This is a genomic window from Pantoea sp. SM3 (genome assembly GCF_000963995.1).
Lineage (GTDB): Bacteria > Pseudomonadota > Gammaproteobacteria > Enterobacterales > Enterobacteriaceae > Pantoea > Pantoea rwandensis_B.
Genome location: NZ_JZRD01000033.1, coordinates 1 through 181,219, shown reverse-complemented (window position 1 = coordinate 181,219; position 181,219 = coordinate 1). Strand labels below are relative to the sequence as shown.

Annotated in this window: 166 protein-coding genes, 5 tRNA genes and 2 pseudogenes; 105 read left to right on the top strand and 68 right to left on the bottom strand. The window is 53.5% G+C overall.

The window, feature by feature from the left end:
• Nucleotides 1-39 precede the first annotated feature (39 nt).
• On the bottom strand, nt 40-303 hold the full coding sequence (locus VI01_RS19165) for a GrxA family glutaredoxin (RefSeq protein ID WP_034820748.1): 264 nt from the start codon (nt 301-303) through the stop codon (nt 40-42).
• A 261-nt stretch (nt 304-564) separates the two neighbouring features.
• On the opposite strand from VI01_RS19165, the gene VI01_RS19160 reads away from it, so the two are divergent.
• The 10 genes from VI01_RS19160 (at nt 565) to rlmC (ending at nt 9,429) form a co-directional block, all read left to right on the top strand.
• Nucleotides 565-816: a DUF1418 family protein gene (locus VI01_RS19160; protein WP_038647888.1), complete on the top strand. Its 252-nt coding sequence runs from the start codon at nt 565-567 to the stop codon at nt 814-816.
• 12 nt (nt 817-828) lie between these two features.
• Nucleotides 829-1,551 (top strand): oxygen-insensitive NADPH nitroreductase, encoded by a 723-nt coding sequence (gene nfsA / locus VI01_RS19155; protein WP_045816295.1) that lies wholly within the window; start codon nt 829-831, stop codon nt 1,549-1,551.
• 17 nt (nt 1,552-1,568) lie between these two features.
• On the top strand, nt 1,569-2,471 hold the full coding sequence (rimK, locus tag VI01_RS19150; RefSeq protein WP_038647884.1) for a 30S ribosomal protein S6--L-glutamate ligase: 903 nt from the start codon (nt 1,569-1,571) through the stop codon (nt 2,469-2,471).
• A gap of 86 nt (nt 2,472-2,557) precedes the next feature.
• Nucleotides 2,558-3,037, top strand: coding sequence for a YbjN domain-containing protein (locus VI01_RS19145; RefSeq protein WP_038647881.1), 480 nt, complete (start codon nt 2,558-2,560; stop codon nt 3,035-3,037).
• 373 nt (nt 3,038-3,410) lie between these two features.
• Nucleotides 3,411-4,520 (top strand): spermidine/putrescine ABC transporter substrate-binding protein PotF, encoded by a 1,110-nt coding sequence (gene potF / locus VI01_RS19140; RefSeq protein ID WP_038647879.1) that lies wholly within the window; start codon nt 3,411-3,413, stop codon nt 4,518-4,520.
• 119 nt (nt 4,521-4,639) lie between these two features.
• Entirely contained in the window at nt 4,640-5,773 is a 1,134-nt protein-coding gene (gene potG, locus VI01_RS19135) for a putrescine ABC transporter ATP-binding subunit PotG (protein ID WP_156149387.1), read from the top strand.
• 9 nt (nt 5,774-5,782) lie between these two features.
• Nucleotides 5,783-6,739: a putrescine ABC transporter permease PotH gene (gene potH / locus VI01_RS19130; protein WP_034820712.1), complete on the top strand. Its 957-nt coding sequence runs from the start codon at nt 5,783-5,785 to the stop codon at nt 6,737-6,739.
• A complete protein-coding gene (gene potI / locus VI01_RS19125) occupies nt 6,736-7,581 on the top strand; it encodes a putrescine ABC transporter permease PotI (RefSeq protein ID WP_045816293.1) in 846 nt (281 codons plus the stop codon). The genes potH and potI overlap by 4 nt, the downstream gene beginning before the upstream one ends.
• A 198-nt stretch (nt 7,582-7,779) precedes the next feature.
• The gene (locus VI01_RS19120) at nt 7,780-8,244 is read left to right on the top strand and encodes a YbjO family protein (protein WP_045816292.1); all 465 of its coding nucleotides are present in this window, start codon (nt 7,780-7,782) and stop codon (nt 8,242-8,244) included.
• 48 nt (nt 8,245-8,292) lie between these two features.
• Nucleotides 8,293-9,429: a 23S rRNA (uracil(747)-C(5))-methyltransferase RlmC gene (rlmC, locus tag VI01_RS19115; RefSeq protein WP_045816291.1), complete on the top strand. Its 1,137-nt coding sequence runs from the start codon at nt 8,293-8,295 to the stop codon at nt 9,427-9,429.
• 63 nt (nt 9,430-9,492) lie between these two features.
• On the opposite strand, the gene artJ (VI01_RS19110) is transcribed toward rlmC, so the two are convergent.
• The 6 genes from artJ (VI01_RS19110) to VI01_RS19085 all read right to left on the bottom strand — a co-directional run bounded on the left by artJ (VI01_RS19110) (nt 9,493) and on the right by VI01_RS19085 (nt 14,058).
• On the bottom strand, nt 9,493-10,224 hold the full coding sequence (gene artJ, locus VI01_RS19110; RefSeq protein ID WP_045816290.1) for an arginine ABC transporter substrate-binding protein: 732 nt from the start codon (nt 10,222-10,224) through the stop codon (nt 9,493-9,495).
• Nucleotides 10,225-10,411: 187 nt separating this feature from the next.
• Entirely contained in the window at nt 10,412-11,080 is a 669-nt protein-coding gene (gene artM / locus VI01_RS19105) for an arginine ABC transporter permease ArtM (protein WP_045816289.1), read from the bottom strand.
• A gap of 3 nt (nt 11,081-11,083) precedes the next feature.
• Nucleotides 11,084-11,797, bottom strand: a complete 714-nt coding sequence (gene artQ, locus VI01_RS19100) for an arginine ABC transporter permease ArtQ (protein WP_038647865.1) — start codon at nt 11,795-11,797, stop codon at nt 11,084-11,086.
• Between the two features lie 6 nt (nt 11,798-11,803).
• Complete coding sequence (gene artJ / locus VI01_RS19095) at nt 11,804-12,535, bottom strand: arginine ABC transporter substrate-binding protein (protein ID WP_038647863.1); 732 nt, start codon at nt 12,533-12,535, stop codon at nt 11,804-11,806.
• A 15-nt stretch (nt 12,536-12,550) separates the two neighbouring features.
• Nucleotides 12,551-13,279 (bottom strand): arginine ABC transporter ATP-binding protein ArtP, encoded by a 729-nt coding sequence (artP, locus tag VI01_RS19090; protein WP_045816288.1) that lies wholly within the window; start codon nt 13,277-13,279, stop codon nt 12,551-12,553.
• A 239-nt stretch (nt 13,280-13,518) separates the two neighbouring features.
• Nucleotides 13,519-14,058, bottom strand: a complete 540-nt coding sequence (locus VI01_RS19085) for a lipoprotein (protein WP_045816287.1) — start codon at nt 14,056-14,058, stop codon at nt 13,519-13,521.
• A 97-nt stretch (nt 14,059-14,155) separates the two neighbouring features.
• On the opposite strand from VI01_RS19085, the gene VI01_RS19080 reads away from it, so the two are divergent.
• Nucleotides 14,156-14,476 carry a heavy metal-binding domain-containing protein gene (locus tag VI01_RS19080; protein ID WP_038647859.1) on the top strand — a complete coding sequence of 107 codons (321 nt, stop codon included), beginning with the start codon at nt 14,156-14,158 and terminating at the stop codon, nt 14,474-14,476.
• Complete coding sequence (locus VI01_RS19075; protein ID WP_045816286.1) at nt 14,476-15,300, top strand: N-acetylmuramoyl-L-alanine amidase; 825 nt, start codon at nt 14,476-14,478, stop codon at nt 15,298-15,300. Before VI01_RS19080 ends, VI01_RS19075 begins: the two co-directional genes overlap by 1 nt.
• A gap of 163 nt (nt 15,301-15,463) precedes the next feature.
• On the opposite strand, the gene ltaE is transcribed toward VI01_RS19075, so the two are convergent.
• From ltaE to VI01_RS19060, 3 genes are all read right to left on the bottom strand, one after another.
• On the bottom strand, nt 15,464-16,462 hold the full coding sequence (gene ltaE, locus VI01_RS19070; protein WP_038647855.1) for a low-specificity L-threonine aldolase: 999 nt from the start codon (nt 16,460-16,462) through the stop codon (nt 15,464-15,466).
• Nucleotides 16,463-16,531: 69 nt separating this feature from the next.
• Nucleotides 16,532-18,253 (bottom strand): ubiquinone-dependent pyruvate dehydrogenase, encoded by a 1,722-nt coding sequence (gene poxB / locus VI01_RS19065; RefSeq protein ID WP_045816285.1) that lies wholly within the window; start codon nt 18,251-18,253, stop codon nt 16,532-16,534.
• Between the two features lie 110 nt (nt 18,254-18,363).
• Entirely contained in the window at nt 18,364-19,260 is an 897-nt protein-coding gene (locus VI01_RS19060; RefSeq protein ID WP_045816284.1) for a lysine exporter LysO family protein, read from the bottom strand.
• 135 nt (nt 19,261-19,395) lie between these two features.
• Between VI01_RS19060 and VI01_RS19055 the strand changes: the two genes are divergently transcribed.
• On the top strand, nt 19,396-21,036 hold the full coding sequence (locus VI01_RS19055) for an ATP-dependent endonuclease (RefSeq protein ID WP_045816283.1): 1,641 nt from the start codon (nt 19,396-19,398) through the stop codon (nt 21,034-21,036).
• A gap of 89 nt (nt 21,037-21,125) precedes the next feature.
• Here the strand turns inward: VI01_RS19055 and cspD are convergent, their stop codons facing one another.
• A complete protein-coding gene (gene cspD, locus VI01_RS19050) occupies nt 21,126-21,347 on the bottom strand; it encodes a cold shock-like protein CspD (protein WP_038647847.1) in 222 nt (73 codons plus the stop codon).
• A gap of 322 nt (nt 21,348-21,669) precedes the next feature.
• Between cspD and clpS the strand changes: the two genes are divergently transcribed.
• Together clpS and clpA are read left to right on the top strand one after the other, a co-directional pair.
• Nucleotides 21,670-21,990 carry an ATP-dependent Clp protease adapter ClpS gene (gene clpS, locus VI01_RS19045; RefSeq protein ID WP_021508363.1) on the top strand — a complete coding sequence of 107 codons (321 nt, stop codon included), beginning with the start codon at nt 21,670-21,672 and terminating at the stop codon, nt 21,988-21,990.
• 55 nt (nt 21,991-22,045) lie between these two features.
• The gene (gene clpA, locus VI01_RS19040) at nt 22,046-24,325 is read left to right on the top strand and encodes an ATP-dependent Clp protease ATP-binding subunit ClpA (RefSeq protein WP_034820660.1); all 2,280 of its coding nucleotides are present in this window, start codon (nt 22,046-22,048) and stop codon (nt 24,323-24,325) included.
• 95 nt (nt 24,326-24,420) lie between these two features.
• Here the strand turns inward: clpA and infA are convergent, their stop codons facing one another.
• The 5 genes from infA to trxB all read right to left on the bottom strand — a co-directional run bounded on the left by infA (nt 24,421) and on the right by trxB (nt 30,326).
• A complete protein-coding gene (gene infA, locus VI01_RS19035; RefSeq protein WP_002211347.1) occupies nt 24,421-24,639 on the bottom strand; it encodes a translation initiation factor IF-1 in 219 nt (72 codons plus the stop codon).
• A 349-nt stretch (nt 24,640-24,988) separates the two neighbouring features.
• Nucleotides 24,989-25,681 carry a leucyl/phenylalanyl-tRNA--protein transferase gene (aat, locus tag VI01_RS19030; protein WP_034820657.1) on the bottom strand — a complete coding sequence of 231 codons (693 nt, stop codon included), beginning with the start codon at nt 25,679-25,681 and terminating at the stop codon, nt 24,989-24,991.
• Nucleotides 25,682-25,714: 33 nt separating this feature from the next.
• Entirely contained in the window at nt 25,715-27,445 is a 1,731-nt protein-coding gene (gene cydC / locus VI01_RS19025) for a cysteine/glutathione ABC transporter ATP-binding protein/permease CydC (protein ID WP_045816282.1), read from the bottom strand.
• Entirely contained in the window at nt 27,445-29,214 is a 1,770-nt protein-coding gene (gene cydD, locus VI01_RS19020) for a cysteine/glutathione ABC transporter permease/ATP-binding protein CydD (protein ID WP_045816281.1), read from the bottom strand. Before cydD ends, cydC begins: the two co-directional genes overlap by 1 nt.
• 146 nt (nt 29,215-29,360) lie before the next feature.
• Nucleotides 29,361-30,326, bottom strand: a complete 966-nt coding sequence (gene trxB / locus VI01_RS19015; protein WP_045816280.1) for a thioredoxin-disulfide reductase — start codon at nt 30,324-30,326, stop codon at nt 29,361-29,363.
• A gap of 521 nt (nt 30,327-30,847) precedes the next feature.
• Here trxB and lrp point away from each other — a divergent pair.
• The 5 genes from lrp (at nt 30,848) to serS (ending at nt 38,501) form a co-directional block, all read left to right on the top strand.
• The gene (gene lrp, locus VI01_RS19010; RefSeq protein ID WP_006118610.1) at nt 30,848-31,342 is read left to right on the top strand and encodes a leucine-responsive transcriptional regulator Lrp; all 495 of its coding nucleotides are present in this window, start codon (nt 30,848-30,850) and stop codon (nt 31,340-31,342) included.
• Between the two features lie 119 nt (nt 31,343-31,461).
• Nucleotides 31,462-34,971: a DNA translocase FtsK gene (locus VI01_RS19005; protein WP_045816279.1), complete on the top strand. Its 3,510-nt coding sequence runs from the start codon at nt 31,462-31,464 to the stop codon at nt 34,969-34,971.
• Between the two features lie 175 nt (nt 34,972-35,146).
• Nucleotides 35,147-35,758, top strand: a complete 612-nt coding sequence (gene lolA, locus VI01_RS19000) for an outer membrane lipoprotein chaperone LolA (protein ID WP_034820613.1) — start codon at nt 35,147-35,149, stop codon at nt 35,756-35,758.
• Nucleotides 35,759-35,765: 7 nt separating this feature from the next.
• The gene (locus VI01_RS18995) at nt 35,766-37,112 is read left to right on the top strand and encodes a replication-associated recombination protein A (protein ID WP_045816278.1); all 1,347 of its coding nucleotides are present in this window, start codon (nt 35,766-35,768) and stop codon (nt 37,110-37,112) included.
• A gap of 96 nt (nt 37,113-37,208) precedes the next feature.
• Complete coding sequence (gene serS / locus VI01_RS18990) at nt 37,209-38,501, top strand: serine--tRNA ligase (RefSeq protein ID WP_045816277.1); 1,293 nt, start codon at nt 37,209-37,211, stop codon at nt 38,499-38,501.
• A 137-nt stretch (nt 38,502-38,638) separates the two neighbouring features.
• Here the strand turns inward: serS and VI01_RS25640 are convergent, their stop codons facing one another.
• A complete protein-coding gene (locus tag VI01_RS25640) occupies nt 38,639-38,866 on the bottom strand; it encodes a hypothetical protein (RefSeq protein ID WP_197079609.1) in 228 nt (75 codons plus the stop codon).
• Here VI01_RS25640 and VI01_RS18985 point away from each other — a divergent pair.
• The gene (locus VI01_RS18985; protein ID WP_045816276.1) at nt 38,814-39,965 is read left to right on the top strand and encodes an MFS transporter; all 1,152 of its coding nucleotides are present in this window, start codon (nt 38,814-38,816) and stop codon (nt 39,963-39,965) included. The two genes, VI01_RS25640 and VI01_RS18985, sit on opposite strands and share 53 nt — an antisense overlap.
• Nucleotides 39,966-40,013: 48 nt before the next feature.
• On the opposite strand, the gene pflA is transcribed toward VI01_RS18985, so the two are convergent.
• The 4 genes from pflA to ycaO form a co-directional block, all read right to left on the bottom strand.
• The gene (pflA, locus tag VI01_RS18980) at nt 40,014-40,754 is read right to left on the bottom strand and encodes a pyruvate formate lyase 1-activating protein (protein ID WP_038647833.1); all 741 of its coding nucleotides are present in this window, start codon (nt 40,752-40,754) and stop codon (nt 40,014-40,016) included.
• A 159-nt stretch (nt 40,755-40,913) separates the two neighbouring features.
• Complete coding sequence (gene pflB / locus VI01_RS18975; protein ID WP_045816275.1) at nt 40,914-43,196, bottom strand: formate C-acetyltransferase; 2,283 nt, start codon at nt 43,194-43,196, stop codon at nt 40,914-40,916.
• 67 nt (nt 43,197-43,263) lie between these two features.
• Nucleotides 43,264-44,124, bottom strand: coding sequence for a formate transporter FocA (gene focA / locus VI01_RS18970; protein ID WP_038647829.1), 861 nt, complete (start codon nt 44,122-44,124; stop codon nt 43,264-43,266).
• Nucleotides 44,125-44,479: 355 nt separating this feature from the next.
• Complete coding sequence (gene ycaO, locus VI01_RS18965; RefSeq protein WP_045816274.1) at nt 44,480-46,240, bottom strand: 30S ribosomal protein S12 methylthiotransferase accessory factor YcaO; 1,761 nt, start codon at nt 46,238-46,240, stop codon at nt 44,480-44,482.
• Nucleotides 46,241-46,553: 313 nt separating this feature from the next.
• Here ycaO and serC point away from each other — a divergent pair, with 313 nt between their 5' ends.
• The 12 genes from serC to VI01_RS18905 all read left to right on the top strand — a co-directional run bounded on the left by serC (nt 46,554) and on the right by VI01_RS18905 (nt 60,561).
• Nucleotides 46,554-47,639, top strand: a complete 1,086-nt coding sequence (gene serC / locus VI01_RS18960) for a 3-phosphoserine/phosphohydroxythreonine transaminase (protein WP_045816273.1) — start codon at nt 46,554-46,556, stop codon at nt 47,637-47,639.
• An 81-nt stretch (nt 47,640-47,720) separates the two neighbouring features.
• The gene (aroA, locus tag VI01_RS18955) at nt 47,721-49,007 is read left to right on the top strand and encodes a 3-phosphoshikimate 1-carboxyvinyltransferase (RefSeq protein ID WP_045816272.1); all 1,287 of its coding nucleotides are present in this window, start codon (nt 47,721-47,723) and stop codon (nt 49,005-49,007) included.
• A gap of 197 nt (nt 49,008-49,204) precedes the next feature.
• Nucleotides 49,205-49,885: a (d)CMP kinase gene (gene cmk, locus VI01_RS18950; RefSeq protein WP_045816271.1), complete on the top strand. Its 681-nt coding sequence runs from the start codon at nt 49,205-49,207 to the stop codon at nt 49,883-49,885.
• Nucleotides 49,886-50,007: 122 nt separating this feature from the next.
• The gene (gene rpsA, locus VI01_RS18945) at nt 50,008-51,681 is read left to right on the top strand and encodes a 30S ribosomal protein S1 (RefSeq protein WP_034820570.1); all 1,674 of its coding nucleotides are present in this window, start codon (nt 50,008-50,010) and stop codon (nt 51,679-51,681) included.
• Between the two features lie 86 nt (nt 51,682-51,767).
• Nucleotides 51,768-52,052 (top strand): integration host factor subunit beta, encoded by a 285-nt coding sequence (gene ihfB / locus VI01_RS18940; RefSeq protein ID WP_003849360.1) that lies wholly within the window; start codon nt 51,768-51,770, stop codon nt 52,050-52,052.
• Nucleotides 52,053-52,253: 201 nt separating this feature from the next.
• Nucleotides 52,254-54,512, top strand: a complete 2,259-nt coding sequence (locus VI01_RS18935; RefSeq protein ID WP_045816270.1) for a DNA internalization-related competence protein ComEC/Rec2 — start codon at nt 52,254-52,256, stop codon at nt 54,510-54,512.
• Between the two features lie 34 nt (nt 54,513-54,546).
• Nucleotides 54,547-56,295 carry a lipid A ABC transporter ATP-binding protein/permease MsbA gene (gene msbA, locus VI01_RS18930; RefSeq protein WP_045816269.1) on the top strand — a complete coding sequence of 583 codons (1,749 nt, stop codon included), beginning with the start codon at nt 54,547-54,549 and terminating at the stop codon, nt 56,293-56,295.
• The gene (lpxK, locus tag VI01_RS18925) at nt 56,292-57,293 is read left to right on the top strand and encodes a tetraacyldisaccharide 4'-kinase (RefSeq protein ID WP_045816268.1); all 1,002 of its coding nucleotides are present in this window, start codon (nt 56,292-56,294) and stop codon (nt 57,291-57,293) included. The genes msbA and lpxK overlap by 4 nt, the downstream gene beginning before the upstream one ends.
• A gap of 23 nt (nt 57,294-57,316) precedes the next feature.
• Entirely contained in the window at nt 57,317-58,534 is a 1,218-nt protein-coding gene (locus VI01_RS18920; RefSeq protein ID WP_045816267.1) for a winged helix-turn-helix domain-containing protein, read from the top strand.
• A 94-nt stretch (nt 58,535-58,628) separates the two neighbouring features.
• Nucleotides 58,629-58,811, top strand: a complete 183-nt coding sequence (locus VI01_RS18915; protein ID WP_007887424.1) for a Trm112 family protein — start codon at nt 58,629-58,631, stop codon at nt 58,809-58,811.
• Complete coding sequence (gene kdsB, locus VI01_RS18910) at nt 58,808-59,557, top strand: 3-deoxy-manno-octulosonate cytidylyltransferase (RefSeq protein ID WP_045816266.1); 750 nt, start codon at nt 58,808-58,810, stop codon at nt 59,555-59,557. The genes VI01_RS18915 and kdsB overlap by 4 nt, the downstream gene beginning before the upstream one ends.
• A gap of 110 nt (nt 59,558-59,667) precedes the next feature.
• On the top strand, nt 59,668-60,561 hold the full coding sequence (locus VI01_RS18905) for a YcbJ family phosphotransferase (protein WP_038647805.1): 894 nt from the start codon (nt 59,668-59,670) through the stop codon (nt 60,559-60,561).
• Here the strand turns inward: VI01_RS18905 and elyC are convergent.
• On the bottom strand, nt 60,541-61,326 hold the full coding sequence (gene elyC / locus VI01_RS18900; RefSeq protein ID WP_045816265.1) for an envelope biogenesis factor ElyC: 786 nt from the start codon (nt 61,324-61,326) through the stop codon (nt 60,541-60,543). The two genes, VI01_RS18905 and elyC, sit on opposite strands and share 21 nt — an antisense overlap.
• 124 nt (nt 61,327-61,450) lie before the next feature.
• On the opposite strand from elyC, the gene cmoM reads away from it, so the two are divergent.
• The 7 genes from cmoM to VI01_RS18865 all read left to right on the top strand — a co-directional run bounded on the left by cmoM (nt 61,451) and on the right by VI01_RS18865 (nt 72,113).
• On the top strand, nt 61,451-62,224 hold the full coding sequence (gene cmoM, locus VI01_RS18895; protein WP_038647801.1) for a tRNA uridine 5-oxyacetic acid(34) methyltransferase CmoM: 774 nt from the start codon (nt 61,451-61,453) through the stop codon (nt 62,222-62,224).
• Between the two features lie 11 nt (nt 62,225-62,235).
• On the top strand, nt 62,236-63,558 hold the full coding sequence (mukF, locus tag VI01_RS18890; protein WP_034820534.1) for a chromosome partition protein MukF: 1,323 nt from the start codon (nt 62,236-62,238) through the stop codon (nt 63,556-63,558).
• A complete protein-coding gene (mukE, locus tag VI01_RS18885; protein WP_045816264.1) occupies nt 63,539-64,273 on the top strand; it encodes a chromosome partition protein MukE in 735 nt (244 codons plus the stop codon). The genes mukF and mukE overlap by 20 nt, the downstream gene beginning before the upstream one ends.
• On the top strand, nt 64,270-68,736 hold the full coding sequence (gene mukB / locus VI01_RS18880; RefSeq protein ID WP_045816263.1) for a chromosome partition protein MukB: 4,467 nt from the start codon (nt 64,270-64,272) through the stop codon (nt 68,734-68,736). The genes mukE and mukB overlap by 4 nt, the downstream gene beginning before the upstream one ends.
• A 180-nt stretch (nt 68,737-68,916) precedes the next feature.
• Nucleotides 68,917-70,707, top strand: coding sequence for a L,D-transpeptidase (ldtD, locus tag VI01_RS18875; RefSeq protein ID WP_369801885.1), 1,791 nt, complete (start codon nt 68,917-68,919; stop codon nt 70,705-70,707).
• A gap of 188 nt (nt 70,708-70,895) precedes the next feature.
• Nucleotides 70,896-71,447, top strand: a complete 552-nt coding sequence (locus VI01_RS18870) for a YcbK family protein (protein ID WP_034820522.1) — start codon at nt 70,896-70,898, stop codon at nt 71,445-71,447.
• 36 nt (nt 71,448-71,483) lie between these two features.
• Complete coding sequence (locus tag VI01_RS18865) at nt 71,484-72,113, top strand: MBL fold metallo-hydrolase (RefSeq protein WP_038647793.1); 630 nt, start codon at nt 71,484-71,486, stop codon at nt 72,111-72,113.
• A 43-nt stretch (nt 72,114-72,156) separates the two neighbouring features.
• On the opposite strand, the gene VI01_RS18860 is transcribed toward VI01_RS18865, so the two are convergent.
• The 4 genes from VI01_RS18860 to pncB all read right to left on the bottom strand — a co-directional run bounded on the left by VI01_RS18860 (nt 72,157) and on the right by pncB (nt 77,712).
• Entirely contained in the window at nt 72,157-73,347 is a 1,191-nt protein-coding gene (locus tag VI01_RS18860; RefSeq protein WP_034820516.1) for an amino acid aminotransferase, read from the bottom strand.
• A 199-nt stretch (nt 73,348-73,546) separates the two neighbouring features.
• The gene (gene ompF, locus VI01_RS18855) at nt 73,547-74,656 is read right to left on the bottom strand and encodes a porin OmpF (RefSeq protein ID WP_045816261.1); all 1,110 of its coding nucleotides are present in this window, start codon (nt 74,654-74,656) and stop codon (nt 73,547-73,549) included.
• A 300-nt stretch (nt 74,657-74,956) separates the two neighbouring features.
• On the bottom strand, nt 74,957-76,357 hold the full coding sequence (asnS, locus tag VI01_RS18850) for an asparagine--tRNA ligase (protein WP_038647788.1): 1,401 nt from the start codon (nt 76,355-76,357) through the stop codon (nt 74,957-74,959).
• Between the two features lie 149 nt (nt 76,358-76,506).
• On the bottom strand, nt 76,507-77,712 hold the full coding sequence (pncB, locus tag VI01_RS18845; protein ID WP_045816299.1) for a nicotinate phosphoribosyltransferase: 1,206 nt from the start codon (nt 77,710-77,712) through the stop codon (nt 76,507-76,509).
• A 244-nt stretch (nt 77,713-77,956) separates the two neighbouring features.
• Here pncB and pepN point away from each other — a divergent pair, with 244 nt between their 5' ends.
• Together pepN and VI01_RS25440 are read left to right on the top strand one after the other, a co-directional pair.
• Nucleotides 77,957-80,572 carry an aminopeptidase N gene (pepN, locus tag VI01_RS18840; protein WP_045816260.1) on the top strand — a complete coding sequence of 872 codons (2,616 nt, stop codon included), beginning with the start codon at nt 77,957-77,959 and terminating at the stop codon, nt 80,570-80,572.
• A 33-nt stretch (nt 80,573-80,605) separates the two neighbouring features.
• Complete coding sequence (locus VI01_RS25440; protein WP_197079607.1) at nt 80,606-80,755, top strand: hypothetical protein; 150 nt, start codon at nt 80,606-80,608, stop codon at nt 80,753-80,755.
• On the opposite strand, the gene ssuB is transcribed toward VI01_RS25440, so the two are convergent.
• The 5 genes from ssuB to ssuE are packed head-to-tail and all read right to left on the bottom strand — an operon-like array spanning nt 80,752 to nt 85,017.
• A complete protein-coding gene (gene ssuB, locus VI01_RS18835) occupies nt 80,752-81,543 on the bottom strand; it encodes an aliphatic sulfonates ABC transporter ATP-binding protein (protein WP_045816259.1) in 792 nt (263 codons plus the stop codon). The two genes, VI01_RS25440 and ssuB, sit on opposite strands and share 4 nt — an antisense overlap.
• The gene (gene ssuC / locus VI01_RS18830; protein WP_034820490.1) at nt 81,540-82,328 is read right to left on the bottom strand and encodes an aliphatic sulfonate ABC transporter permease SsuC; all 789 of its coding nucleotides are present in this window, start codon (nt 82,326-82,328) and stop codon (nt 81,540-81,542) included. The genes ssuB and ssuC overlap by 4 nt, the downstream gene beginning before the upstream one ends.
• Before the next feature lie 10 nt (nt 82,329-82,338).
• Nucleotides 82,339-83,484, bottom strand: coding sequence for an FMNH2-dependent alkanesulfonate monooxygenase (gene ssuD / locus VI01_RS18825; protein ID WP_045816258.1), 1,146 nt, complete (start codon nt 83,482-83,484; stop codon nt 82,339-82,341).
• A gap of 11 nt (nt 83,485-83,495) precedes the next feature.
• Complete coding sequence (locus VI01_RS18820; protein WP_156149384.1) at nt 83,496-84,455, bottom strand: sulfonate ABC transporter substrate-binding protein; 960 nt, start codon at nt 84,453-84,455, stop codon at nt 83,496-83,498.
• Between the two features lie 10 nt (nt 84,456-84,465).
• The gene (gene ssuE / locus VI01_RS18815; RefSeq protein WP_045816257.1) at nt 84,466-85,017 is read right to left on the bottom strand and encodes an NADPH-dependent FMN reductase; all 552 of its coding nucleotides are present in this window, start codon (nt 85,015-85,017) and stop codon (nt 84,466-84,468) included.
• A 778-nt stretch (nt 85,018-85,795) separates the two neighbouring features.
• Between ssuE and VI01_RS18810 the strand changes: the two genes are divergently transcribed.
• The 5 genes from VI01_RS18810 (at nt 85,796) to VI01_RS18790 (ending at nt 91,558) form a co-directional block, all read left to right on the top strand.
• The gene (locus VI01_RS18810) at nt 85,796-86,776 is read left to right on the top strand and encodes a glycosyltransferase family 2 protein (RefSeq protein ID WP_045816256.1); all 981 of its coding nucleotides are present in this window, start codon (nt 85,796-85,798) and stop codon (nt 86,774-86,776) included.
• A gap of 315 nt (nt 86,777-87,091) precedes the next feature.
• The gene (locus tag VI01_RS18805) at nt 87,092-88,618 is read left to right on the top strand and encodes a lipopolysaccharide biosynthesis protein (protein ID WP_045816255.1); all 1,527 of its coding nucleotides are present in this window, start codon (nt 87,092-87,094) and stop codon (nt 88,616-88,618) included.
• The gene (locus VI01_RS18800) at nt 88,615-89,616 is read left to right on the top strand and encodes a glycosyltransferase family 2 protein (protein ID WP_045816254.1); all 1,002 of its coding nucleotides are present in this window, start codon (nt 88,615-88,617) and stop codon (nt 89,614-89,616) included. Before VI01_RS18805 ends, VI01_RS18800 begins: the two co-directional genes overlap by 4 nt.
• A 117-nt stretch (nt 89,617-89,733) precedes the next feature.
• Nucleotides 89,734-90,744: a quinone-dependent dihydroorotate dehydrogenase gene (gene pyrD / locus VI01_RS18795; RefSeq protein WP_045816253.1), complete on the top strand. Its 1,011-nt coding sequence runs from the start codon at nt 89,734-89,736 to the stop codon at nt 90,742-90,744.
• A gap of 271 nt (nt 90,745-91,015) precedes the next feature.
• The gene (locus VI01_RS18790) at nt 91,016-91,558 is read left to right on the top strand and encodes a cell division protein ZapC (RefSeq protein WP_038647771.1); all 543 of its coding nucleotides are present in this window, start codon (nt 91,016-91,018) and stop codon (nt 91,556-91,558) included.
• Nucleotides 91,559-91,562: 4 nt separating this feature from the next.
• Here the strand turns inward: VI01_RS18790 and VI01_RS18785 are convergent, their stop codons facing one another.
• Nucleotides 91,563-92,672, bottom strand: a complete 1,110-nt coding sequence (locus tag VI01_RS18785; protein WP_045816252.1) for a YcbX family protein — start codon at nt 92,670-92,672, stop codon at nt 91,563-91,565.
• Nucleotides 92,673-92,769: 97 nt separating this feature from the next.
• Between VI01_RS18785 and rlmKL the strand changes: the two genes are divergently transcribed.
• The 6 genes from rlmKL to rmf all read left to right on the top strand — a co-directional run bounded on the left by rlmKL (nt 92,770) and on the right by rmf (nt 100,718).
• The gene (gene rlmKL, locus VI01_RS18780; protein WP_045816251.1) at nt 92,770-94,887 is read left to right on the top strand and encodes a bifunctional 23S rRNA (guanine(2069)-N(7))-methyltransferase RlmK/23S rRNA (guanine(2445)-N(2))-methyltransferase RlmL; all 2,118 of its coding nucleotides are present in this window, start codon (nt 92,770-92,772) and stop codon (nt 94,885-94,887) included.
• A 5-nt stretch (nt 94,888-94,892) separates the two neighbouring features.
• Nucleotides 94,893-96,803 carry an ABC transporter ATP-binding protein gene (locus tag VI01_RS18775; RefSeq protein ID WP_038647766.1) on the top strand — a complete coding sequence of 637 codons (1,911 nt, stop codon included), beginning with the start codon at nt 94,893-94,895 and terminating at the stop codon, nt 96,801-96,803.
• A 16-nt stretch (nt 96,804-96,819) separates the two neighbouring features.
• Nucleotides 96,820-98,103: a membrane integrity-associated transporter subunit PqiA gene (gene pqiA / locus VI01_RS18770; protein WP_045816250.1), complete on the top strand. Its 1,284-nt coding sequence runs from the start codon at nt 96,820-96,822 to the stop codon at nt 98,101-98,103.
• The gene (pqiB, locus tag VI01_RS18765) at nt 98,075-99,718 is read left to right on the top strand and encodes an intermembrane transport protein PqiB (protein ID WP_045816249.1); all 1,644 of its coding nucleotides are present in this window, start codon (nt 98,075-98,077) and stop codon (nt 99,716-99,718) included. Before pqiA ends, pqiB begins: the two co-directional genes overlap by 29 nt.
• Entirely contained in the window at nt 99,715-100,281 is a 567-nt protein-coding gene (gene pqiC / locus VI01_RS18760; RefSeq protein ID WP_045816248.1) for a membrane integrity-associated transporter subunit PqiC, read from the top strand. Before pqiB ends, pqiC begins: the two co-directional genes overlap by 4 nt.
• A 269-nt stretch (nt 100,282-100,550) precedes the next feature.
• A complete protein-coding gene (rmf, locus tag VI01_RS25025; RefSeq protein WP_007887362.1) occupies nt 100,551-100,718 on the top strand; it encodes a ribosome modulation factor in 168 nt (55 codons plus the stop codon).
• Between the two features lie 66 nt (nt 100,719-100,784).
• Here the strand turns inward: rmf and fabA are convergent, their stop codons facing one another.
• Both fabA and VI01_RS18750 read right to left on the bottom strand, forming a co-directional pair.
• A complete protein-coding gene (gene fabA, locus VI01_RS18755; RefSeq protein ID WP_045816247.1) occupies nt 100,785-101,303 on the bottom strand; it encodes a bifunctional 3-hydroxydecanoyl-ACP dehydratase/trans-2-decenoyl-ACP isomerase in 519 nt (172 codons plus the stop codon).
• A gap of 67 nt (nt 101,304-101,370) precedes the next feature.
• The gene (locus VI01_RS18750) at nt 101,371-103,233 is read right to left on the bottom strand and encodes a Lon protease family protein (RefSeq protein WP_045816246.1); all 1,863 of its coding nucleotides are present in this window, start codon (nt 103,231-103,233) and stop codon (nt 101,371-101,373) included.
• 53 nt (nt 103,234-103,286) lie between these two features.
• Here VI01_RS18750 and matP point away from each other — a divergent pair, with 53 nt between their 5' ends.
• Entirely contained in the window at nt 103,287-103,754 is a 468-nt protein-coding gene (gene matP / locus VI01_RS18745) for a macrodomain Ter protein MatP (RefSeq protein WP_141399037.1), read from the top strand.
• A 91-nt stretch (nt 103,755-103,845) separates the two neighbouring features.
• On the opposite strand, the gene ompA is transcribed toward matP, so the two are convergent.
• Together ompA and sulA are read right to left on the bottom strand one after the other, a co-directional pair.
• Nucleotides 103,846-104,919, bottom strand: a complete 1,074-nt coding sequence (gene ompA, locus VI01_RS18740; RefSeq protein WP_045816245.1) for a porin OmpA — start codon at nt 104,917-104,919, stop codon at nt 103,846-103,848.
• 349 nt (nt 104,920-105,268) lie between these two features.
• Nucleotides 105,269-105,760 (bottom strand): SOS-induced cell division inhibitor SulA, encoded by a 492-nt coding sequence (sulA, locus tag VI01_RS18735; RefSeq protein WP_034820439.1) that lies wholly within the window; start codon nt 105,758-105,760, stop codon nt 105,269-105,271.
• A 221-nt stretch (nt 105,761-105,981) separates the two neighbouring features.
• On the opposite strand from sulA, the gene VI01_RS18730 reads away from it, so the two are divergent.
• Nucleotides 105,982-106,605: a TfoX/Sxy family DNA transformation protein gene (locus VI01_RS18730; protein ID WP_045816244.1), complete on the top strand. Its 624-nt coding sequence runs from the start codon at nt 105,982-105,984 to the stop codon at nt 106,603-106,605.
• Between the two features lies 1 nt (nt 106,606).
• Here VI01_RS18730 and yccS read toward each other — a convergent pair whose 3' ends face one another.
• Complete coding sequence (yccS, locus tag VI01_RS18725) at nt 106,607-108,745, bottom strand: YccS family putative transporter (protein WP_045816243.1); 2,139 nt, start codon at nt 108,743-108,745, stop codon at nt 106,607-106,609.
• Between the two features lie 12 nt (nt 108,746-108,757).
• Entirely contained in the window at nt 108,758-109,201 is a 444-nt protein-coding gene (locus VI01_RS18720) for a YccF domain-containing protein (protein WP_034820431.1), read from the bottom strand.
• A 123-nt stretch (nt 109,202-109,324) separates the two neighbouring features.
• Here VI01_RS18720 and helD point away from each other — a divergent pair, with 123 nt between their 5' ends.
• Nucleotides 109,325-111,379, top strand: a complete 2,055-nt coding sequence (gene helD, locus VI01_RS18715) for a DNA helicase IV (RefSeq protein WP_045816242.1) — start codon at nt 109,325-109,327, stop codon at nt 111,377-111,379.
• 3 nt (nt 111,380-111,382) lie between these two features.
• Here helD and VI01_RS18710 read toward each other — a convergent pair whose 3' ends face one another.
• Together VI01_RS18710 and VI01_RS18705 are read right to left on the bottom strand one after the other, a co-directional pair.
• A complete protein-coding gene (locus VI01_RS18710) occupies nt 111,383-111,844 on the bottom strand; it encodes a methylglyoxal synthase (protein ID WP_034820416.1) in 462 nt (153 codons plus the stop codon).
• A gap of 67 nt (nt 111,845-111,911) precedes the next feature.
• A complete protein-coding gene (locus VI01_RS18705) occupies nt 111,912-112,538 on the bottom strand; it encodes a DUF2057 family protein (protein ID WP_045816241.1) in 627 nt (208 codons plus the stop codon).
• Nucleotides 112,539-112,713: 175 nt separating this feature from the next.
• Here VI01_RS18705 and VI01_RS18700 point away from each other — a divergent pair, with 175 nt between their 5' ends.
• Nucleotides 112,714-113,136 (top strand): CoA-binding protein, encoded by a 423-nt coding sequence (locus tag VI01_RS18700; protein WP_045816240.1) that lies wholly within the window; start codon nt 112,714-112,716, stop codon nt 113,134-113,136.
• 32 nt (nt 113,137-113,168) lie between these two features.
• Here the strand turns inward: VI01_RS18700 and hspQ are convergent, their stop codons facing one another.
• Together hspQ and rlmI are read right to left on the bottom strand one after the other, a co-directional pair.
• Nucleotides 113,169-113,486 (bottom strand): heat shock protein HspQ, encoded by a 318-nt coding sequence (hspQ, locus tag VI01_RS18695; RefSeq protein WP_034820407.1) that lies wholly within the window; start codon nt 113,484-113,486, stop codon nt 113,169-113,171.
• A gap of 58 nt (nt 113,487-113,544) precedes the next feature.
• The gene (gene rlmI / locus VI01_RS18690) at nt 113,545-114,735 is read right to left on the bottom strand and encodes a 23S rRNA (cytosine(1962)-C(5))-methyltransferase RlmI (RefSeq protein WP_038647742.1); all 1,191 of its coding nucleotides are present in this window, start codon (nt 114,733-114,735) and stop codon (nt 113,545-113,547) included.
• A gap of 82 nt (nt 114,736-114,817) precedes the next feature.
• On the opposite strand from rlmI, the gene yccX reads away from it, so the two are divergent.
• Nucleotides 114,818-115,096 (top strand): acylphosphatase, encoded by a 279-nt coding sequence (yccX, locus tag VI01_RS18685; RefSeq protein WP_038647740.1) that lies wholly within the window; start codon nt 114,818-114,820, stop codon nt 115,094-115,096.
• Here the strand turns inward: yccX and tusE are convergent, their stop codons facing one another.
• The gene (tusE, locus tag VI01_RS18680) at nt 115,097-115,423 is read right to left on the bottom strand and encodes a sulfurtransferase TusE (protein ID WP_045816239.1); all 327 of its coding nucleotides are present in this window, start codon (nt 115,421-115,423) and stop codon (nt 115,097-115,099) included. It lies immediately after the preceding gene.
• A 100-nt stretch (nt 115,424-115,523) separates the two neighbouring features.
• Nucleotides 115,524-116,180: an FtsH protease modulator YccA gene (yccA, locus tag VI01_RS18675; RefSeq protein WP_034820380.1), complete on the bottom strand. Its 657-nt coding sequence runs from the start codon at nt 116,178-116,180 to the stop codon at nt 115,524-115,526.
• A gap of 224 nt (nt 116,181-116,404) precedes the next feature.
• Here yccA and VI01_RS18670 point away from each other — a divergent pair.
• The 3 genes from VI01_RS18670 to agp all read left to right on the top strand — a co-directional run bounded on the left by VI01_RS18670 (nt 116,405) and on the right by agp (nt 118,491).
• A tRNA-Ser gene (locus VI01_RS18670) sits at nt 116,405-116,492 on the top strand.
• Nucleotides 116,493-116,527: 35 nt separating this feature from the next.
• Nucleotides 116,528-116,615 (top strand) — tRNA-Ser (locus VI01_RS18665).
• A gap of 256 nt (nt 116,616-116,871) precedes the next feature.
• The gene (gene agp, locus VI01_RS18660; protein ID WP_156149383.1) at nt 116,872-118,491 is read left to right on the top strand and encodes a bifunctional glucose-1-phosphatase/inositol phosphatase; all 1,620 of its coding nucleotides are present in this window, start codon (nt 116,872-116,874) and stop codon (nt 118,489-118,491) included.
• 48 nt (nt 118,492-118,539) lie between these two features.
• Here the strand turns inward: agp and VI01_RS18655 are convergent, their stop codons facing one another.
• From VI01_RS18655 to wrbA, 3 genes are read right to left on the bottom strand one after another with little or no spacing between them, the layout of a single operon-like run.
• Complete coding sequence (locus VI01_RS18655) at nt 118,540-119,913, bottom strand: NAD-dependent succinate-semialdehyde dehydrogenase (RefSeq protein WP_045816237.1); 1,374 nt, start codon at nt 119,911-119,913, stop codon at nt 118,540-118,542.
• A gap of 53 nt (nt 119,914-119,966) precedes the next feature.
• Nucleotides 119,967-120,197, bottom strand: a complete 231-nt coding sequence (locus VI01_RS18650) for a YccJ family protein (RefSeq protein WP_038647733.1) — start codon at nt 120,195-120,197, stop codon at nt 119,967-119,969.
• Between the two features lie 20 nt (nt 120,198-120,217).
• Nucleotides 120,218-120,817, bottom strand: a complete 600-nt coding sequence (wrbA, locus tag VI01_RS18645; protein WP_038647730.1) for an NAD(P)H:quinone oxidoreductase — start codon at nt 120,815-120,817, stop codon at nt 120,218-120,220.
• Between the two features lie 311 nt (nt 120,818-121,128).
• Here wrbA and VI01_RS18640 point away from each other — a divergent pair, with 311 nt between their 5' ends.
• On the top strand, nt 121,129-121,293 hold the full coding sequence (locus VI01_RS18640; protein ID WP_071845623.1) for a general stress protein: 165 nt from the start codon (nt 121,129-121,131) through the stop codon (nt 121,291-121,293).
• 110 nt (nt 121,294-121,403) lie between these two features.
• Nucleotides 121,404-122,318 carry a DMT family transporter gene (locus VI01_RS18635; RefSeq protein ID WP_045816235.1) on the top strand — a complete coding sequence of 305 codons (915 nt, stop codon included), beginning with the start codon at nt 121,404-121,406 and terminating at the stop codon, nt 122,316-122,318.
• Here the strand turns inward: VI01_RS18635 and rutG are convergent.
• Genes rutG through rutA form a run of 6 tightly spaced genes read right to left on the bottom strand, consistent with a single transcriptional unit; the run spans nt 122,315 to nt 127,268 of the window.
• Nucleotides 122,315-123,640 (bottom strand): pyrimidine utilization transport protein G, encoded by a 1,326-nt coding sequence (gene rutG / locus VI01_RS18630; protein WP_045816234.1) that lies wholly within the window; start codon nt 123,638-123,640, stop codon nt 122,315-122,317. The genes VI01_RS18635 and rutG overlap by 4 nt on opposite strands.
• Before the next feature lie 45 nt (nt 123,641-123,685).
• Nucleotides 123,686-124,207 carry an NADH-dependent FMN reductase RutF gene (gene rutF / locus VI01_RS18625; RefSeq protein ID WP_038647722.1) on the bottom strand — a complete coding sequence of 174 codons (522 nt, stop codon included), beginning with the start codon at nt 124,205-124,207 and terminating at the stop codon, nt 123,686-123,688.
• A gap of 16 nt (nt 124,208-124,223) precedes the next feature.
• Nucleotides 124,224-125,027 (bottom strand): pyrimidine utilization protein D, encoded by an 804-nt coding sequence (rutD, locus tag VI01_RS18620; RefSeq protein ID WP_045816233.1) that lies wholly within the window; start codon nt 125,025-125,027, stop codon nt 124,224-124,226.
• Complete coding sequence (rutC, locus tag VI01_RS18615) at nt 125,027-125,422, bottom strand: pyrimidine utilization protein C (protein WP_045816232.1); 396 nt, start codon at nt 125,420-125,422, stop codon at nt 125,027-125,029. The genes rutD and rutC overlap by 1 nt, the downstream gene beginning before the upstream one ends.
• A 44-nt stretch (nt 125,423-125,466) precedes the next feature.
• Nucleotides 125,467-126,177, bottom strand: a complete 711-nt coding sequence (gene rutB, locus VI01_RS18610) for a pyrimidine utilization protein B (protein ID WP_045816231.1) — start codon at nt 126,175-126,177, stop codon at nt 125,467-125,469.
• Complete coding sequence (gene rutA, locus VI01_RS18605) at nt 126,177-127,268, bottom strand: pyrimidine utilization protein A (protein WP_045816230.1); 1,092 nt, start codon at nt 127,266-127,268, stop codon at nt 126,177-126,179. The genes rutB and rutA overlap by 1 nt, the downstream gene beginning before the upstream one ends.
• 308 nt (nt 127,269-127,576) lie before the next feature.
• Between rutA and rutR the strand changes: the two genes are divergently transcribed.
• Together rutR and VI01_RS18595 are read left to right on the top strand one after the other, a co-directional pair.
• Nucleotides 127,577-128,212 (top strand): HTH-type transcriptional regulator RutR, encoded by a 636-nt coding sequence (gene rutR, locus VI01_RS18600; protein WP_045816229.1) that lies wholly within the window; start codon nt 127,577-127,579, stop codon nt 128,210-128,212.
• Between the two features lie 23 nt (nt 128,213-128,235).
• A complete protein-coding gene (locus VI01_RS18595; RefSeq protein WP_045816228.1) occupies nt 128,236-129,210 on the top strand; it encodes a metal-dependent hydrolase in 975 nt (324 codons plus the stop codon).
• 40 nt (nt 129,211-129,250) lie between these two features.
• Here the strand turns inward: VI01_RS18595 and cycA are convergent, their stop codons facing one another.
• Complete coding sequence (cycA, locus tag VI01_RS18590) at nt 129,251-130,642, bottom strand: D-serine/D-alanine/glycine transporter (RefSeq protein WP_038647711.1); 1,392 nt, start codon at nt 130,640-130,642, stop codon at nt 129,251-129,253.
• Between the two features lie 284 nt (nt 130,643-130,926).
• Here cycA and VI01_RS18585 point away from each other — a divergent pair, with 284 nt between their 5' ends.
• The gene (locus VI01_RS18585; protein WP_045816227.1) at nt 130,927-131,625 is read left to right on the top strand and encodes an extensin family protein; all 699 of its coding nucleotides are present in this window, start codon (nt 130,927-130,929) and stop codon (nt 131,623-131,625) included.
• Here the strand turns inward: VI01_RS18585 and VI01_RS18580 are convergent, their stop codons facing one another.
• Nucleotides 131,626-132,300, bottom strand: coding sequence for a DUF4396 domain-containing protein (locus tag VI01_RS18580; RefSeq protein ID WP_034820313.1), 675 nt, complete (start codon nt 132,298-132,300; stop codon nt 131,626-131,628).
• 551 nt (nt 132,301-132,851) lie between these two features.
• Between VI01_RS18580 and sdiA the strand changes: the two genes are divergently transcribed.
• Both sdiA and VI01_RS18570 read left to right on the top strand, forming a co-directional pair.
• The gene (gene sdiA, locus VI01_RS18575) at nt 132,852-133,574 is read left to right on the top strand and encodes a transcriptional regulator SdiA (RefSeq protein ID WP_034820310.1); all 723 of its coding nucleotides are present in this window, start codon (nt 132,852-132,854) and stop codon (nt 133,572-133,574) included.
• Between the two features lie 122 nt (nt 133,575-133,696).
• Nucleotides 133,697-134,308 carry an acyl-homoserine-lactone synthase gene (locus VI01_RS18570; protein ID WP_034820307.1) on the top strand — a complete coding sequence of 204 codons (612 nt, stop codon included), beginning with the start codon at nt 133,697-133,699 and terminating at the stop codon, nt 134,306-134,308.
• Nucleotides 134,309-134,339: 31 nt separating this feature from the next.
• Here the strand turns inward: VI01_RS18570 and VI01_RS18565 are convergent, their stop codons facing one another.
• A complete protein-coding gene (locus VI01_RS18565; RefSeq protein WP_034820303.1) occupies nt 134,340-134,567 on the bottom strand; it encodes a DUF2594 family protein in 228 nt (75 codons plus the stop codon).
• 430 nt (nt 134,568-134,997) lie between these two features.
• On the opposite strand from VI01_RS18565, the gene uvrY reads away from it, so the two are divergent.
• The 6 genes from uvrY (at nt 134,998) to VI01_RS18535 (ending at nt 138,655) form a co-directional block, all read left to right on the top strand.
• A complete protein-coding gene (gene uvrY / locus VI01_RS18560; RefSeq protein WP_034820300.1) occupies nt 134,998-135,657 on the top strand; it encodes a UvrY/SirA/GacA family response regulator transcription factor in 660 nt (219 codons plus the stop codon).
• Nucleotides 135,650-137,482 carry an excinuclease ABC subunit UvrC gene (gene uvrC, locus VI01_RS18555; RefSeq protein WP_045816226.1) on the top strand — a complete coding sequence of 611 codons (1,833 nt, stop codon included), beginning with the start codon at nt 135,650-135,652 and terminating at the stop codon, nt 137,480-137,482. Before uvrY ends, uvrC begins: the two co-directional genes overlap by 8 nt.
• 68 nt (nt 137,483-137,550) lie before the next feature.
• The gene (gene pgsA / locus VI01_RS18550; protein WP_034820295.1) at nt 137,551-138,099 is read left to right on the top strand and encodes a CDP-diacylglycerol--glycerol-3-phosphate 3-phosphatidyltransferase; all 549 of its coding nucleotides are present in this window, start codon (nt 137,551-137,553) and stop codon (nt 138,097-138,099) included.
• 267 nt (nt 138,100-138,366) lie between these two features.
• A tRNA-Gly gene (locus VI01_RS18545) sits at nt 138,367-138,442 on the top strand.
• A gap of 42 nt (nt 138,443-138,484) precedes the next feature.
• Nucleotides 138,485-138,558, top strand: a tRNA-Cys gene (locus tag VI01_RS18540).
• 11 nt (nt 138,559-138,569) lie between these two features.
• Nucleotides 138,570-138,655: transfer RNA gene (locus tag VI01_RS18535), tRNA-Leu, on the top strand.
• Between the two features lie 115 nt (nt 138,656-138,770).
• Here VI01_RS18535 and VI01_RS18530 read toward each other — a convergent pair.
• Nucleotides 138,771-139,418, bottom strand: a pseudogene (locus VI01_RS18530) (tyrosine-type recombinase/integrase); the annotation flags it as partial.
• On the opposite strand from VI01_RS18530, the pseudogene VI01_RS25235 reads away from it, so the two are divergent.
• From VI01_RS25235 to VI01_RS18515, 3 genes and pseudogenes are all read left to right on the top strand, one after another.
• Nucleotides 139,408-139,898, top strand: a pseudogene (locus VI01_RS25235) (DUF4113 domain-containing protein); the annotation flags it as partial. The pseudogenes VI01_RS18530 and VI01_RS25235 sit on opposite strands and share 11 nt — an antisense overlap.
• A gap of 8 nt (nt 139,899-139,906) precedes the next feature.
• On the top strand, nt 139,907-140,197 hold the full coding sequence (locus tag VI01_RS18520) for a hypothetical protein (RefSeq protein ID WP_045816225.1): 291 nt from the start codon (nt 139,907-139,909) through the stop codon (nt 140,195-140,197).
• A 736-nt stretch (nt 140,198-140,933) separates the two neighbouring features.
• Entirely contained in the window at nt 140,934-141,149 is a 216-nt protein-coding gene (locus VI01_RS18515; protein ID WP_045816224.1) for a hypothetical protein, read from the top strand.
• A 551-nt stretch (nt 141,150-141,700) separates the two neighbouring features.
• On the opposite strand, the gene VI01_RS25635 is transcribed toward VI01_RS18515, so the two are convergent.
• From VI01_RS25635 to VI01_RS18505, 3 genes are all read right to left on the bottom strand, one after another.
• On the bottom strand, nt 141,701-141,871 hold the full coding sequence (locus VI01_RS25635; RefSeq protein WP_167347096.1) for a hypothetical protein: 171 nt from the start codon (nt 141,869-141,871) through the stop codon (nt 141,701-141,703).
• 159 nt (nt 141,872-142,030) lie between these two features.
• Entirely contained in the window at nt 142,031-143,527 is a 1,497-nt protein-coding gene (locus tag VI01_RS18510) for a SulP family inorganic anion transporter (protein ID WP_045816223.1), read from the bottom strand.
• A gap of 151 nt (nt 143,528-143,678) precedes the next feature.
• Nucleotides 143,679-143,936, bottom strand: a complete 258-nt coding sequence (locus VI01_RS18505; protein ID WP_034820289.1) for a biofilm/acid-resistance regulator YmgB/AriR — start codon at nt 143,934-143,936, stop codon at nt 143,679-143,681.
• Between the two features lie 486 nt (nt 143,937-144,422).
• Here VI01_RS18505 and VI01_RS18500 point away from each other — a divergent pair, with 486 nt between their 5' ends.
• The 23 genes from VI01_RS18500 to VI01_RS25630 all read left to right on the top strand — a co-directional run bounded on the left by VI01_RS18500 (nt 144,423) and on the right by VI01_RS25630 (nt 166,187).
• A complete protein-coding gene (locus tag VI01_RS18500) occupies nt 144,423-144,854 on the top strand; it encodes a MarR family winged helix-turn-helix transcriptional regulator (RefSeq protein ID WP_038647699.1) in 432 nt (143 codons plus the stop codon).
• 2 nt (nt 144,855-144,856) lie between these two features.
• Nucleotides 144,857-146,536: an MFS transporter gene (locus VI01_RS18495; RefSeq protein ID WP_045816222.1), complete on the top strand. Its 1,680-nt coding sequence runs from the start codon at nt 144,857-144,859 to the stop codon at nt 146,534-146,536.
• Nucleotides 146,533-147,621, top strand: a complete 1,089-nt coding sequence (locus tag VI01_RS18490; RefSeq protein WP_045816221.1) for an HlyD family secretion protein — start codon at nt 146,533-146,535, stop codon at nt 147,619-147,621. The genes VI01_RS18495 and VI01_RS18490 overlap by 4 nt, the downstream gene beginning before the upstream one ends.
• On the top strand, nt 147,618-148,988 hold the full coding sequence (locus VI01_RS18485; RefSeq protein ID WP_045816220.1) for an efflux transporter outer membrane subunit: 1,371 nt from the start codon (nt 147,618-147,620) through the stop codon (nt 148,986-148,988). Before VI01_RS18490 ends, VI01_RS18485 begins: the two co-directional genes overlap by 4 nt.
• Before the next feature lie 231 nt (nt 148,989-149,219).
• Nucleotides 149,220-149,612 carry a hypothetical protein gene (locus tag VI01_RS18480; RefSeq protein WP_097119582.1) on the top strand — a complete coding sequence of 131 codons (393 nt, stop codon included), beginning with the start codon at nt 149,220-149,222 and terminating at the stop codon, nt 149,610-149,612.
• Between the two features lie 197 nt (nt 149,613-149,809).
• Nucleotides 149,810-150,541 carry a beta-ketoacyl synthase chain length factor gene (locus VI01_RS18475; RefSeq protein WP_045816219.1) on the top strand — a complete coding sequence of 244 codons (732 nt, stop codon included), beginning with the start codon at nt 149,810-149,812 and terminating at the stop codon, nt 150,539-150,541.
• On the top strand, nt 150,531-151,331 hold the full coding sequence (locus VI01_RS18470) for a 1-acyl-sn-glycerol-3-phosphate acyltransferase (RefSeq protein WP_045816218.1): 801 nt from the start codon (nt 150,531-150,533) through the stop codon (nt 151,329-151,331). Before VI01_RS18475 ends, VI01_RS18470 begins: the two co-directional genes overlap by 11 nt.
• A gap of 3 nt (nt 151,332-151,334) precedes the next feature.
• Nucleotides 151,335-151,592 carry a phosphopantetheine-binding protein gene (locus tag VI01_RS18465; protein WP_045816217.1) on the top strand — a complete coding sequence of 86 codons (258 nt, stop codon included), beginning with the start codon at nt 151,335-151,337 and terminating at the stop codon, nt 151,590-151,592.
• 11 nt (nt 151,593-151,603) lie between these two features.
• The gene (locus VI01_RS18460; protein ID WP_034820249.1) at nt 151,604-151,858 is read left to right on the top strand and encodes an acyl carrier protein; all 255 of its coding nucleotides are present in this window, start codon (nt 151,604-151,606) and stop codon (nt 151,856-151,858) included.
• A gap of 8 nt (nt 151,859-151,866) precedes the next feature.
• Nucleotides 151,867-152,427, top strand: a complete 561-nt coding sequence (locus VI01_RS18455; protein ID WP_045816216.1) for a hypothetical protein — start codon at nt 151,867-151,869, stop codon at nt 152,425-152,427.
• Nucleotides 152,424-153,752 (top strand): AMP-binding protein, encoded by a 1,329-nt coding sequence (locus VI01_RS18450; protein ID WP_045816215.1) that lies wholly within the window; start codon nt 152,424-152,426, stop codon nt 153,750-153,752. The genes VI01_RS18455 and VI01_RS18450 overlap by 4 nt, the downstream gene beginning before the upstream one ends.
• Complete coding sequence (locus VI01_RS18445) at nt 153,739-154,086, top strand: hydroxymyristoyl-ACP dehydratase (protein WP_045816214.1); 348 nt, start codon at nt 153,739-153,741, stop codon at nt 154,084-154,086. The genes VI01_RS18450 and VI01_RS18445 overlap by 14 nt, the downstream gene beginning before the upstream one ends.
• Nucleotides 154,080-155,774, top strand: a complete 1,695-nt coding sequence (locus VI01_RS18440) for a glycosyltransferase (RefSeq protein WP_045816213.1) — start codon at nt 154,080-154,082, stop codon at nt 155,772-155,774. Before VI01_RS18445 ends, VI01_RS18440 begins: the two co-directional genes overlap by 7 nt.
• Nucleotides 155,767-156,183 carry a thioesterase family protein gene (locus VI01_RS18435; RefSeq protein WP_045816212.1) on the top strand — a complete coding sequence of 139 codons (417 nt, stop codon included), beginning with the start codon at nt 155,767-155,769 and terminating at the stop codon, nt 156,181-156,183. Before VI01_RS18440 ends, VI01_RS18435 begins: the two co-directional genes overlap by 8 nt.
• Nucleotides 156,184-156,200: 17 nt before the next feature.
• Entirely contained in the window at nt 156,201-156,791 is a 591-nt protein-coding gene (locus VI01_RS18430; RefSeq protein WP_197079608.1) for an outer membrane lipoprotein carrier protein LolA, read from the top strand.
• Nucleotides 156,757-159,078, top strand: a complete 2,322-nt coding sequence (locus VI01_RS18425) for an MMPL family transporter (protein ID WP_045816210.1) — start codon at nt 156,757-156,759, stop codon at nt 159,076-159,078. The genes VI01_RS18430 and VI01_RS18425 overlap by 35 nt, the downstream gene beginning before the upstream one ends.
• The gene (locus VI01_RS18420) at nt 159,075-159,650 is read left to right on the top strand and encodes a DUF3261 domain-containing protein (protein WP_038647671.1); all 576 of its coding nucleotides are present in this window, start codon (nt 159,075-159,077) and stop codon (nt 159,648-159,650) included. The genes VI01_RS18425 and VI01_RS18420 overlap by 4 nt, the downstream gene beginning before the upstream one ends.
• Nucleotides 159,647-160,804 carry a beta-ketoacyl-[acyl-carrier-protein] synthase family protein gene (locus tag VI01_RS18415; RefSeq protein ID WP_045816209.1) on the top strand — a complete coding sequence of 386 codons (1,158 nt, stop codon included), beginning with the start codon at nt 159,647-159,649 and terminating at the stop codon, nt 160,802-160,804. Before VI01_RS18420 ends, VI01_RS18415 begins: the two co-directional genes overlap by 4 nt.
• Nucleotides 160,797-161,270, top strand: a complete 474-nt coding sequence (locus tag VI01_RS18410; protein ID WP_045816208.1) for a hotdog family protein — start codon at nt 160,797-160,799, stop codon at nt 161,268-161,270. Before VI01_RS18415 ends, VI01_RS18410 begins: the two co-directional genes overlap by 8 nt.
• On the top strand, nt 161,267-161,998 hold the full coding sequence (locus tag VI01_RS18405) for a 3-ketoacyl-ACP reductase FabG2 (RefSeq protein ID WP_045816207.1): 732 nt from the start codon (nt 161,267-161,269) through the stop codon (nt 161,996-161,998). Before VI01_RS18410 ends, VI01_RS18405 begins: the two co-directional genes overlap by 4 nt.
• On the top strand, nt 161,998-163,230 hold the full coding sequence (locus VI01_RS18400) for a beta-ketoacyl-ACP synthase (protein WP_045816206.1): 1,233 nt from the start codon (nt 161,998-162,000) through the stop codon (nt 163,228-163,230). Before VI01_RS18405 ends, VI01_RS18400 begins: the two co-directional genes overlap by 1 nt.
• A gap of 263 nt (nt 163,231-163,493) precedes the next feature.
• Nucleotides 163,494-165,698, top strand: a complete 2,205-nt coding sequence (locus VI01_RS18395) for a TonB-dependent siderophore receptor (protein ID WP_045816205.1) — start codon at nt 163,494-163,496, stop codon at nt 165,696-165,698.
• Nucleotides 165,699-166,013: 315 nt separating this feature from the next.
• Nucleotides 166,014-166,187, top strand: a complete 174-nt coding sequence (locus tag VI01_RS25630; protein WP_197079606.1) for a hypothetical protein — start codon at nt 166,014-166,016, stop codon at nt 166,185-166,187.
• On the opposite strand, the gene VI01_RS18390 is transcribed toward VI01_RS25630, so the two are convergent.
• Nucleotides 166,184-167,332, bottom strand: a complete 1,149-nt coding sequence (locus VI01_RS18390; protein ID WP_045816204.1) for a beta-glucosidase — start codon at nt 167,330-167,332, stop codon at nt 166,184-166,186. The genes VI01_RS25630 and VI01_RS18390 overlap by 4 nt on opposite strands.
• 156 nt (nt 167,333-167,488) lie before the next feature.
• Between VI01_RS18390 and VI01_RS18385 the strand changes: the two genes are divergently transcribed.
• Complete coding sequence (locus tag VI01_RS18385; RefSeq protein WP_045816203.1) at nt 167,489-168,946, top strand: phosphatidylserine/phosphatidylglycerophosphate/cardiolipin synthase family protein; 1,458 nt, start codon at nt 167,489-167,491, stop codon at nt 168,944-168,946.
• Between the two features lie 63 nt (nt 168,947-169,009).
• Here VI01_RS18385 and mdoC read toward each other — a convergent pair whose 3' ends face one another.
• The gene (mdoC, locus tag VI01_RS18380) at nt 169,010-170,161 is read right to left on the bottom strand and encodes a glucans biosynthesis protein MdoC (protein ID WP_045816202.1); all 1,152 of its coding nucleotides are present in this window, start codon (nt 170,159-170,161) and stop codon (nt 169,010-169,012) included.
• A gap of 279 nt (nt 170,162-170,440) precedes the next feature.
• Between mdoC and VI01_RS18375 the strand changes: the two genes are divergently transcribed.
• The 3 genes from VI01_RS18375 (at nt 170,441) to VI01_RS18365 (ending at nt 174,897) form a co-directional block, all read left to right on the top strand.
• Nucleotides 170,441-171,976, top strand: coding sequence for a glucan biosynthesis protein G (locus tag VI01_RS18375; RefSeq protein WP_176505813.1), 1,536 nt, complete (start codon nt 170,441-170,443; stop codon nt 171,974-171,976).
• Nucleotides 171,969-174,518 carry a glucans biosynthesis glucosyltransferase MdoH gene (gene mdoH / locus VI01_RS18370; protein WP_045816201.1) on the top strand — a complete coding sequence of 850 codons (2,550 nt, stop codon included), beginning with the start codon at nt 171,969-171,971 and terminating at the stop codon, nt 174,516-174,518. Before VI01_RS18375 ends, mdoH begins: the two co-directional genes overlap by 8 nt.
• 139 nt (nt 174,519-174,657) lie before the next feature.
• Entirely contained in the window at nt 174,658-174,897 is a 240-nt protein-coding gene (locus VI01_RS18365) for a YceK/YidQ family lipoprotein (protein ID WP_038647648.1), read from the top strand.
• Between the two features lie 3 nt (nt 174,898-174,900).
• Here the strand turns inward: VI01_RS18365 and VI01_RS18360 are convergent, their stop codons facing one another.
• From VI01_RS18360 to VI01_RS18350, 3 genes are all read right to left on the bottom strand, one after another.
• Nucleotides 174,901-175,299, bottom strand: coding sequence for a MysB family protein (locus tag VI01_RS18360; protein WP_038647646.1), 399 nt, complete (start codon nt 175,297-175,299; stop codon nt 174,901-174,903).
• 118 nt (nt 175,300-175,417) lie between these two features.
• Nucleotides 175,418-175,684, bottom strand: coding sequence for a hypothetical protein (locus VI01_RS18355; RefSeq protein WP_034820172.1), 267 nt, complete (start codon nt 175,682-175,684; stop codon nt 175,418-175,420).
• A 558-nt stretch (nt 175,685-176,242) separates the two neighbouring features.
• Nucleotides 176,243-177,166 (bottom strand): Kdo(2)-lipid IV(A) acyltransferase, encoded by a 924-nt coding sequence (locus VI01_RS18350; RefSeq protein ID WP_045816200.1) that lies wholly within the window; start codon nt 177,164-177,166, stop codon nt 176,243-176,245.
• A gap of 268 nt (nt 177,167-177,434) precedes the next feature.
• Here VI01_RS18350 and VI01_RS18345 point away from each other — a divergent pair, with 268 nt between their 5' ends.
• On the top strand, nt 177,435-178,490 hold the full coding sequence (locus VI01_RS18345) for a rhodanese-related sulfurtransferase (RefSeq protein ID WP_038647642.1): 1,056 nt from the start codon (nt 177,435-177,437) through the stop codon (nt 178,488-178,490).
• A 67-nt stretch (nt 178,491-178,557) separates the two neighbouring features.
• Here the strand turns inward: VI01_RS18345 and VI01_RS18340 are convergent, their stop codons facing one another.
• The 3 genes from VI01_RS18340 to solA form a co-directional block, all read right to left on the bottom strand.
• Nucleotides 178,558-179,133 (bottom strand): YceI family protein, encoded by a 576-nt coding sequence (locus tag VI01_RS18340; RefSeq protein WP_045816199.1) that lies wholly within the window; start codon nt 179,131-179,133, stop codon nt 178,558-178,560.
• Nucleotide 179,134: 1 nt separating this feature from the next.
• Nucleotides 179,135-179,707, bottom strand: a complete 573-nt coding sequence (locus VI01_RS18335) for a cytochrome b (RefSeq protein WP_045816198.1) — start codon at nt 179,705-179,707, stop codon at nt 179,135-179,137.
• Nucleotides 179,708-179,999: 292 nt separating this feature from the next.
• Nucleotides 180,000-181,115 carry an N-methyl-L-tryptophan oxidase gene (solA, locus tag VI01_RS18330; protein ID WP_034820146.1) on the bottom strand — a complete coding sequence of 372 codons (1,116 nt, stop codon included), beginning with the start codon at nt 181,113-181,115 and terminating at the stop codon, nt 180,000-180,002.
• Nucleotides 181,116-181,219 lie beyond the last annotated feature (104 nt).

The following is a 181,219-nucleotide window of genomic DNA, read 5'->3' as shown; positions in this document are numbered from 1 at the left end:
GGCTTAACTGACTGGCATTAGGCCCGCAGGCCCGCTTGATTAGGCTTCAACACCCAGATTTTCTTTGGTCCAGGCCGCAAATTCGGTGTAACCACCTATGTGCTGGTCATCAAGGAAAATCTGCGGCACGGTGGTCACCGGTTTGCCGGCACGTGCTTCCAGGTCGGCCTTGGTGATGCCGGTCGCCTGAATATCGACGTACTGATAGTTGAAATCATCGCGCTCGCTGGTCAGCTTGGTGGCTAACTCTTTCGCACGTACGCAGTATGGGCAGCTTGAACGGCCAAAAATCACTGCAATCATTGCTTCTCTCCTTCCGCTGCTGTTTTGTGACCAGTTTCACATTACAGCGTGAATAATGGCTAACATCATGCCCGCCCATCCTGCTTAAGCAAAGAAGAAAATGCCTGTTACTCTAATGACCGCAATCTATGTCCATCATACTTCACTCTGCAGATGCGTTTGGCTCCAGTTAAGCGGCTGGTGATAGCCACGCCTTGCTGCAGAGCGAATTATTCGGGTCTAAAATGCGACTGACCTATTGAGCAACTGAGGAAATCACCCATGCGTAATCTGGCCACGTTGCCTAAACCGGTTTTGTTGCTGGAAGTGCTTGGCGTACTTGCGGTGACGGGGGCGCTGTTGCTGGTCAACGACTGGATTAGCGCGCCGGATTTTATGGCGAAAAAGTCGCTGGCCACGCTGCTGTTTTTCCTTGGCATTGCGCTGATGTTGCCAGCCGCCTGGCTGATGATGTGGCGTACCGCGCAAGCGATGGCACCGCAGTTGTTCAATCACAACCACAAGAAGAAGTAACCGGAGAGGATTATGACGCCGACCATCGATTTACTGTGCAGCCACCGTTCCATTCGCGCCTTTACCGAGCAGGGCATTGATGATGCCCAGCGCAGCGCGATCATTGCTGCAGCACAAGCGGCCTCGACCTCCAGCTTTTTACAGTGCTCCTCAATTATTCGCATTACCGACCAGGAAAAGCGTCAACAGCTGGTGCAACTCACCGGCGGGCAACCGTGGGTGAGTGCCGCCGCTGAATTTTGGGTGTTTTGTGCCGACTTTAATCGTCATCAGCAGATCTGCCCGGATGCCCATCTTGGGCGCGCCGAACAGTTGCTGTTGGGCTGTGTGGATACGGCATTGATGGCACAAAACGCCATGGTCGCAGCGGAATCGCTGGGATTGGGTGGGGTGTTTATTGGTGGCATCCGTAATAGCATCGCGCAAGTCACAGATTTGCTGGAACTGCCGAAATTTGTGCTGCCACTGTTTGGTTTCTGCATCGGTCATCCCGCTTCTGCCCCAGACGTGAAACCCCGCATGCCAGCGGCGATGCTGGTGCATGAAAATCGCTATCAACCTGTCGATAAAAGCGTGCTGGCCCAGTACGATAACCAAATCACGGCTTATTACCAGCAGCGTGACAGCAACCAGCGTTCGGAAACCTGGAGCGAACTGATTCAACGCCTGATCATTAAAGAAATGCGTCCGTTTATGCTGGATTATCTGCATCAACAGGGCTGGGCAACGCGCTAAGCACAAGGAACTCTGCAATGAAGATGGCCATTCTCACGCGTGATGGAACGCTGTATTCGTGTAAGCGCCTGCGCGACGCCGCGGAAGAGCGTGGCCATCAGGTGCAGATGATCGATCCACTCTCCTGCTACATGAACATCAATTCCGATTCTCCCGCGGTGCATTATCGTGGCGAACCGCTGGGCCATTTTGATGCCGTTATCCCGCGCATTGGCACGGCGACCACCTTTTACGGCACGGCGGTGCTGCGCCAGTTCGAGATGTTGGGCAGCTATCCGCTGAATGAATCGGTGGCCATCACCCGGGCGCGTGACAAATTGCGATCGCTGCAGCTGCTGGCGCGTGAAGGCATTGATATGCCGATCACCGGGTTCGCTTCTTCGCCTGACGATACTCAGGATGTGATCGCCATGGTGGGGGGTGCGCCGCTGGTGGTGAAATTAGTGGAGGGCACGCAGGGGATTGGCGTGGTGCTGGCTGAAACGCGGCAGGCGGCGGAGAGCGTGATTGATGCATTTCGTGGCCTTAACGCCCACATTCTGGTGCAAGAGTTTATCAAAGAGGCACAGGGGCGAGATATTCGCTGCCTGGTGATTGGCAATGAAGTGGTGGCGTCGATTGAGCGTGAAGCGAAAGAGGGGGATTTCCGCTCGAATCTTCATCGTGGCGGTAAAGCGCACGCGGTGACCATCACCGAAAAAGAGCGCGAAATCGCCGTGAAAGCCGCGTCCACGCTCGGGCTGGAAATCGCAGGGGTGGATATTTTACGCGCCAATCGCGGCCCGCTGGTGATGGAGGTGAATGCTTCGCCAGGGCTTGAGGGCATTGAAGGTACCACCGGCCTCGACATCGCTTCAATGATGATTCACTGGGTAGAAGCGCATGCCTGCCCCGGCTATCGTCTTAAAACCGGGGGCTAGGCGCGCTTTTACGTGGTTTTCGTGGCATCAGAGGGACTTTTTCCGTAAGCTAAGGCGCTTATTTCTTCACCCCACAGGACATAACGATGGATTCACTGGTCGTTCCTGACATCGACATCCTGCGTCGCTGGCTGGATCAACAAAATATCACCTGGTTCGAATGCGATGCCTGCCAGGCACTGCACCTGCCGCACATGCAGAATTTTGACGGGGTGTTTGATGCAAAAATCGACCTGGTGGACAACGTCATCCTTTTCTCGGCCCTCGCGGAAGTGAAACCCACAGCACTTATTCCTTTGGTCGGCGATTTATCGCAGATCAATGCCAGTTCGCTTACGGTGAAGGCCTTTATCGATATTCAGGATGACAATCTGCCCAAGCTGATTGTCTGCCAGTCGATCAGTACCACTGCCGGATTAACCTTTGGTCAGTTCTCGCACTTTATGAAGCAAAGTGAAGAGGGCGTTTCCATGGTGATTATGGAAGCCTTTGCCAATAATTTGCTGATGATGGGCGAAGAAGAGGAGCGACAACCCAGCTCCAGCAGCCACGCGATGCTGCACTGAGTTCCCCGCCTCGCTAACTGCCGCTTTTTGCGGCAGTTTTCATTTTAGCCCTACCACTTTTTATTCTGCATTTTGCCCTTTATTGCCAGATATTAGTCGTGCTTTATGCCGCTAGTGCCAAACCCCATAGCAGAAACATGCATAAAATATCGCAAAAAGGCGTTTTTTACGCTGAGATCTGGCACGCGTGAAGCAGGGGGGCTATTCTTGCGGGGCTGCTTGAGACATGCAACCTCAGCACAACTATAGGTTTTTGCTATTAAACTCCCGCTGAATATTGATTCATTGTGTGTCTGTGATTAAACAGAAAAAACGCAACGTCAGGACCGCGTGTATGCAGCGTTGTGATGACCCCCTCAGGAGGAAGTAAAACATGATCAACCAACGTAAAAAATGGTTGCCAGGTGTGGTTGCAGGTGTGCTTATGGCGACGGCCGTTAGTGCTCAGGCAGAGGATAAAACGCTGCACGTCTATAACTGGTCCGATTATATTTCGGCCGACACCGTGCCGAATTTTGAAAAGCAGACCGGCATCAAAGTGGTCTACGACGTCTTCGATTCCAACGAAGTGCTGGAAGGTAAACTGATGGCCGGTTCAACCGGTTACGATGTCGTCGTGCCTTCTTCCAGCTTCCTCGCACGTCAGCTTCAATCGGGTGTGTTCCAGGAGCTGGATAAGAGCAAACTGCCAAACTACAAAAACCTCGATCCTGATTTGATGGCGAAAGTCGCGCAGCACGATCCGGGTAACAAATATGCGATTCCGTATCTGTGGGGCACCACTGGCATCGGTTACAACGTCGATAAAGTGAAAGCCGCATTGGGCACTGATGCGCCCGTCAACAGCTGGGATTTGGTGCTGAAGCCAGAAAACCTGGAAAAACTGAAAAGCTGTGGTGTTTCCTTCCTCGATGCACCGGAAGAGATTTTCGCCACCGTACTGAATTATCTCGGCAAAGATCCGAACAGCTCTGACGCGAAAGATTACACCGGCGCCGCCACGGATCTGTTGCTGAAGCTGCGTCCTAATATCCGTTACTTCCATTCGTCTCAGTACATTAACGACCTGGCCAATGGCAACATCTGCGTGGCGATCGGCTGGTCGGGCGATATCCTGCAGGCGAAAGATCGTGCAGTCAAAGCCAACAACGGCGTGCACCTGGGTTACAGCGTGCCGAAAGAGGGGGCTCTGGCCTTCTTCGACATGATGGCGATTCCGAAAGACGCGAAAAACCTCGATGCAGCCTATCAGTGGCTGAACTACATCATGGATCCAAAAGTGATCGCGGATGTTTCTAACAAGATGAACTACGCCAACGGCAACAAGGCTTCACTGCCATTGATCAATGCGGATGTGCGCAACAATCCGGGCATCTTCCCTACGCCGGATGCGATGGCCAAGCTGTTTGTGCTCAAAGTCCAGGATCCGAAACTGGATCGTGCGCGCACCCGTGCATGGACTAAAGTAAAAAGTGGTAAGTAATTCGTTCTAAACGGATTCATTACCTGTAGACGACAACAGAGGCGCGGTGATGGCCTCTGTTGTGCCATTTTAGCGGCTGGCTGTGCCGCGCTACACCGCTTAGCGCCGGAGAAATGTTAGTGAACGACGCGATTCCCCGCCCCCCAAATAAAACGGCTAAGGCGTTAACGCCGCTGCTGGAAATTCGCAACCTGACCAAATCTTTTGACGGCCAGCACGCCGTGGATGATGTCAGCCTGACCATTTATAAAGGTGAAATTTTTGCCCTGCTGGGTGCTTCCGGCTGCGGAAAATCGACCTTACTGCGCATGCTGGCAGGTTTTGAGCCACCGACCAGCGGGCAGATTGTGCTGGATGGGCAAGACCTGTCGCACGTTCCGCCTTATCAGCGCCCAATTAATATGATGTTCCAGTCCTACGCGCTGTTCCCGCACATGACGGTGGAACAGAACATCGCCTTTGGACTGAAGCAGGATAAATTGCCGAAAGGCGAAATCAGCAGCCGCGTAGCAGAAATGCTGACGCTGGTGCACATGCAAGAGTTTGCGAAACGTAAGCCGCACCAGCTCTCTGGCGGCCAGCGCCAGCGTGTGGCGCTGGCGCGTAGCCTGGCGAAACGCCCCAAACTGCTGCTGCTGGATGAACCGATGGGCGCGCTGGATAAGAAACTGCGCGACCGCATGCAGCACGAAGTGGTGGATATTCTTGAACGCGTTGGCGCGACCTGCGTAATGGTCACGCACGACCAGGAAGAAGCGATGACTATGGCCGGTCGTATCGCGATCATGAACCGTGGCAAATTTGTGCAGATTGGTGAGCCGGAAGAGATCTACGAGCATCCTACCAGCCGTTACAGCGCCGAATTTATCGGTTCAGTTAACGTGTTTGATGGCCTGCTGCTTGAGCGCACGGAAGAGGGCGTGGTGATCGATGCGCCGGGCCTGGTGCATCCGCTTAAAGTGCAGACCGATGTCTCCATCATCGATAACGTGCCCGTGCATGTCGCTTTACGTCCGGAAAAAGTGATGCTGTGCGAAGAGGTGCCGGCGGATGGCTGCAACTTTGCCGTGGGTGAAGTGGTGCATATCGCTTATCTCGGCGACCTGTCGATTTATCACGTTCGCCTGCGTAGCGGTCAGATGATCAGCGCGCAGCTGCAGAATGCACATCGCTACCGCAAAGGTGCGCCAACATGGGGTGATGAAGTTCGCCTGTGCTGGGACGCCGACAGCTGTGTGGTTCTGACGGTTTAAGGAGGCGTAATGAGCCAGATTTCTCAACGCAGCGAGCCGGAAGTGGTGGGTACACCGCTGCAGCGCTGGGGCACGCGTATTAAAATGCTGCATGGTCGCAAGCTGGTGATCGCCTTGCCTTATCTTTGGCTGATCCTGCTGTTTCTGCTGCCGTTCCTGATCGTGCTGAAGATCAGTTTCGCCGATATTGCGCGTGCCATTCCGCCTTACACCGATCTGGTGACCTGGGCCGATGACCAACTCAATCTGGTGCTGAATCTCGGTAACTACATCACACTGACGGACGATCCACTGTATGCCGAAGCCTATCTGACTTCACTCAAGGTGGCGGCGATTTCTACCGTGATCTGTCTGCTGATCGGATACCCGCTGGCCTGGGCGGTGGCGCACAGTAAGCCTTCAATGCGCACTATTCTGCTGTTGCTGGTCATCTTGCCCTCCTGGACCTCATTCCTGGTGCGCGTGTACGCGTGGATGGGCTTACTGAACAACAACGGTATTCTTAACCGCTTCCTGATGTGGCTGGGGGTTATCGATCATCCACTGGTGATTCTTTACACCAATACCGCGGTGTATATCGGTATCGTTTACTGCTATCTGCCGTTTATGGTGCTGCCCATCTATACCGCGTTAACCCGTATCGACTACTCGCTGGTCGAGGCCTCGCTGGATCTGGGGGCGCGTCCGCTGAAAACCTTCTTTAGCGTGATCGTGCCACTCACCAAAGGCGGCATTATCGCCGGTTCGATGCTGGTGTTTATCCCGGCGGTAGGGGAGTACGTGATCCCGGAACTGCTGGGAGGGCCGGACAGCATCATGATTGGCCGTATCCTGTGGCAGGAGTTCTTTAACAACCGTGACTGGCCGGTGGCTTCGGCGCTGGCGGTGATCATCCTGTTGATTTTGATTCTGCCGATCATCTGGTTCCACAAGCATCAAAATCGTGAGTTAGGAGAGAAGGAATGAATCAGTTACCGACCATTCGCTCTCCGTGGCGCACAGCGATTTTGGTTGCATGCTTTATGTTCCTGTATGCGCCAATGTTGCTGCTGGTGGTTTACTCCTTTAACAGCTCGCAGCTGGTGACTGTGTGGGAGAGCTTCTCGTTCCACTGGTACAAAGTGCTGTTCCAGGACGATGCGATGCTGGATGCCGTTGGCCTCAGCCTGACCATTGCGGCGCTCTCCGCTACCATGGCGGTGGTGTTGGGCACCATGGCCGCGGTAATCATCGTGCGTTTCGGCCGTTTCCGTGGGCATAGCGGTTTTGCGTTTATGCTCACCGCGCCGCTGGTGATGCCAGATGTGATCACCGGGCTGTCACTGCTGCTGCTGTTTGTGGCGATGGGCAATACCTTCGGCTGGCCGAGCGATCGTGGCATGCTCACCATCTGGCTGGCGCACGTCACCTTCTGTACTGCTTACGTGGCGGTGGTGATCAACTCCCGTCTGCGCGAGCTGGATCGTTCCATCGAAGAAGCGGCAATGGATCTCGGGGCGACGCCGCTGAAAGTGTTTTTCGTGATAACCGTGCCAATGATTGCTCCGGCAATTGTCACCGGTTGGCTGCTGGCCTTTACGCTATCACTGGATGATCTGGTGATTGCCAGCTTCGTCACCGGGCCGGGCGCCACGACGCTGCCGATGGCGATCTTTGCTACTGTGCGACGCGGCGTCAATCCAGAGATCAATGCGTTAGCCTCATTGATTCTGTTTGTCGTCGGCCTGGTCGGATTTATCGCCTGGCGCTTTATGGCGCACGAAGAAAAGCAACGTTTACGCGATATTCAGAAAGCCAGACGTGGCTGAAACCCGTAACATTTGCCAATATAATAACGGGCCGGTTTACCCTTCATACTTCACGTTGTAGATGCGTTGGCAACGTGTGTTCACCCCAGTCACTTACTTAGGTAAGCTCCTGAGGATTCGCACACTTGCCGCCTTCCTAAAACGTGAATTATTTTGGGGTAAGACTTGCCCGTTTTTTTATGGTTACGGAGTCAAACCATGTCGGAAACCCTCAAAAATGCGATGGCCAATTCAACGCCTGCACCAGTGATGGTCGCGGGGATCGCCATCATTGCCACACGCTGTCTCAGCGTGCTGATGCTGGCCAATGAGCTGGGTTACGACGAAATAGCCAACTTTGTCCACCGCAGTGCGCAGGCGTGGGATTCCACGCTGATTTTTATCGCCAGTCAGCTGATCTTTCTGTTTGAACTGCGCTGTGCTTTTACCCTGCTGCGTGGCAGCAATCGCGGACGCTGGGGTTATGTGGTGGCGCAAATTATTGTGCTCGGTTACATGCTCATGGCATCTGTCGGCTGGATCTACCCGGAAATTTTCAGTATTCCTGGTGAAACCAATGCGCAGATCATTCATCACACGTTGATGCAGAAAGTACCGGATGTGCTGGTGTTGCTGCTACTGTTTGTGCCGGCCAGCAGCCGCGCTTTTTTCCGCGCCCGGTGATACAATCTGCCCCCGTTTTTCTCCCGATTTTGATATACAGGCCTTTCCATGTATTGCGCGCTTTATGATGCCGGTCGCTGTCGTTCATGCCAGTGGCTGGAGAAACCCTATCCGCAGCAGCTTAGCGAGAAGCAGTCGCTGCTCGAGCAGTTGCTGTCGCAGACCGCGGTGGCAGAATATTTACTGCCGGTGACCTCGCCGCTGCAGGGTTTTCGTAATAAAGCTAAAATGGTGGTGAGCGGCAGCGTCGAACGGCCGATTTTCGGCATGATGGCGCGTGATGGCGAACCGGTGGATCTGTGTGATTGCCCACTCTATCCCGCCAGCTTTGCGCCGGTGTTTGATGTGCTAAAACCCTTTATTGCCCGCGCTGGATTGACACCCTACAACGTGGCGCGTCAACGCGGCGAACTGAAATTCCTGCTGCTTACCGAGAGTTCGCAAGGTGGGATGATGCTGCGGTTTGTGCTGCGATCCACCCGCAAGCTGGAGCAGTTGCGCGCGGCTTTACCCTGGTTGCAGCAGCAGTTGCCGCAGTTGAAAGTGATCTCCGCCAATATCCAGCCAGTACATATGGCGATTTTGGAAGGGGAAGAAGAGATTGCTTTGACGCCCGATCAGGCACTGGCAGAATGTTTCAATCAGGTCCCGCTGTATATTCGTCCGCAGAGTTTCTTTCAGACCAACCCGCAGGTCGCAGCAGATCTGTATGCCACGGCGCGTGATTGGGTCGCAGAGTTGCCGGTGACCAGTATGTGGGATCTGTTCTGCGGCGTGGGCGGTTTCGGTTTGCACTGTGCCACGCCCGAGATGCAGCTGACCGGTATTGAAATCAATGCGGAAGCCATTGCCTGTGCGCAGCAATCGGCTGAACAGTTGGGGCTCGATAAAGTGAGTTTCGCCGCGCTAGATTCCACCCGGTTCGCGACATCGCATGAACAGGTGCCACAGCTGGTGCTGGTTAATCCGCCGCGTCGCGGTATTGGGGCTGAGCTGTGTGCTTATCTCAGTGAAATGGCGCCAGACTACATTCTCTATTCAAGCTGCAATCCCAGCACGATGGCGCAGGATATTGCACGCCTGGCAGACTACGCGGTGAGCCGCGTCCAGCTGTTTGATATGTTTCCGCACACGGCACACTTTGAAGTGCTAACGCTGCTGATTAAGAAGGGTGGAGCCACGTAGCCACCGCCTGAACGGAGGACGTGCAGAACCTGTCAGGTGGCACGCCACGCGGCTCCATAATGCTTATTCCGGGAACCACTTCTGGTTGATTTGCTGCCAGGTGCCATCGGCTTTCAGCGCCACCAGTGCGTCATTCATCTCTTTCAATAACGCTGCATTGCCTTTACGCACCGCAATGCCTAAGCCGGTGCCGAAGTATTCGGTATCGGTAATATGCTCACCCACCGCGCTGAGATCGTCGTTAGCCTTCAGCCACTGATTGACCACCGCGCTATCACCAAACACGCCGTTCAGACGACCATTTTTCAGGTCGAGAATCGCGTTCTGATAACTGTCGTAAGACACGGCGATCACTTCTGGATGTTTCTCCAGCAGGTATTTCTGGTGCGTGGTGCCGTTTTCTACCCCTACACGCTTACCTTTCAACTGGCTAAAGTCGGTGAACTGTCCCTTTTGGGCAATCACAATCGCGGAGTTGGCGTAGTAAGGCTGAGTGAAATCGACCTGTTTGCTGCGCTCTGCCGTGATGTCCATGCCTGAGATGACCGCATCATAACGACGGAATTTCAGCGAAGGGATCAAACTGTCAAATGCGTTATTGGTAAAGGTGCAATCCGCTTTCATTTGCTGACATAAGGCTTTTGCCAGATCGATATCGAAGCCGACAATTTGGTTGTCGTGATCGAGGGATTCAAACGGGGGATAGGTCGCAGAAGAGGCGAAACGAATTTTCTCCGCCGCATAAGCATTCATTGCCAGTGTTGCCAGCGCCGCAGCAACAATCCATTTTTTCATTATGTGACTCCTGTAAACCATGCCAGAGATAGAACGGATTACACGATGCCAGCAAATGAATTTATATGCAAAGTATATGATTAAAAAATTACATATGTTGTTGGCGGTGTAGCAGCGCGAGATATGACGCGTTTGTCCGCAACACTTTCATCTCAGACAAACGCGATAAATCGCGCCACGACAGCAATCAATTGCGGTGTTCGAATGCCAGTGCGCGCTTTTCGATTAAACGCATCATCAACGTGAGCAAACCGTTGACCACCAGATAGATCAGCCCGGCAGCGGCATACACCGTGATGTCATAGGTGCGCCCATACAGCAACTGACCGTGTCCCATCACTTCCATCAACGTTATGGTGTACGCCAGTGAGGTACTTTTAAACACCAGCACCACTTCGTTTGAGTAAGAAGATAGCGCACGTTTAAACGCATACGGCAGCAGGATACGCAGCGTGTCTTTGCGATTCATACCCAGCGCAGCGCAGGATTGCCACTGCCCGGAGGGGATAGCGCGAACTGCACCGTAGAACAGTTGAGTGGTATAGGCTGCACTGTTGAGCGACAGCGCAATCAACGCGCAAAGCCAGGGCTGTGATAGCAGATGCCATAACCACGGCACGTTCTGAATGCTGGGAAACTGGCCGGGGCCATAATAAATGAGGAAGATTTGCACCAGCAGTGGGGTGCCGGTAAATACCGTGATGTAGCCTTTTACCAGCCAGTTCAGCACCGGGACTTTCATTGAAAGCACGATGGTGCACAGCAGCGACAGCAGCAGCGCGGCAATCAGTGAGGCCACCGTTAAGGTCAGACTGGTATGCAACCCTTTCAGGAGCTCGGGTAAGTAATCCAGCATGCGTCAGGCTCCCCGTTCAAAACGCGTGGTGCGCGATTCAATACGGCGCAGTATCGCCTGACTGAACAGCGTAATAATCAGGTAGACGGCCGCAGCCACCAGATACCAGGTAAAGGGTTCTTGTGTGCGCGTGGCAATGCTTTTGGTTTGCAGCATGATGTCATTCACGCTAATCAGCGACACCAACGCAGTATCTTTCAGTAACACCAACCACTGATTGCCAAGACCCGGCAGCGCATGACGCCACATTTGCGGCATGATCAGGCGGAAAAAAATCGCCGACTTCTTCATACCCAACGCCTGGCCGGATTCCCATTGGCCCACAGGCACGGCTTTCAGTGCGCCGCGCAACGTTTGGGAGGCATAGGCAGAATAAAGCATCGCGAGGGCAATCACACCGCACAGGAAGGGGCTGACGTCGAAGTTTTCAATCTGTACCTGCACGGGAATGCTAAACAAGCCCAGATTGATATGGAAGCCATCGGATAAGGTCAGTAGCAGCTGTGAAGCACCAAAGTAGACAAACAACACCACCAGAATTTCCGGCAGACCACGGATCAGCGTCACCAGCGCGGTACCGATCCACGCCAGCGGTTTCCAGCGGACGGTTTCCCAGCCAGCAAAAATCATCGCCAGCACAAGGCCGGCGATAAGTGCACAAACAGCAAGGCCGACAGTCATGCCGGCGGCGCTTGCGAGTGGAATCATTTCATTCATCAGGGATTACTGCTGGAACCATTTGTTGTAGATGGTTTTGTAGGTGCCGTCAGCTTTGATCTTTTCCAGGGCAGTGTTGAATTTGCCCTGCAGTTCGGTGTTGCCCTGACGGACGGCGATACCCAGACCGGTACCGAAGTAATCTTTATCGGTCACTTTCTCACCCAGTGGTGCGAGGTTGGCATTCTGTTTCAGCCATTCGTTCACCACGGCGGTGTCACCAAATACCGCATCAATACGACCATTTTTCAGGTCCAGAACCGCGTTCTGGTAGCTGTCGTAAGGCACAACGGTGATGTCGCTGTGTTTATCAGACAGATATTTCTGGTGCGTGGTGCCGTTCTGAACGCCAACGCGTTTACCTTTCAGCGCATCAACGTTCGCCAGCTTGCCTTTCTGGGCAATAAAGATCGCGGAATTATCGTAGTAAGGCTTGGAGAACAGCACCTGCTTTTCACGCTCTGGGGTGATATCCATACCCGCCATTACGGCGTCAAAACGACGGAATTTCAGGCTGGGGATCAGGCTGTCAAACGCCTGATTAGTGAAAGTACAGGTCGCATCAATCTCTTTACACAGCGCATTGGCCAGATCGACATCGAAGCCCTGAATCTTGTTGTCAGAGTCGACAAATTCAAACGGAGGATATGAAGCTTCGGTGGCAAAACGCAGGGTTTGCGCAGCAGAAGCGCTGAGGCTCAGACCGGCAAGCAGTGCAGCAAGTACGACTTTTTTCATTAGATGCATCCTGACTTAGTGCGAAAGATAATGTGCAAACGCTTCGGTTTGCGGCTGTGTAAAGTGGCTGGCATCGCCTTGCTCAACGATATGGCCGTTCTCCATGTACACCACGCGGCTGGCGGTTTTACGCGCCACTTCGACTTCGTGGGTCACAATCACCTGAGTGATCTGCGTCTGTGCCAGCTCACGAATGATGCTGACGATCTGCGCGGTGATTTCAGGGTCGAGGGCGGCGGTGGGTTCGTCAAACAACAGCACCTGCGGCTCCATCATCAACGCTCGGGCAATCGCCACACGCTGTTGCTGGCCACCGGAAAGATGCAAGGGAAAACGATCGGCAAAAGGGGTCAGACGCAGACGTTCCAGCAGTTTATCAGCGCGCGCGCGTGCGGCTTCTTTGCTGAGACCGAGCACGCGACACGGTGCTTCAATCAGATTTTGCACCACGGTTAGGTGAGGCCACAGATTGTATTGCTGGAACACCATGCCCACGTTTTGGCGCAGTTCACGGATTGCGCTGTCTGACGGTGCTTTGCTGAAATCGAAGTGATTCCCGGCAATCTGCAGGCTGCCGGAACGCGGCTGCTCCAGCAGATTGAGGACGCGCAGGAGCGAACTTTTACCCGCGCCACTCGGCCCGAGCAACACCAGCGTCTCTCCCTGCGGGCAAGCCAGGTTGATATCGAACAGTGCCTGATGGGCACCGTAAAAACAGTTTATGGCGTTTAGTTGAATACTCATGCGCAAAAAATGAATAGTAATTAGTGCCGCGGATCTTAACGTCACCAGAATAGTTATGCAATTGTGGTGGGTTAAAATTTATTAAACAGCAGTGAAGTCCCCATAGCGTAGCACAATATCGCGCAGGTCAACGCCGGGAAGGACTCGCTGGCTGCAATTTATTGATGAAAAATTAACAAAAAACGCCGCAAAGATGCGGCGCGCTTATGTTTAGAACTGAGTGCGGTAAAATTGAACAGCTATTTCTTCTCTTCCAGCAGTTGGCTGAGCGACCCGCCACCTGCGTGCGGCCAGTCACCGACGTAGCGAATATCATCCACAGCCCAGCAGGTGCCTTCATGAATCATCAATACCTCGTCATGCCAGCTTTTACCCTCGCGACTCAAATCGACGCGCAGTGGAATATTACGTGCATCGCGATTAGGAATGGTTGAGGCGCTGGCAACTTCCGCCGACGTTGGACCCTGCGCGAGGCTGGAGAACAGATCGCTCTGGCTCCACGAGGCAGGTTTGCTGCTCTGCGTGCTGGCACCCAGTAGTTTTTGATACAGGCGATCGCTCAGGTAAGGGCGATATTTTGCCAGCGTGGTGCTATCGGGCAGACCCTGGCCGGGCTGGCTGATGCGTAAATCGTAAAACTGCTGCGCGACGCTATCTGGACCACCGTCGACACAGCTGGCAGTGCGCGGTCCGTTATCTTTGATCACCGGTTCGACGGTGGTACAGGCACTGAGCAGTAACGCAGCGGGAACAAGCAGCGCAAAGGCATTGTTTCTCATCTCGATTTCCTTATTGTTCACTGGCAAAGCGTCATTTTTAGCATAGAGTATAGTCTCGCTTTTACGCCGTACGAGCTGTTCACCTCAGGAGAGAAAAATGAAATTTTCCACCACGCCCACGTTAGAAGGGCACAGCATCAGTGAATATTGCGGTGTGGTTACCGGTGAAGCGATTCTCGGGGCCAATATTTTTCGCGACTTCTTTGCCGGGATTCGCGATATCGTCGGTGGTCGTTCCGGAGCTTATGAAAAAGAGCTGCGCAAAGCGCGGCAGATTGCATTTGAAGAGCTGGAAGAGCAAGCAAAGGCGCTGGGTGCGAATGCGGTCGTGGGCATTGATATCGATTATGAAACTGTGGGTAAAGACAGTAGCATGCTGATGGTCAGCGTGACCGGAACGGCTGTGATCATTCGCTGATGCGGGTCGTTGTCGCTTTGATGATGGCGCTGCTGCTCAGCGCCTGCCACTCCTCGCTGGAATCAAGACAAGGCTATTGGGTCGATACCGCGCATCCGGCACAGGGCGCGCGGCCTCGTATCAAAGTGGTGGTGATCCACTATACCGCCGAAGATCTGCCTTCCTCACTGGCCACGCTGACCGATCGTGAAGTCAGCGCACACTATCTCATTCCACAGCAGCCCGCGCAGAAACGGGGTAAGGGTGTGATCTGGCAACTGGTGCCGGAGCCTGAACTGGCGTGGCATGCCGGGCCGAGTTTCTGGCGCGGTGCGACCCGCATCAATGACACGTCGATTGGTATTGAGATCGTCAATCGTGGTTATACGCGGACATTAACTGGCGTGGAGTGGCAGCCGTTTACGCCAGCGCAAATCAGCGTGCTGGTGGCGCTGGTGAAAGATATCACGCAGCGCTATGCCATTACGCCTGAGAATCTGGTGGGGCACAGCGATATCGCGCCGCAGCGGAAGCAGGATCCTGGCCCGCTGTTCCCCTGGCAGCAGTTGGCGGAGCAGGGGCTGGGCGCATGGCCCGATCGTGACACGGTACAGCGTTATTTGAACGGGCACGCGGCGGGTGCGCCCATCGATCAGGCCGAGCTGCTGGATGCGCTGCAGCGCTATGGTTATGACGTCAATTCTGCGAATACCCCGCAAATGCAGCGTAAGCTTATCGCGGCGTTTCAGATGCACTTCCGTGCGCGGGATTATCGAGGCATCGCCGATGCAGAAACGCTGGCGATAGCCCGGGCGTTACTGGCGAAATACGGCGCAGCGCAGTGATGAAACGGTGTATGACATCGCCGATGCAGAAACGCTGGCGATAGCACAGGCGTGACTGGCGAAGAACGGTACGGCACGGTGATGTAAAGATGAAGTAGGGGGCTCGCTAGGGTGAACTTGTGGACGGCCCGAAGACCGTCCCTGCAAGACAACCTGAGCTTTGTTACGCTAAAAACGCCTGCCAGTGTGCAACCAGACGTTGTAAATCCTGACGGCTGACATCAAGGTGGGTGGCAATACGTGTGACCGGGCCTACGCTCATCAACACATCGCCGGAGTGCATCCAGCTTTTCAGTGCGTCAACCTGATCCGCCGGTACTTTCACAAACAGCATGTTGGTGTGCTGATTCAGTACCTCTACGCCAATGGCGCTGAGTTGCTCCGCCAGCCAGGCGGCATTGTCATGATCTTCTTTCAGGCGCGCGACATTGTGCTTCAGTGCGTACAGACCTGCCGCGGCCAGGATGCCTGCCTGACGCATGCCGCCACCGGTCATTTTACGCCAGCGACGTGCTTGCTCAATGTAGGCTTCATCACCGCACAGCAGTGAACCGACCGGCGTACCCAGCCCTTTGGACAGGCAGATGGTCAGCGTATCGCAATAGCGCGCGATATCTTTCAGCTCAACATTTTGCGCCACCACGGCATTGAAAATACGGGCGCCATCAATGTGCAGCGCCAGTTTGTGCTCACGCGTTAGCTTCCACGCTTGCTCCAGATAGCTCTGCGACAGCACTTTACCGTGATGGGTGTTTTCCAGACTTAGCAGGCGCGTGCGCGCAAAATGGATGTCATCCGGTTTGATGGCGGCAACAATATCCGCCAGCGGCAGCGATCCATCTTCGGCATGAGAAATAGGCTGAGGCTGAATGCTGCCCAGCACCGCCGCGCCACCCGCTTCGTATTTATAGTTATGTGCCTGCTGGCCGACGATATATTCATCGCCGCGCTGGCAGTGACAGAGCAGTGCCACCAGGTTGGCCTGAGTACCGGTTGGGAAGAACAGCGCAGCGGCTTTGCCACTCAGGCGTGCGGCCTCGCGTTCCAGCGCATTGACGGTGGGATCATCGCGATAGACATCATCGCCAGTTTCGGCGGCCATCATCGCATCCAGCATGGCGGCACTTGGGCGGGTTACGGTATCACTGCGTAAATCGATCACATCGCTCTCCTGAAACAAAAAAGCGGGCTGAGCGCCCGCGTTGTGAGTTATCTGGCCTGGTTATCCGTTTTACCTCAGCCAGTTAGTTTTCGCCAGTTCAACGATCTCATCGCCACGTCCATTCAGAATCGCGCGCAGCATATACAGGCTGAACCCTTTGGCCTGCTCGGCTTTGATCTGCGGTGGCATCGAGAGCTCTTCCTTAGCGGTAATCGCATCGATTAGCACCGGACCATCATGTGCGAATGCCTGTTCCAGCGCGCTGTTAAGTTCAGAGGCTTTCTCGACGCGAAGGCCTTTAATGCCACAGGCGGTGGCAATCGCGGCAAAATCGGGGTTTTCCAGATCGGTGCCATCGGTGAGGTAGCCGCCCGCTTTCATTTCCATTGCCACAAAGCCCAGCACGCTGTTGTTGAAAATCACCAGCTTTACCGGCAGCTTTAACTGGGCGACGGAAATAAAATCGCCCATCAGCATACTGAAGCCACCATCCCCACACAGCGCCACGACCTGACGCTGCTTATCGATGGCCTGGGCGCCGAGCGCCTGTGGCATCGCGTTGGCCATCGAACCGTGGTTGAACGATCCCAGTAGGCGGCGCTTGCCGTTCATTTTCAGATAGCGCGCAGCCCACACCGTAGGTGTGCCCACATCACAAGTGAAAATCGCATCCTCGGCCGCGTAATGGCTAATTTGCTGTGCCAGATATTGCGGATGAATCGCTTGTTTATCATTGGCGGTGGCCAGGTCGTCCAGGCCTTTGCGCGCCTCTGCATAGTGTTCCAGCGCGCTGTCGAGATGGTGCCGATCGTTTTTGCTGGCGAGCTGAGGTTGCAGCGCCTGCAGTGTGGCTTTGATATCGCCAATCAGCGCCATGTTGACATGGCTATGCGCACCGAGGCTGGCGGGATTGATATCAATCTGGATGATATGGGCATCAGCCGGGTAAAACGGTCGATAAGGGAACTGTGTACCCAGTAGCACCAGCGTGTCGGCGTTCATCATGGCGTGATAACCGGATGAAAAGCCGATTAAGCCGGTCATGCCGACGTCGTAGGGATTATCGTACTCGATGTGCTCTTTGCCGCGCATGGCGTGCACCACGGGCGCTTTCAGTGTTTCTGCCAGTTGCACCACTTCAGCGTGCGCGCCAGCACAGCCGCTGCCGCACATCAGCGTAATATTTTTGGCATGGTTGAGCGTGTCGGCCAGCCGGGCAATTTCACTGGCGTTAGGCACAACATGGGGTAATTGCGGCGGATACCACTCGCTACGCGCCCCTTCCGGCGCCGGTTTCAGGGCAATGTCGCCCGGAAGCACGATGACCGATACACCACGATTGAGAATCGCTTTGCGCATGGCGATGCCGAGAACCTGCGGCAGTTGCTCAGGGTTGGACACCAGTTCGCAATAGTGACTGCATTCGCGGAAAAGCTCTTCCGGATGCGTTTCCTGGAAGTAACCGCTGCCGATTTCACTCGAGGGGATATGAGCCGCAATCGCCAGTACTGGCACATGGTTGCGGTGGCAGTCAAACAGCCCGTTAATCAGATGCAGGTTGCCTGGGCCGCAGGAACCGGCGCATACCGCCAGTTCTCCGCTGATTTGCGCTTCAGCGCCTGCCGCAAAGGCCGCCACCTCTTCATGGCGAGTGGGCATCCATTCAATGGTGCCCATGCGATTCAGGCTGTCATTGAGTCCATTAAGAGAATCGCCCGTGACACCCCAAATGCGTTTCACACCGGCGCTTTCCAGGGTTTTGGCCAGCAGTGCCGCCACAGTTTGCTTCATCGTTTGCTCCTTTCTGGTGTTTTGCCATCCGTCCCGATGGCGGAAACCTGTCAGTCAGAAAGCGTAGACGAAGGAAGGCGCGCGCAGCCGTGAAAAAATGCGCTCGGTGCTCAGGCGGAAAACAGCGCGATAAGAATCGGGGCCAGTAAACTCATGATAAAACCGTGCACGATCGCGGCCGGGACAATTTCCATGCCGCCGGTGCGTTGCAGAATCGGCAGGGTGAAATCCATTGAGGTGGCGCCACTCAAACCCAGCGTCATACTGCGCTGACGGCTGATCAACAGCGGGATCAGCATAATGGTGATCAGTTCACGCAGCAGATCGTTAAAGAAAGCAGCACTGCCAATCACCGGCCCAAACGATTCCGTCATGAGAATGCCTGAAAGCGAGTACCAGCCGAAGCCGCTGGCAAGCGCCAGGCCGGTTTTGATTGGCAAATCGAGCCATAATGCGGCCAGCATCCCACCAATTAAGGCGCTGCACAGCGACACCGCCGCCACCAGCATGCCGCGACGATTGAGCGTGATTTGACGCAAGGTCATGCCGCTGCTGCGCAGTTGAATGCCGACCAGGAACAACATCAGCATCAGGGCATATTCACTGATGGTTGATGCGTGGCGCAGAATTGACCATTGGCTTAATCCCAACAGGAATCCGCCCAGTACCGAGCCACACAGCTTGAGGGATTCCAGCGCCATGTGCAGACGGGAAGGCAGGGCTTGCTGCTTGTGCAGGTGATGCCACGGCACGCGCTTCTCCAATAGCCAGAAAGCCATCAGGGAACAAGCGAGAATGCACAGCATACTGATCAAGGCGGTGTGAAAAATGGTGAGCAGATTACTGCTGAGGTTATCGAGGAAAGCGAGGCTGGTGCCCATAAAAAACAGGATGATGTACACCAGAGCGCTCAACAGGCGAGCGACGCCACGCAGCAGATTGGCACGGGTCACATGCAGTAAATAGCCAGCAATCAGTGGCAACAGAATGATGATTAAGCCATACATAGAGCGTTTCCATCCGTGGGAGAGGGCCGCAAGCTAGCGGAAAATAGTTGAAGTGTAAACCTTTTACCCATGCATTAACTTGACCAACTTAACGAGGCGAACCATGCTCAGGCAAAGCACTCAAGGGATGGCATGATGTTTCTGGAACATATCGATATTCGCGGTTTTCGTGGCATCAATCGGCTGTCGTTGCCACTCACCGATACCAATCTGCTGATTGGTGAAAATGCCTGGGGTAAATCCAGCCTGCTGGATGCGCTGACACTATTACTGGCACCTGCGGCTGAACCTTATCAATTTACCGAGCATGATTTTCACTTCCCACCGGGCGATCTGGAAGCCCGTCTGCGTCAGCTGCAACTGGTGTTTCGCTTTCGTGCACAAGCGGGCGATGACGAAGCGGTGTTCCAGCCTTTCTGGCAGCGCGATGAAAACGGGCGTTTTATCCGCTTCAGCACCCGTGCGCGGCGCAATGAGCATGGCGTGAAAACCACCTGGCGCTTCATCGACCAAAATGGCGATGTGCTGGCGATGGAAGGTACTGAGGCAGCGCTGGCGCATCTGCGAGCCTTCTATCCAGTGCTCAGACTGCGCGATGCGCGCTTTGGCCGGCGTGGACGACACAGCAGCACCGATGCGGATCGCCGGGCCACGACGCTGAGTGAATTGTCACAGGAAGTCGAGAAATTAACCCGGGATTTGGTCGTGCAGCCACAGAATTTAAGTGACGATTTACTGCGTCAGGGCTTGCACACCATGCAGCAATTGCTGGAGCACTACTTCCTTGTGCAGCAACCGGGGGTCAGCGCGGCGCGTGTCGCACCTGAATTGCGCGACGGTTCGCAAGGCTGGCGCTCACTCGACAAGCTTAACCACCTGATTGCCGGAACGGAATCACGCAGTCGCCAGGTCATTTTATTGCGCATGTTCTCTTTACTGATTCAGGCGCACGGCAATGAAGCGTTGCCGCCGGGCGCTCACCCCTTGCTGCTGGTTGAGGATCCGGAAACGCGACTGCATCCGATTATGCTGTCAGTGGCGTGGAACCTGCTGGATTTAATGCCGCTGCAAAAAATCACCACCACCAATTCGGGGGAGCTGTTATCTCAGGTGCCGTTGGAGAATATTTGTCGCCTGGTGCGTGAACCTACACGCGTTGCGGCATGGCGGATTGGTCCTGAAGGATTGAGCGCAGAGGAGAGCCGCCGTATTGGATTTCATATCCGCGTGAATCGCCCCTCGGCACTCTTTGCCCGCTGCTGGTTACTGGTGGAGGGAGAAACGGAAGTGTGGATCATCAATGAACTGGCACGGCAGCGCGGCTACCATTTTGCGGCCGAAGGGGTCAAAGTCATCGAATTTGCGCAGTCTGGTCTTAAGCCGCTGTTGAAGTTTGCCAGACGCATGGGCATCGCCTGGCATGTGTTAACGGATGGCGATGAAGCGGGCAATAAGTATGCAGCCAGCGCCCGGAGCCAACTGCAGGAGCATGAACGGCAAGACGACCATCTGACGCAGTTCCCGGCCCCGGATATAGAACATTTTCTCTATAAGCAGGGGTTCAGCGATGTTTATCACGACATGGCGCACCTGCCGTTAAACGTGCCGATGAATGCGCGGCGTATTATTACCAAAGCGATTCATCACAGCTCGAAACCCGAGCTGGCGATTGCGGTAGCCATGGCGGCGGCAGAGCGTGGGCCGCAGGCGATTCCCGCCTTGCTGGATCAGTTGTTTGCTCGCGTGATGTGGTTAGCACGCGGACGGGCGGATTGAGGTGCGGGAAAATTCGCAAAAGAAAAATGCCAGCGTCTGCGGCTGGCATTTTTTTTCGGGAGTGGTCAGAATGAATGAAGAGGCGCGCGTCAGGCGACTTGCGTGACTTCACAGGGCACAATCAAGCTGGCGTGATTGCCTTTTGGCCCTTCATGGACATCGAACTGAACCTGCTGGCCGGCCTTCAGCGTTCTGTATCCCTCCATCTGAATCGTGGAGTAGTGTGCGAAGATATCGTCGCCGCCGCCAATCGGACAGATAAAGCCGAAGCCCTTGGCGTTGTTGAACCATTTAACAGTACCCGTCTCCATGCTTTTACTTCCCTCGCAAGACATTTTGAACAGTAGGTGAGGTCATTGAAGCTGTGAGTCGAGTTTGTTTAAAACTCAATCAGCTTGTGTAAGTAGAATGTAGAGAAACGGTACTTATCGTCAAGCAAACGGCCCTGGCGCACGGGGAGAAATTCATCAAAATTTGAGGCAGTTAACGCTATTGCAAATTTTGTGATACAGGTCGCGCATGGGCTTTTAGGACCGTTTTTTCTTAAGGGAAAGGTGGCTTGACAGACATGTTAAACTTAGGAATGAGCGCAGAAATGCGCGCAATCGTAACGCAGAATTTCGACGGAACATTATGGCAAACACAAACGACTGGCTTAATTTTGAACATTTAGCCGAAGATAAAGTACGCGAAGGGTTAAAGCCGCCTTCGATGTATAAAGTCATTCTGAATAATGACGATTATACACCTATGGAATTTGTTATTGACGTTCTGCAAAAGTTCTTTTCTTATGATGTTGAACGTGCAACGCAACTGATGTTGAAAGTTCACTACCACGGAAAGGCGATTTGTGGTGTATTCACTGCAGAAGTGGCGGAAACCAAAGTCGCCCAGGTGAACAATTACGCACGAGAGAATCAACATCCGTTGCTGTGTACGCTGGAAAAAGCCTGAGCCCGTCTCCATATAGGGGAAAGGTCGTCAGAGCGATAATTGGGGGAGGTGCCAAATGCTCAATCAAGAACTGGAACTCAGTTTAAACATGGCTTTCGCCAGAGCGCGCGAGCACCGTCATGAATTTATGACCGTCGAGCATCTGTTGCTGGCATTGCTCAGTAACCCGTCGGCCAGAGAGGCACTGGAAGCCTGTACGGTGGATATCGTGGCTCTGCGACAGGAACTCGAAGCCTTCATCGAACAAACCACACCGGTGCTGCCAGCCAGTGAAGAGGAGCGCGATACACAACCGACGCTCAGCTTCCAGCGCGTGTTGCAACGTGCGGTATTCCATGTCCAGTCATCCGGTCGCAGCGAAGTTGCAGGCGCGAACGTGCTGGTCGCCATTTTCAGCGAGCAGGAGTCACAAGCGGCTTACCTGCTGCGCAAGCACGAAGTCAGCCGCCTCGATGTGGTGAACTTCATCTCCCATGGTACGCGTAAAGATGAGCCGGGCCAGCCGCAAAATAATGCGGAGAATCCGGTTAACGAAGAGCAAGCAGGCGGGGAGGAACGTATGGAAAACTTCACCACCAATCTTAATCAGCTTGCTCGTGTCGGCGGAATCGATCCGCTGATCGGCCGCGATAAAGAGCTGGAGCGTGCCATTCAGGTATTGTGCCGTCGACGTAAGAATAACCCGCTGCTGGTGGGTGAATCTGGCGTGGGTAAAACCGCCATTGCGGAAGGGCTGGCCTGGCGCATTGTGCAGGGCGATGTTCCGGAAGTGATGAAAGATTGCACCATCTACTCACTGGATATCGGTTCGCTGCTTGCGGGTACCAAGTACCGTGGTGATTTTGAAAAACGTTTCAAAGCGCTGCTAAAACAGCTGGAACAAGACACCAGTAGCATCCTGTTTATTGATGAAATTCACACCATTATCGGTGCGGGTGCCGCTTCCGGTGGCCAGGTGGATGCCGCTAACCTGATCAAACCGTTGCTCTCCAGCGGGAAAATCCGCGTGATGGGTTCAACCACCTATCAGGAGTTCAGCAACATCTTTGAGAAGGACCGTGCGCTGGCGCGTCGTTTCCAGAAGATCGACATTACCGAACCTTCTGTCGAAGAAACCGTGCAGATTCTTAACGGCCTGAAACCCAAGTATGAAGCTCACCATGATGTGCGTTATACCGCGAAGGCGGTGCGTGCAGCCGTGGAACTGGCGGTTAAATACATCAACGATCGTCATCTGCCGGATAAGGCGATTGACGTGATCGATGAAGCCGGTGCGCGTGCGCGCCTGGTGCCGGTGAGTAAGCGTAAAAAAACGGTCAATGTGTCTGATATTGAATCTGTGGTGGCACGTATTGCGCGTATCCCAGAGCAAAGTGTGTCAGCCACCGATCGCGACACGCTGAAAAATCTCGGCGATCGTCTGAAAATGCTGGTGTTTGGCCAGGATAACGCGATTGAAGCACTGACTGAAGCCATCAAGATGAGCCGTGCCGGTCTCGGTCAGGATCGTAAACCGGTGGGGTCATTCCTGTTTGCTGGGCCAACCGGCGTCGGTAAAACCGAGGTGACGGTTCAGCTGGCGAAAGCCCTGGGGATTGAGCTGCTGCGTTTCGATATGTCCGAGTATATGGAGCGCCACACCGTTAGCCGTTTGATCGGTGCACCTCCGGGATATGTTGGTTTCGATCAGGGTGGTTTGCTCACCGATGCGGTGATTAAACATCCACATGCGGTGGTGCTGCTGGATGAAATCGAGAAAGCGCACCCGGATGTCTTTAACCTGCTGCTGCAGGTGATGGATAACGGCATGCTGACCGATAACAACGGCCGCAAAGCGGACTTCCGCAATGTGGTGCTGGTGATGACCACCAACGCCGGTGTTCGCGAAACTGAGCGTAAGTCGATTGGTTTGATTCAGCAGGACAACAGCACCGACGCGATGGAAGAGATCAAAAAGATCTTTACGCCAGAGTTCCGCAACCGTCTGGATAACATTATCTGGTTCCGTCATCTGGATACCGCGGTGATCCATCAGGTGGTGGATAAGTTCATCGTCGAGTTGCAAGCGCAACTGGATGCAAAAGGCGTCTCGCTGGAAGTCAGTGATGATGCTCGTGACTGGCTGGCGGATAAGGGTTATGACAAAGCGATGGGTGCCCGTCCAATGGCACGTGCGGTGCAGGAGAATCTGAAGAAACCACTGGCTAACGAACTGCTGTTTGGTTCATTAGTGGATGGCGGTTCAGTCTCGGTGGCGCTGGATAAAGAAAAAAACCAGCTGACCTACCATTTCCTGAGTGCGGAAAAACGGAAAACCGAAGGGACTGTGCACTGATGTGCTGAGTCGCAGATAAGAAAAGGCCGGATGAAAATCCGGCCTTTTTTTTCGCGCTCAGTTAATTGCCACAAACGCGAGATGTGGACAACAACTTAGCGACTACGGAAGACAATGCGGCCTTTGCTCAGGTCGTACGGGGTCAACTCGACAGTCACTTTGTCGCCCGTCAGGATGCGGATGTAGTTTTTGCGCATTTTACCGGAGATATGAGCGGTAACCACGTGCCCGTTTTCAAGTTCTACGCGGAACATGGTGTTAGGTAACGTATCCAGTACGGTACCTTGCATTTCAATATTGTCTTCTTTGGCCATCGAATCCTCTGGGGTGAACTACCAAACTGTTGAACCGGCAAGATAATGCCGAATTCCATGATTTATGTAAAGAACCGTTGGCGATTTTGCCAACGCTTCGCCGTGCGTCGCGCCATTGCGCGTGCATTACGGAAAAATTCGGGTGTTTTTATTGACGTCTGCGGGGGATTAGCGGGCTAAGAAGTTGTCGCAATCAGCATCAAGTGCACAACAGCAACAGCTTCGGGAAATGGATGAGATTCCCAACCTGGCAATTCCGGCTCGCCACAGCGAAGCGCGGACGACATACCAAACTCGCTTATTGTATCACTTTTGTCGGGAATTGTGTGCAAAACATCTGCGAGCTGGGTCAAAAAAGGGTTTGTGTTTGCCAGCAACCGCTTAAAACAGGCTGCCACGCCAGTGTTTGCACGTACTGTAAATAATCGACACGCGGGATTTCAACGGCGCCCAACGAAGCCGTATGTGGGTTAAGCACCTGGCAATCAATCAAGCGTCCCTGATGAGCGAGGAAGTGCTGAGAGAAAACCCATAGCGCGGTTTTTGAGGCATTTTCCTGGCGGCTGAACATCGACTCACCACAAAATATCTGCCCAAGTGCCAGGCCATACATGCCGCCCACCAGTCGATTATCACTCCAGACTTCAATCGAATGCGCGTGACCCAATTCATACAAGCGTAGCCACGCACGTTTCACTTCAAAGGTGATCCAGGTGCCTTCTTGTCTGCCGCTGGCACAGCCTTCCAGTACCTGCGGGAAGGCATGATTCATGGTGACGCGAAAAGGCGAACGGCGATGAAAACGCGCCATGCTGCGGCTGAGATGAAAAGATTCCGGAAGCATCACGGCACGCGGATCGGGCGACCACCATAGAATCGGATCGCCGGGTGAAAACCAGGGGAAAATGCCGCGCTGATAGGCGTTCATCAGTCGGGCAGGGGAGAGGTCGCCGCCCATCGCCAATAATCCATTCGGCTCGCGCAGCGCCATCTCCGGCGGAGGAAAATTTAATGAATCCCTTGAAAGTTGTACCAGTCTCATTGCGTCAATTACCCTTCGGGCTGCTCGCTAAGACTATAGCGCAAAGCGCTGGTGGAAACGCCAATAGCGTCCTGCTTTTGAGATTAATTCGTCATGCGTGCCCGACTCAATAATCTGCCCCTGGTCCATCACGCAGATACGATCCATTGTTGCCAGGCCACTGAGGCGATGGGTCACCATGATTACCGTCTTACCCTGACTGACCTGACGCAACAGCGTCAATATCTGCTGTTCGGTGGTGGCATCCAGGCCTTCGGTGGGCTCATCAAGCAACCACAGATCGCCGTTGTGCAACAGGGCGCGCGCAATGGCCAGGCGACGCAGTTCGCCTCCCGACAGCGGGCGGCCACCTTCGCCCATCCACGCGTTGAGCCCTTCATCATGTTCCGCCAAATGGGTGAGTCCAACCTGATGCAGGACTGCATTCAGTTGTTCATCACTGGCGGCAGGGTGTGCCAGCAGCAAATTATCGCGTAACGTCTGACTAAACAGATGCACGCGCTGCGTGACCACGCTGATACGTTGACGCAGACTTTTTTCGTCCCACTCGGCAAGGGGAATATTATTTAGTCGAATGTCGCCCTGCTGCGCCTGCCAGCCACGCGTGATCAATGCCAGCAAACTGGATTTGCCGCAGCCGGTGGGGCCGAGCAGTGCCAGATGCTCACCGGTTCGTAGCGAAAGCGAGAAGTGCCTGAGTACCGGCTCCGGTCGCTGCGGATAGCTGAAAGTGATCTTTTCCAGCGTCAGGCTGATACCCGAACCAGAGGACACGGTCGAGGAGGGAAAACGAATCAGAGGCGCTTGCTCAATGATTTCCTGTACGCGCTGTGCCGCGCCACTGACCTGCGAAAGCGGCAAAAATGCGCCTGCTACCGGTGCCAGCGCTTCAAATGCCGCCAGGCCGCAGAACACGAAAAGCGCGATGAATGCGCCAGGTGCGCTATCGCCGCCTACGCCCGCTGCGGAGATCCACAGCAGCAAGACGACGGTTGAGCCGGTGATTAACAATAACAGGCTTTGCGCCAGCGCTTGCAGACGATGCTGTTGCTGCTGTGCCTGCTGCCAGCGCATCTCTTCGGCATCCAGTTTTTTACGCCATAAGACCGCAGCACCATAAATTTGCAGTTCAGCCAGTCCGGTTACCCACTGCGTCAGTTGCAAACGCCAACTGGCTTGGTGCTGGGCGATGCGATGCCCGGCTGAGGTGCCTAATCGCCAGAACAGCGGCGGCATGAGCAAAAGCGTCAGCAGCATCATTCCGCCCAACAGCAGCGCCAGTGGCACATCCAATATCGCCAGACCGCAAGTGACCACCACTATCACTACCGCCGCACCGACCAGCGGTGAAATGACGCGCAGATAGAGATGGTCTAACGTATCGACATCACTGACAAAGCGGTTAAGCAGTTCGCCCTGTCTGAAACAGGCCAGTTGTTCGGGGGCCAGCGCGATCAGTTTGCTAAAGGTGAACACACGCAAATGCTGCAACACCCTGAAAGTGGCATCGTGACTGACTAAGCGCTCGAAGTAACGCGACGCAGTGCGAGTGATTGCCGCTCCACGCACCCCTGCTGCGGGCAACATATAGTTGAAACTGTACAGGCCAGCCACGCCAGCCAGCGATGAGGCGGCGAGGAACCAGCCAGATAGGGTGAGCAAGCCGATACTGGCGAGCAAAGTCGCAATAGCTAAGATGATACCCAGACTTAAACGCCACGGATGACGACGAAACAGGCGCAGAAACGGCAATAGTGGATTCATCAGACAATCTCCTGCTGGCGATGCTGCACCATGGCACGCAACGGCCCGTCCTGAGCAATCAGTTGTTGCCACTGCCCCTGCTGCACCAGTTGCCCGGATTGCATCACCCAAACTTCATCCCAACTGGCAAGATCGTGAAGTTGGTGGGTGATCATGAGGGTAGTTTGCTGTGTGGCTGCCTGGTTTAATGCGCGCAACACATGCTGTTCACTTTGGCTATCAAGGCCTGAACCCGGCTCGTCCAGCAGCAGGAGTTGTGCCGGTTTTAACAGTGCACGCGCAACGGCGATGCGTTGCGCCTGGCCAACAGAAAGGCCTATTCCGCCATCGCCAATGGGTGTGTCGAGGCCTTGCGGCAAACGGGCGAGAAACTCATCCACGCCCGCCTGTTGTAAAACGCTGCGCAGTGTTGCTTCATCCATGCTGCTGTTGAGAGACAGGTTTTCGCGCAGCGTGGTCGCGGGCAAATGTGGATTTTGACCCACCCACGCCAGATGCTGCTGCCAGCTATCACGGCCAATATCCCGCAGTTCATGCCCATTGACGCACAGCGATCCTTGATAGGGTAGAAAGCCGAGCAACACATTCATCAGTGCTGATTTTCCTGCGCCACTTTGACCCACCAGCGCCACGCGTTTATTAGCCTCAAGCGTAAAATTCAGCGGCTGTGATAACGCTTCACCTTTGGCTGTCATCACAACCAAATCCTGTGCTTCAAGGCTTAAAGGGGTATCGAAAGCGACTGACAGGCTGGAGGCTGATGCTGGGATTTCCGGACTTTCGTTAAGAAAACGATCCAGTGCATCGGCGCCGCCAACGGCTTGCGCTTTAGCGTGGTAAAAAGTACCCAGATCGCGCAGCGGCTGGAAAAACTCAGGCGCCAATATCAGTGCCAGGAATCCAGCAAACAGGGTCACACCCGTTCCATAATGACCAAAATTAAGTTCGCCAAGATAGGAGAAGCCGAAATAAACCGCGACCACGGCAATCGCCAGTGAGGCAAAGAATTCCAGCACCGCGGAAGAGAGAAAAGCAAGGCGCAGCACTTCCATGGTGCGCTGACGAAAATCCGTGGTGCTTTCAGCAATCGCCTGCTGCTCAGCGGCAGCCCTGTGGAACAGGCGCAATGTTTCACGCCCGCGCAGGCGGTCATAAAAATCGCCGCTCAGACGCGCCAGCGCGAGGAAATTTCGACGATTTGCATCGGCGGCTCCCATGCCGACCATCGCCATGAAAATCGGAATCAGCGGTGCGGTCGCGAGCAGGATCAATCCTGCCGCCCAGTTAATCGGGAAGATGGCTATCAGGATGGCGAAGGGAATAAAAACGGCTAAAGACATCTGTGGCAGATATCGCGCGTAATACTCTTGCATCTCTTCAATTTGCTCAAGCAGCAGTGTTGCCCAGCTTCCCGCCGGTTTGCCCTGAACCCAGGCAGGACCTAAATCATTTAGCTTATCCAGTACCTGCTTGCGCAGAGCGCGACGGATGGCAACGCCAGCACGGTAACCTGCCATTTCCCGTGCATAGTGCAGACCCGCGCGAAGAGCAAAGCAGAACAGCAGCAGGATGAAATCAGTCAGCAGGGCACCGCGCGGTTGTTGGGCGACGATAAGATTCTGCAGCAGCGAGGCCAGCAACCAGGCTTGAGCAATAATCACCAGTGCACCGGCAAAACCGAATAGCGATGCGGCACGTAAACTGCTTGCGCCGTGGAGACGTTGCTGACGGAGCCAGCGAAGAAGATGTTGCTGCCGTGATTTTTCCATGCGAAGCCGTTTGATCACTGATGGAGAGAGGCAAAACCGGATAAAGTATCCGGAAATATTAAGCGCATGAACTTTAGCATGCAGGCAATAAAAAAGGCGACCTAAACAGGTCGCCTCTTTGCAATTATGATCAGCTTATTAACAAGTTACAGATCGGTTTTAACAAGCCCGTCAAGGTAGCGTTCTGCATCCAGCGCCGCCATACAGCCGGTACCGGCAGAGGTGATCGCCTGGCGATAAATATGATCCATCACGTCACCCGCCGCAAATACGCCTGGAATGCTGGTATGGGTCGCATTGCCCTGCAAGCCGGACTGCACTTTGATATAGCCGTTTTCCAGCGCCAGCTGGCCGTCGAAAATGGCGGTATTCGGGCTATGACCAATCGCCACAAACAGCCCGGCAACATCCAGCATTTCCGGCTCTTCACCTTTGGTGGAAAGCAGTTTCACACCGGTGACACCCATCTGATCCCCGACCACTTCTTCCAGTGTGCGATCGGTGTGCAGTACGATGTTGCCGTTGCGCACTTTATCCATCAGACGATCGATCAGGATTTTTTCCGCACGGAAGCTATCACGACGGTGAATCAAATGGACTTTCGCCGCGATATTTGCCAGGTAAAGGGCCTCTTCCACCGCGGTATTACCGCCACCAATCACCGCGACTTCCTGATTACGATAGAAGAAACCGTCACAGGTCGCACAGGCGGAAACACCTTTGCCTTTGAACGCCTCCTCCGAAGGTAGACCCAAATAACGCGCGGATGCACCGGTCGCGATGATCAGCGCGTCAGCGGTGTACTCACCGCTGTCACCCGTTAAACGGAAAGGGCGGTTTTGCAAATCAACCGTGTGGATATGGTCGAAAATAATTTCGGTGTTGAATTTTTCGGCATGCTCTTGCATACGTTCCATCAACGCCGGGCCGGTCAGATCGTTCGGATCGCCTGGCCAGTTCTCAACTTCAGTGGTCGTGGTGAGCTGACCGCCTTTTTCCAGCCCGGTAATCAATACCGGATTCAGGTTAGCGCGCGCGGCATAGACTGCCGCGGTGTATCCGGCAGGGCCGGAGCCTAAAATGAGCAGCTTACTGTGTTTGGCCGTACTCATGCGTTCCTCAGTTTTTTTGCGACAACATAGTTTTTGATTGTAGGGAAATTAGCGCAGCAAAAAAAGGTTTCAGCAATTTTGATAACAATCGCTGCAAGCGGCGTAGTCGATGAGTGCAAATTCTGCACGTCGATTGCGCCAAAAGGGGGCAATGCTCGGCAAATTCTGGTGCAGCAGCATAAAAATTCTCATTTAAAAACAGCAACCCAGAACTCTATCTGGCATCTTGTACTGAATTTGGATGTTTTACTTTGACAATCGCCTGCTGTTTTGCGAAAACATTACCAGAAGCGGAGAATATTTAGCGGTTCAAAACAGAATTTCATTTCTGTTTTGCGCGTTTTTGCCGGATAAACTCAGTCTGACATTGGTAATGACGCATGATGTGGACAGACAACATACGTCATACGGATGGAAGCGTTACTGCACAGACTTATCGTCTTCACTTCAGTAAGGCCCTGAACAATGAGCGTTTTCAGGGTGTGGCAGGTAAAGGGAAGGAATTAAGAGAGACAATAATAATGGTAGACAATAAGAAACGCCCCGGAAAAGATCTGGACCGTATCGACAGAAACATTCTGAATGAATTGCAGAAAGACGGCCGTATTTCTAATGTTGAGCTTTCAAAACGTGTTGGCTTATCACCTACGCCGTGTCTTGAGCGTGTGCGTCGCCTGGAACGTCAGGGCTTCATTTTGGGTTACACCGCACAACTGAACCCACATTATCTGGATGCTTCACTGCTGGTATTTGTTGAGATTACTCTGAATCGTGGTGCGCCAGATGTGTTTGAACAATTTAACGCCGCTGTGCAAAAACTTGAGGAAACTCAAGAGTGTCACCTCGTTTCCGGTGACTTTGACTACCTGTTGAAAACCCGTGTACCGGACATGTCCGCCTACCGTAAGCTTTTGGGTGAAACCTTGCTGCGCCTGCCGGGCGTAAACGACACCCGTACTTACGTGGTGATGGAAGAGGTCAAACAGAGCAATCGTCTGGTGATCAAAACCCGGTAATGCAGGGCAGGTGCAAAACTTGCAGGAATTCGGTACACTCCTGTGAATTCATACAGGACCAGCGTCGGGCTTGCCCGGCGCTGTTGCCTTCTTAATTTACAGGCACCTGGAGAGTTCTCTTGAGCCAGGAATATACAGAAGATAAAGACGTTTCGTTACAACCGCTGAGCAGTGGACGCAGGCTGCTGGAAGCGTTGCTCATCCTTGTGGCCCTGTTCGCCATCTATTTGATGGTGTCGCTGGTTAGCTTCAATCCTTCCGATCCAAGCTGGTCGCAGACCGCCTGGCATGAACCGATCCATAATTTGGGCGGTAGTGTCGGCGCATGGCTGGCGGATACGCTCTTATTCATTTTCGGCGTGATGGCGTATGCCATTCCTCCGGTCATCATTGGTTTGTGCTGGATTACATTCCGTCAGCGCGATCGCCAGGATTACATCGATTACTTTGCGGTGGGCTTACGCCTGATTGGCGTGCTGGCGCTGGTGGTGACCACTTGTGGTTTAGCCGCGCTGAACGTTGATGACATCTGGTACTTTGCTTCGGGCGGTGTAATTGGCAGCCTCGTCAGTAATGCGATGGCGCCCTGGTTTAGTTCTGCCGGCGGTACTTTGACGCTGATCTGCGTCTGGGCAGCAGGCATAACCTTGTACACGGGCTGGTCGTGGCTGACGATCGCCGAAAAAATCGGGAGCGTGGTGATGGGCGTACTGACCTTCGCCAGCAACCGCTCTCGTCATGACGAACCCTGGCAGGAAGAAGAGGAGTACGAAGAAGAGGAAGAGCATGCCGAACATGCTGCGCCTTCACTGCGTGCTGCGCAATCGCATGATGACGATGATGACGTTCTGCTGGCTAAACCGCGTAAGGTGGCTGAGCCTATCGCCGAACAGCTGCCGGATGATCCTCTGCTAGCCAAAGCCAGTGCCGCGACAGCCGCGGCCATTGCGGTGACCGCCGAAGCTGCACACCAGGCGCCCGTTGTGCCGTCACCCGTGGTCAATGCACCCGCCGAAGCGGCACCTGTTGCTCATACCCCTGAGGTGCCTGCGGCAGTAGCACCTGTTGCGGTACCGCCTGCGCCTGAACCGGTTATTCAACCCGCACCGCCGCTGTATCGCTTTGAAGTTCCGGGCGAACCGGCACCCTCAGCGTTTTCACCCGTTGATGACGATGAAGGGCCACGCATGGGGAACTGGCAGGATGCCGCTCAATCATCTGCTTCTCTGAACACTGCGGCAGCCGCAGCAGTGGGGGCAGCTGCTGCGAAAACGGCTTCTGCGTATACACCAGCCTTCGATGTGGTGCCGGAGCGTGATTACAATCCGCAGGTGAAGCAGGGTATTGGCCCTGAATTGCCGCGTCCGAACAAAGTTAAACTGCCAACACGTCGTGAACTGGCTTCTTACGGCATTAAGTTGCCGTCACAGCGTATGGCAGAAGACAAAGCGCGCGAAGAAGCCGAACAGCCGTTGCCTGAAATGACAGCGACCTATCATGAACCCTCACAGGATCATGAAGAGGATACCGCCTTGCAGGAAGTACACCTGCGCGAAGCGTTTGCATCTCAGCAACAGCAGCGTTATGCAGAAAGCGGACAGCATCAAGTCGAAGAAGATGAAGAGGCTTTACATCAGGCGCAGTTGGCCAATCAGTTTGCAGCTCAGCAGCAACAACGCTATCAGCAATCTGAAACCAATCAAGGCCCGGTATTTAACCTTGATACTTCATCAGCCTTTGATTTTTCGCCAATGAAAGATTTGGTCGATGACGGCCCAAGCGAGCCATTGTTTACCATCGCTGCAACGCCTGAGCCGGAAGCGCCTGCGCAGTGGCAACAACCTGCTGCACCACAATCCGAAGCGCCTGCGCAGTGGCAACAACCTGCCGCACCACAATCCGAAGCACCTGCGCAGTGGCAGCAACCTGCCGCACCGCAGCCGGAAGCACCTGTGCAGTGGCAACAACCTGCTGCACCGCAGCCAGAAGCCATGCCATCGCTGAATGAGCACAATAGCCCATGGTCGTCATCCGAGACCGAAAGCTATGCTGCGCCAGCAGAAGCGCCTCAACCGGCCGCCCCTGCGCAAGATAGCCTGTTCCATCCATTCCTGGTTCGTCATGAACGTCCGCTGGAAAAGCCTTCTACGCCGCTGCCGACGCTTGATTTGCTGACCTCTCCGCCTTCGGAAGAAGAGCCGGTGGATATGTTCGCGCTTGAGCAGACAGCACGATTGGTTGAAGCGCGTCTGGCCGATTATCGTGTGAAAGCCGAAGTCGTCGGTATTTCACCAGGTCCGGTGATCACCCGCTTTGAGCTGGATCTTGCTCCTGGCGTGAAAGCTGCGCGTATTTCTAACCTGTCGCGCGATTTGGCTCGTTCGCTTTCAGCTGTCGCGGTGCGTGTGGTTGAAGTGATTCCGGGCAAACCTTACGTCGGCCTGGAATTACCGAACAAACATCGCCAAACCGTCTATCTGCGCGAAGTGCTGGATTGCGATAAATTCCGCGATAACCCGTCACCGCTGTCGGTGGTGCTGGGTAAAGATATTTCGGGTCAACCGGTTGTGGCCGATCTGGCGAAGATGCCGCACCTGCTGGTTGCCGGCACGACCGGTTCCGGTAAGTCGGTTGGTGTGAACACCATGATCATCAGCATGCTGTATAAAGCCACACCAGAAGAAGTGCGCTTTATCATGATCGACCCGAAAATGCTGGAGCTCTCCGTCTACGAAGGCATTCCGCATTTGCTGACTGAGGTGGTCACCGACATGAAGGATGCGGCGAACGCGCTACGCTGGAGTGTGGGTGAGATGGAACGCCGCTACAAGCTAATGTCTGCGTTGGGCGTGCGTAACCTTGCCGGTTACAACGAGAAAATTGAGCAGGCTGCTACCATGGGACGCCCAATTCCAGATCCGTTCTGGAAGCCGGGTGACAGTATGGAGACCACGCCGCCTGTGCTGGAAAAACTGCCGTACATCGTAGTGTTGGTGGATGAATTCGCTGACCTGATGATGGCGGTGGGCAAGAAAGTTGAAGAGTTGATTGCTCGCCTGGCACAGAAAGCGCGTGCGGCGGGTATTCACCTGGTGCTGGCAACGCAGCGTCCGTCGGTAGATGTGATTACCGGCTTGATCAAAGCCAACATCCCAACGCGCATCGCCTTTACGGTGTCCAGTAAAATTGACTCACGTACCATTCTTGATCAAGGCGGCGCGGAATCACTGTTGGGGATGGGTGATATGCTTTACATGCCGCCTAACTCCTCAATGCCGGTGCGTGTCCATGGTGCCTTCGTGCGCGATCAGGAAGTGCATGCGGTAGTACAGGACTGGAAAGCGCGTGGACGTCCGCAATACATCGACAGCATTACCGCGGGTGAAGAGAGCGAGAGTGCAGCGGGCGGTCTTGATGGTGATGAAGAGCTTGATCCGCTGTTCGATCAGGCGGTCTCATTTGTGGTCGAGAAACGTCGCGCCTCTATCTCCGGTGTTCAGCGTCAGTTCCGTATTGGTTACAACCGTGCAGCGCGCATCATTGAACAGATGGAAGCGCAGGGTATTGTCTCTGAACCGGGCCATAATGGTAACCGCGAGGTGCTATCACCGCCGCCGCACGAGATGTAATCTAGCGCACGCCATGACTTACTTCTGGGCCAGTTAACACTGGCCCGTTGTTTATCTGCAGAACGATCCCCATATCGTTGGGAGCTTTCGGCTTTTTCTTCTGTCGAATAGACAGAGCGGCAACTACGTTTAATGCAGTAAGTGTCGGGAAACCATGAATAAGGAATCGAATCAGATGAAATTACGCGTTATTGCCTGCGGCCTGCTGGCCGGTTTTGTTTCTTCGTCGGTATTGGCGGATGCGTCGAGCGATTTGCAGCAGCGTTTGAACAAAGTGAACAGTTTCCATGCCAGCTTTAGCCAGAAAGTGACAGATGGCAGCGGTGCGAATGTGCAGGATGGTGAAGGTGAACTGTGGGTTAAACGCCCAAGTTTATTCAACTGGCATATGACCGCGCCAGACGAAAGCGTGATTATCTCCGATGGCAAAAACCTGTGGTTCTATAATCCGTTTGTTGAGCAAGCCAGCGTTAGCCTGCTGCAGAACGCCACCAGCAATACGCCGTTTATGCTGATTGCCCGTAATCAGCCAAGCGACTGGCAGCAGTACAACATCAAGCAGCAGGGTGATAATTTCGAGCTGACGCCAAAAAGCAGCGATGGCAACCTGAAGCAATTCACCATCAATGTTTCTGCCTCCGGAACCATCAACAAATTCAGTGCGATTGAGCAAGATGGTCAACACAGTGATTATCAGCTGAAGAGCCAGAAAAACGGTGCGATTAGCCCAGATAAGTTCACCTTTACACCGCCAAAAGGGGTAACGGTGGACGATCAACGTCAGTGAGGTCGCGGTGAGTAACCTGTCCCTTGATTTCGCCTCTTCAAATGAGTTCCAGCCGCTGGCCGCGCGTATGCGGCCAGCCACATTGCAGCAGTATATCGGGCAACAGCATCTGCTGGCGGCGGGTAAACCGCTGCCGCGCGCGATTGAAGCCGGGCATCTGCACTCAATGATTTTATGGGGGCCGCCAGGAACAGGGAAAACAACGCTGGCAGAGATTATTGCGCACTATGGCAAGGCGGATGTTGAGCGAATTTCTGCCGTGACATCCGGCGTGAAAGAGATCCGTGAAGCCATCGAGCGCGCCCGGCAGAATCGTCAACTGGGCCGCCGTACCATCCTGTTTGTGGATGAGGTTCATCGTTTCAATAAAAGCCAGCAGGATGCATTCCTGCCCCATATTGAAGATGGCACCATTACCTTTATCGGTGCGACTACCGAAAATCCATCTTTTGAACTCAACTCGGCACTGCTATCGCGTGCTCGTGTCTATCTGCTGAAATCGCTCACCTCTGAAGATATTGAACAGGTGCTCACCCAGGCGATGGAGGACAGTGCGCGAGGGTACGGTAATAGCGATATTCTGCTGCCAGACAACACCCGGCGTATGATTGCTGAGTTGGTTAACGGGGATGCGCGTCGTGCGCTGAATACGCTGGAAATGATGGCGGATATGGCAGAGAGCAATGCGCAAGGAAAGCGTGAGCTGACGCCACAGTTGCTGAATGAAGTCTCAGGAGAAAGGTCGGCGCGGTTTGATAACAAAGGCGATCGTTTCTACGACCTGATTTCGGCGCTGCATAAATCCGTGCGCGGTTCGGCGCCGGATGCCGCTCTCTACTGGTATGCCCGCATCATTACGGCCGGGGGTGATCCGTTGTACGTTGCACGCCGTTTATTGGCGATAGCTTCGGAAGATGTGGGCAACGCCGATCCACGCGGTATGCAGGTGGCTATTTCGGCATGGGACTGTTTCACCCGCGTCGGGCCTGCTGAAGGCGAGCGCGCCATAGCCCAGGCGATTGTTTATCTGGCCTGCGCACCCAAAAGTAATGCGGTTTATACCGCGTTCAAGGCGGCCATGCGCGATGCGCGAGAATTCCCGGATTACGATGTGCCTGAGCACCTGCGCAATGCTCCCACCAAATTAATGAAAGAGATGGGGCTGGGCAAAGAGTATCGTTATGCACATGACGAACCCAATGCTTATGCGGCCGGAGAGGTGTTCTTCCCGCCTGAAATGGCGCAAACGCGCTACTATCAACCCACCAATCGGGGGCTTGAAGGGAAAATCGGCGAAAAACTCGCCTGGTTGGCTGAACAGGATCAAAATAGCCCGATAAAACGCTACCGCTGATAAACGCCTTACGGTAAGGTGAGCAAGTATTTCAATGCATTCCAGTGGGATGCATCCCTTCATTCGTTCAACCAACCTTAATTACACAGGATAAGCATGCTCGATCCCAATCTGCTGCGTAATGAGCCAGACGCAGTCGCTGAAAAACTGGCACGCCGAGGATTCAAACTGGATGTGGAAACGCTGCGCTCGCTCGAAGAGCGTCGTAAAGTATTGCAGGTAGAAACTGAAAATCTGCAGGCAGAGCGTAATTCCCGATCCAAATCCATCGGTCAGGCCAAAGCGCGTGGGGAAGACATCGAGCCACTGCGTCAGGAAGTGAACGTGCTGGGCGAACGCCTGGATGCGGCGAAGGTTGAGCTGGATACACTGCAAAATACCATCCGCGATTTTGCCCTCTCGTTGCCTAACCTGCCGGCCGATGAAGTGCCGCTGGGTAAAGATGATACTGAGAACCAGGAAGTCAGCCGCTGGGGTCAGCCCCGCCAGTTCGATTTCCCGGTAAAAGACCACGTTGAGTTGGGTGAAGCGGTTAAAGGCCTGGATTTCGCTGCCGCAGTGAAACTGACCGGTTCACGCTTTATCGTGATGCAGGGGCACATCGCTCGCCTGCACCGTGCGCTTAGCCAGTTCATGATTGATCTGCATACTCAGCAGCACGGGTATCTGGAAACCTACGTGCCGTATCTGGTTAACCATGAGACGCTGTTTGGTACGGGTCAATTACCTAAGTTTGGTGAAGACCTGTTCCACACCAAGCCTTTGGGTGAAGAAGCGGGCAGCAGCAACTACGCACTGATCCCGACGGCGGAAGTGCCGCTGACCAACCTGGTGCGTGATGAGATCGTGGAAGAAGAAAATCTGCCGATTAAACTCACTGCGCACACGCCATGCTTCCGTTCTGAAGCGGGTTCTTATGGACGCGACACGCGTGGTCTGATCCGTATGCACCAGTTCGATAAAGTTGAGATGGTGCACATTGTTGCGCCAGAAACGTCAATGGACGCGCTGGAAGAGCTGGTTGGCCACGCCGAGAAAGTGCTTCAATTGCTGAATCTGCCATACCGTAAAGTACTGCTGTGCACTGGTGATATGGGCTTTGGTTCAGCCAAAACCTACGATCTGGAAGTATGGTTGCCGGCGCAGGATACTTATCGTGAGATCTCCTCTTGTTCCAACATGTGGGATTTCCAGGCGCGTCGCATGCAGGCTCGCTGCCGCAGTAAAACCGATAAGAAACCGCGTCTGGTACATACGCTTAACGGTTCGGGACTGGCAGTAGGTCGTACGCTGGTTGCGGTGCTGGAAAACTACCAGCAGGCTGACGGCCGTATCGAAGTACCAGAAGTGCTGCGTCCTTATATGGGCGGACTGGAAATCATTGGTTAACCCCAGCTTTCTGATAGTAAAACCCGGCAATGCCGGGTTTTTTGTTTTTAGCTTCAGCCGATTATTTTTTAGTAAGAATTAATCAGAAATAAACGTTATCGTCAGCAGACTTCCTCAAAACACTAAAATCCATAAATTCATGCAGATAGCATTGAGTTTTTATGATGATATATCTCCTCTAAGCTGCTGAAGATAAAAATAATAAATTGTTCAGCAGCAAATTGTGCGGCGGCGATTTTTTGCCCGTTGACTTTAAAATAGCGAATGGCAAACTGCGCGCAATTATCTTCATTTCTTTGGTTTTTAATCCCTATGTCTACCTGGTCGCGCCCCGTCGTGTTGCTGCTTTGCGGCTTAATGCTCATGACGGTGTCTATTGCTGTGCTGAATACGCTGGTACCGCTTTGGCTTACCCATGATCAACTGCCGACATGGCAGGTGGGTATGGCCAGTTCAGCCTATTACACCGGGAATCTGCTGGGGACGCTGCTCGCAGGCTGGTTGATCAACCGCTATGGTTTTAATCGCTGTTTTTATCTGGCCAGCGCGCTGTTTGCCGTGGCGACCATGGGAATGGCGCTGTTAGAGGGTTTCTACAGCTGGACTGCGCTGCGTTTTGTTGCGGGTGTCGGTTGTGCGCTGATCTGGGTGGTGGTGGAGAGTGCGTTGCTGTGCAGTGGTACAGTGCGTAATCGCGGTCAGTTGTTGGCTGCCTATATGATTGTCTATTATCTCGGCACAGTGGCGGGCCAGTTGCTGGTGAGCCGCGTTTCGACTGAACTTCTGCATGTCATTCCATGGGTCACCGCGCTGATCGTCTGCGCTGTGCTGCCAGTGGTCTTCCTGCGTGTTAATGCCAGCTCAGCGACTGAAGAGGCTTCTACCGGTCGCATCTGGACCATGTTGCGCCGTCGCAGCTCGCGTCTGGGCATCAACGGCTGCATTATTTCCGGTATCGTACTGGGCTCACTGTATGGTCTGATGCCGTTGTATCTGTCGCATCGGGGAATGAGTGATGCCAACGTCGGTTACTGGATGGCGCTGCTGGTGAGTTCGGGCATTGTAGGTCAGTGGCCGGTGGGACGTCTTGCCGACCGTTTTGGGCGCCTGATGGTGTTGCGCGTTCAGGTGTTTGTGGTGATTCTGGGTGCCATCGCCATGTTGGGCGATACTGCCATGGCGCCTGCACTGTTTGTTTTGGGGCTGGCTGGCTTCACGCTCTATCCAGTGGCGATGTCATGGGCATGTGAAACCGTTGCGCATCATGAGCTGGTTGCCATGAATCAGGCGCTGTTGTTTAGCTACACCATCGGCAGCCTGGTCGGGCCGGGTATGACATCGATGCTGATGCAAAATTACTCTGACCGTTTGCTGTTTGTGATGATTGCCGCTGTGGCACTGGTCTATCTGGTGATGCTGCTGCGTAAAGCTGACCAGCATGCCACGCCAATCGCACATGCTTAATATCTGAATGAACCAATGAAAAAAGGGAGCGGTAAGCTCCCTTTTTTGTCAGTACATCACTTCGTGACCATATCCTGCCAGAATATTTTTGACCCGTTCCATCGTCTCTTTACTGGGTGGTTTTACCCCATCCAGCTTGTACTCTTCGCCCATGGCGATCCATTTGTGCTTACCTAACTCATGGTAGGGTAGCAGCTCAATTTTCTCGACGTTCTCCATATCCTTAGTGAATGCACCCAGTCGATGGGCAGAGTCATCATCATCGGAATAGCCAGGCACGACCACAAAGCGAATCCAGGTACGTTTGCCTTTCTTCTGCAGATAGCGCGCGAAATCGAGGGTGCGATGATTAGAGACGCCAACCAGAATCTGGTGCACATCATCATTAATTTGTTTTAGGTCGAGCATCACCAGATCGGTGGCATCCAGCAGTTCGTCAATCACCGGATCGTAACGACGTACAAAGCCGTTAGTATCCAGGCAGGTGTGAATGCCTTCTGCCTTACAGGCACGGAACCAATCACGCACAAACTCGGCTTGTAAGATTGCTTCCCCACCTGATGCCGTTACTCCTCCGCCAGAGGCATTCATAAAGTGACGATACGACAGTGCATCTTTCATCAGGTCGTCCACCGTGACTTCTTTGCCACCGTGAGTGTCCCAGGTGTCGCGATTATGGCAGTAGAGGCAGCGCATCAGACAGCCCTGGAAGAAGGTGATAAAACGGATGCCGGGACCGTCAACGGTGCCGCAGGATTCAAATGAGTGGATACGACCGATGGTTGACATTGCGATGTATTCTCCGGGTTAGCCTCAACATCAGGCGGCACAATCTGTGTTGTGCTCTTGGATTAAAGTCGATTTTGCGAGGCTGCCAGCGAAAGCAAACTGGCAAAACAGACTTGTGGAGAAAAGGCTCCCGCAGGAGCCTTTACATTTCAGTGAGGATTACAGGGACTGAGTGAACGTACGGGTAATCACATCCTGCTGCTGCTCTTTGGTCAGCGAGTTAAAGCGCACAGCATAACCGGAAACACGAATGGTCAGCTGAGGATATTTCTCCGGATGTTCCATCGCATCCAGCAGCATCTCACGGTTCATAACGTTGACGTTAAGGTGCTGACCCCCCTCGATATTGGCTTCATGGTGGAAGTAGCCATCCATCAAGCCCGCAAGGTTGGTTTTACGCACATTATCATCTTTACCGAGTGCATTAGGCACGATGGAGAAGGTGTAAGAAATACCATCTTTCGCATAGGCAAACGGCAGTTTGGCTACCGAAGTCAGAGAAGCCACCGCACCTTTCTGATCGCGACCGTGCATTGGGTTAGCACCTGGACCGAATGGCGCACCTGCACGACGACCGTCAGGGGTGTTACCGGTTTTCTTACCGTATACCACGTTAGAGGTGATGGTCAGCACAGACTGCGTTGGCACCGCATTACGATAGGTTTGCAGTTTCTGAATTTTCTTCATGAAACGTTCAACCAGGTCACACGCCATATCATCGACACGTGAATCGTTGTTACCAAACTGCGGATACTCGCCTTCAATCTCGAAATCTACGGCCAGACCATCCGCATCACGCACGGTTTTTACTTTGGCATATTTAATGGCAGAGAGGGAATCCGCCGCCACTGACAAGCCTGCGATACCACACGCCATGGTGCGATAGACGTCACGGTCATGCAGCGCCATCAGTGAAGCTTCGTAGCTGTACTTATCATGCATGTAATGGATGATATTCAATGAGGTGACATACTGTTTAGCCAGCCAATCCATGAAGTGATCCAGACGTGCCATCACAATGTCGAAATCCAGAATTTCATCAGTAATTGGCGTCTCTTTCGGGCCAACCTGCATTTTCAGTTTTTCGTCCACGCCACCGTTGATTGCATACAGCAGTGTTTTAGCCAGGTTGGCGCGGGCGCCGAAGAACTGCATCTGTTTGCCGACAATCATTGGGCTCACACAGCAGGCGATCGCGTAGTCATCGTTATCAAAGTCAGGGCGCATCAGATCGTCATTCTCATACTGCAATGAAGACGTATCGATAGAGACTTTGGCTGCATATTTTTTGAAGTTAACCGGCAGTTTTTCTGACCACAGAATGGTCATGTTAGGTTCCGGTGACGGGCCCATGGTGTACAAGGTATTCAGGAAGCGGAAGGTACTTTTGGTGACTAAAGTACGGCCATCGACACCCATACCGGCCAGAGACTCGGTTGCCCAGATTGGGTCACCTGAGAACAATTCGTCATATTCTGGGGTACGCAGGAAACGCACCATACGCAGTTTCATCACCAGGTGGTCAATTAACTCCTGCGCGCCTTCTTCAGTCAGTTTGCCCGCTTTAATATCACGGTCGATATAAACATCAAGGAAGGTGGATACGCGACCGAATGACATCGCGGCGCCGTTCTGTGATTTCACAGCGGCCAGATAGCCGAAGTAGGTCCACTGTACAGCCTCTTGCGCTGTGGTCGCGGGCAGAGAAATATCAGAGCCGTATTTGGCTGCCATTTCTTTAATCTGACCAAGCGCACGGTGTTGCTCGGAGATTTCTTCACGCAGGCGGATAGTGGCTTCAAGATTGACACCATTTTCCATATCGCTTTGCAGTGAATTGAACTGCGCCACTTTATCTTTCATCAGATAATCGATGCCGTACAGCGCCACGCGGCGATAGTCACCGATGATACGACCACGACCATAAGCATCTGGCAGACCGGTCAATACACCGGATTTACGGCAGCGCAGAATGTCCGGAGTATAGACATCGAACACGCCCTGGTTATGGGTTTTACGATAGTCGGTGAAGACTTTTTTCAGGGCAGGGTCGAGTTCACGGCCATAAACTTTGCAAGAACCTTCGACCATTTTGATGCCGCCAAATGGGATAATGGCGCGTTTCAGCGGTGCTTCAGTCTGCAGACCTACAATGGTCTCCAGCGACTTATTGATATAACCCGCATCATGTGAAGTGATGGTTGAAGCCAGGTCGGTATCGAAATCAACCGGTGCATGAGTGCGGTTCTCAATCTTGATACCTTCCAGCACGCTGTCCCACAGTTTAGTGGTGGCTGGTGTGGCGCCCGCGAGGAAAGATTCGTCACCTTCATAGGGGGTGTAGTTTTTCTGGATAAAGTCACGGACGTTGACACCGTTCTGCCATTCGCCGGCGCTAAATCCTTCCCAGGCTGACGCCATTTTTTCGTTAAGTTCGGACATGATATACCTGCCTTATTTAGGGAGACTCTGACGATGACGTGCCCTCTGGCACGCCCGTTTTAATTTCTTAATGCACCGGATCATCACCGCGCAGATAGATGACCCAGTAGGTCAAACCGACTAACAATCCGCCACCGATAATGTTGCCGATTGTCACTGGAATGAGGTTATTAACAATAAAGTCGCCAACGCTGAGAGAGGGGAACTGTGCGGCGCTGGAACCGGCCATTTGCCAGAATTCCGGGCTGGCGAAGTCGCGAATGACGATTGCCATCGGAACCAAAAACATGTTGGCGATACTGTGCTCAAAGCCGCTGGCGACGAACATCCCGACGGGCAAAATCATGGCGAACATTTTGTCGAACAGACTGCGGCCGGAGTAACTCATCCACACCGCCAGGCAAACCATCAGGTTAGCGAGTGTGCCGAGGCTAACGGCTTCAATAAACGTGTGATGCATTTTGTGGTCGGCGGTTTGCAGGACATTCAATCCCCACGCGCCATTGGCAACCATATGTTCACCTGCTAACCAAATCAGTGCGACAAAGAACAGCGCACCAAACAGGTTACCGATATAGACATTCAGCCAATGACGACCGAGTTGCATCCAGGTGATGCGCCCGCTGGCTTTCGCCACCACAATCAAAACCGTCGAAGTGAACAGGTCCGCGCCACATACCACAACCAGCATCAAACCCAGAGAGAAGCAGATACCGCCAATCAGTTTCGCAATACCGTAGGGCATGGCGCCACTGCCCGTGGTGGCCGTAATGTAGAAAACAAACGCGATAGAAATAAATACGCCAGCAGTGATGGCTAAGAAGAAGGTGGTTAAAGGATGTTTAGTGGCTTTATAGACGCCGGCATCTTCAGCAACTTTCGCCATGGCCGCGGGTAATAATGCATTAAAAGGGTTGTCAGCTTTCACACTAACGCTCTCCTGAAATTGTCTGTAAAGATACTAACAAAGGAGTATAGGTCAGGAATTGATGTGGATCATAAATGGCAGGGAGGTACGGGGTAAGCGAGGCGTTAAGTTAAAGGATATACACTTAACTTATTGAATAATATAAACTAAAAATTTTTTAATTTATGCAAAATAAGTTTAATGATTGGTCTTTGAGAGTGACTCAATGTTAATTCAGTTTAACCAATGAAACTGAATTGTTAATAATCAATATTCAATGTTGAATATGACAATGTGAAGCAAAAAAAATGGCACCGGGGTTAATCAGTGCCATTCTCAACGTTAGCAAAAATATCGCGCTAAGCGTTCGTGAATATTACTTTGACCAGTAATTGCGCTTTGCTGCCTGCAGTTTTTCATAGGCGGCCAGCAGGGCCTGATGCGCCGGGAAGGCTTTCAGATCGAGGTCCACTGCCTGCAAGCCGTAGAATGGCGCTTCACCGCTGATCGCTGCAGAAGCGGCATCAACAGCGGCTTCGCCATACATCCGCACAAAGGCACGATGATATTGCAGCGGATCGCGTTCTTCTTCCATGGCGAGCAATAGCAGGGTTTGCAGGCAACGGTAATAGTTGGCGCGTTCGGCGCTGAAGATTGACTGGTTGAACTCCATGGTCCACTCCGTCCAGATCAGAGCCTGATCCAAATCTCCGCCCGCCAATGCTAGCATGGCTTTCAACTCGCCAATACGCAGGGTGTACCAGCCATTGTCTTTACCTGACGCCAGACCCAGCAGCTCACGGACGCGAGTGAAGTCGTCATGACCTTCTTCATCCAACTGCTCGATGAGGTTCAGATACGCTTCCGGTTCCCACTCACTGGCTGGCAGCGCCAGCAAGGTTTCACGCAGCGGCGCGCCCATGCTGTTGTTGGCCAATAACAGGTCTTCTGCCGGATAAATATCTGACATGCCCGGTACGATGATACGGCAGGCGTAAACGCCCAGATGCTCATAATCCGCGATGTAAACCTCTTGACCTTCCGCGCGGAAGATGGCCATCAGCGTATCAAACTCTTCATGCGTGCTGCCTGAGAAGCTCCAGTCGACGAAAGGATAATCCGCATCGTCTTTGAACATGTCCCAGGAGATTAAACCACTGGAATCGATAAAGTGGGTTTCCAGGTTGGCGTGTTCAGCCACTTCTTCATCATCGAAGGTTGGTGGGGTGAAGACATCCAGGTCTTTCAGTCCACGGCCCTGGAGCAGTTCAGTAACGGTACGTTCCAATGCCACACCAAAGTCTGGGTGCGCGCCGAATGAAGCAAAGCAAGTGCCGTTGGCCGGGTTGAACAACACTACGCAGATAACCGGGTACTTGCCGCCCAGCGAAGCATCGTAAGAGAAGATCGGGAAACCTTCGGCTTCCAGACGTTCAATCGCCTCAATCACGCCGGGGTAGCGCTGCATCACTTCAGCAGGGATTTCTGGCAGGCTAATTGACTCAGCGATAATGCGGTTTTTAATGTGGCGCTCAAAGACTTCAGACAGGCCCTGTACACGCGCTTCGTTCGCGGTGTTACCGGCAGACATGCCGTTAGAAACATACAGGTTGCCTATGATGTTCATCGGGATGTAGACCGTCTGCTGGTCGGATTGACGGGTAAATGGCAGGCCGCAGATACCACGGTCAACATTACCTGACTGCAGGTCAATCAGATCTGAGGCGCTCAGGCTATCTTCAGGATCGTAAAATTTCTGCAGACGCGCATCCAGAATGCCTGCTGGCAAGCTGTCATCGTCGGTCAATGGGAACCACTTCTCATTCGGGTAGTGAACGAAATCGCCGTTGGCGATGGACTGACCGAGCCAGAAATCGGCGAAGAAGTAGTTGGTTGAGAGACGCTCAAAATATTCGCCTAACGCCGAAGCCAGTGCCGCTTTCTTACTGGCACCTTTACCATTGGTAAAGCACAGCGGGCAGTCGCGATCGCGGATATGCACAGACCAGACGTGTGGAACCGGGTTCAGCCAGGAGGCTTCTTCAATGTTGAAGCCCAGGTCCTGCAGTTTGTGCTGGAAACGTGCGATGGAGTCTTCCAGTGCGGCGTCTTTTCCTGGAATAAACGTTTGCGTCATGTTGGCGCTCTCTCAAGTCGATGGGGTGGGCGTAAAGCGCGCAATGATACGGGTTTTGCGCCTGCTTCGCTATTCAGTGGTCTAAATTTATCGCGGTATTGTCACGGCTATTTCATCACCTGGCAGCATTCTGATTTTACTTCGGGAAACTCCCTCACAAAATTCCGTGGCTTATTGCATTTATGACATAAGCTGCGGTGGAGCCCGCCCCGGAATTGTGATCGCTATCGGATTAATGATTGCAGCCATTCGGAGGCAATGATAAAACCGATACGGTATTCATAACCGTTCGATATGACAGTGGTGAGGGGAAATGACGCAGGTTTATAATTTTAGCTCCGGCCCAGCGATGCTGCCGGTAGAAGTGCTCCGTCGTGCAGAACAAGAACTGACAAACTGGCACGGATTAGGCACCTCTGTAATGGAGATCAGCCATCGCAGTAAAGAGTTCATTGCTGTCGCTGAAGCCGCAGAACAGGATTTTCGCGATCTGCTGAAGATCCCATCGAACTACAAAGTTTTATTCTGCCATGGCGGCGCTCGCGCGCAGTTCGCAGCTATCCCTGGTAACCTGTTAGGTGATGCGAAATCCGCTGACTACATTGATGGTGGCTACTGGGCACATAGCGCGATCAAAGAAGCGGAAAAATATTGCTCTCCGAACACCATCGACGTCAAAACCACGCTTGACGGTAAACGTGCTTTGTTACCAATGCGTGAATGGCAGTTGAACGATGATGCCGCCTATGTGCATTTCTGCCCGAATGAAACCATTGATGGTATTGCTATCGATGAAGAGCCTGACTTTGGTGACAAAGTCGTGGTGGCTGATCTTTCTTCAACCATCATGTCTCGCCCAATCGATGTCAGCCGTTACGGTGTGATCTACGCGGGCGCACAGAAAAACATCGGTCCAGCGGGATTAACGCTGGTGGTGGTGCGAGAGGATCTGCTGGGCAAAGCGCAGCGTTATGTGCCGTCTATCCTTGATTACAAGGTGCTGGCTGAAAACGAATCCATGTTCAACACACCGCCGACTTTTGCCTGGTACCTCTCTGGTCTGGTATTCAAATGGCTGAAAGAGAAGGGCGGTGTTGCTGAGATGGATAAGGTCAATCAGGCGAAAGCAGACCTGCTCTATGGCGTCATTGATAACAGCAGCTTCTACCGTAACGATGTTGCCGCTGCGAACCGTTCACGTATGAACGTGCCGTTCCAGCTGGCTGATGCCGCGCTGGACAAAGTGTTTCTGGACGAGTCTCTGCAGGCAGGCCTGCATGCACTGAAAGGACACCGCGTGGTTGGCGGTATGCGTGCGTCGATCTACAATGCGATGCCGCTGGAAGGGGTGAAAGCCCTGACTGAGTTCATGATCGACTTCGAACGTCGTCACGGCTAATTACTCATCATCGGCCAGCCTGGCTGGCCACTGGCCCCGTTAAACAACGGGGTTTTGTCTTTTCTGGAGATTTGGTTTCACATGCAGGACTCCCTGACTCTACAACCGATTGCTCGCGTTGACGGCACGGTAAACTTACCGGGTTCAAAAAGCGTTTCTAACCGCGCATTGTTACTGGCTGCGTTGGCAAATGGCACAACTCGCCTGACCAATTTGCTGGATAGCGATGATGTCAAACACATGCTGAATGCGCTGAAGGCGCTGGGCGTTAACTACACGCTCTCTGCTGATCGTACCGTGTGCGAAGTGGTGGGAAATGCAGGTCCGCTGCACAGTGATCAGGCTCTGGAACTCTTTCTGGGCAACGCTGGTACTGCCATGCGTCCGCTGGCTGCCGCACTGTGCCTGGGTCAACAGTCGATTGTACTGACTGGCGAACCACGCATGAAAGAGCGCCCAATTGGTCATCTGGTGGATGCGCTGCGTCAGGGCGGAGCCAATATTGATTACCTGGAGCAGACGGATTATCCGCCGCTGCGTCTGAACGGCGGGTTTGTCGGTGGTGAAGTCAGTGTGGACGGTAGTGTTTCCAGCCAGTTTCTGACAGCGTTGCTGATGACCGCGCCGCTGGCACCGAAAGACACTGTGATTACCATCAAAGGTGATCTGGTCTCTAAGCCGTACATTGATATTACACTGCACCTGATGCGTTGTTTTGGTGTCGAAGTCGATAACCAGAACTACCAGCGCTTTGTGGTGAAAGGCCAGCAACAGTATCAATCTCCGGGCGATTATCTGGTGGAGGGCGATGCCTCATCTGCCTCTTATTTCCTCGCCGCCGCTGCCATTAAAGGTGGAACGGTTCGTGTAACCGGGATTGGCCGTAATAGCGTTCAGGGCGACATCCGTTTTGCCGATGTGCTGGAAAAAATGGGCGCGGTGATTGAATGGGGTGATGACTATATTGCCTGCACACGAGGTTCTCTCTCCGCGATTGATATGGACATGAACCATATTCCTGATGCGGCGATGACCATTGCTACCACGGCGTTGTTCGCGGAAGGCACGACCTTGATGCGTAACATTTACAACTGGCGCGTAAAAGAGACCGACCGTTTAGCGGCGATGGCGACCGAATTGCGCAAAGTGGGTGCGGAAGTTGAAGAGGGTCACGATTTCATTCGTGTCACTCCACCGGCTCAGCTTCAGCATGCGGATATTGGCACTTATAACGATCACCGTATGGCGATGTGCTTTGCTCTCGTGGCGTTATCGGACACGCCTGTCACCATTCTTGATCCAGGCTGCACAGCTAAAACCTTCCCGGATTACTTCCAGCAGTTGGCTAAAATCAGCCAGACTTCTTGATCCCGCTACCCGGTACGCTTGTGCCGGGTTTCCTCGCTCTATTGTGGCCTTATTGGGCGGAAATTCTTCTGAATCTGTCGAAAATTCTGGCGCTGTCTACGCTAAAGGGTAACTAACCTGACGCGGGCAGCGTATAATGCCGCGCATTCAAACAGCCAAGAAGGCTGATAATAAGCACGCAGCAACAGGAGAGAACAATGACGGCAATCGCCCCGGTAATTACCATTGATGGCCCAAGTGGCGCAGGTAAAGGGACTTTGTGTAAAGCGATGGCGGAGTCATTGCAGTGGCACTTGCTGGATTCTGGTGCCATTTATCGCGTACTTGCATTGGCTGCACTTCATCATCAGGTGGATATTGAATCCGAAGAAGCATTAGTGCCTATGGCCGCTCACCTTGACGTACGTTTCTTGTCCGTAGAAGGTGAGATGCAGGTCATTTTAGAAGGTGAGGATGTGACCGGTGAAATCCGCACGCAGGAAGTGAGTAATACGGCTTCGCGGGTTGCTGCCTTCCCACGCGTGCGTGAAGCATTGCTGCGTCGCCAGCGAGCATTCCGTGAAGATCCGGGCTTAATTGCAGATGGCCGTGATATGGGCACAGTCGTGTTCCCCGATGCACCGGTAAAAATCTTCCTTGATGCAAGTTCAGAAGAGCGTGCTCATCGACGTATGCTACAGTTGCAGGAGAAGGGCTTTAATGTTAACTTTGATCGCCTTTTATCCGAGATAAAGGAACGCGACGACCGCGATCGTAATCGTGCAATCGCGCCTTTAGTGCCTGCCGCTGATGCTCTGGTGCTGGATTCGACCAGCATGTCCATTGAGCAAGTGATTGAAAAGGCACTTGATTATGCCCGACACAAGCTGGGCATTTAATCTATTCGGTAACTGAATTGCTGTAACCCTGTACCAGGGATCCGGTGCTGGGCATGTGAAACAACCCCATCCGACAATGACGTCAGGTGGACGTTAAATTGAAGAATCCTAAGATTATCAATATGACTGAATCTTTTGCTCAACTATTTGAAGAATCACTGAAAGAAATCGAAACCCGTCCGGGTTCCATCGTTCGTGGCGTTGTTGTCTCTATCGACAAAGACGTAGTCCTGGTTGATGCGGGTCTGAAATCTGAGTCTGCAATTCCTGCAGAGCAGTTCAAGAACGCAGCCGGCGAACTGGAAATCCAGGTTGGCGACGAAGTTGACGTTGCGCTTGACGCAGTTGAAGACGGCTTCGGTGAAACCCTGCTGTCCCGTGAGAAAGCTAAGCGTCACGAAGCTTGGATCACGCTGGAAAAAGCTTACGAAGAAGCTGAAACTGTTACCGGTGTTATCAACGGCAAAGTTAAAGGTGGCTTCACAGTTGAGCTGAACGGTATTCGTGCGTTCCTGCCAGGTTCACTGGTTGACGTTCGTCCGGTTCGCGATACTCTGCACCTGGAAGGCAAAGAGCTTGAGTTCAAAGTTATCAAGCTTGATCAGAAACGTAACAACGTGGTGGTTTCTCGCCGCGCAGTTATCGAATCTGAAAACAGCGCTGAACGCGATCAGCTGCTGGAAAACCTGCAGGAAGGCATGGAAGTTAAAGGTATCGTTAAGAACCTCACTGACTACGGCGCATTCGTGGATCTGGGTGGCGTTGACGGCCTGCTGCACATCACTGACATGGCTTGGAAACGCGTTAAGCATCCGAGCGAAATCGTCAACGTGGGCGACGAAATCACTGTTAAAGTGCTGAAGTTCGACCGCGAACGTACTCGTGTATCCCTCGGCCTGAAACAGCTGGGCGAAGATCCATGGGTTGCTATCGCTAAACGTTACCCAGAAGGCACCAAGCTGACTGGACGTGTAACCAACCTGACCGATTACGGCTGCTTCGTTGAAATCGAAGAAGGCGTTGAAGGCCTGGTACACGTTTCTGAAATGGACTGGACCAACAAAAACATTCACCCATCTAAAGTTGTTAACGTGGGCGATGTTGTTGAAGTTATGGTTCTGGACATCGACGAAGAACGTCGTCGTATCTCCCTGGGTCTGAAGCAGTGCAAAAACAACCCATGGCAGCAGTTCGCTGAGACCCACAACAAAGGCGATCGCGTTGAAGGTAAAATCAAGTCAATCACTGACTTCGGTATCTTCATCGGCCTGGACGGTGGCATCGACGGTCTGGTTCACCTGTCAGACATCTCCTGGAACGCGACTGGCGAAGAAGCCGTTCGTGAGTACAAAAAAGGCGACGAAATCGCTGCTGTTGTACTGCAGGTTGATGCAGAGCGCGAGCGCATCTCTCTGGGCGTGAAGCAGTTGGCTGAAGATCCATTCAACAACTACATCACCCTGAACAAGAAAGGCGCTATCGTTAACGGTAAAGTCACTGCAGTAGACGCTAAAGGTGCTACAGTAGAATTGGCTGATGGCGTTGAAGGTTACCTGCGCGCTTCAGAAGCTTCACTGGACCGTATTGAAGACGCAACTCTGGTTCTGAGTGTTGGTGACGACGTTGAAGCTAAATTCACCGGCGTTGACCGTAAGAACCGCGTTGTAAGCCTGTCTGTTCGTGCTAAAGACCAGGCTGATGAGAAAGAAGCTATCAACACTGTTAACACCAAACAGGAAGAAAGCAACTTCTCTAGCGCTATGGCTGAAGCGTTCAAAGCGGCTAAAGGCGAGTAATCGACCCGAGGCACCGGACGATGTCAATCGTCCGGTTTCGGTAAAAGCTGTCATACCTTTCCCATTAAGGATTAACCGGAGGTTACATGACCAAGTCAGAACTTATTGAAAGACTTGCTGGACAGCATACTCATATTCCGGCGAAAGTCGTTGAGGATGCAGTTAAAGAGATGCTCGAGCACATGGCCACTACGTTGGCACAGGGCGAGCGCATTGAAATCCGGGGATTCGGCAGCTTTTCTTTGCACTACCGCGCACCGCGCACTGGTCGTAACCCGAAAACGGGTGACAAAGTGGATCTGGAAGGTAAATACGTTCCCCACTTCAAGCCGGGCAAAGAATTGCGTGACCGTGCAAATATCTACGGCTAAGCCGTTACCGAACGACAAAGCGACACCTCCGGGTGTCGTTTTTTTTTGCTCTAAATTCATTGTTGTGAACATGATTCCTAAACCCACATCAACAATGAAAACCACGCCGATTTTTTGGCATCCGTAATCCAGCTCTCCCCATTCCTGAAAGCTATTCCTGCCAATTGCACGCAAACTGGTGCCCATTGCGGGAGAAAAGTGATGCGTATAACAGGGATTGCAGTAGCCAGAATCATGATCCTGGCAGCGCTACCATTAGGTTTGCTACCTCAAATACCGACCATGGAAATGATTGCTGTGATGGTGCTATTAGCACTGATTGTGGCATCCCTGCCTTGGGCTGGGCTGCGTCTTATTGGCATGGGTATCCTGCTTCTGGCGTGGGCGCTACTGGAAGCGAGACAGATGCTGAATGTGATTGACCAGCTTTCAATGGCGCCAGTCGAAGTGACGCTGCGTATTGTTGAAGTGAAGCAAAATCAACAGCAATTTAAAGCCCAGATTATTCGTGTGGGTGAGCGATATCAGTTTCCGCCCTTGTTTGTCAGTATCAATGCGGAGCCAGGTGAATCGGGGTATTGTGCGGGGCAGCGCTGGAAAATGACCTTACGCTTGCGTGCAGTGCATGGTCGCTTGAATGAAGGCGGGTTTGATGCCCAACGTTTTGCGCTGGCAAACCATACGCCTTTGCAGGGGAGAATCATTAACCAGCAGGCGGAATCGGTAAATTGTCATTTGCGAACGCAGGTTATGCGCCATCATCAACCTCTTTTTGAACACCTGCAACAACCTGCCATTTTGCAGGCGCTGGCTTTTGGTGAACGTGAGAACATGACCAAAACTCAGCGACAACTATTGCGTGAGACCGGAACCGCACATTTAATGGCGATTTCCGGTATGCATATTGCGCTAGCGGCCAGTGTTGGCTGGATGATAGTACGTGGCTTACAGTTGCTGCAGCCTGCGCACACCATCGGTTATCTGCTGCCACTGATGGGGAGCATCATTACCGCGACAATCTACTGCTGGCTGTCGGGCAGCCATGCACCAGCACAGCGCGCGCTGGTCGCGCTACTACTGTGGACGACGATAAGAATCGCTGGCTGGCAGTTAACAGGCTGGCAGATTTGGACATTTTGCATGGGGGTACTACTTTGGCTTGATCCCCTCACCGTCTTATCTGAAAGCTTTTGGCTCTCTGCTCTTGCCGTCGCCATGTTAATCATATGGTTCCAGTGGTTTGCCTTGCCGGATCGATACCGTCAGGCCAGGCGCTGGCTTCCGCTGAGATTGCTGCACTTACAGCTTGGCATGATGATACTGATGGCTCCTCTGCAGATTTTTCTATTTCAGGGAATCAGCCTCAGTGCACTGGTCGCTAATCTCATCGCGGTGCCGGTGGTATCGCTTATCACCGTTCCATTGATACTGCTGGCGCTTTTGCTGCCCATACAACCCATCGCTTCAGTACTGTGGCGGCTGGCGGATTTTTCTGTCAATCAGGTTATGCAGGGCCTGGCATACTTGCCAGCAGGATGGTGGCCGTTAAATGATGCCTTGCCTGCAGTGGCTCTGCTATGGGGTGGTTTATTTCTGTGGCGTAGTGGTTTGCTGAATAACACGCTGATGCTTTGCTGCGGCAGCGCACTGGCATTTCTGTTATGGCGTCATCAGTCTGAGCAAGATGACTGGCAGATTGATGTGCTGGATGTGGGCCATGGCCTGGCCATCGCTATTACACAGGGTAACGAAGTGGTGTTGTACGATGCGGGTCCACGCTGGAATGAAGATGATGCGGGCGCGCGCGTGATACTGCCATGGTTACTGTATAAGGGACGACAGCTAAACACGGTGGTGGTAAGTCATAAGCATCTGGATCATCGGGGTGGGCTGAATTCACTGCATCAGGCCAATCCCAATATGATGATCCGCAGTGCATTGGGTGAAGCGGGGCATTTACCCTGTCAGCGAGGAGAGCAGTGGCAATGGGGCAAACTGACCTTCACGGCACTCTGGCCGCCTGCGGGAAATACGCAAGGGCAAAATAATGACTCCTGTGTCGTACGTGTAGACGATGGAGCTGTCAGCCTGCTGCTCACCGGGGATATTGAGTTAGAAGCAGAAAGAAAATTGGTGGCATTAGAGAAAGCTCAGCTCACCAGCACGTTAATGCAGGTCCCACATCATGGTAGCCGAACCTCTTCGGGGCCTTTACTGTTACGTAGTGTTGCAGGAAAGGGCGCGGTGGCATCGGTAGCGCGCTATAACGCCTGGCGCATGCCAGCCGCCGCAGTGGTGGAACGCTACCGCCAACAGGGCTATATCTGGTATGACACGGCACAATCCGGGCAGGTCCACATTGGTATTCGGCAGGGTGAATGGCAGATTAAGGGATTGAGGGAGCAAATAAAACCTCGCTGGTATCATCAGTGGTTTGGCGTCAAACGTGAATCCAGGTAGAATGAGCGGCTATTTCAAACAGCGTGAATAAATAATGCATCAAGACAAAGATCTCTCAACGTGGCAAACGTTCCGCCGGCTCTGGCCGATGATTGCGCCGCACAAAGCAGGACTGTTTGTGTCTGCGGTGGCGCTGATTCTTAATGCGGCCGGCGATACCTTAATGTTGTCGCTGTTGAAACCTTTACTGGATGATGGCTTCGGTAAGGCCGATCGTTCCGTCATGCTTTGGATGCCTCTGGTGGTGATTGGCCTGATGCTGGTGCGTGGCGTGACCAGCTACATTTCCAGTTATTGCATCTCTTGGGTATCGGGCAACGTGGTCATGAATATGCGTCGCCGCTTGTTTGGCCACATGATGGGCATGCCCGTGGCGTTCTTTGACCAGCAATCAACCGGCACATTGCTGTCACGCATCACTTATGATTCCGAGCAAGTTGCTTCGTCCTCTTCCAGTGCACTGGTGACGGTCGTACGCGAAGGTGCCTCGATCATTGGCCTGTTTATCATGATGTTCTACTACAGCTGGCAGCTGTCGTTGATTTTGATTGTCCTTGCGCCGATTGTTTCCTTTGCGATTCGCACGGTGTCCAAACGCTTCCGCAGCATCAGTAAAAATATGCAGAACACCATGGGACAAGTGACCACCAGCGCGGAACAGATGCTGAAAGGGCATAAAGAGGTGCTGATCTTCGGTGGCCAGGATGTTGAAGCACAGCGTTTTTCGCTGGTGAGCAACAAAATGCGCCAGCAGGGCATGAAACTGGTTTCGGCCTCTTCCATTTCCGATCCGGTCATTCAGCTGATTGCTTCTCTGGCCCTGGCGTTTGTGCTCTACGCCGCCAGTTTCCCTAGCGTGATGGAAACCCTCACCGCCGGTACCATAACCGTGGTGTTCTCATCAATGATTGCCTTGATGCGCCCATTGAAGTCACTGACTAACGTCAACGCCCAGTTCCAGCGCGGTATGGCTGCTTGTCAGACCTTGTTCTCTATCCTGGATAGCGAGCAGGAAATCGATAACGGCAAACGTGAAATCACGCGTGCCAAAGGCGATGTGGAATTCCGCAATGTGACTTTCACTTATCCAGGCCGTGAAGTGCCTGCGCTGCGTGATATCAATCTGTCGCTGCCAGAGGGCAAGACGGTGGCGCTGGTAGGGCGTTCTGGTTCGGGTAAATCGACCATGGCGAGCCTGCTGACCCGCTTCTACGATATTGATGCTGGCGAAATTCTGCTCGACGGTCACGATCTGCGCGAATATACCTTGCGCTCCCTGCGTAATCAGGTGGCGCTGGTTTCCCAGAATGTCCATCTGTTCAATGACACCATCGCCAATAACATTGCTTATGCACGTAATGGTGAATACACCCGCGAACAGATTGAACAGGCAGCGACTATGGCGCACGCCATGGACTTCATTAAGAAGATGGACAACGGCCTGGATACCGTGATTGGTGAGAACGGCGTGTTGCTGTCTGGTGGCCAGCGTCAACGTATCGCCATCGCGCGCGCATTGCTGCGTGATTGCCCGATTCTGATCCTCGATGAAGCGACCTCAGCACTGGATACCGAATCCGAGCGCGCGATTCAGGCCGCTCTGGATGAGCTGCAGAAAAATCGCACTTCGCTGGTTATCGCGCACCGCCTGTCGACCATCGAAAAAGCCGATGAAATCGTGGTTGTCGAAGATGGTCGTATCGTTGAGCGCGGTACGCACAGCGTGCTGCTGGCCGAAAAGGGTGCCTATGCTCAGCTTCACAAACTGCAGTTTGGTCAATGATTGAACGCATCTGGAGCGGGCGCTCGCCACTGTGGCTACTATTGTGGCCACTGAGTTTGCTGTATGGGGCAATCAGCAGTTTGATACGCCTCAGCTATCAGCGTGGCTGGCGTAAAAGCTGGCGTGCGCCTTGCCCGGTGGTTGTGGTGGGTAATCTGACGGCTGGCGGCAACGGTAAAACGCCGGTGGTGATTTGGCTGGTTCAGGCGCTGCAACAGCGTGGCCTGCGCGTTGGCGTTGTCTCACGCGGTTATGGTGGAAAGGCTGAGCGTTATCCCCTGCTGGTGACGGCCGATACCTCGACATCACAAGCCGGCGACGAGCCGGTGTTAATCGCGCAGCGTACTCAGGTGCCGGTAGCAGTCGCACCTCAACGCCGTATGGCGGTAGAAGGACTGCTGGCCGCACAGGATCTGGATGTAATCATTACCGACGACGGGCTGCAACATTACGCGTTGCAGCGCGATCGTGAAATCGTGGTGGTGGATGGTGTCCGTCGCTTCGGTAATGGCTGGTGGCTGCCCGCAGGCCCGATGCGTGAGCGCGCATCCCGGCTGCAGAGCGTCAATGCCATCATCGTCAATGGTGGAGAGGCGCAAGCCGGTGAGATCGCCATGACGTTGCGTCCCGGTAAGGCGATCAATCTGGTGAACGGTGAGACAGCGAACCTCGATCAATTGCCAGAAACGGTGGCGATGGCCGGTATTGGTCATCCGCCGCGGTTCTTCAATACGTTGCAGCAGCACGGTATCCAGCCGGTGGCAGAAATCGCGTTTGCCGATCACCATGCTTATAGCGAAGAGGAGTTGCAGCGTTTGACGCAAACTCATCAATGCCTGCTGATGACCGAAAAAGACGCAGTAAAATGCCGTAGTTTTGCACGTGACAACTGGTGGTATCTACCGGTTGATGCCGATTTGTCGGGGGCATCCCTTGATGCTTTACTCGCCGATGTGACCCAACTCTGCACGACTGCGCGCGACTCCCGTTCGCGCTAAACCTGCTCAAAGGGAATCGAGTCATGACCACATCATCGTCCCTTTCATTACAAACTGCTCGTCATTTACACCTGGCTGCTCAGGGGTTGTTACGCCCACCGAGCCGCCGCGCCCGCCTGGCCGATATCCATGCCTGCGTGCGGCAGATGTCACTGCTGCAAATCGACACCATCAATGTCGTCGCCCGCAGCCCTTATCTGGTGCTGTTCAGCCGCCTTGGCGCTTATCCCACACAGTGGCTGGAAGATACATTGGCCTCCGGTGCGCTGTTTGAGTATTGGGCGCACGAAGCCTGTTTCATCCCCTTCGAAGATTACCCGTTGCTGCGCCATCGCATGCTGGAGCCGCAGCGGCTGGGATGGAAATATAACGAGCAGTGGGTAAACGAACATCAGCAGGAAATCGCTGCTTTACTCAATCACATCGCCGAAAATGGCCCGGTACGTGCGGCTGATTTTGCCAGTGATAAGCACACCAAACCCGGCTGGTGGGCCTGGAAACCCCACAAGCGGCATCTGGAAAACTTGTTCAGCGCAGGTGAGTTAATGGTGGTCGAGCGCCGTAATTTCCAGCGTGTGTACGATCTGCGAACGCGAGTGATGCCTGATTGGGATGATGAACAACATGCACTCAGTGAAGCGGAAGCGGTACAGGCGATGCTGGGGCACAGTGCTCGCAGCCTGGGTATATTTCGCGCCAGTTGGTTGGCCGATTACTATCGACTGAAGCGTGCCCCCCTGCAATCCTGGATTAAGGATGCCGAAGCACAAGGCGAAATCGTGTGCGTTGAGGTGGAACAGCTCGGTGAGATGTGGCTGCATACGAGCTTGTTACCTCTGCTGGACAAAATGCCCAGCGCCACCCACACGGCCTTGTTGTCACCGTTCGATCCGGTGGTATGGGATCGCCGACGTGCACTGGAGTTGTTTAATTTCGATTACCGCATTGAGTGCTATACCCCTGCTGAGAAGCGCGTCTATGGTTACTTTGTTCTGCCGGTGTTACACCGAGGTGCACTTAAAGCGCGTATTGATGCAAAGATGGACCGCCAGGCGCAGCAGATGATTATTCGTGCATTCTGGCTTGAGCCGGGCGTGCGGGTCACCCAGGCCTTTCTGAGTGATGTGCAAAAAGCCATCAGTCGCTTTGCACAATGGCAAGGTGCCGATGAGGTCATCGTTGAAAATGCCCCTGCCGAACTGCTTGCTGTCTGGACGCACCGTTGGGTTATCAACGATTAAGTTCATCGTAATAATGCCGCGCCCGGCGCACTGTGCTTCGGGTGCGCTATGGTATGCTAGGCGCCAGACAAATCGGTGCTGAAAGGAGAAAATTATGGATCACCGTTTACTTGAGATTGTTGCCTGTCCGGTTTGCAACGGAAAACTGTATTTCAACAAAGAGCAGCAGGAGCTGATTTGTAAACCAGACGGCTTGGCTTACCCGGTGCGCGATGGCATTCCGGTATTGCTGGAAGTGGAAGCACGTACCCTGTCTGTTGAAGAGATCCATCCATGAGTTTTGTCGCCATTATTCCAGCGCGTTACGCATCAACGCGCCTGCCCGGCAAACCGCTGGTGGATATTCACGGTAAACCGATGGTCGTACACGTGATGGAGCGCGCACGCGAGTCGGGTGCCGATCGTGTGATTGTGGCGACCGATCATCCCGAAGTGGCTGCTGCGGTCAAGGCCGCCGGTGGAGAAGTGTGCATGACGCGCGCAGATCACCAGTCGGGCACCGAGCGTCTGGCGGAAGTGATTGAGAAATATCAGTTTGCCGATGACACCATTATCGTCAACGTGCAGGGCGACGAGCCGATGATTCCGGCAGAGATCGTGCGCCAGGTCGCCGATAATCTGGCGCAGGCCGATGCGGGGATGGCGACATTAGCCGTGCCGATTACCGATGCAGAAGAGGCCTTTAACCCCAACGCGGTTAAAGTGGTCATGGACGCGAAAGGCTATTCACTTTACTTCTCCCGCGCCACTATTCCATGGGATCGCGAGCGCTATGCGAAATCGCGCGAACAGATTGGCGACACTTTGCTGCGTCACATTGGCATTTACGCCTATCGCGCTGGCTTTATCCGACGTTACATTGCGTGGGAACCTTGCCCGTTAGAGCAGATTGAATTGCTGGAGCAGTTGCGCGTGCTGTGGTACGGCGAGAAGATTCACGTTGCCGTAGCGCAAACCGTACCAAGCGTTGGCGTGGACACACCAGAGGATCTGGTTCGTGTTCGTGCGGCTATGCAGGGGTAAAGCCCGACCGGCCAGCCGCTCGCGCTGGCCATAAAGTTTGATCTGGCGCTAAGTTTCGCGCCACCATGACCTCCAGGATAGTGAAGTCAATTGACTGCGGAGGATAACGCATGGAACAGCTCCGTTCAGAACTGGCGTTGATACTGGGTGAAGGTATCAGCCGCCTCGAAACCATCAGCGAACAGGCGCAATCGCGGCTGTATGCACTCTATGACAACGACGGCAAACCGATGCCGCTGGTGGCGAAGTATTTTCGTCATCAAGGCCGCGCAGCGCTTGAAGCCAAAAAACTCACTATGTTAGGTCATGATGGCCTGGTGACAGTCCCTGCGGTTTTTGGCCTGGTGCTGAGTCAGCAGCCGCCGGTACATGAAATGCTGCTGATGGCGCGTTTCAATGGCGTCTCCGCCGAGGCGCCAGCCCGCACTGCCGTGCGCTGGGAGCAATTGTGTGAGCAGATTGTCGAGGGTGTACTCGGCTGGCACCGCATTGACAGCCATGGATTGGTGGGAAGGGTTGATAGCGTGCAGGAAAACAACTGGCCAGCCTGGTATCGCCAGCGCGTCGAAGTGCTATGGGCCACGCTGGGCTATCTGTCACCGCCATTTTTCACTCTGGAGGATCGTCAAATCCTGTATCGCAGCCGTCAGCAATTAACCAGACTTTTTAACGACTTTGACGATCCCTGCGTGCTGATGCACGGTAACCTGCGCCTATCCAGCATGTTGAAAGATGCGCGCAGTGACCAGTTGGTGGCGATGATGCAACCGGGCAATATTCTTTGGGCTCCGCGTGAATATGAGTTAATTCGTCTGGCGGATAGTGGGGCCGAAGCCTCACTGCTGCAGCACTACCTGCAGCGCGCGCCCGTCTCTGAAGGCTTTATCTGGCGGCGCTGGCTGTATCAGCTATGGGATTGTGTTGATACGCTGGTGAGCAGCGGACAATTTGATCGTCCGCGCTTTGATCACGCCCGTGAGCAGTTACTTCCCTGGCTCGGATGACAGGAAATCATCGCCGCGCAGCCTTTGCCAGGCCTGGCCCAGGGTTTCGTAAATCGCACGTTCACTGTGCCCCAACCACATCGGAGAAGGCAACATGCGGTCCCAGGCACTGATTGGCGAGGTAATCGCGAGCTGATTGGCCGGTGCGGCGATGGGGTTTAGACCCGCGCTCAGGAAGAAATGCATCGCACGTGGCAAGTGGTTCGCCGATGAGACCAGCAGGAAAGGGTGATTGCCGATAGTTTGTTTGACGGCCAGCGCTTCTTCACCCGTATCATGCGGTTGGTCCAGCGTGATAATCGCCGAACCCGGCACTCCCAGACTCTCGGCGACTTCCGCCGCCACGCTGGCATTGCTGCGAGGGTTGTATCCTGCAGCAGCGCCAGTGAAAATCATTTTTGCTTGTGGATTCCGACGCCATTGGCGCACACCTTCTGTTACGCGCGGCAGGCTGTTGTTGAGCAAATTAGAACTCGGTGCCCAATTCGGATTGAAGGTGTAGCCACCGCCCAGCACGACGATATAATCCACCGGTTCGCTACCGTTCCAGGTGGGATAATGCTGTTCGATGGGGCGCAACAGACGATCGGCTACGGGTTGCAAGCTGAGCAATAAGAGCAGCAACCAGCTAAAAGAGATCAGAATTTTGCCGCCTTTTTGCCAACGGCTAAACCAGAGAAGTAAAAGTCCTACCGCCATGAGCAACAACAGCAGTGGTAAAGGTAATAACATCGCGCCAATCCATTTCTTTAAGGCAAAAAACATCGAAATTTGCTCCTTTTGTCCGAAAAAACAGCAGCCAGACAGTTACTGTGGCGTGAAAGGTTCATTCTTGTTGAGCCTGTGACAAAATAGCACAAGTTGAATGCAGCACAGTGGAGCCATCATCATGCAGGATCGTAACTTTGACGATCTGGCGGACAAATTTTCGCAGAACATTTATGGCACCCGCAAAGGGCAGGTACGGCAGGCGATCCTGTGGGACGAACTGGATGCGCTGTTACCGACATTGCCTGAAGGCGCACTGTCAGTGCTGGATGCCGGCGGTGGCGTAGGACAAATCTCCTGTGGATTAGCGGCACGCGGCCATCAGGTGCTGTTGTGCGATCTCTCCGCTGAGATGTTAAAGCTGGCTGAAGCGCATGCGCACACCGAGGGTGTGAGCCACAACATGCAATTCAAACAAATTAGCGCGCAGCAGGTGGGCGAACATTTGGATCGGCCGGTTGATCTGGTATTGTTTCACGCTGTGCTGGAGTGGGTGGCAGAACCGGAAGCGGTGCTGCGTGCCTTGTGGCACACGCTGAAGCCCGGTGGTGTGCTGTCGTTGATGTTTTACAATGCGCATGCCCTGACGTTCCGCACCCTGCAACTCGGCAATTTCGGCTATCTGCGTGCCAATATGACTAAACGCAAAAAGCGTACGCTGTCACCGGATTTCCCGCGCGATCCTCAGGACGTTAATCGCTGGTTGAGTGATGCGGGCTTTGAGATTGAACAGCGTGCAGGCATTCGCGTGTTTTGTGATTACATGAAACCGCCACCGCCCGGCGTCGTCAAAAGCGTTGAAGAGATTATTGAGATGGAACGGCGCTACTGTCGTCAGGAGCCCTTTTTAAGTTTAGGGCGCTATATCCACGTGACCGCGCGCAAACCCAGGTAGAAGGATCAACTATGAGCGAATTTTCCCAGACGGTCCCCGAATTGGTGGCATGGGCGCGCAAGAATGACTTTTCACTTGCGTTGCCGGTAGAACGTCTGGCCTTTTTGCTGGCTATCGCCACCTTAAACGGTGAGCGCATGGACGGTGAAATGAGTGAGGGTGAACTGATCGATGCGTTTCGTCACGTCAGTAAAGCCTTTGAGCAAACCCATGAAACCGTGCAGGTGCGCGCCAATAACGCCATCAATGACATGGTGCGTCAACGCCTGCTCAATCGCTTTACCAGCGAGCTAACTGAAGGCCACGCGATTTATCGTCTGACGCCGTTGGCCATCGGCATTACCGATTACTACATTCGCCAGCGCGAGTTTTCCACGCTGCGCCTGTCAATGCAGCTGTCGATTGTGGCGCAGGAACTAAAACGCGCCGCCGATGCTGCTGAAGAAGACGGTGACGAATTCCACTGGCATCGCAATGTCTTTGCCCCGCTGAAATATTCCGTGGCCGAGATCTTCGACAGCATCGACATGACACAACGTCTGATGGATGAGCAGCAACAAGCGGTGAAAACCGATATCGCTGACCTGCTCAACAAAGACTGGCGTGCCGCGATTTCAAGCTGTGAACTGCTGCTGTCCGAAACCTCCGGCACATTGCGTGAACTGCAGGATACGCTGGAAGCAGCGGGTGACAAATTGCAGGCCAATCTGTTGCGTATTCAGGACGCTACGCTGAGCAGCCCGGATTTGGGCTTTGTCGATAAGCTGGTGTTTGACCTGCAAAATAAGCTGGACCGCATCATCAGTTGGGGTCAGCAGGCCATCGATTTGTGGATTGGCTACGACCGCCACGTGCATAAATTTATTCGTACCGCCATCGATATGGATAAGAACCGCGTCTTCGCGCAGCGTTTACGTCTTTCGGTGCAGAACTACTTCGATCAGCCCTGGGCGCTGACCTACGCGAATGCCGACCGTCTTTACGATATGCGCGATGAAGAGATGACGCTGCGTAATGATGAGGTGATGGGCGAACTGCCGCCAGAGATGGAGTACGAAGAATTTAATGAGATTCGCGAGCAGCTTGCCGCGATGATCGAAGAAGCATTGCAGATTTACAAGCTGGAGCAAAAGCCGCTCCATCTCGCGACGGTGATGCGCGATTATCTGGCGCAATACCCGCGTGCGCGTCACTTTGATTTGGCGCGTATCGTCATCGATCAGGCAGTACGCCTCGGTGTCGCCGAAGCTGATTTAGCCGGTCTGCCGGCAGAATGGCAGACTATTAATGATTACGGAGCCAAGGTGCAGGCACATGTCATCGACAAATATTGAACAAGTGATGCCAGTTAAACTGGCGTTGGCACTGGCAAACCCGATTTTCCCGGCGCTCGATAGCCATTTACGCGCGGGACGCCACATTGGTATTGAAGAGCTGGATAATCACGCTTTTCTGATGGATTACCAGGAGTACCTGGAAGAGTTTTATGCGCGCTACAACGTTGAGCTGATGCGCGCGCCGGAAGGTTTCTTCTATTTGCGTCCACGTTCAACCACACTGATTCCGCGCTCGGTGCTGTCCGAGCTGGATATGATGGTCGGCAAGATCCTGTGTTACCTCTACCTCAGCCCGGAGCGTCTGGCTAATGAGGGGATTTTCACCCAGCAGGAATTGTATGACGAACTGCTGTCACTGGCGGATGAGAGCAAACTGCTCAAGCTGGTGAACCAGCGTTCGACCGGCTCTGACCTGGATCGTGCCAAGCTGCAGGAAAAAATGCGTGCTTCAATCAGCCGCCTGCGCCGCTTAGGTATGGTGTGGTACATGGGCAACGACAGCAGCAAGTTCCGCATCATGGAGTCGGTGTTCCGCTTCGGTGCGGATGTGCGCAGCGGTGATGATGCACGTGAAGCACAGCTGCGTCTGATCCGCGATGGCGAAGCCATGACGCTGGAGAACAAAGCCGCGGCCAATGAGAGTGATGATGCAGATAACGACAATGACGTTGAAAGTGATGCGAATGATAACGCGGAGGATGAACAGGAATGATTGAACGCGGTAAGTTTCGTTCGCTAACGCTGATCAACTGGAACGGCTTCTTTGCGCGTACCTTTGATCTCGATGAGCTGGTGACCACACTCTCCGGCGGTAACGGTGCCGGTAAATCAACCACCATGGCGGCTTTTGTCACGGCACTGATCCCCGATCTCACCTTGCTGCACTTCCGTAACACCACCGAAGCGGGGGCGACCTCTGGCTCACGCGATAAAGGTCTGCACGGTAAACTGCGCGCAGGTGTCTGTTATGCGGTGCTGGATGTGGTCAACTCGCGCCATCAGCGCGTGGTGGTCGGCGTGCGTCTGCAACAGGTTGCCGGACGCGACAAGAAAGTCGATATCAAACCGTTCAGTATTCATGGTCTGCCGACCGATTCGCTGCCGACGGATATGCTGACTGAAATCCTTAACAGCCGCCAGGCGCGCGTATTACCGCTGGCGGAAGTGAAAGAACGCGTTGAAGCGCAGGAAGGCGTGCAGTTCCGTCAGTACAACTCGGTCACAGATTACCACGCCGTCCTGTTCGAGCTGGGCGTGGTGCCGCGTCGTCTGCGCACCGCCAGCGATCGCAGTAAATTCTATCGCCTGATTGAAGCCTCGCTATACGGTGGTATTTCCAGCGCCATCACCCGTTCCCTGCGTGATTATCTGTTGCCGGAAAATGGTGGCGTGCGTAAAGCCTTCCAGGATATGGAAGCCGCGCTGCGTGAAAACCGCATGACGCTGGAAGCGATTCGCGTCACGCAGTCCGATCGCGACCTGTTCAAGCATTTGATCTCTGAAGCCACCAGCTATGTGTCGGCGGATTATATGCGTCACGCCAACGAGCGCCGCATTCACCTCGACGGCGCACTGCAGTTACGTAATGAACTGTTCACCAGCCGTAATCAGCTGGCTTCCGAGCAGTATCGTCACATCGAAATGGCGCGTGAACTTTCTGAGCACAACGGTGCAGAAAGCGATCTGGAAACCGACTATCAAGGCGCCAGCGATCACCTGAATCTGGTCCAGACCGCCATGCGTCAGCAGGAGAAGATCGAGCGCTATGATGCCGATCTCGAAGAGCTGACCTATCGTCTGGAAGAGCAGAACGAAGTGGTGGCGGAAGCCCGCGAAGTGCAGGAAGAGAACGAAGCGCGTGCCGAAGCGGCTGAAATTGAAGTTGATGAGCTGAAAAGCCAGTTAGCCGATTTCCAGCAGGCACTCGATGTACAGCAAACCCGTGCCATCCAGTATCAACAGGCATTGCAGGCGCTGGAAAAAGCACGCGCGCATTGTCAGTTGCCCGATCTGACCATCGATAATGCGACGGAATGGCAGGAAACCTTCCAGGCACGCGAAGAAGAAGCCACCGAGCAACTTTTACGTCTGGAGCAGAAACTGAGTGTGGCCGAAGCGGCGCACAGCCAGTTTGAGCAGGCATTAGCGCTGGTGACCAGTATCGCCGGCGAAGTGAGCCGTCAGGATGCATGGCAAGTGGGGCGCGACTTATTGCGCGATGCCGCGAACCAGCGTCACCATGCCGATCAGCTCTCTTCGCTGCGCCTGCGTCTCAATGAGCTGGAAACGCGCCTGCGCGAGCAGCATGATGCCGAGCGCCTGTTAGCCGATTTCTGCAAGCGTCAAGGGCAACAGTACGATGCCGACGCGCTGGAAGGGCTGCAGCGCGAGCTGGAAGCACAGATTGAACAGTTGAACGAAAGCGTGTCCGATGCCGGTGAACGCCGCATGCTGATGCGCCAGGAACTGGAACAGCTGCGTGAACGCATCACTGCACTGACGGCACGTGCGCCGCATTGGCTGGCCGCGCAGGAAATCCTGACGCAGCTCAGCGAGCAGACCGGGCAAGAGCTGACCAACAGCCAGCAGATTACTGAGTTCATGCAGCAGTTGCTGGAACGTGAGCGCGAAACCACCGTTGAACGTGACAATGTGTCAGCACGCAAACGTGAAGTCGAGCAGCAGATCGAGCGTTTAAGTCAACCTGGTGGTGCGGAAGATGCTCGCCTGACGCAACTGGCAGAACGATTTGGCGGCGTACTGCTGTCGGAAATTTACGATGACGTTACGCTGGATGACGCACCGTACTTCTCGGCGCTGTATGGCCCATCGCGTCATGCGATTGTGGTACCCGATTTATCTCTGGTGCGTGAACTGTTGGATGGCCTGGAGGATTGCCCGGAAGATCTCTATCTGATTGAAGGGGATCCGCAGGCGTTTGATGACAGCGTCTTCAGTGTTGATGAGTTGGAAAACGCCGTGGTTGTGAAGGTGGCTGAGCGTCAGTGGCGCTACTCCCGCTTCCCGAAAGTGCCGCTGTTTGGCCGTGCTGCGCGTGAAAATCAGCTGGAACTGCTGAACAATGAACGCGACCAGCTGGCAGAACGGTTTGCCACTTTGTCCTTTGACGTACAGAAAACGCAGCGTTTGCATCAATCCTTCAGCCGCTTTATCGGTAGCCATTTAGCGGTGGCGTTTGATGAAGATCCTGAAGCGCTGATCCGCCAGTTGAACAGCCGTCGTGGCGAGCTGGAACGGGGGCTGGCACAACATGAAAATGATAACCAGCAGCAGCGTGCCCAGTTTGAGCAGGCTAAAGAGGGCGTCAGCCAGCTTAACCGCCTGCTGCCACGCGTGAATCTGCTGTTGGATGATTCACTTGGCGATCGCTGTGAAGAGATCCGTGAACGCGTCGAAGAAGCTCAGGAAGCGGCGCGCTTCCTGCATCAGCATGGCGCTAAAATCAGCAAGCTGGAGCCGCTGGTGTCGGTGTTGCAAAGCGATCCGCAGCAGCACGATCAGCTGGAGCGCGATTACCAGCAAGCACAGCAGCAGCAGCGTGATGCGCGTCAGCAGGCCTTTGCCCTGATGGAGGTGGTGCAGCGTCGCGCCCACTTTAGCTATGAAGATTCTGCCAGCATGCTGACCGGCAACAGCGATCTCAATGAAAAACTGCGCCAGCGTCTGGAGCAGGCGGAGGGTGAGCGCAGCCGTGCGCGTGAACGTCTGCGCGAACATCAGGCGCAGCTGACACAATATTCACAAGTGCTGGCATCACTGAAAAGTTCCTATGACGCCAAGCGCGACATGCTGAAAGAGTTGCAGCAGGAGATGCAGGATATCGGCGTGCATGCCGATGCCAGCGCCGAAGAGCGCGCCCGCGCCCGACGCGACGAACTGTATACCGCATTAAGCCATAACCGTGCTCGTCGTAATCAGTTGGAGAAACAGCTCACGTTCTGCGAAGCCGAAATGGACGGCCTGCAGAAGAAACTGCGCAAGCTGGAGCGCGATTATCATCAGATTCGTGAGCAAGTCGTCAGCGCTAAAGCAGGCTGGTGTACGGTGCTGCGTCTGGTGAAAGAGAACGGCATGGAGCGTCGCCTGCATCGTCGTGAGATGGCCTATCTGGGCGGAGATGAACTGCGTTCAATGTCGGATAAGGCATTGGGTGCACTGCGTCTGGCGGTAGCGGATAACGAACATCTGCGTGATGTACTGCGCATGTCGGAAGATCCAAAACGTCCAGAACGTAAAGTGCAGTTCTTTATTGCGGTGTATCAACATCTGCGCGAACGTATTCGTCAGGATATCATTCGCACTGACGATCCGGTTGAAGCCATCGAGCAGATGGAAATTGAGCTAAATCGTCTGACGGAAGAGCTGACAGCACGCGAGCAGACGCTGGCCATCAGTTCACGCAGCGCGGCGAATATCATTCGTAAAACCATTCAGCGTGAGCAGAACCGTATTCGCCAGCTGAACCAGGGCTTGCAGGCTGTGAGTTTTGGTCAGGTGCGCAGTGTGCGTCTGAATGTCAACGTCCGTGAAGCGCACTCCACGCTGCTCGATACCTTGTCTGAAGAGCATGAAGCGCATCAGGATCTGTTTACCAGCAATCGTCTGACCTTCTCCGAAGCGTTGGCAAAACTTTATCAACGTCTGAATCCACAGATTGATATGGGGCAGCGCACACCACAAACCATCGGTGAAGAGCTGCTCGACTACCGCAACTATCTTGAGATGGAAGTGGAAGTCAACCGTGGCTCCGATGGCTGGCTGCGCGCGGAGAGTGGTGCGTTGTCAACTGGTGAAGCGATCGGTACCGGTATGTCAATTCTGGTGATGGTGGTGCAGAGCTGGGAAGAGGAATCAAGTCGTCTGCGCGGCAAAGATATTTCGCCATGCCGACTGCTGTTCCTTGATGAAGCGGCACGTCTTGATGCCCGCTCCATCGCCACCCTGTTCGAACTGTGTGAGCGTCTGGAGATGCAGCTGGTGATTGCTGCGCCAGAGAACATCAGCCCGGAGAAAGGCACGACCTACAAGCTGGTGCGTAAAGTGTTTAACAACACTGAACACGTGCATGTGGTGGGGCTGCGTGGATTCTCGGCAGATCCTGTGCCAGCAAAACGCGACACGAGTGATATCGATTTAGAAACAGAAAATACCTGACGCTGAATCTGGTTAAAAAACAGCGCACCGTTTAATCTGTAAGCGGCATCTGCACACTGAGGCAGATGCCGTTTTTTATTTGTATACTCAACAATAAGAGTAAGGCTGTACATAGCGATAACAGGGCGCTGTGTCTTAGGTGAGAAGGGGGCAGGGATGTGGCTGAATAGAAGAAGCAGAATGAATCGTGCGGTACTCGCACTCAGTGTTTCACTGGTATTGTCGCCGCTGGCCACCAGCCATGCCGCGATCATTGCCGCTTTACCCGGAACGTCACATAGCGCCATGTCAGTGGCGGCGAGTCAGCATCAAATTCAGCAGGCTTTTAGCCCCAGTCAGCAACCTTTCTATCTGCCGGGATTAGCCGGTATCTACGCCGCGCGTAATATGGCGCCACTCTGGCAGGATCAGCAAGCGGTGCAGGCATTCCAGCAACAGCTGGCGGAAGTGGCGCTTTCTGGTGTCCAGCCACAGTTTACCCGTTGGGTTGAATTACTGACGAATCCCACGATTACCGGCATGGCGCGCGACATCGTGCTGAGCGATGCCATGTTGGGCTATTTGCAGTTTGTCGCCAATGTGCCGACGCAGGGTGAAACCTGGTTGTACAGCAATGTCCCCTACAAACTGACGATGCCGGGCGTTGCTGCCATTAACCAGTGGCAGAATGCGGTGAACGGTGGTGGCAGTCGCGCGTTTGTCATCTCGCTGGCACCGCAGCATCCGCAATATGCGCCGATGCACAGTGCACTCAAAGCGCTGCTGACCGATAACCGCCCATGGCCGCAACTGCGCGACAGCGGCACGCTCCGCCCCGGCCAAATCAGCAACGATGTGCCTGCGCTGAGAGAGATTTTGCAGCGGACCGGCATGCTGACTGCCGCAACGCACAGCAGCACACCGACCCCAGCTGATGATGCCGTGCCGACAGCACCTGTGCCGGTCAGCCAGAGCAATCAGCCGATCGCGGTGAGCCCTTCGGCGGCCAGCGTCAATGATTTGTCTGCGCAGGCACCTGCGGCAACCGGTAACGTCGTGGCGAGTTCGACTCCTGCTGGCGACAATGTGTATGACGCCGCGCTGGTGGAAGGGGTAAAACGCTTCCAGCACTGGCAAGGTCTGGCGGATGATGGGGCGATAGGCCCTCGCACGCGTGAGTGGCTGAATGTGTCACCGCAGATGCGCGCATCGTTGCTGGCACTGAATATCCAGCGCCTGCGTCTGCTGCCGGATGATATGCATAACGGCATTATGGTGAACATCCCCAACTATTCGCTCACCTATTACAACAACGGTGCCACGATTTTGTCATCGCGGGTGATTGTCGGTCGTCCCGATCGTAAAACGCCACTGATGCGCAGTGCGCTGAACAATGTGGTGCTCAATCCACCGTGGAATGTGCCTACTACGTTAGTGCGTCAGGATATCGTGCCGAAGGTCAAACAAGATCCCGGATACCTCTACAAGCACGGCTATACCTTACTGTCGGGCTGGAGTGCGGATGCGGAGGTGATCGATCCGTCGATGATTGACTGGCATATGGTTTCTGCAGCCAGTTTCCCGTATCGCATTCGTCAGGCGCCTGGGGCGATGAACTCGCTGGGTCGTTATAAGTTTAATATGCCGAGTTCCGATGCCATCTATTTGCACGACACGCCTAACCACGGGTTGTTCCAGCGCGATATTCGCGCACTGAGCTCCGGTTGTGTGCGCGTGAATAAGGCCTCTGAACTGGCCGACCTGCTGCTGCAGGATGTGGGCTGGAATGACAGCCGCATCACCGACACGCTGAAACAGGGCGACACGCGCTACGTGCCGATTCGCCACCGCATCCCGGTCAATCTCTACTACTTAACCGCATGGGTCGCGGCGGATGGACAGCCGCAGTATCGTACAGATATTTACAATTATGATAACCCTGCGCGTTCTGGTAGCCAGGTTTTGTTAAAAGCAGGAAAACTTCTCCTCTAGTCATTGATTTGCCAGTTTTCACCTCTCTTCGATAAGACCAGTACCCGTCGCAAAATTTCGGTTTTGCGCGGGTTTTGGTCATTCTGTGACACATTGCGGGTTGACTGACCTCCAGGCTGCGGTTACTGTTCGGCCTTGTGTACTTTTTACACATTTTTTTGTCGCTTTAGATTAGGTAAACCCGCTACATGGCTAATTTTGATTCCCAACGTCGTCGATTACTCCTGATTGGAGGCGCAGCGGCAGGTTTGTCTCTGCTTCCTGGTTCAGCGCTGGCTTCGCTTTCCACCTCGCGCCCCCGAGTATTGACGCTTAATAACCTTCACACCGGTGAAACCCTTAAAACGGAGTTTTTTAACGGCAAGAGTTATGACAAGGATGAGTTAGCCCGCTTAAATCACTTCTTCCGTGATTACCGCGCCAATCAGGTGAAACACATCGATCCGCATCTGTTTGATCAGCTTTATCGTTTACAGATGGTGCTCAACACCCGCAAACCGGTGCAGCTGATCTCAGGCTACCGTACACTGGCCACTAACAACATGCTGCGCGAATCGGGTCCTGGCGTGGCCAAACACAGCTATCACACCAAAGGGCAGGCGATGGATTTCCACATTGAGGGGATTTCATTGAGCAATGTTCGCAAAGCGGCGTTATCTATGCGCGCCGGTGGTGTAGGATATTACCCGCGCAGCAACTTCGTACACATAGATACCGGGCCTGCAAGGCACTGGTCCTGATACCGGCAGCGCTGCGTGTGTCGGTCATGGAGCGCTATGAATTACCACATTATTCCGGTTACGGCCTTTTCTCAGAACTGCTCGGTTATCTGGGATGACGAAACCCAGCAGGCGGCGCTGGTTGATCCCGGCGGTGATGCAGAGACCCTTATTGCCGTATTGGCTGAACGGGGATTAACGCCTGCACAAATTCTGCTGACACATGGTCATCTTGATCATGTGGGGGCTGCTGCTGAACTCGCCGCACATTATCAAATTCCTATTGTTGGCCCTCACAAGCTGGATGCGTTCTGGCTGGATAATCTGCCAACGCAAAGCCGCATGTTTGGCCTGCCGGAATGTGCGCCACTGGCGCCGGATCGCTGGCTGGAAGAGGGCGAAACGGTGCAGGTTGGGAATGTCACGCTGGAAGTGCTGCTTTGCCCGGGCCATACGCCGGGACACATTGTTTTCTTTGACCGGGCTGGGCGCTTATTGATATCAGGCGATGTGATTTTCAATGGCGGTGTCGGACGTACCGATTTCCCGCAGGGCAGCCACAGCGATTTAATCAATGCGATTAACACTAAGCTGTTACCGCTGGGTGATGATGTGACCTTTGTGCCGGGCCACGGCCCGATTTCCACCTTGGGTCGGGAGCGCATCAGTAATCCGTTCCTGCAATGAAAAAATGGGCCATTAAGGCCCATTTCTCATGCTACTGACTTGTTCAGAGTACAGCGACAATCGCTTCACAGAGCGCAGACATATTGTCTGGCGTCATCCCAGCCACGTTCACACGACCAGAATTAACGGCATAAACGCCGAACTCGTCACGCAGGCGCACAACCTGATCTTTGGTCAGGCCGCTAAACGAGAACATGCCGTTCTGCTTAATGATAAAGCTGAAGTCCTGTTTCGCGCCTTTCTCTGCCAGGGTATTCACAAACAGCTGACGCATGCGCTGGATGCGCTGACGCATGTCTGTCAGCTCCTGCACCCAGATGGTACGCAGCGCGTCGTTACCGAGGATAGTGGCGACCACAGCGGCACCGTGTGACGGTGGGTTAGAGTAGTTAGCACGGATGCTGTATTTCACCTGGCTAAAGGCGGTTTTCGCCACATCGCTGTTGGCGGCAACCAGCGTCAGTGCACCGACACGCTCGTTGTACAGGCCAAAGTTCTTGGAGTAAGAGCTGGCAACGATCAGCTCCTGATGAGACGCGGCGAAAATACGCAGGCCTTCGGCATCTTCATCCAGGCCACGTGCAAAGCCCTGGTAAGCGAAGTCGAACAGTGGCAGCCAACCCTTTTCCTGCGACAGCTTCGCCAGCTGTTGCCATTGGTCCGCGGAAGGGTCGACGCCAGTCGGGTTGTGGCAGCAGCCGTGGAACAGCACGACATCACCGGCTTTGGCTTCCTGCAACGACGCGACCATGCCTGCGAAATCGAGGCTATGGTTGGCTGCATCGTAGTACTGGTAATCACAGACTTCCAGACCCGCCGCGTTGAATACGTTTTTGTGGTTCGGCCAGCTAGGGTTGCTCACCCACACGCGCTTCACATTGGTCTGCGTCGCAAGGAAATCCGCAGCGACGCGCAACGCACCGGTGCCGCCTGGCGTTTGTGCTGTGCACGCGCGGCCCGCTGAAATCAGCGCGCTCTCTTTGCCGAACAGCAACTCCTGAGTGCAGCGAGCAAAATCGGCCAGGCCATCGATGCTCAGGTAATTTTTGGTGGTTTCATTTTCCAGCAGATACTGCTCAGCTTTTTTAACACTGGTGAGTACCGGTGTTTTACCGGTTTCATCTTTATAGACACCAATGCCAAGGTTGATTTTATTCGGGCGGTCGTCGGCGCGAAACAGGTCAGCCAGTCCCAGAATAGGATCGGCGGGTGCGGCAGAGATCGATTCAAACATGAGTCAGTTCCGTTTGGGTGAACTTTAGCGAAATGAGCTATCAGGTTAGCGTCAGATGATACGCTTGCCAACCGCTGACATAAAAAAGAAATAAGCCGCGTGTATAAAGTAGTGGCGCTAATTGAGAAGCTGATCACTGAAAAGCAAAACGGAGCCCGAAGGCTCCGTTTTTAGGCGTTACGCAATGCTAATCGGGTGATTAGAACTGGTAAACCAGACCAACAGCTACAACGTCGTCGGTAGCGATACCCAGCGGGTTGTCATCATTCAGCTGGTTGATTTTGTAATCAACGTAGGTCGCCATGTTTTTGTTGAAGTAGTAAGTTGCGCCAACATCGATGTATTTAACCAGGTCAGCATCGCCGATACCTTCGATGTCTTTGCCTTTAGACTGGACATAAGCGATGGATGGACGCAGACCGAAGTCGAACTGGTACTGAGCTACAACTTCGAAGTTCTGTGCTTTGTTAGCGAAAGCAGAGAAATCACCTGAGCTGATTGGAGTTGAGTTACGGGTTTCACCGTACATCGCTGCCAGGTAGATGTTGTTAGCGTCATATTTCAGAGCAGTTGCCCAGTTTTCAGCGCGTTTACCTGCACCAACACCTGTGAGTACATTGGTGTTTGTGTCAGTATTACGTACTGTTCCTGCAGCCTGGTCGTTAGTACGGTCGCTGCTGCTATAAGCTGCTGCGAAACCTACACCAATTGGAGAGGTGTAAGAGGTAGACAGGCCATAGCCGTCACCATTTGCACGACGGATGTCAGAACGGTCATTTTTGCCTTGGTACTGTACTGCGAAGTTCCAACCGTCGACCAGACCGAAGAAGTTGGTGTTACGGTAGGTCAGCAGACCGGTGCTACGACCGTTCATGAAGTTATCTGAGTAACCAGAGTCACCACCGAATTCAGGCAGAACGTCAGTCCAGCCAATTGCGTCGTATACAACGCCGTAGTTACGACCGTAGTCGATTGAACCTGCATCGCCGAATTTCAGACCCGCGAAGCCCAGACGGGTTTTGTTGCCGTCTTGTGCATCAGAACCTTCAGAGTTATTAGCCTGAACGTTGTATTCCCACTGGCCGTAACCGGTCAGCTGGTCGTTAATCTGGGTTTCACCCTTGAAGCCGAAGCGAACATAAGTCTGGTCGCCATCGCTACCAGAATCATCAGAGAAGTAGTGCAGACCAACAGCTTTACCGTACAGGTCCAGTTTGTTGCCATCTTTGTTATAAATTTCTGCTGCGTTTGCTGCGCCGGCAGCTAACAGAGCAGGGATAACCACTGCAAGAATGTTGCGCTTCATCATTTTTTATTACCCTCATTGGAGTTATTTGGACATCTGCCACTGCCGTCAAGAAACCTTTACGGGAACCTTGAAAGAAGTTTGATGTCTCCTGTGTCTGCACGCATCTTTCCATCACAGGGTTGCTATTTCTAGCCCGAAAATGATTCAAATCTCGCAATTACGTATCAAAAAGAAATTATGTATTACAATTTGTAAAATATCGGGAACTTTGTGAGAGAACTCTAAATTTACAAAAATAAAAAAAGGCCGGCTATGCCGACCTCGTTATATATATGAATTACTTATATTTAATCGCGAATTTTAGAAATTAGCGTTGCGCGGAGTACGAGGGAAGGGGATAACATCCCTTACATTTTGTACGCCGGTGACATAGGCGATTAATCGTTCGAAACCTAATCCGAAACCAGCATGTGGCACGGTGCCGTAACGGCGCAGGTCACGATACCACCAGTAATCTTCTTTGTTCAGACCCATTTCAGCCAGACGTGCATCCAATACATCCAGACGCTCTTCACGCTGTGAACCACCGATGATTTCACCAATGCCCGGCGCCAGAACATCCATTGCCGCCACGGTCTTACCATCTTCGTTCATACGCATATAGAACGCTTTGATATCTTTTGGATAATTCTTCACCACCACTGGGGCTTTGAAGTGCTTCTCGGCCAGGTAACGTTCATGTTCGGAAGAAAGATCCACGCCCCAGGACACTGGGTTTTCGAATGTCTGGCCGCTTTTCAGCAGAATGTCGACCGCATCGGTGTAGTCCACCTGCGCGAAATCGGTAGTGACAAAACGTTCTAAGCGCGCAATCGCATCTTTGTCTACGCGTTCTGCGAAGAACGCCATATCGTCAGCACGCTCTTCGAGTACGGCCTTGAACACATACTTCAGCATGGCCTCAGCCAGTGCAGCAGCATCGTCAAGGTTGGCGAAAGCGACTTCCGGTTCCAGCATCCAGAATTCCGCTAAGTGGCGGCTGGTGTTGGAGTTTTCGGCACGGAAGGTTGGGCCAAAGGTATAGACTTTTGACAGCGCACAGGCATAGGTTTCGGCGTTCAGCTGACCAGACACGGTCAGGAAGGCTTCTTTACCAAAGAAGTCTTTATCGTAATCGACTTTGCCTTGCGGATCGCGCGGCAGGTTTTCCATGTCCAGCGTAGAAACACGGAACATCTCGCCCGCACCTTCCGTATCGGATGCAGTGATCAATGGGGTGGACACCCAGAAGTAGCCATTTTCATGGAAGAAGCGATGCAGCGCCTGTGCCAGGGTATGACGTGTGCGTGCCACAGCACCGACCAGGTTGGTGCGCGGACGCAGGTGTGCGACTTCACGCAGATATTCAATACTGTGGCGCTTCGCGGCCATCGGATAAGTGTCCGGATCATCCACCCAGCCAGTGACTTCCACTTTGGTCGCTTGCAATTCGAATGCCTGGCCTTCGCCCGGAGATTCCACCACTTTACCGGTGACAATCACTGAACAGCCTGTGGTCAGACGCAGCACTTCATCCTGATAATTATTCAGAGAATTATTGACGACGGCCTGAACGGGATTAAAGCAGGAACCGTCATAAACGGCGATAAAGGAAAGACCGGCTTTGGAATCTCTTCGGGTACGCACCCAACCACGTACGGTGACTTCACTGTCAACCGCGACACGGCCGTGCAGTACATCCGCTACAGGCACTACGCTCATAAATATCTCTCTATATATAGAAGTGGATAAAAGCCCCATTTCGGGGTTTTGCTATGTTACTTGCGAGCCATCAGGAAACAAGCAATTTTGCAGGGGGGAAGGGGAGATTTGTTGTGAAAGCGCAGGGTGCGAACACCCTGCATCAATGATTAGCTGGCTCTTTTCACCAGAGGAAGGTCGAACGCCTTGCGCAGGGCGCGCACGAAGGCTTTGTCCTGGCAGATGGTTTTACCTGGGCTGTCAGACAGTTTCGCCACCGGTTTGCCGTTACAGCTCACCAATTTGATCACGATGTTAAGCGGCGTCACGCCGGGGATATCGCAGGTGAGGCGGGTGCCGATGCCGAATACCACGTTGGCGCGTTGGCCAAAGTGGCGATAGAGCGCCAGCGCTTTGTCCAGATTGAGGTTGTCGGAGAACACCAGCGTTTTGCTTTTGGGATCAATATCCAGACGCTGATAGTGGGCAATCGCCTTTTCGCCCCATTCCACCGGATCGCCGGAATCATGGCGTAAGCCCTGATAACGATGTGCAAAACCAGGACCGAAATCACGCAGGAAAGCATCCATGGTGATGCAGTCTGTCAACGCGATACCGAGTTGGTCATCATATTCATCCAGCCAGGATTGCAGCGCCGCACGTTGGCTGTTGGCCAGCACCGGGCTAATTTGTTGATGCGCCTGGAACCATTCATGTGCCTGAGTGCCCACAGGGTTGAGCTGTAAGCGGCGCGCCAGATCATAGTTACTGGTGCCCACCAACCACGGGAACTCGGCTTTCAGGGTCGCGACGATCGTTTCCTGTACGTTTTTTGAGTAACGACGGCGTGTGCCGAAATCCATCAGCTGGAAGCGCGACATATCGAGATCGCCAACCTGTTCACGGAACGTCACCAGTTTTTGCTGCAGATGAGCCACCGCGTGCTCTACGCCAATGTCCGGTGTGCGATGGCGATGCACCACTTCACTGATCAGCGCCAGCAGCGGGACTTCCCATAAAATCACTTCGCGCCATGGCCCGCTGATTTGAAGGGCCAAACGGCCATTCTCATTGCGTACGTTGACCTGAGAAGGATCAAAGCGGAATTGGCGCAGCCAGTTGAGGTAATCGGATTCAAAGAAAGGTAAGCCACTGAGGTAGTTATATTCGTCGTCGCTCAGGGCGAGGGAGGGCAGTGTATCGAGTTGCGCGCGAATCTCATCGGCATACTGGCCGAGCAATTCATCGCCGCGACAACGAAATTCTGCCGTTACCGGGACATCGTAGTAACGATGATAAACGGCCTGCTGCATATGAAGCTTATACGCATCGGTATCAAGCAGCGTGGTCAAAATCGGGGAAGCATGTCCAGTCATGGTGCGTTTCAGCATCCTCTTCCGCGGAGCAGAGCCCGGTGTCAACAAAGTCATAAAGACGCAGGAGTATAAAACAGTAACGACCGCGATCACACCATAATTGCGGGTGGCAGGTCGAGGGTCATTTGTGCCATTGTTAATGAATTGTAGACTTTTCAGCAAAGGCACGCATTGTGCGTGGCAACGAAGACGCAACCCGCTTAGACTTTGACGGGTAGACATTTCAACGATGCGAGAAGGACTTATGACGCAACAGCCGCAAATTAAATATCGCCACGACTATCGTGCGCCCGATTACACCATCACTGATATTGACCTGACTTTTGACCTCGATGCGGCTTCCACGCGCGTGACCGCCGTCAGTCAGGTGAAGCGTCTCGGTGCTGCGGATGCCGAACTGCGTCTTGATGGCGAAGATCTTACGCTGATCTCGCTGGCAGTGGATGGCACCCCGTGGTCACACTATCGTGAGGAAGAAGGTGCGTTGGTGTTAAGCCAGCTGCCGGAGAACTTTACGCTGACCCTCATTAATGACATCCATCCAGACAAAAACACCGCGCTGGAAGGGCTCTACAAGTCGGGTGATGCGCTCTGCACCCAGTGTGAAGCGGAAGGTTTCCGCCATATTACCTGGTATCTGGACCGCCCGGATGTGCTGGCGCGCTTTACCACCACGATTATTGCAGATGCTGCGAAATATCCGTTCTTGCTGTCAAATGGCAACAAACTGGAGAGCGGTCGTCACGGGGATGGTCGTCACTGGGTGAAGTGGCAGGATCCGTTCCCGAAACCTTGCTACCTGTTTGCCTTGGTGGCCGGTGACTTTGATGTGCTGCGTGATAGCTTTACCACGCGCTCAGGGCGTGATGTGGCGCTGGAGATCTTTGTCGATCGTGGCAATCTCGATCGTGCCGACTGGGCGATGACGTCACTCAAAGCCAGCATGAAATGGGATGAAGAGCGCTTCAATCTCGAATATGACCTCGATATCTTCATGATCGTCGCGGTGGATTTCTTCAATATGGGCGCGATGGAGAATAAGGGCCTCAACGTCTTTAACTCCAAATATGTGCTGGCGAAAGCCGAGACCGCGACCGACAAAGATTACCTCGGCATTGAAGCGGTGATTGGTCACGAGTACTTCCATAACTGGACTGGAAACCGCGTCACCTGTCGAGACTGGTTCCAGCTAAGCCTGAAAGAGGGCTTAACCGTGTTCCGTGACCAGGAGTTCAGTTCTGATCTTGGCTCGCGTGCGGTGAACCGCATTGACAACGTACGTGTGATGCGCGGCGCGCAGTTTGCTGAAGACGCCAGCCCAATGGCGCACCCGATCCGCCCGGATCAGGTGATCGAGATGAACAACTTCTATACCTTGACCGTTTACGAGAAAGGCTCTGAAGTGATTCGTATGATGCATACCTTACTCGGTGAAGAGAATTTCCAGAAAGGCATGCAACTTTACTTTGAGCGTCATGATGGCAGTGCCGCGACCTGCGACGATTTTGTGCAGGCGATGGAAGATGCCTCCAATGTTGATCTGTCACAGTTCCGTCGCTGGTATAGCCAGGCCGGTACGCCGGTGCTGACGGTGCGTGACGACTACAATCCTGAGCTGGAGCAGTACACGCTGCATGTGACACAACACACGCCACCAACGGCCGAGCAGAAAGAGAAGTTGCCGCTGCATATCCCGTTGGATATCGAACTGTACGACAACGAAGGCAAGGTGATTCCGCTGCAGCATAACGGCCATCCGGTGCATCATGTGCTGAATGTCACCGAGGAGTTCCAGACCTTTATTTTCGATAACGTGCACTTCCAGCCAGTACCGTCACTGCTGCGCGAATTTTCTGCGCCGGTGAAGCTCGACTATAAATGGAGCGATGCGCAGCTGACGTTCCTGATGCGTCACGCCCGCAATGATTTCTCGCGCTGGGATGCTGCGCAAAGCCTGCTGGCCACCTACATTCGCCTGAATGTGGCACGCCATCAGCAGGGACAGCCGCTGTCGTTACCGTTGCACGTGGCGGATGCCTTCCGCGCAGTATTACTGGAAGAACAGAGCGATCCGGCGTTAACAGCACTGATTTTATCGCTGCCCTCCGAGAATGAAATCGCGGAGCTGTTTGAGGTGATCGATCCTCAGGCGATTTCTGCAGTGCGTGCCGCGCTGGTACACGCGCTGGCAAACGAACTGAGCGATGAATTGTTTGCTGTGTATCTGGCAAACCAGAGCCAGGAATACAAGGTGGAGCATACAGAGATTGGCAAGCGCGCACTGAAAAATGTCTGCCTGAGCTATTTGGCGTTCGCCGATGCAGAGCAGGCGGATAAGTTAGTGCAGGCGCAGTATCAGCAGGCCACCAATATGACGGATGCACTGGCCGCGCTCTCAGCAGCAGTGGCAGCGCAGTTGCCGTGTCGTGAAGCCTTGCTGGCCGCGTATGACGAGCGCTGGCATCAGGATGGCCTGGTGATGGACAAATGGTTTGTGCTGCAAGCCACCAGCCCGGCGGACAACGCATTGAGCAAGGTGCGTGAACTGCTCAATCACCGTTCTTTCACCATGGGTAACCCGAACCGCATTCGTTCACTGATTGGGGCTTTTGCGGCCGGCAACCCAGCAGCGTTCCACGCCAAAGACGGCAGTGGTTATCAGTTCCTGGTGGAGATGTTGACCGATCTCAACACGCGTAATCCGCAAGTGGCGGCGCGTATGATCGAGCCATTGATTCGTCTGAAACGTTATGATGCCGGTCGTCAGGCATTGATGCGTCAGGCGCTGGAAACGTTAAAAGGGCTGGATAAGCTGTCGGGCGATCTGTACGAGAAGATCACCAAAGCGTTGAACGCCTGATAAGATAAAAGCCGCATCACAATGATGCGGCTTTTGCTGAACTCACTGCCACTTTCTCTGGTTGCGTGGAGTGGCAGTGGCACTATCCCGATCGACTTCGACTTCGACTTCGACTTCGACTTCGACTTCGACTTCGACTTCGACTTCGACTTCGACTTCGACTTCGACTTCGACTTCGACTAACGCTGCTGGGCGAATTTTAGCGGCTGCTCTGCCGAACTGCGCTTCATCACACGATCCAGCACTTCTGCTTCCAGTTCCGCCAGTCGCGCCGATCCACGTCGACGTGGTCGCGCGAGGTCCACGGTTAAATCCAGCCCAATGTGCCCCTCTTCAATCAGCAATACGCGATCGGCCATCGCCACTGCTTCACTGACATCATGGGTGACCAGCAACACCGTGAAGTTATGTTGTTGCCATAGCGATTCAATCAATCCCTGCATCTCAATACGCGTCAGTGCATCCAGCGCACCCAGGGGTTCATCCAGCAGCAACAAACCCGGTCGATGAATCAACGCGCGAGCCAGCGCCACACGCTGCTTTTGCCCACCCGATAGCGCCGCTGGCCACTCGTTAGCGCGATCGGCTAAACCTACCGCCTCCAGTGCTTCCAGCGCGGCAGCCCGCCATTCACGCCCTTTCAAACCCAGACCCACATTATCGATAACTTTTTTCCACGGCAGCAGACGCGCATCCTGGAACATGAGGCGCGTGTCTTCGCGTGCTTGCGCTAACGGTGCAGTGCCTGCCAGCAGCTCACCGCGCGAAGTGGATTCCAGTCCCGCCAGCAGGCGCAGCAGGGTGCTTTTACCGCATCCGCTGCGACCCACTACTGCAACAAACTGACCTGCCGGGATATGCAGATTGATGTTGTTGAGGATGGTGCGATCACCATATTGCTTGCTGACGCCGTTAACGCCAACCGGGGTGCCGCTGTTCAGACGCGACGGGCTTAACGTTGCGTTGCTCATGCGTTCTCCTTCAATTGATAAGCCGGATGCCAGCGCAACCATACGCGCTCCAGCAGTTGAGCGGCGACATCGGCCAGTTTGCCGAGCAGCGCATAGAGAATGATGGCGACCACCACCACATCGGTTTGCAGAAACTCACGTGCATTCATCGCCAGATAGCCAATGCCAGAGTTGGCCGAAATAGTTTCAGCCACGATCAGCGTCAGCCACATCAGGCCCAGCGCAAAGCGCACGCCGACCATGATCGAGGGCAGCGCACCCGGCAGAATCACCTGAATAAACAGACTCCAGCCAGAAAGACCATAACTGCGCGCCATCTCCACTAGACCGCGATCGATATTACGGATACCGTGATAAGTGTTGAGGTAAATCGGGAATAAGGTGCCAAGCGCTACCAGGAAAATCTTGGCTGACTCATCGATGCCAAACCACAGGATCACCAGCGGGATCAATGCCAGATGCGGCACGTTGCGCAGCATCTGCACTGAGGTATCCAGCAAACGTTCACCCACGCGTGAGGTGCCGGTGATCAAGCCAAGCACCAAGCCGATCGAGCCGCCAATGGCAAAGCCAATCGCCGCACGCCAGCCACTGATGGCGAGGTTTTGCCACAATTCACCACTCACCGTCAGCTTCCAGAACGTAATAATGATGTTTTCCGGTGAGGGCAGAATACGTGTTGAAAGCCAGCCCACCTGAGAGGCGAGCTGCCACACCGCCACCAGCAGCACCGGTAAGGCCCAGGGCAGCAGGGCATTACTCAGCTGTTTTTGAAACTTTGCCATCCTGAACTCCTTAGCTCTGAGACACTTTCTGTGGGGTGAAATCGTTGGCAACCGCTTCACCGTGCGCTTGCACCACTCGAGGTTTCGGCACTTCAGGGATAGCCAAATCAAGGTGTGGGAACAGCAGCTCACCGACACGATAGGCCTCTTCAAGATGCGGGTAGCCTGAGAGAATAAAGGTCTCGATGCCGAGGTCGCTGTACTCCTGCATACGTGCAGCCACGGTTGGGCCATCGCCCACCAGCGCAGTACCGGCACCGCCACGCACCAAACCCACGCCTGCCCACAGGTTCGGGCTGATCTCCAGTTTGTCACGACGGCCACCGTGCAGCGCGGCCATGCGCTGCTGACCGACAGAATCGGTACGGGCAAAGGCCGCTTGCGCTTTGGCAATGGTGGCATCGTCGAGATGAGCAATCAGGCGATCCGCTGCCTGCCAGGCCTCTTCATTGGTTTCGCGCACGATGATGTGCAGACGAATGCCGAAGCGCACTTTACGGCCCTGCGCAGCCGCTTTGGCACGCACTTGATCAATTTTCTCTTTGACTAATGCCGGGGGCTCGCCCCAGGTGAGATAAACATCGACCTGCTCAGCGGCGAGATCCTGCGCGGCATCGGATGAACCGCCAAACCACAGCGGTGGACGTGGCTGTTGCACCGGTTTGAACATCAGGCGTGCACCGCGCACTTTGACGTGTTTACCCTCGTAATCCACGGTTTCGCCTTCTGAAACGCGACGCCATACGCGGGTGAACTCCGCGGATTCTTCATAACGCTCGCGATGATCGAGGAACACGCCGTCACCCGCCAGCTCTTCAGGATCGCCGCCAGTGACCAGGTTAAACAGCGCGCGCCCGTTGGACAGACGGTCAAGCGTCGCGGCCTGGCGCGCTGCCTGCGTTGGTGAAATCACGCCCGGACGCAGCGCCACGAGGAAGCGCAAACGTTGCGTCACCGGAATCAGTGACGCGGCCACCAGCCAGGCATCTTCGCAGGAGCGACCGGTGGGAATCAGCACGCCACCAAAGCCAAGGCGATCGGCGGCCTGAGCAATCTGCTGCAGATAACCGTGATCGACAGGACGCGAACCTTCGGCGGTGCCAAGATAGTGCCCATCACCGTGGGTCGGGAGAAACCAGAATACGGATATGCTCATGATTCAATTCCTTATGGCTGGGCGGACTGTGGATGCCAGATGCGGTCAGTGATGTTCACTTTTACCGGCATCAGATGATTGGCATAAAACAGGTCGGCCGTTTGCTGTTGGGCCTGCGCAGTATGTGCGCTGACCGGCGTAATCGTGGTGGGTGGACGATGGTCGAGATAGCTGGCAATCACCGGCTTGGGTAAGCCCATCGCCTGTGCCAGCAGGTCGATGCTTTGGCCGCGTTGGCTGCGGGTCAGCGCGTCGGCATCACTAAAGGTTTGCAGCACTTGCTGGACAAATGGACCGTTGGCTTCGGCATATTTGCGTGTGGCTAAATAGAAGGAACCGGTCTGGTTGAGCTTGCTGCCATCAGCCAGCACGCGCACGTTGCCTTGCAGTAAGGCGGCAGAGTAGTAGGGATCCCAGATTGCCCAGGCATCAACGTCGCCCTGCTGGAAAGCGGCTCGCGCATCGGCAGGGGTCAGATAGGTGGGCTGGATATCTTTAAAACTCAGGCCGGCCTGCTCCAGCGCACGCAACAATAAGTTGTGTGAACTGGAGCCCTTCTGAAAGGCCACTTTATGGCCTTTCAAATCGGCAACACTCTGAATCGGGCTGTCTTTGGGCACCAGAATCACTTCAGCCTGAGGTTTCGGTGGCTCGGAACCGACATAAAGCAGATCCGCGCCTGCTGCCTGTGCAAACAGCGGCGGAATATCACCGGTGCTACCTAAATCAATGCTGTCGACGTTCAGCGCCTCCAGCATTTGCGGTCCTGCTGGAAATTCAATCCATTTGATCTGTGTGTGGGGGAAACGCTGTTCCAGCATCTGGTGAGATTTTGCTAACACCATGCTCACCGATCCCTTTTGATATCCCACGCGCAGCTGCGCCGGGGCATCAGCGGCATTAGCGTTGGCACTCAGCGCAATCAGCGCGGCAAAGGCCGGTAGCAGTAAAGCTGTAAACATCCTTTTCATGACTCTTCCTTTATACCGCTTGTGCGTAAGGTTGATGGCGGCGATGCAGTGCATGCCAGAATGTATCCAGCGCGTCGTCGATGCGATCGGCCAGCTGTGGATCCAGCTCTGGCTGGCGGTCGTAATTCACTATTTGCGTGTCGGTGGCAAACACGCCATGCAGCACTTCCTGGGCTTTTAGGGCATTCAATACCGGCTTGAGCGCGTAATCCACGGCCAGCAAATGGGATGCACTGCCGCCGCTGGCCAATGGCAACACCACCTTGTGTTCCAGGGCGCGTTCTGGCAGCAAATCAAGCAGGGTTTTCAACGCACCCGAAAATGACGCTTTATAAATGGGGGTGGCAACAATCAGTCCGTCTGCCAGCGCCAGGTCGGCTTTCAACGCGTTGAGGGCTGGGGAGTCAAAGCGTGCATAGAGCAGATCGTCTGCCTGGAAGTTGTGAATATTCCAGGGAATGACTTCAACACCGCGTGCTTCCAACGCGTGCTGGCACAGGCTGAGCAGTGCAGTAGAGCGCGATGGGAAGCGAGGGCTGCCCGCCAGCGTAATAACCCGCATGGTCACTCCTTATAACTTAAAGTTATTGATTATCTGATATTGAGAACTGATGTGTTCAATACTGGCAGAGCGCGTGCGCGGGTATAAATGATTTATCTGGCAATCAAAAGGCGGAAAATGCAAAAGGGTTCATCAGAGTAAAATAGAGGTGGCAGAGTTAGCGCTGACGAATTGCGAATAGTCCTAAAAGGTCACTTTACTACCATTGGGAATGATTACTAACAATGAATGAAACGACAACTCATCGTTGCATGAGAAAGATTATTTTCTGTGCGGATATCTGTAACGACAGTTACGTTTCGAAAAACCTGGACTGATGGACAAGTGAAAATAATGAAGTGAAGTCGCACAGTTGAAAAAGTGAAAAAAAATGAGATAAATCAATTGAGCGCTAAGGTCTGTTTACTTTTCATTTAACTTATCCCGCGTTGCGGGAGAGGGTTATCTATCTGTTTATATTTTATAGATAAGTATTCCCTGACATCTATTCGCACATAAAATGTGTAACTTTCCCTCATCAGATGCGACAAAAGTTAAAGGCATTAATGTGAGGTATGCATTATTTCATAAAGGAGTTAGCAGGATTGATGTATTGCTAATGGTTTAAATCTCTTAATTAATTTTTGGCCCTGTGAAACTAAAATCCTATCTGCTTAACTGATCCCGAAATAACAATCTGGCCGTTTACATTGCGTTTAACCTTTTAGCGCAATGCTTTTACACAGGCACTTCTTGCCAGTGGCATTTCATTTCTTTCAACCGTTTTCGGGAAAGGTTTATGTCTAAAATCCTGTTATCTATTATTATTCCTACCTATAACGTAGAGAATTATATTATCGAATGTGTTGACGCATTGCTTAAGCAAATTGATTCGCCCAATGAGATTATTATTGTTAATGATGGATCTACCGATGGCACGCTGGCGTTGGTCGAGCGGCATTACGCGCATTTGCCGCAAGTGAAAATCATCACCACGACAAATGGCGGCGCTGGACAGGCGCGTGATACAGGAATGGCGGCAGCCCAAGGGGAGTTCCTGTTTTTCTGCGATCCGGATGATATTGTTGCAGATGGCTTGGTGGCTGAACTGCAGCAGGTGTATCAGGCGCATCCCGAGACCGAACTGTTCTGCTTCAATTCGCAGATGTTTGAGGATCACCAACGCCAGGTTACACGTCCTAAAGTGCGGCATGAGATGTTCGGGAAACAGCCGTCCTCACAGGTGTTCTCGCGCCTGCTGCGCAACGGCAGTTACACGTCTGCTGCATGGAATTATGCAGTGAAAAAAAGTCTGGTGCAGCAGCATGGTTTGCGCTTTCGTGACCGGATTCATGAGGATCACCAATTCACCCTTTCGGCTTTCGTTCTCTCAAATCATGCGTGGGTAAGTCAGAAAGTGTATTACCACCAACGCGTGCGCAACGGGTCACTGACTAACAGCCGTAAGAGTCAGGAGTACTTCCAGCAACGGTACAATGCCTTTATGCAGGCCTACAGCACCCTGAAAATGGCTTTAAAGGACTCGCCATTAAAAAAGGAAATTGAGAAAGCCTATTTAATGCACTCTTTCCGCTTGATGATTTATCTCTCGTTGTACAATGGTACAGCCGTGCCGGAATATGTGATTAATGCCATTCGATTTTTAGGTGGGCAATTTGAGCCAGCCAATATCAAAGAGTGGTTGCTTATTCAGCGTCCGCATATGTTTATCCTGTTGCAGAATTTTAAAGTCGGAAGAGAGTTAAAACGAGCAGCATGATTCCTGTTTATTCCACTGAGTTTAAATAATTCTGTGGCAACAGTAGTAAGTGAAATGTAATAATTCGCTTCGGCAGCGATAAAAATGTTACCGATGATGAGCCATTCATGAAATTGTCATCCTTTCTTTTGTCGCATGCGAGAAGGGCAGGATACATATTTATTCCTGTGTGGAATTCATTAATCGGTCTTACCTAATGTGGGAAAAAACGCATTTTAGCACCAGTGCTGAAATTAAGAATAAGTCCGGTAGGCAGTTATGCTGTTCTGTGTCAGGCTCTATTTTTAGCGAATTTTCCCAGACGCCTCGATACTTATGTCAATTAAACGAAACGCCATCGCCAACTATGTTGGTCAGATTTACCTGACACTGTCGGGTATTCTGGTAGTACCGCTTTATATTCATCATTTGGGGATGGAAGCGTATGGTTTAGTCGGATTCTTTTCGATTCTGTTAACCTGGTTGCAATTGCTGGATGCCGGGGTATCCACCACTTTGATGCGTGAAGCGGCCCGCTATCGCGCTAATCAAACTGAGTTTATCTGGTTCCCCTCGTTATTTGCTGCGCTGTCGAAATTCTTCCTGATTTCAACTGTGGTGCTGGTGGTCATCGGTTGGGTGGCAACGCCGTGGATTGCCCATCACTGGCTGGACGCCCAGCATTTGCCGTCCTCGGATGTGGTTATCGCAGTAGCAATTATGGTGATTACCGCGGCCATTCGCTGGCGGACCAGCCCTTATCGCAGCGTTATTGTCGGCTTTGAACATCAGGTTTGGCTGAATGGCGTCAATCTGGTGATCGTCACACTGCGCACCTTTGGCGCCGTACTGGTTATCCAGCTGTTCTCTAATCCAGTATTGAGTTTCTTTATCTGGCAACTGTTGGTCTCGATTGCCGAAGCGGTGTGCCTGATTTACAAATGCTTCCAACTGGTGCCGGCCTCGGCGCGCAGGCAGAAGCATGAAAATCTTAAAGAAGTATTGAAGCCTTTTATTCGCTTTGCCCTTAGCGCGGCTTACGCCAGTGCAGTCTGGACATTTATTTCCCAGATCGACCGTCTGGTGCTGTCAAAAACATTGCCGCTGAGTGAATACGGCTCCTTTACCGTGGTGGCCACGGCCGCAACTGGCATTATTTTGCTGAGCAGCCCGATTATGCAGGCCATCGTGCCGCGCATGACCGGGATGAAAACCAAAAAAGAGGGTGATGACCAGTCGCTCGTGCTGTATCGCTATACCACCCAAGCGGTCGCGATCTTCATGGCCCCGCTCAGTATTACGATTGCCTGTTTCTCCGCGCCGCTGCTGTGGGCATGGACACAGAACCAGCAAGTGGTGAATGAGATGTCATTCGTGCTCAGTTTGTATGCGCTGGGCAGCGGAGTGCAGGCCATCTGCGGTTTGCTTTATCACCTGCAATACATCAACGGCAACCTCAAGCTTCACGTTAAAGGTTTCTCCTGTTTCGCCATTGTGCTGGTGCCACTCAACATCTTTGCCGCTCTTCATTTCGGTGCCCGTGGCACGGGCTGGCTGTGGTTAGGGCAAAATGTCTTCTATCTCTTCGGTTGGGCGTGGTTGGTGCATCGCCGTTTCACGCCAGGCATCCATTTTACGTGGTTGACGCGTGACGTAATGTTGGTGTGGGTGGTGGCTGGCGTGATGGCATGGCTCTGCTCGCTGTTGCCGATCAGTTGGGATCAAAATCGCTGGCTTAATCTGCTGTGGCTTGGATTGTTTGGCATGGTGAATTTGGGCGTGTGTTGTCTGCTACACAGTCTGGTGATTAAACGTCTGCATCTGCCGTTCAATAAGGGCTTTAATGTTGAGGAGAGAGAATGAGCGATCAGCGTACGAAAACGACCATCACGGTGATCATTCCTAACTGGAACTGTGCCCCCTGGCTGGAAGAAGCCATTGATTCGCTAGTGGGGCAATCTTCGCCGCCCGACCAGATTATTGTCATTGATGACGGATCCACCGATAACAGCGTGGAGCTACTCCAGCAGCTGGCTAAACGCTATCCGCAAATGACATTATTACAATCTCAGCGCGGCGGCGTGAGTGCTGCTCGTACGCGCGGACTGGAGATCGCCACGGGTGACTTCATCTACTTTATGGATGCAGATGATTTCGTCGGTAAAACGCTGTTTGCTGATTTTCAACGGGCCAAAGCGCAGCATCCAGAAATGGAATTATTCTGCTTTGGCGCCAAAATGTTTACTGATTTACCGCTCGGCCAGCGTCAGTATCAGCCGTTTCATCAGCGGAAGATGCAGGGGGCTTTCCCGGGGGGCAGCACAACGCTGCGCCACATGATGACTCATCAGTCAGCGCACCGCGTGTTATGGAGCAGCATCGTTTCTCGCCATCTTATCGAACGCGTAGGTGTGACGTTTTTGCCAATTCAAAACCATGAAGACGCTCCTTTTATGTTCGCGCTGTACATGCAGGCACAAGAAGTGGTGTTCTCTCACGAAAGCTATTACTACAAGCGATTTATGGTGACCTCGCTCTCACAACGAAAAGCGACGTTTTCATGGGTGGAAAACTACTTTATTGCGCGAGGTAACAGCGAGCGCTTCATGCAGGCGTGGGGATTGGCAGCGGATGAGTGGTTACTTGATCGTTATTACGAACCCGTGATGTACGGGTGCTTGATCGAGATGCGTAAAAATGACATTAATGTCCCGCAGGAGTGGCATGTTACCATTGACCAACTGATACGCAAAGTGACGGGCGAAAGTAAACGCATGAAACTGCAGTGGTACTATCCCACGCTCTACAACGGCCTGAAAGCGAGTCGCAGCCTGCTGGCGCGTTATACCGGTAAGCGCTGATTTCGATCAACTCCGCATCACCTGATTAAATTTACTTTTGCGCCAGAGGCCTTTACCATTCTGGCGCACAAATTTCCGTGCACCCGACTTCTTCGCTTCCGCCATTCAGGAGAGTGCATGTTATATCCTATCGTCCGGCCGGCGCTGTTTAAGCTCGATCCAGAGCGTGCGCACGAACTCACCTTTCAACAATTACGTTTTATCAGCGGAACGCCGCTGGAAGGACTGATTCGCCAGTCGCTGCCGTCACGCCCGGTGACCTGCATGGGATTGACTTTCCCTAACGCGCTGGGGCTTGCTGCAGGCCTCGATAAAAACGCAGAGTGCATTGATGCCTTTGGTGCGATGGGTTTCGGCTTCGTGGAAGTCGGGACGGTGACGCCACGTCCACAGCCTGGCAATGATAAGCCGCGCATGTTCCGTCTGGTGGAAGCGGAAGGGATTATTAATCGCATGGGCTTTAATAATCACGGCGTCGATCACTTAGTCGAGAACGTTAAAAAAGCACGCTTCAAAGGCATCCTCGGTATCAATATTGGCAAAAATAAAGATACGCCAGTGGAGCAAGGCAAAGACGATTATCTGATATGTATGGAAAAGGTGTATGCCCATGCCGGTTATATTGCCATCAATATTTCATCGCCAAACACACCTGGATTACGCACGCTGCAATATGGCGAAGCGCTGGACGATCTGCTTTCGGCGATCAAATTAAAACAAAAAGAGCTGCAGGAACGGCACCTTAAATATGTGCCGGTCGCGGTGAAGATCGCGCCGGATCTTTCTGAAGAAGAATTGATCCAGGTTGCCGACAGTTTGGTGCGCCATGAAATTGACGGTGTCATTGCCACGAATACCACGCTTGATCGTGCATTAGTTGCTGGACTTAAATATGCCGATGAGATGGGTGGATTAAGTGGCCGTCCGGTGCAGTCACGCAGTACTGAAGTGATTCGCCGCTTGTCGCAAGAGCTGCAGGGTCGCTTACCTATTATTGGCGTCGGTGGTATTGATTCACTGGTTTCCGCTCGTGAAAAAATGGCCGCAGGGGCCACATTGGTGCAGATATACTCTGGCTTTATTTATAAAGGCCCAAGTTTAATTAAAGATATCGTGACCCATCTCTAAGACATTTCCCACTTTCCCGCGCCGGGGGGTTTATTTATCCCTTCGGCTCGTTTATATTTTGTCCTGCTGATGTTTTTTTCAGCTTTTCCTTAGGCTGATATTTTTAAATCTAGCGTTCGGCCCCCTAAATAATTCGCTTTGTCGTAAGGCGGCAAGTGGGTGAATCTCCTGGAGCTTACTTAAGTAAGTGACGGGAGTGAGCACACGCAGCCAACGCAATTGCAGAGTGAAGTATGACGGGGATAGCGCAGCGATAACTACAGGGCATATCATGAAGTTTAAACCTGATGATAACTGGCGTTGGTATTTTGACGCAGAACACGATCGTATGATGCTGGATTTGGCTGATGGCATGCTATTTCGTTCGCGCTTCTCGCGTAAAATGCTGACACCGGATGCCTTTAATGTCAGTGGTTTTTGTGTCGATGACGCTGCACTGTATTTTACGTTTGAAGAGCGTTGCCGACAGAGTGGATTAAAAGGCGACCAGCGCGCTGAATTAGTGTTAAACGCATTAGTCGCGAGTCGTTTTTTAAAACCGCTCATGCCAAAAAGCTGGCATTTCACCAGCCATGCCCAGAGCTGGCAACCCGCATCAGGCGATATGGTGGCCGTGACGCTGGCCGATAGCGGCGAACAGGCGCAATTGCTGGTGGTCGAAAGTGGCGAAAATGCGGCGCTGTGTTTGCTGGCGCAAAATACATTATCGGTAGCCGGAAAAGGTATGCAGTTAGGCGATGCGATTAAGATCATGAACGATCGTTTGCGACCGCATCAGCAGGAACAAAACGCCCACTTTGCGCGGGCGGTTTAAGCGTTTAAGCCAGAACAATATCGCCTGCTGGAATACAGCTACAACTGAGAATCGTTCCGTCTGCGCGCACTGCGCTCTGTTTCAGCGCCTTCACTTCGCCCGATACCAGCGTCATCTTGCAGCTACCGCATATCCCGGCACGACACGAGTAGGGAATGCGAAAGCCCTGCATCTCCAGTTGTTCCAGTAGCACTTGCTGGTTGTCGCCGGTAAATTCACTGCCCTGATAGCCAATGATCACTTCTGCCTGTTGGCTGGTAACCGGTTTGAGGGTTTCCACCACCGCGCCCGCGCCGTAAGCTCGCGGTGTCTGACGAGCCAAAACCGTGAGCTCATCGCCAACGCGGATCACGCCGCTGTTGCGGGCGATCAGATTCAGACCGAAATCGATATCTCCGCTACCGTCCTGACCGCTGCGGAAACGTTGTAACGTGGCCAGGGGTTCACCTTCGGGATGTTTGCGTCCGCTTTCGGTGCCAACGGTGGTGAATACACAGCGGCTGCAAGGCTTGGGCATATCAAAAACAATCTCGCCGATTTTAACCTGCTTCCAGCTGTCTTCATCCCATGCCGCTGCGCCGCTGACCACCAGGTTAGGGCGGAATTGCTCAACGCGAACGCTGGCCGGGCAACGCTGCTGCAGATCCTGCAGTGACGACATATTCACCAGCAGGAAGGGAAAACCATCCGCGAAACTCAGCGATACCTCATCAAATTTTTTCACCCGCCGCGTGGGAGCAACACCGGTCCAGCGCAATTGCACGGGACGCGGGAAGAATTCGCTCAGCCAATCATTAATTTCAGCGGGCGCAATATGCGAGGTGAAATGATTCCCCCACACTTCAGTGGGTGACAACTGCGCCGTGAAATCGCTAAAGCGAATTAGCGCCTGGCTGCCATCTGGGGCATTTAAAAATAAGCCATCAGGCAACAGCGCGGGGGTAAAACGCACCATGTCCGGATACTGTCGCGCAGTGATAAAGGTGCCGTCCAGTTCGGTCACCATGAAGATGCGATCAAACGCCAGACCACTCTCCAGCACCTGTGCATGAGACAGTTGCAAACCGCGCATGGATTTGACCGGATGGATATAGAGGCGAGAAAGCGTAATCATCGAGACTCCAACAGGACAAAAAGAAGCTAACTTTATGACATAGGACGCTGATTCGCTATAATGCGCAACAATTTTAGCAAGAGTAAAAAGTGACGATATGAATTCTCTGTTTGCCAGTACGGCGCGTGGGCTCGAAGAGCTGTTAAAAACTGAGCTGGACGCGCTGGGTGCGCAGGATTTGCAGGTGGTGCAGGGCGGCGTCCACTTCCGTGCCGATGACCGTGTGATGTATCAAAGCCTGCTGTGGAGCCGACTGGCTTCGCGTATTTTGCTGCCGCTGGGAGAATTTGGCGTCTGGAGCGATCTCGACCTGTATGTGGGCGCGCAGAGCATTCCCTGGACCGAGATGTTCGACAGCAGCACCAGCTTTGCGATTCACTTTAGCGGCACCAATGAGGTGATCCGTAACAGCCAGTTCGGCGCGTTGCGTATTAAAGATGCGATCGTTGACAGCTTTACGCGTCAGAATCTGGAGCGTCCAAGTGTGGATCGTGAACAACCGGGCATTCGCATTAATGCGTGGCTGAATAAAGATCGCGTGAGCATCGCACTGGATCTAAGCGGCGATGCGCTGCATCAGCGTGGCTATCGTCAGCAAACCGGCCAGGCCCCGCTGAAAGAAACGCTGGCGGCCGCGATTGTGATGCGTTCTGGCTGGCAGAGCACCACGCCATTGATCGATCCGATGTGCGGTTCCGGTACTTTACTGCTGGAAGCGGCATTGATCGCCACCGATCGCGCACCGGGCCTGCTGCGTAGCCATTGGGGCTTTAACCGTTGGAAAAACCATAATCAGGCGGTCTGGCAAGACGTACTGGCTGAGGCGAAAGAGCGTGCCCGTGTGGGCACCGCAGCCACAACCGCGCGTTTCTTCGGTTACGACAATGACAGCCGCGTGCTGGAATCCGCGCGTGCTAATGCGCGTCGTGCTGGTGTGTTCGAGCTGTTCACCTTTGCTCAGCAGGATGTGATTAAGCTGAAAAACCCGCTGGCGGGCCAGGAGATCACGGGCACCGTGCTGAGCAACCCGCCTTACGGCGAACGTCTGGAAAGCGAACCCGCGTTGATTGCGTTACACAGCCTGCTGGGACGTATCATGAAGCAGCAGTTCGGCGGCTGGAATCTGTCGCTGTTCAGTGCGTCACCGGAACTGCTGAGCTGCCTGCAACTGCGCGCCGACCGCCAGTTCAAAGCCAAAAACGGCCCATTGGAATGTGTGCAAAAAAACTACCAGCTGGCCGCGACCAGCGGTGAAGGTAGCGCACAGATTGCCGAAGACTTTGCCAACCGTCTGCGTAAGAACATCAAGAAGCTGGAAAAGTGGGCGAAGCAGTCCAACATTGAATGCTATCGCTTGTATGATGCCGACTTGCCGGAATACAACGTCGCGGTAGACCGTTACGGCGACTGGGTGGTGATTCAGGAATATGCCCCGCCGAAAACCGTGGATGCCAATAAAGCACGCCAGCGTCTGTTCGATGTGATCAGCGCCACCCTGAGCGTGCTGGAGATCCCGGCCAATCGACTGGTGATGAAAACCCGTGAGCGTCAGAAGGGTAAAAATCAGTATCAGAAGCTGGGAGAAAAGGGCGACTTCTTCGAAGTCCAGGAGTTTGACGCACGTCTGCTGGTGAATCTGACCGATTATCTCGACACCGGTTTGTTCCTGGATCACCGTCTGGCGCGTCAGATGCTGGGCAAAATGAGTGCCGGTAAAGACTTCCTGAATCTGTTTGCCTACACCGGCACTGCCAGTGTGCATGCGGGTCTGGGCGGCGCGAAAACCACGACGACTGTGGATATGTCTCGCACTTATCTGGAATGGGCCGAGCGTAACCTGCGTCTTAACGGTTTGACCGGACGCCAGCATCGGCTGATGCACGCCGATTGCCTGAGCTGGTTGCGTGACAGTGACGAACAATTTGATGTGATCTTCATCGATCCACCGACGTTCTCGAATTCCAAACGAATGGAAGACGATTTTGACGTGCAGCGCGATCACATGATGCTGATGCAGAATCTGAAACGTCTGCTGCGTCGTGGTGGCACCATTATGTTCTCGAATAACAAGCGCGGCTTCAAAATGGACCTCGACGGCTTAGCCGCTCTGGGTCTGCAGGCGCAGGAAATTACCCAAAAAACGTTGTCGCAAGATTTCGCACGCAACCGTCAAATTCACAACTGCTGGCTGGTTAGCCACGCCGGTAAGGAATAAGTTTTATGTCACTGATCAGTATCCATGGCGCTTACCTCTCATTCAGCGATGCGCCGCTGTTGGATAACACCGAACTGCACATCGAAGAGGGCGAACGCGTCTGTCTGGTGGGCCGTAACGGTGCCGGTAAATCCACATTAATGAAAATCATCAACGGCGAGCAACCGCTGGATGATGGCCGCATTATTTACGAACAAGATTTGGTGGTGGCACGTCTGCAACAGGACCCACCTCGCAACATCACCGGTTCAGTCTACGATTTCGTCGCTGAAGGCGTTGCGGAACAGGCTGAGCATCTGAAAGCCTATCACGCGATTTCTCATCTGGTGATGGAAGATCCTAGCGAGAAAAACCTCAACGAAATGGGTCGTCTGCAAACCATTCTGGATCATCAGAATTTGTGGCAACTGGATAGTCGTATCAATGACGTATTGCAGCAGATTGGTCTGGAAGCCGACACCGAGCTTTCCTCACTCTCCGGCGGTTGGTTGCGTAAAGCCGCGCTGGGCCGTGCGCTGGTGAGCAATCCGCGCGTGCTGATGCTCGATGAACCGACTAACCACCTCGATATTGAAACTATCAACTGGCTGGAAACCTTCCTCAAAACCTTTACCGGCAGCATCGTGTTTATCTCGCACGACCGTTCGTTTATCCGCAATATGGCGACGCGTATTGTCGATCTCGACCGCGGTAAACTGGTTTCATGGCCGGGCGATTACGATCAATTCCTGGTGGGTAAAGAAGAAGCACTGCGCGTCGAAGAGATGCAGAACGCGGAGTTTGACCGCAAGCTGGCGCAGGAAGAAGTCTGGATTCGCCAGGGCATCAAAGCGCGCCGTACCCGTAATGAAGGCCGCGTGCGCGCATTAAAAGCGCTGCGTCGTGAACGTTCAGAACGCCGTGATGTGATGGGCAAAGCCAACATGCAGGTTGGGGAAGCCGCGCGTTCAGGCAAGATTGTGTTTGAGATGGAAAACGTCAACTACAGCGTGGATGGCAAAACGCTGGTGCGTGATTTCTCTACTCAGGTGCAGCGCGGCGATAAGATCGCCCTGATTGGTCCGAACGGCTGTGGTAAAACCACCTTACTGCGCCTGATGCTGGATGAGTTAAAAGCCGACAGTGGTCGCGTGCACTGCGGGACTAAGCTGGAGATCGCTTACTTCGATCAGCACCGTGCCGAACTGGATCCGGATCGTACCGTGATGGATAACCTCGCGGAAGGTAAGCAGGAAGTGATGGTGAACGGCAAGCCGCGCCATGTGCTGGGCTATCTGCAGGACTTCCTGTTCCATCCGAAGCGTGCGATGACGCCAGTGCGTGCGTTATCCGGTGGTGAACGTAACCGCCTGTTATTAGCGCGTTTGTTCCTGAAACCCAGCAACCTGTTGATTCTCGATGAACCGACCAACGACCTCGATGTGGAAACGCTGGAGCTGTTGGAAGAGCTGGTGGATGGTTATCAGGGCACCGTGATGCTGGTGAGCCACGATCGTCAATTCGTCGATAACACCGTGACCGAGTGCTGGATCTTTGAAGGCAACGGTGAGATTGGAGCCTTTGTCGGTGGCTATCACGATGCACAACTGCAGCGCAGCGCCTACAAGCAAACCAAATCCGCCACGGTGAAAACCCCCTCGGCTGCACCAAAAGCCGCGGATAAAAATGAGCCAAAACGCAGCGCAAACAAACTAAGCTATAACCTGACACGTGAACTGGAACAGCTGCCGCAAAAACTGGAGCAACTGGAAACGCGTATTGGTGAACTGCAGGCGAAGATGAGCCATCCAGACTTTTTCAGCCAGCCGCATGACAAAACTCAGCCCGTCTTGGATGCCTTAGCGCAGACCGAAAAAGAGCTGGAAGTGGCGTTTGAACGCTGGGAAGAGTTAGAAGCGCTGAAAAACGGCGCGTAACACAGAGGACGTCAGTATGTGTGCAACGGATCAGGCGCATCAGTGGATTCTCTGTCCACAGTGTGATTTAACCGTAAAACTGCCTGCCGTGCCGGTGGGCAGTCGCGCGCGCTGTCCACGTTGTCATACCACGCTGACGGCTAACTGGCATGAGCCGCGAAAACGTCCCACCGGGTACGCTTTCGCGGCGTTGTTTATGCTGGTGTTGGCGAATCTGTTTCCCTTCATCAATATGCATGTGGCCGGGCTGAGCAGCCAAATCTCGCTGCTCGATATTCCCTCGGTGATGGACCGTGAAGATTACCGCAGCCTGGCGACACTGTTCCTGCTGTTCGTGCAAGGAATTCCTGCGTTTTGCATGATCACCATTCTTCTGTTGGTGAATCGCGTGCGAATGCCGCACAGCTTGCGTCTTGGGCTGGCGCGTATTTTATTCCAGCTACGCAGTTGGGGCATGGCCGAAATCTTTATGGCGGGCGTGCTGGTGAGCTTTGTGAAACTGATGGCTTACGGCGAAATTGGCCTTGGCAGCAGTTTCTGGCCGTGGTGTCTATTCTGTGTATTACAGCTGCGCGCATTTCAGTGCGTAGATAGGCGCTGGGTGTGGCAGAGCATTGATCCACTCCCGGCATTGCCGATGGTGCCGCAAGCCGGAATCAGTGGGTTGAAGCAGGGACTGCGCAGTTGTCCTTGCTGTACCGCTGTCTTATCTGTCGGGCAGGCTGAGTGTCCCCGCTGTGGCGTGGTCGCTGCACCGCGACGTAAGCACAGCTTGCAATGGACGCTGGCGCTCTTGATCACCTCGGTGATGCTGTACATTCCCTCAAACATTATGCCGATTATGGTCACCGAGACGCTCGGCTCGCAGTATCCTTCGAACATTATGGCCGGGGTGATTCTGCTGTGGAGCGATGGATCCTGGCCAGTGGCGCTGGTGATCTTTATCGCCAGCATCATGGTGCCTTCACTCAAGATGCTGGCGATTGCCTGGCTATGCTGGCATGCCAGCGGTCGTGGTCAGCGTGATGATGAGAAAATGCACGTGGTGTATGAGGTGGTGGAATTTGTTGGCCGTTGGTCAATGATTGATGTCTTTGTCATCGCTGTGTTATCCGCGCTGGTGCGGATGGGGCAGCTGATGAGTGTTTACCCTGCGCCAGGCGCGCTACTGTTTGCCATGGTGGTGATTCTTACCATGTTTGCAGCGATGACGTTTGATCCGCGCCTGATTTGGGATCGATTACGGGAAACTGAACGAAAGGAGCCGCGTCTTGACGGACAACCATCACGGGACTGCTAAGGTCGACCAGATTAAACGCTGGTCACCGGTCTGGATTGTACCCATCGTCACGCTATTCATTGGTGGCTGGATTTTATTTTATCATTTCAGCCATCAGGGCCCGGAGGTGACATTGATCACCGAAAGCGCTGAAGGTATTGAGGCCGGAAAAACCACCATTAAGAGCCGCAGTGTCAATGTTGGTGTGGTGGAAAGTGCGGTATTAACTGACGATCTGCACCATGTGGAGATCAAAGCACGCCTCAATTCTGGTATGGAAAAACTGTTGCATGGCGACAGCGTATTCTGGGTGGTGAAACCGCAAATCGGGCGCGAAGGGATTACTGGTCTCGGCACATTACTTTCGGGTGCCTATATTGAATTGCAGCCAGGCACGAAGGGTGATCAACCTGAGCACTATCAACTGCTGGATGCGCCACCTCTGGCACCGCCGGATGCCAAAGGCATTCGCATCACACTCGACAGTAAAAAGGCCGGACAGCTAAATGCGGGCGATCCGGTGCTGTTCCGTGGCTATCGCGTGGGTACGGTTGAATCCAGCACCTTTGATACCGATAAACGCATGATGACCTATCAACTGTTCATCGCCGCCCCTTACGATCGTCTGATCACTACCAACGTCCGTTTCTGGAAAGACAGCGGCATCGCCGTCGACATGTCTGCCTCCGGCATGCGGGTGGAAATGGGTTCACTGACTACGCTGTTTAGCGGTGGCGTAAGTTTTGATGTGCCAGATGGCGCGGAGCTGGGGCAGATCGCCGAGAATAAAGCGGAATACCATCTGTTTGACGATCAGCGCAGCATTCAGGATTCGTTGTATACCACCCACACCGATTTCCTGCTGTTCTTTACCGATTCGATTCGTGGCTTGCAGGTAGGCGCACCGGTTGAGTTCCGCGGCATTCGTCTGGGGACTGTCTCGCAAGTGCCTTACACCATTCCAGGTGTCAATCAGGCGTTGAATAACGATTATCGTGTTCCGATATTGATTCGCATCGAACCGGATCGCTTTATCAGCCGTCTGGGCGGAGATTTCAACCTTGAGCAGCATCTGCAGGATGGCAAGAAGCGAGGTCTGCGCGCCACGCTGAAAACCGGTAACCTGTTGTCGGGTGCGCTGTACATCGATCTGGACTTCTATGACAACGCACCGGCGTATAAAGGTCCAAATGAGATTGCGGGCCTGGAGGTGATTCCAACGGTCAGTGGTGGATTGAGTCAGATCCAGCAGAAGCTGACGGCAGCGCTGGATAAGATCAACGGTCTGCCATTAAATCCGATGATTACCGAAGCGACAGGCACCCTGAAAGAGAGCCAGCGTACGATGCAGCAACTGCAGAAAACTCTGGATAACCTCAATCACATCACTGCCAGCCCGGCGATGAAAACGCTGCCAGAAGATATGCAGCATACGCTGCGCGAGTTGAATCGCAGCATGAAAGGCTTGCAGCCGGGTTCACCGGCTTATAACAAACTGGTGGGAGACATGCAGCGACTTGACCAGGTGCTGCGCGAATTGCAGCCGGTGCTGAAAACGCTCAATACCAAGAGCAATGCATTGGTGTTTGAAGCCAAACCGGGCCAGGATCCCCAGCCAAAGAGGGCGAAACAGTGAAAAAAGGGCTGATTATTGGTGCGATGCTGCTCCTGGCAGGTTGTAGCAGCACCATCGAAAACACCTATTATCAGCTGCCTGCGGGCAGCAACGTCGCGCGTGTAGACAGCGCATCCAGCGGCAACCAGCCAATGATTTGGGTCGAGCAAGTGTCGGTGCCGGATTATATGGCAGGGAACGGTTTGGTGTATCAAACCAGCGATGTAAAGTATGTGATTGCTGCCAATAACTTGTGGGCCAGTCCGCTGGATCAACAACTGCAACAGACATTGATCAGCAACCTCAGCAAAGCGCTACCGGGCCGAATTGTTGCCAGTGCTCCGCTGGGTGAAAGCCATGATACTTTAACGGTGAATGTGACCGGTTTCCAGGGTCGCTATGATGGCCAGGTTGTGGTGAGCGGAGAATGGCTCCTGCAACATCAAGGGCGCTTAATCAAACATGGCTTTAATCTGACTCTGCCGCAAAACGAAGATGGCTATGATGCGCTGGTGCGGGCTCTGGCTATCGGTTGGCAGCAAACGGCACAACAAATCGCAAAAAGTGTCATTTCGCTAAATTAAGATTTGTTCGATGCTTATGCTAAGTCCCTGATTTGCCGTTGTGTGACGGACATCAAATCAGGGGCTTTTTTTATCGTCTTATCAGCCAGATATACACGGAATTGACAATTATAGATGTCGTTTTAACGTCAAAATGATGACATTGGCGTGAATTTTGCGCATTGATCTTTCTTCTGCTTGGGGTTAGAACATTACTGTGGTTGAACATTATATCGCCACTCTTTCTTTCCACCCAGAATCCACCAGACCTGAAATGAGGGAATCGAGGCATGAAGAGACAGAAAAGAGACCGCCTGGAACGTGCACATTCACGAGGCTATCAAGCGGGTATTACTGGCCGCTCAAAAGAGATATGCCCCTATCAAATGATCGATGCGCGGTCTTACTGGTTGGGAGGTTGGCGTCAAGCCATGGAGGACAGGTCGGCGGTGGCCTAGCACTGTCGGATGTCCATAAATGAAGGAAGAAACCTCCGCTGAATGCGGAGGTTTTCGTTTGGGAAATTAGAAAGCAGAGGTGTCTTTAAACAGACCCACTTTCAAATCTGTCGCGGTGTAAATCAGGTTACCGTCAACGAAGACTTCACCATCAGCCACGCCCATCACCAGCTTGCGGTTGATCACGCGCTTGAAGTGAATTTTATAAGTGACTTTCTTCGCGGTTGGCAGTACCTGACCGGTGAATTTCACTTCGCCCACGCCCAGTGCGCGGCCTTTACCTTCAGCGCCTAACCAGCCGAGGTAGAAACCAACCAACTGCCACATGGCGTCAAGGCCGAGGCAGCCAGGCATGACCGGATCGCCTTTAAAGTGGCAATCGAAGAACCACAGGTTAGGGCGGATATCCAGTTCGGCTTCCACAAAACCTTTGTCAAATTTACCGCCGTCTTCGGTCATCATGACCACGCGGTCCATCATCAACATGTTATCAGAGGGAAGCGGCGGTCCATTTTCGCCAAACAGTTCACCGCGACCTGAGGCAACCAGGTCTTCTTTGCTATAGGATTCGCGTTTATCTACCATGTTCTCAATATGCCTTCTTTTAGTGAAGCCCGAATATTAGCGAACAGTTGTACGCTGGGCAAATCAATCAGCTGTGGTTGAACCAGTTGAGCCAGCGGAATGGCCACGGACGATGACGAATTTCCTGCTGGTTAAGCTGTGCAATACGTTCCTGAATGGTATTGAGCAGTGACTCGCCGCTCTCACTTTGCCATGCTATACCGGTTAATAAGGGTAACGCTTCATCCACGCTTTCGATTGCCCAGATGTGGAATTGCTCTTGCTTCACCGCATCGACCACAGCTTCGCTGAGGCTCAAATGGCGCACATTGCTGGCTGGCAGAATAACGCCTTGTTTACCTGTCAGCTCGCGTGACTGGCAAATGTTGAAGAAGCCTTCGATTTTTTCATTCAGGCCGCCAACAGGCTGCACGTTACCAAATTGGTCCACGGAACCGGTCACCGCAATATGCTGGCTCAGTGGCTGATTGGCCAGTGCGCTAATCAGCGCGCAGAGTTCGGCCAGTGAGGCGCTATCGCCATCCACTTCGGAATAGGATTGTTCAAACACTAACGAGGCTGAGAAGGGCAGCTGTTGCTCGAGTTCAAGTTCAGCGATCAGATAAGCTTGCATAATCATCATGCCTTTCGCATGAATATTACCGCCCAGCTCGGCTTTACGCTCAACGTCAGTGAATTCACCATCACCTGGATGAACAACACAGGTGATACGTGACGGCTCGCCCCACGGACGCGGATGACCTGGAAACTCCACCACCGACAGACCGTTAATCTGTCCCACCACTTCACCTTCAGTTTCAATCATAATCTGATTGAGCAGAATTTCGTCACGCATGCGGTCAGCCAGGTAGCTTTCACGCCATTCGCGTGCTTCCAGTGCTTCTTTTAATGCTTCAGCATTGATGACGTCACCGTGCAGCGCGGTTTCCTGCAGCTGACGGCGTAACCAGCGCGGGCAGAGCGGCAGGGTTTCTTGATCACCCGTGAAGCGAACCGCCTCATTGATCAAGAGCGGCCAGAAATCGGCTGCAGGCTGGTCCAGACCGGCTTGTTCAGCTTGCGTGAGCGTCCACTGGCACCAGAAGGTCATGTCCTCTTCATCGTTGATCTGCAGGTTCTCTTCGAACTCGCTGTACAGTGCCATTTCATGCACTTCTGCATCCAACTCCTGGAAGCTGGCTAACGCATCACGATCGCCACACAGTACCAGGCGTAGTTGCAGCGGCAGGGAAGGGATGGCCACTGGCAACGGTTGGCGTTCGTCCTGCGAATACCAGTCAAAGCGGCCTTGCTCGATGCACTTACGCAGACGCAGCCATAGCAGTGGTTGAGCCAGTAGCGTATTCACGGAGAGGATTAAAGTGCCGCCATTGGCTTGATGAATCAATCCTGGCTCGGGCTGGATACGATCTTTGTACTGACGCACACAACCAAACAGCTGTTCTGCTTCAATCCAGTCGGCAAAGTGAACACCGCCCTGACTGGTGAAGGGCCGGTTAGCATCGCTGGGCGGCATCAGGCTGACCGTGTCGCCCATGACATGATAGTCACCGCCATACAGCGCGATCTCTTCAGGCTGGAAGCGCTGTGCGGCTTCGGCGATGCATGCGAGATAATCGCTGTTTTCCTGACTGCGTAATAGCAACAGAGGAAAACCTAAGGTTTGATGATGCAAATGCGCCAGCGCATTCAGCAGACGCGGCTGAACCGCGGCAAGACTATCGCTATCTTCCAGTGAGACGTTTGAGAAAATGGATTGGTAGCGGATGCTATCCGGCTGCAGGGCTTGCCACGTAATTTGAGTGCTGGTCAAAATATTCGCATTAGTCAGATTTAGGAAAAGCGCGATTATACAGGAATCAACCTTGTTAAGCACTGCGGAGTTCCAGCCCGAAATGTGATGACCGCTACATGTTTTTCCTTGCTGCATCCGGGAAAAAAGCTGTTATTCTTAGTTTGTTACGTGATCACGATGAGATTCCGATGAAATACCAGCAACTCGAAAATCTTGAAAGTGGATGGAAGTGGAAATACCTGGTGAAAAAGCATCGGGAGGGTGAATTGATCACCCGTCATCTTGAGCTTAGCGCCGCGCAGGCTGCGGTGGATGCCTTACTGGCGATGGAAAATAGTCCAGTAGAGGTAGCGGAATGGATAGCTCAGCACATTCACCCCGATCTCGAGAACCGTCTGAAGCAGACTATTCGTGCGCGCCGTAAGCGGCACTTTAATGCGGAACATCAGCATACGCGTAAGAAGTCGATCGATCTGGAATATCTGGTGTGGCAGCGTCTGGCAGGATTGGCGCAGCGTCGCAGCAATACGCTATCAGAAACCATTGTGCAGTTGATTGAAGATGCCGAGCGCAAAGAGAAGTATGCCAGCCAGATGTCAACGCTTAAGCAGGATCTGCAGGCGATTCTGGGTAAAGGCGGATCAGAGAACGAATAGCGCTGATGTGTGCACTATGATGGTGTTGTGAGTCAGTTGAAAAGAGATAAAAAAAACCCCGCCAGAGCGGGGTTTTTTATTGCGTGATAACTTAAGCCTGTGGCTGAGTTACAACGTCTTTGATACCTTTCACGTCGATTTCAACGCGACGGTCTGGCGCCAGGCAGTCGATCAGGGCATTACGGCCTTTCACGCTGTCACAGGTGTTGCCAGTCACTGGGTTAGATTTGCCCATACCGCGTGCAGAGATCTTGTTAGAAGGGATACCTTTAGAAACCAGGTAATCAACTACAGACTGAGCGCGTTTCTCAGACAGTTTCTGGTTGTACTGCTCTGAACCGATACGGTCAGTGAAGCCCAGTACTACAACAGAACCGTCTTTAGGATCCATTGAGCTCAGCTGGCTGTACAGCTGATCCAGAGCCTGCTGGCCTTCTGGTTTCAGAGTCGCTTTGTTGAAGTTGAACAGTACGTCAGACTTCAGAGTGAAACGCTTGGTTTCAACAACTGGCGCTGGAGCAGGTGCTGGAGCAACAACTGGTGCTGCTGCTTCATCCTGACCGAAACGGTAAGAAACGCCGACGCTCAGCATGCTGTTGTCTGGACGCGCACCAACGGTACCTGCGTCACCGATGTTGTTAACCCACTGATAGTCCAGGCGAGTCGCCCAGTTTTTGGTCAGTGCGTATTCAACACCAACAGCAGCCAGCGGAGAAACGCCGGTGTCGTGGTTGCTGATACGGTCGCCAGTGTTCAGATTGGCCTGCTTAGAGTCTGCACGCCATACCATGCCGCCCAGACGGGTATACACGTCCAGATCGTCAGTGATTGGGTAGCTCAGTTTAGCTGCCAGCTGAACGCCTTGTGCTTTGAATGCGCCGTTAACTTGGTCGCCTTTGTTAGGCATACGGCCTAACCAGTCGTAGCCCAGCTCGAAGCCCAGGTATGGGTTAGCCTGGTAGCCCAGGAATGCACCAGCACCAAGCTGAGATTCGTGAGTTGGACCGTTGTTGTTCTCGTAACCGTTACCGTAGTAACCAGTATCGTGATACTGAGACCAGCCCAGTTTAGCACCGGTGTACCAGGTGTTATCTTTAGGAGCGGCCTGCGCTACGGTAGCGAAGCCAGCCAGTGCCACTGCAATTGCGATAGCTGTCTTTTTCATTTTTGCGCCTCGTTATCATCCAAATAGGCAATGAGCAAAAAGGTTGCTCTTTGTGTTAATCCTTCGCCGGGTCTAAACGCTCGCTTTTGACTCTACCGAAAAAACGGAGGTTATTGAGCACCCTGGCGAGATAAAGTCTACAACGAGATTGGAAAGTTACAAGTATGATGTGAGGCCAGCCAGCAAAAAAACAGGGATTTATACACACATTTTAACAAATCACATGGCAAAATCTTCGCCAGCGAATTGAGAAAATGCGGCTAAACCATTGTCAAAGCTGGCGGGAAAAGAATCAGTGGCTTAGCAGTATCCTTAAGAAAAAAAAGCGTGAGAAAATTCCTGGTTTTACTTAATGAAACAAATCCGACGGAATTTTTGGCGTATTTGGTTGTCTGGACAAGACGCGATCGTGACCTTGCGGACGCATAATCAAACCCAGTGCCTCACCTTCTGCCGCTGCCATTTCGAGTTCAAACCTTTCTTCATCATTCAATTCGTACGGAATCCAGGCCAAAACCACACTATAATTTCCCGTGCGCAGAGCCTTCACCATACTTTCCACTGTCGTGAGTCGTTCAGATTCGGTGATATGCATACTTTTCTCAAGCGGTAATCCTGACTGCTGCATCCAGTTGCGATTCAGCTTATGCGCTGGTGTTAACCACAGCTGCCAGCGGGACTGTTCGCTGAGTTGCTTTAACACCGGCAACAGCAGTAACTGCATCATGCCAGGTTGTTCGCTGTAACGTAGTTCAGTAATTCCACCCAGAGAAGGCTGCGTCAGGCTTGAAGAAGCAAAACGTTGAGAACGATCAGCAAGGCCAGAGAATTGAGTACGCATGTTTTAATCACTCAGTAATGAACTGTATGGATGTACAGTAATGTCTTCCTGGATAAAGATCAACCTCAATTTCTGAAAACACCTCGCAAATTGTGCACAACGCACACAGCAAATGCTTTTATTCATTGAACAGCTAATCGGTTTTTTCTATCTTCTAACCAGATGAAAAACCAGGATTTTAAGGAATTTTCTCGAATGAGAATTCACGGAAAGGAGCTGTAATGAAAACCAACAATCCACTCGTTAAACAATCCAAAACACAGCTGGCGCCGCTGGGAAAGATCGAATCCCGAACGCAATTTGGTGGCTATGCACTGACAGTAGAAAAGGTCATTTTTGCATATATCAACGAAGACGCGCTTTACCTGCGTGCCAGTGAGGCATTGCAGACTTACCACACCCAACGTGCTCTTGAACCGCTGGTCTATCGCAAACGCGGCATACCGGTGCAACTGAATTACTTCAAGGTGGATGCAAAGCTTTGGCAGGACCCTGAGCAACTATTGCGGTTGTCGGCCAGTGCGCTGCACGCAGCACAGCATGAGTTAGCAAACCGGATAGTGACCTTACGGCTGAAGGATCTGCCTAACCTTAGCCTGCGCATGGAGATGATGCTGCATAAAGTTGGCATCAGTTCAGTGAAAGTGCTGCATGAAATGGGATCGCGCCAAAGCTGGCTCAAACTGCGTGCCGTTAACAAACATATCGGGCTGAAAACGTTAATGGCATTGGAAGGGGCGATTTCCGGACATCACCAGGCAGCATTGCCAGCAGCGATCAGAGATGAGCTCTACGCGTGGTATGTCAAAACGCTCCACCCCAAAAACGCGGTGGAGCAACGTTAACTTAATGACTGGATAATGTGCGGCGCAGGCGGGCAATTTCTGGCAGCAGGGCAATCAGTAAACCCAACTGCTGCATCACCAGCGGCGCCTGCACGTCCGAACTGTTTTTGATATCACTTAATTGCTGCATCACCTGCTGCTGCATGGCTAATGCCTGCTTGTCGTCAACGCGTTCAATCTGCAGCACATCTTCAACAAAACATACTGCATCGTCTAAAACTTTGAGCAATGCGGGATCAGTAAGCCGTTCGCGATGCGCGCCCAGCGCTGAGATGTAGCTCAGGAAAGAGTGATTCAGGCACAGTAACCGGAACGCGTTTTCACGCAGCGGTTGCTGCAGCTTAAGCTCGCTACTCATGTTCGAGACCACCGATGCTAATTCCGCATCGGCATTATGAGCATCACGGCGCGCCACACGATAAGCCAGACGATTATCTTTGCCCTGATGATATTGTTCCAGGATAGCATCGAGATAACGACAATTGGCATTCAGTGTGCGATCCGCCACGGCGCTAATTTTGCGAAAACGCCAATCGGGCCAGACAAATGCCACTGCCAGCCAGGCCAGTCCGCAACCTAACAGTGTGTCAACAATGCGCGGCAACGCCACCTCAAAGCCTTCGCCCAGCAGGTTAAAGCAGAGCAGTACCAGCAAAGTGATGAACAGTGTGGCTTGCGCATACTGAATCTGACGAAAGGCAAAAAACAGCACGCCACTTAGCACGATGAGAATCAGTTGCCCTTCAATAGAGGGCACTAACCACAGTACCGGTAAGCCAATAGCGATACCCGCTAGTGTTCCACCAATACGTAAGGCGAGCCGGCGGCGAGTGGCATTGTAGTTAGGCTGGCAGACAAACAGACTGGTGAGCAAAATCCAGTAGCCGCGATGAAGACCGGTAATCTGAATAAAAGCGTAGCCCACGCAAAGCACGAGGGACATGCGTACAGCATGGCGGAATAGTGCTGAACCTGGACTCAGATGACGGCTTAGCCGTAACCGGATATCCGCCCATCCGCTCAGCCCTTCACGCGAAAGATGGTTATCTGCTGAGGCAGGTGGTTCGGCCAGCGCTTGTTCAGACTCAATCGAGGCCAGTTGCGCATCAATCGCACGCAAATTACGCAGCAGCCAAAATAACGCGCGGATGTGAGAATCCTGCGGATCATTCTGTTGCAATCGTTCCAAAGCTGTTTCCAGCCGGGAGAAGGTGCGCTCAAAACTGCTGTCATGATGCCATGGCTGGCGTAGCAGGATGCTCTCAGCCAGCTTGCGACAGGCTTGAGCTTGCATATTCAACAGGCGCTGAAAGCGGAACAGCACCTCGTTATAGCGCCAGTCATCACGCAGCAGGTGATATTGCAGATGGGATGAGCTGGCGCGTTCGTGAATATCCTGCGCGACGAAATAGTAGTGTAAACTGCGACGTGTGCTGCGCGATCCACGGTCGCCACGCAAGCGACTCTGAATAGTGGTTTTCGTCTGATTGAGTTGCGCCACCAACTGGCTGTTCACCATCGCCGTGGCAATGGTATTGGCATCATCCTGTTCACCAGCATCGGGATCGAACAAATTAGCCTTGGCCTCCAGATAACCCGCCAGCTGAGAAAAGCTGGCCGCCAGTTGCTCCTGCACCGGCCGTACCGGGAAAATCAAATGACCGATAAATGTCAGCAGGTTGTACCACAGCGCACCAATCAATAGCAGGGCGGGCTGCATCCACCACTGAGGGAATAAGCCAATACCCAACATGGTATAAACCGCAATGAGCAGCGCACCAAATGCGATAGTGGCATAGCGCTGCCCCAGAGCGCCAAGCAAAATGAAGCCCCAGCTCGAGAGCGCCAAACCGATGGCAAAGGCCCACGGATAGGGAAACAACAACTCAACCGATACCGAAGCGATGCAGAAACAGACCAGCGTAATCATCAGATTGCGCAGGCGGCCAGTCCATCGATCATCCAGATCGGCCAGCGCAGCCGCCACCACGCCGAGCGTCAAAGGAATGGTCCACTCTATTTGCTGCAGCCACCAGGGAACGGCGGCGCACCCTGCCAGCGCGAAGAAGATGCGCAATAAATAACGCAGGCTGCTATTGAACAGATAACGTCGCCATCCCGGCATCGCGTTCAGAAGCATCAATCGTCCACCTTAGTATCGACGACGCGCATTCGCTTCACGCGCGGCCTGAGCCTCTTCCACCGAGACCACACGGCGGCCTACGGGCCAGAGTGCGATAGCGGCAATTTTGAAGTTAGCGATACCGACGGGGATACCGATGATGGTCAGGCACTGGATGATGCCGGCTGAAATATGCATCAGACACAGCCACCAGCCGAAAAACACCAGCCAGAAAATGTTGAGGAAGGTTCCGCCCGCATTCAGCACGTGGCTTTTACTGTCAGGGCGCAGCACATCGACATGCACCGCTTCATTACCAAAGGGCAGAAGTGAAAGTTTAGTGATTTCCCAACAAGATCGCGTTAAAGGCAGGGTAAAGATAAGCACAATGCTGACAAGCGTGGCAAACAGCCAGCTTAGCGTGGTGAACACGCCACCCAAAACGAAGTTAAGAATATTCAATACGGTGCGCATAACACGATTTTCCTTTTGCAATCCGCAATATGTGTCGCCCAGTTTAACGTGTTTTAAGGCTGGAGCGCCAAGGGTCTGACAGGTAAACTGCGCGATAATTGAATTGCACAAGACGGTGCGGACATGGAACTGAAAGCAACATCAATGGGCAAACGTCTGGCTCAGCATCCTTATAATCGGGTGCGTCTGCTGGCCGCTGGCGTGGAAGTCAGTGGCGATCGTCACGAATATCTTATCCCGTTCAATCAGTTAATCAGCATTGCCTGTAAACGCGGCATGGTTTGGGGAGAGCTGGAATTTCACTTGCCAGAAGATAAGGTTGTACGCCTGCACGGCACGGAATGGCAGGAGACGCAGCGTTTCTTCCACTACTTGCAGCATGCCTGGCAGCAGTGGAGCCAGGAGATGAGCGAAGTCAGTGCACAAGTCTTGATGGCTCTGGAACAGGAGATCATCGCCTTCACGCAACAGGATCGCTGGTTAAAGCGCAGCGAACTGGCTACGGTAAAAGAGAGCATTCAACGCCAATTTTCCGCCTTACCGTTGCCACTCTCACGCATGAATGAGTTCGATAATTGCCGTGCGCGCTGGCAGTTTTGCCAGCAGTGGTTAGAGCAAGGTGAAACCGCCATTCGCCAGCGCAACCGTGAATGGACGACGAAGGTCATCAAGGACTACCACGAATTTTTCTCCACTGTCGAAACCACGCCGCTCAACGCTTCCCAGTGCGAAGCGGTGGTCAACGGTGAAGACGCCTTGCTGGTGCTGGCTGGCGCGGGAAGTGGTAAAACCTCGGTGCTGGTGGCACGCGCTGGCTGGTTGTTGAAACGCAAGCTGGCACAGCCGGAGCAGATTCTGTTGCTGGCGTTTGGTCGCCAGGCGGCCGAAGAGATGAACGAGCGTATTCAGCAGCGCTTAGGTGAGAGTGCGATTCAGGCGCGAACGTTTCACGCGCTGGCATTGCACATCATCCGCGAAGGCAGCAATAAGCAGCCGGTGATCAGCAAGCTTGAAAGTGACAGCAAGGCGCGGCGGCAACTGCTGATCGACACCTGGCGCGAACAGTGTAATAGCAAAAAAGCGCAGGCGAGCGGTTGGCGCCAATGGTTACAGGATGAACTGGCGTGGGAGGTCGCTGAAGGCCCATTCTGGCAGGATGACAAGTTGGCGCAACGGCTGGCCTCACGCATGGAGCGCTGGCTGGGGCTGATGCGTATGCACGGCGGTGCGCAGGCCGCCATGATTGCCGATGTGCCAGAAGAGTATCGCGATAATTTCAGTAAACGCGTGAAACTGATGGCCCCGCTATTAAAAGCCTGGAAGGGTGCGTTGAAAGAAGAGGGGGCAGTCGATTTCTCCGGGCTGATCCATCAGGCGATTGCCATTATCGAAAAAGGGCGCTTTATCAGTCCGTGGAAGCATATTCTCGTGGATGAGTTTCAGGATATCTCGCCACAGCGCGCCGCTTTATTGACTGCGTTACGTCAGCAGAATAAGCGCACCAGTTTGTTCGCGGTAGGCGATGACTGGCAAGCAATATATCGTTTCAGCGGTGCCGAGATGAGTCTGACCACGGCTTTCCACCACTACTTTGGAGATGGCGATCGCTGTGTTCTGGACACCACCTATCGTTTTAACGATCGCATCGGTGAGATTGCCAACCGCTTTGTGCAGCAGAATCCCCATCAGCTGCGCAAGCCGCTCAACAGTCTGAGCAAGGGGAATAAGAAGTCAGTCACGCTGCTGCCGCAGGAGCAACTGGAACCGTTGCTGGATAAATTAAGTGGCTATGCGAAACCGGAAGAGCGCGTGCTGATGCTGGCGCGCTATCACCATTTGCGTCCGGGCATCCTCGATAAAGCGAAAACACGCTGGCCGAAATTGCAGATCGATTTCATGACCATCCATGCCAGCAAAGGGCAGCAGGCTGATTTTGTCATTATGCTGGGGCTGCATGAGGGGCGCGATGGCTTCCCCGCTGAGGCACGTGAATCGATTATGGAAGCGGGATTATTACCCCAGCCGGAAGATTTCCCGGATGCTGAAGAGCGGCGGTTGGCCTATGTGGCCATTACCCGTGCACGTCAGCAGGTATGGATGTTGTTTGATAAAGATCGGCCTTCCGTTTTTGTCGAATACTTCCGCGAATTGGGCGTGCCGCAAAGTCGGAAGACCTGAACATTACGCTTTCAGGCGGTCGGCAAGATAGCGCTGATAATCGGGGATTTGGATCTCAAACTGCTGGGCAAACATCGGTGCCTGAATAATGAAATCTGCGGTGGCGCGATTGGTCGCCACCGGGATATTCCACACGGTGGCCAGACGTAACAGGGCTTTGACATCGGGATCGTGCGGCACCGCATTTAACGGATCCCAAAAGAAGAACAACACATCGATTTTCCCTTCAGAGATTAAAGCCCCCACTTGCTGATCGCCGCCCATCGGGCCGCTTAGCATGGCGTTGACGTCTAAACCGGTGTGGCGATTAATCAGATTACCGGTGGTGCCGGTGGCATAGAGCACATGCGGTTGCAGCGCGCTCTGGTTGGCTTTGACCCACTCCAGTAGTGTTGCTTTGCAGTGATCGTGGGCAACGAGGGCAATGTGTTTCTGAACGTTAAGGGTACGAACGGTCTGCTCCATAGGGCTTCCTGTTTCTTCTCATGCATTAATTTTAAGGCATGAGTTTACCCCTGACATTTCAACACTATCAACTTGCGCGTAAGGTTTTCATCCAACTGATAAATCTCAGGCGTGTAGCAGCATCAAAACGCTGAAACCACTGTTGCAGATAAGGTAACTCCCCCGCATCCTGCCAGGCAAAATCGAGACTCATCTGGGCATCCGAAGCACTCACCGATTGCAGCGCAAAGCGAGGAACCGATGCCGCCTGGGCAGTACGGTTATAATTCAACATGGCCTTTTCCAGATCGCTATCACTACCCTGTGGTAAGCGATCGCGCACGCTGGTGATTTCATTGCCTCGTTCATCAATTAGCTGGAAATTGAGCGCCTTATCGAACGTGCTGCGTTCCCGGCGGTTGGCCAGAGCGGGTAAACGAATCGCGACTGAGGTGGCACTCGCATTGAACGTGACGATCATCGGCACCGACTGAAAATGCGTGGCATCCGCACAAGGTTTTTCAACGCGAAACAGGAATTGATGCTGCCCACGCTCCAGCTCCAGGCTGTCCGCGCCTTTCAGCAACGAGCCTGAGATTTTGCGACCATCGAGCACCAGCAAATCGATTTCAGGATCGAGTTTCAGGGTGATGGCATGGCAGGATGCCGATACGAGTAACACGAGTAAACTCGTAACAGCCAAAGACAGCTTCATTTCAACTCCCGGAGGATGGGGATTAAGGGTGATGTGTAGCAAATTATTACATTATGGCAGTAAATTTACATTTTCACATATTTATTCGTGCTGAGGCGCAAAGTTTTTATCCGAGGGGCTTGCACTGTGTCACGCAATGGCAACTACACTCAGGCGAACGAACAAGGAGAAAAAAATGAATGATCAAACGATTCGTGATGTGTTGAGCCGAACCAAACGCATTGCATTGGTCGGGGCGAGCGATCGCGCCGATCGCCCAAGCTATGGTGTGATGAAGTTTTTGCTTGATCAAGGTTATGAGGTTATTCCGGTGAGTCCAAAACTGGCGGGACAGCAATTGCTGGGGCAGACCGCTTACGCCACGCTGGCAGAAATTCCGGGTAAAGTGGATATGGTAGATGTGTTTCGCAATGCTGAGGCCGCGTGGGGTGTGGCACAGGAAGCGATTGCCATTGGTGCCGATACGCTGTGGCTGCAATTGGGCGTGATCAATGAACAAGCGGCAGTGTTAGCAAGAGATGCCGGCATGACGGTGGTGATGGATCGTTGCCCTAAAATTGAAATTCCGCGCCTGGGCATAGCGCCCCTGGCGCAGTAAAACAGCAACGGCGACCAAGGTCGCCGTTAGCATTAATGGCGCAGGCTGGGTGCCTGCAACTGCTGCCGGATAGAAGCGGCGAGTTCATCCATCGAAGGTTGCTCAGGATGCTCATACGACGTTTCACCTGCTAACTGAATTTCGGCGACATAGGTGTGTACCTGTTCGCCTTCTTCATCTTCCATCACCACGTGATACCAGGGTGCGGCACGCAGGGTTTCACTGGCGGCCACATCATCCTGTTCGGGTTCATCGAGTGAAAACTCCGGATCGACATCCACGATAACGCCGAGCACCCCGGAGAGACGGTGACGGACCTGCTGTCCAATTCCAAATTTACTGGTAATCATTGTGCCTCCCAAAACTGTGCCCTGTCTCTAATATGGAGGCAGGGTGCAGATTTTCAAGTCACAGCACGCGGCAGGCAAATCCTTTCAGATAAAGCCCTTCAGGATAGCTCGCGATCACGGGATGATCGGCTGCCTGACGGAACTGCTCAACAAATTGTACATCACGACCCGCATCCACTGCGGCATCGGCGATAATTTTCTGGAACAGATCGGTGGCCATCAGTCCAGAACAAGAGAACGTCAGCAGAATGCCGTTAGGATTGAGCAACTGCATCGCCAGCATATTGATATCTTTATATCCGCGACAGGCGCCCATCAGCTGGTTCTTGTTCTCAACAAACTTCGGCGGGTCCATCACAATGACGTCAAACTTTTCGCCGCTGTCACGATAGCGACGCAGTAGTTTGAACACATCATCACGAACGAACTGTGCACGCGATAGATCGAGGCCATTCAGCTCCACGTTCTGTTTTGCCACATCCAGCGCATCCTGTGACGTATCCACGCTGATCACTTCACGGCAGCCGCCCATCAAAGCTGACACGGCAAATCCACCGGTGTAGGAGAAACAGTTCAGCACACGAGCGTTCTCAGCGTAGCGGCGCGTGGCAAAACGGCTGTCACGTTGATCAAGGTAGTAACCGGTTTTATGGCCACCCTGAATATCGACCAGCAATTTCATGCCATGTTCGGTAATCGGCAGTAGTGGCGGAGGCAGCTCGCCGGTCACCGGACCTTGTGTCAATTCCAGTCCCTCTTTTTTGCGCACGGCAACATCAGAACGATCGTAAATAGCGCAAGTTGGGAAGCATTGCTGCAAAGCAGAGAGAATCGCCGGACGTTGATATTCAGCTCCGGCAGAAAGCAGTTGCAGCACCATAAAGTTGCCGAAACGGTCAATGGTCACGCCAGGCATGCCGTCCGATTCACCGGCAATCAGGCGATAGCTATCAAGGCCATCGCGCTGCGCCAGCCATTCGCGCCACTGCTGCGCTTTTTCGAAAGCACGCACAAAAAAGGCGATGTCGATTGACTCATCCTGCTGCCAGCTCCAGACGCGTGCGCGAATTTGTGACTGTGGGGAATAAGCGGCACGGGCCAGCCATTTACCATTGCTGTCGCAGACATCAATGGTTTCACCAGACTGGGCTTTGCCTTCCATACGGGCAACGGCACCTGAGAACACCCACGGATGGCGGCGGAGCAGGGATTTTTCACGTCCCTTAGCGAGAATCAATCGAACAGTCATGTTTGCTATGCTTACCTGAAAAAATGAGGCGCCATTTTCCGGTGGATGGCGGCAAATTGCAACGCACAATGGGGAGATCGCCATGGCGAACACTTGCTACAAAATTTGGGTGCACGGTATTGTGCAAGGCGTGGGCTTTCGTTATTACACGCAGTCACAGGCCAATAAATTAGGCGTTACTGGCTATGCGCATAATCTGCGTGACGGCAGTGTTGAAGTGCTGGCCGCTGGCGATGAACAAAAAGTGGATGCGTTAATCGCCTGGCTAAAAGCAGGAGGGCCGACCAGCGCTCGGGTTGATAAAGTGCTGGTGGAACCTCATCAACCCACGCCGATGCCCACGCGATTTACGACTGGCTAATTACAAACACTTGGCAGGTTTTGGCAAACCGGCAATTTTAGTGGCTTGTTTTGCCGGACCTTCCGGGAACAGTCGGAACAGGTAACGGCTATTGCCTTTTTCCTCGCCATATTTCTGCGCCATGGCTTTCACCAGCATGCGCACCGCAGGGGAAGTATTGAACTCCTGATAGAAGGCGCGCACAAAGTGCACCACTTCCCAGTGAGCCTCACTCATCACAATGGATTCATTCTCCGCAATCACCGCAGCGAGTGCTTCGCTCCAGTCCGCACTATTTTTTAAGTAGCCTTCCGCATCGGTGGCGATCTCTTTACCGGCAAAAATCACAGTTATTCCTCACAGCATTAAGGCGCGTATTGTAAGTTCGCCTGCGGTAAAAAAGCAAAAACCCCGCCGAAGCGGGGTTAGTCGTGTTAACTGCAATGACTTAATCTTTGCTGGCGAAACCTAACAGGCTCAGCAGACTGACAAAGATATTGTACAGCGAGACATACAAGCTCACGGTGGCGCGGATGTAGTTGGTTTCGCCACCATGAATGATGTTACTGGTTTCCCACAGAATCGCACCCGCAGAGAACAGGATAAACAGCGCACTGATCGCCAGATGCAGCGCTGGCAGTTGCAAGAAGATATTCGCCACAACCGCAACCAGCAGCACCACGAAGCCAGCCATCATCATGCCGCCGAGGAAGGACATGTCACGACGTGTGGTCAGGACGTACGCCGAGCAGCAGAAGAACACCAGCGCCGTGCCGCCCAGCGCCATGGCAATCACATCGCCCATGCCCGCAGCGAGGAAAGAGCTCAGAATGGGACCGAGGCAGTAACCGAGGAAGCCAGTAAAGGCGAAGGCCGCCAGGATCCCTGCCGGGCTATTTGCCAGACGATAGGTCAGGAACATCAGACCGTAAAAACCGACCAGCATCAAAATTAAGCCCGGAGAGGGCAGAGCAAACACGGTGCTGAGCGTGGCGGTGACCGCGGAAAACGCCAGCGTCAGGCCCAGTAAGAAGTAGGTATTGCGCAGCACTTTGTGGGTGCTGATCAGCGATTGCTGCTGTGACGAGCTAATTATTCTATCCATCATGCGCTCCATTATAGAGAGAGAACACCAAATATGGCCTGAGGATACGCAACGGCTCCCAGACAGCAAAGTCGTTTTACCCATCTTTACGCGATAAATTGCTGTTTCGCTGAGCAGAATGGTGATTTTAACAGCGAAAAAATGGATTTTGGCTGTTTTTCAGGCGAACGATTCAATCCACGCTTTACATCGTTCGGGGGGATGTTTATAGTGCGCCTCATTGCGGAGGGGTGGCCGAGTGGCTTAAGGCAACGGTCTTGAAAACCGTCGATGGGAAACCATCCGAGAGTTCGAATCTCTCCTCCTCCGCCATCACTCTTGCAGAGTGAAGTGACAAAAAGATTTCCGGAGGGATGGCCGAGTGGCTTAAGGCAACGGTCTTGAAAACCGTCGATGGGAAACCATCCCAGAGTTCGAATCTCTGTTCCTCCGCCATACTAAAGAAGCCCGCAGAAATGCGGGCTTTTTGCTTTTCTGCTTTCCTGAATTCCGAAAAACATCCCGTTGCTTTTCAATCTGCTGCCGTAACCCGACGGCACGCGCGTTTACTGCTATATTCCATTCACGGTTTTTGTAAACACCTGGCGATTTTCCGAGGCAAGCTGGGTTACACTGTGCGGTAATTCGCTCAATGGCGAGCTAATCGTCTGAATGCCAGAGTGTTTCACTGATGAATTATGGAATAGGCACAATGATCAAGAAACTGAGTCTTTGCGCGTTGTCAGTTATCGCTGCGCTCCCGATCGGTATGTCTGCTTACGCGGCAGATGGAGATATGCAGTTACAGCAAGTGCTGATGCTGAGCCGTCACAATCTGCGCGCACCGTTAGCCAACAACGGCAGCGTGCTGGAACAATCCACTAAGAAGAATTGGCCGCAGTGGGATGTGCCCGGCGGCGAGTTAACCACCAAAGGCGGCGTGCTGGAAGTCTACATGGGTAACTATACCCGCCAGTGGCTGGCACAGCAGGGCCTGGTGGAAAGCGGCACCTGCCCGGACAGCAGCAACATCTTCGTCTATGCCAATAGCCTGCAACGTACGGTAGCGACCGCGCAGTACTTCATTACCGGTGCTTTCCCGGGCTGTGATGTTTCCGTGACGCATCAGGATGCGATGGGAACCATGGATCCTATCTTTAATCCGGTCATCACTGACGGTAGCGACGCATTCAATAAGAAAGCGCTGGCGGCGATGACGGCTGCGAATGAGAAGCTGGCGCTGAAACCGGCTTTCCAGCAGTTAGAAAAGATTGTTGATTATAAATCTGCACCGGCCTGTAACGGTAAAAAACAGTGTGATCTGAGCAGCGGCGATAACACCTTCAGCGCGGAAAATGGCAAAGAGCCTAACGTGAACGGGCCGCTGAAAATCGGTAACTCCCTGGTCGATGCCTTCACGCTGCAATATTACGAAGGTTTCCCCGCCGATCAGGTGGCCTGGGGACAGATCAAAACCCCTGAGCAGTGGAAATCTCTCGCAGCGATCAAAAATGGTTATCAGGATGCGCTGTTTACTTCTCCCGATGTTGCACGTGAAGTGGCCGCACCGCTGGTGGATTACATCCGCAGCCAGTTAGTGGATCAAGACAAAGCGAACGCACCGAAAGTCACGGTGATGGTGGGGCACGATTCGAATATTGCTTCACTGCTCAGCGCATTGCAGGTTAAGCCATACGAGCTGCCGGGCAACGATGAGAAAACGCCTATCGGTGGTCAGGTGGTGTTTGAGCGTTGGCACGATGCTAAAAACAATAAAGACCTGCTGAAAGTGGAATACGTTTATCAGACCGCAGAACAACTGCGTAATGCCGATGTGCTGAGCCTGAAAAACCCGCCGAAGCGTGTCACGCTGCAACTGGCAGGCTGCGATGCCGATGCCAATGGTTACTGCAGCTGGGATCAGTTTGCTACTGCGTTGAATACTGCTCTGCAGGGCACACCGCTGCAGCCAGCTGCTCCGGCTCCGGCAGCGCAGCCAGCGGCACAACCTGCGCCTGATGCCAATGACGACGCTAAGGCCAAAGCAGATCAAGCCGCGGCTGATAAAGCGGCCGCCGACAAAGCCGCAGCAGATAAAGCAGCAGCGCAGAAAGCGGCTGATGCTAAAACCGCTGAAGAGAAAGTGAAGGCGGATAAAGCGGCTGCGCAAAAAGCAGCAGAGGATAAAGCGAAAGCCGAGAAAGCCACCGCGCAGAAAGCGGCGGAGGACAAAGCGAAAGCCGATGCCGCTGCAGCGCAAAAAGCACAGTCAGATGCGACGCCAGCCAAGCCGGAAGGCGAGGCGGCAAAACCGGCACCTGCCAGCAACTAACGTTGCTACCATGGAAAAACCCCGTCGCGACGGGGTTTTTTATTTGCGTTAACCAGCCACGACCACCAGTTTTTGATTCGCAAACTCCTTCAGGCCAAGATCGGACAACTCGCGTCCATAGCCTGAGCGTTTCACGCCACCAAACGGCAATTCTGCGGCGGTATCGCTTTGGGAATTAATAAACACCATACCTGTCTCGATCTGCGATGCCATGTTGCGCCCACGCAGGATATCGCGCGTCCAGACTGAACCGCCTAAGCCATAGTGCGAATCATTGGCCAGCGCGACGGCGGTGCGATCGTCAGCCACCACATAAACCTGTGCGACGGGTCCAAAGAACTCCTGGTAATAGGCAGGATTTTGCGGCGTAAGGCCGGTGAGTATGGTCGGCTGATAATAACAACCCACGCCTTCAATCACTTTGCCGCCCAGTTCAACATGCGCACCCTGCTTAATCGCATCTTCAACCTGCTTCACTAAACGGTCGCGTGCCTCTTTCGATGAAAGCGGACCCAGCGTGGTGCTCTCATCCAGTGGATCCCCCGGTTTGGCCGATTGCAGGGCCGCACTAAACTTCGCCATAAACTCCGTCGCGATTTTTTCGTGCAGGATAAAGCGTTTAGCTGCTGTACACACCTGACCACAGTTGCTCAATCGTGCCTGCACGCCCTGGCGCACAGCTTCGTCGATATCGGCATCGTCCAGCACCACGAACACATCATTGCCGCCTAACTCCAGCGTGGATTTTTTCAGATGCTTGCCTGCTTGTTCCGCCACGGCGCTGCCGGCACGTTCAGAGCCCGTTAGCGCGACACCTTGCACGCGCGGATCGGCAATCAGATCGGCGACCTGTTGATTCGAGATAAAAAGATTAGTCCATGCACCCTTTGGCGCCCCCGCTTCTTCAACCAGTTTTTCGAAGACATCCGCACAGTGCGGCACAATGTTGGCATGTTTTGCCAGTACCGGATTTCCCAGTGCCAGATTCGGTGCCAGCACACGCATCAGCTGGTAATAAGGGAAGTTCCAGGGCTCGACGGCCACCACCACCCCTATCGGGTGATATTCAAGCCAGGCATCGCCCACCGTACTGGGATAGGGTTGTGCCTGTAACAAGTGAGCCGCATGTTCCGCATAATATCTGGCGATCTGTGCGCAAATTTTTACTTCACCTCGGCTCTGTCCGATTAACTTGCCCATCTCACGACTCGCAATCTCCGCTAATTCATCAACGCGTTGATCAATCAAATCGGCCAGTCGGTGCAGCACCTGCAGGCGTGGCTGCATATCGCCTTTGCACCACGTAGAGTGGTAGAGTTCGTCAGCCGCGCTGAGTGCCTGCTGCATAAAGGTGTCATCGTGATTAGGCCAGGATTTCAGCAACTGATTATTGGCCGGATTGATGCTTTGGTAGGCTGACATAAAGGGTTCCTTGGCAGAAAAAATGACAAAGGCGGGACATGCCCGCCTGCGTTTTAAACGTTTTTACGCTCGACGGTTTTGTCGTCCCACGTCAGAACGTCCTGATCGGTCTTATCAAAAGCGCGGAGCAGCACATCGTCGCTTCCTTGCTGACGCCAGATTTCTTCCGCGAGTCGTTCGTCATAATTCGCCACCTCAAAAATGGCTTCAGCAATTTCAGGTGAGGTGTGGCGCAGCGTGGCCCATTCGCCCACGTGGTGAGCTTTCGACTGTTCTGTGGCCATAAAGGTCTCCTGTTGTGGATTTATCCTTGCAGTTTTACCGCCAGTCCGGCGACGTATTGGCCCTGATAGCGGGCAATTCCCAGTTCCTCCGCAGACGGTTGGCGTGAGCCATCACCGCCAGCAATCGTGGTGGCGCCATAAGGCGTACCGCCCCGAACCTGAGAAATATCGAAAAGTTCTTTGGTGCCATAACCAATGGGCACGATGACCATGCCGTGATGGGCGAGAGTGGTCCATACCGAGGTAATCGTTTGTTCCTGACCGCCACCGGTGCCAGTCGAGGCGAATACACTGGCGAGTTTGCCGTACAGCGCACCAGAGGCCCACAATCCACCAGTGCGATCCCAGAAATTACGCATCTGACCGGCCATGTTGCCAAAGCGGGTTGGCGTACCCACGATAATGGCGTCGTATTGGGTTAAATCTTCAGGTTTTGCTTCAGCCGCTGACTGATTCACCTTACCGCCCACCTGCGCAAATCTCTCCGCATCCATGCTTTCCGGTACACGAAGAATAGTGACTTCTGCACCGCTCACACTCTTTGCGCCTTCAGCCACGGCTTGCGCCATGGTTTCGATATGTCCATACATTGAGTAATAAAGCACCAAAACTTTTGCCATGGTTTTCTATCCTGCTGAGGGTGATGAGTATTCAGAAGTATAGAAGAGACTGCGTAAGGTGCCGGAAGGGAGGACGAATGGGGCAGTTCAGTGCTGCGCTTTTTGCCGGGCTAACCGCTTGTAAGCTGGAGATTAATCTGGTTTATGATGGATAAATAAGTGAATTATGTGTTTCAAAGTGTGAATATTAGCTGAATGTCTAGTTGAGTTGACTATTCTTTCATCAGGCGGCGCGAATACTCCGTCGTCTCGCTTTTCACCCTATTGGATGAAAAGGTCTAACCACAGATGCTCAATCCCTGGAGGAAATGATGGCACAACATCGTGGAGGATCTGGTAATTTCGCGGAGGATCGCGAGAGAGCCGCGGAAGCCGGACGTAAAGGCGGCAAAAATAGCGGCGGTAATTTTAGGAACGACCCGCAACGCGCTTCCGAAGCAGGTGAAAAAGGGGGACGCAGTCGCAGCAAGAAGTAATGTGATTGTGTTTGATTCCCCCTCCGCCGGGTTCGCCCGGCGGTAACAAAGATTGCATTTCCCCTCATGGCCAGGCAAAAATGACCGCCAACCGATTATTTTGGTGCGTTATGTCCGCTTTAAGCTCACGTCTCAGCCTGCGTATTACGCGTCAGGAACTTGTCCTTATCTTCATCACCATGGTTTGGGGTGGCACCTTTTTGGTGGTTCACCGGGCGATGGCGCACTCTGGTCCGTTTTTCTTTGTGGGGCTGCGCTTTGCGACGGCATCGCTGTTGCTGGCCTTCTTCTTTCGTCGCTACCTGAAACACATGACATGGCTCGAAGTTAAGGCCGGTGCGTTGATAGGACTGGCGATTGCAGGTGGCTACGGCTTACAAACCTGGGGAATGCAAACCATTTCCAGCAGTCAGTCGGCGTTTTTAACGGCGCTGTATGTGCCGGTGGTGCCATTGTTGCAATGGATATTTCTGCGCCGCCCACCTGGATTAATGGCATGGATTGGCATCATGCTGGCGTTCACCGGTTTAGTGCTGGTGGCCGGGCCACAAGATGGCAGCCTGACATTAAACGCCGGTGAAATAGCCACATTGCTCAGTACGCTGGCCATCGCGGCTGAAATCATTCTGATTAGCCGCTTTGCCGGGCAGGTAGATGTGCGTCGTGTGACGCTGATTCAGCTGATGGTCGCATCGGCCTGTGCCTTTGTCTTTATGATCCCTAACGGTGAGTCGGTCCCAACAATCTCAACGCCATTGCTGTTGAGTGCACTGGGGCTAGGTGCGGCCAGTGCGTTGATTCAGGTGACAATGAACTGGGCGCAGCGCAGCGTGTCACCGACACGTGCCACAGTGATTTACGCCGGTGAACCGGTCTGGGCAGGGGTGGTAGGGCGTATTGCGGGTGAACGTTTACCGGCCGCCGCCCTGTTGGGTGGTGCGCTGATCGTCTGTGGGGTCATCGTCAGCGAGTTACGACTTCGCCGCAAGAAAGCGGTGCCTGAGCAGGCACCGCTGGAGCCTTAAGGTTGCTGTCGTGCCGCCTGGTTTGCCAGTGCGGCACCACGACGTTTGAGGATCGCGTTAAGAATGATGGCACCGAAGGTTGCTGTGCCAATTCCCCCAATGGTGAAACTGCCGATCTTCAAAGCGAAATCGCCAGCGCCCAGCACTAAGGTGGTGGCCACCATGATTAAATTGCCGTTCTGACTGAAATCAACGTTGTTTTGCACCCAGATTCGCGCACCTGCCACGGCAATCAAGCCAAATACCACAATAGAGGCACCGCCAATCACCGGGCCGGGAATGGTATGGATCAAGGCACCAAACTTCGGTGAAAAGCCGAGTATCAGCGCAATCACTGCTGCCGCGACAAACGCCAGTGTCGAATAGACTTTGGTGACCGCCATGACGCCGATATTCTCTGCGTAAGTTGTCACGCCGCTGCCTCCCATGGAACCTGACAGCATGGTGGCGAGGCCATCCCCGACAAACGCACGCCCCATCCAGGGATCAAGATTGCGCCCCGTCATACCGGCAACGGCTTTAATATGCCCAAGGTTTTCAGCCACCAGAATGATGGCGACAGGGGCAATCATCACTATCGCCTGCATATCAAACACCGGTGCGGTGGTGTGCGGTAAACCAAACCAGGGCGCATTGGCGACACCGCTAAAATCGACCGGCTTGCCGAGGCCAAACACATTGGTGAGCAAGGCGTAGATTGCCCAGGCGACAATCAGGCCAACCAGAATCAGTAAGCGCTGAACCAGACCGCGAGTGAAAACCGCGACCACGCCGATGCATAACACCGTCATCACCGCCATCCAGCTGTCAAACATCGATGCAGAAACACCGTGCACGGCGATTGGAGCCAGATTAAGGCCAATCGCCATCACCACTGCACCGGTGACGACGGGCGGCATCAAGCGTTCAATCCAACCCGTACCGACTTTCATCACAATCAGGCCAATCAGGGTATAGAGTGCGCCACACGCAATGACCCCGCCCAGCGCCAGGGCCAGATTAGGGTTCAATCCCTGGCCGTTAAATCCGGTCACCGCGATAATGACCCCAACAAAGGCGGCGCTGGATCCGAGATAACTGGGGACGCGGCCGCCGGTCACAACAAAAAACAGCAGCGTGCCGATGCCGGAAACCAGAATCGCCAGATTGGGGTCCAGTCCCATCAGCAACGGCATCAATACCGTCGCGCCAAACATTGCTACAGCATGCTGCAGGCCCAGCACAAATGTCTGCCCAAACGGCAGGGTTTCATCCGGTGCAATCAGCCCATCTTCGGTCATGGCTGACTTTTTCTGCCAGCGGGGGAACCAGGAATTCGCCATCGTTTTCTCCAGGGTAGCGGTGGAACCGGGCCGCGCAGAGCGGCGTTAGCGGGCGTCCTGCCGTAAAAGGTGATGATATCCACGGTCAAACCACGCCAGGCCATGGGAATCATCGTTACGTACCAGCGCCAGCGCTTCACACATCAAAACGTCGTGTGTGCCAACACTAACCACCTGGGTGATTTTGCAATCAAACGACACGGTGGCGCCCTCCAGCAGCGGTGAACCGCTGGCCAGCGTGTGCCAGTTAGCTGCAGCAAAACGCTGATCCATCGGCGTTTTACCACCAAACAGCGTAGAAAGATCCTCATGACCGGCTGCCAGGGTGTTGACGCACAGATAGCCATTATCCCGAAAGGTTGGCCAGACCGATGCCGAACGATTCAGACACACCAGCAAAGTAGGCGGCGTATCCGTCACGCTGCAGACAGCAGATGCGGTGAATCCGGCGCGACCCGCCGGACCGTCGGTGGTGATGATATTCACCGCAGCACCCAATCGTGCCATGGCATGGCGAAAAGCATCGCGGTCAACATTGGGCGGCAGCGGCAATTCATGCACACTCATGATTCAACTCCTCTGTTCAACTTGCGGCACGCTGTGCCGGTGCAGCGGTTTCGGCCAACCATTGCAGCAGCAGTGCGTTGAAGTTATCGGCATCGGTCACGCTCATTGCATGTCCACCCCACGGCATCTCAATCAGACTGCTGTCAGGCAACGCCTGGGCCAGCAGTGGCGAGCAGCTCCACGGCACCAGTAGATCGTCCTGGCTACAGATGGCTAACACTGGTTGCTGAATCCGCGCCGCATGGGCACGAAAATCACAGTTCATTAATGCATGTAATCGACGTAGCAGATTCTCCATACCCTGAAAATGAGCCACGTGATGAGCATCTTCAGCCGTGATACGCGCCTGATGGCGCGCCAGCCATTCAGCCGGATAGAGGAACAGCGGCTGCGCCCGTACAAAGGCTTCAACGCCCACGTTGAGCAGGAGATCCTGCCGCACCTGGAAGCAGCGTTGCGTATGAGGATCCAGCGACAGCCAGCCATTAATCACCACGATGCGGCCGACACGGTTGGGATAATCCAGGGCCAGCTGCAGGCCAATCAGGCCACCCAGCGCGTGGCCAATAATGTCGTAATAGTGAATGTCATGTTGCGCCAGTCGTTCAGCCAGTTCGGCGGCCATCATCGCCATGCTGTAGCCTTCAGGCAGCGTATCGGCACTGCGACCGGTACCGCGCTGATCGTAAGTCACCACCCGATAATGGGGAGTGAGCGCCGCCAGCTGGGGTTGCCAAAAGCCCGCCACGCCACCCAGGCCGGACGACAGCACCAGCGTTGGCGCGTCGGCAGCGGTTAAACCATGAATCTCAAGGTGCATTACGCCTCCTGGGGACCGGTGTGCGCGACGCTGGCAATTTCAATCAGCGCATCTGGTTTAACCAATCCGCACTGAATGCAAAAGCGTGCTGGCTTGTCGCCGGGGAAATACTCGGCATAAACCTGGTTAATCGCGGCGTAGTTGCTCCAGTCGGTGAGGAATATAGAGTTGAAAGTGACATCACTCATCTTGCCACCGGCGGTCTCGATCACCTTTTTAATGGTTTCCAGCACGTGGCGGGTTTGTGCCGCTGCATCGCCGACGTGGACCACATTGTTACTGGCATCGAACGGTAGCGTGCCTGACACGTAAACCACGCCATCGGCCAGCGTTCCCGGCACAAAGGGCGCAATCGGGGTGCCGCTACCGGCAGGGATAATCACACTTTTAGGCATCGTCGCAGTTCCTTATCGTTATGGTTTTGCAGGTGAGATTGGCCTTAAGCCCTCAGGGCTTCACAAAAGGTGTCTGTGTCACTGACCCAGCCAAAGAAGGTTTCGATGTTGAAAATGGCAGCCTGCTGAGCAAACGCCGGTCCGGCCTGATAAGTGGCGTCTTCCAGCACTACACCAAAATATTCGAGGAAGAAGCCGTCACGCAGCGTGGATTCGACACACACGTTGGTGGCAATGCCGGTGAACACCAGATGGCGGATGCCGCGGCTGCGCAGCATGCTATCGAGTGGAGTATTGAAGAAGCCGCTGTAGCGCGGTTTGGGCAGTACGATGTCTCCTGCCTGCGGCACCAGTTCATCCACCAGCGCATAATCCCAGCCGCCTTTCGACAGCAGCGTGCCCTGTAACTCCGGGCGCTTACGCATGGTTTTCAGTGCATTCGATTTATGGAAGTTAGGCGAGCCAGCATCACCCGCTTCGATGTACTGGTCGTCCCAGCCGTTCTGGAACCAGATAATTTGCATGCCAGCGGCGCGTGCCGCGGTGACCGCCTGATGAATTTTGGCGATCACGGGTTTGGTGGCGGAGACATCAAAACCGGCAAGATCCAGATAACCCCCTTCAGTGGCATAGGCGTTTTGCATATCAACGACAATCAAGGCACTTTGCGCCGGCGGCAGTGAGATAGCTTCTGGCCGGGCGGGCAGGGTGATATTGGGCAAACTCGACGTATGGGCGCAAGTCACGGTACTCATCAGGCAACCTCCTTCTGCGAAGTGATAACGTTTTGACGACACTGCATTAATGGCTGGATACGTTCGCCGAAATCTTCAATGCCTTGCAGGAAGTCATCAAAGGTCAGGAGTACGCCTTGAGCGCCATCGACCTCTGCCACTTCATCCAACATTCGTGCCACATTGGCGTATGAACCCACCAGGGTGCCCATATTGATGTTGACAGCTGAGGTGGGATCGGCCATCTGACGCACGTTGGTATCGCTACCCGATTTGGTGTCCTGCTGGCTTTGCGTGGTGAGCCAGGCAAGCGCTTCTTCATCGGCACCTGCTTTGTAATGCTCCCATTTGGCACGCGCGGCCTCATCGCTTTCGGCGGCGATGATCATAAACAGCACGTAAGAGCCGACATCGCGCCCGGCGTGATCCGCTGCGGCTTTCATGCGGCTGGCGGTCGGGGCGAAAGCGGTGGGCGTGTTGACCCCTTTGCCGAAGCAGAAGTTGTAATCGGCGTGCTGCGCGGAGAATGCCATACCGGCATCGCTCTGTCCGGCGCAGATCACCTTCATCGGTTTCTGCGGTTGCGGGCTGACGCGGCAGTCGTTCATGGTGAAAAATTCACCCTTGAAGTCACTCTGACCGCTGCCCCATAAATCGCGCAGCACGGTGACGTATTCGGTGAGGTATTGGTAACGGCTGGAGAAGTACTCATCACCCGGCCACAATCCCATCTGTTCGTATTCGGGTTTCTGCCAGCCGGTGACCAGATTGACGCCGAAACGGCCATTGGAAATCGAATCGATGGTGGCGGCCATACGCGCCACAATTGCTGGGGGCAGCGTCAGCGTGGCTGCCGTGGCATAGATCTCAATCCGTGAGGTCACCGCCGCGAGCCCCGCCATCAGCGTGAAGGATTCGAGGTTGTGATCCCAGAATTCGGTTTTACCTCCGAAGCCACGCAATTTGATCATCGAGAGCGCAAAGTCGAAGTGATAGTGCTCGGCCTTCAGCACAATCTCTTTATTCAGTTCAAAAGTCGGTTTGTACTGCGGCGCATGGGTGGAAATGAGCCAGCCATTGTTGCCAATCGGGATAAATACGCCAATTTTCATGTGAAACCTCTCTGCATTGAACGGGCATTGCTTTACGCGCTGCACTGCTTCCTGCACGCATCCTGCGAGCGGCGCTCAGTCACAAAATTGCAAAGCCTGTGCCACATTTTTAAATGCCTTATACAACAATGTGTTAAAAACTATTGAAGAATGAAAGTAGAGCGGTTGGTCTAAATCAGACCGTTTGGTCAAAACTTTTTGCACGTTTTTCATGCGCACAGTGGTCAAAAAAGGTGCAGGGCGAGCGATTAGGCAGGAAAGAGGGGCTTTGTTATGATGCGGACAGGCAGGATTGAAGAGGTAACAGTGTGAAAAGCGATGAAAAACAACCGGGCCGACGTTCACGTGCCGTTGCCGCGAAACGGGCTGCGATACTGGAAGCGGCGTTAAGCTTCTTCTCGCAGTTCGGTATTCACGGTACCAGCCTCGATAAAGTGGCAGAGCGTGCCGATGTCTCCAAGACCAATTTGCTTTACTACTATCCCTCAAAAGAGGTGCTGTATATCGCGGTTCTGAAAGAGATCCTTGATGTATGGCTGGCACCACTGCGCGCACTGCGCCACGATCAGGACCCACTGACCGCCATTCGGAAATATATCCGTCTTAAGCTGGAGGTGTCGCGTGATCACCCACAGGCCTCGCGCTTGTTCTGTCTCGAAATGCTACAAGGTGCCCCTTTACTCAAAGGTGAACTGGCCGGGGATTTAAAAGCGCTGGTAGATGAGAAGGCGGCGATCATCGAGCAGTGGATTGCGGAAGGGCGGTTAGCCGGTGTGCAACCTCAGCATCTGTTTTTCCTGCTGTGGGCCACCACGCAACACTACGCAGATTTTGCTTCACAGGTTGAAGCGATCACCGGCCAGACGCTGAACGATCCTGCGTTTTTTGAACAAACGCTGGAGAATGTACAGCGCATGATAATTGAAGGGATCCGCGTGCGTTGATCCCGCTTTAGCCAGGAGAGTGCATGGATTCGCTATCACAATTGACGTTGGGCGCGGCGGTCACCGTTGCGGTGATGGGCAAACGCGTGCCGTTATGGCAATCGGCGCTAGTGGGTGCGATTGCCGGCACCTTGCCCGATCTTGATGTGTTTATCGATCATGGCGATGCGATTCGCAATATGACGCTGCATCGTACTGAGAGCCATGCGCTGATATGGCTCACGTTAGTTGCGCCCCTGCTGGCCTGGCTGATCGCAGGTGCAACACGCAGTCGCTCCCACTGGCGCGGTTGGTGTCTGGCAATTTGGCTGGCCCTGATTACGCATCCATTGCTCGATCTGACAACGGTGTACGGCACGCAACTGGGGTTGCCGTTTACCGATTTCCCCTACGCGATTGGCAGCATGTACATCATCGATCCGTTGTATACCCTGCCATTGCTGATCGCGCTGGGAGTGGCGTTATGGCGGCGTGATGGGGTAGGACTGCGCTGGAATCAGTCGGGTTTGCTGATCAGTACGCTGTATCTTGGCTGGAGCATGGTGGTGCAGGGCGTGGCGACGCAGCATATCAATCGTGATTTGACTGATCAATCCATCAAGCCGCAGCAGGTGCTGGTGACGCCAACGGCGTTTAATACCCTGGTGTGGCGAACCGTGATTATGACCCCCGATCGTTACGGTGAAGCCTATTGGTCACTGCTGTCACCCGATCGTGCACTGGAAATTCATTGGCATCCGCGCAACCCGGAATTGTTCGATGCGTTTAAAGGCGACTGGTATGCCGAGCGAGTGGCGTGGTTCAGCCATGGTTTTTACGCCATGCGCCAGCAGGGTGAAGATACCTTGATTTCGGATTTAAGGATGGGGGAAGCGCCCAATTACACCTTCAGCTTCAATCTGGGATCGGCACATGTTCCCGAACCGGCACCGGAAAGGGAGCCTTCGGTACGGCCTTCACTGGCGCAGGCATGGCATAAATTACGCGAAAGGTTATAAAAAAAGCCCCGAGCATTCGGGGCTTTTTTCGGCAGGGCTATCAGGCTTTACGACGACGTAACAACCAGCCCATAGTGAGAATGACGAACCACAGCGGCGTGACCATCAACGCCTGGCGGGTATCATCTTGCAAGGTGAGCAGGACAATGACAAAGGCGAAGAACGCCATGCACACCCAGCACATCAGCTTGCCCAGCGGCATCTTGAACTTCGACTCAGCATGACGTTGTGGATGCTGTTTGCGGTAAGCCAGATAGCTGCACAGGATGATGGTCCAGACGAACATAAACAGAATTGCCGATACCGTTGTAACCATGGTGAATACCGTCATCACATCGGGAATCAGGTAAATCAGCGCCACGCCGCACAGCAGGCAGAAGCAGGAGAAAAACAGCCCGGTGGTGGGAACCGCGCGTGCCGACAGGCGGCCAAACGCTTTGTGTGCCACGCCTTGTTCTGACAGACCGTACAGCATACGGCTGGTGGAGAAAATGCCGCTGTTGGCGGATGATGCAGCAGAAGTCAGCACCACGAAGTTCACGATGCTGGCGGCGGCGGGTAATCCGATCAGCACAAACATCTCAACGAAGGGGCTGCGGTCTGGCATCACCTGATTCCACGGCGTCACCGCCATGATCACCAGCAACGCCAGAACGTAAAACATAATGATGCGCAACGGAATGGCGTTAATCGCGCGTGGCAACACCTTGTGCGGATCTTTGGTTTCTGCTGCGGCTGTTCCCACTAACTCAATGCCGACGAAGGCAAATACCGCAATCTGGAAGCCAGCAAAGAAGCCGCTCAATCCTTTCGGGAACATACCGCCATGATCCCAGATATTGCTCAGGGCCGCGGCGCTGCCGTTAGGCGAAGGATAATGCATGCTGACCAGCACAATGCCGGTCACGATCAGAGCAACAATCGCCACGATTTTAATAATCGCGAACCAGAATTCCATTTCGCCAAACAATTTCACCGTTGCGATATTGAGCGCCAGGAACACAAATATACACAGCAGCGCACTCATCCAGATGGAGAAGTCGGGGAACCAGAGTTGGAAATAGGCACTAATGGCCACGACATCAGCAATGCCCGTTACCACCCAACAGAACCAGTAAGTCCAGCCGGTAAAATATCCCGCCCATGGCCCGAGTAAGTCGGCAGCAAAATCGCTGAATGATTTATATTCAAGATTTGAGAGCAGCAGTTCGCCCATAGCGCGCATGACGAAAAACAGCATAAAACCGATGATCATATAAACGAAAATGATCGAGGGGCCGGCCAGGCTGATGGTTTTACCTGAGCCCATAAACAACCCGGTGCCGATCGCGCCACCGATAGCAATCAGTTGGATATGGCGGTTATGCAGATTACGCTGGAGCTTATCGGGCTGTTCGGCCTCGATAAGCGCCTCTTTGGATTGATCAACCATAAATATATCTTTCCTGTTTTGATGTTGTGTCAGCTCTACTGGCTGTTAGATAACGTGCCGTTTGATAGGGCAAGTGGCATAAGATAGTGGAAAGGTTGCAACTCTCGGTAATTGTTTTTTTACAATTGTGACCTTTTACGGGGTTTCCTCTGTCAGTAAATATTTACATGGCATAATCCACGGTACATTTGCGTAAATCTTCAGCAATTAAGCCTTTTCTGCGTTATCTCCCCATTTTGCCACCTACACTTACGTCTTCTTTTTATGAGTAAACGTGAGGTGTGATGCGCGCATTATTAGCGATTGTTCTGTTGGCATTATGTGGCTGGTGGAGTTTGCCGTGGCTGAAAACGCATTTGCCGCCGCAGTGGAATCCGTTTACGCCGCTGTCGGTCACTGACCCACAAGGATGGATGATGCGCTACAAATTGCAGCGCCTGAGTCACGATCCTGCGGCCTGTATGGCGGTGATGCAGCGAGCCAGTCAGCAGGGATGGGTAGAATTTCGCGCGGTGCCAGCACTGAAAGGTGATTGCCCTATTGAACAACCTTTGCGCGTGAGTGGTTTTGGTGAAGTGACATTGAGCAGCAGCTTTCTTGCCAGTTGCCCCATGGCAGTGAGCAGCACAATCTATGTCGTCAACAGCACTCACGCCTTGCAGCAGGCAGGTATCAACAGCCCGATTCGGCACATCAGCCACGTCGGCAGTTACGCCTGTCGAAATATCTATCATCGCCAGCAGGGGCGTTTAAGCGAGCATGCAACAGCAGATGCATGGGATGTGACAGGGTTTCAGCTTGCGGATGGACGCTGGCTGCAGGTGGCAAAAAACTGGCATCAACCTGAGGATGCGGCTGCAGGGCTCCGCGCTTTATGGCAAAACGGCTGTGCGACCTTTGGCAATGCGTTAGGACCGGATTACAACGCCGCGCATGCCGGACATTTTCACCTGGGCATGCGCGGCGCCGGATACTGTCGTTAGTTAGACGGCGGGGTTAAGCCCTCGTTTTATCAGGAAATGATTAGCGGGCCAGGAGAATAGAAAACCGATGATCATGGCCAGTTGTAACATAAACCAGAAAGCGACCAGCAACGGATTGATTTGCTGGTTGAGAACAAATTTTAGTGCCAGTGCCATAAAGATAAAAATACCTAATTGATAAATCAGCAGGGGGAATGTTTCGGTTTTAAATGCTAATAATAACGCCCGGCCAAATGAACGTTTTTCACGTTGGCGAATCGCCAGGAACTGGAAAAATAAACCCACCACCAGAGAAACTATCAAGCAAATAATTGCCTGCATCCAAAGCGTTGGCATAATGGCGAACTGATTTAGCAAGGTGATTATTGGTAGGGTCATTATGTCGCCAAATATACAGGCCGCAGCAGATAATGAGGTGGAAATAAATATTGTTTGCCAGCTGGCATTACTCTGAATTTTTTGTGGAACCAGCAGCGCAAGTTTTACCTGACGTGAAGGTTTACGGCCCAGATACCACCAGGCTAACCATCCGATGAACGGCATATAGAGGCCGGTCAGCGGCCAGATGATATTCATGATGGCCACCGGATGCGGGTGACGGAAAAGATCTTTTAAGATCATCAGCGCTGTACAACCGCCCAGTACAAGGAAAGGTAATGCCAGTTGGTTCATCATAGTCAGCCCCGTTATGATGCTCGAATACGCATGACAATGCGCCAGTATGCATGAGGGCGCAACGTCTTCCCCTGAAAAGTCCACAGCGTCATCACCCGTACATCCTCTAAGCGTAGCTGGAAAAGAGGGTGACGGAAATCACGTTATACCGCTCACCACAGAAATCACTGGGATTAAGAATGAGCCGAATAGGCGTCGTCCCACAAATACCGCTATTACCCTCAGTAATCGCTTTCAAAGTGAGTGATTTTGGTTAATGACGATGCTAAAAATTTATCAATCTAATGATGATTTTCGATGAATAGGGTGATTGAAACTCCTTCGGAAAAATCCTATTCTAATCAGGAAAGAGGATTAAAGTTGTGAAGCTGTTGGCAAAATGTATCTGCTTTCAGTTCCCCATAATGGTAACGCATTGACAACAGGATGGTTATGATTGTTACCCCGCGGGCTGCTCTCATTTCAATCAATATTTTTTCTCTAGTTAATTTATTTTTTGTGTTAATCAGAACGAATAACAAGTTAAAGCGTGAAACAACGCTGAGGCAATAATGACGACCGATAATTATTTCGTCTGGCGTGGCGAAACTGAAAATGAATTTCAGGCGCTGACGGAAGTGATTCAAGTAAAAACGCTATTACAAAAACACATTGAAGCGATGGGTTTTGATTCATTCGCTTTCCTGGTTCAACATCCCGTGCCTTTTACCCGGCCGCGCGTGTTTTTGTTCAGTACTTACCCGGAAAGCTGGGTTAAGCGCTATGAAAGCGAAAATTATTATGCTGTCGATCCAGTGCTGTTACTTTGTCAGCGGCCGGGACGAGGCGTGGAATGGACACGGGATTTATTTACCGGTGCCGGTAATTTATGGGCTGAAGCGAATGCGGCAGGGCTTAACAGCGGCTTTTCTTGTTCGGCAATGGCGCCAAATCGTGCCATTGGTATATTATCTATAGCATCATCGCTTCACAGTCAGACTCAACACTTACGCGTTCAGCTAGAGGTGAAACTGCACCTACTGGCGGAACTGAGTTTGCGCGTGCTGGAGCGGCTAAATGATAGTTCAATGGCGGTTTTATCTAATGATTTTAGCCAACGCGAACTGGAAATTTTGAAATGGACGGCAGAAGGAAAAACTTCTGCGGAAATTTCACTGATTTTAGCGATTTCAGAACATACGGTGAATTTTCACCAAAAGAATATGCAAAAGCGTTTTAATGTTTCCAATAAAACGCAGATTGCGTGTTATGCGGCGGCAATTGGCCTGATATAGCAAAAAGGCAACTACTAATTTTAGTAGTTCCCACTCTTTAGTCAGTTGTCTACCCTGCGCCGGAACTTTGCCAGGCTGGCGCAAAGAAATCATTGCAAACATGGGGATGTCAGGGGCGCATGATGAAAGTAATTCAAACACAGCTTAAGGATATGCCGTCCTCTCTGTTGGCAGAATTAGGAACGTATCGCTATAGCGTTTTTGCGCGGGGTGAAGGTTGGTCTATCCCGCCGCGCTTAAGTACGCCTGGACAGGAGTATGATCGCTTTGATCGCTCCGATGTCACCTGGATGATCGCCTGGAATGCGCGCCAGGGGATCTGCGGCTGTGCACGTTTGTTGCCCTGGCATGAACCAGAAGTGCCTGAAGGCATGGTGCTGCCGTTCGATCAGGAAAAAGTCTGGGAAATGTCACGCTTTTCGGCACGCCTTGAGGTGGATGCAGAACTGCCACTGACGATTTTGTGGCATGCGGTGCAGTTGGCGGAACTCAGCGGTATGGAGTACCTGATCAGCTCAGCAACGCCGATGCTGGAAAAAATGTTTGAGCAGCACCATGTCGTGTACGAACCTTTATCACCTGGTTTGATTCAATCTGAGGATAATCTGTTTGCCATTCGTATTCCGGTTCATCAGCCGGCACTGGCGGACAAGTATCGCGGCACACGTCGGTTTAGTCCGGAAGAGGTGCTGCCGTCACTGGGTGTTTCAGTGAACTGGCAGTCGCACAGTTGACCACCCCGCGCATCGCGCGGGGCTTCACCGCTTACTGACGGTAGGCGGTTTTAATCTGACGAATGGTGTTGCTGAACACCTCCGCCTGCGGCTTATCCGCTAACGCGCTTTGCACATAGCGCTCCATGTTAATAATAACCTTACCGGCATCCGCCTGGCCCATTCCTTTCAGAATCAGCGTCACCATCATTTTCAGGCAAGCCACTTCGTCGGCCAGTGCCTGGGTATCCCGCGATGTTGAAAAGTCTTCATCACTCATCTTTGACTCCTTGGTGGTGTTACTGAATGTAGACACAATATCTGTGTGTAAAAAACAGAGTATATCATATGGTTGAATGAGGAATTTATCCCAGGCGAAGCGGTGGAGATTAAACCAACATTAAATGGATGTTTGCGTTATTAACAGGCAGGGAAAATCAGGCGTTGAAGTTATTTTTATTTACTAAAGCCCAGCGGTCAATGAAAAGAGCATAAATTATAACATAATGATATTAGTCACAATTTCACATTTTAATTCTTGCATGCTAGTGCGTTTCACTCAAAAGATATCTGGGAATGAGCTCAATTTGATATGTATCATTTCATCTGGGATTTATCTGCGTAACCAGATGTTTTTTCCCCGGCAAACCCGGTAAGATGGCCCTCCTGAAATATATTTTTCCCCTCACTAACCTGCGGAGTACGTCCCGTTGATCAGTCTGCTTCTTGTTGATGACCATGAACTGGTACGCGCCGGTATTCGCCGCATACTGGAAGATATGAAGGGATTGGTAATTGCCGGGGAAGTGGCTTGTGGTGAAGACGCGGTGAAATGGTGCCGCAGCAATCCGGTTGACGTGGTGCTGATGGACATGAATATGCCGGGCATCGGCGGTCTGGAAGCCACGCGAAAAATTGTGCGCTTCAATCCTGACATCCGCATTATTATGCTGACCATCCATACCGAAAATCCGCTGCCGGCAAAAGTGATGCAAGCCGGTGCGGCGGGTTATCTGAGCAAAGGTGCGGCCCCGCAGGAAGTGGTGAGTGCGATTCGTTCGGTGCACTCAGGTCAGCGCTATATCGCATCAGATATTGCGCAGCAAATGGCGCTTAGCCAAATCGAGCCGCAAAAAGCCGAATCGCCCTTTAGCTGTTTGTCGGAAAGGGAATTGCAGATTATGCTGATGATCACCCGAGGGCAAAAGGTGACGGAAATTTCCGAGCAGCTTAATCTCAGCCCGAAAACCGTTAACAGTTACCGTTATCGCATGTTCAGTAAGTTGAACATCAGTGGCGACGTAGAGTTAACGCATCTGGCCATTCGACATGGTCTCTATAATGCGGAGCCGTTAATCAGTAGTGAGTGACGTTTTCAATTCCAAAGCCTTTCTCAGCACCGTGACCAGTCAGCCCGGCGTCTACCGCATGTATGACGCGACAGGCACGGTGATCTATGTCGGTAAAGCGAAAGACCTCAAAAAGCGCCTGACCAGTTATTTCCGCACTCAGGTGGGCAGTCGAAAAACCGAAGTACTGGTCAGTAACATCCAAAACATCGACGTGACGGTGACGCATACCGAAACCGAAGCTTTGCTGCTTGAACACAATTACATCAAGCTCTATCAGCCTCGCTATAACGTGCTGCTGCGTGATGATAAATCCTATCCCTATATCTTCCTGAGTGCAGACGCGCATCCGCGACTGGCGATGCATCGTGGTGCCAAACACGCGAAAGGGGAATACTTTGGGCCTTTCCCTAATGGCTATGCGGTGCGTGAAACCCTGGCGCTGTTGCAGAAAGTGTTCCCGATTCGACAGTGTGAAAACAGTGTTTATCGCAACCGCTCTCGCCCCTGTTTGCAATATCAGATTGGCCGTTGCCTTGGGCCGTGCGTAGCGGGTTTGGTCAGCGAAGATGAGTATGCGAAGCAAACGGACTACGTGCGGCTGTTTCTTGCCGGTAAAGATGATCAAGTGATCAACCAACTGGTCAAACGCATGGAAGAGGCCAGCTATGGATTGCGCTTCGAAGAAGCGGCGCGTCTGCGCGATCAGATTCAGGCGGTACGACGCGTCACCGAGAAGCAGTTTGTCTCCAATCAGGGGGATGACCTTGATGTGATGGGGGTGGCATTCGACGCCGGTATGGCTTGCCTGCACGTGCTGTTTATTCGGCAGGGCAAAGTGCTGGGCAGCCGCAGTTACTTCCCGAAAGTGCCAGCCGATACCGATCTCACCGAAGTGGTGCAAACCTTTGTCGGCCAGTTTTATCTGCAGGGCAGCGAAGCACGCACTTTGCCAGCGGATATTCTGCTGGACTTTAGTCTGCCTGAACGCGAGTTGCTGGCCGATTCTTTGAGTGAATTGGCCGGCCGCAAGGTCAATATTCAAAGCAAACCGCGCGGCGATCGGGCACGCTACCTCAAACTGGCGCGCACCAACGCTGCCACCGCGTTGACCACTAAACTGTCTCAGCACTCCACTATTCAGCAGCGACTGGCGGCGCTGGCAGTCTTTCTCGAACTCGACAGCATCAAGCGCATGGAGTGTTTCGACATCAGTCACACCATGGGTGAGCAGACAATAGCTTCGTGTGTGGTCTTTAACCGCGATGGACCGCTGCGTTCGGATTACCGCCGCTATAACATTGAAGGCATCACGCCTGGCGATGATTACGCCGCGATGAACCAGGTATTACGTCGTCGTTATGGTAAAGCGCTGGAAGAGGACAAAATCCCTGATGTCATCATCATCGATGGCGGTAAAGGCCAGCTGGCGCAGGCGAAACAGGTGTTCGCAGAGCTGGATGTGCCCTGGGATAAAGATCGTCCCATTTTGCTGGGCGTGGCAAAAGGCACTGACCGTAAAGCGGGTCTGGAAACGCTGTTCTTTGAAGCGGAAGGCGAGGGCGTTTCGTTGCCGCCAGACTCGCCTGCACTGCATGTGATTCAACATATTCGTGATGACTCTCACAATCATGCAATTTCGGGGCACCGGAAAAAACGTGCGAAAGTGAAGAACACCAGTGCACTTGAAAGCATTGAAGGGGTCGGGCCAAAACGGCGTCAACAGCTGCTTAAGTATATGGGGGGCCTGCAACCCCTGATGAATGCCAGCGTGGATGAGATTGCTAAAGTGCCGGGGATTTCCTTCGCGCTGGCGGAAAAAATCTACTACTCGCTGAAACACTAGCATTGAAACAGGGGGGGCAATGTAGGAACATACGTTAAATTCTACTCACACCAGACAGTTACTGGCATATGCAATTTAACATTCCGACGTGTCTTACCCTGTTTCGAGTTGTACTGATTCCATTCTTTGTGCTGGCATTTTATCTGCCTTTTCAATGGGCACCTTTTGCCACAGCATTGATCTTTGTGGTTGCCGCCGTGACTGACTGGTTTGATGGTTTTCTTGCCCGCCGCTGGAAGCAAACCACGCGTTTTGGCGCTTTCCTCGATCCTGTCGCTGACAAAGTGATGGTGGCCATTGCGTTGGTACTGGTTGCCGAGTATTTCCACGCCTGGTGGATTACCTTACCGGCAGCGACCATGATTGCGCGCGAAATTATCATCTCAGCCTTACGTGAGTGGATGGCGGAGATTGGTAAGCGCAGCAGCGTAGCGGTTTCCTGGATTGGCAAAGTGAAAACCACGGCGCAGATGTTCTCTCTGTTCGCCTTGCTGTGGCGTCCAGACGCTACGGTGGTGGGGGTGGGTGTCGTAGCACTGTATATCGCCGCGGTGCTGACCTTCTGGTCAATGTTCCAGTATTTGAGCGCCGCACGCGGTGATTTGCTCGATAGCTGATCGATGCGATTTAAAAAGCAGCAAACGGACGCACTGTGTGGATAATTCTATTGACTCATTGCGTCAGATAAGTAGAATGCATCGCATCGAACGGCAGCGAGTCTGCAAGAAGCTGAATAAAATCAGCGAGTTCGGTGAATTAAAGAATCAAGTATTTCAGTTTTCAGCAAGGCGGCGACTGAACGAACCACAGAGAGCTTACTTCAGTAAGTGACCTGTGTGAGTGAAGGAAGCTAACGCAGCAGTAAAGTGAAAGACGAAGATTATGCGGGAATAGCTCAGTTGGTAGAGCACGACCTTGCCAAGGTCGGGGTCGCGAGTTCGAGTCTCGTTTCCCGCTCCAAATTTAGTCGTCTGTTGCTGACAGATGGCACATCAGAATAAAGGCGCGTTGGCAGAGTGGCCATGCAACGGATTGCAAATCCGTCTACCTCGGTTCGACTCCGGGACGCGCCTCCAATTTACACCCTGCCCGGGTGGTGAAATCGGTAGACACAAGGGATTTAAAATCCCTCGGCTTATGGCTGTGCGGGTTCAAGTCCCGCCCCGGGTACCATATTTAGTAGTCGATAAAAACCAAATAAAATCAAAGCAATATGCAGTAATGTCGTAACCGCCCAAGGGCGGTTTTTTTGTGTCTTCAGTTCTCTTCATAATATGACTTCATAATATCAGACGCTCTTTTTCTGCCCACCGACAACCGGAACGACAACGATCTTGCGGTCGTATGCTGCGGTTTGTTCGACGTTCTTATGTCCCGTGATGGCTCTCTTCTCATAAAGATCACCCTCAAGGTCTGACACTCCTTTTGCTTTCAGATCGTGGAAGGTGAAATCAAAAAGCAGTTCTGGAAATTTAATGCGAGCCTCTTCACGGGCTGCGCTCCAACGACTGTTAAAACCATCGCGCGTATAGCCCGAACCGTTCGGCTGGTGGATGATGAATATACTGCTCATGCCTGGCTTTAGGTTTAGCTCTCCTGCCATGCTTATCACAGCAGTTAGGCGAGGGGACCAGCCCTTAATTTGCGCTACGCTTGTTTTGCTCTGTTTAATCAAAATACCTTCTTCCATGATTTGGCTCTTTTTCATGGAAAGGACATCTGCCTGTCTGGCACAGCATAAATACGCCAACTCCATTGCTACCTTCACAATGTCCGGCGCACAAGAATAAAGCGCCTGATATTCCGCATCTGTGACGTAGCGGTCGCGAGAATCTTCTTTGAACTTCTTCACGCCCTTTGTAGGATTACCCTTCACCATGCCGCGCTCATATACCCAGCGATACATACGGGAAATAAACGCTTTCTCACGTTTAGCCGATTACATGGAAATGTGTCAGGCCATCTGCGCTTACGCGGAGCGGGCTGCAGAGAAGTTACGCGAAGAACGCCAGTTCTGCTGTCAGGTAGCGGTTTTTGTTCGCACCAGTCTGCACGCTGTTAATGGAATTTATTATGGCAACCAGGCTATGGGCAATTTACAAACGCCATCAAACGACAACCGAGACATTATCCGGATGGCTATGGAGATGCTGGGTCGTATCTGGCTCGATAACCGACGTTATATGAAAGCAGGGGTAATGCTGGGTGATTTTTTCAGTCAGGGCGTCTCCTAACTCAATCTCTTTGACGAACACAAACCACAGGCCAATAGCGAGGCGCTGATGCGCGTTGTAGACGGCCTCAATCAAAGCGGGAAGGGAAAACTATCGTCGCAGGACAGGGCACTCAGAAAGCGTGGGCAATGAAGCGGGAAAGGTTGTCGCTGGCATATACCACTCGAATTTCGGACCTGTGAGTGGCGAGATGACACTGCCGGTGCAGAAGGTGCTTGCGACCAGCACGACCTGTTACCTTGTGGAATGGAAGGGGCGCAGCTGCATCGTTGATGAGAAACGGCGGCCAAAGAATGGTGATGCTGTCCTGCCGGATTTGTCAGGCATTTACGAATGGGGGCACACCTATATGCATCCGCGTCGAATCATCACTGATGAAGGCCAGACTCTGGAAGATGATTTGCCAGGGGATGTGGCAGTGATTGGTGTGGTGACACATGAAGTCACTGCGATACATGAGCAGGATGGCTCGCCGATTTGATGCTTTCAAAAAAGCCCGGAGCAATGGGTTCCGGGCGGCAAAAGTTTTGCCTGTAATTGATGGCGTCCCATTGGGAAACGGGAACCGATTGAGAATAGTATTACCCTTAGAAATAGCCAGCGCACGCTTAAAAAAAAGCACAGGATGCCCTTGAGTTCAGCCTGTGCGGAGAGTTCAGCGTAATCTTTTATAGTTTTTCTTGGCCTGCCGTGATGGGTCGAATCATCACAGCATGGGACTCCAGTGTGCTTGCATCAGAAACACAACTACTACTAGCAAAACCGTAGTGATACCTGGCAGCAAAAGATAACGCATTCTCGCCTCCACGTTTTCGACAGTACCACTTCAAATCTAGTCTATTTACGCAAAAAAGCCCGCGCTGCGAGTGAGATGAAGCGCGGGCAATCTTTTGGGGAAACTATCGTACCTTCTGGTTTCATGCATCATGCGCTTTGCCACAGATAAAGATGTGATCAGTCCCGCTTAGGCACAAAAAAACCCGCACAAAGGCGGGTAAAAATTCGTTCAATGGGAAATTCTCTTTCGTAAAACATCACGTTTGCTGTGTGTATCACGTCGCTATAATAGCAACAATTGAGGTGTTGATCACAAAACGATCGATGATAAGAATTTACTGAGGGGAGTAGCGAATTTCGTTCCGTTTCGATAGTGATGATTTCACAACATAAAAAAGCCCGGTAGTGTTGGCGTCCGGGCTGCACAATGGGTGCGAATCATGATCAATCAGAGTTTGTCGATAGTACAGGGAAGTAGAAGCGACATTCTGATCATAGGATGGCATCAAGTAAAAGCTAGCGAAGCGGCGGATATAATTTTCAGAATAAAATCGTTGGGAAATCGTGAGAATGAAGGATTTATTAAGGGGGGAATGCTGGAGATGGAAAAGGATGTAAGGCTGGCGGCTGAAAGGAAAAATAAAAAGCCCGGATGAGTCCAATCAGCCGGGCCAGGCACAATACTGTGCCTAACATTTCCAATGAGCTAGTGGTCAACATCACAGGGAATCGAAGTGACAATTTGATGATAGGCGGACTTTAAACAAACGCTAGCGAAGCGGCAGTTAGGGCCGGAAAAGCTTCATAATATCAGGACAACAATGCTCGCAAGCCGTTGATAGATGGAGTGTGCTTACTGAGCTTATTTATGAAAATATTGTTCAAGACGATGTTATCAATAACAAAAGCGACTGATTTAAAATCCCTCGGCTTATGGCTGTGCGGGTTCAAGTCCCGCCCCGGGTACCATGTTTAGTAGTCGCTAAAACCAAATAAAATCAAAGCAATATGCAGTAATGTCGTGACCGCCCAAGGGCGGTTTTTTTGTGCCTGCGATATTACTTCATAATATCAATTCCTAATATCTAACCTCGATATCAACTGCACGTTACAATTGCTCACCTGCTCACCTGCTCACCTGCTCACCTGCTCACCTGCTCACCTGCTCATCTGCTCATCTGCTCATCTGCTTTGGGCGCGATAAGCCTCAGGCTTGCGGTTGCCCTACGGGACCTTTACTCATCGGGCCGCCCGGAACAGGTTGCTCTGTGGGCACATTCGGACGACCATCGGGCCCAATTGGCCTGTCGGATTGCTGGCAACCCATCAGCGAGACCAGACAAGTAATAATCAGCATTCCACCGAATAAACTCTTCATAAATCACGTCCTTTATTTGGGCAACCGAGCGTTGCTTCCTAAGCGTAGTCGATATATCGCTGACGAAAGCCCATAAAAAAGCTGCCATCTCGTTGGAGATGACAGCTGAGAGAAAAATCAATCTGGACGAAGTGACTCAAGCTCACTTCACTGAAATCATCACCCCAAATTACCGCTCAGGCGATCGCGGAAATCGCTACTGCGGTTATCCAGCCCGATGACGGTGACTGTCGCACCGTGACGTTGATAGCGGTATTCAATGGCATCCAGGGCCGCGACGCTGGATGCATCCCAGATTTGTGCATGCGTCAGGTCAATGGTGACAACTTTTGGATCGTGTCCGTAATCGAAATGTTCGAACAAATCATTGCTGCTGCCAAAGAACAGCGGGCCGCGTACCGTGTAATAGACCTGTTCACCGTCATCGCTTAACTTGCGTTCAGCATGGATAACATGGGCAATACGGCGTGCAAACAGCATCATGGCGAGGATCACGCCAATCAACACGCCGAGCGCCAGGTTGCCTGTCCAAACGGTGACCACGACTGTCAGGGCCATCACCGAGGTTTCTGACCACGGCATACGTTTTAGCGTGGCGGGTTGCAGGCTGTGCCAGTTAACGGTTTTCACCGCGACCACCATCATGATTGCCGCGAGGACCACCATAGGAATCTGCGCCATGATCTGACTCAGTCCGGTGACCAGCAGCAGCAGCACAATACCTGCCGCAACGGTTGAGATGCGCGTGCGTGCTTTGCCCAGCTCAACGTTAACAATGGTTTGACCGATCATGGCACAGCCAGCAATGCCGCCATAGAAACCGGCCAAAATATTACCGACGCCCAGTGCCCAGGACTCGCGGCGCTTACCCGAAGGCGTGTCGGTGATATCGTCCACCAGCTTGGCGGTGAGCAGAGATTCCATCAAACCCACGAAGGCGATACTCAAAGCGGTAGGCCAGACAATCTGCAACGTCTGTAAATTAAACGGCACCAGCAGCGTGGTGAATCCCGGCAAGCCTGAACTCATTGGCCCTTCATCGCCGACGTTAGGCACGCGATAACCCAGCAACAACGCCACCCCGGTGACGATGACAATGGCGACCAGCGGTGACGGGACGCTTTTCAGGATTTTGGGTAACAGCAGCACAATCGCCAGAGTCACGGCAAACAGCACCCACACTAATCCCGATTGCCCCCAGACGTGGGGAACCTGCGCGAAGAAAATCAAAATGCCCAATGCATTCACAAAGCCCAGCATCACTGAACGCGGAATGTAGCGCATCATGCGGGACAGCCCGGCAAGACCAAAAATAATCTGAATAATACCGCCGAGAATGACCGCAGGAAGAATGTATTCAACCCCATGCGCGTGCACCATCGGTCCAATCACCAGTGCCACCGATCCCGCTGCAGCCGTGACCATGGCTGGGCGGCCACCTAAAATCGACAAGGTCAGACACAGCACCACCGAGGCGACCAGACTCACTTTGGGATCGACACCCGCTATAACAGAGAAGGAGATCACTTCTGGGATCAGTGCCAGAGCGGTAATCACCCCAGCCAGACACTCACGGGTAAGCAGCGCAGGCGAGCGTAAAACGCTGCCCACGGTAATATCGTTCGCCGCAGGGGCGTGTTCTGTAGATGGGCTCATAAATGTGCAGGCTCTTTTATTATTTTGCGCATACCGTCACGGCATGGCAGCAACCAGTTGGACACTAAACGCGGATGATGTTAGCGGGCATTGAGGGATGAAGCTAGCGGGAGAACGAAGAAGAGAGTGATTCCGTCCCTGGAATCCGGTATTACACCGAGAGATCGTCAGGCGTTTTGTTAACCACCAGTTCGAGAAGATGACGATAAATATCCAGTTGGATCACATCACTTTCCATCTCAAGGCGATTAATCAGCGAAGCGATGATGGCTTTATTGGTGACCGGCATGCCGGCTTGCAGGATTTCAGCGATGATCTGCCCGAAAACTTCCATCTCGGTGCTGTCGCTGTTACCGGCGAGTTTAAAATAGTCAGCGATAGCGTCACTGCTGGTGGCGGCGTTTTGCATGTATGAAGCCCTTCAGATCGGTCTGATGGCAACCTGGCCTTCAGTTCCATGATGAAAAAACTTACGCGCGGACAGGCGCGTAAGACCCAAACTCATCAACCAACGCAAAAAAGACACCTCTGAAGGTGGAAATCCAAAAACACCTTCAGAGGCGACGCAAAGTGCATCATTCGTTACGGAGCCAGTCGCTGGCTCACGGGAAGTAAACTTATACAATGAAGCCTAACTTGTACAATGATATTTTTAAGGAATTCGTGCTTATTGTTGTTTATCAATGACTTAATAAATTTGACTGACGGGAAACTTATACAAAATAGCTGTACAGGAATAGGCTTTAACGCAGACTGTATCAATTTGAGAACAAAGTGGAAGGGCTGAGGCGCGCGAACTACAGTGCTAATGTAAGCAAACTTTTCATCAGGCTGACACTTTGTTTATAATAACGCACTTGTTTAGTTAGGTATCTAATCATTAGGCTACTACGTTTTGACTGACTATCCGCAACCTTTTTCGCGTTTATTACATCTTACGGCACATGCATGGCGGCTGGCGGTCGATCGTCGCCTGAAAGAGAGTGGCTTAAGTATGAGCAGCTGGATGGCCATCGCGACAGTGGCCACGGCCACGGAGCCGCCGACCCAGAAAGCGCTGGCGCAACTGTTGGGATTAGAAGAAGCAAGCGTGGTGCCACTGGTCGATCGACTGGTAAAACAGCAGCTACTGGCGCGCGTTCAGCCGAAAGAGGATCGCCGTAAACGCCTGCTGGTGTTGACTGAGCAGGGCAGCGTGGCGTTTGCCGAAGTGAAAACCCAGGCAGACAGCTTGCGTGCACAGTTGCTGGCAGACATCGATCCTGACGCACTGGCGGTGACCGAGAAGGTGCTGCAACAGCTGCTGGCTCGATTGGGAAGTATTTAATCGTGGCAAAACGCAATCCTTATGCACAACGTGAATGGCTGCCTCATGAAAAACCGATGCTGCCGGGTTCACCTTCCACCCCAATCCACTCGCCCTCAAAGCGCGTGGCGTTTGGCATTATCGGACTGCTGATCTCCATCACCGGCGCGCTCAGTAATGCGCTGGTGACAGCCAACCTCACCAATCTTCAGGGCACCTTTGGCGCTTACAGCAATGAGATTGCCTGGCTGCCGGCTGTCTACGTGATGGGCAACATTTCCATCAACCTGCTGCTGGTTAAATTTCGTCAGCAGTTTGGCCTGCGGCTGTTCACCGAAGCTTTTCTCGTGCTTTACGTCATCGTGGCGTTCTTCCATATTCTGGCCAACGATCTCAGTTCCGCCATTATTGTGCGCACCGCTCACGGGATGGTGGGCGCGGCGCTTAGCTCGCTTGGCATCTATTACCAAATTCAGGCCTGGCCGGCGAAACACCGACTCAAAGCCCTTGTGATCGGTATTACCGCATCCCAGCTGGCGATCCCGCTCGCCCGTTTGTTCTCTACCGAATTGCTCCAGCTGGAGGAGTGGCGCGGTCTTTATCTGTTTGAGTTAGGGCTGGCGATGATAGCGCTCGGTTGTGTTCTTGTGGTGAAGTTGCCGCCGGGCGATCGTATCAAGGCCTTTGAGAAGATGGATTTTGTCACCTTTATCCTGCTGGCACCCGGCATGGCGCTGCTGTGCGGCGTGCTATCGCTGGGCCGCATCGAGTGGTGGTTTACCACGCCGTGGTTGGGTATTTCATTAGCCATTTCGTTGGTGCTGATTGTTGCGGCAGTGGTGGTGGAACATAACCGCGCGAATCCACTGATTAACACCCGATGGCTCAGCAACGGCATGATTGTGCGACTGGGCATTGTCATGATCATGATGCGTATTGTGTTGGCCGAGCAAAACACCGGCGCGGTGGGCTTCCTGCAACAGCTTGGGCTGCTGAATGACCAGATGCGTGGCTTGGCTTTAGCGATTATCGCTGGGGTGATTTTTGGCATGATCGCCAGTGCATTGACCATCAAACCGACGCATCTCAGTTGGCCGATCGTCACTTCGCTGGTGGTGATGATCATTGCCTCGTACATGGATGCACAATCCAGCCCAGTGACACGTGGCAACAACTTGTATGTCAGTCAGTTTTTACTCGGCTTTAGCAGCGCGTTCTTCCTCGCACCCGCGATGCTGTTAGGGATTGGCGGTGTGGTGACGCAGCCGAAAAATCTGGTGAGTTTTGTGGTGCTGTTTGGCATGAGCCAAAATCTGGGCGGGCTAATTGGCTCGGCGATTCTCGGCACCTTCCAGACGTGGCGGGAGAAGTACCACTCCAGCCTGCTGGGCGATCAGCTGTCACAGCTTGATCCCAATGTCACCGAGCGCCTCAGCCAATACAGTTCACTGTTTAGCAGCCAGTTGCCCGACAACGTCCTGCTCAGTGCGCAAAGCAGCAGCCAGCTTCAAGCCGTGGCCACACTACAGGCTAACGTGCTGGCCTACAACGACACCTATTTATTGACTGCCGCGATGGCGCTGATCACCCTGATGTGGGTGCTGTGGCGATTGACGCGGCTGCGTTATATCAACTGGCGTCAGGCACGCCATAATTTGACAGAACAGCGTCAGCAAGCTTCAAACCCGACGGAGAATTCATGAGCCAACAGGACGATATTCAGGCTGCGGAGCGCGAACGCGCCAACCGCCGACGCATTCTTTCCATCGCTTTCGGCAGCGGCATTGTGATTGTTGGCGTATTGGTGATTTTATACGCCTGGCAGCTGTGGCCGTTTACCAGCACGATTCAGTCAACGGAGAATGCCTATGTGCGCGGGCAGGTCACCTTTATCAGCCCGCAGGTCAGCGGCTATCTGACCGACGTTAATGTGGTGGATTTACAACCGGTGAGCAAAGGGCAGTTACTGATGACCATTGACGATCGGATCTATCGCCAGCGCGTGCATCAGGCGCAAGCGCAGCTGGATATGAAAATCGCTGCGCAAAACAATAACCAACAGCAGCGCCGCAGTGCGGAAGCCAATATTCTCAGCAATAAAGCTGCGCTGGAGAATGCCAAAGCCCAGGCGCTGAAAAGCAGCCTTGACCTGAAGCGTGTCGAAAATCTGGCGGCCGATGGGTCGCTCTCCGTACGTGAACGTGACGCGGCGCGTGCCGCTAACGCGCAGGCGCAAGCGCAACTTCGCCAGGCAGATGCGCAGGTTGCGGTATCGCAGCAGAGTTTACAAACGGTCATCGTGAATCGCGGTTCCCTGGAAGGTGATGTAGCCAGTGCCAAAGCCGCACTGGAACTGGCCAATATCGATCTGGCCAATACGCGGATTATTGCGCCCGACAGCGGACAGCTGGGGCAATTGTCGGTGCGTAAAGGGACCTATGTCACGGCGGGCACGCGCCTGACATCAGTGGTGCCGGATAACAAATGGGTGATCGCCAATCTGAAAGAGACACAGCTGGCACGTGTGCGCCCAGGATTACCCGTGACGATTCGGGTTGATGCGCTGGACGGCAAGCGTTTTGACGGCCGGGTTGAATTTATTTCCCCCGCCGCCGGTTCGGAATTCAGTGCCATTTCACCGGACAATGCCACCGGTAACTTTGTGAAGATCGCACAGCGTATTCCGGTACGTATTCAAATCCTCGGCGATACCGAAGGATTGCGTCCCGGGATGTCGGTTGAAGTCAATATTGATACCGCAGCAGAGCCGCACAAGGATGCGCCATGAAGCGGTTAATCCTTGCCTCGCTGATGGCGTTGATGGTCAGCGGCTGCGCGACAGAAGTGGAAAAGGCCCCGGCATCTTTACCGATCCCGGACAGCTGGCGCCAGCAGGTTGGCCCATCGGCAGCACCCGAAGCGCAGTGGTGGCAACGCTTTGGCGACGATAACCTTAACCGCTTAGTGAACCAGGCGTTGCAGCATAACAGCGATATCCTGATTGCCCGTTCACGGGTGGATCAGTACCGCGCGCAATTGCGTGCTGCGCAGGGGGATAATTTCCCCACGCTATCCGCCGGGGTTGCCGCCACGCATCAGCGCGCATTGTCGGCGGTGACCGGGCAGCCGTATGAGAATGCCGTCTTCCAGGGACTGATACAGGCTAACTATGACGTGGATCTCTGGGGCAGTCGCAGCAACAGCATTCTTGCCTCGCAAGCGTCTCTGGATGCCCAGCGTGCTGCAGCCTCAGCGGCTGAATTAACGGTTGCCAGTTCGGTGGCCTCCGGTTACCTCAGTTTGTGCGCGCTGGACGAACAATTGCGCGTCACAGAAGCCACGCTGGCCACGCGTGAAAACTCGCTAAATCTGGCACAGCGCCAGTTTGAAACCGGCTATACCTCGCGACTGGAGTGGATGCAGGCGGCATCGGAATATCAGACCGCCAAAGCGCAGGTGCCGCAGTTACAGCATCAAATCGAACAACAAGAGAATGCACTTAGCGTGCTGGTGGGCATGAATCCGCGCGAGATTGCCCGTACCCGCAACTTCGACCACATCAAACCGCAGACGCTGCCGACGTTGTTGCCGTCTCAGTTGCTCAACCGCCGCCCGGATATTGTGCAGGCGCAGCGCCAGTTGATTGCAGCGGATGCCTCGCTGGCCTCGGCGCAGGCCGATTTATTGCCGTCGCTTAATCTGACGGCGACCGGCACGCTGCAAAGTTATCAATTGCATCAGTTACTCGACAATCCCTTCCGCCTGTGGAGCATCGGCGGCAGCATTCTCGCACCGCTATTAAACCGCGAAGCACTGACGGCGCAGGTGGATGTGGCGATGGCCGCACGTAACCAGGCGCTTTATGGCTATGAGAAAGTGGTGCGCGGCGCCTTTTCGGATGTGGATAACGCGTTGGATGCCATTCGTCGCAGTCAGGAACAGCTGACGGAATTGCAGAAGCAAGAAGGCTATGTGACAGAAGCATACCGCATCGCACGTAATCGTTATCAGAACGGTTATGCCTCTTATCTGGATGAACTGGACGCGCAGCGCACCTTGTTTAACACTCAGCTCAATATTGTCTCAGTGAAAAACACTCTGTTGCTCGCACAAATCGATCTTTATCGATCGCTCGGCGGCGGCTGGCAGGGCTAAACATCATGCCACAAGCCGGTTTTGTGGCAGATTTTACGCTGTAAACCCGGCAATATCCGCTTTTTCCATGGAATGAGGCGCTGCTTAAGTCATTCGTGCTTTTTTTTACTTGTCTTTACATATAGTGGTATTATTCGCGCGCTTTACAAAGTCTGAACGGATCAGTGCAAGTTCAATTACGCACACGGTTGCCATTTGTGGTGATTGGCTACGACAGGGGAAACAAAGGAAATGATGAATAAAAAAGCGGCGCTTGCCTTAATCGTGACAGCAGCATTAATGACGGGTTGCGCACCGCGCACCGCACCCATTCAGAACGTGAGCCAGACCGTTGGGCAGAGCTACACGGATAGTCAAATGCAGCGCGCCATCGTTGAAGCCGGTGCGGCCAACCACTGGGTGATTTCCCCAGCAGGCCCGGGCGTGATGAACGGTAAGCTGTCCGAGCGCGGTCATACGGCCGACATTCGCATCACTTATGCTGCAAACAGCTACCGCATTGATTACGTGAGCAGTACCAATCTGAAAGCGGGCAGCGGCCAGATCCATCGTAACTACAACCGCTGGATTCAGAATCTGAACCAGGGTATTCAGACGCGTCTTGCGGTTCAGGCCGTAAAATAAGCGCCATGCGTGATCGCTGACATAATGTTTTAAAGAAAGCGCTAACGCTGCCGAAAGAGAAAACAGGCGGGCCATGTGCCCGCCTTGTTAATCGGCGACATTCGCATGAGACGGATGACGGACTCGAACGCAAGCAGGGAAGGGATGCCGCACAGCGAAAATCTGACCATCCCTGAGGCTGATGAAAGAATACAGGTATGAAACTCGCTTACACCCTGGTTGACTGGCACGCGATTGCACCAGGTCACAGCACTGCCGATGAGTGGCAGCACTGGGCCGGGCAGCAAACCGCGTTGGACGCCACCCTACCGATCGCCAAACCCCAATTTTTGCCGATGATGACTGCACGTCGCCTGAGCGCGGGCAGCCGTGCGGCTGTGGAGAGCGGGCTGGCGCTACTGGCACGTCAAACGGTGGATGCCATTGTGTTTACCAGCCGCCACGGTGAGCTGGAACGTAATCTGCGCATACTCACGGCGTTAAAAGATCAGCAGGCGCTGTCTCCGACCGATTTTGCCATGTCCGTACACAACTCTGCGGTGGGTAGCTTAACCATTGCGGCGCGACAGCCGCTGGTCTCTTCGTCGATTTCAGCGGGCATGGACAGTTTTCAACAGGGTTTGCTTGAGGTCGCGGCTTTGCATCAGGCGGGCTACGCGCAGGTGCTGCTGGTGGATTTCGATGGCGTTATACCTGCCTATTATCAGCCGTGGCTAACCGAAATTGATCGCTTCAACGCCCCTTACGCGGTGGCTCTGTTGTTGCAATCCGGCAATGAGTGGCGCTGCACAGCAGAGCCTGCGCGCCCCGACGCCGAGACTTTGCCGCAAAGTCTGCAATTCCTGCAGGCGATGTTGCAGGGTGACGAACGAATGACGATTGCCGGTGAACGTCACCTGTGGCACTGGGAGCGGCATCATGGCGGATAATTCGTTAGCCCTGCGCTGGCGTGCTGGCTGCAACTTTTACTGGCGATTGGTGATGACCGCCGTGAGTTTTACGCTGTTCAGCGTTGGCGGTCTGCTGCTGTCTGTGACCTGGTTTAACCTGCTGCTGTTGATTCAGCGCGATGGTCTGCGTCGGCGTCAGATTGCACGCAGCAGCATTGCCTGGAGCTTCCGCTGTTTCCTGCGCTTCTGTCGCTTTGTCGGCGTCTACGATTATCAGATCATCGGTGCGGAACGACTGCGCCAGGATCGCGGCTGCCTGATTGTAGCCAACCACCCCTCGCTGATCGATTATGTGATGATTGCTTCGGTTCTGCCGGAAATGGATTGTCTGGTTAAGGCCGAATTGCAGCACAACATTTTTTTTAATGGCGTAATCAAATCTGCCGATTACCTGATTAACAGCGAAGCCGATACCTTGTTGCCAGATAGCCAGCAACGTTTAGCGCGCGGCGATACCATCCTGATTTTTCCTGAAGGTACGCGTACCCGTTATGGTGAACCGTTGAAGCTGCAACGCGGTGCCGCCAATATCGCGGTGCGTGCCGGATGCGATCTGCGCGTGGTACATATTAGCTGCACCCAGCGTATGCTCGATAAGCAAAGTCGCTGGTATCAGATTCCGCTGGTTAAACCCGTTTTTACTGTACGCGTACAATCGCGTATTGATAGCCAGGCCTTCAGTGAAGCCGAAGAAGATGCGCAGCCGCTCGCCGCGCGTCGCCTGACGCGTCACCTGCAACAGGCACTGGTCCCTGAAGAGACAAAGTAAGTTATGCAAGCACTGATTGACGACATCAAACTGATGATTATCGACACGCTGAATCTGGAAGATATCAGCCCGGGCGATATAGAAACCGACGCACCCTTGTTTGGCGAAGGGTTGGGACTCGATTCAATCGATGCCCTTGAGCTGGGACTGGCGGTGAAAAATCGCTTCGGCGTACAGCTTTCCGCAGAAAGCGAAACCTTACGCGCGCACTTTTTTTCCGTGGCCACGCTGGCCGCGTTTGTTGAACAACAGCAAGCCTGAGAACAGTCAAAATGATGAATAAAGACGAAATTTACCAGGAAGTGGCCTCGCTACTCACCTCGCTGTTTGAAATTGATGCCGATGATATCCGCCCGGATGCCCGTCTCTATGAAGACCTCGAACTCGACAGCATTGATGCGGTGGATATGGTGGTGCACCTGCAAAAGCGTACCGGCCGTAAAATCAAACCTGAAGCCTTCCGTGCGGTTCGCACTGTGCAGGATGTGGTGGATGCCGTCGATCAACTGATGCGCGACGAAGCCTGATTTCCGGCATGCCAGCCTTTCTGCGCATGTTAAATGGTCTGGCCCTGCTGGCCTGGCCATTTCTGGTGTGGCTCGCTGTCACCCATCCGCAATGGCGTGGTGTGATTGCTCTGTTAGCCTTGCTGTTTGGCTGGCGCATCTGGCAGTTACGTCACGCGCAGGGCGCGATGGGGCGAGTGATGCTGTTGCTGGCGCTGGTGGGCACCTTACTGTGCCTTGCCAGCATGCTGTTGCGCAGCCAGCATTTGTTGCTGTGGTATCCGGTGGTGGTGAATACGCTGATGCTGCTGCTGTTTGGCACATCTTTATGGAGCCCCATGCCATTGGTCGAACGTTTAGCGCGGCTGCGTGAAGCGGATTTGCCCGCGCGGGCAGTGCGCTATACGCGGCGCGTGACACAGGTATGGTGTGGGTTTTTCATTTTTAACGGCAGCGTGGCGTTGGTCACTTGCCTGCTCAATGATCTCTCGCTGTGGACACTCTGGAATGGGTGCATCAGCTATCTGCTGATGGGCACGCTGATGGGCGGCGAATGGCTGCTGCGTCAGCGTATGAGGAACAAGGCATGAAGGTGGTGAGTATCCGCGACTGGCTCGAAGCGCCGGATCGTGTCGTGGCCTGGCAAGGGCAGCAACAGCATTGGTTATCGGAAATGCGCCAGCAGGTGATGGCGTTAGTGGAAACATTGCAACGGCTGCCGGGCCAGCACTGGGCGTTATGCTTCGATAACAGTTATCACTTCACGGCTGCGCTGCTAGCGTTATGGCACGCCGGTAAAACCCCGGTGCTCCCCGGACATTGTCGGGCCGCGCAGCTGGAAGAGATGGCAGAACAATTGGATGGCGTGATCAGCGATATGCCGCTGGCGGTGTCCCTGCCACAGTTGCGCTGGGACGGTGCACTGGCGCTGGGTGAGCTGCCTGCCATCGGCGGGGATGCCGCGCTGGTGTTGTTCACCTCCGGTTCCACTGGCACCCCACGTCGCGTAGTGAAATCACTGCGTGCACTCGATCTCGAAGCGCAGTGGCTGGCGGCGTTATGGGCCGAACGTCTGCAGCAATGCCACGTCATTGCCTCAGTGAGCCATCAGCATCTGTATGGCCTGACGTTTCGCATTGTGTTACCGATGGCGTTAAGTTTGCCACTCGCCGCCCAGCAAATTTTTTACGGTGAGCAGTTGGCCGATCAGCGTCGCGATCGACGCTACGCCTTTATTAGCAGTCCGGCCTTTTTGCGACGCCTTGATCCTGCCCTGGAAGCGCCGTCGTGTGCGTTGATTGTTTCGGCAGGCGGGGCTTTGCCCTGGGCTGATGCGCAACGTGCTCAGGATGCCTTCGCTTGTGCGGTGGATGAGATTTACGGCAGCACCGAAACCGGCGTGATGGGCTGGCGCTGTGCGCAGGAAGAAAACGCCCCGTGGCACTGTTTTCCACAGGTCAGGCTGGAGCAGCAGGCATCTGCTGAATGGCGGGTGTTTTCGGCGTTGCTGGAAACCACTGAGGGTTGGCCGCTCGACGATCGTATTGTGCAACAGCCCTCCGGCGTATTTCAGCTGGCGGGGCGTCAGGATCGGGTGGTGAAGATCGAAGATAAGCGCGTTTCTCTCAGTGAGATCGAGCGACGACTGCTGGCCTTACCCGGCGTGGAAGATGCTGCCGCTCTGGCGATTCAGCGTCACGGACGTCAGGCGATTGGCGTGGTGCTGGCTTTGCCGGACACGCTGGATGCCGCAACGCTGACCCAACGCAAGAAACTATGGAAAATCGCGCTGCAACCCTGGCTTGAACCGGTCGCCATGCCGCGTTACTGGCGTGTCGTCAACGCGATTCCGGTGACGGCGCAGAGTAAACGCGCCTGGCCCCAAATTGAGGAACTGTTTGATGTTGCCGGTTGAACTTAACGCCCTGCAGCAGGGCGCAACACTGACGTTGCGCCTGCATGCTGCCGCGGATCTGTTTTGGTTCCGCGGCCACTTCCCGACCTTACCGATTTTACCCGGCGTGGCGCAGCTCGACTGGGCTTTACATTACGGCCTGTCACGCCTGGCCATCGGTAAACACTTCCGTTCTATTGAGAACATCAAGTTTCAGCAGCCGGTGCCGCCTAATGCGGAGCTGGAGCTGCAGCTGAGCTGGCAGGAAGACAAATCACTGCTGAGCTTCAGCTACAGCCTGATTCGCGTGGACAGCATTGAGATTGCCAGCAGCGGGAAGATTCGCCTGTGCTGAATGCGCCTTTCAACCCCTGTGTTCTGATTCCCTGTTACAACCACGGCGCCATGCTGGCCTCGGTGCTGGCGCGCCTGGCTCCTTTTAATCTGCCGGTGATTATCGTCGATGACGGCAGTGATACGCAGACGCAGCAGCAGATCGCCGCCCTTGAGGCCCCACAGCTGGATATCCTCACCTTGCCGATGAATCAGGGCAAAGGTGCGGCGGTGATCGCCGGGATGCGCCGAGCCGCCGCAGCAGGGTACAGCCACGCGCTACAACTCGACGCGGATGGTCAGCATCAGGTGGAAGACACGCCGCGCATGCTGGCGGAAGCGGAAAGCCATCCCGATTGCCTGATCTCCGGCCAGCCTGTTTACGATGATTCCATTCCGAAATCCCGCTTGTATGGCCGTTACATCACCCATTTTTGGGTGTGGATTGAAACGCTCTCCTTCTCGCTAAAAGACAGCATGTGCGGTTTTCGTGTTTACCCGCTGCAACCTTCATTAGCACTCTGCGATCGCCACCCGATTGGCCAGCGCATGGATTTCGACACCGAAATCATGGTGCGACTCTACTGGCAGGGCACGCCGAGCCGCTTTATCAGCACGCGCGTCACCTATCCGGAAAGCGGCCTGTCACATTTTGATGCCTTGCACGACAACCTGCGTATCTCATGGATGCACACGCGCCTGTTCTTTGGCATGGTGCCGCGTATCCCACAGTTACTGAGCCGGGGTAAAACGGCGCAGCACTGGGCCGCCACGCCAGAACGCCGGGGTCAGAGCGGGTTGCGTTTTATGCTGTGGTTGTACCGTCGCGCTGGGCGGCTGCCGTTTGTGCTGTTGCTTTGGCCGGTGGTGGCGGTTTACTGGTTGAGCGGACGTGAGGCGCGTAACGCTTCTCAGCAATGGCTGACGCGGGTGCAGGCAGAAGCCAGTAAACAGCAGATTGCCCTGCCGGCGCCGATCAACAGCTATCGACACTTTCTGCGCTTTGGTTACAGCATGCTGGATAAAGTCGCCAGCTGGCGCGGAGAGGTGCAGTGGGGGCGCGATATTGATTTTGCGCCGGGTGCCGAAGCGGTCATCCGTGCTGCGGATGGCAAAGGACATTTGATCCTCGCTTCGCATCTGGGCGATATCGAAGCCTGCCGCGCGATGGCAAAGCAGGTCAGCGGGCTGGTGATCAACGCGCTGGTGTTTACTGATAACGCCCAGCGCTTTCGCGAGGTGCTGGAGAGCATCGCGCCGCAGGCCGGGGTAAATCTGATGCCGGTCACCGATATCGGCCCGGATACGGCCATTCTGCTGCAGCAAAAACTGGATGCCGGTGAATGGGTGGCGATTCTCGGCGATCGTACCGCCGTGCATCGTCAGCGCGGGGGCGAACGCCGCGTGGTGTGGAGTGCATTTATGGGCCGTCCGGCACCGTTTCCGCAGGGGCCTTTTGTGCTGGCCGCCGCCTTACGCTGTCCGGTGCTGTTGATGTTTGCCTTGCGGGAACAGGGCAGACTGCGTGTGCATTGTGAGCCTTTTGCCGATCCGATCCTGCTGCCGCGAGCCCAACGACAGGCGGCGCTGCAGGCCACGGTGGATCGCTATGCCGAGCGACTGCAACAGCATGCGCTGATGGCGCCGCTGGACTGGTTTAACTTTTACGATTTCTGGACGTTACCAGAGGAGAAGAGCCGCGATGAGTGAACATATCTGGCGCGCTGAGGTTGAATTAACCGTGTCGTTTCACGACTGCGACCCGATGGGCGTGGTGTGGCACGGCAACTATTTCCGTTTTTTTGAAGTGGCGCGTGAAGCGCTGTTGCGCAGCATCAACTATAGCTACGCTGAGATGACCGCCAGCGGTTTTGTCTGGCCAGTGGTGGACACGCGTGTCAAATACCGCCAGCCGTTACGCTGTGAAGAGGTGATCCGCGTGGAAGCCCGCATTACGGAATACGAGAACCGCTTGCGTATCGATTATGTCATCCGCAATGTGGCGGGCCAGGTCACCACCAAAGCACACACGCTGCAAGTGGCGGTGGATGCGGTGAGTCAGGAGATGAAATTCGTTTCACCCGATATTTTATTTGAACGCCTGGGAGTCAAACCGTGATCAGAACTCTTTGTTTGATGCTGACGTTGCTGTGTGCCAGTGCACAGGCCATCACGTTGGATCAGCTGCAGCAGCGTTTTGCCAGCCAGACGGTGATCCGCGCCAACTTCGAGCAGGTGCGCACCATTTCTGGTATGTCGCAGCCGCTGGTGTCGCGTGGCCAGCTATTAATCGCCCAGCAACAAGGTTTGTGGTGGCATCAGGCCACGCCGTTTGTGATGACCTTGATTCTCGATGATAAGCGGATGGTTCAGAGCATGAGCGGGCAGCCGCCGCAGGTGATCACCGCCGACAGCAATCCACAGATGTTTCAGTTCAATCATCTGCTGCGGGCCTTATTTCAGGCCGACGAAAAGGTGCTGCGCGAGAATTTTGAACTCGATTTCCACGATAAAGGGAATGACCAGTGGCAGCTCAGCCTGACGCCGAAGGCGGCACCGCTGAACAAAATCTTCAACCGCATCGATCTGCAAGGCGCAGCCTTCCTTAACAGCATTACGCTGGATGATAAGCAGGGCGATAAAACCGCCATCACTTTAAGTGACACCCGCACCGAGCCGAAACAACTGACTGATGAAGAGCGAGCGCGTTTTGCCCCAGCGCAGTGAGAAAACCGCTGCGCTGCTGTGGCTGGCGGTATGTCTGGCATTGGCGGTGGCACTGGCCATCCTGTTGCCGCGCAGCCAGCTGAACAGCAGCGTGCTGGCTTTATTGCCGCAACAAAATCTGGGTCAAGCACCCGCTGAGATCCAGCAAGGCTTTATGCAGCGGCTGGATCGCCAACTGGTGTGGCTGGTGAGCGCCGATGATGCGCATGGCGATGAAGTGGCAGAGTGGTGGCAAGCGCAGCTTCAGGCGCTGCCGATGCTGAAACAGGTTAGCGGTGCGCTGGATGATGACCAGATGCAGCGTTGGGGCACCTACGCCTTCCAGCATCGTAACGGCCTGATCGATCCATTGACGCGCGCACGTCTGCAAAACGGCGGTACGGCACAAGCCGACTGGATTCTGGCGCAACTGTTCTCAGCGTTTGCCGGTGTGAGCAGTAAAGAAATTCAAAACGACCCGCTGATGCTGGTGCGTGGCGCGCAACTGGCACTGCAGCAGAATGCCAGCAAAATGGTGCTGCATAACGGCTGGTTAACCGTGAATGACGCCCAGCAGCGCCGCTGGTATTTCCTGCACGGTGAACTGGCGAGCAACGCCTTTAGCATTCAGCAAAGTCATCAGTTGGTGACCGCCCTCAATCAGCTTGAACAGCAGTTAAAAACACGCTGGCCAGATGCCCAGCTGTTAACGCGTGGCACCGTGCTGTTTAGCGATGATGCCAGCCAGCGCGCGCAGCATGATGTCGAAACGCTCGGCAGCGTCACACTGGCCGGCTTGCTGCTGCTGGTGTGGCTGGTGTTTCGCTCGCTGCGGCCCTTGGCGCTGTGTGCGCTCTCGGTGGCGATAGGCGCGATGGCGGGTACGGTGCTGACCTTGATCTGTTTTGGTGAGCTGCATCTCACGACGTTAGTGATGAGCCTCAGCATTGTCGGCATCTCTGCCGATTATACCTTGTACTATCTGACGGAACGCATGGTACACGGCGAACAATCCACGCCATGGCAAAGTCTGCACAAGGTGCGGGCCACTTTACTGCTGGCACTGGGCACCACGGCGATTGCCTGGCTGCTGATGTTGCTGGCACCGTTCCCCGGTTTGCGCCAGCTGGCGGTGTTTGCCGCCAGCGGGTTAAGTGCCTCTTGCCTGACGGTGATCTGTTTTTATCCATGGCTGGTGCGCGGCCTGCCGGTGCGCCCCATCCCCGGCATGGTGTGGCTGGCGCGCTGGTTAGCGGCATGGCGCCGCAACACGCTGTTAAAAGTTGGATTGCCACTGCTGGTGGCGCTCTATGCATTGAGCGGTATCCTGCAACTGCATGTCGATGACGATATTGCCCATCTGCAGAGCGCTCCCGCGAAACTGCTAGCGCAGGATCGCCAACTGGCACAGCTCACGGGACAGCAGGCCGATCAAACCTGGTTTGTGGTATGGGGCGATAACGAACAGCAGGCATTGCAGCGTCTCAGCGAATTAACACCAAAGCTGCAACTGGCGCAGCAGCAGGGTTGGATGGCGGGTTATCGCGTATTGCCGCTTAATTCGCTGGATCAGCAACAGCAGGATCTGCAGCTGTTGCAGCAGGCCGCGCCAACTATCCTGGCGCGGTTAACACAGGCAGGCATCACGTTAACCCATGCCGACTTAACGGCGATGCCAGTCAAAGCCGATAACTGGCTGGCGAGTCCGCTGAGTGAGGGCTGGCGTTTGCTATGGCTCTCGTTGCCGGATGGACGCAGCAGCGTGCTGGTGCCGGTCAATGGCGTGAAAAACAGTGCGGCGTTATTGGACTTGGCCACGCAGCAGGCGGGCGTGAGCTGGGTCGATCGCAAAGCCAGCTACGATGAGCTGTTCCGCTTCTGGCGTACGCTGCTGAGTGGCCTGTTGGCACTCGCGCTGCTGCTGATTACCGTCAGTTATATCGTACGGCTGGGTTTACCCGCGGGCTTACGGAGCGCGTTGCCTTCCTGGCTATCGCTGGCGGCAGCGCTGGCAACATTAGGCTGGATTGGCGCCAGCCTGAACTTATTTGCGCTGCTGGCGCTGATTCTGGTGCTGGGCATCGGCATCAATTACACGTTGTTCTTCAGTAATCCGCGCGGTACGCCACTGACCTCAATGCTGGCCGTCACGCTGGCGATGATGACCACACTGCTGACGTTGGGCATGCTGGTGTTCAGCAGCACGGCGGCGATCAGTGGTTTTGGCACGGTGCTGTGCAGCGGGATCTTTTGTGCATTCTTGCTGGCCCCACTGGCGCTGGCACCAGGGAAAAGGAAGCAACGATGAAAACAGGTGCTTTGTTGTTGATGCTGAGTCTGCTGTTGAGCAGTTGCGCACAGCATGACAGCGCATCCAATCGGCCCACCGCGTGGCTGAAACCGGGCGTGCGCGTCACGTTGCCTGCGCCGGGCATTTCACCTGCGTTTCAGCAGCAGCAACTGCTGACCGGCCACGCCAAAGGTAAAACCCAGTCACTGCTGGTGCTGTTGAGCGCCGATTCACAGCAAATCAGCCTGGCGGGATTGTCCTCACTGGGCATTCGCTTGTTCCGCGTGACCTATGATAAAAACGGGATTCATACGCAGCAGATGATGGCGCTGCCCGAAATGCCGCCCGCCAGCCAGGTGCTAGCGGATGTCATGCTGAGCCACTGGCCGCTGAGTGCATGGCAGCCACAGTTGCCGCCAGGCTGGCAGTTGATCGACGATGGCGATCGTCGTGAGTTGCGCGATCCTGCCGGTAACGTAGTGACGTTGATTCGCTATCTGCAACGGGGAACCGTGCGTGAACCGATCAGCATCGACCAGCGCGCATTCGGTTATCAAATTCAAATCCAGCATCTGGACGCATCCTCATGATCTACATTTCGGCGTTTGGCATGGTGAATGCGCTCGGCAACTCACTGGAGCAGATTGCCGCGCAGCTGACGTCAGGTCGCGCACCCGGCATGCAGCCGCGCGAAGGCTGGTTGCAGCAAAGTAAAACCTGTTGGCTGGGCGAGGTGCCGGGCGAATTGCCGTCAGTGCCCGACGCACTTGCCGTGCATAACACGCGCAATAATCAGCTGCTGCTGGCGGCACTGGCGCAGATCCGTCCGGCCGTGGATGCGGCGATTGCCCGGTTTGGTCGTGAGCGCGTGGCGGTGGTGCTGGGCACCAGCACGTCAGGGGTGGACGAGGGCGATCGTCAAGTCGACAGAGGCTTGCCGGGTTACGATTACCGCATGCAAGAGTTAGGTGATCCGTCGCGCTTCCTGGCGCACTATCTTGAACTGGATGGCCCGGCGTATACGATTTCTACTGCCTGTTCCTCCAGCGCCCGCGCGTTAATCAGCGGACAGCGCTTGATTGAGGCCGGTTTGGTGGATGTGGCGCTGGTGGGCGGTGCGGATTCATTGAGCCGCATGCCAATTAACGGCTTTGCCAGCCTGGACTCGTTATCCGAGCGCCAGTGTGCACCGTTCAGTGCAGAACGTGACGGTATTTCAATCGGTGAAGCGGGGGCGCTGCTACTGCTAACGCGTGAGCCGCAGCCTCTGGCGCTACTTGGTGCGGGTGAATCATCAGACGCCTGGCATATGTCGGCTCCGCATCCTGAAGGCATTGGCGCCGAGCAAGCGATGCAGATGGCGCTGAAGCAGGCCGAATTGCAGCCGCAGGATATCGGCTACATTAATTTGCACGGCACCGCGACGCCACTCAACGATCAGGTCGAGTCGGGCGTGGTTCATCGCTTGTTTGGCGATAGCGTGCCTTGTAGTTCCACTAAGCACCTAACGGGCCATACGCTCGGTGCGGCGGGTGCGACCGAGGCGGCGCTGGCGGCACTTATCGTGCAGCAGAATCTGGCGTTACCGGCGCAGGATTTTAGCGCCACTACCCTGGATAGCACGCTGCCGGTTTGCGGACTGCTGACTTTGCCACAGCCGCTGGCGCGTCCCATCATCGCCTCAAACTCTTTTGCTTTTGGCGGGAATAACACCTGCCTGATTGTAGGAAAGCCTCATGACTGATTTTCTGCCGGTGGGCGATTATCTGCCGCACCGTGCACCGATGCTGCTGCTGGATCGCGTGATTCAGGTCAGCGACGAGCGCGTAGTGTGTGAAGTGACGATCAACCACCATGGCGCACTCGCTCCGTTTCTTAATGCGCAGGGCGAACTGCCCGCGTGGTTTGGCGTCGAGATCATGGCGCAGACCGTTGGCGTCTGGTCAGGCTTTCATGCCCGACAGCGCGGCGATCGGGATATCCGCCCCGGCATGTTACTGGGTGGACGCGGCTATCGTGCCGCTGCTGACACCTTTGCCGCAGACAGCACGCTGCGGGTGGAGATGCATCTGCTGATGCGTGATGACAAGCTCGGTAGCTTCGAAGGCGAGATCCGCAGTCAGGATGCGGTCCTTGCCAGCGGTCGGCTGAATACCTATCAGCCGGATGAACAGGAACTTAATCAATTACAACAAGGGATGCAGCCGTGACGCGCAGCGTATTAGTGACCGGCGCCAGTAAAGGGATTGGCCGCGCCATTGCGCTTCGCCTGGCGCAGGATGGTTTCAACGTGGTGGTGCATTACCACCGTGATGCAGCGGGTGCACAACAGACGCTGGCGGACATCACGGATGCGGGCGGAGTGGGGCGCACTCTGCAGTTTGACGTGGCCGATCGCGAGGCCACGCGCACCGCAATTGAAAACGATATCGCCGAACACGGCGCCTATTACGGCGTAGTGAACAATGCCGGTATCACGCGTGACGGCGCTTTCCCGGCCCTGACCGAAGATGAGTGGGACAGCGTGATCCACACCAACCTCGACAGCTTCTACAACGTGATTCATCCCTGTGTGATGCCGATGATTGGTCTGCGTCAAGGCGGCCGAATCGTCACCTTATCCTCGGTGTCCGGTATCATGGGCAATCGCGGCCAGGTGAATTACAGCGCGGCCAAAGCGGGGATCATTGGTGCCACCAAAGCGCTGGCAATCGAGTTAGCAAAACGCAAAATCACCGTGAACTGTATCGCGCCAGGTTTGATCGACACCGGCATGACGGGTCTGGAGCCGATGGTGATCGACGAAGCGCTAAAGATCATTCCTATGAAGCGCATGGGGGCGGCTGAGGAAGTTGCCGGACTCGCCAGCTATTTGCTGTCGGATATTGCGGGCTACGTTACGCGTCAGGTGATTTCAATCAACGGAGGTATGCTGTGATGCAGCGAGTCGTGGTTACGGGCATGGGTGGCGTCACCGCCTTTGGCGAAAACTGGCCCGCGGTGGCCGCACGCATCAAGCAGGGGCAAAACGCGGTGCGGAAAATGCCGGAGTGGCAAATTTACGACGGATTGCACACCTTGCTTGGTGCCCCGGTAGATAATTTCGAACTGCCTGCGCACTACACGCGTAAACGCATTCGTTCCATGGGGCGTGTTTCGTTAATGGCAACGCGCGCCACCGAGCTGGCGCTGGAACAGGCCGGCTTGATCGATCACCCGGTGCTGACCAGCGGAGAAACCGGCATTGCCTATGGCTCATCGACTGGCAGCACCGGCCCGGTCAGTGAATTTGCCACCATGCTGACGGAAAAGCACACCAATAACATTACCGGCACCACCTATGTGCAGATGATGCCGCATACCACGGCGGTGAACGCCGGGCTGTTCTTTGGCCTGCGCGGCCGGGTGATCCCGACTTCCAGCGCCTGCACCTCAGGCAGCCAGGCGATCGGCTATGCATGGGAAGCGATCCGCCATGGATATCAAACCGTGATGGTGGCAGGCGGTGCGGAAGAACTGTGTCCTTCCGAAGCGGCGGTGTTTGACACGCTGTTTGCCACCAGTCAACGCAACGATGCACCGCATTCATCGCCGTCACCTTTTGATCAACAGCGCGATGGGCTGGTGATTGGCGAGGGTGCGGGAACATTGATCCTCGAATCACTGGAGCATGCCCAGGCACGCGGCGCCACCATTTACGCCGAACTGGTAGGGTTCCACACCAACTGTGATGCGGCACATATTACCCAGCCGCAGCGTGAAACCATGCAGATTTGCATCGAACGCGCGCTGAAAACGGCGGGCGTCACGCCGGAGCAGATTGGCTATATCAATGCCCATGGCACGGCGACGGACCGGGGCGATATCGCTGAAAGTCAGGCGACGGCGGCAATTTTTGGCAATGACACGCCGATTTCATCGCTGAAAAGTTACTTTGGTCACACGCTCGGTGCTTGCGGCGCGTTGGAAGCCTGGATGAGCATTGAGATGATGCGAGAAGGGTGGTTTGCGCCCACGCTGAATCTGACACAGCCCGCTGCAGAGTGCGGCGATCTTGACTATATCATGGGCGAATCACGCTCAATTGATACCGATTATATTCAATCCAACAACTTTGCCTTCGGTGGTATCAACACCTCGCTGGTGTTTAAACGCTGGCGCGACGCTTAACCCCCTCCTTGAGCCAGCGGCGATTGTCATAAAGCCGCTGGACTCTGATTTTTACCGGTCTCAAATCCCCACAAAATATGCGTGAAAATGCAGACTGATGCTTATAAAAGTCGCAATCTTTGCGATTTCTTAACGATCTGGCGTACCTGACCACGTGTGATGAAGAAAGTTCAGCGAATTTGCTTGCTTTCGCATTCGCTCTCCGCATAATCGCAAACCGTAATAAAAATGATTATCAATATATTTCGTATCAGGGGATATCCATGCGTACTTCGCCTTTCAATCCCGGACTGAAACCGACGCTGCTTGCTGTTATGGTCAGTGCCGGTTGTTTGCCAGTGATGGCTGCTACCACCAACACCACAACGTCTTCAACCGCGGCCAAAAACGAACAGCAGACGCTGACCGTGACCGCGACGCCACAAGCTGATTTCAAATCCGGCGGCAATGATTTAGTGCCCGCATATCTCGACGGGCAAATTGCCCACGGCGGCCGCCTCGGCATGCTGGGTGAGCAGAATGCCATGGACGTGCCGTTTAACGTCATCGGCTTCACCTCGAAAATGATTCAGGATCAGCAGGCGAAAACCATCGCTGACGTCGTGCGCAATGACGCCAGCGTGCAGAACGTTCAGGGTTACGGCAACTACGCTGAAACCTATCGCATTCGTGGTTTTGAGCTGGATGGCGATGACATGACCTATGGCGGACTGCCAGGCGTCGTGCCGCGTCAGGTCATCGATACCCAATTGATTGATCGCGTGGAAGTGTTTAAAGGCGCTAACTCACTGGTTAACGGTGCGGCAACCTCAGGCGTTGGCGGCATGATCAACCTTGAGCCAAAACACGCGGAAGATACGCCAATGGCGCGTGTCGGCCTGGATTACACGTCGTCTTCTCAGGTGGGCGGATCGGTTGATGCCGGACGTCGTTTTGGTGATAACAATCAATTTGGCGTTCGCGTCAATGTACTGGATCGTGAAGGTGATACCGCAGTGCATGGCGCTAAACGCCGCACCACTGCCGCTTCCCTTGGCCTGGATTTCCGTGGCGATCGCCTGCGTACCTCACTGGATGTCGGTTACCAGAAACAGACCTTCCACGGTGACCGTATCGGCGTCAACGTGAGTGGGCTGGACTTCATTCCTGCCCCCACAGCTGCCACGCATAACACCAGCCAGCCTTGGGTCTACAGCAATATCGAGAGTGAATTCGGTATGGCGAAGGCCGAGTATGATTTAACCGATAGCTGGACCTGGTACGGTGCGGTGGGTGCTCAGCACTCCCATGAAATTGGCCTGTATGCCAGCCCGGCGGTCTCCGATGCCAGCGGCGATGCGCAGTATGGCCGCTTAGATACCAACCGTATCAGCGATGCTTTCAGTGGCATGACGGGTATTCGCGGTAACTTCACCACCGGATTTGTCACCCACAAAGTTAACTTTGGTTATTCTGCTGTCACTCAGGCGAATAAAACGGCGTGGCGTTATGGCGCAGCGTCAGTAGACACCAATATTTATAACACCCCGACCACTGCTGTCCCGGAAACGACCTCAGGCAGTGGTGATTACCACGATCCGCTGACCACGGGCCGCACGCGTACTCAGGGTTATCTGCTGAGCGATACCTTAGGCTTCTTTGATGACACCGTATTGTTCACTGCCGGTGCTCGTCATCAGAAAGTCGTGGTACGCAGCTACGATAACAACACAGGTGCGGAAGATACCGATTCTCGCTTTGATGCCAGCCGCTGGATGCCAACTTACGGCGTGGTGTATAAGCCATGGAAAGAGGTTTCTTTCTATGCCAACCACACCGAAGCCCTGCAACCGGGTAGCGCGGCGCCAAATACCGCCGCCAACTACGGTAAAACCACCGGGATCGCGCACTCTAAGCAGAATGAAGTGGGCGTGAAGGTTGACTTTGACCGTGTTGGTGGAGCGCTGTCTCTGTTTGATATCCGCAAACCTAACGCGATCACTAACAGCGATAATGTTTATGCGCTGAACGGCGAGCAACGTAACCGCGGTGTTGAGCTGAATCTGTTTGGCGAACCGGTTTTAGGTTTCCGTCTGAACGGCAGTGCCACCTGGCTGGATGCACAGATCACCGAATCTGCTAACGGCACATTGAATGGCAAACAGGCGATTGGCGTTCCTCGTTACTACTTTGTTCTGGGTGCCGAATACGACATCAAACCGGTGGATGGCTTAACAGCCACGGCTTATGTTAACCATTCAGGCTCACAGTATGCCGATGCGCAGAACACCAAGTCGCTGGATGGTTACACCACGCTGGATCTCGGTGTGCGTTACCGCACCAAGCTGAACGAGCATGATATGGTCTGGCGCGTGGGCGTTGATAACGTCACCAATGAGAAGTACTGGTCAAGCGTAGAAAGCTACGGCACCTACATTTACCAGGGCGATCCTCGCACCTTGAAAGTCTCCATGAGCTACGATTTCTAATCCGCGCTTAACAGGGACGCCATCGCGTCCCTGTTGTCCTTTTATACTGAAATATTTCTGTACCTTGCCACGCATTCCATTACACTCAGTGCGGCAATCCTGCGCATAAAAGTCCTTTGTTATTGAGTCAACATGAGTTCACCCGCGCCACCTGACGATCACGACGAGCCTTTACGACAATCTCTGGATGATGCGCACTTCGCTATTGTGGTACTTGCAGTGACCTCTGTTACCCTTATAATCTTCGTCCTGATGGTGACATTATGGATGAGCTAAGGTCAGCAACAGTTCATGGAAGCCTGCAAGGAGATGTCGATGGAAGCCCGAGATGACAAACTGATCGCCATAATTGGCCTGCTCTCCGCCTGTTTAATTGGCGTGGTGTTTCTGTTCACTATGACGTGGCTAACTGATGTGCGCCATCCCGCCGATCCCACACTTGATGTACAAACCTGTCCGCCAAAAGTTCATCCGACGCAAAACTCTTAATCCTGCTGCTCCCGCTTGTGCCACTTAATTTGCTGACTGCGCAGCTCTAGCGCCAGCGCTTCGTGCAGCGTGCGATTGCCATTCGGATCGGCCAGTCCAAACAGCGCGCCAGGTGAACGTCGATCGTCGGCCCAGGCCGGATATTCGACTACCGGATAGAGCGAAATCCCTTCCAGCGCCACCCCTTCATCCAGTGCTAACAGCGCCTCTTCCGTGACATGCCGCAGCCAGGGAGCGCGTGCGTCACCTTCTGCACCGGTCTCTGCCAGTAATAGTGGACGTTGATAGCGCTGCCAGCACTGCAGCATCAGGCGATGCAGCGGTTGATAAGTCGCGTGTTCAGCTGGGATGGTATCGCCGGAAAAGAACCAGTGGTTATCGGGATAGTAATTCAGGCCGAGGATATCGAGGAAATCTTCACGTCCGCCCAGCTCCGGCGCATCGCGCCCGGCAATCCAGTCCCAGGCTTCAAATTGGGACTGATGCTGTGCATCTGCATAGGGCTTGCTGTCGGGGTTGTCGGGATCGGCGGCGATTTGTACCAGCGGATCGGTGAGCACAAAGCGCGCATCAGGATAAACTTCACGAATCGCCTGCATCGCTGCCAGCGAGGCGCGTACCAGCTGGCGTTTAAGTTCGCGGCCACGCTCGCTGGCATAGGGATCAAGCCAGGAAACATCGGCTCCTGCCCATGACCAGAACGAGATTTGGTTTATCGGGGTGAAAAAAGGGTGTTCAACGCCTTCATCAAGCATCAGTTGTGCCATGGCACGTGCGAAACGCTCAAAATGATCGACAAAGGCGCTGCGCCAGATATCGAGATGTTCCGGGTATCCAAAATGCGCCAGCTCCCAGATAATCTGCATATCATGGCGTGCGGCGGCATGAACCATGGGTAAAAAACTGCGCCAGTCGTATTTGTCAGGCGTGGCTTCGATCAAATGCCAGCGTGCACCGTCGCGGGCAGTGTGTAATCCTTCCTGCGCCAGTGCAGCGTAATCTTTCTCCAGTAACATGTCGTGACCACTACTGATCACCATATCCATACGCCGGCCACCACTGCGACAGGCGGTGGAGCAGGGGAAGCTACCCTGGAAGAAACTGCGGAAAAGCTGCGGGTGATGGCGCGGGGATTGCTGAGTCATCATCCTCTCCTCACGGTAAACGTCGGGGGCAGAACGCAAGCCTAAGTCTAGACTGTAAATTAAAGGCGCGTCAGCGAGCAGTAGCAGATGTCTCTGATTGCCATCCGCCGCGGGCAAGACCAACAATAATAGATCCAGTGAATTCAGGGATTCGGTATGAGTGAAGCAGCATCCGTTCAGCAGCCGCCATCGGGCGAAGGGTTACGAGAGATTGTTGATGCACGTTGTGCGCTGCATCCCGAGATGAGTGGCATCCATCCCCTCAACGATGGTTTGGACGCCTTTGCCGCGCGCTATCTATTGATGGGCATGGCGCAGCACACCATTGATGTGCAGTACTACATCTGGCACAACGATATGTCAGGGCGTTTGCTGTTTAGCGCGCTGCTGGATGCTGCCGAACGGGGCGTCAAAGTGCGCTTGCTATTAGATGACAACAATACGCCGGGCCTGGATGACACGCTGGCCGAACTGGATCGCCATCCGAATATTGCGGTGCGCTTGTTCAATCCGTTTTCCTTTCGCACCCTACGCGCGCTCGGCTACCTGACCGATTTCGCCCGACTTAATCGACGCATGCATAACAAGAGCCTGACGGTGGATGGGGCCGTGACACTGGTCGGTGGGCGCAATATCGGCGACGAATATTTCGGTACTGGCGATGAGCCGCTGTTTACCGATTTGGATGTGCTGGCGATTGGCCCGGTGGTACATCAGGTCGCGCACGATTTCGAGCGCTACTGGCAGAGCAAAGCGGTTTCACCCTTGCGCGCGGTGGTGGATGTCTCGGGCGATGCCCATCAGGCTGTGCGTTTACCGGCAGAGTGGCAGCAGAGTGAAGCCGTTCAGCGTTATCTGGCGCGGCTGGAGCACTCTTCTTTTGTCAGCCAAATGGAACAGGGATCAATGCAGATGACGTGGGCCGAATCGCGTCTGTTGAGTGATGATCCGCGCAAGGGACTGGGCAAAGCAAAACGTTCCAGTCTGTTACCGCAACGCATGCTGGAGGTGATTGGCACGCCGCAACAACAGTTCGACATCATCTCGGCGTATTTTGTGCCCACGCGTGCCGGCGTGGCTCATCTGGTCGCACTGAAGCGGCGGGGTGTCAAAATCGCCATACTCACCAATTCACTGGCGGCCAATGATGTGTCCGTGGTGCACGCAGGTTATGCGCGCTGGCGTAAAAAGCTGCTGCGTCATGGAATTGCGCTGTATGAAATGAAGCCACAAGCTAATGCCAGTGAAGCCCCGCATGACCGTGGGTTAACCGGTAATTCCGGCTCAAGCTTGCATGCGAAAACCTTCACTGTCGATAACCGAAAGGTGTTTATCGGCTCGTTTAATTTTGATCCCCGCTCTGCGGTGCTGAATACCGAAATGGGACTGGTGATTGAGAGTGAAGCCCTGGCGCAGCAAACTCATCAGCGCTTTATAGCCGGGATGCGCGATCGCGCCTGGACACTGCGTCTGGACAACTGGGGGCGGGTGAACTGGGTTGAGTATGCCGGTGAAGCCGGTGAGGTGGTGCACAAGCATGAGCCGCAGTGTACGTGGATACAACGACTGCTGGTGCGGTTGGTGTGGCGCTTACCGGTGGAGTGGTTGTTGTAAATGACAAAGACATCCTGGCGCACCGGACAACAATCGCCCCCGCATCGCAGGGGCTAATGCAGATTACCGTGTGGCAGAGGGCGCTTTAACCGTATTGCGCTGTGGTTTACCGGAGAACAGGAAACGCAGCAGCGGGATGCGCAGATGGATTTCATACAGCATAAAGGCCATCCCAAACACCATCAGCAGACCGACAAAGAAACCCAGGGTGTTGCTGCTAATGTGCGGGGTAACGTAAATGCCATACAGAATCGTCAGCGGATGGTGCACCAGATAGATAAACAGCGAGGCATTCACTAAATACATGATGCGCGGTGAATGGCTGTTCAGCAGCTTGTGGCCAAAGCTAAAGCAGACATTCAGCATACAAAGTCCCATCAGGGTTGAGATCACCTCATCGATTTCATACAGCCAGCCATCGCCGCTGCTGTATCGCTGATTCAGGCTGTAAGCGATAAATACCGCAATGGCGCCAAAACACATCACCGGATTGAAACGCACAAACAAGGCTTTCAGCGCCTGATGTTTCCATGCTAATGCGCCCAGCATAAAGAACGGCAGGAACGTCAGGGTTTGCATCACGGCCACGCTGAACAGACCATCGGCGAACACGGCCGGTACGGCATAGAACAGCGCGCGGCGGAACAGGCACCAGACCAATGCATAAGCCATCAATGCCAGCGTCAGTTTCCCCCAGCCTACCTGCTGATAATCAATCTTCCGCTGCTGAGTGCGCAGCCAGCGGAAGGTCAGCATGCCGAGTGCCGTCAGAATCACTAAAACCAGTAAAAACCACAGATGAGAAATCAGTTCCCACGCCAGCGTGTTGTATTTGTCATACAGAGAAAAGCTGTCCCAATTACCCACTTTGTCGGTCAGATTTTTTAGCATAAAAAACTGCGGCAGGGTAATGAGCGGAATGGCGGTTAACAGCGGGATCCCCACGCGCTCCATGCGGACCTTCAGCCAGCGTTGAGGCTGATAGCGCAGGTACAGCATGTAGGAAAAATAACCAGAAATAACAAAGAACACCTGCATGCGGAAGGCGTGGATGAAGTCATTCAATACGGTTAACCACATCGAGGCATCGTGGCTATTCACGGCCCAGCGCTGTGTGGAGTAAATCAACGAGACGTGAAAGGGCACGCCTAATAACATTAAGTACGCTCGAATGGAGTCGAGAAAATATTCGCGTTCGGGTTTTGCTGAACTCATAAGCTTCCAATTTGTCAGTTTACTTGCCGGTTTCACCCTGAAACCGGATTATGCTGGATGAAAATTCTACCGCCTGTAAACAGCGTATACTATCAGGTGATTCTGTATCTTAACCTGAAGGGTTTAATTATCTGAAAAGCACACTTTCAGCTTACATATCAGCGCAACAATCTTGTGCATAAGCTGTCGGAAAACCGAATAATCCTTTAAGATAAACGGGTTTGATCTGTGCACACGAAAGGGGGGGATGTGCTAAATAAAGTGAATAAAAAAGTGGGGCTGGTAAAAATGCGCTGGGTAGGCGCGGCAGTTCTGCTGGCGTTGTACGCCAACAATAGTTGGGCGTTCAACATTGATGATGTGGCAAAACAAGCCAAGGCGCTGGCAGGGAAAGGTTACGAAGCGCCGAAGAGCAATTTACCCTCTCAGTTTCGTGATATGAAATTTGCGGATTATCAGCAGATCCAGTTTAACCACGACAAAGCATACTGGGGCAAACTGCGCACGCCGTTTAAGCTCGAGTTTTACCATCAGGGCATGTATTTCGATACGCCGGTGAAAATTAATGAAGTCACCGCCTCATCAGTACGTGAAATCAAATATAACCCTGACTATTTCAACTTCGGCAACGTGAAACACGATGCTGATTCGGTCAAGAACCTCGGGTTTGCCGGATTCAAAGTGCTGTATCCTTTAAACAAAAAGGGTAAAGACGACGAAATCACCAGTTTCCTGGGCGCCAGCTATTTCCGCGTGATTGGCGAAGGTCAGGTGTATGGTCTGTCGGCACGTGGTTTAGCGATTGATACCGCACTGCCATCAGGTGAAGAGTTCCCGCGCTTTAAAGAGTTCTGGATTGAACGTCCAAAACCTCAGGACAAGCAGCTGGTGATCTACGCACTGCTGGATTCACCGCGTGCATCCGGTGCCTATCGCTTCATTATCAAACCGGGCAAAGAGTCGACGGTGGATGTGCAGTCTAAAGTTTACCTGCGTGATAACGTCGGCAAACTGGGCGTTGCACCACTGACCAGCATGTTCCTGTTTGGTGCTAACCAGCCTTCACCGGTGACTAATTTCCGCAATGAGCTGCACGATTCTAACGGATTGTCGATTCATGCTGGCAACGGTGAATGGATTTGGCGTCCGCTGAACAACCCGAAACATCTGGCGGTGAGCACGTTCACTGTGGAAAACCCTAAAGGGTTCGGTTTGCTGCAGCGTGGCCGCGATTTCAGCCATTATCAGGATCTCGACGATCGCTATGACCTGCGTCCAAGTGGCTGGGTTGAGCCACAGGGCGACTGGGGTAAAGGCCGTGTTGAACTGGTCGAAATCCCGACGGCCGATGAAACCAACGACAACATTGTGGCCTTCTGGACGCCAGAGTCATTGCCTGAGCCGGGCAAAGAGATGAATTTCCAGTATCGTCTGCACTTCACGCGTGATGAAAACCAACTGCATCAGGATGATGTGGCCTGGGTAAAAAACACGCTGCGTTCTGCGGGTGATGTGAAGCAATCTAACCTGGTGCGTCAACCGGATGGCTCCATTGCCTTTACCATCGACTTCGTCGGTAAAGCGATGAGCAAACTGCCGGACAATACCCAGGTTGCGCCTCAGGTCAGTGTGGGCAACAACGCCGATGTGGTTGAGCAGAGTGTGCGCTACAACCCCGTGACTAAAGGCTGGCGTCTGGTCTTGCGTCTGCGCGTGAAAGATAACAAGCAGCCGACCGAAATGCGTGCGGCGCTGGTGAGCGGCGACAAGACATTGACGGAAACCTGGAGCTATCAGCTACCTGCCAATGAATAAATCGACTTTTTTACCTCAATCTTACGTGGAGGCCCTGCCGCTTGATGCGGCGGGGCGCGCTCGTCTGAGTGATTCGTTACAGAATGCCCAGGCGTTCCACGCTATTCATACGGCGCTGGGGCAAGATGTTGCCGCCAGCGATCGCCCGGATGATGCGCCGCTAAAATCGGTGTCATCACGCGTACAGATGGCCTGGCCGGATTCACTGGCCGAAGGTCAACAACTCAGTAAGGATTATCTCGACCGCACCACGCTGAAGGCGATGCCTAAAGTGAAGCGCTCGCTGATGTTCCCTGAGATCTGGCGCACCAACCCTATCGCGCGTGCATGGGATTCTGTGCGTGGGAAAAAATCCACGCCGCGTTATGCCACAGCGGAAGAGCAAAAGACCGAGGATAAGTGGCGTCATGTCGGTTCTATGCGCCGTTATGTCCTGCTGATTCTGACGATTTTGCAGACGGTAGTGGCGACCTGGTACATGAAAACCATTCTGCCCTATCAGGGCTGGACGCTGCTCGATCCGATCGCGTTGTTTAACCAGAACTGGCTGCAATCGGTAGAGCTGATCCTGCCTTACATTTTGCAAACCGGGATATTATTCCTGTTTGCCATTCTGTTCTGCTGGGTGTCTGCGGGTTTCTGGACCGCGTTGATGGGCTTCCTGCAGTTGATGATGGGTCGCGACAAGTACAGCATCTCGTATTCGACCACCGGTGATGAGCCGCTCAATCCGGAGCATCGTACTGCACTGATCATGCCGATCTGTAACGAAGACGTTGAACGCGTATTCGCCGGTCTGCGTGCCACCTGGGAATCGGTGCAGCGCACCGGTAATGCCGAGCACTTCGATGTCTATATCCTGAGCGACAGCTACGATGCGGATATCGCCATCGCTGAGCAGAAAGCCTGGATGGAGCTGGTGCGTGATGTCGGAGGCGCAGGCAAGATTTTCTATCGCCGTCGCCGTCGTCGTGTGAAGCGTAAAAGCGGTAACATCGATGACTTCTGCCGTCGCTGGGGCAGCAATTACAGCTACATGGTGGTGCTGGATGCCGACAGCGTGATGAGCGGTGAGTGTCTCACCGGCCTGGTGCGCATGATGGAAGCCAATCCGAACGCCGGTATTATCCAGTCGTCGCCAAAAGCGTCAGGCATGGATACGCTGTATGCGCGTTGCCAGCAGTTCGCCACCCGTGTTTACGGTCCACTGTTTACCGCCGGTCTGCACTTCTGGCAGTTGGGTGAATCGCACTATTGGGGGCATAACGCCATCATCCGTGTTCAGCCTTTCATCGAGCACTGTGCGTTAGCGCCGCTGCCAGGTGAAGGCTCTTTCGCCGGTTCAATTCTGTCGCATGACTTCGTTGAAGCCGCGCTGATGCGCCGTGCGGGTTGGGGGGTGTGGATCGCCTATGACCTGCCGGGCTCCTATGAAGAACTGCCGCCGAACCTGCTGGATGAACTGAAGCGTGACCGTCGCTGGTGCCACGGTAACCTGATGAACTTCCGCCTGTTCCTGGTGAAGGGGATGCACCCGGTTCACCGTGCAGTGTTCCTGACCGGTGTGATGTCTTATCTGTCAGCGCCGTTGTGGTTTATGTTCCTCGCCTTGTCCACCGCGTTGCAGGTGGTACATACGCTGATGGAACCGACCTACTTCCTGCAACCGCGCCAGCTGTTCCCGGTGTGGCCGCAGTGGCGTCCTGATTTGGCGATCGCGCTGTTCTCTACCACGTTGGTCCTGCTGTTCCTGCCGAAGCTGCTCAGTGTGGTATTGATCTGGTTCAAAGGTGCCAAGCCGTACGGCGGTGCCATTCGCCTGTTCTGCTCGCTGATTCTGGAAATGCTGTTCTCGGTGCTGCTGGCACCGGTGCGTATGCTGTTCCATACGGTATTCGTGGTCAGCGCGTTCCTCGGTTGGGAAGTGGTGTGGAACTCACCGCAGCGTGATGACGATGCCACACCATGGGGCGAAGCTTTCCGTCGTCATGGTTCTCAGATGCTGTTAGGTATTGTTTGGGCGGCCGGTATGGGTGTGCTCGATCTGAACTTCCTGTGGTGGCTGGCGCCGATTGTATTCTCACTGATCCTGTCGCCGTTTGTGTCGGTGATGTCGAGCCGTGCAACGGTGGGGCAGAAGAGTAAGAATGCGAAGCTGTTCCTGATCCCGGAAGAGTATGAACCACCGAAAGAACTGGTTGATACCGATCACTACCTGCAACTGAATCGCGAGCGTGCGTTGAAGAATGGCTTTATGCACGCTTTGTTCAACCCGGCATTCAACGCCCTGGCAACCGCTATGGCCACGTCGCGCCATAAACAGAGTGCGTTGCTTGATCATGCGCGTGACCGTCGTGTCGACCAGGCTCTGAGCGATGCGCCTGAGAAACTCAACCGTGAACAACGTTTGCAGTTGATCAGTGACCCAGTCGTGCTGGCGCGCGTGCACTCACGCCTGTGGGAAAGTGCAGAGAAATATCATCAATGGGTGGAGAGTTATCAGAAATTGAAACTCAATCCTGAGGCGCTTCCACAGCGCTAACCTTGAAAACCCTGAAAGCGGCAGCGATGCCGCTTTTTTTTTGCCAACATTCTGACTAACACAATCTTTACGCGCGCAGGTGTAGTTATTCCACCCGAGACCCGGTTAAACTAACGCCAGTTCATTGTGAGTAAATGTTGTGAATTATTTCCTTAAATTAACCGTATTGTGTGCCACCACACTCGTGCTGAGCGGTTGCGGCAGTATTATCAGCCGAACCATTCCAGGACAGGGACATGGCAGCCAGTATTATCCCGGTGTGCAATGGGATGTGCGTGACGGGCCATGGCGCGTTCTGACCATCCTTGATCTGCCACTCTCGCTGGTGATGGATACGCTGTTGCTGCCCGTCGATGCCAGCCACGGCCCTTACGAGTAACGCTTACGCCCATTTATCCGATGGGCTATCGTCATCTTCCCATTCCTCTGCCGCAGCTTCACCTTCTTCAAGATCGCGTGGGGGCTCCAGCTGGAATTCCCCTTCATCCCACTCGTGCAGGGTGTTTTCCGACTGCCACTCCTGACGCAGTTCCACCTCGTCGAAATCGCCGTCAAATACCGCCTGAGCTGCTTCACCGCTGCAGATCGGTAAACACTCACCTTGTTCACCTTCACCGTCAAAGAACTCTGCCTGCCACATGATGTCACCATCCTGCATCACGTACTTTTGTAGCGAGAACTGGCTCACGCTGACATCGTCCTCGTGCACATCCGTCTGGCTGGCGAGAAACTCCTCGCGTGCGGCGTCGATAGCTTCTTCAAGCGTGCTGTATAAGCTCATAATGAACTCCATGTCTGTTGAAAGGGATTTCACAGAAGAATAGACGAAAAATGGAAGTGTGCAGGACGGGAAGGAAATAACGGCGGGCGGATGAATGCAATTCAACCGCCCAAACCGTTTAGATCATCTTTTGCGGGAAATGCAGTACAGGACGTACTGACTCGCGAATAATAGGAGCAGAGTAACGAATGCAGCATTTAATACAGGGTTTCACCTTTTTAAAATTAATACGAGCGGTTGATAAAGCCTGATTTAAATTATAGAGCGTACCGATAAAAACCATATCCTCCTTAACGGGCAGACGTTTACACTCTTTCCGATGCAAGAGGTGGTAACCCTCTTGATCAGTACTGATTGTCACGTAGTAATAGATGCCTTTATTCATATTATAGGTTCCTGCGATATATTTGCTGTGTGTAATCTTTTTATATTTTTAGAAGGGCAGTTATTTGGCTAACTGTCACGGTTGAAATTAACTGGAATCGATTTCGCTAACAAATTCCAGAAAGGAATAAGCATAGCTCTTCTTTTATAGAAACAGAATATAGAGGAGGTGGACTAAGACAATGCCTTGTTATGTAAGTTAATTTTACTGGATTGATAAGCGGATCAAAAGCATTCAGCAATATTAAATAGGAATAGGCCTGGAATGCGTCAAAATTAGATCCGTGACCACCTGTTTGCATGGATGAAGCTTTTTGATGCGGCTGGATGAGAATTCAAAGAGATGCGCATTTTAGTGTTTACATTTCGTTAACAAAGATTAATATTCTGCATTTCTACAGGTTATTCTGCTCCATGGATAAAGTTAAATATGGACCGAACAATGCCATCAGCCTGAATTCAGACTGGCCCGGTTTGACTAAAATTGACAGACTATCGTCGTGAAATAACGCAAATTTTCTCAGGAAAGCGTGGAGCACGGACTGTGCTCCACATCACATTAATACAGCGAGGGTTGACCTTCAGGGCGGGTTTTAAAACGGCGGTGCAACCACATGTACTGCTCTGGTGCCAACAGAACGGTCTCTTCTACCACTTTATTCATCACGATAGCGGTATCGAGTTCATTCTCGAGCGAGAACTTATGGCGAATGTCAGGCATCATTTTGAGCTCATAACCGCGTCCGTTGGGCAGGCGGCGAGCGAGAAACGGGATCACGCTGGGATTGCCCAATCGAATCAACATATGCGTGCCCGTGGTGGTTGCGGCATCTTGCACGGCAAAGAAAGGGGCAAACACGCTACTGCGCGGGCCATAATCATGATCAGGCGCGTACCAGATGATGTCGTTGTTCTTCATGGCGCGAATCATGCCCTTGAGATCTTTACGATCCAGCATGCTCTTATTTGAGCGCATGCGTCCCCAGGTTTGCAGCCAGTCGATGAGCTTATTGTCATTCGGCCGGTAAACGCCAATGCCTGGGTTGTGCATGCCAAACACGCGAGCACCTAGCTCCAGCGTCAGGAAATGCATGCCAATCAATAAAATGCCGCGTTTTTCCGCAAGCGCATGGCTGACATGTTCGAGCCCGGAAGTGGTCACCCATTTTTGAATACGCCAGTCAGGCCAGAACCACGCCATACCGGTTTCAATCAGCCCCATGCCAACCGATTCAAAGTTGTGCTTCACCATGGCTTCACGTTCGCTGGTAGGCATATCCGGAAAACAGAGTTCCAGGTTACGTTGCGCGACTTCCACACGACGTTTTAGGAAGCGCATGGCAATGCGGCCCAGACCACAGCCAATCGTATGCAGCACCGGGTAAGGAAGTAACACCAGCAGATAAAGAAAACCAATACCTATCCAGGTTAGCCAGTAACGCGGGTGAAGAAGTTCACGGGAAAATTGGGGAAGTTGAGTCATGGAAATGTCAGTATCCTGCGTCTTGTGCCAGAGAGTCCGGTTTCTGTTATTTGTCGTGATTATGCCATTTTTTCGTGCTGACTGAAATCAAGCATAGCCTGCAGGCGGGTGTAAGGCAGTCAGATTGCGCATTAATCTACAACTGCGGCGGAGAATTGCGTCGGTAATCACGCCATTCAGGATTATCTGACCAGGGGCTTTGCATCGAGCGGAATTCAGGTATCATGTGCGCGCTAAATTTCTCTGATTGCTAACAGGATCGAACACCATGCCAGTGTTACATAACCTTGTTTCCAATAAAGAGCTGAAAGAACGTATGCTGGCTGAAAACGAGCCGCGTACCACAGTCTCTTTTTATAAGTACTTCCAGATTGCCGATCCGAAAGCCTTCCGTGATGCCCTCTACGTTGCGCTAACAAAGCTCAAGGTATTTGGACGCGTCTACGTGGCAAAAGAGGGGATCAACGCGCAAATCAGCGTGCCAGCCAGCCAGTATGAAGCCATGAAAACGGCACTGTATGCGTTTGATCCGGCGTTAAATAACCTCCGAATGAACATTGCGCTGGACGATGATGGCAAATCCTTCTGGGTACTGCGCCTGAAAGTTCGTGAGCGCATCGTGGCCGATGGCATTGAAGATGAAAGCTTTGATGCCAGCGATGTCGGTGCCTATTTAAAAGCCGCAGACGTCAATGCGATGCTGGATGATCCCGATGCGGTGTTTGTCGACATGCGTAATCACTACGAATTCGAAGTGGGCCATTTCGATCAGGCGATGGAAGTCCCCGCCGACACCTTCCGCGATCAGCTGCCGATGGCCGTGGATATGCTGCAGGAGCATAAAGACAAAAAAATTGTCATGTACTGCACCGGCGGGATCCGCTGCGAAAAAGCCAGTGCGTGGATGAAACACAAAGGCTTCAATGATGTTTACCACATTGAAGGCGGCATCATTGAATATACCCGCCGTGCGCGTGAGCAGGGTTTACCTGTCCGTTTCAAAGGCAAAAACTTTGTGTTTGATGAACGTATGGGCGAACGTATTTCTGACGACATTCTCTCAAGTTGCCACCAGTGCGGCGTGCCGTGCGACAGTCACACTAACTGCGTCAATGACGGATGCCATCTGCTGTTCATTCAGTGCCCAAGCTGTGCGGAGAAATACCACAACTGTTGCAGCCCGCTGTGCATGGAAGAGGCGACATTAACACCGGAAGAGCAGCGTTCACGCCGCGCAGGCCGTGAAAACGGTAATAAAGTGTTCAACAAGTCGCGTGGTTTACTCAATATGACGATGGCGATTCCCGCGCCAGAGAAAAAGTAAACGACATCCAGCCTGAGATCGCATGACCTCAGGCTGGTTCTGCTTACTGCCTTACTGCCTTACTGCCTTACTGCCGCACACCTTCTACTGAAATAATCAGCTCTGCTTTCTGCGATGCCGGTCCAAGATCTTTAGTGATATTGAAATCCTTCAAGACAATTTCACCGTTAGCTTCAAAGCCGGCACGATAGCCACCCCAGGGATCTTTTCCTTCGCCCAGCAGGCGTGCATCCAGGGTGATCGGCTTCGTTACGCCATTGAGCGTCAGATCACCGGTGATCTTGTAATCGTTCCCCTCTTTTTTGACTGCCGTTGAGGCGAAAGTCGCTTGCGGGAATTTGGCGGTGTTAAGGAAATCGGCACTGCGAATATGCTTGTCGCGTTCGGCATGGTTAGTGTCGAGGCTGGCGGTGTTCAGGGTGACGTTAACCTTATCGCTCGCAGGGTTGGCTTCGTCAAAGGTGAAAGTCCCGTCAAAATCCTTAAATGTGCCGTATAACCAGCTATAACCCAGGTGCTGAATACGGAACTGTACGAAGGCGTGCTGGCCTTCTTTATCAAATTTATAGTCTGCTGCGCTGGCCAGCAAACTGGTGCCTAACAGACTGGCGGCACTCAGTGTCAGTAGCGTCTTCTTTAGCATTTTACTTCTCCTTTTCAGAGGTTAAGGGGATGCGGTAACCCAGCATCCTTTTCAATGTGAAGTCTCGATCAATAAAATGGTGTTTTAATGCAGCCAGCCCATGCAGGGCGGAAAACAGCACTAACCCCCAGGCCAGCCACAAATGCAGAGCGCCAGCCAAATCGGCCTGTGCACCTGCTCCACTTAACAGGGCAGGCACTTCGAACCACCCAAACACAGAGATAGCTTTGCCATCGGCGGTCGATATCAGGTAGCCACTGACCAGTAGCAGCAACAACAAGCTATACAACAGCCCGTGAGTCAGGCTGGCGGAGCGGCGAATTAAGGGGGAATAGTGTGGTAAGGGGGCGGGTGGGGGAGAGATAACACGCCAGCCAAGGCGCAGCAGTAGTGTGGCAAACAGGAGGATGCCAATACCCTTGTGGATTTCCGGGGCGCTGTGGTACCAGCCATCGTAATATCCCAATCCGACCATCCACAGACCCAATGCAAACATGCCGTAAATGACCAGCGCCATTAGCCAATGCAACATAATGGTCATTAGCCCGAAATGTTGTCTGGAGTTACGCCACATAAAAGTGAATCCATATCTGGAAATAGAGGGTAATAAGCATCCATATTTTGAAATATGAAAGCAATTAAGCTTACCTTTCTATAAAATTTAACAAGACATTCGGAAATTGTGCGTTTATATCGATGTCTGTGTCAGAAATATTGACGATGGCTGTACGGCTGGCGGGGAAATAAAATGGAAATGAATATTGCTACACCTTATGCGGCAATCTTAACGCTAAAATGTCAGGAAAAAACAATTAATGTCAGCTTGCGTCAATAATGCTGGCGCCTGGGGCGCCAGCGAGACAACGTTAAGCAAAGCGCGAAAGTGAAAACGGCTTCAGGTCAAAGGAGAAGGGCTTATCCTGGGCAAATTCACTGGCAAGTTCACCTAAAACGCTGGCAAATTTAAATCCGTGTCCACTCAAGCCGGTAATAATTAATCGATTGGGCTCGCCTGGAAGGGTATCTATAATAAAGTCTTCGTCAGGTGTGTTGTCATAGCTGCAGGCCTCACCGTGTAAGCAAACGCCAACCCCTGGTAAGAACTGACGCAGGAAGCTGAAGGCTTCACTGCCGTCTGCAGCGATACTGCCGAAAGGTTTACGATCTTCGGGTTTCTGCATCAGCTGCCCGCCATCGTGACGCCCCACTTTTAATGCATTATTGTCGGCAGGGAAGCCATAAAAGTGACTGCCATCAGGCATCTCCACCGTGAAGCCAGGAAATTGGTTGTTCTCGCTGTATCGACCATCTGCCTGATACCAGGCGAAGACTTTACGCACCGGTTGTACCGGCAGATCTTTTACCAGTTCACTCACCCAGGTACCGGCACTGACCAACAATTTACGCGCGCGAAACACGCCGTCGCGAGTAGTGACTTGCTGCAAATCGCCATCGCGTGCGATTTCACTCACCGGGCAGTTAAACAGTTGCGCACAACCCGCCTGTTCAGCCAGCTGTATCCAGCTACGAACTGCCTGCTCACATTTCAGGAAGCCGGAGTGAGGTTCGAATACCCCAATGTAGCCGTCGGGCACAGAGATCTGCGGCCAGCGCTTGCGCACTTCGTCTGCCTGCAGGATTTTTACTTCCAGTTGATATGTTTTGGCGCTGTCGATGACATTCTGGATAAATGAGGAGGTGAGGGGAGCCAGATTGAGGATGCCGCTTCGATGCATGATGCGTTCACCGCTCTGACGTTCCAGCTCATCCCATAAGGTTTGTGCGCGCAGCACCAGCGGGACGTAGCGTTCACCTTCGCCATAGGCGTGGCGAATCAGGCGTGTTTCACCGTGGTGTGTGCCCTGGCTGTGCGGAGGATGGGCACTATCAATCATCAATACCGATAAGCCTGCCTGGGTTGCGTAAAAACCGGCGGCGGCACCCACCGATCCACTGCCCACCACAATCAGATCATAAACCATAACCACATCACTCCTGCCAAACGACGAAATTTTTCAACAGCATATCAAAAAAATCACGCCCATGAAAAAGGCACCCTATTTGAAGTGAACCCCGAAAGTTGGAC

What these genes read in the sequence shown, in the direction of transcription:
- VI01_RS19165 (WP_034820748.1), bottom strand. Translation starts at nt 303, where the DNA reads ATGATTGCAGTGATTTTTGGCCGTTCAAGCTGCCCATACTGCGTACGT.
- VI01_RS19160 (WP_038647888.1), top strand. Translation starts at nt 565, where the DNA reads ATGCGTAATCTGGCCACGTTGCCTAAACCGGTTTTGTTGCTGGAAGTG.
- nfsA (WP_045816295.1), top strand. Translation starts at nt 829, where the DNA reads ATGACGCCGACCATCGATTTACTGTGCAGCCACCGTTCCATTCGCGCC.
- rimK (WP_038647884.1), top strand. Translation starts at nt 1,569, where the DNA reads ATGAAGATGGCCATTCTCACGCGTGATGGAACGCTGTATTCGTGTAAG.
- VI01_RS19145 (WP_038647881.1), top strand. Translation starts at nt 2,558, where the DNA reads ATGGATTCACTGGTCGTTCCTGACATCGACATCCTGCGTCGCTGGCTG.
- potF (WP_038647879.1), top strand. Translation starts at nt 3,411, where the DNA reads ATGATCAACCAACGTAAAAAATGGTTGCCAGGTGTGGTTGCAGGTGTG.
- potH (WP_034820712.1), top strand. Translation starts at nt 5,783, where the DNA reads ATGAGCCAGATTTCTCAACGCAGCGAGCCGGAAGTGGTGGGTACACCG.
- potI (WP_045816293.1), top strand. Translation starts at nt 6,736, where the DNA reads ATGAATCAGTTACCGACCATTCGCTCTCCGTGGCGCACAGCGATTTTG.
- VI01_RS19120 (WP_045816292.1), top strand. Translation starts at nt 7,780, where the DNA reads ATGTCGGAAACCCTCAAAAATGCGATGGCCAATTCAACGCCTGCACCA.
- rlmC (WP_045816291.1), top strand. Translation starts at nt 8,293, where the DNA reads ATGTATTGCGCGCTTTATGATGCCGGTCGCTGTCGTTCATGCCAGTGG.
- artJ (WP_045816290.1), bottom strand. Translation starts at nt 10,224, where the DNA reads ATGAAAAAATGGATTGTTGCTGCGGCGCTGGCAACACTGGCAATGAAT.
- artM (WP_045816289.1), bottom strand. Translation starts at nt 11,080, where the DNA reads ATGCTGGATTACTTACCCGAGCTCCTGAAAGGGTTGCATACCAGTCTG.
- artQ (WP_038647865.1), bottom strand. Translation starts at nt 11,797, where the DNA reads ATGAATGAAATGATTCCACTCGCAAGCGCCGCCGGCATGACTGTCGGC.
- artJ (WP_038647863.1), bottom strand. Translation starts at nt 12,535, where the DNA reads ATGAAAAAAGTCGTACTTGCTGCACTGCTTGCCGGTCTGAGCCTCAGC.
- artP (WP_045816288.1), bottom strand. Translation starts at nt 13,279, where the DNA reads ATGAGTATTCAACTAAACGCCATAAACTGTTTTTACGGTGCCCATCAG.
- VI01_RS19085 (WP_045816287.1), bottom strand. Translation starts at nt 14,058, where the DNA reads ATGAGAAACAATGCCTTTGCGCTGCTTGTTCCCGCTGCGTTACTGCTC.
- VI01_RS19080 (WP_038647859.1), top strand. Translation starts at nt 14,156, where the DNA reads ATGAAATTTTCCACCACGCCCACGTTAGAAGGGCACAGCATCAGTGAA.
- VI01_RS19075 (WP_045816286.1), top strand. Translation starts at nt 14,476, where the DNA reads ATGCGGGTCGTTGTCGCTTTGATGATGGCGCTGCTGCTCAGCGCCTGC.
- poxB (WP_045816285.1), bottom strand. Translation starts at nt 18,253, where the DNA reads ATGAAGCAAACTGTGGCGGCACTGCTGGCCAAAACCCTGGAAAGCGCC.
- VI01_RS19060 (WP_045816284.1), bottom strand. Translation starts at nt 19,260, where the DNA reads ATGTATGGCTTAATCATCATTCTGTTGCCACTGATTGCTGGCTATTTA.
- VI01_RS19055 (WP_045816283.1), top strand. Translation starts at nt 19,396, where the DNA reads ATGTTTCTGGAACATATCGATATTCGCGGTTTTCGTGGCATCAATCGG.
- cspD (WP_038647847.1), bottom strand. Translation starts at nt 21,347, where the DNA reads ATGGAGACGGGTACTGTTAAATGGTTCAACAACGCCAAGGGCTTCGGC.
- clpS (WP_021508363.1), top strand. Translation starts at nt 21,670, where the DNA reads ATGGCAAACACAAACGACTGGCTTAATTTTGAACATTTAGCCGAAGAT.
- clpA (WP_034820660.1), top strand. Translation starts at nt 22,046, where the DNA reads ATGCTCAATCAAGAACTGGAACTCAGTTTAAACATGGCTTTCGCCAGA.
- infA (WP_002211347.1), bottom strand. Translation starts at nt 24,639, where the DNA reads ATGGCCAAAGAAGACAATATTGAAATGCAAGGTACCGTACTGGATACG.
- aat (WP_034820657.1), bottom strand. Translation starts at nt 25,681, where the DNA reads ATGAGACTGGTACAACTTTCAAGGGATTCATTAAATTTTCCTCCGCCG.
- cydC (WP_045816282.1), bottom strand. Translation starts at nt 27,445, where the DNA reads ATGAATCCACTATTGCCGTTTCTGCGCCTGTTTCGTCGTCATCCGTGG.
- cydD (WP_045816281.1), bottom strand. Translation starts at nt 29,214, where the DNA reads ATGGAAAAATCACGGCAGCAACATCTTCTTCGCTGGCTCCGTCAGCAA.
- trxB (WP_045816280.1), bottom strand. Translation starts at nt 30,326, where the DNA reads ATGAGTACGGCCAAACACAGTAAGCTGCTCATTTTAGGCTCCGGCCCT.
- lrp (WP_006118610.1), top strand. Translation starts at nt 30,848, where the DNA reads ATGGTAGACAATAAGAAACGCCCCGGAAAAGATCTGGACCGTATCGAC.
- lolA (WP_034820613.1), top strand. Translation starts at nt 35,147, where the DNA reads ATGAAATTACGCGTTATTGCCTGCGGCCTGCTGGCCGGTTTTGTTTCT.
- serS (WP_045816277.1), top strand. Translation starts at nt 37,209, where the DNA reads ATGCTCGATCCCAATCTGCTGCGTAATGAGCCAGACGCAGTCGCTGAA.
- VI01_RS18985 (WP_045816276.1), top strand. Translation starts at nt 38,814, where the DNA reads ATGTCTACCTGGTCGCGCCCCGTCGTGTTGCTGCTTTGCGGCTTAATG.
- VI01_RS25640 (WP_197079609.1), bottom strand. Translation starts at nt 38,866, where the DNA reads ATGAGCATTAAGCCGCAAAGCAGCAACACGACGGGGCGCGACCAGGTA.
- pflA (WP_038647833.1), bottom strand. Translation starts at nt 40,754, where the DNA reads ATGTCAACCATCGGTCGTATCCACTCATTTGAATCCTGCGGCACCGTT.
- pflB (WP_045816275.1), bottom strand. Translation starts at nt 43,196, where the DNA reads ATGTCCGAACTTAACGAAAAAATGGCGTCAGCCTGGGAAGGATTTAGC.
- ycaO (WP_045816274.1), bottom strand. Translation starts at nt 46,240, where the DNA reads ATGACGCAAACGTTTATTCCAGGAAAAGACGCCGCACTGGAAGACTCC.
- serC (WP_045816273.1), top strand. Translation starts at nt 46,554, where the DNA reads ATGACGCAGGTTTATAATTTTAGCTCCGGCCCAGCGATGCTGCCGGTA.
- aroA (WP_045816272.1), top strand. Translation starts at nt 47,721, where the DNA reads ATGCAGGACTCCCTGACTCTACAACCGATTGCTCGCGTTGACGGCACG.
- cmk (WP_045816271.1), top strand. Translation starts at nt 49,205, where the DNA reads ATGACGGCAATCGCCCCGGTAATTACCATTGATGGCCCAAGTGGCGCA.
- rpsA (WP_034820570.1), top strand. Translation starts at nt 50,008, where the DNA reads ATGACTGAATCTTTTGCTCAACTATTTGAAGAATCACTGAAAGAAATC.
- ihfB (WP_003849360.1), top strand. Translation starts at nt 51,768, where the DNA reads ATGACCAAGTCAGAACTTATTGAAAGACTTGCTGGACAGCATACTCAT.
- VI01_RS18935 (WP_045816270.1), top strand. Translation starts at nt 52,254, where the DNA reads ATGCGTATAACAGGGATTGCAGTAGCCAGAATCATGATCCTGGCAGCG.
- msbA (WP_045816269.1), top strand. Translation starts at nt 54,547, where the DNA reads ATGCATCAAGACAAAGATCTCTCAACGTGGCAAACGTTCCGCCGGCTC.
- lpxK (WP_045816268.1), top strand. Translation starts at nt 56,292, where the DNA reads ATGATTGAACGCATCTGGAGCGGGCGCTCGCCACTGTGGCTACTATTG.
- VI01_RS18920 (WP_045816267.1), top strand. Translation starts at nt 57,317, where the DNA reads ATGACCACATCATCGTCCCTTTCATTACAAACTGCTCGTCATTTACAC.
- VI01_RS18915 (WP_007887424.1), top strand. Translation starts at nt 58,629, where the DNA reads ATGGATCACCGTTTACTTGAGATTGTTGCCTGTCCGGTTTGCAACGGA.
- kdsB (WP_045816266.1), top strand. Translation starts at nt 58,808, where the DNA reads ATGAGTTTTGTCGCCATTATTCCAGCGCGTTACGCATCAACGCGCCTG.
- VI01_RS18905 (WP_038647805.1), top strand. Translation starts at nt 59,668, where the DNA reads ATGGAACAGCTCCGTTCAGAACTGGCGTTGATACTGGGTGAAGGTATC.
- elyC (WP_045816265.1), bottom strand. Translation starts at nt 61,326, where the DNA reads ATGTTTTTTGCCTTAAAGAAATGGATTGGCGCGATGTTATTACCTTTA.
- cmoM (WP_038647801.1), top strand. Translation starts at nt 61,451, where the DNA reads ATGCAGGATCGTAACTTTGACGATCTGGCGGACAAATTTTCGCAGAAC.
- mukF (WP_034820534.1), top strand. Translation starts at nt 62,236, where the DNA reads ATGAGCGAATTTTCCCAGACGGTCCCCGAATTGGTGGCATGGGCGCGC.
- mukE (WP_045816264.1), top strand. Translation starts at nt 63,539, where the DNA reads ATGTCATCGACAAATATTGAACAAGTGATGCCAGTTAAACTGGCGTTG.
- mukB (WP_045816263.1), top strand. Translation starts at nt 64,270, where the DNA reads ATGATTGAACGCGGTAAGTTTCGTTCGCTAACGCTGATCAACTGGAAC.
- ldtD (WP_369801885.1), top strand. Translation starts at nt 68,917, where the DNA reads ATGAATCGTGCGGTACTCGCACTCAGTGTTTCACTGGTATTGTCGCCG.
- VI01_RS18870 (WP_034820522.1), top strand. Translation starts at nt 70,896, where the DNA reads ATGGCTAATTTTGATTCCCAACGTCGTCGATTACTCCTGATTGGAGGC.
- VI01_RS18865 (WP_038647793.1), top strand. Translation starts at nt 71,484, where the DNA reads ATGAATTACCACATTATTCCGGTTACGGCCTTTTCTCAGAACTGCTCG.
- VI01_RS18860 (WP_034820516.1), bottom strand. Translation starts at nt 73,347, where the DNA reads ATGTTTGAATCGATCTCTGCCGCACCCGCCGATCCTATTCTGGGACTG.
- ompF (WP_045816261.1), bottom strand. Translation starts at nt 74,656, where the DNA reads ATGATGAAGCGCAACATTCTTGCAGTGGTTATCCCTGCTCTGTTAGCT.
- asnS (WP_038647788.1), bottom strand. Translation starts at nt 76,357, where the DNA reads ATGAGCGTAGTGCCTGTAGCGGATGTACTGCACGGCCGTGTCGCGGTT.
- pncB (WP_045816299.1), bottom strand. Translation starts at nt 77,712, where the DNA reads ATGACTGGACATGCTTCCCCGATTTTGACCACGCTGCTTGATACCGAT.
- pepN (WP_045816260.1), top strand. Translation starts at nt 77,957, where the DNA reads ATGACGCAACAGCCGCAAATTAAATATCGCCACGACTATCGTGCGCCC.
- ssuB (WP_045816259.1), bottom strand. Translation starts at nt 81,543, where the DNA reads ATGAGCAACGCAACGTTAAGCCCGTCGCGTCTGAACAGCGGCACCCCG.
- ssuC (WP_034820490.1), bottom strand. Translation starts at nt 82,328, where the DNA reads ATGGCAAAGTTTCAAAAACAGCTGAGTAATGCCCTGCTGCCCTGGGCC.
- ssuD (WP_045816258.1), bottom strand. Translation starts at nt 83,484, where the DNA reads ATGAGCATATCCGTATTCTGGTTTCTCCCGACCCACGGTGATGGGCAC.
- VI01_RS18820 (WP_156149384.1), bottom strand. Translation starts at nt 84,455, where the DNA reads ATGAAAAGGATGTTTACAGCTTTACTGCTACCGGCCTTTGCCGCGCTG.
- ssuE (WP_045816257.1), bottom strand. Translation starts at nt 85,017, where the DNA reads ATGCGGGTTATTACGCTGGCGGGCAGCCCTCGCTTCCCATCGCGCTCT.
- VI01_RS18810 (WP_045816256.1), top strand. Translation starts at nt 85,796, where the DNA reads ATGTCTAAAATCCTGTTATCTATTATTATTCCTACCTATAACGTAGAG.
- VI01_RS18805 (WP_045816255.1), top strand. Translation starts at nt 87,092, where the DNA reads ATGTCAATTAAACGAAACGCCATCGCCAACTATGTTGGTCAGATTTAC.
- VI01_RS18800 (WP_045816254.1), top strand. Translation starts at nt 88,615, where the DNA reads ATGAGCGATCAGCGTACGAAAACGACCATCACGGTGATCATTCCTAAC.
- pyrD (WP_045816253.1), top strand. Translation starts at nt 89,734, where the DNA reads ATGTTATATCCTATCGTCCGGCCGGCGCTGTTTAAGCTCGATCCAGAG.
- VI01_RS18790 (WP_038647771.1), top strand. Translation starts at nt 91,016, where the DNA reads ATGAAGTTTAAACCTGATGATAACTGGCGTTGGTATTTTGACGCAGAA.
- VI01_RS18785 (WP_045816252.1), bottom strand. Translation starts at nt 92,672, where the DNA reads ATGATTACGCTTTCTCGCCTCTATATCCATCCGGTCAAATCCATGCGC.
- rlmKL (WP_045816251.1), top strand. Translation starts at nt 92,770, where the DNA reads ATGAATTCTCTGTTTGCCAGTACGGCGCGTGGGCTCGAAGAGCTGTTA.
- VI01_RS18775 (WP_038647766.1), top strand. Translation starts at nt 94,893, where the DNA reads ATGTCACTGATCAGTATCCATGGCGCTTACCTCTCATTCAGCGATGCG.
- pqiA (WP_045816250.1), top strand. Translation starts at nt 96,820, where the DNA reads ATGTGTGCAACGGATCAGGCGCATCAGTGGATTCTCTGTCCACAGTGT.
- rmf (WP_007887362.1), top strand. Translation starts at nt 100,551, where the DNA reads ATGAAGAGACAGAAAAGAGACCGCCTGGAACGTGCACATTCACGAGGC.
- fabA (WP_045816247.1), bottom strand. Translation starts at nt 101,303, where the DNA reads ATGGTAGATAAACGCGAATCCTATAGCAAAGAAGACCTGGTTGCCTCA.
- VI01_RS18750 (WP_045816246.1), bottom strand. Translation starts at nt 103,233, where the DNA reads ATGCAGCAAGGAAAAACATGTAGCGGTCATCACATTTCGGGCTGGAAC.
- matP (WP_141399037.1), top strand. Translation starts at nt 103,287, where the DNA reads ATGAAATACCAGCAACTCGAAAATCTTGAAAGTGGATGGAAGTGGAAA.
- ompA (WP_045816245.1), bottom strand. Translation starts at nt 104,919, where the DNA reads ATGAAAAAGACAGCTATCGCAATTGCAGTGGCACTGGCTGGCTTCGCT.
- sulA (WP_034820439.1), bottom strand. Translation starts at nt 105,760, where the DNA reads ATGCGTACTCAATTCTCTGGCCTTGCTGATCGTTCTCAACGTTTTGCT.
- VI01_RS18730 (WP_045816244.1), top strand. Translation starts at nt 105,982, where the DNA reads ATGAAAACCAACAATCCACTCGTTAAACAATCCAAAACACAGCTGGCG.
- yccS (WP_045816243.1), bottom strand. Translation starts at nt 108,745, where the DNA reads ATGCTTCTGAACGCGATGCCGGGATGGCGACGTTATCTGTTCAATAGC.
- VI01_RS18720 (WP_034820431.1), bottom strand. Translation starts at nt 109,201, where the DNA reads ATGCGCACCGTATTGAATATTCTTAACTTCGTTTTGGGTGGCGTGTTC.
- helD (WP_045816242.1), top strand. Translation starts at nt 109,325, where the DNA reads ATGGAACTGAAAGCAACATCAATGGGCAAACGTCTGGCTCAGCATCCT.
- VI01_RS18710 (WP_034820416.1), bottom strand. Translation starts at nt 111,844, where the DNA reads ATGGAGCAGACCGTTCGTACCCTTAACGTTCAGAAACACATTGCCCTC.
- VI01_RS18705 (WP_045816241.1), bottom strand. Translation starts at nt 112,538, where the DNA reads ATGAAGCTGTCTTTGGCTGTTACGAGTTTACTCGTGTTACTCGTATCG.
- VI01_RS18700 (WP_045816240.1), top strand. Translation starts at nt 112,714, where the DNA reads ATGAATGATCAAACGATTCGTGATGTGTTGAGCCGAACCAAACGCATT.
- hspQ (WP_034820407.1), bottom strand. Translation starts at nt 113,486, where the DNA reads ATGATTACCAGTAAATTTGGAATTGGACAGCAGGTCCGTCACCGTCTC.
- rlmI (WP_038647742.1), bottom strand. Translation starts at nt 114,735, where the DNA reads ATGACTGTTCGATTGATTCTCGCTAAGGGACGTGAAAAATCCCTGCTC.
- yccX (WP_038647740.1), top strand. Translation starts at nt 114,818, where the DNA reads ATGGCGAACACTTGCTACAAAATTTGGGTGCACGGTATTGTGCAAGGC.
- yccA (WP_034820380.1), bottom strand. Translation starts at nt 116,180, where the DNA reads ATGGATAGAATAATTAGCTCGTCACAGCAGCAATCGCTGATCAGCACC.
- agp (WP_156149383.1), top strand. Translation starts at nt 116,872, where the DNA reads ATGATCAAGAAACTGAGTCTTTGCGCGTTGTCAGTTATCGCTGCGCTC.
- VI01_RS18655 (WP_045816237.1), bottom strand. Translation starts at nt 119,913, where the DNA reads ATGTCAGCCTACCAAAGCATCAATCCGGCCAATAATCAGTTGCTGAAA.
- VI01_RS18650 (WP_038647733.1), bottom strand. Translation starts at nt 120,197, where the DNA reads ATGGCCACAGAACAGTCGAAAGCTCACCACGTGGGCGAATGGGCCACG.
- wrbA (WP_038647730.1), bottom strand. Translation starts at nt 120,817, where the DNA reads ATGGCAAAAGTTTTGGTGCTTTATTACTCAATGTATGGACATATCGAA.
- VI01_RS18640 (WP_071845623.1), top strand. Translation starts at nt 121,129, where the DNA reads ATGGCACAACATCGTGGAGGATCTGGTAATTTCGCGGAGGATCGCGAG.
- VI01_RS18635 (WP_045816235.1), top strand. Translation starts at nt 121,404, where the DNA reads ATGTCCGCTTTAAGCTCACGTCTCAGCCTGCGTATTACGCGTCAGGAA.
- rutG (WP_045816234.1), bottom strand. Translation starts at nt 123,640, where the DNA reads ATGGCGAATTCCTGGTTCCCCCGCTGGCAGAAAAAGTCAGCCATGACC.
- rutF (WP_038647722.1), bottom strand. Translation starts at nt 124,207, where the DNA reads ATGAGTGTGCATGAATTGCCGCTGCCGCCCAATGTTGACCGCGATGCT.
- rutD (WP_045816233.1), bottom strand. Translation starts at nt 125,027, where the DNA reads ATGCACCTTGAGATTCATGGTTTAACCGCTGCCGACGCGCCAACGCTG.
- rutC (WP_045816232.1), bottom strand. Translation starts at nt 125,422, where the DNA reads ATGCCTAAAAGTGTGATTATCCCTGCCGGTAGCGGCACCCCGATTGCG.
- rutB (WP_045816231.1), bottom strand. Translation starts at nt 126,177, where the DNA reads ATGAGTACCGTGACTTGCGCCCATACGTCGAGTTTGCCCAATATCACC.
- rutA (WP_045816230.1), bottom strand. Translation starts at nt 127,268, where the DNA reads ATGAAAATTGGCGTATTTATCCCGATTGGCAACAATGGCTGGCTCATT.
- VI01_RS18595 (WP_045816228.1), top strand. Translation starts at nt 128,236, where the DNA reads ATGGATTCGCTATCACAATTGACGTTGGGCGCGGCGGTCACCGTTGCG.
- cycA (WP_038647711.1), bottom strand. Translation starts at nt 130,642, where the DNA reads ATGGTTGATCAATCCAAAGAGGCGCTTATCGAGGCCGAACAGCCCGAT.
- VI01_RS18585 (WP_045816227.1), top strand. Translation starts at nt 130,927, where the DNA reads ATGCGCGCATTATTAGCGATTGTTCTGTTGGCATTATGTGGCTGGTGG.
- VI01_RS18580 (WP_034820313.1), bottom strand. Translation starts at nt 132,300, where the DNA reads ATGATGAACCAACTGGCATTACCTTTCCTTGTACTGGGCGGTTGTACA.
- sdiA (WP_034820310.1), top strand. Translation starts at nt 132,852, where the DNA reads ATGACGACCGATAATTATTTCGTCTGGCGTGGCGAAACTGAAAATGAA.
- VI01_RS18570 (WP_034820307.1), top strand. Translation starts at nt 133,697, where the DNA reads ATGAAAGTAATTCAAACACAGCTTAAGGATATGCCGTCCTCTCTGTTG.
- VI01_RS18565 (WP_034820303.1), bottom strand. Translation starts at nt 134,567, where the DNA reads ATGAGTGATGAAGACTTTTCAACATCGCGGGATACCCAGGCACTGGCC.
- pgsA (WP_034820295.1), top strand. Translation starts at nt 137,551, where the DNA reads ATGCAATTTAACATTCCGACGTGTCTTACCCTGTTTCGAGTTGTACTG.
- VI01_RS18520 (WP_045816225.1), top strand. Translation starts at nt 139,907, where the DNA reads ATGACACTGCCGGTGCAGAAGGTGCTTGCGACCAGCACGACCTGTTAC.
- VI01_RS18515 (WP_045816224.1), top strand. Translation starts at nt 140,934, where the DNA reads ATGATCAATCAGAGTTTGTCGATAGTACAGGGAAGTAGAAGCGACATT.
- VI01_RS25635 (WP_167347096.1), bottom strand. Translation starts at nt 141,871, where the DNA reads ATGAAGAGTTTATTCGGTGGAATGCTGATTATTACTTGTCTGGTCTCG.
- VI01_RS18510 (WP_045816223.1), bottom strand. Translation starts at nt 143,527, where the DNA reads ATGAGCCCATCTACAGAACACGCCCCTGCGGCGAACGATATTACCGTG.
- VI01_RS18505 (WP_034820289.1), bottom strand. Translation starts at nt 143,936, where the DNA reads ATGCAAAACGCCGCCACCAGCAGTGACGCTATCGCTGACTATTTTAAA.
- VI01_RS18490 (WP_045816221.1), top strand. Translation starts at nt 146,533, where the DNA reads ATGAGCCAACAGGACGATATTCAGGCTGCGGAGCGCGAACGCGCCAAC.
- VI01_RS18485 (WP_045816220.1), top strand. Translation starts at nt 147,618, where the DNA reads ATGAAGCGGTTAATCCTTGCCTCGCTGATGGCGTTGATGGTCAGCGGC.
- VI01_RS18480 (WP_097119582.1), top strand. Translation starts at nt 149,220, where the DNA reads ATGATGAATAAAAAAGCGGCGCTTGCCTTAATCGTGACAGCAGCATTA.
- VI01_RS18475 (WP_045816219.1), top strand. Translation starts at nt 149,810, where the DNA reads ATGAAACTCGCTTACACCCTGGTTGACTGGCACGCGATTGCACCAGGT.
- VI01_RS18470 (WP_045816218.1), top strand. Translation starts at nt 150,531, where the DNA reads ATGGCGGATAATTCGTTAGCCCTGCGCTGGCGTGCTGGCTGCAACTTT.
- VI01_RS18465 (WP_045816217.1), top strand. Translation starts at nt 151,335, where the DNA reads ATGCAAGCACTGATTGACGACATCAAACTGATGATTATCGACACGCTG.
- VI01_RS18460 (WP_034820249.1), top strand. Translation starts at nt 151,604, where the DNA reads ATGATGAATAAAGACGAAATTTACCAGGAAGTGGCCTCGCTACTCACC.
- VI01_RS18455 (WP_045816216.1), top strand. Translation starts at nt 151,867, where the DNA reads ATGCCAGCCTTTCTGCGCATGTTAAATGGTCTGGCCCTGCTGGCCTGG.
- VI01_RS18450 (WP_045816215.1), top strand. Translation starts at nt 152,424, where the DNA reads ATGAAGGTGGTGAGTATCCGCGACTGGCTCGAAGCGCCGGATCGTGTC.
- VI01_RS18445 (WP_045816214.1), top strand. Translation starts at nt 153,739, where the DNA reads ATGTTGCCGGTTGAACTTAACGCCCTGCAGCAGGGCGCAACACTGACG.
- VI01_RS18435 (WP_045816212.1), top strand. Translation starts at nt 155,767, where the DNA reads ATGAGTGAACATATCTGGCGCGCTGAGGTTGAATTAACCGTGTCGTTT.
- VI01_RS18430 (WP_197079608.1), top strand. Translation starts at nt 156,201, where the DNA reads ATGCTGACGTTGCTGTGTGCCAGTGCACAGGCCATCACGTTGGATCAG.
- VI01_RS18425 (WP_045816210.1), top strand. Translation starts at nt 156,757, where the DNA reads ATGAAGAGCGAGCGCGTTTTGCCCCAGCGCAGTGAGAAAACCGCTGCG.
- VI01_RS18420 (WP_038647671.1), top strand. Translation starts at nt 159,075, where the DNA reads ATGAAAACAGGTGCTTTGTTGTTGATGCTGAGTCTGCTGTTGAGCAGT.
- VI01_RS18415 (WP_045816209.1), top strand. Translation starts at nt 159,647, where the DNA reads ATGATCTACATTTCGGCGTTTGGCATGGTGAATGCGCTCGGCAACTCA.
- VI01_RS18410 (WP_045816208.1), top strand. Translation starts at nt 160,797, where the DNA reads ATGACTGATTTTCTGCCGGTGGGCGATTATCTGCCGCACCGTGCACCG.
- VI01_RS18400 (WP_045816206.1), top strand. Translation starts at nt 161,998, where the DNA reads ATGCAGCGAGTCGTGGTTACGGGCATGGGTGGCGTCACCGCCTTTGGC.
- VI01_RS18395 (WP_045816205.1), top strand. Translation starts at nt 163,494, where the DNA reads ATGCGTACTTCGCCTTTCAATCCCGGACTGAAACCGACGCTGCTTGCT.
- VI01_RS25630 (WP_197079606.1), top strand. Translation starts at nt 166,014, where the DNA reads ATGGAAGCCCGAGATGACAAACTGATCGCCATAATTGGCCTGCTCTCC.
- VI01_RS18390 (WP_045816204.1), bottom strand. Translation starts at nt 167,332, where the DNA reads ATGACTCAGCAATCCCCGCGCCATCACCCGCAGCTTTTCCGCAGTTTC.
- VI01_RS18385 (WP_045816203.1), top strand. Translation starts at nt 167,489, where the DNA reads ATGAGTGAAGCAGCATCCGTTCAGCAGCCGCCATCGGGCGAAGGGTTA.
- mdoC (WP_045816202.1), bottom strand. Translation starts at nt 170,161, where the DNA reads ATGAGTTCAGCAAAACCCGAACGCGAATATTTTCTCGACTCCATTCGA.
- mdoH (WP_045816201.1), top strand. Translation starts at nt 171,969, where the DNA reads ATGAATAAATCGACTTTTTTACCTCAATCTTACGTGGAGGCCCTGCCG.
- VI01_RS18360 (WP_038647646.1), bottom strand. Translation starts at nt 175,299, where the DNA reads ATGAGCTTATACAGCACGCTTGAAGAAGCTATCGACGCCGCACGCGAG.
- VI01_RS18355 (WP_034820172.1), bottom strand. Translation starts at nt 175,684, where the DNA reads ATGAATAAAGGCATCTATTACTACGTGACAATCAGTACTGATCAAGAG.
- VI01_RS18350 (WP_045816200.1), bottom strand. Translation starts at nt 177,166, where the DNA reads ATGACTCAACTTCCCCAATTTTCCCGTGAACTTCTTCACCCGCGTTAC.
- VI01_RS18345 (WP_038647642.1), top strand. Translation starts at nt 177,435, where the DNA reads ATGCCAGTGTTACATAACCTTGTTTCCAATAAAGAGCTGAAAGAACGT.
- VI01_RS18340 (WP_045816199.1), bottom strand. Translation starts at nt 179,133, where the DNA reads ATGCTAAAGAAGACGCTACTGACACTGAGTGCCGCCAGTCTGTTAGGC.
- VI01_RS18335 (WP_045816198.1), bottom strand. Translation starts at nt 179,707, where the DNA reads ATGTGGCGTAACTCCAGACAACATTTCGGGCTAATGACCATTATGTTG.
- solA (WP_034820146.1), bottom strand. Translation starts at nt 181,115, where the DNA reads ATGGTTTATGATCTGATTGTGGTGGGCAGTGGATCGGTGGGTGCCGCC.